At 44.4% G+C, this 202,116-nt stretch carries 179 protein-coding genes and 2 pseudogenes; 87 read left to right on the top strand and 94 right to left on the bottom strand.

From position 1 onward, the window contains the following. From R7Z49_RS08420 to R7Z49_RS08440, 5 genes are all read right to left on the bottom strand, one after another. The coding region (locus tag R7Z49_RS08420; RefSeq protein ID WP_318111545.1) for a VWA domain-containing protein at window positions 1–1,416 on the bottom strand (1,416 nt) is incomplete at its 3' end. After that, the gene (locus R7Z49_RS08425; protein ID WP_258489884.1) at window positions 1,409–2,413 is read right to left on the bottom strand and encodes a vWA domain-containing protein; all 1,005 of its coding nucleotides are present in this window, start codon (window positions 2,411–2,413) and stop codon (window positions 1,409–1,411) included. The genes R7Z49_RS08425 and R7Z49_RS08420, both read right to left, overlap by 8 nt. Next, on the bottom strand, window positions 2,406–2,882 hold the full coding sequence (locus R7Z49_RS08430) for a DUF4381 domain-containing protein (protein WP_054574933.1): 477 nt from the start codon (window positions 2,880–2,882) through the stop codon (window positions 2,406–2,408). The genes R7Z49_RS08425 and R7Z49_RS08430 overlap by 8 nt, the downstream gene beginning before the upstream one ends. A gap of 37 nt (window positions 2,883–2,919) precedes the next feature. Beyond that, window positions 2,920–3,846: a DUF58 domain-containing protein gene (locus R7Z49_RS08435; RefSeq protein WP_213964084.1), complete on the bottom strand. Its 927-nt coding sequence runs from the start codon at window positions 3,844–3,846 to the stop codon at window positions 2,920–2,922. 13 nt (window positions 3,847–3,859) lie between these two features. Continuing rightward, window positions 3,860–4,816 carry a MoxR family ATPase gene (locus R7Z49_RS08440; RefSeq protein WP_318111547.1) on the bottom strand — a complete coding sequence of 319 codons (957 nt, stop codon included), beginning with the start codon at window positions 4,814–4,816 and terminating at the stop codon, window positions 3,860–3,862. A gap of 310 nt (window positions 4,817–5,126) precedes the next feature. Here R7Z49_RS08440 and R7Z49_RS08445 point away from each other — a divergent pair, with 310 nt between their 5' ends. The 8 genes from R7Z49_RS08445 to R7Z49_RS08480 all read left to right on the top strand — a co-directional run bounded on the left by R7Z49_RS08445 (window position 5,127) and on the right by R7Z49_RS08480 (window position 14,027). Continuing rightward, window positions 5,127–7,043: a methyl-accepting chemotaxis protein gene (locus tag R7Z49_RS08445; RefSeq protein WP_258489886.1), complete on the top strand. Its 1,917-nt coding sequence runs from the start codon at window positions 5,127–5,129 to the stop codon at window positions 7,041–7,043. A 56-nt stretch (window positions 7,044–7,099) separates the two neighbouring features. Beyond that, window positions 7,100–7,300: a restriction endonuclease subunit S gene (locus R7Z49_RS08450; RefSeq protein ID WP_005375165.1), complete on the top strand. Its 201-nt coding sequence runs from the start codon at window positions 7,100–7,102 to the stop codon at window positions 7,298–7,300. A 246-nt stretch (window positions 7,301–7,546) separates the two neighbouring features. After that, the gene (locus R7Z49_RS08455; protein WP_005375166.1) at window positions 7,547–8,215 is read left to right on the top strand and encodes a LuxR C-terminal-related transcriptional regulator; all 669 of its coding nucleotides are present in this window, start codon (window positions 7,547–7,549) and stop codon (window positions 8,213–8,215) included. A gap of 228 nt (window positions 8,216–8,443) precedes the next feature. Next, the gene (locus R7Z49_RS08460) at window positions 8,444–9,100 is read left to right on the top strand and encodes a LuxR C-terminal-related transcriptional regulator (RefSeq protein ID WP_031777174.1); all 657 of its coding nucleotides are present in this window, start codon (window positions 8,444–8,446) and stop codon (window positions 9,098–9,100) included. Window positions 9,101–9,306: 206 nt separating this feature from the next. After that, window positions 9,307–9,897 (top strand): calcium-binding protein, encoded by a 591-nt coding sequence (locus R7Z49_RS08465; protein ID WP_005375168.1) that lies wholly within the window; start codon window positions 9,307–9,309, stop codon window positions 9,895–9,897. 152 nt (window positions 9,898–10,049) lie between these two features. Further along, entirely contained in the window at window positions 10,050–11,768 is a 1,719-nt protein-coding gene (locus R7Z49_RS08470) for a type I secretion system permease/ATPase (RefSeq protein WP_132936300.1), read from the top strand. After that, entirely contained in the window at window positions 11,743–13,083 is a 1,341-nt protein-coding gene (locus tag R7Z49_RS08475) for an HlyD family type I secretion periplasmic adaptor subunit (protein ID WP_005383906.1), read from the top strand. Before R7Z49_RS08470 ends, R7Z49_RS08475 begins: the two co-directional genes overlap by 26 nt. 95 nt (window positions 13,084–13,178) lie before the next feature. Beyond that, window positions 13,179–14,027: a mechanosensitive ion channel family protein gene (locus tag R7Z49_RS08480; RefSeq protein ID WP_005375171.1), complete on the top strand. Its 849-nt coding sequence runs from the start codon at window positions 13,179–13,181 to the stop codon at window positions 14,025–14,027. Between the two features lie 95 nt (window positions 14,028–14,122). Here R7Z49_RS08480 and fhuB read toward each other — a convergent pair whose 3' ends face one another. Genes fhuB through R7Z49_RS08500 form a run of 4 tightly spaced genes read right to left on the bottom strand, consistent with a single transcriptional unit; the run spans window position 14,123 to window position 19,946 of the window. After that, entirely contained in the window at window positions 14,123–16,090 is a 1,968-nt protein-coding gene (gene fhuB / locus R7Z49_RS08485) for a Fe(3+)-hydroxamate ABC transporter permease FhuB (RefSeq protein WP_258489888.1), read from the bottom strand. Next, window positions 16,087–17,016 (bottom strand): iron-siderophore ABC transporter substrate-binding protein, encoded by a 930-nt coding sequence (locus R7Z49_RS08490; protein WP_052484250.1) that lies wholly within the window; start codon window positions 17,014–17,016, stop codon window positions 16,087–16,089. Before R7Z49_RS08490 ends, fhuB begins: the two co-directional genes overlap by 4 nt. After that, a complete protein-coding gene (locus R7Z49_RS08495) occupies window positions 17,007–17,792 on the bottom strand; it encodes an ABC transporter ATP-binding protein (RefSeq protein ID WP_318111548.1) in 786 nt (261 codons plus the stop codon). Before R7Z49_RS08495 ends, R7Z49_RS08490 begins: the two co-directional genes overlap by 10 nt. Before the next feature lie 51 nt (window positions 17,793–17,843). Further along, window positions 17,844–19,946, bottom strand: coding sequence for a TonB-dependent siderophore receptor (locus R7Z49_RS08500; RefSeq protein WP_054578633.1), 2,103 nt, complete (start codon window positions 19,944–19,946; stop codon window positions 17,844–17,846). Between the two features lie 145 nt (window positions 19,947–20,091). Between R7Z49_RS08500 and R7Z49_RS08505 the strand changes: the two genes are divergently transcribed. From R7Z49_RS08505 to R7Z49_RS08530, 6 genes are all read left to right on the top strand, one after another. Continuing rightward, window positions 20,092–21,945 (top strand): ABC transporter ATP-binding protein, encoded by a 1,854-nt coding sequence (locus tag R7Z49_RS08505; protein WP_318111549.1) that lies wholly within the window; start codon window positions 20,092–20,094, stop codon window positions 21,943–21,945. A 237-nt stretch (window positions 21,946–22,182) separates the two neighbouring features. Then, the gene (locus R7Z49_RS08510; RefSeq protein ID WP_025768539.1) at window positions 22,183–23,217 is read left to right on the top strand and encodes a DUF4118 domain-containing protein; all 1,035 of its coding nucleotides are present in this window, start codon (window positions 22,183–22,185) and stop codon (window positions 23,215–23,217) included. Further along, complete coding sequence (locus R7Z49_RS08515) at window positions 23,214–23,912, top strand: response regulator transcription factor (protein ID WP_318111550.1); 699 nt, start codon at window positions 23,214–23,216, stop codon at window positions 23,910–23,912. The genes R7Z49_RS08510 and R7Z49_RS08515 overlap by 4 nt, the downstream gene beginning before the upstream one ends. Window positions 23,913–24,063: 151 nt before the next feature. Next, window positions 24,064–24,717 (top strand): potassium channel family protein, encoded by a 654-nt coding sequence (locus tag R7Z49_RS08520; protein WP_025768537.1) that lies wholly within the window; start codon window positions 24,064–24,066, stop codon window positions 24,715–24,717. A 1-nt stretch (window position 24,718) separates the two neighbouring features. After that, entirely contained in the window at window positions 24,719–26,083 is a 1,365-nt protein-coding gene (locus R7Z49_RS08525) for a TrkH family potassium uptake protein (RefSeq protein WP_065275452.1), read from the top strand. Between the two features lie 247 nt (window positions 26,084–26,330). After that, window positions 26,331–27,257 (top strand): LysR substrate-binding domain-containing protein, encoded by a 927-nt coding sequence (locus R7Z49_RS08530; protein ID WP_054578636.1) that lies wholly within the window; start codon window positions 26,331–26,333, stop codon window positions 27,255–27,257. 92 nt (window positions 27,258–27,349) lie between these two features. Here R7Z49_RS08530 and R7Z49_RS08535 read toward each other — a convergent pair whose 3' ends face one another. Next, window positions 27,350–29,086 carry a BCCT family transporter gene (locus R7Z49_RS08535; protein WP_258489891.1) on the bottom strand — a complete coding sequence of 579 codons (1,737 nt, stop codon included), beginning with the start codon at window positions 29,084–29,086 and terminating at the stop codon, window positions 27,350–27,352. Window positions 29,087–29,405: 319 nt separating this feature from the next. On the opposite strand from R7Z49_RS08535, the gene R7Z49_RS08540 reads away from it, so the two are divergent. The 6 genes and pseudogenes from R7Z49_RS08540 to R7Z49_RS08565 all read left to right on the top strand — a co-directional run bounded on the left by R7Z49_RS08540 (window position 29,406) and on the right by R7Z49_RS08565 (window position 35,283). After that, on the top strand, window positions 29,406–30,593 hold the full coding sequence (locus R7Z49_RS08540) for an aromatic ring-hydroxylating oxygenase subunit alpha (RefSeq protein WP_005375185.1): 1,188 nt from the start codon (window positions 29,406–29,408) through the stop codon (window positions 30,591–30,593). A gap of 1 nt (window position 30,594) precedes the next feature. Then, window positions 30,595–32,031 (top strand): aldehyde dehydrogenase family protein, encoded by a 1,437-nt coding sequence (locus R7Z49_RS08545; RefSeq protein WP_258489893.1) that lies wholly within the window; start codon window positions 30,595–30,597, stop codon window positions 32,029–32,031. A 142-nt stretch (window positions 32,032–32,173) separates the two neighbouring features. Continuing rightward, window positions 32,174–32,335: pseudogene (locus R7Z49_RS08550) on the top strand (rubredoxin); the annotation flags it as partial. Beyond that, window positions 32,324–33,607 carry an NAD(P)/FAD-dependent oxidoreductase gene (locus R7Z49_RS08555; RefSeq protein WP_318111576.1) on the top strand — a complete coding sequence of 428 codons (1,284 nt, stop codon included), beginning with the start codon at window positions 32,324–32,326 and terminating at the stop codon, window positions 33,605–33,607. The pseudogene R7Z49_RS08550 and the gene R7Z49_RS08555, both read left to right, overlap by 12 nt. 12 nt (window positions 33,608–33,619) lie before the next feature. Then, window positions 33,620–34,936 (top strand): NAD(P)/FAD-dependent oxidoreductase, encoded by a 1,317-nt coding sequence (locus R7Z49_RS08560; RefSeq protein WP_005385877.1) that lies wholly within the window; start codon window positions 33,620–33,622, stop codon window positions 34,934–34,936. After that, the gene (locus tag R7Z49_RS08565; RefSeq protein ID WP_033906751.1) at window positions 34,933–35,283 is read left to right on the top strand and encodes an ethanolamine utilization protein EutQ; all 351 of its coding nucleotides are present in this window, start codon (window positions 34,933–34,935) and stop codon (window positions 35,281–35,283) included. The genes R7Z49_RS08560 and R7Z49_RS08565 overlap by 4 nt, the downstream gene beginning before the upstream one ends. Before the next feature lie 226 nt (window positions 35,284–35,509). Here R7Z49_RS08565 and azu read toward each other — a convergent pair whose 3' ends face one another. The 4 genes from azu to norR form a co-directional block, all read right to left on the bottom strand. After that, entirely contained in the window at window positions 35,510–35,962 is a 453-nt protein-coding gene (gene azu / locus R7Z49_RS08570; protein WP_005375211.1) for an azurin, read from the bottom strand. 335 nt (window positions 35,963–36,297) lie between these two features. Then, window positions 36,298–36,948 (bottom strand): HAD family hydrolase, encoded by a 651-nt coding sequence (locus tag R7Z49_RS08575; protein WP_005385872.1) that lies wholly within the window; start codon window positions 36,946–36,948, stop codon window positions 36,298–36,300. Window positions 36,949–37,217: 269 nt separating this feature from the next. Next, a complete protein-coding gene (locus R7Z49_RS08580; RefSeq protein WP_005375218.1) occupies window positions 37,218–37,736 on the bottom strand; it encodes a hypothetical protein in 519 nt (172 codons plus the stop codon). A gap of 398 nt (window positions 37,737–38,134) precedes the next feature. Beyond that, entirely contained in the window at window positions 38,135–39,667 is a 1,533-nt protein-coding gene (norR, locus tag R7Z49_RS08585) for a nitric oxide reductase transcriptional regulator NorR (RefSeq protein WP_222711956.1), read from the bottom strand. A gap of 190 nt (window positions 39,668–39,857) precedes the next feature. On the opposite strand from norR, the gene norV reads away from it, so the two are divergent. The 4 genes from norV to R7Z49_RS08605 all read left to right on the top strand — a co-directional run bounded on the left by norV (window position 39,858) and on the right by R7Z49_RS08605 (window position 43,963). Then, on the top strand, window positions 39,858–41,360 hold the full coding sequence (gene norV / locus R7Z49_RS08590; RefSeq protein ID WP_318111553.1) for an anaerobic nitric oxide reductase flavorubredoxin: 1,503 nt from the start codon (window positions 39,858–39,860) through the stop codon (window positions 41,358–41,360). Window positions 41,361–41,370: 10 nt separating this feature from the next. After that, the gene (gene norW, locus R7Z49_RS08595; protein ID WP_318111554.1) at window positions 41,371–42,519 is read left to right on the top strand and encodes an NADH:flavorubredoxin reductase NorW; all 1,149 of its coding nucleotides are present in this window, start codon (window positions 41,371–41,373) and stop codon (window positions 42,517–42,519) included. 42 nt (window positions 42,520–42,561) lie between these two features. Further along, complete coding sequence (locus tag R7Z49_RS08600; RefSeq protein WP_005375231.1) at window positions 42,562–42,900, top strand: DUF1971 domain-containing protein; 339 nt, start codon at window positions 42,562–42,564, stop codon at window positions 42,898–42,900. A 184-nt stretch (window positions 42,901–43,084) separates the two neighbouring features. Further along, entirely contained in the window at window positions 43,085–43,963 is an 879-nt protein-coding gene (locus tag R7Z49_RS08605) for an NAD(P)-dependent oxidoreductase (RefSeq protein ID WP_017821261.1), read from the top strand. A gap of 195 nt (window positions 43,964–44,158) precedes the next feature. On the opposite strand, the gene R7Z49_RS08610 is transcribed toward R7Z49_RS08605, so the two are convergent. The 17 genes from R7Z49_RS08610 to malK all read right to left on the bottom strand — a co-directional run bounded on the left by R7Z49_RS08610 (window position 44,159) and on the right by malK (window position 62,290). Then, complete coding sequence (locus R7Z49_RS08610; protein ID WP_033906756.1) at window positions 44,159–45,598, bottom strand: catalase; 1,440 nt, start codon at window positions 45,596–45,598, stop codon at window positions 44,159–44,161. A gap of 291 nt (window positions 45,599–45,889) precedes the next feature. After that, entirely contained in the window at window positions 45,890–46,507 is a 618-nt protein-coding gene (locus tag R7Z49_RS08615) for a glutathione S-transferase family protein (protein WP_005375238.1), read from the bottom strand. 14 nt (window positions 46,508–46,521) lie between these two features. Then, the gene (locus R7Z49_RS08620; protein WP_318111555.1) at window positions 46,522–47,556 is read right to left on the bottom strand and encodes an NADP-dependent oxidoreductase; all 1,035 of its coding nucleotides are present in this window, start codon (window positions 47,554–47,556) and stop codon (window positions 46,522–46,524) included. Window positions 47,557–47,707: 151 nt separating this feature from the next. Further along, entirely contained in the window at window positions 47,708–48,307 is a 600-nt protein-coding gene (locus R7Z49_RS08625; protein ID WP_005385858.1) for a TetR/AcrR family transcriptional regulator, read from the bottom strand. A gap of 50 nt (window positions 48,308–48,357) precedes the next feature. Then, window positions 48,358–48,678, bottom strand: a complete 321-nt coding sequence (yqfB, locus tag R7Z49_RS08630; RefSeq protein ID WP_005385855.1) for a N(4)-acetylcytidine aminohydrolase — start codon at window positions 48,676–48,678, stop codon at window positions 48,358–48,360. A gap of 67 nt (window positions 48,679–48,745) precedes the next feature. Beyond that, on the bottom strand, window positions 48,746–49,141 hold the full coding sequence (locus R7Z49_RS08635) for a VanZ family protein (protein ID WP_226084007.1): 396 nt from the start codon (window positions 49,139–49,141) through the stop codon (window positions 48,746–48,748). Between the two features lie 2 nt (window positions 49,142–49,143). Continuing rightward, entirely contained in the window at window positions 49,144–50,451 is a 1,308-nt protein-coding gene (locus R7Z49_RS08640) for an oligosaccharide flippase family protein (RefSeq protein WP_021707644.1), read from the bottom strand. Window positions 50,452–50,459: 8 nt separating this feature from the next. Beyond that, on the bottom strand, window positions 50,460–51,491 hold the full coding sequence (locus tag R7Z49_RS08645) for a glycosyltransferase family 4 protein (protein ID WP_053303830.1): 1,032 nt from the start codon (window positions 51,489–51,491) through the stop codon (window positions 50,460–50,462). Beyond that, window positions 51,488–52,321, bottom strand: a complete 834-nt coding sequence (locus R7Z49_RS08650; RefSeq protein ID WP_005375258.1) for a putative capsular polysaccharide synthesis family protein — start codon at window positions 52,319–52,321, stop codon at window positions 51,488–51,490. Before R7Z49_RS08650 ends, R7Z49_RS08645 begins: the two co-directional genes overlap by 4 nt. 15 nt (window positions 52,322–52,336) lie before the next feature. Then, the gene (locus R7Z49_RS08655) at window positions 52,337–53,584 is read right to left on the bottom strand and encodes an O-antigen ligase family protein (protein WP_031780999.1); all 1,248 of its coding nucleotides are present in this window, start codon (window positions 53,582–53,584) and stop codon (window positions 52,337–52,339) included. Next, window positions 53,550–54,602 carry a glycosyltransferase gene (locus tag R7Z49_RS08660; protein ID WP_065275441.1) on the bottom strand — a complete coding sequence of 351 codons (1,053 nt, stop codon included), beginning with the start codon at window positions 54,600–54,602 and terminating at the stop codon, window positions 53,550–53,552. Before R7Z49_RS08660 ends, R7Z49_RS08655 begins: the two co-directional genes overlap by 35 nt. 2 nt (window positions 54,603–54,604) lie before the next feature. Beyond that, window positions 54,605–55,414, bottom strand: coding sequence for a putative capsular polysaccharide synthesis family protein (locus tag R7Z49_RS08665; RefSeq protein WP_065275440.1), 810 nt, complete (start codon window positions 55,412–55,414; stop codon window positions 54,605–54,607). Next, window positions 55,392–57,572: a GumC family protein gene (locus R7Z49_RS08670; protein ID WP_047102586.1), complete on the bottom strand. Its 2,181-nt coding sequence runs from the start codon at window positions 57,570–57,572 to the stop codon at window positions 55,392–55,394. The genes R7Z49_RS08665 and R7Z49_RS08670 overlap by 23 nt, the downstream gene beginning before the upstream one ends. Before the next feature lie 15 nt (window positions 57,573–57,587). Continuing rightward, window positions 57,588–58,121: a polysaccharide biosynthesis/export family protein gene (locus tag R7Z49_RS08675; RefSeq protein ID WP_005375265.1), complete on the bottom strand. Its 534-nt coding sequence runs from the start codon at window positions 58,119–58,121 to the stop codon at window positions 57,588–57,590. 12 nt (window positions 58,122–58,133) lie between these two features. Then, window positions 58,134–59,339, bottom strand: coding sequence for an outer membrane beta-barrel protein (locus R7Z49_RS08680; protein ID WP_186585141.1), 1,206 nt, complete (start codon window positions 59,337–59,339; stop codon window positions 58,134–58,136). 10 nt (window positions 59,340–59,349) lie between these two features. Continuing rightward, a complete protein-coding gene (locus R7Z49_RS08685) occupies window positions 59,350–60,750 on the bottom strand; it encodes an undecaprenyl-phosphate glucose phosphotransferase (RefSeq protein WP_033906767.1) in 1,401 nt (466 codons plus the stop codon). A gap of 421 nt (window positions 60,751–61,171) precedes the next feature. After that, window positions 61,172–62,290 carry a maltose/maltodextrin ABC transporter ATP-binding protein MalK gene (gene malK, locus R7Z49_RS08690; RefSeq protein WP_005375271.1) on the bottom strand — a complete coding sequence of 373 codons (1,119 nt, stop codon included), beginning with the start codon at window positions 62,288–62,290 and terminating at the stop codon, window positions 61,172–61,174. A gap of 672 nt (window positions 62,291–62,962) precedes the next feature. Between malK and malE the strand changes: the two genes are divergently transcribed. The 3 genes from malE (at window position 62,963) to malG (ending at window position 66,698) form a co-directional block, all read left to right on the top strand. Then, complete coding sequence (malE, locus tag R7Z49_RS08695; protein ID WP_005375272.1) at window positions 62,963–64,141, top strand: maltose/maltodextrin ABC transporter substrate-binding protein MalE; 1,179 nt, start codon at window positions 62,963–62,965, stop codon at window positions 64,139–64,141. A gap of 79 nt (window positions 64,142–64,220) precedes the next feature. After that, on the top strand, window positions 64,221–65,795 hold the full coding sequence (gene malF, locus R7Z49_RS08700; RefSeq protein ID WP_005375273.1) for a maltose ABC transporter permease MalF: 1,575 nt from the start codon (window positions 64,221–64,223) through the stop codon (window positions 65,793–65,795). Window positions 65,796–65,807: 12 nt separating this feature from the next. Continuing rightward, a complete protein-coding gene (gene malG / locus R7Z49_RS08705) occupies window positions 65,808–66,698 on the top strand; it encodes a maltose ABC transporter permease MalG (protein WP_005375275.1) in 891 nt (296 codons plus the stop codon). A gap of 367 nt (window positions 66,699–67,065) precedes the next feature. Here malG and R7Z49_RS08710 read toward each other — a convergent pair whose 3' ends face one another. From R7Z49_RS08710 to R7Z49_RS08720, 3 genes are all read right to left on the bottom strand, one after another. Further along, the gene (locus tag R7Z49_RS08710; protein ID WP_005375277.1) at window positions 67,066–67,311 is read right to left on the bottom strand and encodes a hypothetical protein; all 246 of its coding nucleotides are present in this window, start codon (window positions 67,309–67,311) and stop codon (window positions 67,066–67,068) included. A gap of 171 nt (window positions 67,312–67,482) precedes the next feature. Then, window positions 67,483–67,968: an acyl-CoA thioesterase gene (locus R7Z49_RS08715; protein ID WP_005375279.1), complete on the bottom strand. Its 486-nt coding sequence runs from the start codon at window positions 67,966–67,968 to the stop codon at window positions 67,483–67,485. Window positions 67,969–68,113: 145 nt separating this feature from the next. Next, window positions 68,114–69,019 (bottom strand): DMT family transporter, encoded by a 906-nt coding sequence (locus tag R7Z49_RS08720; RefSeq protein WP_017821248.1) that lies wholly within the window; start codon window positions 69,017–69,019, stop codon window positions 68,114–68,116. 98 nt (window positions 69,020–69,117) lie between these two features. Here R7Z49_RS08720 and R7Z49_RS08725 point away from each other — a divergent pair, with 98 nt between their 5' ends. Continuing rightward, on the top strand, window positions 69,118–69,906 hold the full coding sequence (locus tag R7Z49_RS08725) for an AraC family transcriptional regulator (RefSeq protein ID WP_005385013.1): 789 nt from the start codon (window positions 69,118–69,120) through the stop codon (window positions 69,904–69,906). Between the two features lie 203 nt (window positions 69,907–70,109). Here the strand turns inward: R7Z49_RS08725 and R7Z49_RS08730 are convergent, their stop codons facing one another. From R7Z49_RS08730 to R7Z49_RS08760, 7 genes are all read right to left on the bottom strand, one after another. Further along, window positions 70,110–71,801 (bottom strand): ABC transporter ATP-binding protein, encoded by a 1,692-nt coding sequence (locus R7Z49_RS08730; RefSeq protein ID WP_017821247.1) that lies wholly within the window; start codon window positions 71,799–71,801, stop codon window positions 70,110–70,112. After that, window positions 71,798–73,408, bottom strand: a complete 1,611-nt coding sequence (locus R7Z49_RS08735; RefSeq protein WP_318111558.1) for an ABC transporter ATP-binding protein — start codon at window positions 73,406–73,408, stop codon at window positions 71,798–71,800. Before R7Z49_RS08735 ends, R7Z49_RS08730 begins: the two co-directional genes overlap by 4 nt. A gap of 264 nt (window positions 73,409–73,672) precedes the next feature. Next, window positions 73,673–75,853 (bottom strand): TonB-dependent receptor, encoded by a 2,181-nt coding sequence (locus R7Z49_RS08740; protein ID WP_318111559.1) that lies wholly within the window; start codon window positions 75,851–75,853, stop codon window positions 73,673–73,675. Between the two features lie 94 nt (window positions 75,854–75,947). Then, window positions 75,948–76,916 carry a siderophore ABC transporter substrate-binding protein gene (locus R7Z49_RS08745; protein ID WP_318111560.1) on the bottom strand — a complete coding sequence of 323 codons (969 nt, stop codon included), beginning with the start codon at window positions 76,914–76,916 and terminating at the stop codon, window positions 75,948–75,950. Between the two features lie 53 nt (window positions 76,917–76,969). Further along, the gene (locus R7Z49_RS08750; RefSeq protein ID WP_053307879.1) at window positions 76,970–77,923 is read right to left on the bottom strand and encodes an iron chelate uptake ABC transporter family permease subunit; all 954 of its coding nucleotides are present in this window, start codon (window positions 77,921–77,923) and stop codon (window positions 76,970–76,972) included. Next, the gene (locus tag R7Z49_RS08755) at window positions 77,920–78,864 is read right to left on the bottom strand and encodes an ABC transporter permease (protein WP_033906772.1); all 945 of its coding nucleotides are present in this window, start codon (window positions 78,862–78,864) and stop codon (window positions 77,920–77,922) included. The genes R7Z49_RS08750 and R7Z49_RS08755 overlap by 4 nt, the downstream gene beginning before the upstream one ends. Window positions 78,865–79,625: 761 nt before the next feature. Next, entirely contained in the window at window positions 79,626–80,546 is a 921-nt protein-coding gene (locus R7Z49_RS08760) for a M14 family metallocarboxypeptidase (RefSeq protein WP_318111561.1), read from the bottom strand. A gap of 172 nt (window positions 80,547–80,718) precedes the next feature. Here R7Z49_RS08760 and R7Z49_RS08765 point away from each other — a divergent pair, with 172 nt between their 5' ends. After that, the gene (locus R7Z49_RS08765; protein WP_062730918.1) at window positions 80,719–81,624 is read left to right on the top strand and encodes a DUF808 domain-containing protein; all 906 of its coding nucleotides are present in this window, start codon (window positions 80,719–80,721) and stop codon (window positions 81,622–81,624) included. Window positions 81,625–81,719: 95 nt separating this feature from the next. Here R7Z49_RS08765 and pyrC read toward each other — a convergent pair whose 3' ends face one another. After that, window positions 81,720–82,748, bottom strand: a complete 1,029-nt coding sequence (gene pyrC / locus R7Z49_RS08770; protein WP_053350086.1) for a dihydroorotase — start codon at window positions 82,746–82,748, stop codon at window positions 81,720–81,722. Between the two features lie 155 nt (window positions 82,749–82,903). Beyond that, window positions 82,904–83,068 carry a YqaE/Pmp3 family membrane protein gene (locus R7Z49_RS08775; protein WP_005375297.1) on the bottom strand — a complete coding sequence of 55 codons (165 nt, stop codon included), beginning with the start codon at window positions 83,066–83,068 and terminating at the stop codon, window positions 82,904–82,906. Window positions 83,069–83,335: 267 nt separating this feature from the next. On the opposite strand from R7Z49_RS08775, the gene R7Z49_RS08780 reads away from it, so the two are divergent. Further along, window positions 83,336–85,153, top strand: a complete 1,818-nt coding sequence (locus tag R7Z49_RS08780) for a hybrid-cluster NAD(P)-dependent oxidoreductase (protein ID WP_318111562.1) — start codon at window positions 83,336–83,338, stop codon at window positions 85,151–85,153. A 100-nt stretch (window positions 85,154–85,253) separates the two neighbouring features. Here R7Z49_RS08780 and nadE read toward each other — a convergent pair whose 3' ends face one another. Continuing rightward, on the bottom strand, window positions 85,254–86,084 hold the full coding sequence (gene nadE / locus R7Z49_RS08785) for an ammonia-dependent NAD(+) synthetase (RefSeq protein ID WP_005375299.1): 831 nt from the start codon (window positions 86,082–86,084) through the stop codon (window positions 85,254–85,256). A gap of 178 nt (window positions 86,085–86,262) precedes the next feature. Here nadE and R7Z49_RS08790 point away from each other — a divergent pair, with 178 nt between their 5' ends. Then, window positions 86,263–86,796, top strand: coding sequence for a nicotinate-nicotinamide nucleotide adenylyltransferase (locus R7Z49_RS08790; RefSeq protein ID WP_205461278.1), 534 nt, complete (start codon window positions 86,263–86,265; stop codon window positions 86,794–86,796). A 14-nt stretch (window positions 86,797–86,810) separates the two neighbouring features. After that, complete coding sequence (locus R7Z49_RS08795; protein WP_017635276.1) at window positions 86,811–87,293, top strand: hypothetical protein; 483 nt, start codon at window positions 86,811–86,813, stop codon at window positions 87,291–87,293. A 118-nt stretch (window positions 87,294–87,411) separates the two neighbouring features. On the opposite strand, the gene R7Z49_RS08800 is transcribed toward R7Z49_RS08795, so the two are convergent. Continuing rightward, window positions 87,412–88,020 carry a hypothetical protein gene (locus tag R7Z49_RS08800; RefSeq protein WP_005375302.1) on the bottom strand — a complete coding sequence of 203 codons (609 nt, stop codon included), beginning with the start codon at window positions 88,018–88,020 and terminating at the stop codon, window positions 87,412–87,414. Window positions 88,021–88,211: 191 nt separating this feature from the next. Here R7Z49_RS08800 and R7Z49_RS08805 point away from each other — a divergent pair, with 191 nt between their 5' ends. After that, window positions 88,212–89,321, top strand: a complete 1,110-nt coding sequence (locus R7Z49_RS08805; protein ID WP_005385027.1) for a 1-acyl-sn-glycerol-3-phosphate acyltransferase — start codon at window positions 88,212–88,214, stop codon at window positions 89,319–89,321. Between the two features lie 74 nt (window positions 89,322–89,395). Here R7Z49_RS08805 and R7Z49_RS08810 read toward each other — a convergent pair whose 3' ends face one another. Beyond that, a complete protein-coding gene (locus tag R7Z49_RS08810; RefSeq protein WP_017821237.1) occupies window positions 89,396–89,995 on the bottom strand; it encodes a hypothetical protein in 600 nt (199 codons plus the stop codon). A gap of 319 nt (window positions 89,996–90,314) precedes the next feature. On the opposite strand from R7Z49_RS08810, the gene R7Z49_RS08815 reads away from it, so the two are divergent. Continuing rightward, window positions 90,315–90,587 carry a YnjH family protein gene (locus R7Z49_RS08815; protein WP_005375306.1) on the top strand — a complete coding sequence of 91 codons (273 nt, stop codon included), beginning with the start codon at window positions 90,315–90,317 and terminating at the stop codon, window positions 90,585–90,587. Between the two features lie 88 nt (window positions 90,588–90,675). Here the strand turns inward: R7Z49_RS08815 and R7Z49_RS08820 are convergent, their stop codons facing one another. Continuing rightward, window positions 90,676–90,975 carry a YfcZ/YiiS family protein gene (locus R7Z49_RS08820; protein ID WP_005375307.1) on the bottom strand — a complete coding sequence of 100 codons (300 nt, stop codon included), beginning with the start codon at window positions 90,973–90,975 and terminating at the stop codon, window positions 90,676–90,678. A 607-nt stretch (window positions 90,976–91,582) separates the two neighbouring features. On the opposite strand from R7Z49_RS08820, the gene R7Z49_RS08825 reads away from it, so the two are divergent. Then, window positions 91,583–92,044, top strand: a complete 462-nt coding sequence (locus R7Z49_RS08825; RefSeq protein ID WP_005385033.1) for a TetR/AcrR family transcriptional regulator — start codon at window positions 91,583–91,585, stop codon at window positions 92,042–92,044. 112 nt (window positions 92,045–92,156) lie between these two features. Here R7Z49_RS08825 and R7Z49_RS08830 read toward each other — a convergent pair whose 3' ends face one another. From R7Z49_RS08830 to R7Z49_RS08855, 6 genes are read right to left on the bottom strand one after another with little or no spacing between them, the layout of a single operon-like run. Continuing rightward, complete coding sequence (locus tag R7Z49_RS08830) at window positions 92,157–92,939, bottom strand: heme ABC transporter ATP-binding protein (protein ID WP_005385036.1); 783 nt, start codon at window positions 92,937–92,939, stop codon at window positions 92,157–92,159. Further along, window positions 92,939–93,976, bottom strand: a complete 1,038-nt coding sequence (locus R7Z49_RS08835; protein WP_005375318.1) for a FecCD family ABC transporter permease — start codon at window positions 93,974–93,976, stop codon at window positions 92,939–92,941. Before R7Z49_RS08835 ends, R7Z49_RS08830 begins: the two co-directional genes overlap by 1 nt. 9 nt (window positions 93,977–93,985) lie before the next feature. After that, window positions 93,986–94,855 carry a hemin ABC transporter substrate-binding protein gene (locus tag R7Z49_RS08840; RefSeq protein WP_005375320.1) on the bottom strand — a complete coding sequence of 290 codons (870 nt, stop codon included), beginning with the start codon at window positions 94,853–94,855 and terminating at the stop codon, window positions 93,986–93,988. A gap of 28 nt (window positions 94,856–94,883) precedes the next feature. After that, entirely contained in the window at window positions 94,884–95,297 is a 414-nt protein-coding gene (locus tag R7Z49_RS08845; protein WP_005375322.1) for an ExbD/TolR family protein, read from the bottom strand. Then, window positions 95,294–95,992 (bottom strand): MotA/TolQ/ExbB proton channel family protein, encoded by a 699-nt coding sequence (locus R7Z49_RS08850; RefSeq protein WP_005385044.1) that lies wholly within the window; start codon window positions 95,990–95,992, stop codon window positions 95,294–95,296. The genes R7Z49_RS08845 and R7Z49_RS08850 overlap by 4 nt, the downstream gene beginning before the upstream one ends. Then, the gene (locus R7Z49_RS08855; RefSeq protein WP_064354554.1) at window positions 95,992–96,738 is read right to left on the bottom strand and encodes an energy transducer TonB; all 747 of its coding nucleotides are present in this window, start codon (window positions 96,736–96,738) and stop codon (window positions 95,992–95,994) included. The genes R7Z49_RS08850 and R7Z49_RS08855 overlap by 1 nt, the downstream gene beginning before the upstream one ends. A gap of 160 nt (window positions 96,739–96,898) precedes the next feature. On the opposite strand from R7Z49_RS08855, the gene hutW reads away from it, so the two are divergent. The 4 genes from hutW to R7Z49_RS08875 all read left to right on the top strand — a co-directional run bounded on the left by hutW (window position 96,899) and on the right by R7Z49_RS08875 (window position 100,026). Then, window positions 96,899–98,269 (top strand): heme anaerobic degradation radical SAM methyltransferase ChuW/HutW, encoded by a 1,371-nt coding sequence (gene hutW / locus R7Z49_RS08860; protein WP_318111563.1) that lies wholly within the window; start codon window positions 96,899–96,901, stop codon window positions 98,267–98,269. 32 nt (window positions 98,270–98,301) lie between these two features. Beyond that, the gene (hutX, locus tag R7Z49_RS08865; protein ID WP_005385051.1) at window positions 98,302–98,805 is read left to right on the top strand and encodes a heme utilization cystosolic carrier protein HutX; all 504 of its coding nucleotides are present in this window, start codon (window positions 98,302–98,304) and stop codon (window positions 98,803–98,805) included. Between the two features lie 56 nt (window positions 98,806–98,861). Continuing rightward, a complete protein-coding gene (gene hutZ, locus R7Z49_RS08870; protein ID WP_005375331.1) occupies window positions 98,862–99,392 on the top strand; it encodes a heme utilization protein HutZ in 531 nt (176 codons plus the stop codon). A 97-nt stretch (window positions 99,393–99,489) separates the two neighbouring features. Then, complete coding sequence (locus R7Z49_RS08875) at window positions 99,490–100,026, top strand: ATP:cob(I)alamin adenosyltransferase (protein WP_005375333.1); 537 nt, start codon at window positions 99,490–99,492, stop codon at window positions 100,024–100,026. A gap of 80 nt (window positions 100,027–100,106) precedes the next feature. Here the strand turns inward: R7Z49_RS08875 and R7Z49_RS08880 are convergent, their stop codons facing one another. Continuing rightward, window positions 100,107–101,021, bottom strand: a complete 915-nt coding sequence (locus tag R7Z49_RS08880; protein WP_005385059.1) for a chemotaxis protein — start codon at window positions 101,019–101,021, stop codon at window positions 100,107–100,109. A 214-nt stretch (window positions 101,022–101,235) separates the two neighbouring features. Here R7Z49_RS08880 and ppiC point away from each other — a divergent pair, with 214 nt between their 5' ends. The 6 genes from ppiC to R7Z49_RS08910 all read left to right on the top strand — a co-directional run bounded on the left by ppiC (window position 101,236) and on the right by R7Z49_RS08910 (window position 108,291). Beyond that, the gene (ppiC, locus tag R7Z49_RS08885; protein ID WP_080276970.1) at window positions 101,236–101,577 is read left to right on the top strand and encodes a peptidylprolyl isomerase PpiC; all 342 of its coding nucleotides are present in this window, start codon (window positions 101,236–101,238) and stop codon (window positions 101,575–101,577) included. A 343-nt stretch (window positions 101,578–101,920) separates the two neighbouring features. Then, complete coding sequence (locus R7Z49_RS08890) at window positions 101,921–103,225, top strand: MATE family efflux transporter (protein ID WP_318111564.1); 1,305 nt, start codon at window positions 101,921–101,923, stop codon at window positions 103,223–103,225. 172 nt (window positions 103,226–103,397) lie between these two features. Further along, entirely contained in the window at window positions 103,398–104,159 is a 762-nt protein-coding gene (locus R7Z49_RS08895; protein ID WP_079401269.1) for an ATP-binding cassette domain-containing protein, read from the top strand. 20 nt (window positions 104,160–104,179) lie between these two features. Continuing rightward, window positions 104,180–105,028, top strand: coding sequence for an ABC transporter ATP-binding protein (locus tag R7Z49_RS08900; RefSeq protein ID WP_262638771.1), 849 nt, complete (start codon window positions 104,180–104,182; stop codon window positions 105,026–105,028). After that, window positions 105,018–106,532: an ABC transporter substrate-binding protein gene (locus tag R7Z49_RS08905; RefSeq protein WP_151515389.1), complete on the top strand. Its 1,515-nt coding sequence runs from the start codon at window positions 105,018–105,020 to the stop codon at window positions 106,530–106,532. The genes R7Z49_RS08900 and R7Z49_RS08905 overlap by 11 nt, the downstream gene beginning before the upstream one ends. Window positions 106,533–106,536: 4 nt before the next feature. Further along, window positions 106,537–108,291: an ABC transporter permease subunit gene (locus R7Z49_RS08910; protein ID WP_395228970.1), complete on the top strand. Its 1,755-nt coding sequence runs from the start codon at window positions 106,537–106,539 to the stop codon at window positions 108,289–108,291. Between the two features lie 178 nt (window positions 108,292–108,469). On the opposite strand, the gene R7Z49_RS08915 is transcribed toward R7Z49_RS08910, so the two are convergent. Continuing rightward, the gene (locus tag R7Z49_RS08915) at window positions 108,470–109,228 is read right to left on the bottom strand and encodes a DeoR/GlpR family DNA-binding transcription regulator (protein ID WP_005375354.1); all 759 of its coding nucleotides are present in this window, start codon (window positions 109,226–109,228) and stop codon (window positions 108,470–108,472) included. 274 nt (window positions 109,229–109,502) lie between these two features. On the opposite strand from R7Z49_RS08915, the gene ltnD reads away from it, so the two are divergent. The 6 genes from ltnD (at window position 109,503) to R7Z49_RS08945 (ending at window position 115,642) form a co-directional block, all read left to right on the top strand. Further along, window positions 109,503–110,411, top strand: coding sequence for an L-threonate dehydrogenase (gene ltnD, locus R7Z49_RS08920; protein WP_047101722.1), 909 nt, complete (start codon window positions 109,503–109,505; stop codon window positions 110,409–110,411). Window positions 110,412–110,436: 25 nt separating this feature from the next. Continuing rightward, window positions 110,437–111,693 (top strand): 3-oxo-tetronate kinase, encoded by a 1,257-nt coding sequence (otnK, locus tag R7Z49_RS08925; protein ID WP_262665757.1) that lies wholly within the window; start codon window positions 110,437–110,439, stop codon window positions 111,691–111,693. Between the two features lie 11 nt (window positions 111,694–111,704). Next, window positions 111,705–112,352, top strand: coding sequence for an aldolase (locus tag R7Z49_RS08930; protein ID WP_005385078.1), 648 nt, complete (start codon window positions 111,705–111,707; stop codon window positions 112,350–112,352). Beyond that, window positions 112,352–113,128, top strand: coding sequence for a 2-oxo-tetronate isomerase (otnI, locus tag R7Z49_RS08935; RefSeq protein WP_047101720.1), 777 nt, complete (start codon window positions 112,352–112,354; stop codon window positions 113,126–113,128). Before R7Z49_RS08930 ends, otnI begins: the two co-directional genes overlap by 1 nt. Before the next feature lie 61 nt (window positions 113,129–113,189). Further along, window positions 113,190–114,149, top strand: a complete 960-nt coding sequence (gene denD, locus R7Z49_RS08940; protein ID WP_064369125.1) for a D-erythronate dehydrogenase — start codon at window positions 113,190–113,192, stop codon at window positions 114,147–114,149. Further along, window positions 114,149–115,642, top strand: coding sequence for a GntP family permease (locus R7Z49_RS08945; RefSeq protein WP_005375369.1), 1,494 nt, complete (start codon window positions 114,149–114,151; stop codon window positions 115,640–115,642). The genes denD and R7Z49_RS08945 overlap by 1 nt, the downstream gene beginning before the upstream one ends. A gap of 266 nt (window positions 115,643–115,908) precedes the next feature. Here R7Z49_RS08945 and rcnR read toward each other — a convergent pair whose 3' ends face one another. Continuing rightward, complete coding sequence (rcnR, locus tag R7Z49_RS08950; protein WP_005375370.1) at window positions 115,909–116,181, bottom strand: Ni(II)/Co(II)-binding transcriptional repressor RcnR; 273 nt, start codon at window positions 116,179–116,181, stop codon at window positions 115,909–115,911. Window positions 116,182–116,316: 135 nt separating this feature from the next. Between rcnR and R7Z49_RS08955 the strand changes: the two genes are divergently transcribed. Both R7Z49_RS08955 and R7Z49_RS08960 read left to right on the top strand, forming a co-directional pair. Then, the gene (locus tag R7Z49_RS08955) at window positions 116,317–117,393 is read left to right on the top strand and encodes a nickel/cobalt efflux protein RcnA (protein WP_171344147.1); all 1,077 of its coding nucleotides are present in this window, start codon (window positions 116,317–116,319) and stop codon (window positions 117,391–117,393) included. Between the two features lie 550 nt (window positions 117,394–117,943). Beyond that, window positions 117,944–119,503 (top strand): methyl-accepting chemotaxis protein, encoded by a 1,560-nt coding sequence (locus tag R7Z49_RS08960; protein ID WP_017635256.1) that lies wholly within the window; start codon window positions 117,944–117,946, stop codon window positions 119,501–119,503. A 147-nt stretch (window positions 119,504–119,650) separates the two neighbouring features. Here R7Z49_RS08960 and R7Z49_RS08965 read toward each other — a convergent pair whose 3' ends face one another. Beyond that, window positions 119,651–120,550: a LysR family transcriptional regulator gene (locus R7Z49_RS08965; RefSeq protein WP_005375376.1), complete on the bottom strand. Its 900-nt coding sequence runs from the start codon at window positions 120,548–120,550 to the stop codon at window positions 119,651–119,653. 141 nt (window positions 120,551–120,691) lie between these two features. On the opposite strand from R7Z49_RS08965, the gene accD reads away from it, so the two are divergent. Then, window positions 120,692–121,555, top strand: a complete 864-nt coding sequence (gene accD / locus R7Z49_RS08970; RefSeq protein WP_186585159.1) for an acetyl-CoA carboxylase, carboxyltransferase subunit beta — start codon at window positions 120,692–120,694, stop codon at window positions 121,553–121,555. 31 nt (window positions 121,556–121,586) lie between these two features. Here the strand turns inward: accD and R7Z49_RS08975 are convergent, their stop codons facing one another. Beyond that, the gene (locus R7Z49_RS08975; RefSeq protein WP_065275418.1) at window positions 121,587–122,564 is read right to left on the bottom strand and encodes a hypothetical protein; all 978 of its coding nucleotides are present in this window, start codon (window positions 122,562–122,564) and stop codon (window positions 121,587–121,589) included. A 448-nt stretch (window positions 122,565–123,012) separates the two neighbouring features. Here R7Z49_RS08975 and R7Z49_RS08980 point away from each other — a divergent pair, with 448 nt between their 5' ends. Continuing rightward, the gene (locus R7Z49_RS08980; protein ID WP_318111567.1) at window positions 123,013–125,457 is read left to right on the top strand and encodes a M9 family metallopeptidase; all 2,445 of its coding nucleotides are present in this window, start codon (window positions 123,013–123,015) and stop codon (window positions 125,455–125,457) included. 282 nt (window positions 125,458–125,739) lie between these two features. Further along, the gene (locus tag R7Z49_RS08985) at window positions 125,740–125,970 is read left to right on the top strand and encodes a PAS factor family protein (protein WP_005375384.1); all 231 of its coding nucleotides are present in this window, start codon (window positions 125,740–125,742) and stop codon (window positions 125,968–125,970) included. Window positions 125,971–126,047: 77 nt separating this feature from the next. Here R7Z49_RS08985 and R7Z49_RS08990 read toward each other — a convergent pair whose 3' ends face one another. Further along, window positions 126,048–126,425 carry a carboxymuconolactone decarboxylase family protein gene (locus tag R7Z49_RS08990; protein ID WP_005375385.1) on the bottom strand — a complete coding sequence of 126 codons (378 nt, stop codon included), beginning with the start codon at window positions 126,423–126,425 and terminating at the stop codon, window positions 126,048–126,050. 58 nt (window positions 126,426–126,483) lie between these two features. Beyond that, complete coding sequence (locus tag R7Z49_RS08995; RefSeq protein WP_005375386.1) at window positions 126,484–126,840, bottom strand: MerR family transcriptional regulator; 357 nt, start codon at window positions 126,838–126,840, stop codon at window positions 126,484–126,486. 520 nt (window positions 126,841–127,360) lie between these two features. On the opposite strand from R7Z49_RS08995, the gene R7Z49_RS09000 reads away from it, so the two are divergent. Next, on the top strand, window positions 127,361–128,710 hold the full coding sequence (locus R7Z49_RS09000) for an alpha-amylase family protein (RefSeq protein WP_017635250.1): 1,350 nt from the start codon (window positions 127,361–127,363) through the stop codon (window positions 128,708–128,710). Between the two features lie 108 nt (window positions 128,711–128,818). Here R7Z49_RS09000 and R7Z49_RS09005 read toward each other — a convergent pair whose 3' ends face one another. Next, window positions 128,819–129,112, bottom strand: a complete 294-nt coding sequence (locus R7Z49_RS09005) for an ArsR/SmtB family transcription factor (RefSeq protein WP_005375388.1) — start codon at window positions 129,110–129,112, stop codon at window positions 128,819–128,821. 245 nt (window positions 129,113–129,357) lie between these two features. Between R7Z49_RS09005 and R7Z49_RS09010 the strand changes: the two genes are divergently transcribed. Beyond that, on the top strand, window positions 129,358–129,651 hold the full coding sequence (locus R7Z49_RS09010) for a hypothetical protein (protein WP_005375389.1): 294 nt from the start codon (window positions 129,358–129,360) through the stop codon (window positions 129,649–129,651). Window positions 129,652–129,743: 92 nt separating this feature from the next. Here R7Z49_RS09010 and R7Z49_RS09015 read toward each other — a convergent pair whose 3' ends face one another. The 3 genes from R7Z49_RS09015 to R7Z49_RS09025 all read right to left on the bottom strand — a co-directional run bounded on the left by R7Z49_RS09015 (window position 129,744) and on the right by R7Z49_RS09025 (window position 132,914). Next, a complete protein-coding gene (locus tag R7Z49_RS09015; protein ID WP_005375390.1) occupies window positions 129,744–131,708 on the bottom strand; it encodes a monovalent cation:proton antiporter-2 (CPA2) family protein in 1,965 nt (654 codons plus the stop codon). Then, entirely contained in the window at window positions 131,705–132,322 is a 618-nt protein-coding gene (locus R7Z49_RS09020; protein WP_005375391.1) for an NAD(P)H-dependent oxidoreductase, read from the bottom strand. Before R7Z49_RS09020 ends, R7Z49_RS09015 begins: the two co-directional genes overlap by 4 nt. Window positions 132,323–132,488: 166 nt before the next feature. Continuing rightward, complete coding sequence (locus R7Z49_RS09025; RefSeq protein WP_005375398.1) at window positions 132,489–132,914, bottom strand: universal stress protein; 426 nt, start codon at window positions 132,912–132,914, stop codon at window positions 132,489–132,491. Between the two features lie 445 nt (window positions 132,915–133,359). Between R7Z49_RS09025 and R7Z49_RS09030 the strand changes: the two genes are divergently transcribed. The 7 genes from R7Z49_RS09030 (at window position 133,360) to R7Z49_RS09060 (ending at window position 145,183) form a co-directional block, all read left to right on the top strand. Further along, a complete protein-coding gene (locus tag R7Z49_RS09030) occupies window positions 133,360–134,931 on the top strand; it encodes an ATP-binding cassette domain-containing protein (RefSeq protein ID WP_054578669.1) in 1,572 nt (523 codons plus the stop codon). Window positions 134,932–135,137: 206 nt separating this feature from the next. Further along, window positions 135,138–137,297: a prolyl oligopeptidase family serine peptidase gene (locus R7Z49_RS09035; protein WP_186585163.1), complete on the top strand. Its 2,160-nt coding sequence runs from the start codon at window positions 135,138–135,140 to the stop codon at window positions 137,295–137,297. 529 nt (window positions 137,298–137,826) lie between these two features. Beyond that, on the top strand, window positions 137,827–138,618 hold the full coding sequence (locus R7Z49_RS09040; protein WP_318111569.1) for a hypothetical protein: 792 nt from the start codon (window positions 137,827–137,829) through the stop codon (window positions 138,616–138,618). 90 nt (window positions 138,619–138,708) lie between these two features. Then, window positions 138,709–139,851, top strand: coding sequence for an efflux RND transporter periplasmic adaptor subunit VmeP (gene vmeP / locus R7Z49_RS09045; RefSeq protein WP_136976498.1), 1,143 nt, complete (start codon window positions 138,709–138,711; stop codon window positions 139,849–139,851). Between the two features lie 10 nt (window positions 139,852–139,861). Beyond that, complete coding sequence (vmeQ, locus tag R7Z49_RS09050) at window positions 139,862–143,002, top strand: efflux RND transporter permease subunit VmeQ (protein ID WP_136976497.1); 3,141 nt, start codon at window positions 139,862–139,864, stop codon at window positions 143,000–143,002. Window positions 143,003–143,122: 120 nt separating this feature from the next. Beyond that, window positions 143,123–144,208 carry an OmpP1/FadL family transporter gene (locus R7Z49_RS09055; RefSeq protein WP_186585165.1) on the top strand — a complete coding sequence of 362 codons (1,086 nt, stop codon included), beginning with the start codon at window positions 143,123–143,125 and terminating at the stop codon, window positions 144,206–144,208. Between the two features lie 177 nt (window positions 144,209–144,385). Then, on the top strand, window positions 144,386–145,183 hold the full coding sequence (locus R7Z49_RS09060) for a hypothetical protein (protein WP_186585167.1): 798 nt from the start codon (window positions 144,386–144,388) through the stop codon (window positions 145,181–145,183). 47 nt (window positions 145,184–145,230) lie between these two features. On the opposite strand, the gene speG is transcribed toward R7Z49_RS09060, so the two are convergent. Beyond that, on the bottom strand, window positions 145,231–145,770 hold the full coding sequence (gene speG / locus R7Z49_RS09065; protein ID WP_005375417.1) for a spermidine N1-acetyltransferase: 540 nt from the start codon (window positions 145,768–145,770) through the stop codon (window positions 145,231–145,233). A 246-nt stretch (window positions 145,771–146,016) separates the two neighbouring features. Here speG and R7Z49_RS09070 point away from each other — a divergent pair, with 246 nt between their 5' ends. Then, a complete protein-coding gene (locus R7Z49_RS09070; RefSeq protein WP_005375418.1) occupies window positions 146,017–146,169 on the top strand; it encodes a hypothetical protein in 153 nt (50 codons plus the stop codon). Window positions 146,170–146,281: 112 nt separating this feature from the next. Here R7Z49_RS09070 and R7Z49_RS09075 read toward each other — a convergent pair whose 3' ends face one another. The 7 genes from R7Z49_RS09075 to R7Z49_RS09105 all read right to left on the bottom strand — a co-directional run bounded on the left by R7Z49_RS09075 (window position 146,282) and on the right by R7Z49_RS09105 (window position 156,419). Beyond that, window positions 146,282–147,331 carry a sensor domain-containing diguanylate cyclase gene (locus R7Z49_RS09075; RefSeq protein WP_206949064.1) on the bottom strand — a complete coding sequence of 350 codons (1,050 nt, stop codon included), beginning with the start codon at window positions 147,329–147,331 and terminating at the stop codon, window positions 146,282–146,284. Between the two features lie 282 nt (window positions 147,332–147,613). Further along, window positions 147,614–148,465 carry a carbenicillin-hydrolyzing class A beta-lactamase CARB-42 gene (locus R7Z49_RS09080; RefSeq protein ID WP_005375420.1) on the bottom strand — a complete coding sequence of 284 codons (852 nt, stop codon included), beginning with the start codon at window positions 148,463–148,465 and terminating at the stop codon, window positions 147,614–147,616. Between the two features lie 326 nt (window positions 148,466–148,791). After that, window positions 148,792–149,358: a copper-resistant cuproprotein CopI gene (copI, locus tag R7Z49_RS09085; RefSeq protein WP_064376773.1), complete on the bottom strand. Its 567-nt coding sequence runs from the start codon at window positions 149,356–149,358 to the stop codon at window positions 148,792–148,794. A 76-nt stretch (window positions 149,359–149,434) separates the two neighbouring features. Next, on the bottom strand, window positions 149,435–152,602 hold the full coding sequence (locus R7Z49_RS09090; RefSeq protein WP_186585169.1) for an efflux RND transporter permease subunit: 3,168 nt from the start codon (window positions 152,600–152,602) through the stop codon (window positions 149,435–149,437). Window positions 152,603–152,604: 2 nt separating this feature from the next. After that, window positions 152,605–154,323, bottom strand: a complete 1,719-nt coding sequence (locus tag R7Z49_RS09095; RefSeq protein ID WP_186585171.1) for an efflux RND transporter periplasmic adaptor subunit — start codon at window positions 154,321–154,323, stop codon at window positions 152,605–152,607. Window positions 154,324–154,469: 146 nt separating this feature from the next. After that, window positions 154,470–155,861 (bottom strand): TolC family protein, encoded by a 1,392-nt coding sequence (locus R7Z49_RS09100; RefSeq protein WP_186585173.1) that lies wholly within the window; start codon window positions 155,859–155,861, stop codon window positions 154,470–154,472. Between the two features lie 135 nt (window positions 155,862–155,996). Further along, window positions 155,997–156,419 (bottom strand): hypothetical protein, encoded by a 423-nt coding sequence (locus tag R7Z49_RS09105; RefSeq protein ID WP_017635236.1) that lies wholly within the window; start codon window positions 156,417–156,419, stop codon window positions 155,997–155,999. Window positions 156,420–156,734: 315 nt separating this feature from the next. Here R7Z49_RS09105 and fdhF point away from each other — a divergent pair, with 315 nt between their 5' ends. Continuing rightward, a complete protein-coding gene (fdhF, locus tag R7Z49_RS09110) occupies window positions 156,735–160,973 on the top strand; it encodes a formate dehydrogenase subunit alpha (protein ID WP_186585175.1) in 4,239 nt (1,412 codons plus the stop codon). Between the two features lie 384 nt (window positions 160,974–161,357). Then, window positions 161,358–161,729, top strand: coding sequence for a hypothetical protein (locus R7Z49_RS09115; RefSeq protein WP_005375433.1), 372 nt, complete (start codon window positions 161,358–161,360; stop codon window positions 161,727–161,729). A 109-nt stretch (window positions 161,730–161,838) separates the two neighbouring features. On the opposite strand, the gene R7Z49_RS09120 is transcribed toward R7Z49_RS09115, so the two are convergent. The 4 genes from R7Z49_RS09120 to R7Z49_RS09135 form a co-directional block, all read right to left on the bottom strand. Beyond that, the gene (locus R7Z49_RS09120) at window positions 161,839–162,936 is read right to left on the bottom strand and encodes an ABC transporter permease (protein WP_017635233.1); all 1,098 of its coding nucleotides are present in this window, start codon (window positions 162,934–162,936) and stop codon (window positions 161,839–161,841) included. Then, window positions 162,936–163,862 carry an ABC transporter ATP-binding protein gene (locus tag R7Z49_RS09125; protein WP_318111571.1) on the bottom strand — a complete coding sequence of 309 codons (927 nt, stop codon included), beginning with the start codon at window positions 163,860–163,862 and terminating at the stop codon, window positions 162,936–162,938. The genes R7Z49_RS09120 and R7Z49_RS09125 overlap by 1 nt, the downstream gene beginning before the upstream one ends. A 4-nt stretch (window positions 163,863–163,866) precedes the next feature. Next, a complete protein-coding gene (locus R7Z49_RS09130; RefSeq protein ID WP_373921001.1) occupies window positions 163,867–164,817 on the bottom strand; it encodes an HlyD family secretion protein in 951 nt (316 codons plus the stop codon). A gap of 207 nt (window positions 164,818–165,024) precedes the next feature. After that, window positions 165,025–165,816 (bottom strand): PhzF family phenazine biosynthesis protein, encoded by a 792-nt coding sequence (locus R7Z49_RS09135; protein ID WP_186585177.1) that lies wholly within the window; start codon window positions 165,814–165,816, stop codon window positions 165,025–165,027. Window positions 165,817–166,003: 187 nt separating this feature from the next. On the opposite strand from R7Z49_RS09135, the gene R7Z49_RS09140 reads away from it, so the two are divergent. Beyond that, the gene (locus R7Z49_RS09140) at window positions 166,004–166,537 is read left to right on the top strand and encodes a YbhB/YbcL family Raf kinase inhibitor-like protein (protein WP_047101665.1); all 534 of its coding nucleotides are present in this window, start codon (window positions 166,004–166,006) and stop codon (window positions 166,535–166,537) included. Between the two features lie 19 nt (window positions 166,538–166,556). Beyond that, window positions 166,557–167,336 (top strand): helix-turn-helix domain-containing protein, encoded by a 780-nt coding sequence (locus tag R7Z49_RS09145; RefSeq protein ID WP_170890025.1) that lies wholly within the window; start codon window positions 166,557–166,559, stop codon window positions 167,334–167,336. 36 nt (window positions 167,337–167,372) lie between these two features. On the opposite strand, the gene arsB is transcribed toward R7Z49_RS09145, so the two are convergent. After that, window positions 167,373–168,428, bottom strand: coding sequence for an ACR3 family arsenite efflux transporter (arsB, locus tag R7Z49_RS09150; protein WP_005385145.1), 1,056 nt, complete (start codon window positions 168,426–168,428; stop codon window positions 167,373–167,375). A gap of 85 nt (window positions 168,429–168,513) precedes the next feature. After that, window positions 168,514–168,855: an ArsR/SmtB family transcription factor gene (locus R7Z49_RS09155; protein ID WP_005375451.1), complete on the bottom strand. Its 342-nt coding sequence runs from the start codon at window positions 168,853–168,855 to the stop codon at window positions 168,514–168,516. A gap of 270 nt (window positions 168,856–169,125) precedes the next feature. Between R7Z49_RS09155 and R7Z49_RS09160 the strand changes: the two genes are divergently transcribed. Further along, window positions 169,126–169,710: an NAD(P)H-dependent oxidoreductase gene (locus tag R7Z49_RS09160; protein WP_054578681.1), complete on the top strand. Its 585-nt coding sequence runs from the start codon at window positions 169,126–169,128 to the stop codon at window positions 169,708–169,710. Between the two features lie 167 nt (window positions 169,711–169,877). Further along, a complete protein-coding gene (locus tag R7Z49_RS09165; RefSeq protein ID WP_005375456.1) occupies window positions 169,878–170,243 on the top strand; it encodes a winged helix-turn-helix transcriptional regulator in 366 nt (121 codons plus the stop codon). 195 nt (window positions 170,244–170,438) lie between these two features. On the opposite strand, the gene R7Z49_RS09170 is transcribed toward R7Z49_RS09165, so the two are convergent. Both R7Z49_RS09170 and R7Z49_RS09175 read right to left on the bottom strand, forming a co-directional pair. Beyond that, window positions 170,439–171,122: a hypothetical protein gene (locus tag R7Z49_RS09170; protein WP_318111572.1), complete on the bottom strand. Its 684-nt coding sequence runs from the start codon at window positions 171,120–171,122 to the stop codon at window positions 170,439–170,441. A gap of 512 nt (window positions 171,123–171,634) precedes the next feature. Beyond that, window positions 171,635–172,174: a redoxin domain-containing protein gene (locus R7Z49_RS09175; protein ID WP_054578683.1), complete on the bottom strand. Its 540-nt coding sequence runs from the start codon at window positions 172,172–172,174 to the stop codon at window positions 171,635–171,637. Between the two features lie 564 nt (window positions 172,175–172,738). Between R7Z49_RS09175 and R7Z49_RS09180 the strand changes: the two genes are divergently transcribed. Beyond that, entirely contained in the window at window positions 172,739–174,496 is a 1,758-nt protein-coding gene (locus tag R7Z49_RS09180) for an SgrR family transcriptional regulator (RefSeq protein ID WP_186585179.1), read from the top strand. Between the two features lie 9 nt (window positions 174,497–174,505). Here the strand turns inward: R7Z49_RS09180 and R7Z49_RS09185 are convergent, their stop codons facing one another. Then, on the bottom strand, window positions 174,506–175,381 hold the full coding sequence (locus R7Z49_RS09185) for a LysR family transcriptional regulator (protein ID WP_186585181.1): 876 nt from the start codon (window positions 175,379–175,381) through the stop codon (window positions 174,506–174,508). Window positions 175,382–175,535: 154 nt separating this feature from the next. On the opposite strand from R7Z49_RS09185, the gene R7Z49_RS09190 reads away from it, so the two are divergent. The 3 genes from R7Z49_RS09190 (at window position 175,536) to R7Z49_RS09200 (ending at window position 177,448) form a co-directional block, all read left to right on the top strand. Then, window positions 175,536–176,504, top strand: a complete 969-nt coding sequence (locus R7Z49_RS09190; protein ID WP_186585183.1) for an aldo/keto reductase family oxidoreductase — start codon at window positions 175,536–175,538, stop codon at window positions 176,502–176,504. 9 nt (window positions 176,505–176,513) lie between these two features. Continuing rightward, complete coding sequence (locus tag R7Z49_RS09195; RefSeq protein WP_186585185.1) at window positions 176,514–176,900, top strand: GlcG/HbpS family heme-binding protein; 387 nt, start codon at window positions 176,514–176,516, stop codon at window positions 176,898–176,900. Window positions 176,901–177,067: 167 nt separating this feature from the next. Continuing rightward, complete coding sequence (locus R7Z49_RS09200) at window positions 177,068–177,448, top strand: hypothetical protein (protein ID WP_005375467.1); 381 nt, start codon at window positions 177,068–177,070, stop codon at window positions 177,446–177,448. Window positions 177,449–177,559: 111 nt separating this feature from the next. Here the strand turns inward: R7Z49_RS09200 and R7Z49_RS09205 are convergent, their stop codons facing one another. Beyond that, window positions 177,560–177,892: a helix-turn-helix transcriptional regulator gene (locus R7Z49_RS09205; RefSeq protein ID WP_031780945.1), complete on the bottom strand. Its 333-nt coding sequence runs from the start codon at window positions 177,890–177,892 to the stop codon at window positions 177,560–177,562. Between the two features lie 141 nt (window positions 177,893–178,033). On the opposite strand from R7Z49_RS09205, the gene R7Z49_RS09210 reads away from it, so the two are divergent. The 3 genes from R7Z49_RS09210 to R7Z49_RS09220 all read left to right on the top strand — a co-directional run bounded on the left by R7Z49_RS09210 (window position 178,034) and on the right by R7Z49_RS09220 (window position 180,800). Further along, complete coding sequence (locus R7Z49_RS09210; protein ID WP_054577105.1) at window positions 178,034–178,345, top strand: hypothetical protein; 312 nt, start codon at window positions 178,034–178,036, stop codon at window positions 178,343–178,345. Window positions 178,346–179,068: 723 nt separating this feature from the next. Next, on the top strand, window positions 179,069–180,226 hold the full coding sequence (locus R7Z49_RS09215; protein ID WP_005375474.1) for an amino acid permease: 1,158 nt from the start codon (window positions 179,069–179,071) through the stop codon (window positions 180,224–180,226). 232 nt (window positions 180,227–180,458) lie between these two features. Then, window positions 180,459–180,800 (top strand): hypothetical protein, encoded by a 342-nt coding sequence (locus R7Z49_RS09220; RefSeq protein WP_080276968.1) that lies wholly within the window; start codon window positions 180,459–180,461, stop codon window positions 180,798–180,800. A 144-nt stretch (window positions 180,801–180,944) separates the two neighbouring features. Here the strand turns inward: R7Z49_RS09220 and R7Z49_RS09225 are convergent, their stop codons facing one another. The 4 genes from R7Z49_RS09225 to R7Z49_RS09240 form a co-directional block, all read right to left on the bottom strand. Then, the gene (locus tag R7Z49_RS09225; protein ID WP_025768473.1) at window positions 180,945–182,816 is read right to left on the bottom strand and encodes a methyl-accepting chemotaxis protein; all 1,872 of its coding nucleotides are present in this window, start codon (window positions 182,814–182,816) and stop codon (window positions 180,945–180,947) included. Window positions 182,817–183,252: 436 nt separating this feature from the next. Then, window positions 183,253–184,617: a YjiH family protein gene (locus R7Z49_RS09230; protein WP_005385171.1), complete on the bottom strand. Its 1,365-nt coding sequence runs from the start codon at window positions 184,615–184,617 to the stop codon at window positions 183,253–183,255. A 455-nt stretch (window positions 184,618–185,072) separates the two neighbouring features. Further along, a complete protein-coding gene (locus R7Z49_RS09235; RefSeq protein WP_005375484.1) occupies window positions 185,073–185,744 on the bottom strand; it encodes a YoaK family protein in 672 nt (223 codons plus the stop codon). A 153-nt stretch (window positions 185,745–185,897) separates the two neighbouring features. Then, a complete protein-coding gene (locus R7Z49_RS09240; RefSeq protein ID WP_025768472.1) occupies window positions 185,898–186,299 on the bottom strand; it encodes a GFA family protein in 402 nt (133 codons plus the stop codon). A 200-nt stretch (window positions 186,300–186,499) separates the two neighbouring features. Here R7Z49_RS09240 and R7Z49_RS09245 point away from each other — a divergent pair, with 200 nt between their 5' ends. Beyond that, complete coding sequence (locus R7Z49_RS09245; protein ID WP_017635850.1) at window positions 186,500–187,129, top strand: hypothetical protein; 630 nt, start codon at window positions 186,500–186,502, stop codon at window positions 187,127–187,129. Window positions 187,130–187,253: 124 nt separating this feature from the next. Next, window positions 187,254–188,537, top strand: coding sequence for a peptidoglycan DD-metalloendopeptidase family protein (locus R7Z49_RS09250; protein ID WP_025768471.1), 1,284 nt, complete (start codon window positions 187,254–187,256; stop codon window positions 188,535–188,537). A gap of 106 nt (window positions 188,538–188,643) precedes the next feature. Here the strand turns inward: R7Z49_RS09250 and R7Z49_RS09255 are convergent. Continuing rightward, window positions 188,644–190,464: pseudogene (locus R7Z49_RS09255) on the bottom strand (putative bifunctional diguanylate cyclase/phosphodiesterase). Window positions 190,465–190,647: 183 nt separating this feature from the next. Continuing rightward, entirely contained in the window at window positions 190,648–191,535 is an 888-nt protein-coding gene (locus R7Z49_RS09260) for a LysR family transcriptional regulator (protein ID WP_025768470.1), read from the bottom strand. A gap of 105 nt (window positions 191,536–191,640) precedes the next feature. Here R7Z49_RS09260 and R7Z49_RS09265 point away from each other — a divergent pair, with 105 nt between their 5' ends. The 3 genes from R7Z49_RS09265 (at window position 191,641) to R7Z49_RS09275 (ending at window position 193,626) form a co-directional block, all read left to right on the top strand. Beyond that, on the top strand, window positions 191,641–192,834 hold the full coding sequence (locus tag R7Z49_RS09265) for a multidrug effflux MFS transporter (protein WP_017821607.1): 1,194 nt from the start codon (window positions 191,641–191,643) through the stop codon (window positions 192,832–192,834). A 176-nt stretch (window positions 192,835–193,010) separates the two neighbouring features. Continuing rightward, complete coding sequence (locus R7Z49_RS09270) at window positions 193,011–193,358, top strand: hypothetical protein (protein ID WP_005375501.1); 348 nt, start codon at window positions 193,011–193,013, stop codon at window positions 193,356–193,358. Between the two features lie 133 nt (window positions 193,359–193,491). After that, window positions 193,492–193,626 (top strand): hypothetical protein, encoded by a 135-nt coding sequence (locus R7Z49_RS09275; protein ID WP_017635854.1) that lies wholly within the window; start codon window positions 193,492–193,494, stop codon window positions 193,624–193,626. 127 nt (window positions 193,627–193,753) lie between these two features. On the opposite strand, the gene R7Z49_RS09280 is transcribed toward R7Z49_RS09275, so the two are convergent. From R7Z49_RS09280 to R7Z49_RS09290, 3 genes are all read right to left on the bottom strand, one after another. Next, window positions 193,754–194,368, bottom strand: a complete 615-nt coding sequence (locus R7Z49_RS09280) for a glutaredoxin domain-containing protein (protein WP_005385185.1) — start codon at window positions 194,366–194,368, stop codon at window positions 193,754–193,756. A 43-nt stretch (window positions 194,369–194,411) separates the two neighbouring features. After that, entirely contained in the window at window positions 194,412–195,269 is an 858-nt protein-coding gene (locus tag R7Z49_RS09285) for a DMT family transporter (RefSeq protein ID WP_005375542.1), read from the bottom strand. A 464-nt stretch (window positions 195,270–195,733) separates the two neighbouring features. Beyond that, window positions 195,734–196,705: a porin gene (locus R7Z49_RS09290; RefSeq protein WP_005375535.1), complete on the bottom strand. Its 972-nt coding sequence runs from the start codon at window positions 196,703–196,705 to the stop codon at window positions 195,734–195,736. A 609-nt stretch (window positions 196,706–197,314) separates the two neighbouring features. Between R7Z49_RS09290 and R7Z49_RS09295 the strand changes: the two genes are divergently transcribed. After that, window positions 197,315–198,373 (top strand): porin, encoded by a 1,059-nt coding sequence (locus R7Z49_RS09295; protein WP_017821605.1) that lies wholly within the window; start codon window positions 197,315–197,317, stop codon window positions 198,371–198,373. A 220-nt stretch (window positions 198,374–198,593) separates the two neighbouring features. Then, entirely contained in the window at window positions 198,594–199,208 is a 615-nt protein-coding gene (locus R7Z49_RS09300) for a fumarylacetoacetate hydrolase family protein (RefSeq protein ID WP_017635857.1), read from the top strand. On the opposite strand, the gene R7Z49_RS09305 is transcribed toward R7Z49_RS09300, so the two are convergent. The 3 genes from R7Z49_RS09305 to R7Z49_RS09315 form a co-directional block, all read right to left on the bottom strand. Then, the gene (locus R7Z49_RS09305; RefSeq protein WP_005385193.1) at window positions 199,205–199,516 is read right to left on the bottom strand and encodes an AzlD domain-containing protein; all 312 of its coding nucleotides are present in this window, start codon (window positions 199,514–199,516) and stop codon (window positions 199,205–199,207) included. The two genes, R7Z49_RS09300 and R7Z49_RS09305, sit on opposite strands and share 4 nt — an antisense overlap. Then, the gene (locus tag R7Z49_RS09310) at window positions 199,516–200,226 is read right to left on the bottom strand and encodes an AzlC family ABC transporter permease (protein WP_005375526.1); all 711 of its coding nucleotides are present in this window, start codon (window positions 200,224–200,226) and stop codon (window positions 199,516–199,518) included. The genes R7Z49_RS09305 and R7Z49_RS09310 overlap by 1 nt, the downstream gene beginning before the upstream one ends. A gap of 79 nt (window positions 200,227–200,305) precedes the next feature. After that, window positions 200,306–201,133 (bottom strand): AraC family transcriptional regulator, encoded by an 828-nt coding sequence (locus R7Z49_RS09315; RefSeq protein ID WP_005385198.1) that lies wholly within the window; start codon window positions 201,131–201,133, stop codon window positions 200,306–200,308. A 229-nt stretch (window positions 201,134–201,362) separates the two neighbouring features. Here R7Z49_RS09315 and R7Z49_RS09320 point away from each other — a divergent pair, with 229 nt between their 5' ends. Next, the gene (locus tag R7Z49_RS09320) at window positions 201,363–201,995 is read left to right on the top strand and encodes a LysE family translocator (RefSeq protein ID WP_005375522.1); all 633 of its coding nucleotides are present in this window, start codon (window positions 201,363–201,365) and stop codon (window positions 201,993–201,995) included. Window positions 201,996–202,116 lie beyond the last annotated feature (121 nt).

The following is a 202,116-nucleotide window of genomic DNA, read 5'->3' on the forward strand; positions in this document are numbered from 1 at the left end:
CTGTTGCTGTTGCTGTTGCTGTTGCTGTTGCTGTTGCTGTTGCTGTTGCTGTTGCTGTTGCTGTTGCTGTTGCTGTTGCTGTTTTAGCTTTTCTTCTACAACCGATAGGTTTTTCTTCGCGGCTTCAAAGTTAGGCTTTTCCTCTAGCAGTTTTTTATACAAATCAGCCGCATCTTCTAATTGACCATTTTGAGCGAGCGAGTTGGCGAGGTTATAGCGGCCGTTAAGGGAGGCATCATGAGAAAATGCTTCGATAGCGGCTTCGTAGTCACCTTTTTGATAACTGGCGGCTCCTTTCCAGCTTGGGTTTGTAAATAGGTTTTGCGCCTGTTCATACTCACCTTGCTTGTATAGTTCCGCTCCTTGTTGGTCGGCATTTAAGAACGGATTAGCTTCTGCATGCGGTGTCCACGTTACTGGGACTGCAGTCGCAACTACCACCCAAATCAGGCCGCGTCGAAACAGTAAAGCCGCAGGAAGAAGTAACAACGGCAGTAACCAAAAGCCACTGTTGAGACGAGAATCAGTTTTAACTTCTTCGCTTTGGGTCGCAGAAAGCTGGCTACCAATGTTATTAGTAAAGGCCGCGATATTTTCAACATCACGGTTGGTGTGCTGAATAGGAACAAATAGACCGCCAGTTTTATTCGCTAGCGTCTGTAGGTTTTTCAGGTTTGTTTTCGCTACGACGGTTGTGCCTTGTGCCGTTTTTAGCAGAGAGCCATCGGGCAGCGCGATAGGCGCACCGTTAGGAGTCCCGACGGCAAGAACAGAAATGCGAAACTTTGTACCTTGGACTAAATCTAACGCGCGAGACAGCTCTGACGTATCAAGATCATCCGCTAACACGATGATATCGCCTTGTTGCGTGCCGGCTTGAGAAAACTGGTTGTTCGCCAGTTCAATCGCGGCAGGCAGGTTTGCTCCTTGAAAAGGCATCAGCTCTGGTGACAAATTTTCGATAATCCCCGCAAGCGTGCTGGAATCAGTTGTCAGTGGACTTAAGTTATAGGCATCGCCAGCGTAAGCAATAAGTCCAGTGGCTCCCTCTTTCCATTTAGGCAGCAAATCGAGCGCCTTATAACGTGTTTGTGCTAGCCGATTGGGTTTGATGTCTGTAGCAAACATAGAGCGAGACATATCAAGCACCAAGATACGGTTTTGGTTTAACTCAAAGCTTGGTCGAGCATTGGACTGCCAGCTTGGCCCCGCTAATGAAATGCAAGTTATTGCCCAAGCTAAACCCCATAGAGTGAAGTAATGCTTAGACTGCGTGTTTTGTCCGAGCATCCGCGATAGGTGAGGGGCAATCAGTGTGGACTTTTGGGCTCTAAATTTGTGATTAAGCAAGAGTGCAATAGGGATCACGATGAGCCCCAAAAGCCAATAAGGATTGAGGAAAATAAACTCAGCCATGTTTTCTCCTTAATAGGAATAACAATACCGACAATACAAATGCAGCGCTTAATGGATATGGAAACCATTCAGACTGAGGGCGCCAAGTTTGTGTGTCGCTAGATACGGGTTCTAGCTGGTTGATGGTGTCATAAATCTTTTCGAGCTCTTCTGTATCTCGCGCTCGAAAATATTGTCCACCTGTCACCTCTGCCACTTTAGTCAGTGTTTGTTCATCTAAGTCGGCTGCGGTGTTGACTTTGCGAGTCATGAAAAACTCTTTTACCATCATTTCACCAGCGCCCACGCCCACGGTGTAAACAGTGGCGTTGTATTTTTTCGCAATTTCCGCTGCTTCTAGCGGCTCGAGCACCCCTGCAGTATTGCTGCCGTCACTGAGCAAAATCATGACTCGTTGCGGAGCTTCACTGTCTACAAAGGTTTTTGTGCCTAAACCAATACCATCACCAATGGCGGTTCGTTGACCAACCAAGCCGATGACGGTTTGATTAATCTGCTGCATGACGGTTTTGCGGTCTGCAGTGAGTGGTGTTTGCAAATAAGCATGGTCGCCAAACAAAACAACTCCGAGACGGTCACCTTTTCTCTTTGCTACGAAATCAGACAGAACTTTTTTGACTGCTGTGAGGCGATCGATATATTCGCCGTTGAGTTCCATGTCTTCCTGCTGCATCGAACCGGACAGATCGACGACTAACATCAAGTCCCGATACTTGGGTTGGAATTCAACGGGATCGCCAAACCAAACTGGACGCGCACAAGCGACGACAAGAAGGCCCCAGATCGCGATTGAAAGTGCTTTTTGCAGCGCTTGCTTAGGCTTGCTGCGATTCTCATTGGTTGGTAAGTACGCCAATTTGATCTCGGCTTGTTGAGATTCTTGTGGCAGGAACTTGTATACCAGCCATGGGATGGGCAACAAAAACAGTGCCCACCACCAGACAAATTCAATGTTTAGCCATTGGGCAAGATCGGTTATGAGTGTTTGCTCAGTCACGGTTATTTGCCTTTTTCTTTGGTGGCAAAGCGTAGGTTATCCAAAAGACACAATCGTCTACCAAGCTTTGATGCTGCCCTTGGGAAGAATTCTGATACAACGCTTCTTGCCACTGATGTTGTTTGTCTACGAATCGACTTTCTTTGGTATGGCTATCGAGAAATTCATACCAAGCGATTCCGGTTAATGGTGCGATCTCTTCACGCGGAAAGTAACTCAATGCTGCCTGGCGCAATATTTCCAGAGCAGAAGATGGGGTATGAGGCGCGGTAGGTTGAGTTAAAAGTGTTAATGCTGTCTTTTTTGCGCGTAAGTGTTTTTTACGCCATCTCACATAAAGACAAATGCCGAAAACGAAGAGCAAGGTGGCTGCAAGCACCACCCACCATCCCCAAGCGAGCGGAAACCAATCCGGTGCGTTTGGCAAAATCAAAGGTTCAAGGTTTAGGCTTTGGTTGTTTGTTGTCATTATTATTACTGCTTAATAAATACTGCTTGTCAGTTTGTTAGCTTAATTGTGAAATTAAGGGCCAGCCACTTGATAGCGTGTTAAATGGAATTGCTATTGAATGGCATTGCTGCTTAATGGTTTCTTGATGTTGGGTAAAGTGGCTTTCGAGTTCTCTTCGTTGTCCTTTAGAGCCAAAGTTAAACCATTGACTATGCTGCCCATCCGAAGCTTTCACTTGACCTCTAAAGTCTGTTTCGCCTCTTTCTAACGGATCATAAAACTGAACAGCCCTTACGCTATTGTGTTGTTTGAGTCGACGTAGTTGTGCCAGTTCCGTTGGTGTTACGTGGGCAAAATCACTGAGCATAATCAATTCGCTGCCTTTTGGGGTGAGCGTATGAAGTGTCTCCAATACTTGTGCATACGGCAGTGTACGAGTGTCGTTGCTTGCAGTACGAGTTACTTGCGCATTATGTATGTCGACTATGGCGTTAAGAATCCGCAGCCCTTGTCTTTGTAAAGAAGAGGGGCGAAATTCAAGACATTGATGTCCGTCATCAATCACTGCGCCGATGCGATCTTTTTTAGCTAGAGTTAGCCAAATTAGAACACTGGCAAAGTGGGCCAATTGAACGGATTTGAGTACATACTTAGATCCAAAATGTAGACTAGAACTTAGATCAAGATAAAGAATGACCGCTTGCTCTTTATCTTCTGCAAACAACTTCGTATGTGCTTTACCGGTCCTAGCGGTGACTCGCCAATCAATGCTGCGAATATCGTCGCCAGGTTGATATTGGCGCACCTCCATAAAATCCATACCTCGCCCTTTTTGGCGACTGGTATGGTTACCACTCATCTGCGACCAGAGACTCTGTGCTGGTGGTAACCAACGTACAGATTGAGTGCGATATTGGAGCAGCTCTTCAAGGGTTAATGTCACCCCATTCGCATGAGGTGGTAATGAATGTGTAGCGGACATATCACTCACCTGTTTATGCACTGCCAACAAGGTTTAGCAGTTTATCGATGACCTGGTTTGCCGTAATGCCTTCCGCTTGAGCGTGGTAACTCAACAATAAACGGTGGCGCAGTACCGGATAAGCCATGGTTTGAACATCTTCCGGAGAGACAAAATCACGACCAGCAAGCCAAGCGTGCGCACGTGCACAGCGATCAAGAGCGATGGTGGCACGCGGACTCACACCCATTGACAACCACTTGTCCAACTCAGTGTCATATTCGTTGGCTTGACGTGTCGCCATAACTAAACGGACGATGTACTGCTCTATCGTTTCCGCCATATGAATATCCAACACTTCTTTACGTGCGGTGAATATATCTTGTTGGCTTAACATTGGGCGTTCAACCTTTGCTTCGCCTTTTGCTTCTCCGCGGTTAATACGCAAGATAGATAGCTCATGCTCCGCATCTGGGTATTCCACTTCTAAATGCAATAAAAAGCGGTCTAGCTGCGCTTCAGGAAGGGGGTAGGTCCCTTCTTGCTCTATCGGGTTTTGAGTTGCCATAACCAAAAACAACTCTGGCAGCGGGTAGGTATGACGACCTGCTGTGACTTGTTTCTCTGCCATTGCTTCAAGCATTGCCGCTTGTACTTTGGCTGGCGCACGGTTTATCTCATCCGCAAGAATAAGCGAGTTGAAGATAGGACCTGATTGGAAAGTGAATTCTCCGGTTTCGGGACGGTAGATATCGGTGCCGGTTAAATCGGCTGGCAGCAAATCTGGGGTGAACTGAATGCGGTGGAAGTCGCCTTCAACACAGTCTGAGAGTGATTTTACTGCACGGGTTTTTGCTAACCCAGGAGGGCCTTCAACTAAAATATGCCCATCCGCAAGAAGCGCAACAAGCAGTTGCTTTACCAGATCTTGCTGTCCGATGATCTGCGACTCTAAGTATTGCTGAAGAGTTTCGAAGTTAGATTTATGCATGCTTTGGACTCTCGGTATCCATGTGATTTTCGTGTTGAGTATTGGTCATTTTCCATGTGAAAAAAGTTCCAACGCTCTATTGCAATTTATCTTTTCAATATTGGGACGCTACAGAGAATTGCAAGTACGTGCTATCTCTGAAAGTGCTTATTTGACAGTGTGTTACATTTATTTTTCATAATATAATGAGAAATGCCTCTAGTTTTGTACATATGAGCCGATAAAGATTCCGTGGTGTGCGTGTCATGAGATATGCACCTGATTCCCCTTGTGGGGCCAATAACAAGTGATTCTTTTAAAAGGTCCGAATATGTTGAAACTTTATTCCTTGAGCATCAAACAGAAGGTTGTACTTGGCATTACGTTTGCTGTTCTAGCATCAACAATCATTGTTGGTGTTATGGCTCAGCGTCATGCGAGAGATGTATTGAGCCATCGTCTTATTGACATCGAGCTACCTGCGATGTTGCAGCAAATCAATACCGAAATTGACCGCGAAGTTGTCGAAATGCAACAAGCGGCAAAACAGCTGGCTACAAACGAATTTATTGTTGAAGCCCTATCTAATACAGACCGTGATCCGTCAGTAGAAGTTCAGTTGGTTCAGCAGCTCAATAACGTTAAATCACAGTATGGCCTTAATGATGCGTCGGTAGCGAATCGTCAAACGGCATATTACTGGAATCAAAACGGATTCTTACGTCAACTTAACCGAACGCAAGATGCTTGGTTCTTTGGATTTACGTCGTCTGGTCAAGAAACGTCCGTGAGTGTGTTCCAAGAGGCAAATGGCGAAGTGAAAATGTTTGCCAATTTCCAAGATCTTAATGGTACATCAATGTCAGGTCTCTCTAAATCTATGGGAGACATGGTTACTTTGCTCAATGGGTTTAAAATTGAAGATACGGGTTACGTGTTCCTCACTAATGAACAAGGCCAGATTCAAATACACCGCCAACAAGGTAAGAACCAAACTTCTATCACTAAACTATTTGGTAGTGACGCAAGTGCGCTGTTGAACAAAAATAGCTTCAACCTAATTAATGTGGAGTTTGAAGGGCAGGATACTTTTGTTTCTAGTTTGTATGTTCCTTCAATGAACTGGTTTGTTATTGGCGTGGTTCCCGTTGATGAAGTATTCGCAGACCTGAATGCGACAGCTAAAAAAATGCTGTTTACGACCATCATTGTTGCCGTTGTATTCATCCTCATGGGCGTATGGTTAGCAAACAGCATTACGAAACCAATCCGACTGATTGCCGATCGTTTTACCGACCTTGGGCAAGGTGAAGGCGATTTGGCGCAGCGTATTGAAATTAAGGGTAATGATGAAATTGCTCAGCTTTCAAAAGGCTTTAATGGATTTATTGAGAAGATTCATGCCACGATGAAAGAGGTTGCTTTAACCAGTGGCTCATTAAGTCAAGCGGCAGAAAGTGTGTCAACGAAAGCAACATCCACACACGACAACAGCCAAGAGCAGCGTGATCAAACCATTCAAGTAGTTGCAGCTATCAACCAAATGGGTGCGACCATCAGTGAAATTGCATCGAACGCTGCTACCGCTGCTGATACGGCAAATCAGGCTTCAGATAACACTCAAACTGGTCGAGAAGTTGTGATGAAAGCAAAAGAGGTGATCAGCCGCCTAGCCGATGATGTTGAAACAACCAATATTGTTGTTACGCAGTTGGCATCGACAACCAAAGATATTGGCTCGATTCTGGGTGTAATTCGTGACATCTCTGAGCAAACGAATTTACTTGCGCTAAACGCTGCAATTGAGGCTGCTCGTGCTGGTGAGCAGGGACGTGGTTTTGCGGTTGTTGCTGATGAGGTAAGAAACCTAGCTTCACGCACGGCTGATTCTACAGAAGAGATTCAGCGCATGATCAATCAGCTTCAAAGTGACGCACAAGACGCGGTAAATGCTATGGAAGCGGGCAAAGCGGTCACCATAGAAGGGGTTACTTCTACCGATGAAGCAGTCGAGGTATTAATCAGTATTTCTGAACGAATCACCGACATCTCTGATCGTAATACACAAGTTGCAACGGCGACGGAAGAGCAATCCACGGTGGTGCATACCATTAATCAAAATATCGAAGAAATCAACGCGATAAATGAAATGACAACCGCGACAGCAGAAGAGTTGGCGGATGCAAGTCGCGATCTTCAAGCGCTCTCTTCTCGTTTAGACAAGATGGTTGGTAGCTTCAAGTTATAGAGTTGGATAGAATAGGCGAAGTTTAAAAGTTCAATCATTAATTTTAGGTAAGTACTATGAATGACTTCGAAAAAGAACTAGAGCAAATTTCTCAAGAAACCGCTCAGGAGCCAGAAGTAAAACTGCCGTCGCTAGAAGAGCAAAAAGCGATCGTCGCTGAGCTGAAAAAGCTGGAAGCGGAAGGTAAGCTGACGCCAGAAGTGTTAGAACAACACTTTGGTAAGTTTAACCAAAAAAACGCAGTTCCAATCCACTAAGTTAGGTGGTGTTTTGCCTCTAACGTGCGTGATTAAATCACCTGCTCAAACACAAAAAGGGAGTTTATACTCCCTTTTTTAATGTCTGAAAAATGCTAATACCTCTCATATACTTGCCACTTAAAAATTATTGACACTTCAATGAGTTATTAATTAGTACTAGTGATTTTCATACTTGACAATACTACCGCTCTATCTAAATCTATTGCGTATTTCAATAAAAACGACCAAGGGAATGCGATCAGGATGGAGCAGCAAAAAAAAAGAAACGTTATTTTAATCACGGAGGGAAGTCTACAGTCATCTCTGTTGAAAGATGTATTGGAGACCAAACTCGGTATTAGTGTTGCTCTAATCACGCCAGATAATCTGATTCACGGAGTGTTACATGAATCTCTTGCATCAGCCATTATTGTTGATTGCAGCGTGATCACGGATGAAATTTTTCGCCGTTATGCGGAGTTTAAAGCGGCCAAGCAGAAAGACACGCTTGAAATCTTAATTAATTGTGAGCAATCCATATCGACAGAAGATCTCTTTGCTTGGCGTACTTTGGCCGGTATTTTCTATACCTCTGATGATATAAAAACGTTGCAAGTTGGTATTGGTAAGGTGCTTCAAGGAGATATGTGGTTCAGCCGTAAGTTTTCTCAGCAGTACATTACTTACCTTCGTCGACATTGCAAACCTATAAATAAGAATGTTTCCGCTATTCTGACCAAACGAGAGCAACAAATAATTACCTTTCTTTCCATGGGGGCGTCCAATCAACAAATCGCCGAACAATTATTCGTCAGCGAGAATACGGTAAAAACGCATTTACATAATATTTTCAAGAAAATTGATGTGAAAAATAGAGTTCAAGCACTTATTTGGGCAAAGGAAAATATTTCAGACAACTCGTTAATGGTGTAATGCTATTGCAATATTAGGTTGCCTAATTTAGTAAACTCTTAATAATTTCTGTGACCTGAATGTGTTAAAAGTGTTTCTTTTATGAGAAACACTTTTTTTGGTTCTCTTTTTAATAACTTTAGAATTTAAAAAAGTAGCAAATAACTTTACTCTGTGAACTAGCACTTACATATCAAACTAAGTGCTGACGATTAACTACTAATTTAAGAATGTTAAGTCACTGAAAGTATGAGAAACATTATGGAACAGTATATGGAAAAGCCTGAAATCCTAATGCTCACTCAACAAAGTTTACAGAGTGAAAACTTTAAGGAAATGCTTTCTAAAAATACAGAAACTAAAATAACGATCATTGATACTAAAAACCCTAGTTATCATGAACTCATTCCGGAACGCTACTTTTTGCTTGTTGATTTTTCAGTTGAGATTCCTTCCGAAACTTTAGTTTATTTAAAAGATAGTAATAAAGTGCTAGGAACCATAATGCTTAATCTAGGTTATGACTTAGACACAGAAGAACTCGCTTCTTGGCCTCATGTAAAAGGTATATTTGGTCCAGGAGATTCAATGGACAAGGTTTGTCAGGGATTAAAAGCAATAATAAAAGGGGATAATTGGCTGTCTCGAAGATTACTTGATCAGCTAGTAAATTATTATCGAGGCAGAGAAGTAAATAGCATTATCGAACCTGCTATTGAGGTTGAGCTTACTCGGCGTGAAGTTCAGGTTTTAAAAATGTTGAAAGAAGGTGGTTCAAATATGGAAATCGCTGATTCTTTATTTATCAGCGAGCATACTATTAAATCACATCTATACAATATTTTTAGAAAGTTAGAAGTAAAGAACCGTACGCAAGCTACAAGTTGGGCTAAGAGAAACCTGTAGTACTAGTATTAACTTGCTGTAATAAAAAGAAAATACTCTATAAAGTACTAAATTTTATATTTATTATTAAAATGTCAGTCTGAAATATCATCCCATATTCAAACTTATTCCTATTCAGTTGACTATTAGACTTCTCATGTCGTGACGAATCTAGTCAGACGTGGAACAGAAGGTCTATTCAATTAATAAGCTAAGAGGGAATAAAAATGAGCGCAAGTGACAATGACACGTATTTAGGCGATGCAGGTGTAAATAACCAATTTGCTGATTTCGATGGCGGCGATGATTTGTTTATCGGTTTTGGTGGTAATGACTCGTTTGTTGGCGGTGGCGGTAATGATTATGTGATCGGCGGCGACGGCGACGATCGCCTAACTGGTGGTGCTGGAGATGACATCCTTAGGGCTGGTACAGGAAACGACTACCTCGGCGGTGGTACCGGTAATGACTTGCTGTTGGGTTTGTTGGGTGACAATAAATTAAATGGTGGTGTCGGTGAAGATATTCTTGTTGCTGGTTCTGGTGACAACGTTTTAGTTGGCGGCAGCAATGGCGATAAGTTTGTGTTCACGGATAAGTTTGGTGGCCATGGCGAAGCCAAAGTTGTTGATTTCACCATTGGTGAAGACTCTTTGCACATCATTAGCGACTCTGTCACTGACTTTGGTGATTTAAGCTTTAGCTACGATGCAGTTGGGAATGCAGTGTTTACCGATGGGGCTGATCTAACAGTGAAACTTATTGGCGTGACTGAAACTGACATCAACACCTATGGTGCAGATCTGTTCGTAATCTAAACGACTGAAAATAACTCTGGATGGGAATTAGTTTGCGTGGCTCTGCCATGCTGAGGTGCACTAATCGGACACTCTAGAGCGATTTGAGGTTACCTTAAGCTAGGCGCTAGTATTTCTGGCGCCTACAATTTTCACGTTAAACGGAAGTAGTCGTGCAAAAAACGGTTTTCAAAGAAGTGAAACAAAAACTATGCACGCTTGCGGGCTTGCTGATCGTTTTTAGCCTTTTTATCAACTTATTGGTTCTCTCGATTCCGTTGTACATGCTTCAAGTGTACAACCGAGTGATATCTTCCTACTCAACCGATACTTTATTCTTGCTCACTGTCATCGTAATTGTTGCGCTGTTAACCATGTCCATTATCGACATTGCACGAGCACAAATGAGTAAATCTTTTGGTTATTGGATGGACACAAAACTCTCCGCTTTCATGCTCAAGCGCACGATTCAATATCAATCACATACTGGGAAGAGTTATACCTCGCAAACTCTGAGAGACATTCAGAACATCAAAAGCTTTTTGAGCAGTCAAGCACCTTATCCACTGTTGGATGCGCCCTGGACACCGCTATTTATTTTATTTGTGTATTTATTGCACCCGATACTAGGTCACATCGCGTTACTTGGATCTATCGTATTGTTTAGCCTAGGTCTACTTAATGAGCTAATGACGCGTAAAACAATGCAAGAGAGCGAAGTCAGAGCGATTTCTCATATCAACAACGCAGAATTAGCCACGCAAAACTCCAATTCAATTCTCGCAATGGGGATGATGAATGCATTTTTAGAGAAGTGGCAGTCGCGCGTGAGCGAAGTGAATGTGCTTGAAGAGCGAGTTGCAGGTAAGTCTATCTACATGGCTAACTTTTCTAAGTTTGTGCGTGGCTCATTACAGATATTTTTACTGGGAGGTGGTGCATGGTTAGTTATCCAACATGAGATAACGGCAGGGGCGATGATCGCGAGCTCCATATTAATGAGTCGGGCATTATCGCCGATGGAGCAGGCGATAGGCACGTGGCGAAGCGCGATGTCTGCTAAAGGCGCCTATAAAAGGTTGAAAGAAATCGATGCGATCGTGCGCCAAGATGAATCAGATATGCCACTGCCTAAACCAAAAGGACACTATGAGCTTACCGGACTGGCCTATCGCCATCCTGGAGCAACCGAACCAGTGCTCTCATCGATCAGCTTATCGATTCCTCCGGGTGTTGCTGTTGGGGTGATTGGCCCTTCTGGTACGGGTAAATCGACGTTTGCTCGGCTGTTATTAGGTACGGTTAAGCCATTAGCGGGTAAAGTGACTCTTGATGGAATGGAAGTCTCCGTATGGGCATCTGAAGATCGCGGCGTGCATTTTGGGTATCTCGCTCAAGAGGTGGAGTTATTTCCTGGCACAATTCGAGAGAACATCGCGCGCTTTAAAGAAGAAGACCCCGCTAAAGTCATCAAGGCGGCGCAACTAGCAGGATGTCATGAATTAATACTCAAGAAAAACAAAGGCTATGATTGCATTATTGGTGAAAATGGCCGTGGTTTATCTGGGGGGGAAAGGCAGAGAATCGCTCTTGCAAGAGCCGTTTATGGCGACCCACCTATTGTGATTTTCGATGAAGCGAATGCCAACCTCGATGGTGAGGGAGAGGCTGCGTATCAACGTTTGATTGCCCATTTAAAAGCACAGAGTACAACGATTATCGTCATTGCCCACAATCCGAGTACGTTACGACAAATGGATAGGCTGTTGTATTTGGCTGACGGCCGAGTCAAGTTATACGGCGCTAAAGATGAAGTATTAAAACGTTTGATGGGCGAAGAAAGAACAGATATCCCAAGGGTAAGAAATGAGCAATCAACTGCCAACCGTTAATCAGAGTTCTACCGAGATCGTATACCGTTTTAGCCCCAAAGCGAGACTAAGCTTTCGAAAACCAATTTTACTTGGTGTGGTGACCTTAAGTGTTTTTCTTGGAGGCCTTGGCTACTGGGCTGCAACAGCCAAATTAGAAAGTGCAGCGATTGCTTATGGTGATTTGTCTGTTCTCACTAAGCGACAAGAAATTCAGCATTTAGAAGGCGGTATTATTGAAAAGCTATATGTACAGGAAGGGGATTTAGTCGAAAAAGGTCAGTTATTAATTCAACTTTCTAAGCGTCAAGCTATGGCTAAGTTGGATTCGTTAAGTGGTCGTTTTATCCATACTCTAGCAAAGGAAAACCGTTTAAGTGCGGAGCTTGATGAGCTTCCAACGATTGTATGGTCTGATGATCTTGAAAGCATTCCCCGTGTCGATATCGTACAAGAAGCACAACTGGTTCAAAACAAGATCTTTGAAGCGAGAAAGCGATTCTTTGATAGTAAACTGAGTATCATTGAGCAGAGTATTTCTGGAGCAAACTTAGAGCTTGAAAACCTTCAGCAAACCAAAGTGATTGAGACGGAACGGCTCAACTTTATTGCTGAAGAAATAGACAGCAACCAAGCCTTGGTGCAAAAAGGTTTCTCGGGAAAATCTACTTTACTTCAACTCAAGCGCTTAGCAGCGGAGGTGAGAAGTACCTTAAGCCAGTTAGATAGGCAGTCGCTCACCGTTAGAAAAAGGTTAGATGAGAACCTAGCGCAAATTGAAGAGTTGAAGCTTGAAAGGCTGAATGAGATTGTCGAGGAACTACGAAATACCAAAACGGAAATTGTCGCAATTCGGGAAGAATATCGCTCCGCTCAAGATATTGTCGCAAGAACAACGATCAACGCACCTATTTCTGGTCGCGTAGTCAACATGCAAGTGTTTACCGAAAAAGGTGTGATTGGCTCGGGTGAAACGTTACTAGAACTGGTCCCGCAAGACGATAAGTTGTTAGTCGAGGCTCGTGTTAATCCTCAGGATATTGATTTAGTGAATCCAGGCCAGCAAGCGCATGTTCGTCTGACCGCTCTGAATGCACGGACGTTGGCACCTTTAGACGGTACTGTGCTGACGATTTCTGCCGATAAGCTCTCGCAAGAAAACCAAGAAGATTTTTATCTCGCTAGAATTGCAATTTCACCGGAAGATGTGACAAAACATCGTTTAACCTCAGGCATGAATGCCGAAGTGCTTATTTTATCTGAGCCACGAACGCCATTGAGCTACCTAATAAAGCCAATTACAGAAAGCATGAATCGCGCCTTCAGAGAGGAGTAATTTCAAAAAGACTTGAGTGAGCACGGACAACAGACAAAATAATTTGTTATCGTTAGCTGTTACTGGGCCGTATTTTTATTCGAGGGAGCCGTGGAATGGAGAAAGTGCAGTTAGTTGTCGATTTTCTTCTCACTCATAAATTGATTTTTACCGCACTGATCTTTGCGATTATGTGGTTAATTCGTCGTGCAATTTTATCGATGATTCGTGGTGATCACGCTTTTCTCTCAGAAGATCAGCGTAGTTGGATGTCCAGAACTAAAAATGGCACCTTTGCTGTTACATTACTGATTTTATTTATTTTATGGCAATCAGAAATTAACGAGTTTGCTCTGAGTGTAACGGCGATTGCCGTTGCCATTGTAGTGGCATCCAAAGAAATCATTTTGTGTTTTACGGGTTCGATTCAAAGAGCAAGTTCACGTTCTTTTCGCGTTGGGGACTGGATTGAGGTCGGGAAGTTATGCGGTGAAGTGATTGAGCACAATATGATGGCGACGGTGATTCAAGAGATCGACCTGCATCACGGGCAATATCATTACACCGGCAAAACAGCGACATTGCCTAATAGTATGTTCTTTACCTATCCAGTAAAGAACCTCAACTTCATGAAGCGGTACGTTTACCACAACTTTTCTGTAGTGGTGAAAGACTTCGTCAATTTGTATCCACTGTTACCGATTTTAACTGATAAAATTGAAGAACATTGCAGTTACTTTGCTGATGTTGCACATCGTTACAATGCGATGATTGAAAAACATGCTGGTGTTGACCTTCCTGGTTCTGAGCCACATATGCATATTTCTAGTAACATTAATGGCGAACAAATTCTGCACGTGATGATTTTCTGCCCAACCGATAAAGCGAACCACTTAGAGCATTTAATTCGTAAGGACTTTATGGAACTTTATGAGCAACGTTTTCCTGTAGTGCGAGAAGAATAGAGCATCGTACTTCGCCTTTAATTTCAAACCCCGCTATCAAAATAGCGGGGTTTGTGTTTCTTAGCGTATTTTTAGGCAGTCAAAATATTCCCAACTTAGCTGAATTTACTCTTCAGCATTAAAAATAGGAAGTAAGTGCTGCCTATAATAGCGACCAACGTGCCAGCTGCGACCTGACTTGGATAAATAGCGATTTGTCCTAGCCAATCTGCCCACAACATTAGGGTTGCGCCAATTAAGGCTCCGACACACAGTTGCTCTTTCACTTTTCTTGCTCCTAACATCATCGCCATATGGGGAGCGATCAAGCCAACAAAAGATATTGGTCCAACTGTAGCGGTAGAAAAGGCGCATAACAAAGCAACGATGGTGAGCATAAGCGTATTGGCTACGGTAGGGTTAAGCCCTCGTGCATTTGAGAATTGTCGCCCGATGGAAATTAGTGTTAGCCAACGAGAAATCGAGAATACAGCGGCAAGCAGAACTATTATGGCCAAACATAACATCAGTGCGGTGTCGGCTGTGACTCGATAAATAGAACCAGTTAGCCACAATAAAATTTTGTAACTGTCACCTGAGCCTTGAGCTAGCGAAAATTGAACGAGGGCTTCTAATAGTGCCGTTAGTGCGATGCCGGACAACACGAAGTTAGATGGATTAAAATGGCTTCGTTTACCGATAACCAGCAATAACATCAATACGGACATACTTCCGAAAAAAGCGATACCCCAGCTAAATGCGGAGAGAAGCGACCCAGCGATGACTCCTGTCGTAATAATGGCAAACGTGGCTCCGGAAGACACACCGAGAATATCGGGACTTGCCAGAGGGTTGTAAACTATGCGTTGCAAAATGATTCCGGCAACGGATAGCGCAATACCGACAGAAAGTGCGGTTAACATGCGCGGCCAGCGCAATTGCCATTGGAACTCACCTGGCACAGACCATTGAATTCCGTTTATACCATGGGTAACGAATGAGTAAGCTAGAATCCCAACCAGACTGAATAGCGCAATGCTGCATACCGCGCGTTTAGAAAGCGCCGTTTTTCCTTGGCTCATTGAAAGGTTAAGTTGATCGGTTGCCGTCAGTTTTTTACGAGTAAACCAAATTAAAGCGGGAGCGCCAATAGCTGCAGCCGCTACGCCGCTAGGAATGGTTTCCTCTAACCATAAGCTCAGCGAGATAGCGGCAGAGTCTGTGATGATTAGTAGCATTGCGCCCAAAAGCATGCTGCTGATCAATTCGTCGCGCGGTGTTCTTGCCCCCATCGCTCTGGCAATATTGGGTGTCAGTAATCCGATGAAGCTGATAATACCAACTGCGGTGATGGAGGCAGATACCAGCCAAATACCCATCACCATTAACGCACCAAACGCGGGTAATACCGCTAAGCCTCGGGCTGCTGCGCCTTCTTGTCCTAGTTTCATTAAGGTCAGAATACGTGGTGCGACGATCAAAATTACGATTGCGATAGCGCAGCGAGGCAATAACCACTCAAACCAATCCCAGCTGTATTGAGAGAGGTCTCCTGCTCCCCACATAAAAATATTCTGTGCGAACTGGGCGTTTAAAATAATAATGGCTGTGGCGATAGAACCGAGCAAGATATTGATCACCATCCCCGAAACGACCAACGGCAAACCTGTCATATTACGCACACCGGCAATTGATACGATCAGGCCAAACGCCACTAAAGCCCCAAACATTGCGGCTAATGCAGAGTAATCGGCGACCCAATCGACGAACCAAATGTTTACCACGACTAATGCAAGCCAAGCACCAGAAGAGGTGCCAAGAGTCAACGGCGAGGTGAGGTTATTCTGCGTTAATTGCTGCATTAAGCTGCCGGTGAGACCAAGCATGGCACCAACAAGCAGGGTCATACTTAACCTAGGAAGCTGCGCTTGCGTAAAGAATACGTCACGAAACTCGGTTGCTACCTCTGGTTTTGTTAATAATTGCCATTGTTCGAAAAGTGATAAATTAGTATCAATTTGTAGGCTAAAGACGCTAAGTAATGTAATCAGCGCCAGATAACCAATATAATGTTTCGTTCTCATTGTTCTGGTGCCAACTCTATTAGACTGTCGGTAATCGCTTCAGCGGTGTATTGCAAAGACATGGCACCGCCATACGCCCACACTGCTCTGACTGAATTTACCCGCTGCTTTTTCACAAACGGCATCGCTTGCCAAAGTGGCGACTCTTTCAGTTTTCGTTCTTCTGGGAAAGGTTGTACGTAGAGAACGTAGCTGTTTTGAAGGCTCTGAAGCCGATTGATTCGATCTTGCTTTACTCCCCACGCACGTGGGTCCTCTTTAATTGGAGCCTGTAATCCCAGTTTTCTAACCACGTAGTCAGTGGTGGAGTTTTCGGTTGCAAGTAATACAGTATTCGGGGTTGAAAATCGCATCACAAGAACGCTGAGTGGAGCAGAGTAATAGTGGCGAATTCGCTGGCGCATCTGCGCAAATGAAGCATCTAATTCTGCCAGTTTCTGTTCAGCAAGTGCCTCTTTATTGAATAGCTTGCTGAGTGTACGAAAGTGACGAATGGCCGTTTCAGCTGCGGCCTCATTTTCAGAAAAATTAGGTAAATAGATTACCGGAGCAATTTGTTTGAGTAACGGAATCAAGTCTTGCTGTGGAGACGCAGCAAGGATGACATCTGGTTTCAAACTGGCTATTTTTTCTAAGTTGGGCTCTGCTCGGGTTCCAATATCTTCAATTGACTCTGGTGCAGTTGGATTGACGACCCATTGGCGGTAGCCTGGTAAATTTGGGGCTGCGATTGGTTCTACGTTTAGCGCCAAAACTTGTTCTAAGATGTCCCAGTTTAAGGCAACAACGCGTTGAGGCGCTTGCTCAAAACTATGCTCACCATATTCATCGGTAACGGTGATGACTGCATGTGCATTGGTCATAAAAAATACGAGGAGAAAAGCAGATTGTGTAACCACAGTAAGTAAACGAGCCATTATGCGCATACAACAGCCACCTTTTGGCTCGCTAATGTGTTAGCCGGGCTTGGGTGCTCAATCAGCTTAATTGGTGACTCATATAGTTTAGAAAGGCGTGCCTCGTCTAACAACATGTCGGCGTTGCCTTCAAAGGCAATTTTACCTTTTTTGAGCGCAACAATGTGGGTGGCGTAGCGCAGGGCTAAGTTCAGATCGTGCAGGATCACGATAATGCCTACGTTCTCGGTTCGATTCAGTTCTGCCAGCAGCGCCATTAGTTGAAACTGATGGTGAACATCGAGCGCCGAGGTTGGCTCATCGAGAATTAAAATTGGCGATTGTTGAGCCAGTAGCATAGACACCCAAGTGCGTTGGCGCTCGCCGCCCGATAAGTCATCCGCCAAAGCTTGAGCAAAAGGTGTAACCCCTGTTCGTTCCATAGCCTGCGTGATGATCTGTTTGTCTTCAGCTTTCCAACGACCAAGTGCCCCACGCCACGGAAAGCGACCTAAGCGCACTAGCTCTTCTACCGTTAAACCAGCCGAAGAGGGCAGCTTTTGTGGCAAATAGGCGATCTGTTTTGCCAACTCTTTGGTTTTGAGTGATGAAAGGGAAGTATCGTTTAGTGTTACCGTGCCTTTATCTGGTGGCATTTGACCAGAAAGCAGGTTCACCAGTGTCGACTTACCTGAACCGTTATGGCCTAAAACGACCGTCAGCTCATTTGTTGGGATGTTAAGTTGTTCGATGCCGAGGATCTGACGTCCACCTCGCACGATCTCAATATTAGACAGTTGAAACATGGATGGCTCTTAGGAGAAAACTCCCCTCAATAGAGGGGAGTAGAAGTACAATTACCAGCGGTAGTTTGCGTTTAGCATAACAGAGCGAGACTGGCCGTAGTAACACCAGTAATCGCAACCTGAAACAAACTCTTTATCTAGGATGTTGTTCACGTTTAGCTGTGCTTGCCACTGTGAAGTGATGTCGTAAGTGACTGACGCATCCCAAAGAGTGACAGAAGGAACCGTTAGGTTCGAGCTCTTAGGGTTATCTTTTGACTCACCTACGTAGCGCACACCAGTACCGATATTGAGGCCTGGAATCAGGCTGTAGGCGCTGTAGTCTACCCATGCAGACGCTTGATGCTCAGGAATAAGTGCGGCTTGTTTTTTACCTTGGCCAAAGCTCTCATCTGTTTTCGCTTTAGTGTAGGTGTAGCTTGCCATCAGTTTTAGATCGTCGGTTAGCTGCGCCGTGCTTTCTAGCTCAATACCTTGAGATGTCACTTCACCTGTTTGTGTCGCAATCCATGTTGATGGGTTAGTGACCAACGCGTTCTTTTGCGTGATGTCGAACCATGCAAGGTTGATAAAGCCATCCATAAAGCTTGGCTCATACTTTACACCCACTTCTACTTGCTCGCCTTCCAGCGGTTTGTAAAGTTCATTGGTTGCCGCATCAATAGTGCTGATCACTTCAAACGACTGAGAGTAGTTTGCGTAAGGTGACAGGCCATTGTTTGCAAGGTACATCACACCCGCACTTAGAGAGAGCTGACCATCATCACGAGATTCACTTTGATCAACGGTAGCGCCTTTGCCAGAGTTTTCTGTTTTCACCCAGTCGTAACGAGCACCTATGTTACCAATCCACTGTTCATGCAGTTTCAATTGGTATTGTGAATAGAGACTTGCTTGAGATTTCTCAATCTCACGTTTCACGTTGTTGGCAGGATCAAGAGGGGTGAAGTTGCCGTAAACTGGGTTCCACGGGTTGATAGTGCCAAATGCATAGTTGTCTTGCTCGTCGCCATCGGTTTTGTGGAATTGCAGATCCATACCGATAAGCACTGTGTGCTCTGCGTTGTCTGTCATCCAGTTGCCGACAGCATTGTTATCGAACGTGATGCTCTGGTTTTTTCCGTCACGGAATACGATGCCTTGCGTTAACTCTTCTTTCGCTGGATCGTTGTTTGAGAACGCGTAAGAGCTGCGCAAGTACAACTCATTCGAACCGTAATTGAGGTTTTGCGAGAGTGACCACATGTCATTGATGTCGTGCTCTAGTAAGTAACCTAGAGAAAACTGCGTGCGTTCGTATTTATCGTAGTTTGGCTGACCAAGGTTAGTCGAAGGATCGATTTTGCCAAAGTTAGAACCAATCAGAGTACCTGCTGCCGGGAAGAATGGGTTAGTTGGTACACCGTCATCATGAAGGTAAGTTGCCAAAACGGTCAGCATTGTACGGTCAGAAATGTCGAACTCGACACTTGGCGCTAGGTAGAAACGCTCGTTATTTGTGCCGTCCAGTTCACCATCTTGGCTTGTCATCAAGCCAACCAAACGATAGCGCACAGTGCCTGCGTCGTTTGCTTCGTCAGCAATGTCAAAACCTACGGATTGGTGTTGGTTGTTGCCAACTTCGACTTTTACTTCGCCTTGAGGCGTAAACGTTGGTTTTTTCTGAACAGCATTCACGATACCGCCTGGTGCCGATTCACCAAACAGAATAGCCGATGGACCTTTAACGACTTCTACACTTTCTAGGCCGTAAGGTTCGACCAACCATGTGTAGTAACCATCGCGGAATAGGCGGTTGCCGTTTAGGTAAGTCGCTGCATCAAATCCACGAACTTTGAACCAATCAGTGTCGTTGTCTGCGCCATAAGGCTGAGCGGTTACACCAGACGTGTAGCGTAATGCTTCATCTAGCTTTTTCGGTGCACGAACACGAAGTTCATCTTCAGAAATGATAGATACGCTGCGCGGCGTTTCTGCTGCCGGGGTTTCTACTTTAAGTGCTTGCGCGGTGACCGTTATGGTCTCCATGGCAATCACGTCATCTTGTACGACGTCTTCTTGAGCTTGTGCTGTGAATGCAACCACTGCTGTAGGTGCTAAAGCACAAACCAACGCGTTGCGGATAGCGATGGTCAGTGAGTTATTCTTTTGCATAAATCTATTCCCGATAATTATGATTAACGCTAAGCTTAATTGTAATTATTATCATTTGAGCTTTTGTTTCGGTATTTTACTGACTTTTGTATCAAAAGATAGTAAAACGTTCGCAAATTCATTCGCGGTACCTAAAGTCATTGTTATGTTCAATTGGTTTGAAAAGCTGACCCAACCCTTTCCCCAGATGGAAACCGAAAAGCCACCGAAGACGCTATTTGGCTTTTGTCGTTTTTACACTCGTGGCTTTGAAGCCCCTTTACTCGTTATGGCTGTGTTCAGTGCGCTTATTGCCATTACTGAGGTGACGCTGTTGCGTTATATGGGCGAGCTCGTCGATATTCTCTCTAATCAAGATCGCGCAACATTCTGGCAAGACCAGGGTGATCGCATGCTAATGATGCTGTTCTTAGTGGCGATTGTGATGCCAGCTCTCGGTTTTGTCCACTCAATGGTGATGCACCAAACGTTATTGGGTAACTACCCGATGTCTATCCGTTGGTTGATTCACCGTTACTTGCTAAAACAAGCGGTTGGATTTTTCCAGCGTGACTTTGCAGGCCGAGTTGCGACCAAAGTGATGCAAAGTGCGTTAGCGGTACGAGAAACGGTCATGAAGCTGGTGGATGTACTGGTTTATATCAGCGTTTATTTTCTTTCGATGCTTTGGATGATGGGCGAAGCCGATGGTTTGCTAATGCTACCTATTGTGATTTGGATAGGAATGTACGCGGTTATCCAGTTCTACTTTATCCCTAAAATGAAACAAGTAGCGACAGAGCAAGCGGATGCTCGTTCTGTAATGACTGGGCGCATTGTCGATTCTTACACCAACATATCTACCGTAAAGCTATTCGCGCACTCGCAACGAGAGTTGGAATACGCAGAAAGCAGCATGAAGCAATTTTTGGTGACGGTTTACCGCCAAATGCGCATGGTGACTTGTTTACTGTTTAGTGTGGATGCCATCAACTATTTGCTGCTGATGTCTATTAGTGCCATTTCGGTTTATCTATGGCTAGATCACGCTGTAACAATTGGTGCTATTGCGATTGCCATCAGTATTGCATTGCGCGTACAAGGTATGTCGAAGTGGATCATGTGGGAAGTTAGCGCACTGTTTGAAAACATCGGTACAGTAGTAGACGGTATTAATACGATTTCAAACGATGTTGAAGTGAAAGACGTACCAAATGCTAAGCCTTTGCAAATCTCCCAAGGTGAGATCTGCTTTGATCACGTAGGTTTTAACTACAGTGACGAGAAGGCGGTATTTGAGAACTTGAACCTGACTATCAAACCGGGCGAAAAAGTCGGCATTGTCGGTCGTTCTGGGGCAGGTAAATCCACGTTGGTCAACTTGTTGCTGCGTTTTTACGACGTAAATACCGGTAAGATTTGTATTGATGGACAGGACATTTCTCAAGTCGAACAAGAGTCGCTTCGCCAACACATCGGTATGATCACGCAAGACACCTCTTTGCTGCATCGTTCAATTAAAGAGAACATTCTTTACGGTGATCCAGATGCTTCAATGGATGCCGTTATCGCAGCTGCTGAGAAAGCACATGCTCATGATTTCATTCAATCTCTACGAGACGAGCAAGGTAACGTTGGCTATGACGTTGAAGTGGGTGAACGCGGTGTGAAGCTGTCTGGTGGTCAGCGTCAACGTGTGGCGATTGCTCGCGTTCTGCTGAAAAACGCGCCAATTTTGATCATGGATGAAGCAACGTCTGCACTTGATTCAGAAGTAGAATCGGCAATTCAAGAAAACCTTGAAGTTCTGATGGAAGGAAAAACAGTGATTGCGATTGCTCACCGTTTATCAACGATTGCCGCGATGGATCGTTTGATTGTAATGGATGACGGCAAAATCATTGAGCAAGGCTCGCATTACGAGCTGCTGCAATTGGGTGGTGTTTACGCTCAGTTGTGGAAGCATCAAACCGGCGGATTTTTGTCTGAGCAAGGTGATGCTCAACTGCAAGTCATCTAATATGACGCTACACGAAAGAGGAGCAAATGCTCCTCTTTTTTGTGTCTGTCGTTTATACCGAGTAAGTAGGCGTTAATGGGCAACGTTAACTTGTGATTATTCATTAAGTTAGGCCAACTTAATGATGATTATGTTTATAACTCACTGTCGTTATTGAATTTTTTACGCTTTTTTTACGCGAACTCCGAATGGGCTTTTGCTAAAGTTTTCTACATCGAATTTTGGTTGATGTATTTTATGTTTGTTCAATGGCGAGATAACACCTTTCTCTTTTCTACTACCGTGATTGTTGGCGCGGTTGTCGTCTCATGGTTGTTAGACCAACTGTTTGGCTCTACGGCTGCCGTCCTGCTGATTTTACAGTTAGCGGTCGTGGTAGTGGCGTTTCAATGCAACTCGCGATTCGCTTATGCGGCGGCGGTGATCGAAGCGCTGAGCTTCAACTTCTTTTTTACGACACCTCGTTACTCTTTGCAGATGTTTCGTCCGGAAGACATTTTTAATTTAGTCGTGTTTATGGTGGTGGCATTTATCACCAGCACCTTTGCGGATCTTTATCGTCGCCAGCAGGGCGAGTTAAAACAAACCAAGCTGCAAAACAGCATCCTGCTATCGGTGTCCCATGACTTACGCACGCCGCTGGCAACCATTATTGGAACATTGACCACACTCAACGAGTACATGCCCAAGCTCAATGACTTAGAGCGTAAAGAATTGCTCGACAGTGCGACTTCAGAAAGCCATCGCTTGCATCAATATATCGAGAACCTCTTACAGGCGACTAAGCTCCAGCACGGCACATTAAAAATTACCAAAAAAGATGAGTTGATTGCAGATATTGTTCGGGATGCGGTTTCTCGTTTGCCAAATTACACCGAGAAAGTGTCCATGAATATGGATGATTCCGTTGATTATTTGTCAGTAAGTCGTTCGCTCATCGAGCAAGCGATTTTTAATGTGTTGGATAATGCCATGCGATTTTCACCAGAGAATGAATCTGTCGAGGTTTCACTTTCTAAGCAGGGTTCGTCGTGCGTGATTGATGTTCGGGACATGGGGATTGGCATCAAAGCTGAAGATGCGGAAAAAATATTCAGCCTTTTCTATTCCGACGCGAACAACAAATCGGCCGATTCAGGCACCGGAATGGGACTCGCGGTTGCCAAAGGCATCATCATCGCACACCAAGGAGAGATTCAATCTATGCCAGTATCAGAAGGGACGCTGATCCGCATTCGACTTCCACTCAATCCAGGAGCAGAGCAGGCGTGAGTTACAAAGTTTTAGTCGTGGACGATGAGCCTCGCATTCATACCTTTATTCGAATTTCGCTGTCTGCTGAAGGGTTTGATTACATTGGCGCGAGTACCATTGCAGAAGCCAAAGCGTGTTTCGAAGTGCATTCGCCGCACGTCATTCTGCTAGATTTAGGCTTGCCCGACGGCGATGGGAAGGAGTTTCTCACTACGCTTCGTCAGACGTATAAAACGCCAGTGCTAGTGCTGACGGCTCGCGATCAAGAAGAGGAAAAAATCCGCCTTTTAGAAGCGGGCGCGAATGATTACTTGAGCAAGCCTTTTGGCGTAAAAGAGCTCATCGCGCGCATCAAAGTGCTGGTTCGAGATTTGGTGGATGAGAAATCCATCGCTGATGAGCTGGTGGCTGGCCGAGTCAAAATCATCAAAAGCACCCACCAATTTTGGTTGGATCAGAGGGAAATTCCACTCACCAAGAAAGAATTTTCTTTCATTGAACAGTTGATTCTCAAGCCGGGAAAACTCATTGAGCAAACTCATTTGCTAGCGGTGATTTGGGGAAAAAGTCATGTCGAAGATACTCACTACTTACGCGTGTTAGTGAGTCAACTACGCAAAAAACTGAACGATAGTGCTGACGAACAGCGACTTTTAAAAACCGAGCCGGGGCTGGGTTATCGTTTAGTGCTAGAGGCGTCCAAGCACCACTAAATTCCAAATTTAATCAACGTTAATGCCAAGGTTTAGTGCTGGTTATCGGCACTCGAACAGGATTCGTGTTGCCTATTTTCCGTGACGGAAAATCAGTCTAGCCCTTAACGCATTAGCATTTTCTATACATAAAACACAGTTAGGTATTGATATGGCTCACTTTACAGTAATTGGTCTAGGGCGATTTGGCGTTGCCGCCAGCTTAGAACTTATTCATCTTGGACACACCGTAACGGGGGTGGATAGCGCCCCGAAAATCGTCGAAAAATACGTCGAGGAGTTAACGCAAGCGGTCATATGTGACGCAACAGACGAAGGTGCACTCAGAGAGTTAGCGTTAGCAAACAGTGATGTGGTGTTGGTGGCGATTGGCGAAGACATGCAAGCCAGTTTGTTGTGTACTCTGGCGCTGAAAAATCTGGGTGTGAAATCCATTTGGGTCAAAGCGAGCACCAAAGCACACCACACCATAGTGTCTAAGCTTGGTGTACAACGCATTATTCATCCGGAAGAGGAGATGGGCGTAAGAGTCGCACAGGCACTCAACTATCCGATGGTGAACAACTATTTGGAAATGGGGCATGGCTTGTATGTGGTGGAAATCCACGTTAAATCCAATCTGCACGATACGCCGCTTTCTAAGTTGATCAGCCGAGGCAGTTACAACATTCAGCCGATCTTGGTGAAGCGCGAAGAAGCCATCTACACCAATATCAATGATGAGTTTGTGCTTAATGAGTTCGACACGCTGTTGCTTTGTGGTAGTCGCGCTGAGCTGAAATACGTCGCTCCAAGGTTGGTGTAACATGGTTTTGTGGCATCCCTCTATTATCCCAATCGAGCGAAAACCCAAAGCGGGCAAAAAATTGTTGGGCGCACCGCCATTAATACTTAGCCTCAGCTTTGCGTGCTTGATCATGCTCGGCACGGTCTTACTCAAACTGCCGATTGCCACCACAGAGCCCATCACTTGGATTCAAAGCCTGTTTACTGCGACATCGGCCATTACGGTGACGGGATTAGTTGTGGTAGACACGGGCACGGCGTTTACGCCTTTTGGGCAAGTGGTTATTGCTTTCCTGATTCAATGTGGTGGCCTAGGTTTAATGACGTTTGCCATCGTGACCTTGCTGGCTCTGGGCGGAAAAATTGGCTTTTTGGAGCGAGCCGTCGCGAGAGAGGCGTTCAACCAAACTGACTCATCGACACTCATTGCCACCGCTAAATCTGTATTGATGTTCGCTCTGCTCGTTGAACTTATTGGTTTCACTATTTTGAGCGTTTATTGGAGTGAAGAGCTGGGTTGGAAAACCAGTTTGTTCCATGGTTTCTTCTACACCATCAGTGCGTTTAACAATGCAGGTTTTGCGTTGAGTGCCGATAGCTTAATGCCTTACGTGGACGACCCGATCGTTAACTTCACCATTACCAGTTTGTTCATTATTGGTGGTTTAGGCTTCTCGGTTTGGATTGACTTAAAACGCAATCGCCGTTGGCACCGACTCACCGTTTACAGTCGAATGATGATCTTAGGCACGGTGATCATTAACGTGGTGGCACTTATCGCGATTTACCTGATTGAATATGAGAACCCCAACACGCTTGGCCCTTTGAGCGAAGCAGGGAAATGGTGGGCATCGTGGTTTCAAGCGGTGACGCCAAGAACGGCAGGGTTCAACACTTTAGCTATCGATCAGTTGGAAGATGCCACAACGGCGATCATTCTGGTGTTGATGTTTATCGGCGGTGGATCATTGAGTACGGCAAGTGGCATTAAAGTTGTGACATTTATGGTATTGGTCTTGGCAACTTACAGCTATTTGCGTCGCGATGAAGCAACCTATGCCTTTCAACGCGAGATTCCCAAAGAGACCATCAGCAAGGCATTGGCGCTGACTCTGATCTCGGTGGGGGTGACTTGGTTTGCCATATTCACGCTGTTACTGACAGAGAAAGCGTCTATGTTAGACATTATGTTCGAAGCAGTCTCGGCACTGGGTACGGTTGGTTTGTCGCGAGGCTTAACGGGCAGTTTATCCGAACCGGGTGAGTTAGTGATCATCTTCATGATGTTTATGGGACGATTAGGCCCCCTTACTTTGGCGTACTTCTTAGCCAGTCCAAGAAAGAAAAAAGCGCGTTACGCGAGCACTAAATTGGCAATAGGGTAAATGGGCTAACTCGAAGAAAGTGAGCAAAAGGCTAGGCAAAAGAGGAGTAACTGCTCCTCTTTTTGTGCTCGTTGTAGCCACGAAACTGTATACGGCAGTCTCTCTCACAACAATTTATGATTCATCTCTATTTTTTATCATTTATAAATTGTCGTTTTTGGGGTGTTGTCCAGAATGGCATTATCCACGTGCAACATAAGATTGCCGGGAATAAAAATAATTACAATACTGCCTTACTGGAAGATACATGAAAATCAAACCCCTCCCACCTTTAAATAGCCTCGTTGCGTTTGAAGCGTCGGCGCGGCACTTGAGTTTTACATTAGCCGCTGACGAGCTAAACGTGACCCAAGGTGCTATCAGTCGTCAAATTAGACAATTAGAAGAATACTTAGGCAAGGCTATGTTCACGCGAGCCAATCGAAGCATTAATTTAACGCCTACAGGTCTTCAATATTATCAAGCTGTCAGCCAATCTTTGCTCGATATTGCTCAAATCACGGGTGAAGTGAAGAAATGGCAGGGCGAACAAAAGATCACGGTTGCGACGACAAATGCAATGGCAGCCTTGTGGTTGTTGCCTAAGGTTGCTCAATTTCAAAATGAACATGATGACATCGATATAAGGATATTGGCCTCAGATAATGTGTTGGACTTACGCCGATTAGATTGCGATCTCGCCTTGTTTTATTGTCGCACTCCACCTGCGGAAATGGATGTGACAACGCTATTTTCAGAAGAAGTATTCCCTGTGTGTAGCCCGCTTTATTTAGAGAAAATCGGCCAGCCTAGTGAGCCAGAAGAAATCTTCAATAAAACGTTACTCTATCTGGAAGAGTCTCAAAGAGATTGGGTGAATTGGGAGCAGTGGTTTGCAAGTGTGGGGTTGCCAAATATTTCGCCTCGTAATCGCATGAACATCAATAACTATCCAATGCTGTTACAAGCGGCAATTAATGGTCAGGGAATCGCGTTAGCCTGGGGGTCATTAGTGGACGACTATTTACAAAGCGGCGCTTTGGTTAGGCCAGTCGAACACGTGCTTTCAACACCTTCCAATTTTTCTATGCTTGAACCTAAAAATAGAGGTTTAATCCCAGCCAGCGTCAAACGTTTTAGAGAATGGCTTTTGCATCAGTTGCCAGATGAGGTAGGTGATCGAGGCTTAGCTTAAATCAATAAGCAGAGAAAATAACAGAGTTTGGTCATGTTAAAAAAGCGGGAATATCAGTTCCCGCTTTTTTAATTGATTGATGAAACGACGCACTAACTTAGTACTGGTCCCTGATTAAGTGTGGAATCATCTTCCAGCGAGGATCTTGAAGCGATAGGCTCGGAAGCCACAGTTTTGTTTTCAACAAGCGGTTCAACAGGACCATCAAGTTTCTCTTGCTCTGGGTGAACATGTTCAGGAAGCATTGCCCATGGCTTAGGTTCGCGTCGAATACTATGGAACAGCGTTAAGCTCATCACCGCGATAAAAATCGCGATAGGGAAACCGGCAATAATGGAGGCCGTTTGCATTGCTTTTAACCCTCCTGCATATAGAAGCACTCCCGCAATGGCAGCGATCATGATTCCCCACAATACGCGTATAGACGTAGGAGGCTCACTGTGTCCAGCGGCATCGAGGGTACATAGAACTAAGGTACCTGAGTCAGCGGAGGTAATGAAATAAGTACCGAGTAATAAACACGCAAGCACGCTAAGTAGTTTACCAAACATACCTGTATCTAGATTGTCGAATAGCGTAAACAAAGCGCGTGTCGTATCAGCTTTAGTCGCTTCAAGAATCGGGCCGCCAGAAAAATCCGCAGGTGGTGTTTGTTTGGCTTCTTGTGCCGCAGTGACTTGCTCTTGATGAGCAACACGAGCGTCTTGCTCTACCTTCAACGCTGCACCACCAAATACTGAAATCCATAAAAACGTGATTAGCGTGGGTACGATGAGAGCACCGCCGATAAGTTCACGTATTGTGCGTCCTTTAGAGATACGAGCCACAAACATGCCAACGAAAGGCGCCCAAGTCATCCACCAAGGCCAGTAATAAGCCGTCCACCAGTTTTGCCAGCCAGAGTCATTCTGTGCATCGCTCCATAAGCTCATACCGACAATGTTTTGTGCATAAAGCCCCGTACTTTCGAGTAGCGTATTTAAGATATAGCGAGTTGGACCAATGTAAAGTACGACTAGCACGAGTGCGAGTGAGAGCAGCATATTCCATTCTGATAAACGGCGAATACCTTTTCCTACACCAGATAGCACCGACGCAACCGCACAAGTACAAAGGGAAACGATAATAAAGAGTTGAATCCCCAAACTAATATCTAGACCAAAGGCTTGATTCAAACCAGAGTTTATTTGGATAACTCCCATCCCCAAGGTTTGAGAGATACCGAAAGCAGTCACCGCGACTGTTAGGATATCAACCGTGTGTCCGATAGGCCCATAAATACGATCACCAATCAAAGGGTACAAGATAGAGCGTAGGGTAAAAGGCAGATCTTTACGGTAGGAAAAGTAGGCTAATGCGAGTGCAACAATAATAAAGACAGACCAAGGATGTAGACCCCAGTGAAAGAATGTCAGTTTCATTGATGTTGTTGCGGCTTCATTGGTCAGGCCTTGAGTAAATGGGTTGTCAGCGTAATGCCACATCGGTTCGGCGACCGACCAGAAAATCAAGCCTATCCCCATGCCTCCGGAAAAAAGCATGGATACCCAAGACAAATAACTAAACTCTGGTTTTTCGTCATCTTTACTCAAACGAATATGCCCATATCGACTAACCATAAGGTAAAGAAGAAAACCGACAACGAGTGAAACAAGTCCGATGTAAAACCACTTCATATTCTGTAGCAAAATGCCGGAAATCGTTTCGAAGTATTGGCCCGCTTGATTGGCGAGAATGGCGCAGAAAAGTACAAAACCGATAACGACGATCTTTGATGCGATTGTCACAGTCGGATTGAGTCCTTTCAATATCCCAGATGTTGCTCTCATAGGCATCCCTCACAGTGCGTTTGTTTTAACGTTATTGTTTGTTGCGTTATTGTTAATTTTTGAAAGAGAGTAGAGAGAGGGCTTTTGTGTTTCAACTGATTAATACTCATCGGTTAATGAGTATTAATCATGACAAGAAGATCATTGTTAATTAAAAGGTTATTTTTTTGTTCGAGATCAATGCATGAATGACAAAAACTCATCCAAGCCCGGCGAAAAAGTCGTTTGTTTGTTGCCGGGTTGTTAATCAAAATTATCTCCACTAACACAACACGATGTTGTACGCACTGGATGCAACTCGACTCTCGGAGATAAGAATATGAGCAATGTCAACCAAACCATTATTCCTGTTGAACTTGTTGATAATGTACTGAACCCAATCAGTGAAGCAACAGGAATGCCGAATCAGGCCTACACCAGCGAAGAGTATTTTACTTTTGAGCGTGATCAGGTGTTTGGTAACACTTGGGTATGTATTGGTTTTGCATCAGACCTGCTTAGAAATGGTTATGTAATGCCACTTGATTTCATGAATCTTCCACTACTCATGATGAGAAATCGTCAAGGTGAAGTCCAAGTCTTCCACAACGTGTGTAGCCACCGAGGTATGAAGCTGGTTCATGAGGCAGGCGAAGTTCAAGGCATGATTCGCTGTCCTTACCATTCATGGACGTACGATCTTGACGGCAATCTAAAAGGCACACCACACATCGGTGGTATCGCAAAACACAAAGATGACCGATTTAAGTGTGAAAAGCACGGCCTTAAGCCACTTCGTTCAGCCGTTTGGATGGACATGGTATTCGTCAACTTATCGGGCAATGCAGAAAGCTTTGAAGAGCATATCGCGCCGCTAGAGCAACGTTGGCAGCAATTCTTAGGTGAAGAAGGATTAGGGCTTCTTCGCCGCGTGAACATGGGTGGCAACTTAGAGATAGAAGTGAAAAGTAACTGGAAGCTTGCCGTAGAAAACTACTGTGAAGCTTACCACTTACCTTGGGTGCATCCGAGTTTGAACAGTTATTCTCGCCTAGAGGATCACTACAACATCATGTTTGCAGAGCGTTTTGCTGGCCAAGGTAGTCTCGCATACAACCTCTCTGATACTGCAGGAACACACTTACCTAAATTTCCAAGCTGGCCAGAAGATAAACTGCGTCATGCAGAATATGTTGCACTCTTTCCAAACGTGTTGCTTGGTATTCAAGCCGATCATGCCTTTGCAATGATGATTGAACCAATCACTGCGAATAAAAGTGTTGAGCACCTACGTGTTTTCTATGTGGGTGATGAAGCAACGAAAGATGAGTTCGCTGCGTGCCGTACTGCTACCGTTGAGTCATGGCGAGTCGTATTCGGCGAAGATATTGGAGCGGTCGAGGGCATGCAGGAAGGTCGTTACTCACCTGGCTTTGGTGGTGGTGTGTTCTCACCAGAAATGGATGTTCCGACGCATTTCTTTCAAACCTGGTTGGCAAAGCAAGTGAAAGCGGCACTGGAGCAGTAATATGATGCATTACCTTAATTATATTGATGGTGAGTGGTGCGATTCAGATCAAGCGCTGACCGTCATTAACCCTGGCACAGCCGAAGCGTATGCGACGATTGCAGAAGCCACTATCACCGATGCCGACCGCGCAATGGCAGCGGCACGTCGAGTGGTCAATCAAGGCCTTCTTTCGGACGTTCGTCCAGCCGTCAGAACCGAGTGGATGTTAAAAGCCGCCGCAGCTATTCGTGAAATGGTTGATGAGGGTGGGTTAGTTGCCTGTCGTGAAAATGGGAAATCTTTGCAAGATGCCAAAGATGAGTTTTTAGAGTCGGCACGTTACTTTGAATACTACGCAGGCATGGCCGACAAGCTGGAAGGCACGTCAATTCCGTTGGGTAAAGACTATGTCGACTTCACTCAATATGTGCCGTTTGGCGTGTCGGTGCAGATTGTGCCGTGGAATTTCCCTGTCTCTATTTGTGCACGCTCATTGGCACCTGCATTAGCCGCAGGTAACGCAGTGGTGATCAAATCGCCAGAGATTTCCCCACTTGCCATGACTCTGTTGATTCAAGCGATTGAAAAAGCGGGCTTCCCGAAAGGTACGATTAACCTTCTATGCGGTAAAGGCTCAGTCGTTGGCAGTCATTTGGTGCAGCACCAAGAGGTCGATCAAATTGTCTTTACGGGTTCCGTTCCAACCGGCCAACACATCCTGCAAGATTCAGCGCAACGCGCTACTCCATCGGTGATGGAGCTGGGTGGTAAATCGGCTGCTATCGCGCTGAAAGATGCGAACCTCGAAACACTTTTGAAAAGCGTTCAGGTCGGTATTTTCTTTAACGCTGGTCAAGTGTGTTCGGCAATGTCTCGTTTGCTGATTCAAAAAGAGCGTTATGAAGAAGTACAAGCGGCAGTAGTGGAAATGGCAAAAAGCCTAACCATTGGCCAAGGCGAAAGCCAGCCGGACATCACACCGTTGGTATCTGCTGATCAACAAGCACGCGTGCTTGAAATGATAGAACAAGCAAAAGCCGACGGCGCGAATATCCTAACGGGTGGCTACGCACCTGATCTATCGGGTTACTTTGTGGCACCAACAGTGATTGAAGCCACGCCAGATATGCGCATTGCACAAGAAGAAGTGTTTGGTCCTGTATTGGTGATTACACCGTTTGAAACTGAGCAAGAAGCAATCGAGATCGCGAATGGCACCGATTTTGGCCTGGTCGCTGGTGTTTTTGGTGAAAGCCTAAACCAAACATTACATGTGGCACAGCAACTGCGTGGTGGACAAGTGTTCATCAATGAATGGTTTGCTGGTGGCATCGAAACACCATTTGGTGGCGTGGGCTTGTCCGGTTTTGGGCGAGAAAAAGGACAAGAAGCGATTTATAGCTATGTCCAGACACGCAATATTGCCATTCGTTTGCAGCAAGACAGCAACGTATAGCTACCGTGTAACTGTATTTTCATCACCTCGTACCGGCTTGGATTTCAGACCACAAGCTAGGGCGAGGTTGATGGAATCACAACAAATCTGACAGCGGTTTGTAAACACGGAAATTCTGAACAAGGTAGTTGGAGTATAAGTGATGAGAAAGTGGCTCTGTATTATTTGCGGCTTAATCTATGATGAAGCACAAGGTTGGCCATCCGATGGCATTGCACCAGGAACAGCATGGGAAGATGTGCCGGATGATTGGTTATGCCCCGATTGTTTAGTGGGTAAGGCCGATTTTGAAATGATCGAAATCACCGACGATGCGCCAGTAGAAGAGGTCGTGGCAGTGTCTTCGGTATCGGTAGGATCGTCTGTTCAGCCAAATACGGCTCAGCCACTTCCATCTGAAGTCACTCAACCTATATTTTCAGCTGACCCTATCGTTATCATCGGCAGTGGCCACAGTGGTTACCAGTTGGCAGCGGCACTTAGAGCACAATCTGAAACGGTTCCGATCACTGTCTTTACCGCTGATGATGGCGCTTTGTACAGCAAACCAGCATTGTCTAATGCACTGGTCATGAATAAAGACGGCGACGCGCTACAAAGTGAGAGCGCGTTGGAGTGGGAAAGCCGTCTCAATATCCGAGTTTACCCGCATACCCGTGTTGAACAGATCGATCGTGCCAATTCAACGTTACATACCTCCATCGGTAAATACGCCTACAGCCGCTTGGTACTGGCAACAGGTGCATCACCGATTGAAATCCCAATTGAGGGCGATCGCTCTTGGGTTATGAGTGTGAACGACTTAGTTGATTACCGCCGTTTCAGAGCGGAGCTGCAAGACAAAAAGCGCATCGCGATCCTAGGTGATGGCTTAATTGGCTGTGAGTTCGCAAATGATCTGATCGAAAGCGGTTATGAAGTAACAGTTATCGGGTTGGGTCAATGGCCAATGGAGCGTTTGATCCCGCAACAGTTGGGTGAATCATTACAAAGCGCACTTGCCGATCGAGGCGTGCAATGGGCTCTACAAGACAGTATCGCCAGAATCGAGCCAAGGTCCGAATCAAGCGCGGTTTTGCATCTAAACAGTGGCAAGCAGATTGAAGCAGACCTAGTGCTAAGCGCGGTTGGACTCAAGCCAAATGTTTCTCTGGCTGAGCGCGCGGGGCTTGAAGTAGGCCGGGGCATTAAAGTGAATCAATTCGGCCAGACGAGTGATGAGAATATTTACTCGCTAGGTGATTGTGTTGAAACTGATCACGGGTGGCAGCCCTATATTGCGCCGATTAATCAAATGATCCCTTCTGTAGCGAAAAGCTTGCTAGGCGATGTCGCCCCTATCTCGTTAACACCAACTCCAGTGATTGTAAAAACGCCGATTCTTCCACTCACGATTTTCCCGGTAGCCGCTGAAGAACAGGGACAATGGTACATTGAGAACCAAGCAGATGAATTGACCGCTGCGTTTTATTCACCAGAAGGAGCAATGCTCGGTTTTGCGTTGCTAGGAAGAAAAGTACAGTCATTACGCGGCCCTTGGCTAGATCAATTGTCATTGAAACTGTCAGCAGCGTAGCGGAGAAAAAAGATGATTCATTTACCCAATGATGACGTGACGTGTGGTTGGTACCATGCGTTGCCAAGTATTCCAGAAAAATCGGCGTTAAAAGGTAAACAAAGTGCTGACTATGCCGTGTTAGGTGCCGGTTTCGCAGGCCTAGCTATGGCAAGACGTTTAGCTGAACTTATGCCTAATGCACGAATTATACTGATTGATGCGCAACGTATCGGCCAAGGGGCTTCAGGAAGAAATTCGGGCTTTGTTATCGATTTGCCTCATAAGTTTTCACTTGAGCATCCCGACCCTGAGCACAAACAAAAGTTATTGTCGCTCAACCGTTCTGCGATTGCTCAGCTAAACACTTTAGTGTCGAAGCACAGTATTTCTTGTCAGTGGTCAGCAAAGGGCAAATATCAAGGAGCCGTAGGGGCGCGCGGTGAAGCGTATCTCGATCACTTTGAGCACCTAATGAAAGACCTTGGCGAACCATACTTCCATGTTAATGGCAGTGAGCTGGCGAAAGTCTTGGGAACCAACTACTACAGTCGCGCAATTTACACGCCAGGTGGTTATTTAATGCAACCTGCTGCTTTGGTGCGTGGGCTAGGGGAAAGCCTTCCAGAGAACGTCGAGGTGTTAGAGAACTCGCCGATCCGCAAGCTCAGTAAAGAAAACGGTTGCTGGGTATTACATGGAGATAGTGGCTCTGTTGAAACCCCTGAACTGCTGCTTGGGACCAGCATTTTTACTCGGGAGTTTGGTTATCTTAAAAACAGACTACTTCCAGTGATGACGTTTGCAAGCTGGACGCGTCCATTAACCGACGCAGAAATGCAACGATACGGAGGTGAGCTGAATTGGGGGTTAACTCCAGCTGATCATGCGGGAACGACGTTACGTATGACCGCCGATCGACGTATTTTGATCCGCAATACTTACAAACACGTGCCGAAATATGGCTCAAGCATGAACGATAAAGTCAGAGAACAAATTCGCGACGATCATCGTCAGGTCTTTCTGGCGCGTTATCCCGAGCTGGCCGACGTACCATTTACTCACACATGGGGTGGGGTGTATGCAATCTCTCGTAACTTTACTAACTTTTTCGGTCAATTAGATGAAGGTGTTTATGCCAGCGCTTGTGACAATGGTGTTGGTGCTGCGTGGGGAACCATTTCTGGAACACTGTTAGCTGACTATGTCGTTGGTGCGACATCTAAATCATTGGATGACATACAGCAAGTGACAGGAATGCCTTGTTTGAATCCGCCAGAGCCTTTTTTAGGTTTGGGAGTAAAAACGCGTATCCAATTAGCAAAATGGCAAAGCCGGAGTGAATTATGAAGCCAGTCAAACTTGTTGATAGTAAAAGTCTAGATTTCAATGTTCGTGGTGATACGCCAGGAATGGCGTATGTTGCCAGGGCGTTAAGCCCAGAAATTTCACCAAACATAGGCGTAGGCTTTGCTAAATGGGAAGGCGCTAAAGTGGCTTGGACAGTGCTTTATGATGAGGTTATTTTCGTGATTGAAGGCTGTTTCGAGCTGACCGCAAATGGTGAAACACATTTTGTGCACCCAGGTCAGATGCTGTGGATACCGGAAGGGACTGAATTGGTTTATGGTGGGCATGCTCTGTTCGGCTATGTGGTTCATCCAGGAAACTGGAAAGAGTTACATGGTATTAAATGACTTTTATCATTTAGTTGTGTTTCGGAAAGGCAAAATAAAAATCTGATTTTTAACCATAACTTTTCGCAAAAGAACTTAATCTCAATGGAGCAAGGGTTTCATACTTGCTATGTTTCTTGGTCACGTTTCCAGACGTGTTAGACCTTTCTCAATTGCTATTTTATCTATCAAAAAGGGAAGCCTTGGCTTCCCTATAATGAGTCTTCTTTTGGCTTGGCTAAATCTTTTATTTTAGCTCAAATTTACCCTGCATGATTGCCCAGTGACCCGGGAACGAACAGAAGAATGAATAGTCACCGCCGGCTTTCATTTTCTCAGTACTGAACGTAATGCTGGTGCTTTCACCGCCACCAATTACTTTTGTGTGAGCGTAGACGCGATCATCATTTGGTTTTACGTAGTTATTTTCTGCTCCAGCTGCCATGCCATCAGTACCGACTGCTTGTAGGTTGGCTGTGTCAGAGATGACCACGTTGTGACCCATCGATTGCGCTGGCATCTTACCTGTGTGATTCAGCGTTAGTTTTACCTCTTTACAAGTGGCTGGTACGCTCAATGTTTTAGTAGAAAACTGCATCATATCGTTAGCATCTAATGACACTTCACACTCGGCACTGGCTTGGGCACCAAAGCTCATTCCTACTAATGCGAAGGTTGTTGCTAATAAACGTAAAGACATATAACACTCTCCATTTTGTATTTTAGGCTGACTTGGATTGATCTTATCCAATAGTTCTCATTATCAGCCAATTTTCACTCCAAAAACGTGCTTCAATCGGTGTATTGACGTTTTGTTGCAAGCTTGTACTGGTCAGTTCCGCTATTTGATCACTCAAATGCCTTATTTCATGCGATTGCGTGAGTTAAATCAAAAGTCGTGATTAGCCAGAGTTAAGGTGAAAATAATCTCTCTAAACGGGTGGCAGAATTGTTTGGTTTTACGGTATTGGAGAGGTTTCAAGAAAGAAGCTCAGCTAAATTGCTGAGCTTCTAGAGAACAGACGACAAGTAGGCCTAGCGAGTTTGCTTTAACGTGTGCAACACATCATGCAGTGAAGGTGCGACAGTATGGCCTAATTGCTTTATTTCGTCACAAGGCTCAACCAAATCAGGAATTTGATAAGTGATCATGTTCGCTGCTACCGCAGCACGTACGCCATTATTTGAATCTTCAAAGGCGAGACATTTGGTTGGATCTACGCTTAGACGACTTGCTGCAAGCAGGTAGATCTCTGGATCAGGTTTGCCGTGTGACACTTCACAGCCTGTCGTTAAGTTGTCGAAATACTTGCTTAGGCCCGCTAACTCCAACTTCTTCTGTGCCACTTCTTTTGCTGTAGAAGTGGCGACTGCAATTGGCAACCCTTGGCCTTTCAACCACTCAAGCAGCTCAATCACCCCTTCTTTTACCGGTATCGCTTGGTGCTTAACCACAGCGTCGTAACGGTCGCGCCACTCTTGGTGTAAGCGGTCAAGATCATCCCCATAAGCTTTACGAAAAATCACTTCAATGCCCGCTGCATTGCGACCAATGATTGAAAGGTAAACATCTTTATAGAAGGGTAGGTTCTGGGCTTCACATGCTTCTTGGAAAATATGCATACAGACGCGCTCAGTATCAAGGAGCAAACCATCCATATCAAAAATAGCAGCTTGGTAGTTCATTACATTAAGACTTTTTGGTTGGGATGGCGCATTTTGACACAAGCAGATCGGTTTTTCTTCTAAAAATTAGAACTTGATTTTGATCCTATGAGTTCACATTGCCTCTGAACACACTATACACAGAGTCTATAAATTAGGTGTGAAATATAATATTTTTAAAATTATAAAAATTTCAGTTAAATAGATAAAACTCTATCTTAATATAAGCTAGAGTTTTATTAATATTCTATTGTTATTTTAACTATTGGATAATTTATTAATAGTTAAAATTAATAATAAAATAATACCAAATCACGATTGTTTACGACTGCATGAGTGTACCAGCTCTTGACTTCAGATATTTGTTGCTCTGATAAGCCTCCGAAGTCAACGTTATCTTGGTGAATATCTTGATTTTTTATCATAAAAACAACAGGGAAATCGTCAGGGAATGGGAATTTTATAGGATAATCGGTATTAGTGAATGGAATATCGCAGAAATCGTTTACATCGCAAGGATACCAAGAGTTATTGGATAAGTAATAACCAGTTATCTTACATATAGCTTCAAGCAAGTAAGCATAGGCGTAACCCAAGTGACTGTATTTTATCTCTTCAGACAACATTTGCATAAGAAGCTCTTCAGCTCGGATGCTTTCGCCACTACTTTCCAGCATTTCATTAATCACTTTAAAGGAGTCTTGACACCTTTCCATGATGGCTTTTTCTAGCTCTGGATTACGCTCATTCTTTAGTACGTTAAAAACCTTTTCAGTATCTAATGAATATACTGTCGCCCCATATCCCATATTTTTATTCTCCTCACTTTTATACAGTTAAATTCATTTAAGTGTTTTTATCGAAGGGATTATATTTTGATGTTTTTTGAAGGTAAAGTGTATACATAGAGGTTGTATTTATTATGATGAACTTTGAAAGTTTAGATTCTTAAAATAAATACTATATATTTAATTTTATTAGATCTGGCTCATAAAAACACCTTAACTATTATTGTGTTTATTGTTAAGGGTTATTAAATCTGTGAGGTGGTTCAAGACAATAAAATTTAGAAGAAAATACCGTCAAACTTAGGTGGCTATTCTATCTGAGCACTCAGCTCACTACTTATAGTGGGCTGAGTGAGCGGTTGGGCATCGGCTCTTTATTTGGCGATGAATATGCCATATTAGGTGATATTCGTTAGTGTCTATTTTATCCCCAGCCGTTTTGCTAATCGGTGCAAATTGCCGTTATCTAATTCAAGCTGACGTGCCGTTGCTGCCCAGTTGCCTTGGTTTTTTTCCAGAGCTCGAACAATCATCGCTTTTTGGAAGGCGTCTGTGGCAGGCTTTAATCCGCCTTCTGGTAGCTCAAGCCGAGATTTTTGTTCCGTTTTTTCAACGTTCTTGATGTTCTGATTCGGCGTTCGAATATCAAAATCTTGCTCAACTAACTCAATGTCCATGGCGTGAGTACGCGCCTTTGCCAAAACACCAGCACGTTTAATGACATGTTCAAGCTCTCGCACGTTGCCTGGCCATGAATAGTCTTTGAGTGCCTGCACCAAAGTGGGAGACAAACGAATGCTGTTCAATCCCAATTTGCTTCTTAAGCGTTCGGCGAAAAAGCCCGCTAACAACACCACATCGTCTTCACGTTCACGAAGAGGTGGAACATGAAGCGGGAAGACGCTTAGGCGGTGATATAAGTCGGCTCGGAAGCGACCAGCAGTCACTTCTTCATGCAATATACGGTTAGTTGCGGCGACAATGCGTGTGTTGACTCGAATATGGCGGTCATCACCCACACGTTGAATGTCTCCATATTGTAGAGCTCGAAGTAACTTGGCTTGCAGCTCTAACGACAGTTCGCCGACTTCATCCAAAAACAGTGTGCCGCCATCGGCTTGTTCGAACTTACCTTTACGATTGCTGATCGCGCCCGTAAATGCGCCTTTGATATGTCCGAACAACTCGCTTTCCGCGACTGATTCGGGCAGCGCCGCACAGTTGAGGTAAACCAAGGTATTGTTAGAGCGGCTAGAGCGATGGTGAATAGCGCTGGCAACCAACTCTTTACCTACGCCCGTTTCTCCCATCACTAGCACAGACAATTCCGTATCGGCGACTGCATCAATCTGCTCTTGAAGATTCTTCATCCCCTTAGAGTTGCCAATGATTTCATTACTTAAGGTGCGTTTCTCGGCGTAAGAGTCGCGTGGCAGGCTCGCTTGTGTCTCGAGCTGTTCTAGTAGGAGTGCAGTGTGCAAGCCACCTGCTGCCAATGCGCTGACAAAACGTAACTCTTGGTTGCGTAGCCCATCAAATTGGTTGGGATCGAAGGCGTCAATCGTAATGGCACCAATCAGTTGATCGTCGATCAGTAGAGGTAAACCAATGCAGGAATGGACATGCAGTTTGTCATCGTGGTTTGGAATCAAGCCGTCGTATGGATCAGGTAAGTCGCTGTCAGAGGGAAAGCGCACGATGTCGCCTGCTCGGGCAATGGCTTCTAATCTTGGGTGCTGCTCAATGGAGAAACGGCGTCCAAGCACTTCTTTCGCCAATCCATTGATTGCTAAAGGTTTAAAGTGCTGGTCTTCATACAAAAGAAGGGCAGAAGAGTCACACTTCAATACATCTCGAATCGTGGTTAACAACGTATCGAAGCGAGCCTGTTGAGTGAGCGCCGAGTTAAGGTCTTGCGTGATGTGTAGCCATTGCGCGATTAAAGAAGTCATAGCCAATACCGATTGTGTCAATATGACTATTGTAGTGTCTTAATGACAATTTTCAACTGTGTCTAAATGACAATTGTCAAAGTTGGATTTTAATTAAGATATTGAAATGTATAGTAATTAAAAGTTGGCACGCCCAGTGCAATACAAGAAGAAATTATTTTTGTTTATCCCGTCATTCAAGGTAGTAATTATGACAATTCACGTAAAAAACAACATCCACTGGGTAGGTCAACGCGATTGGGAAGTTCAAGACTTCCACGGTACAGAATACAAAATGACAAAAGGTACCAGCTACAACAGTTATCTAATTCGTGAAGAGAAAACCGTATTGATTGATACGGTCGATCATCGATTCAGTCAACAATTCATCCAAAATTTAGAGATGGAAATCGACCTTAAGTCTATCGACTTTATCGTGGTAAACCATGCAGAAGAAGATCACTCAGGCGCATTGTCGGCATTAATGGAGAAGATTCCGAACACGCCAATTTACTGTACAGAAGCGGCGATTGATTCGATTGTGGGTCATCACCACCATCCTGAGTGGAACTTCAAAACCGTAAAAACGGGCGACAGCATCGATATTGGTAACGGTAAGCAATTGGTCTTCGTGGAAGCGCCGATGCTGCATTGGCCAGACAGCATGATGACTTACCTAACTGGCGATGCAGTGTTATTCAGCAATGACGCATTTGGTCAGCACTACTGCGATGAACGCCTGTTCAATGATGAGGTGGATCAAAATGAGTTGATGGAACAGTGTTTGCGTTACTACTCAAACATCCTAACGCCATTCAGCAGCTTGGTAACCGCTAAAATCAAAGAAGTGCTGAGTTTCAATTTGCCTGTCGACATGATCGCAACGTCACACGGTATTGTATGGCGCGATAATCCGGTTCAAATCATCGAGCAATACTTGGCGTGGGCAGACAATTATCAAGAAGATCGCATTACGATTTTCTACGATTCTATGTCAAATAACACCCGAATGATGGCAGATGCAATCGCGCAAGGCATTCACGATGTCGATCCTAGTGTGGCGGTCAAAGTCTTTAATGTCTCTAAGCACGATAAGAATGAAATTCTCGCCAACGTATTCCGCTCAAAAGGCATCTTGGTTGGTTCGTCTACCATGAACAACGTCATGATGCCGAAGATCGCAGGCATGCTAGAAGAAATTACCGGTCTGCGCTTTAAGGCGAAGAAAGCCGCTGCATTCGGTAGTTACGGTTGGAACGGTGGCGCGGTGGATCGTATCCATGCTCGATTGACTGACGCAGGCTTTGAAACCGCAGTGAGCTTGAAAACCAAATGGCGACCAGATGGTAAAGCGATGCGTGAATGTCGCGAACATGGTCAAAACATCGCGAAATTGTGGGCGAAGCATGACCTGACAAGTCCTGTTATTTCTCCGGCGATTGCTGCGTCTGCGCCACAAGTTCAATCACAACCCGCTGCGCCAGCGACAACACAGGCGGTAGTAGATGCTGCTCCTAGCAACCCTAGTACTGAGGCGCATCCTGCAGATTGTCAATGCATGGTTTGTACGGTTTGTAATTGGGTATACGACCCAGCTAAAGGCGAGCCTAATCAAGGCGTTGAACCGGGCACGGCATGGTCTGAAGTGCCAGATTACTTCTTGTGCCCAGAATGCCATTTGGGTAAAGACGTCTTTGTCGAATACAACGGGTAAGGGGGCGAATATGCAAGCACCTATTGTGATTATTGGTAGCGGCTTTGCGGCTTACCAATTGGTGAAAACAGTGCGTCGAATGGACGCACATATTCCGCTGCAAGTGTTTACTGCTGATGATGGCGCGGAATACAACAAGCCCGATTTGAGTCATGTATTCAGCAACAAGCAAACCGCCCGAGACTTGGTAGTTAAAAGTGGTGAGGCGTTTGCACAGGAACACAACATCGAACTGTTCGCCCATACCAAGGTTGAGCATGTCGACGTGCAAGCCCAGCAAGTGGTAGCCAACGGCCAAACCTATTCTTACTCCAAACTGGTGTTTGCGACAGGCGCGAAAGCCTTTGTGCCGCCAATATCTGGCGATGCAGCACCTGAGGTGATAACGCTGAACTCGCTACAAGAATATCAATTAGCGGAAGAGCAAATTAGCCGCGCGGAACGAATTCTAGTAATGGGTGGTGGTTTGATCGGCGTCGAGATCGCCATGGATCTCGCAACCAGTGGTAAAGCCGTTACGGTGGTTGAGCCAAATCCCCGTTTGCTCGCTAACTTGATTCCTGAATTTGTTGCATTGCCGCTGGAGAATCAACTTAAGCAGCAAGGTATTCAACTTGCCTTAGAGACTGGAGTTGTCGCGATCAATCACTCGGATGATTCGCTGGTGGCAAGCTTGAGCAAAGGTAAAGCAATCGAAGCCGATGTAGTGATTTCAGCTGCGGGTTTACGTGCTAACACTTGGTTAGCGAAGGCTTGTGGGTTGAGTGTCAATAAAGGCATCGAGGTGGACGCTCGATTACAGACATCAGCAGCCAATGTGTTCGCATTAGGCGATTGTGCTGAGATCCAAGGTCGAATGATGCCGTACCTCCAACCGATCGTGCTAAGTGCCAATGCTTTGGGCAAACAACTACTGGGGCAAGAAGCAGAGTTGAAACTACCGCCTATGATGGTAAAGGTCAAAACGCCGAGCTACCCAATTCAATTGGCAGGCGATTTTAGTTCGGTGACGAACTGGAGCGTGCAGATTTCTCAAACTGGCATTGCCGCGAAAGCAGAAGATGAAAATAGCCGACTCATGTGCTTCGTCGTGACGGGAGAACAAGTTACGCAAGCATTTCCATTGCTTCGAGAGTTGTCTCAAGCCGCTCAGGCTTAACCGATTTTAACGAAAAGAATTGTAATTAGAGAGGGTATCATTATGTCGCATCTAAGAATTCCTAAAGACTGGACTGTTCAACGTTCAACGCCTTTCTTCACTAAAGACAATGTGCCACCAGCGCTACTGACTCATCACAATACCGCTGAGGGAGTGTTTGGACAGCTTTGCGTCATGGAAGGGCAAGTGACTTACTACGGCTTTGCTGATGAAAATGCCACAGAAGCAGAAGTAGTGGTGGTGATTAATGCAGGCCAGTTTGCTACAAGTCCACCGCAGTACTGGCACCGCATTGAGATGAGCGATGATGCTCAGTTCAACATCAATTTCTGGTCGAACAAGGACAAGAGTGGGCAAGCGATGTTCCATGCTAAGCAGTAGTGAACCTATGTAAGTGCTTTGACTGTTACGCTAATCGTCAAGTAAAGGGGTGTAGAAGGCGCAATAAACGGACTGCAATGCAGGATCATCGAGACCGAGGAAAGAGAAATCACGAGTAATGATTTCAATTCTTTAGTAGCATGTTACGAAACATTTCAGTCAGGTGAACTAAGGGAAGCGTGCAATGGAAAAACAACGAGTAGCATTTATTGGTCTGGGTGTGATGGGATACCCAATGGCTGGTTACCTAAGTAAAGCGGGCTTTGAAACCAAAGTATACAACCGCACAAAAGCGAAAGCCGACAAATGGGCTGAAGAATACCAAGGCGTAGCTTGTGAAACACCACGTGAAGCGGCGGAAGGCTGTGACATTGTTTTTACCTGTGTGGGTAATGATGATGACGTTCGTAGCGTTGTTTACGGTGAAGAGGGCATTCTGGTCGGCTTGAAAGCGGACGCAGTGCTAGTCGATCACACGACCACTTCTGCAGACCTAGCGGTTGAGCTGGCTGAAGCGTGTGTTAAGTACGGTAATCACTTTATTGATGCGCCAGTTTCTGGTGGTCAAGCGGGCGCAGAAAATGGTGTTCTAACCATCATGTGTGGTGGTGAACAAAGCATTTTTGACCGTGTGTCTCCGGCGATGGATGTGTACGCGAAGCAGATGACGCTACTGGGTGAAAACGGTCAGGGTCAACGCTGTAAGATGGTAAACCAAATCTGTATTGGAGGCGTTTTACAAGGTCTGAGTGAAGCTTTGTTGCTAGCACAAAAATCAGGCTTGGACATTGCTCAAGTTGTAGAAACACTTAAGCATGGCGCTGCAGGTTCTTGGCAGATGGAAAATCGCGCAAATACGATGGCTGAAGACAAGTTCGATTTTGGCTTCGCTATTGATTGGATGCGCAAAGACTTAGGTTTCTGTCTGCAAGAAGCTGAGCGAGTGGGTCTAGAACTTCCACTGACTAAGAAAGTGGATGAGCAATACGCAGACCTTCAACGTGATGGTTTAGGTCGCATGGATACATCAGTACTGATCAAAGCGGTAGCTAAAAATCAGTAGTTGATGAATCAGTAATAGATAAACAGTTCTTTGGTATCAAAGAGCTTAAAGAAATCTAAGTTAATCATAATGAATCTCCTTGAGCATGGTTTGTGACTAGTGATTAAGGATTAGTGATTTGAAATCAGGAGGTGCTGTTGGGCACCTCCTTTTTTATGTCTTTTAATCACACAGTGTGATGATTACCGCGTTCGCTTACTTGTTTAAGCCTAGTGCAATCTCAAGACCTTTGCCGTACGCTTCGTCCGCTTGGTATGCGTGTTGAACGTGGCGCTGTTGGATGAACTCTGGCACACCGTCCATTGCGCGAGCTGTGTTGTCGAGCAGAGTTTGACGTTGCTCTTCGCTCATCAGACGGAATAGGTCACCCGCTTGGCTGAAGTAGTCTTCGTCTACACGATGATCGTAGTGATCAGCGTTGCCGTTGATGCGTAGAGGTGGCTCAGAGTAATCTGGTTGCTCTGCCCATTCTTGTTTGTAGTTTGGTTCGTAACCTAGTGTTGAACCAAAGTTGCCATCAACGCGCATTGCGCCATCGCGGTGGTAGCTGTGAACTGGGCAACGAGGTGCGTTCACAGGGATTTGATGATGGTTGACACCTAGACGGTAACGCTGAGCATCGCCGTAAGCGAACAGACGACCTTGTAGCATCTTATCTGGAGAGAAGCCGATACCAGGTACTACCGCAGCTGGGTTGAACGCTGATTGCTCAACTTCTGCGTAGAAGTTTTCTGGGTTACGGTTCAGTTCGAACTCACCAACTGGGATCAGCGGGTAGTCTTTTTGAGACCATACTCGTGTTAGGTCGAATGGGTTGAAGTTGACTTCATCCGCTTCTAGCTCAGGCATGATCTGTACGTACATCTTCCATTTAGGGAAGTCTTGACGCTCAATCGCTTCGTAAAGGTCACGGTGATGGCTTTCGCGGTCTTTACCTACGATCGCTTCTGCTTCTTGGTCAGTCAGGTTCTTGATGCCTTGTTGAGTTTTGAAGTGGAATTTCACCCAGTAACGCTCGTTTTCTGCGTTGATAAAGCTGAATGTGTGGCTACCAAAACCATGCATATGACGGTAAGAGGCTGGGATACCACGGTCACTCATTACGATAGTCACTTGGTGGAATGCTTCTGGTAGTGATGTCCAGAAATCCCAGTTGTTGGTAGAGCTACGCATGTTAGTGCGAGGGTCGCGTTTTACAGCGTGGTTTAGGTCTGGGAATTTTAGTGGGTCACGTAGGAAGAATACTGGTGTGTTGTTACCAACCAAGTCCCAGTTACCTTCTTCAGTGTAGAATTTTAGTGCGAAACCACGGATGTCGCGTTCTGCGTCTGCTGCACCGCGCTCACCAGCTACAGTAGTGAAGCGAGCGAATAGTTCTGTTTTTTTGCCGATGTCAGAGAAGATTTTAGCGCGAGTGTACTTTGTGATGTCGTGCGTTACTGTGAACGTACCGTAAGCACCAGAACCTTTTGCGTGCATACGACGCTCAGGGATCACTTCGCGGTCAAAGTGTGCCAATTTTTCAAGGAACCAAACGTCTTGTAATAGTTGAGGGCCACGAGGACCTGCAGTCATAACGTTTTGGTTATGTGCGACAGGGCAACCTGCTGCTGTAGTCAATTTCTTGTTTGTCATTTTTCTTCCCCCTCCAGGGCTCAATACCTTAGAAACTGTAGAGGAGGTTATTACGGAAAAGCTGGGGGAGAAAACTGATATTGCTTATCAATTCAATAGATGGTGACTATGGTCGAAACTATATTAGAATCAGAAATTTACTACATTAGCTTGATTGACATAACAATCGACGTTCTCGAATGCGATTGACTGGGGGGAAGCGCTATCCAGTTAGCGTGTCTGCGATGCTAGTAATATCGCCCCTTAAATGAAGTTTTACGTGTCATCAAAGGGACGAAAGGGAGGAAGTAATTAAGAGTACTTCACTTCAAGTTGTTCAGCTTTTGCAAATGCTGGGTGTGTCGCGAGCTGTTTCCCATAACGTTCAATATTAGGGAAGTGATTAACTAAACCAAACTTTTGAACCAATTCGACAATGAAAGACATCATGATGTCAGCGCCAGTCAGACGCTCTTCTACTAGGTAAGTTTTGCCTTCTAAGGATTGCTCGAAGTAGCCTAGTACATTCATTGCTTCCTTGTCGGCATAGCCTGATAAAAACTGAGTTTCATTTGGCTCTTTGCTTACGAAGATTTTTAGCAGCATAGGTAAAATTGCAGAGCTTTCTGCAAAGTGCATCCATTGCAAATATTCTGTGTGTGCTTTTGTACCACGCTCAGGAGCAAAGGCTCCGTCACTGTATTTCTCAATCAAATATTCGGTCATTGCACCCGACTCAATGATAATCTCGCCGTTATCTTCAAGAACAGGTGACTTTCCTAATGGGTGAACACTTTTTAGTTCTGGCGGTGCCATGAAGGTCACGGAATCACGGACATAGGGTACAATCTCGTAATTTACATCTAGCTCTTCAAGTAACCAAATGATGCGCTTTGAACGAGACTGATTGAGGTGGTGAAGTTTAATCATTTACATATCCCTTTTTATAATGGGTCGTTAATCTGTACTACAAGCTTGCCGAAATTCTTACCTTCCAACAGACCGATGAATGCTTTTGGCGCATTATCCAGTCCTTGTACTAGATGTTCGCGGTATTGGATCTTTCCTTCTGCCAACCATTGATTAATATCTTGCGCAAATTCACCGTAACGATGTCCGTAATCATCAAAAATGATGAAGCCTTGCACCTTGATTCGTTTGGTCAGGAGCTTACCCATTAGTAATGGAAGGTGGTCGGTACCTTCAGGCAGCTCTGTCGCGTTGTACTGAGAAATCAAACCACAAAGTGGGATACGCGCATTTGTATTCAGAAGTGGCATTACAGCCTCGAATACTTTGCCACCTACGTTTTCGAAGTAAACATCGATACCTTTGTCACAGGCATTTTTCAGTTGTTCTGCAAAGTCTTCAGCTTTGTGATCAATACACTCATCGAAACCAAGCACCTCTTTAGCGTAACGGCACTTTTCTTCTCCGCCTGCTATACCAACAACTCGGCAACCTTTGATTTTACCAATTTGACCAACTGTTGCGCCTACAGGCCCCGTAGCAGCTGCTACCACGATGGTTTCCCCTGGTTTTGGCTGACCAATGTCGAGTAAACCCATGTACGCGGTAAATCCTGGCATACCTGCAACGCCTAGCGCGTAAGAAGGATTTTGCGGTTCTTTACCAAGTTTAATGACCATCTCACCAGTTGAGATAGCGTAGTCTTGCCAGCCAACAGTGTAGGCAAGAACCCATTCACCTGCTTCGTAATCTGGGTGGTTTGATGCTTCTACCTGACAAACTGTACCACCGACTATTACGTCATCAATTGCAACAGGGTCAGCGTATGATTCGGCATCACTCATGCGACCACGCATGTATGGATCTAGAGATAAATAAACCGTTCTCAATAGCATTTCACCCTCTTTCGGAGTCGGTTTCGTTACCTCTTCTAAACGAAAGTTTTCTTGTGTCGGTGCACCATGGGGACGTGACGCGAGTACTATTCTGCGATTTGTTGCGTTAGTCATATCTATCTCACTTTTTGATTAGACCGGTCGTCTAGTATTTATTTCAAAATATCCCGCTTATTTAAAGCGGGAAGGTTTACTGTGTTAACACTGACGCTTTTTCTGACAGTGAAACGTGTGTAGGGTGTTCATTCTGCTTCCACGCCGCCTGTTATGGACAAGTGCGCGTATTCTGCAGTAAGTGTTGAGTATAGGTCAGACTTTGCGTCAATGCTGCCTGATCTTGATAAAGTTTGTTCAGCAAGCTAGCGCCATTCCAAAGGTAGTATATCTGCCTTGCTAATAACGCACTGTCACCATTGGGGATTGAGCCATCTTGAATTCCGATGTCAATGCAATCCGCTATCGCTTGAATGGTTTTGTCTGCTCCTTGGCGTAATGCCAAGCGCATTGACTCAGATAGATCGGAGACTTCTGCACTTAACTTAACCAATAAACATTTGTTCGCATTACACACGTCGTCTTCTACTTTGACCATTTCTTCGAAATAGCTCATTAGGCGTTGGTAGCCACTCAGTTCAGTATTGGTAAAGCGTGCGTTTAAACGCTCAAAATACTTAGTAAAGTAGTCTTGAATCATCGCTTCACCAAATTGTTCTTTGGATTTGAAGTAATGATAAAACGAGCCTTTTGGCACTGCGGCCTTTTTTAATAGCTCTGAAAGACCAACACTCGTGAACCCTCGGTTTACGATCAACTCGTATCCGACGTCGAGAATATGTTGGCGTGTGTCATTCGTCTTTGCGTTCATGAAGTGTACTATAGAATGAATTAGACCAGTCGTCTAGTATTTGTTGTGGGTTATTTAATCAGCTCATACTCAATAACAAAGAGCGTGTCGGTATTTGGGTAGATTTCTCGAATTAACTGCTTGAGTTTTGGTAGTTCGATGGCTTCTTGTTCTGCATGAAACTCATTAATATCTTCAAAGTGAAGTGGTTCTACAGAACGTATCTTGATATCGCAGACTTTACGATCCGTTTCTAAGGTAAAAACTTCGACTTCTGTATTGGGAACGTAATGGCTTTCTGATTCATCTCGAATCGTTATCGTCTTTTTGCCTGACGTGATCAACGGGGTTAAGAATTCAAAAAAAGTAATCTTGGTTGGATGAGATGGCATGATGTACTCGTTAGTCTGGTTGTTTGGCGTAATTATATACCCAAATCCCTCAGAGATTCCTGTATTACTAGAACGATCGAGCGCGGATGAAGCGAATTAACTTGGCACTAAAGTAACCGGAGATAACGCCTATCCAGTTGGTGCTGAGATCATCAAAACTAAATGATCGATTTGGAATAAAAAGTTGGCTTATTTCTTCCATTGAAACGATAGCTAGCAGCAGTAGCAAAAGACGAATCCCAAAAAAGTCGGTTTTATTCGAGCTCACCAGAGAAGGGAACGTGAAGACCGATAAAAAGCCGATCAATAAACTGAAAGTAAAGTGAAGCGTACTCGATCCGCCTAAGTAGGTTTCCATTTGCAGGTAAGTGGTATGGTGTAGGTCAGAGCTTTTCCACAAAGAAAGTGAAGCGGTTAACATCAGGACTAAAACAAAACTCGTGCGTGCCAGTATTAAAGCCATAATTAACCTATTGGAAAGAAGCCTAAGTAACGTTTTACAAAGTACAGTGCAGCTAAATTCTGGATAGCCATGCCAATTGCCATTGCCCACGCTGCACCAATCACCCCAAACATTTGGCAAAGCGTAACAAGTAGGCAGATGGACACCGTACCGGAGGAAATTGTAATGTATTTCATGGTTCTCTCATGACCGCTCATTAATAATAAAAAACCTACTGAACCAGTCGCAACATTGACTAACTGCCCCAGAGAAAGGACGACTAATAGTGGCGCCGCGGCGAGAAACTCCTCACCAAAAAACTGCATTACAAACTCGGGGAAGAGGGTGCAAATAATTACGGGTACAATCGCTAAACCAACATTGGCTCGGCACGCCAAGCGGCTCAGGTTCTGCAGTTTACGCATTTGACGCTCTTTGTAGAGAGAGGCAAACATCGGGGCGACCACAAAGTTAATGGTAATCAGCACGAAGCCAATCAGTAGTGATGTACGTTGGGCTGCGGCTAACAAACCGAGTTCCGCTGTTGAGATAAAAAAGCCCGTAATAACAAGGCTTCCCCATTGAAGAACATTCGTGAAGATACTGCCAACCCAGACTTGCTTGGCAGAAGAGACCATTTTTTTGTTTGGTACGAAAGCCGATGTTTGATATTGATCTGAGCCAAGCCAATTGGCACTAGATATGACCGCGACACCTATGCTCGCTAAAAGCAGTGCGGTCATTAGATTGTTGATATTTTGCTGACCGATATAGTCTAGGGCAAAGACAAAAATGACCATCAACATGCTTACCCCAAGCTGCAACGCAAACAGAGATGATACTACTTTTCTACATGCTTGAAGCACCCGACTGTTGGTTTGCGCAAGCACCAAGAAAGGTATGCAAAGCAAGCATAAAGTAATCGCATACATTGGTGATTGAGTCTGGTTTAGCTGTTCTGGAAACAGATTAAACCCTGCTAACAAAACGCCTATGGCGAGCAAGCAAAATGCCATACTTCGATAAAGTGCGGTTTTATAGTTTTGGCTTTGTTCAAGCTTCTCTTTGTTATTAAAAGCGATCGCATTGTAACGAACTAACGAGACATCAAAACCTAGCTGAGAAACGATAGCGAGTAGCGAGACTAGGTTGAATAAAAAGAAAAATTGACCGGCCGTCGAAGCGTCACTGGTCTTCGATACAATCAGAGTCAGTAAAAAAGCAAATAGCGCACTCAACACACGCGTGATTGCGGTTTTTAATCCAGTAGATAACAAGCTTTTTTTACCGCTGGGCATCAACAGTAATTTTTGTTGAACAGTGTGAAACATAGGGGCATTTAACCGTAAAGTTTATTGAGTGCGAGGCGCTGTTTTTCTTCACTGAAGGCATCGTTTAATTCTGCTGTATATTGGCGAAAATCAATCTCTTCATAATGATTGACACAATGCGCGATCTGCTTGGCCATTTCTTCAGGTGTGAGCGCTAAAAACGGGTAGTTGAGATCTTTGGTTGCGCCGATGGTCCGAATAACCATAGGAAGATGTAACTTGGATGCTTCTAGAATGGTTAACGGCATCCCTTCCCATGCTGCAGTATGTAGATAAAGGTCTGAACCCTTGAGCTTTTCAACTACCTCATCGCGAGGCAGCATGCCCGTTACATCCACATTTTCAGTGCGTAATTTCTGTTCGAGTACGTGGTCACCGCCACCTATCCATGTGATTTCTATCGGGCGGTTAAGCGCATACCGATTAAGGAACTGCAATGTGCTGATAAGAAACTGAGGATCTTTTTGGGGCGCGACACGACCAAGTACAACGAGCTTCAGCGCTTCTTGCTTGTTTCGCTCTATACGATCTTCACTTTGATAAGACACGTAGTTGTTGAGCAGTTCGGCACGTTTCGCACCAATGCTAATGGCTAGGTCACACTCTCGTTGGCTACAGCCTGCAACCACATCAATTTTGCTCAGTTTTACTTTCTCTAGTGCTTTATAGATCTGGCGTGCAAGCTCTGAGATATCTTCACGTTCGAAGGCATAACAGTGCGGTGTGTAAACCAAGCGTGCCTTGCCAAGCTTTAGAAATCGGCCGAGAAATCCCGCTTTACTCGAGTGCAAATGCACGACGTCGGGAGCAAGTGATGCAATCATGTGGTTTGCATCGCGAATAAATTGAAGCAAGCCGCCTTCTACCCACTTTGTCTGTACGAAAATGTGGTGGTTGTTCTCATTGGTCAAGTCGTTTTCTCGGGCTCTGGCTAGCAAGAAATGTTGATAAGGCTCGTCTCTGGATGAGTGAACATAACTATAGAGGGCGGTTTGAACGCCACCTCCAAACGCTTCTGTAACATGGAGTACTTTCTTCATGATGATTTTGTCCCTGGTGTTTGCATCCATTTGTGTTTAAAAGCATCACGCTCTTGCTCTGAATAAACGTGGCGATACAAGGGAAGATCGTACATATAGAACAGTTTTGAGAAGTCGTAGTGATTCTTAAAGTGTTGGTGGATATTGGAGTACCACTTGTTTTTCGCTTCGTTGCTGTTTTTCAGTACGAAGTCTTGCAACTCAAGAAACTCACCGATTTCTTTATCAAGAGAACTGAGCTGTTCGCATTTGATTAGCATGACGTTGGCCTGATCGTTCTGGAATGTGAAGAAAGGTTGAGTGTTGTCCAGCTCTTGGCGCATCACATCGATATTGAAATTACGCTTTAACTCGTTGTCGAACCAGTCCGCAAAATAGTTGAGATTGATATAGTTATCAAAGCAATGCTCGAGGTGCTGATACGTGACTTCCATATCTCGGTGAATTGCATCGTTCTTTTTGCCTTCGATAAATTGCAAATGGAGATCTTGAAAGAAGCGAGAAAAGACAGTTGCGATTGGATCGCGGACCAGCGTAACGATTTTAATCTGCTCGCGTTTTTGTAAGATACGTTTTCGCTGCTTGAGCACTAAGCGATAGAGTGCGCGGTTTCGGAAGTCGAAGAATTTACTCACGTCTTTTTTATTGTGATACATGTGAAATTCTTCGTGATCATCAAAGGTGTGGATGTGATAGCTCGGGATATTTTTCTCCCCTAGCGTGTGCTCAATTGATGAGGAGCCAACTTTGCCCATTTGGTAAACTAAAACAAAATTATCAGCTTGGAGTTCTCGGTTCTTTTCAAATTGTCGAGAGATTGAATACTTCATCTATCCTATCCTTGATTATTCATATTCGTGGTGATGGTTTACCGGAAAAGTATGAGCAATGGCCCTTGAGTCGTTGCTCATGCTGATCATGACGGGTAATAAGAGTATTAAAATTATGGTGGTGTTTACCGCAACGAAAAACACCATGATGAGGGCGTATATCGCAAGTAATAGGCTTTTTCTGTTTTCATTAAGACTACGGAAGCAAAAGCGAATAAAAAGAAAATAACCACCAAACAGCAGACCGATACCAAGCAATCCGTATTCAATTGCGGTATCTAACACAAAGTTGTGGGTGTAGATCGCCAGCTCATCATAATTAAAGTAACTGATCATAAAGTTGGGTAACATTTTCGCGCCGACACCTAACACCGGGTGTTGAAATAAAATATCTAGCCCATTGGCAAGTAAAAGTTTTCTATGAAGATTCGATACCCATCGGGCTTCACTTTGGTTGGCAAATAAGACGTCTTCTTGGGTTATTTCCAATGTGTCTGCTAGCGTTTCAAACCCAACGTAGAGTGTGGTTGTGACGGCAGTAAACACAATGAAGCTTAAGGCTAATAAAATCGTCCACGTGTACGTTTCGCTGAGCGATTTTCTCATTAAGTTTTTTACGAGCAGTTGGTCAAAGAAGAAAAGCAGACAAAAACCAAGTAGCGCTTTTCTTTCTTGTGATAACACCAGTAATACTAAAGCTACGAGCATCAAAAGGTGGAAAGCGCGAATTTTATCTCGATAAAGGTACAGTAGTGAGCACAGTACACCGAACCCGTATTTACTTACCCCGAGTAACTTAAACCCGCTTTGATAGCCCTGAGCAAAGTGCCATAAGGCAACGAGCGTACAGATGAAAAACAACAAATACGTGAAATAAACCATTACCCGTTCGTCATCAAACACGCCATAGGCGTACATTAGGCTCAGTAGGCACAAAATCGCTAACCATTGCACAGTTTCTATAACTAGCGGCATTAAAGGGACGCGATTTAGCAGACCATTTATGAACACATACCCAGTGAACAATACGAGGAACCCCATACAGGGATGCATGAGTTTTTCAGCTTTTCCTTCCAATACCACTAATGCAGTAAAACCAATGGACAAAAGGCTTGCGATGTCAGATGGGGCTAGCGCTATTCCTCCAGCACGAAACTTCATAGGAATAAAGAACAATGCTAATAGGCATGCTGCAAGCAATGAGGCGCGATGGCTCGATGGCGCGGAACTATTTGTTGGCGCAAAGCTGCTGGTAGATTCCATAGTAACCTTCACGAAATTTATCGATGGTGTAGAGAGAGGCCCTATTGACTGAGTATTGACTTGCAGCGTCATACCGCTCAACACTTTCACACAGCTGGAGAACTTTTTGGCTCAGTTCAGTGGCGTTACCAACTTGAAATAAATATTCGGCACGTCCGGTGACGTCATCCAAACCAGGTACGTCCGACGATAGTACGGGTAAGCCTGCTGCCATCGCCTCAACCGCCGCCAAACCAAAGCCTTCGACGTGCGACGATTGCACGTAAATATCCATGTCGTTCAAAAAGGCTGGAACGTCAGAAACTACGCCATGAAAGTGAACACGTTGCGCGACGTTGATTTTTGTTGCTAATGCTTGCAGTGACGATTTTTTTTCTCCATCTCCCGCAAGGTGGAGTTCGTATCGTCTTGGTAAATGGATAAGTGCTTGGATAAGCGTTTCATGGTCTTTATGTTGGTGAAGTCGGCCCACCATTCCAATCTTGATAACTGGTTTGTCGATTAGGTGGCTGGCGAATCTTGGCGTCATAGAAAACCTTTTTAAATCAACGCCATTGTGCACCACGTGATATTTATGTTGATAGCGAGGCATGAACTTCACGAGTTCATCTTGTACTTTTTCACTAATACTGACTGTCAAGTCGTGGCCCCAATATAAGATGTATTCCATGAACTTAAACAGCGGATAGTCACGTCGACGGTTATAAGAACAGTGCTCAGTCTGGATTCGTTTTTTACCTACCGCCAATAGCGCTAGGTAAATGGAAGGGTAGAGGTGCCCGTGAACGACATCCGGCCAACGCAGCAAAGAGAATTTCTCACTCAATGGCAATGTGCGCCAGTTAAAACACTCTATGCCTTGGGCGGATAGCATTGGTAAGTAATCATTTTCATCACACAAGACCAAAATTTTGATTTCGTATTCAGGCTTATGTTCTAAAACAAGGTCGACTAAGAACTTCTGAGCACCGCCGTTCAGAGAAAGATCATTGATAATATGTAGAATCTTGGTTTTCATGATTAATTGGTCAGATATTGCTGTTTAAGGTCGGTGATTTCTGCATTTGAGAAAAAGTGCTTCGTCAATTTAGAATTCAGCATTTCTTCAACGTACTCGGGTGTAGGTTGAAATTGCGTTTTGAATTCTTTCATTAGTGGCGAGTACCATTTGTTGTCTGATTGATTTTCATAAACAACATCCACGGGGTAACCTAAAAAGTCTTCAACTGCGGAGTTAGCCTGCGTTAGCTTGTCACTTCGAATGACCAACAGTGAGAAGTTATTGTTATGGTATGTTTGATAGCCTACTTCGTGATTAAAAGACTCGTTAAACACATCAATCCCTGTTAGTTGTTTGATCTCGTTGTCAAACCACTGCAGCGCATATTGATGATTCATGTGCTTATCAAATGCTTCTTGGAGTAATTGCGGTCGTTCGGTACGTATTGCGCTGTCATCCTTTAGATATTTGTCCGCCATCCAAAAAGGAAGTGCTTGAAAGAACATTGAGACATTTCGTCCGATCGGTTCTCGCACCAGCGAGATAATTCGAACTTTTTTCTTGCGCTTTAACATATGGCTCATCGTTATACGCTTTAGTCGTCGCTTTAACGCATTGATCTGAGGCTTATGCAATTGTGCTCTAACGGGGGATATTTGTTTTTGCGCATCGACGGTCATAAGGTCGTGCAAGTGAATCGAGTTAGGAATGGAATGCTCTAATGCACTCGAACCTACTTTGCCCATTTGATAGATCAATACTGGCTGTTCTTGGCTTTTCAACGTTTGGTACCAAGATAGGTTTACGTTAGTAGGCGTATTTCTGGACATAAAGCGTCTCTCCTTCCTTGGCCTTGGCTTGTGTGATTAAGACGCCAAGAGATGGAACTGAGTGTTGTATTTGTTTAGATAACGCAAGGTTAACCAGTGATGATTTTGTCGATTCTGAGCGAATGACGGTAATCAGACCATTGGCATACTGACCAAGAATAAGTGCGTCACTCACTGACAGTAGTGGAGGTGTATCGATAATGATCCGGTCATACTTATTTTGAAAATGTTCGAGCAACTTTTTAAAGCGATCAGAAGCCAGTAATTCCTGTGGGTTTGGCGGAATTAGGCCCGCCGGTAATACATCTAAGTTGGCTTCTTTTATATGTGTAACACAATCTTTGATTGGCGTATCCATCGTCAGGATATGCGTTAAGCCAGGGCTTGATTCAGCAATACCGAATCGCTTTGCGATGGAAGGTCGACGTAAATCGCAGTCGATGATCAACACCTTTTCCATTTTTGAAAACGACACCGCCATATTGATACTGGTCGATGTTTTTCCTTCTTCTGGAATAGCAGAGGTAAAGGGCAATATCTTTTGCTTCGTGTTGGTTAATCTGAGCAGAAGCGAGGTTCTGACCGAGCGGCAAGCTTCACTAAATAGTTTTTCTTCATCATCTAAATACGCGGTATAACTGACGCCGTTTTTACGCAAATTGCGTTTTTTGACCATAGGAATCACACCTAAACACGTAACACCAAGTTTTTCCTGCACATCGGCTGTGCTTCGGATAACTTCTCGCATCGTTTCTAAGATGATGACCAGAGCGCAAGCAATGGCAAAGCCAAAAAAGGTGGCAATTAGTACCAGTTTGATTCGTTGTGGTGCCACCGGGAATAGAGGGATGATGGCTTTATCAGTAAAGCGAGCAGTGACATTCTTGTAGTCGCTGGTGGCGTTGGTCTCTTTCTCACGATTTAAGAACGCTTCATAGAGTGCCTTATTGGATTCAACCTCGCGTTTTAACTGTTCGTAACGCGCTTTTTGTGACCCTAACGATTGGAAGTCTGACTTTTTGTTATCGAGTTCTGCTCGAAGCATGTCCTCTTGCGCTTTTGCAGCAAGAAGGTCTTGTTGCTTACTGAAGGAAATGTCCCGGATGAGTTGCTGGGTTCTTGATTGAATTTCAGCAAGCTGTGCTTTCGCCTGAATCATTCGATCATGCTTAGGTCCGTAGCGCTGTGCCAGTTCAGAGAGATTTTTGGCTGCCTGTGCTTCCGACAATTTTAGATCGCGGATTTGCGCTTGATTAGCGAATTCATCAATTGACAACAAGCTGTCTAAACTTTGCGAAGATTTACGTCGTAACAGTTGGATTAACGTCTGCGCTTCAATACGCTTATTAACAGCGATATTCAGCTTGCGAGTGAGTTCTTCTAGCTCATTTGCGTAAATTTCATCAATACCGTTTATATCGATCAACCCTTCTTTTAACAAGAATTCTTGCAGCGCTTGCTCCGAGTTACGTAATCGCTCCTCCAATTTTTGAGAGTTATTTGTCAACCAAGTAGCCGCATTTTGTGTAACGACCAATTTGGCTTCAAAATTTGCGTCAATATAGGCTTGGCCGACCGCGTTGGCGATTGTCGTAGCAAGCTTAGGATCGGTAGAACGAAAGCGAATTCTGACTAATTGGGTGTTACGTACTGGCTCAATATCGAGTTTACTTCTGAAAGCTTGAAGTGCCTGATAATAGGACTCTGAAAACTGCGCGGTTTCTTTTGGGCTTGGTGCCACATTCAGTAGGTCTTGAACAAAAGGAATCGACTTTATTTGGTCGATTTTTTTATTTAACCCCCCTGAGCTTGTGAATTCAGGTAATGGGGTGAGGTTCAGCTCTCTAATGACCTTATCTGCAATATGATTCGATTTTAAAATGGCGATTTGCGTTTGAAAGTACTCTTTTTTTGTCGTGTCGACGCCATATACTTCCTCGATTGAAAGGGCGCTTTTTTGCTCCTCTTGGATGAGTAGCGTAGCTGTAGCTTGGTATATCGATGCTTTGGAGTAGATATACCAAGTACAAGTTAATGAGAACAGAAGCGTGAATGCTGCGATGCTTAGCCAATTCTTTTTAATCGCTTTGAAGTGATGGCCAAAACGAATCAGTTCTACTTTGTTCATCTGGAGATTATTTGGATGAGTCCCGTTCATTTGATTCCCTGTCACTTAAAAGAAGCTCTGGTCAATAAATACAATGTCACCAGGTTCAACGTTGCGGTGCATACTGACTCCTTCCATCGTTTGACCCGTTTTATGCTTGGTGAGGTTAATGCCTTTGCGTGAGGCTCTGTCGGTCAAGCCACCTGCTAGAGCGATGGCCTTCTCTATGGTTAACCCTGGACGGTACTCAAATCCACCAGGTTTCCTGACTTCGCCATTAACGTAAAACAGACGAAAGTTATTGATGGTGACCATCACTTTTGGATTGATGAGATAATCGCCTTTTAAGCCCGTTTCTATTTCGTACTTGAGTTGTTTTGGTGTTTTTTTGATTGCTTTGATTCGGCCAAGGTAGGGGTAATCAAAATAGCCATCTGACGTTATTAGAATATTTTTAATCGTAAGATCTTCTTCACCATAGACCTGCACGGAAATGGTATCGCCAGTATCGAGTAAGTAATCTTCCTCGTTTGAGTCAGCGTTGACCAAAGTGCTAAATAGCAACAACGCTACACTCATGAATTTGATGAATGCCTTCATTAATAATCCTTTTTACAGAGAAAACTGTGCGCTTAAAGTCCAAATGTTTTGTTCGAAGCTATAACCCGATCGGCTAGAGTTTTTATCTTGGTATTGCCAATCGGCTTGCAGCTGTATCCAACGTTTGATCTGATAATCGATACCAAAAGATAGAGTGTACCGATCGTCGTTTCTGGAGATTCCCGTGTAATCATCTTGTTGATAAACAGCACCTAAGCGAGTTGCAAGGTAACTATTCCAATCGTGCTTCAGGTTCAGTCGGTAACGAGTTTGTAGGTTGTAATCGCCATCTTGATCGGGGTTAACCGCCGCTTGAGTGGTTTTCACGCTGACTAGAGTTTGTTCTTGAGGCAACCATTCAAAGCCGATATCCCAACTAAAGCCTTTAAATGTCTCTCGTTGAGCGCTGTCAAAATCTTTGATTTGATAACCGATTCGAGCGATGCCTTTGGTTTTTCCTGTGACTTCCCATTCGGCACCGGTGTAATAGAAACTGGTGTTGTTATCTTTCGATGGCTGCGCAGAATTTCGGTGCTGATACTCGGTTACGATTTGGTTTGTTCCGACTAACCAATAGGTTCTTGGCGTCGCTCTTAAATAGAACTCCAAATGTGCATTGGGAGCTCGAAAATCGTTGTATTTAGTTTTAGCGTTTGTGCGACCAGGCAAGCCGTCACGATAGTTTTGATAGGTTTTATCACTATAGCCTAAACCGAATTCGAGTCTGCCTTTGGCACCGTTAGATCCAAAGACATAATTGGTTTTTACATCGTTACGGTTGAACTCTATTGGTGAGTCGATTGCGCTACCATTACCTTCGGTAATATCTTCTCCTCGAACTTCATGCTGGACGCGAAAACGGTAATCAACCACTAAACGATGACGATGATTAAATTCGAAAAAGTTGGAAAACTGAAAAGTGTGGTCGTCGAAGTCGTTGCGATCGTCAGATGAAAAGCCCGCTTTTAACTTATATAAAATATCTGCGCGATAGCGATTCCGTTCTATACGTGCTAGTAAGCTTGGTTCTATACCCCAAATATTGACCGATTCTACATTGCCGGATTTTTCCGCTTTATTGATGTTGTCATCTCCCTCGTAGAAAGTTTTTACGAGGGGAATCAACTCTATACCAGACTCGGTTTGGTAAGCCATCGGTTCTGCGAGCAAGTCAGTAGAAAACAGACTCAATGCTATTGCCATTGTCAGTTTCTTCATAATCTTAACCTTAGTAAGCGTTAGCACCAGTGAAGCCTTTGAAAACGGTCATAAAGATGATTTTGATGTCCATCCAAACCGACCAGTGGTGGATGTAATCCAAATCAAATTCGACTCTCTTTTCCATTTTTTCTAAGGTGTCGGTTTCGCCGCGATAACCATTAATCTGCGCCCAGCCAGTAATGCCTGGTTTTACTTTGTGACGTAGCATGTAGCGATCCACGATCTGACGGTATTCTTCATTGTGTGCCACGGCATGAGGGCGTGGGCCGACAATAGACATGGTCCCTTGCAGTACATTGATAAATTGAGGTAGTTCGTCCAAAGAGGTGCGACGTAGAAATCCGCCAAAAGGCGTAATACGAGGATCGTTCTTTGTCGCCTGTTTCACGTTGGAACCTTGATCCATGGTTGTCATTGAACGGAACTTCCAGACTTCAATCTTGCGTCCATCAAGACCGTAACGATGTTGTTTAAAGATGACAGGGCCTTTAGAAGTTGCCTTAATGCCAATCGCAATGACGAATAGAATAGGGGCGATTAAGACCAAAATAATGCTCGAAAACAAGATGTCTTCAAACCGTTTTACCCAAGAAGAAATTCCAGCAAAAGGTGTATCAAAGACACTTAGTGTTTGAACTTGGCCGATCTGCGCCCAACGAGAATGTAAAAGGTTATAAGTGAAGAAGTCGGGAATCAGATACGTATTTGCGGTGGTATCTGAGAATTGGTTAAGAAGTGACGCAATGCGCTCTTTTGCGTGCATTGGCATCGCGATATAGACGTAATCTACTTCCCCTTTTTTAGCTCGCTCAAGGGCGTGGTCAACAGCTCCTTTAATAGGATAATCAGAATTTGGCAATCTGTCGGAAGATCGTTCGTCGTAAAAGCCATCAAAAAGCACGCCGTGTTCTGTGTGGTTTTGAATTTCGTTAGCTAGGGTAATGCCGTGAGGAGTTTGGCCGATGATGATCGCAGTGCGAGTGTTGAATCCTTTTTTTCTCAAATAGGCTAATCCGGTACGGAATGTTACTCGCCATGCTAAGAGCAGAGCGGGCGTAATCGCAAACCACAGCGCTAAAATTGTGTTATCAAATAAGGTATGGACTTCAGAAAAATACAGCACAATAAAGATAAGTGCAGAAGTCACCGCCCAAGCAACACAGACAATAAACATCTGCTCTTTAAACGAACTGGTTCGCCAAGAGCGATACAGATTGCCGCTTTCTGCCATAAATAGAAAGGAGATGCCTCCAACGAAAGCCAATATGACGTAATCTTTCCCCATCGCAGTATTCATGTCTTTGAACACTAAAAGCAGCATAAAAGAGACGATGACAGCAAGATCTGAGATGCGATATAAAAAAGCGAACTCCATCTCATGAGAGCGGATAAGTCCTTTTTGTTTCATGACTCAGTTTCCCTTCTGACACGCTACCGCCCTTGGGTGTCTTCCCCAATTGCCGTGTCGTGAACGTTATTAGTAGTTGGTGCACAGAGCATTCTGTTGAATGCTGCTGAGTTTTTTGTCACGTGTAATTTCGTTGATAAGTGTAAAAATTTGCGTTGTAGAGGTAAGTGGAAATAAGAATGATATTTGGCCCTTTGGCTAAGTTTGGCGGGTTAGGAAAAAGCTGGTACTTACTTATGAGGAATGAGGAAAAGTATTAAAAATGAAGTATCAGTACAAAGACAATGGTTTATGTGAGGGTAGAAGAAACGGGTGATTTGATTCGTTAACGATTAATGATTTAGTATCGAATTGCTGATATTTATTAAGATAAAAAATCCCTCTCAAGTGAGAGGGATTTTTTTGAGTAAGGACGAATGAACTATTCGACTTCTACGCCGTTTTCTTTGTATAGGCGGCGGCATGCGCGACCATCACTGTGGAACAGGTGACAACGATGAGCTGGAATACCGATCTCGATTTTATCGCCAGTGTCGACTGCAAGCGTGTCAGGCTGACGGAAAATAACGTCGGCGTCCGCACCTTCTAGGTTTAGGTATACTTGAGTTTCGTTACCTAGCTTCTCAACAATCATCACTTCACCGTGAATACTTGCATCAGCTTCAGAAGCGGATAATAGGTGCTCAGGGCGAATGCCTAAAGACATTCGGTCGCCGCGGTTAACTGTTGTACCATCCACCGGAATCCAGAAAGATACGCCGTTAGATAGTTGAACTTTGACGCGCTCTGCTTCTACTTCATCAATGAATACGCTCATGAAGTTCATTTTCGGAGAACCGATAAAGCCAGCTACAAAGCGGTTTTGTGGGTAATGGTAAAGCTCAAGCGGCTTACCAACTTGCGATACATAACCGCCGTCTAGTACAACGATTTTATCTGCCATTGTCATCGCTTCTACCTGATCGTGCGTTACGTAGATCATGGTACAACCAAGTTGGCGTTGTAGCTTAGTAATTTGTGCACGCATGTTTACACGCAGTGCCGCATCCAAGTTTGATAGTGGCTCGTCTAGAAGGAATACATTTGGCTGCGATACTAATGTTCGGCCAATCGCCACACGTTGACGCTGTCCACCAGAAAGTGCTTTTGGTTGGCGCTCAAGCAAGTGGCCTAGTTGTAGGATTTCTGCTGCTTGTTCAACACGCTTGTCGATTTCTGCTTTGTCTGCTTTTGCTAGTTTCAAGCCAAATGACATGTTGTCATATAAGTTAAGGTGCGGGTAAAGAGCGTAAGACTGGAATACCATACCAACACCACGTTTGGATGGTTCGACGTCATTCATGCGCTGGTCACCAATATACAAATCACCTGAAGTAATGTCTTCAAGACCGGCAATACAACGTAAAAGGGTAGATTTACCACAACCTGATGGACCTACGAAAACAACAAATTCACCTTCGTTGATTGTTAGGTCTACGTTCTTAGAAATCAGTACGTCGCCATACGCTTTACAAACATTTTTTAACGTGACACTCGCCATGTAGCTCGTCCTCGATCAATTTTTTATTATTCACCGCTCATCATTATATGAATTATCTAGCGAGCAGTAACAGTAGGAATCGGTAAGTTCTTGCGGTTGGTAAGAAAAGTAGGGTAGCACTTCAATAAAATGTCCTGAATAGAAGTGCTACCCATCATAGCCAAGTACGAGTTTCTCTCCCCCACATTATTCGTATTGTCTCCCCCGTGAAATAATTACCACAAACAACACTAATAATGACATTCCACTCGTCTGGCAATGCAAAACCAGCAAATCTTTTTCCTAATACGTAGGCACTGCTGGGAAAGGGTTCTTACCATCCACTCTTGGATGACTGCAGTTTCTAAGATTGTTCGTAGTGCGACATCCTCCTAATAGAAATAATTGTAGGGGGAGTAGAAAGGGAGGAGTAAAAAAGGAGGAGGAAGAAAGCAGTTGGTCGGAAATCACATTATTGCACCACCTAAAGTTGAAACCGATCACAGGAACTATCCATTTTGTGATTTGAGTCTCTTACCCTTGGCGATTTAGATCACGAAAATACGTCATAATTGTAAGGGCGTAGGGATTAGGAGGATGAGACATATTGGATTATTTCAGATGATATATGTCGAAATACGGCTGAACCTCAATGGACTAGCCCTACATCAAAAATATAAAAAGGATACGAACATGAAAAAGTTAAGCGCTGTAGCACTAGGTACTCTTGTTGCTTTGGGTTCTTTTGGTGCTAATGCTGCCATCGAAGAAGGACAACTTACTATCTGGATCAACGGTGATAAAGGCTACAACGGCCTTGCTGAAGTTGGTAAGAAATTTGAAGAAGACACAGGCATTAAAGTGACTGTGGCTCACCCAGATGGCCTTCAAGACAAATTCCCTCAAACTGCAGCGACTGGCGACGGTCCTGATATCGTATTCTGGGCTCACGACCGTTTCGGTGGTTACGCAGAAGCTGGCCTGCTAGCAGAAATTAAACCTTCTAAGAATATTCAAGAAGGTATCGTTGATTTCGCTTGGGATGCAGTACGTTACGACGGTAAATTGATCGGCTATCCAGTTGCGGTTGAGTCTCTATCTCTAATCTACAACAAAGACCTAGTTCCAAACCCACCAAAGTCTTGGGAAGAGGTTGCAGCATTAGATGCAAAACTTAAAAAAGACGGCAAGTCTGCAATCATGTGGAACCTAAAAGAACCGTACTTCACTTGGCCACTAATGGCTGCTGATGGCGGCTACGCGTTTAAATACACTTCTGAAGGTTACGATGTTAAAGACGCAGGTATCGCGAAAGAAGGCGTTAAAGACGCAATGAGCTTCGTAAAAGGCTTAGTTGACAAAGGCGTAATCTCTGCGGATATGGATTACTCAGTGTCTGAGTCTGCGTTCAACCAAGGCAAAACAGCGATGACGATCAACGGTCCATGGTCTTGGGGCAACATTGAGAAGTCTGGCGTTAACTACGGCGTGACTACGCTACCTAAGTTCCAAGGTCAATCTTCTAAGCCATTCGTTGGTGTTCTAACGGCTGGTATCAGCACTGCGTCTCCAAACAAAGATCTAGCAGTTGAGTTCATTGAGAACTACCTACTAACAAACGATGGCCTACGTATGGTTAACAACGATAAGCCTCTAGGTGCGGTAGCACTTAACTCGTTCCAACGTGAGCTAGATTCAGATACTCGTATCGCAGCAACAATGGACAATGCGATGAACGGCGAAATCATGCCAAATATCCCTCAAATGAACGCATTCTGGGGTGCGGCTAAGAACGCAATCATCAACGTAGTTGACGGTCGTCAAACTGTCGATGCAGCTCTTGCAGATGCAGAAAAACAAATGACTAAATAATTAAGTAAGACCTTTTTAAGGAGGAGGCAACTCCTCCTTACTTTTCTATATTTATTCTATATTCGCTAGCAGGTTCCCTATGCAGTCAGTTCAAGGTACAAATGCTATGACAGCACCAGAAGCCAGCCTTCCGAGCAGCAAAAAAGTGTTCATGAAATGGTCACTTTTAGGCACAGTCGGCATCATCAATGGCTACGCAACAATCCTTATGTATTCTCGCGGTGAGATTGCGTTTGCACTACTTACGCTCATTCTTACCGCTTTAGCGTTGTTCATCTTTGGTAGCAAAAAGACGTACGCACACCGTTACATCTACCCTGGTATAGCAGGGATGATCCTTTTCATTCTTTTTCCTTTGGCGTACACCATAGGTTTGGCGTTTACCAACTATAGCGCGAAAAACCAACTCTCTTTTGATCGCGCTCAGAACGTACTTTTGGACCGAACTTACCAAAGTGGTGATAGCTACCCGTTCACTTTGTATAAAACGGAGCAAGGCCATCAACTTGTGGTTGAAAAAGATGGTGAGCTACTTGCAAGCCCGACTTTTCAGCTTGATAACCTTTCAGCATCGGAGTTTGATCTTTCACCAATTGAAGAAGTAACGGGTGAAAAAGAATCAATCAAGGCGATTGTTAAGAACCGCAGTGCGTTGAGCAGTGTCGATTTACATTTGCCAAGTGGTGATGATATCCGCATGAGTGGGCTGCGCAAATTTGCTGCAGTTGTGCCTTTGTACACATTACAAGAAGATGGTGAAACGCTTTACAACAACCGGACTGAAGAAACGCTACGTCCAAATATGGAAGTAGGTTACTACCAGCCTGTCGATGAAAACGGTCAATTTGTTGGCAGCACAGTGTCACCAGGTTTCGTGGTGAACATTGGTACCCACAACTTTGAGCGTGTTTGGAAAGATGATGGTATCAAAGAGCCGTTTATCAGTATCTTTATCTGGACCATTGTTTTCTCTGCGCTAACCGTATTATTTACGCTTGTTATTGGTCTTGTCCTTGCCAGTGTGGTTCAGTGGGAAGCACTTAAAGGTCGCTCAGTTTACCGTTTGTTGCTAATCCTGCCTTATGCAGTTCCGGCGTTTATTTCTATCTTGATCTTTAAAGGTTTGTTTAACCAAAGCTTTGGTGAGATCAACATGTTGTTGGAAGGCTTATTCGGCATTAGCCCGGCTTGGTTCTCTGATCCGTTCATGGCGAAAACCATGATCTTAATTGTTAACACTTGGCTTGGTTTCCCTTACATGATGATTTTGTGTATGGGCTTACTAAAAGCGATTCCAGACGATTTATATGAAGCATCAGCCATTGATGGTGCGAACTTTGTCACGAACTTCACACGTATCACACTACCAATGATGTTGAAGCCGTTAACACCATTGTTGATCGCGAGTTTTGCATTTAACTTCAACAACTTCGTACTTATCCAGTTGTTGACTGGCGGTGGTCCAAACATGATTGGTACATCAGAGCCTGCGGGTTACACCGACCTGCTAGTAAGTTACACCTACCGAATCGCATTCGAAGGTGCTGGTGGTCAAGACTTCGGTCTAGCAAGTGCAGTAGCAACGCTTATCTTCCTATTGGTTGGCGCATTGGCACTTATCAACCTACGCGTAACTAAAGTAGCTCAGGACTAAGGAGAAATTACAATGGCAATGGTACAAGGTAAGTCATTAAAGTATCGTGTTTGGGCTACTCATATTGCAATGTGGGCATTCTTGGCACTGATTATTTTCCCTTTACTGATGATCATCGCGATTTCATTCCGTGAAGGTAACTTTGCAACGGGTAGCCTGATCCCAGACAACCCAACACTTGATCACTGGAAATTGGCATTAGGTTTCTCGGTGACTAATCCAGACGGTACAGTTACACCGCCACCATTCCCAGTAATGACATGGTTGTGGAACTCGGTAAAAGTGGGTGGTATTTCTGCAATCCTAATCGTGGCGCTATCAACCACATCGGCTTACGCGTTTGCTCGTATGAAGTTCAAAGGTAAGAACACCATTCTTAAAGCGATGATGATCTTCCAGATGTTCCCTGCGGTGTTGGCACTGGTTGCTCTGTACGCGTTGTTCGACAAACTGGGTCAGTACATTCCTTTCCTTGGTCTGAACACGCATGGCGGTCTGATCTTCGCTTACTTAGGCGGTATCGCACTGCACGTTTGGACCATTAAAGGCTACTTCGAAAGTATTGACTCGTCTCTAGAAGAAGCAGCGGCTCTTGATGGTGCTACACCATGGCAAGCATTCCGTTTGGTATTGCTGCCACTGTCTGTGCCAATCCTAGCGGTAGTCTTCATCTTGTCGTTCATCATGGTAATTGGTGAAGTTCCTGTAGCGTCACTACTGCTTTCTGATGTAGACTCGTACACACTTGCAGTGGGTATGCAGCAATACCTATATCCACAAAACTACTTGTGGGGTGACTTTGCCGCAGCTGCTGTACTTTCAGCAGTGCCAATCACTGCCGTATTCTTACTTGCGCAGCGCTGGTTGGTTGGTGGTCTAACCGCTGGTGGTGTGAAAGGATAATCTCTTGTGGTCTGAGATTGATAAGAATAACTAGAAAAGGGCGACCACATGGTCGCCCTTATACTTAGCACGGATATTACAATTTTGGTTTGGCCGCCGATCAGTAATATCTTGGCTTTTATTGGCGTTACGCATAGCTGGCTGTTAGCTTAGTTCCTTACGATTCAATCACTAACAGTTTTTGTAACCATAACCTGAGTTTAGACTCAGGTTTTTTTATGCCTGTTAAAGGCAATTGTGCAATAAGTAGATAGAGATTAGCGGCTTTGCAATGGATTACACAGGGCTTGAATAATGCCCTGCGTAGCACTTCACATAAATAACTAGAGCTTAGTAAAAAGCTAAATTGAGGTAGGGAAGGAAGAGATTAAAACTCTCGGCTGGAAGGTGCGCATCCAACGTATTGAAGCAGCGTGTACAAACTTTCTTGCTGCAGTGCGACGCGACGAAATAGATTAGCAAAGGTAACGTCACCGCCAAAGCAAGTTTGAATGTAATGATTAATTTCTGTTTCGTTATACCCCTCGACGTACATGGTTCTCACCCACTGGTACTCGACCGCTTTTAAATTGGTCAACGTCTCTTCACTTAAGGTCGTTTCTTTTAGTCTCAAGATCCAAACTCTATCCAACTCTAAAATAATGGATGGATTTAAGCAAAGCTAGGTGAAGGATTTATGACAGAGAAGGGCGAGCGTGAAACAAATGGCAAAACCATGATGTTGCTCCACACTCTGGGTCTAGGTAACGTTGAGGTACTTAATAGCGTTCTTAACGGATGCCAGTTACTTGAGATATTTAACGTGTGCTTCCATTTCTTCCCCAATCTCTTTACGCATGTTCATAAGACGGATAGCGGATTGCTCTAAGGCTTTGTCTTCATCTGACTCTGGAATCCATTTCGGTACATCGGTTGGTTTTCCGTTTTCATCTACAGCAACCATGATAACGATACAGTGAGTGGTGAGTCTGTTTTTCATTTGCTTTGGATCACTAGCTTGCACGTCAATCGCAATGTGCATTGAGCTTCGTCCGGTATAAATGACTTTCGCGCTAACTTCGACTAAGTTGCCGACATGAATCGGCGCAACAAACCGAATGCCGCCAGCATATGCGGTAATGCAATATTTACCACTCCACGCTGCAGAACAGGCGTACGCTGCCAAGTCGATCCATTTCATTACGGCGCCGCCGTGCACTTTTCCGCCAAAATTTACGTCGCTGGGTTCTGCTAAAAAGCGAAGGGTAATGTCTCTTTGACCACTGCTCATCTGTCTTTCCTTGATGGGTTATTGTTTTCCCAATTTAGCAGCAAGATGAATTTTCGGGAATAGCGAATGAAACAAAACATTAACTTTTATTCGAACGCTGGAAGTGACAAGCCACAGCGTAGTTCTATGGCTTGAGGTGTAGATGTTAATTGGCGGTAGAGGCAATCTCAGAATTGGACAATGGTTTTCTCTGTCTTACTTTTATTTGCGACAGGATAACGCCAGAGATGACTAACAACCCACCAATAATGTGGTAAGCGTAAATTTTCTCACCAATTAGTGTTGAAGCAAGTATGACGGAAACCACAGGCATTAGGTTCATGAACATAGCACTTGAATCAGCACCAATTGAATCAATCGCTTTGACCCACATCAGCGGCGCGAAAATGGAAGCAGCAATACCAGCATAAGCGATTAATGGTAGCGCGTCTTGGCTTGGTAACAGTTGCTCACTAGAGAGCCAAAGTGGTGTGAGCATCAAAACAGAAAAGAAGCCCTGCATGTAAACCAGAGTCAAACTACTGAATGGCATTTTCCAGCGTTTTAGCAGAACACAATAAGCCGCGTATACCATGGCAGCAACGAGCATTAAGCTGTCACCTTGCGTTAAGTCTTGATGTAAAAAGTAAGTGATATCACCGTGACCAAGCATAAATGCCAAGCCGCCGAGCGAAATGACACCACCGACGATACTTAACATTGATATAGATTTACCGAGCAATGGGACACTTAAAAACACACTGATCAAAGGAACTAAAGAGGTGATCAGGGCCATATTAGAGGCCGTTGTTGTTAAACCGGCATAGTATCCAAGTGACTGGTTGAGAACCATACCAAGTAACGCAAGAAACGCCAACTTAGCTAAGTAAGGTCGAATAATGTGTCGTTGTTTGATGATTGCAGGCAGGCAAAATGGCGTTAGGAGTACCATTGCGACAAACCAACGGTAGAAACTCATCGCACTTGGTTCAATGGCGCTCGCAGCCATCTTGTTCACAATTGAGTTACCACCCCAAATCATAACGGTGAAAAACGGAAGTAAATAAATCATGAGAACCCTATAGCACAATTATTGATGGCGCTAGTCTGGCAGGTCTTTATAATAAAAAGTATCTCTTAAAAGACATCGTAAGCGATAGGAAGACAATTTTGAAAAAGAGCGCCAGAAATCTTCACCCCTCCTTATCAATCGATCGTGCGCCATCAGATGTATTTATGAATTTCGAAGCGTTTCTCTCTAATACAGAAACACGAATTCATAGCCACCCTTGGGGGCAAGTGCAACTGATCAGCGGTGGGATTCTGGAGATGGATGCAGAAGACACAAGATTTCTAGCACCTCCACATCTTGCTATTTGGGTTCCCGCCGGAATTCGTCACACTAGCTACAACCGTAAGCCAATCGAATATTGTTCTTTGAATATTGCCCCTGAATTGACAGCGCATTTTCCTACCAAAACGAGCTTGATCAAAGTGACTCCAATCGTGTCATCTATTATTGAGGACTTTCGTCAGCGAGACATTAACGTGGCGCAAACTGATGAAGACAAGCGCTTGGTACAAGTGTTATTGGACCAGCTTGCAAAGCAAGAAGTCGAACATCACTTTTTACCGACTACCGACAATAAGTATCTTGAACCGATTTTAAAAGCAGTAGAAGAATCGCCGACGGATGAGATCAGTTTGGCGGAGTGGGCGGCAAAAGTGCATACCACAGAACGCACGTTAGCGAGACATTGCCAGAGTGAGTTGGGCATGAGCTTTACTGAGTGGCGCTTACGTGTGCGATATTTACATTCTATGGAGTTGCTGCGTAAAGGGCAGACCGTAAAAGAAGTCGCTCTGACGTTAGGTTATAACCAAGCCAGCCCTTTTATCGCGATGTTCAAGAAATACTCCGGCATGACACCGGAGCAATACAAGAATCGATTGTTGTAAAAGTGTAGAGTCTATTTTAAAAAAATTGACAATGCGCTGTATGATGACCGACTCGAAAAGCTGATGGTATTGGAAAGACCTACGTCTATCTTGTGTCAGATTGAGTCAGAATTATAACCTTGAGAATTCGCTTTATTATCATTGCTTTACAACATGCCTGTAAGATTCTTTAGATGATACAATGTGCTAAAGTGACAAAAAACTCAATTGACACCGCTTAGATTTAAGTATTGATTGTTATTAGTTTCTTCAGCCGCCAATTTGTCCCTACTTTTCAAGGAAGTAGAGTTGTACTGTGCAACTATAACTCTTCTACCCTCAATCGTGAGTTCCAATGTGGGTGACCATATATTCTGATCGCGATGCGTCACAATAATCACGGTCGAGTTCAATGTTTGAATATGTTGAGCAATACTTTTTTCGGTTGCTTCGTCTAATGCTGCCGTCGCTTCGTCGAAAATGAGGATTGGCGCCTTTTTAATGAGAGCTCGCGCAATTGCAACTCTCTGTCTTTCACCTCCTGACAACCCTGAGCCTCTTTGTCCTACTGTTTGATGTATTCCTTTAGGAGATGAGTCAATAAGTTTGTCCAATTGTGCGTGTCTTGCAAAGCTCTCAACTTCATAATCACTTGCATTGGGATTACCTAACCGAATGTTATCCGCCAATGTGCCAGTAAAAATGACCGGTTCCTGAGCAACATAGGCTATATGCTGGGTGAGCACGTCATAAGGGATATTCTTTAGATCTATCCCTCCGAGCGAAATAAGACCTTGGTCAGGATCATCAAACCTTAGAAACAGGCCCAGTAAAGTGCTTTTCCCACTGCCACTGACTCCATTGATGACGACGGTATCACCTTGTTTGATCTCCGTGCTAGCATCTTCAAAGAGATCTAAATGGCCCACAAGGTTCAGTTCGAACTTATGGTTTTTGGGGGAGGTTGCAAATTGAGGATTAGGCTCAGGCAGAACAGGGACATTCGTTAACTGAGCGTAATTTTTAATTGAGGATTTTACGTCGTTAATCGCAAAGCCTGCCAACGCGAGTTCACCCAAAGGTGCAGCTGCACGGGTAATCAATATCAATAAAGCCAAGGCTAATAAGGGTTGAGTAATCGGCTCTAAGACGAGATAGATGGCGATACCTGCAAGGGGTAAAATCGTTGCCAATCCTGATACTAAGGTTGCGATAGAAGCGTTACGATTAATAGTTGAATGAGCTTCTTCTTGTGCGTGCCAACTCTGTTCAATACGCTCGATTGAGCGCTCAGGCCCCGCTGTTGAGCGAAGTAACTCAAGGTGATCTATGAGCTCAAGTGTTGATTTAGTCGCTTGAAGCTCTGCGTCATGTCGGTCGCTATCTGAGCGACTTAGGTATCTTTGCGCCTTGTACTGAACGAGCAGTGCAACTAGTAACAATACGGCACTGAGTAGTGCAATTTCACCTCCTCCAACGACCCCAATACCGATAATTAAAAATATGGGTAACATTGGAGCGTGCAAAAATGTTTGTAGCTGATGAGCAGGAATGGCCATAAAGCCAGGTATTCCTCGTTCTGCTAGTTGAGTGAGCTGAGTTCTATGCTGATCATTAAACCAAGCTAACTTTGCTTTACTGAGCGAATGACCTACTGATGAATAAAGATCCCCAGCCAGTTTCGCACCAGAGAGAAATCCAGAACGAGTTACAATAACGGTAACTATCACAGTTAGAACAGCAGCTATTATGACGTTCAATGGTGAAGCTTGTTCGACAATAGATATTGCAAGAAATGTGTAAGCCGTTGCCTCAAATAATGCAACTAGTCCCCAACCTATAGCGACTCGATATAGACGGTGCTTTGCACTTTGTGGAATTGTCGAATTGGAATAGAGGGTATTGTGAGCCGTCATACTTCTTCATCCTGTCGTTGAGCCTTTCTGTTGAGCATCAATGTAGTGTCTGCAAGTTTCGCGAGTTCTGAGTCGTGAGTAATTATGATCAATATCTTGTCTTGTGTTTTCGCAAACTTCGCGAGATTTCTGATCACAGTGAAGGCCGTATTTTTATCGAGAGCACTGGTTGGTTCATCCAGTAATAGAACGTTGGCTTGAGTTAGAAATGTGTTAGCTATTGCGACACGTTGTTGCTCGCCTCCTGAAAGCACGCTTGCATCAGAATTGAGGTCAATCTTTAATTGAGCTTGTTGCAAAGCTTGGTTCAGCTCGTCGTCACTTGAACTTGGCGTTGATAGTTTCAAATTCTGCCTAATGGTAGTTTTGAGTACACCGATATCTTGGGGTACATAGCGTATGGCGGAGTATCGGGATATCTCAGAGAGTTTAGACAGTTGATTGCCTCCTAAGGTAACGAAGCCTGAAAGAGGTGTTTCTTGACCTGCTAATAGACGTAGTAACGTACTTTTGCCTGCTCCGCTAGGCCCCATGATGGCTGTAAATGAACCCCGTGGGAAGTAGTGGGAGAAGTTATCAATAATATTAACAGTTCCATTAGCCACTACGATATTTGATGCTTGTAGTGATAGCGGTTTTTCTCCCGCGCTCAAACTGCCACTTTCTATTTGTGGTTGCTGTAAAAAGTCGCTGATGTTCTTTGCAGCATTCTTTCCTGCGTTAACGTAGTCCAATCCATGGCCAAGCTTCAGTGCGGGTGATACGACGGCCAAACCAAAAAAGAATAGCGACGCCATTGCCACGGGACTTAATTCATAGCCAATGGTATAGGCCATTGCGAAAGTCGAAACCGCTTGAAGTAATGCGGTAGCAATTGCTGCTGGAAGGGCAACGCTACCAACCCATTTCACTATGCCGTGAGTAAAGCGTCTTGTGGCATCATTATAGCTGTCGAGTGCTCCTGCTTGCGTGCCGTAAATTCGATTTACTCGGATACCTCTTGTGTAGTCGTTTACTGCGGTAACGATATCACCCATTATTGTCATGCGCTCTTTGCCATGTTTAGCGGCGAACCTAGGTAAAAAGAGTAGGTAGTACAATGATGCAATTAGACCAGGGAGCAGAGTAAGCATCGCTACCGGACCTGTGAGATTCAACATGATAAAAATAGAAGTTGCGGGTACGACAATGAATGTCACGAGTTCTGAAGGCAAATGCGCAACCATGTGGTGAAGCGTGCTGATGTCTTCGGAAACTATGCGACGCAGTTGATTATCACCATATTGAGAGATGGTCTTGCTTGGCAAGCGCGTCAAGTGCTGAGCAACTTGGCGACGTAATCGAGTGGAAAACTGCGACTCGGCATCATGAACTAACCACGAGCCCACTGATGAGGCAAGTGCGCTAGCCGCCCAAAGTCCTATGGCACCGTAAATCCATTGGTTTGCAAATTTATCGATAAAGTTTATCAAGCATAGCAGTGCACCAACTTTTGCCACAGCGGCAAGTGCTTCACAAAACGTTCCCAAAGCAAGCTTCTTAATCGATGGCTTTAAGGCTGGCATTAAGCTAGGCGTAACGTAATGTTGGCTGATTTTACTTATCATATTGTCACCTTATCTAGCCTATCAAGCGAAAATAAGGAGAACGTGGTAGAGCATATTGAGCTCTTATCGTTTTTCATATAAAGCCTATGGAAGTGGACGTTGATGGATTATGTTTTGAATTAACTTTGGCCGTAGGTGTTGCGAGCTCTTTGTCTGCTTGAATGTTGAAGATGAGTACTTCCTTTGATTTGTTGTGAATTTTCATGAACAGCCAAATGGGAGTAAGTCCCCCTTAGAAGGCAGGCTAAAGGGGAGGTGGAGGGATTAGAAATCCGCAGTAGCTGACAGCATCACTGTACGTGGTGCGCCAAGAGCTAGGTCCGCATAGTGGGTGGTTGTCCAGTAATCTTCATCCAGTACATTGTTTACGCTAAGGCGCCAAACCACGCTTGTTTCAGCAATATTTGAGTTGTAGCGTGCGCCAAGATCAAGAATAGTCTGTGCAGGTAATACCTGAGTGTTTTGTGCATCAATGTATTGTTCAGACATATAGTTCGCTTGGCCGATAAGCGTGAGATCACGCATCGCAGGGAGGTTCCATTCTAATGCGAGTTTAGCTTGTAAATCGGGTAGCTTAGTTGCTTGTTTCCCCTCCTCTGTCACATCTGTTGCTTTTGTAATCTCTGCATCTGTATAGGCGATACCACCGATGAGCGTATAGTCCTTTGATAGTGTGCCGTAGAACCCCCATTCAATACCGCGATTGCGCTGTTCACCACCGAAAGAAAAAATGTTGGTATCCGGATCTTGGTACCCATTTGGCTTTTTAATCTCAAATAAACTGAACGTATGAGCAAAGCCGTCCAGGTCAAGCTTCACGCCTGCTTCAGTCTGTTTGGTTTTTTGGGGTTCAAAAGCCTCTCCTGCGTTTGCAGCGCTAGAGCCTGCTGTTTTCCCATTCGTTAAGCCTTCGGTGTAGTTACCATAAAGCGAAACTGAGCTCGAAACTTTGTATAATGCTGCAAGTGCGGGAGTGTAAGTACTTTCCTTAAACTTGGTGGTAGGAAGCGACATTCCGTTCATTATTATTCCAGATTCATAATCAATGCTCTGGTAACGCAAGCCGAGCGTGATTTGGTATTTCCCATCAACAAAAGATAACGTATCGGCAATGCCATAGCTGACCTGAGTTGAATCGATAGGTAAACCATAGTAGTTGTCGTAAACTGAATTTTCTGGTCCCCAAACAGGATCATAAATATTCGAGTTCCAAGGGGCTGGATTATTATTACCTGTTGGAGAATCATTTTTATCTTCTCTAAAGTAAGTACTATTCAGTACAAGGTGGTGTTCTACTGGGCCAGTGTCAAAGTTGCTACGAACACCTATCTCACCTGAAGTCCGTTTGTTCTCAAGCTTAACTGATCCGAGAGATACCTCTAGGTTACCCTCGTTATCGATGATTTTGATTCGTTGCGGTACATTTGAATGAAAATCTGTACGGCTACCACCCAATGCGCTGTATACAGTTACAGAGTCACTAACGTTTAGCTCCCCGCGAATCATCATCCCTTTATCTTCGCTATCATTGTAGGCCCAACTTGGCGTCAATAATGTGTCAGATGGAGGAGGTGATGGGATTTTGAGACCAGAAGCGATGCTTAACCCACGGTTTGCACCTTCAACTCGCTCTGTACTGTAGTAAAAATCTGCTTCAAGGAAAGCAATGTCATTACGCCAATCAAGGCTTAATGATGCAAGTTGAGTTTTTTTGCTTTGGTTGTTTATCGCGGTGTCTCCATCTTTAAATGCACCGTTGAAACGAATACCAAATTCTTCATTTGTACCAAAGCGACGTCCAATATCGATATGTCCTCCGAATTGAGTGTCCGATAAGTAGCTGCCGGTGAAAGATGTGATTGGTGTTTCTTGTGCTCTTTTTGTCACTAAGTTGATGGTGCCACCAACAGATCCATTCGGTGGCATACCGTTGAGCAAAGAAGCAGGACCTTTAAGTACATCAATACGTTGATACATTTCAGGAGAGGTTCGGTAATAAGGAGCGATACCATACAATCCATTAAACATAACGTCGCTAATGTCTGAGTTGAAACCTCTTACTTTGAAACTTTCTTTGTTTAAGCCGGTTTCACCGCTGGTGAAAACAGAGGGATCAGAAGCTGAGATTACATCTGAGATATCGCGTGCTTGTTGGTCTTGAATGTGTTTTTCTGTGTATCCAATCGTATTGAAAGGCGTTTCCATGAAGTTTTTGTCGCCAAGCATTCCCATATTACTCGCGTGAGAAACTTTGCCAGCGGCATAAACTCTGTTTGCTTCACCATAAACTGTCATTGATTCATCTACGACTTCTTCAGCTTGAGCGATACTAATTGGTACGACAAAAGTACTAAATTGAAGTGAAATAAAGAGGGCGATATGACACGGGCTTGGTTTGTTTTTCTGTGAAGAGTCCATCGCTATCTGATGATAGTCATGAGTCATTATAGATTCCTTTTCTTTGTTTGGGCTAGCTCACATCCGTTCTGACGTCGGTTGAGTGTTGAATTACTTAAGATCCAACTCATTGTTATTAGATTTAGCTTTGGTAACCTTTTAGGATGTCATCAATTATGATTTTCAGAGATGTGATGCTTGCTGAAGTGATGTACCAAGCATCGGCATCAACAAAAACGACGTTGTCGTTTTTCCATGCTTTGGTTTGACGGAGTAGCGGGTTTGCTAAGTGTTCCGCATCAATGACAGGCTTTCCTTCCATTACTGCTGTTCGATCAATGATGTAAAGAATGTCTGGATCAGCTTGGCTAATGAACTCGCTAGAAATTGGCTGACCATGCAAACCTGTCTCCACTTTTTCACTCGCTGCTTTTACCCCCAGAACATCGAAAACGAAGCCATAACGAGACTCAACGCCAAATGAGCTGAAAGCACCATTGTTATGCATGACAACCAAAGCTTTTTCTGAACGCTCTTTCGTAACAGCGCGCACTTCTGCGACTTTTGCATCGATTTCGGCAACTTTCTGTTGGGCTAGCTCTTGCTTTTCAAAGATCTCACCAAGCTCTACAAGGTGTTTCTTAATGGTATCGACGTGATGGTCACGACTATTACGGTAGCTGATGTCAAAATGTAAAGTCGGAGCGAGTTGAGAGAGTTCTTCATACTGATTAGCATGTAGCGGAGTCATCAATACGAGATCTGGTTTTAGGGCATAGATCTTTTCCATATTAGGCTGAACTATCGCACCAAGATCCGCTATCTCAGGTGTGTCTTTGTATTTCGCTAGAAAGTGAGGAACAAAGTCTTTCACCATTCCTGAGATTGGAACATTTAGCTGATCTAAAAAGTCCACTTCGTTCATATCTAATGCTGCCACTCGTTGAGGGCGATGAGAAATAGTAGTTGCTCCGAGATTGTGTTCAATCACGATGAGCTTTTCTAATGGCTGAGTATCTTCAATTTTAGTTATTTCCGGCTCGCAACCTGATAAGGTTCCTAGAGCGCAGCAAGCAAGCGAGATACTCAAACGTAGGGGGCTATTAAACATGGGGTATTTCCTTTTTGTCAGTGAGTTGTCTTTAAACAGGCGAGTAACAGTTTTCATATTTGGCTTCTTGTTCTTATCGTGATGGCTAGGAAATATCCCCCACAAAGGACATTCACCAAAATAGAGACGGTGGTTTTAAAGTTAAATAAGTGCTCTACCAGAAGTTGACCAGACAAGAACATGACAATTGCAATAGCACAAGCAACGAGCAATATGTGTCTGTAGTTCGGTGCGCTAGTAACGGAATAAGCAATATTGGCAATAAAAATTCCCATAAAAGCCGTTGGGCCAATCAAGCTCGTCGAAATTGCTACTAAAATGGCGATTACAGCAAAGAACTTTGGTACATATTGCTTATCATTTAGTCCTAATGACATCGCTTGGTCTCGACCTAGACCTATCACATCTAGCTCGCGTGACCATCTGTTAGCAAAGAGTGCCAAAACGCTTAACGCAATACTGGAAAAAAGTAACGTAGAAGGTTTCGCTCGCTCAAACGAGGTATAGCTGAGCCCTTGAAGGATAGAGAATTCTCCAGGGCTTATTCTGAGCTGGATAAATTGAGCAAGAGTTGTCAGCACCATTGTCAAAACAAAGCCAATCAGCAGAACTTGGTGCATGTCATGTTTAAATCTATTGAGTACCCAAGATTGAATCGCTAAGGAATACAACAGAATGAGTATTGCAGAGACAGCGAAATTACCGACAACACCTAATGTAGCAATGCCAGAAGTGCCCCCTAGTAATAAGAGTAGGGTTTGCCAAACCAGATAAACCGACTCATATCCCATAATGGATGGCGTAAGAATACGATTACCAGCTAAAGCTTGGAAAATAACAGCAGAGATGGCCACGCAGCTGCCCCCAATAACTATGGCACCAAGTTTAATCAGCCTCTTAGGGATGACGTAATCAAAATCCCACCCAGAGCTTGTAAAGATAAAGGCGATAGACAGTATGCAAACGAGTATAATGCTCACTCGCATGTTTGAGTAATGTGATCTCATACTCGTGCTCCTTTCAAAAGAAACACAAGAAACATGACTCCCCCGATAGCACTGGCTGTTAATCCAATTGGGACTTCAAAAGGAAAGGCAACAACTCTGCCTATGACATCGCAAAAAATAAGTAACGAAGCGCCGCCTAGTGCAACGATTGGTAGGGTGTTTTTAAGGTGATCGCCATATTTTAGTGCGACTAGGTTAGGTATGACTAAACCGATAAAATGAATGGCACCTACGGTCACCACTGTTATAGCAACTGTCACGGAAACTAGCATTAGACCCAAGGCGGCAGTGAACGCAATATTAATTCCTAAGTTGGACGCAACATCTTCGCCCATTCCCATCACAGTAAACTTATGTGCATATAAGTAAGTCAGTAGGGTGATGGGTAAAATCAAGAAAATTATTTCATAGTGTTCTTGGACCACTTTGGAGAAATCTCCCATTAACCAACCGGACATACTCTGTAAGATGTTGTTTTGATAAGCATAAAACTCCGCTATAGCACTTAGTACACTACCAAACATAAGCCCAATCACAGGTATTAACGCAGAGTTACTGAATTTAATTTTTCGTACGATGGCAATGTAGATAAGGCCAGCGGCGAAGCAAAATAGTACGGCGAAGAGCATACGTTCAAGCTTGTCTGAGGATGGAAGCATGACGATAGATACCAAAATACCGAGCTTTGCCGCATCGATACCGCCTGTGGTGCCCGGCTCAACAAAACGATTTCTAACAATATGTTGAAGAATAACACCACATATTGCGAGACCAGATCCGGTAAGAATTAGTGCGATTAGCCTTGGTAATCTGCTAGCAGTAATCGGTAGCCAAGCTTTGTCATCCATGGTCAGCAATAACGACCAATCTAGTTGGTTTGCGCCGACGAAAATTGAAGTTAAGCACAGTATAAAAAACAGGCTTACTACGTGAATACTCATACAGAATCTGCCCCAAAATAAAGTGAGTTTCTCTTAACTTATGACTTGGGGATGGAATACGAATAATGAATATCTATTCGCATATAGGTTCTAAATTCCAACAAAACATAACCAAGTTATTTTTTATAAACATTAAGGTCACAATCCAGCCCTCAAAGTATCACTAGGCCATACCTAAAAATTCAACGTGCTGATTTAGCTTTAAAACTGGATTAACTAGCAAAAGAAAAGTGCCGCTTTCAATGCAAAGAGAAAGAGGTTCTCGATCTAAAATTAAAATACAAATGATAATTATTTTCATTATATCTTTGTTTTTTCGGTTAAGCAATGAGGTTCATATATGTTTCTCTAAAAAGATCAATCGCGTATAAAAAACAAGGCAATGGCTAATGCATGTGCTTTTGGGTAAGTGATTAAAAAATAAAGCCAAAGAGCATTAAGCTTTCTTATTGTTTAAGGATGTTTTTCGCTTCAGAAGCTCGTTGGTTGAGGTTTGATTTAAATGGTATGACGATAGTTTGTTCAGGAAGAGGAGTTAGTAGTGACGATGATGTCTAGATGTCGTTTGTATTTTAGGATTTATTAGATACCGCATTAAAATAGCGTCATAAAGTCGTGATGCTTCGCATCTTCAGTGTTAGCGATGTTAATGCGGTAATTTCTAATAAACTAGCGGATTAATGTCTCAACTTGCTTTTGGAGCAAAGTAAAGCTGATTCACAATTCAAAGACATCGTCAGTTGCTTTATTGTTAACCTGTGTTATTCGAGCTTACTTAGTACGTAATTCAAACCACCAACTACGGCTGCAACTTGCGCATCGTTGCATTCTTCGTCGGTCACCGTTGGGCTGTCTGGGTACACTTCCGTTGTCGTGCCGTAAACGCAATTTGTTACGCCGCCACACAGGCCCAGTTTTACCATTGGGTAGTTGATAACGCCAAACTGTACGACGGGTGAACCGATGATTTCGCCGTTTTCATCTGCTGGTGCAATGTGAGTCACTTTTGCAACTGACTCAATGACCGCTTTTTGGAAGTCAGGCTGAGGGTTTTCACTATCTCCCACCGTGTAAAAGCCATCTGGGATCATACCTTCAATGTACTCAATACCATCACGAGCAGCTAAGGCTGGACGGAACTCAGTTTCGTCAGAATCTGTCGTTTCATGTAGATCAATGTGCATTAACACATCGCCTAAAGTTGCAACTAGCTTTATGAGGTTAGCGGATTCTTCGGCAGGACTATCCTTATAGAAAGAGCGGTTTGGATCAATCGCGTTTGGATTCCAGCGGTTGATCACCTCGTAACCCCAAGGGCTTACGCAGGGGGCAACGACAATATTGAAATGCTCTGCATAGCGCTCTGCTTCCGTTTCTACAAACTTTAATGCGCCATGTACACCGCTGGTTTCGTAACCGTGCACGCCGCCTGTGACCAACACAACAGGTTTAGTTGAATCCCAATTGCGTGTTTTGATACAAAACAGAGGGAAGCGTGCCTCGTTGTATGAGAGCGCACCATATTGTTCAACATCAAAATGCCCGCGTAGGGCATCGATTTTACTGATGACTTCATCTTGGTAGCTACGTTTTACTTCTTGCGTTGCTAACCAAGCTTTACGTTCTTCTTCGGTCCAAGGTTGGCCAGGAGTACCGATCGGGTAAATGTATCCACTTTTCATCTATACTTTTTCTTTTGACTGCTGAAAGGTATCACAAGACTAGACCCGTCTTATCGTTACGGCAATATAAAACACCATTTGGGGTGGTATTCTTTGCAAAATCATCACTTTGATGAGTGATTCATTGGTGTTACATTTTGTTACTTACTCAATTTCATATAAGAGACCAAAAATGGCTGGAGCAAGTTTACTCACACTGTTGGACGATATTGCCACGGTGCTTGATGATGTCGCCTTAATGTCAAAAATGGCGGCAAAGAAAACCGCAGGTGTGTTGGGAGATGATCTAGCGTTAAACGCTCAACAAGTGTCTGGTGTTGCATCTGAGCGAGAGATTCCAGTAGTTTGGGCGGTTGCAAAAGGCTCATTCAAAAATAAATTGATTTTAGTTCCTTCAGCTTTACTTATTAGCGCGATTATTCCATGGCTTATCATGCCATTATTGCTAATTGGCGGCTTATTTCTCTGCTTTGAAGGGGCAGAGAAAGTACTTGAGAAAGTGTTTCCTCACTCGCATCCGCACGAAGAAAAAGAGGAGCTAGTTAATACTGGCGAGTCGATAGAAGAGTATGAAAGGCGTAAAGTTTCTGGTGCAATTCGAACAGACTTTATCCTTTCAGCAGAAATCATCGTGATTGCGTTAGGTACCGTGACAGGAGCCAGTCTTGTTACGCAAATTTTAGTTGTCAGTTTAATTGCAGTGATTATGACGGTTGGGGTTTATGGACTAGTCGCTGGGATTGTGAAGCTAGATGATTTAGGCCTTTACCTTGAAAGTCGCTCAAACGGTAAAGGTTGGGTGGCGAAAGTCGGAGGGGCCTTGGTCGCTTTTGCACCAAAGTTGATGAAGTTGTTAACCATTGTAGGAACTGCTGCGATGTTTTTGGTGGGTGGAGGAATTGTGGTGCACAACGTGCCAGCCATTCATCACTTTGTAGAGCCGATTATTATGAACTTTAGTGGCCATTCGGTTGCTACAGCCATTTTGCCTATTTTATTGAACGGTATTATCGGCTTTGTGGCAGGGTTAGTTGTGGTTGCGGTATGGACGATGGTTGAAAAGCTTCGTGGTCAATAATCACATCTAAAACATGAGACGATAGTAACAAGGGTCATGACTTCTTTTTACAAAAAGCATGACCCTGTTTTATAGGTGAAACGTCAGTAAAGTACTTACTTCACTTTCCACTCGATCTGTTCATTTGCTCGAATAGGCACAACGATATCATTGCCAAATGGCATCGTTTCTGGCACATCCCAAGCGGATTTTTCTAACGTTACCGTATCTGTGTTACGTGCAATGCCGTAAAAATCAGGACCGTTGAAGCTTGCGAAAGCTTCCAAGTTTTCCAACTTGCCTTCTTTTTCGAAGACTTCTGCATAAAGCTCTAGCGCTGCGTGTGCAGTGTAAGAACCAGCACAACCGCAAGCCGATTCTTTTGCCCCTTTCGCATGTGGCGCTGAGTCTGTACCTAGGAAAAACTTCTTGCTACCACTAGTTGCTGCTTCGATCAGCGCTTGCTGGTGGGTTCCGCGCTTAAGAATTGGCAAACAGTAGAAATGAGGTTTAATACCACCCACAAGCATGTGGTTACGGTTGAAAAGAAGGTGGTGGGCAGTGATGGTAGCCGCTACGTTGTCTGAGGCGTTGCTAACGAAGTTTGCTGCGTCGGCGGTGGTGATATGTTCTAGAACGATTTTAAGATTAGGGAAGTCATTGACGATAGGAGCGAGGACGGTATCAAGGAATTCTTTTTCTCGGTCGAATATATCAATATCGTGATGTGTTACCTCCCCATGAACCAAAAGTAACATTCCTACTTCTTCCATTGCTTCTAAAACGTGATAAATGTTTTTCGCATTGGTCACACCGGAATCTGAGTTTGTGGTAGCGCCTGCAGGATAAAGCTTGGCAGCAACAATGTTTCCGGTGGCTTTAGCCTTACGTACTTCGTCTGGTGTCGTGTTATCTGTAAGGTAAAGCGCCATTAAAGGCTCAAACTGCTCGCCATGTTGCTCTTTGAGAATTCGGTCACGGTAGGCTAGGGCGAGCTCAGTTGTAGTAACAGGTGGGACGGTATTTGGCATAATCAGCGCACGGCCATTGTAGCGGCTGATGTCGCGAACGGTGTCTTTAAGAACTTCCCCATCGCGTAAGTGAACGTGCCAGTCGTCAGGACGAGTGATAGTCAGTGTTGTCATTAATTGCTCCCACCATTGAAAAGTTGTCTGATTGGAGCCTAAGCGCCGTATTTGCTTTTGAGCAAACGCTTGCGCTTAGGCGACAGGATGATAGAGGAATTGCCCTCATATTTCATCCCATTTTTCAATTTTATAAAGAGTGAGAGTGTAAGTGGTTACTTCATTGTTAACCAAAGCGCGTGGATCGTACCTGGTAGAAAGAAGAAACACGTCAATATTAGATTAATCAAAAAGTCTTTATTTAGACCTTTCTCCATAAACACCGCGACAGGCGGAAGAAAGATACATAACAAAATCAGAACCAGTTTTCTTGTATCCATAATTAAGCTCCAAATCGATAAATGGGAGTAGTGATAACTTGGGTGAATTATGTGTGTCGTATCACACTTTATCAAACGGTATTTGGTCAGAACGGTGTTAAAAAACGCGAATGTTGAGTGTAGTAAATACTTGTCACTAAAACCAAATTTATAAGAATATGGTTTCGAGAAAGTTGCGATGGATGAAGAGGCAGTAGACTCTGCAACTTAATGTGATTTGAGTATACAATACCGCAACAAATAAAAAACACCCGTAGGAAGAAGGCAATGTCGCAACCCGTTTTATCCCAAATTAATGTTTTTCCGGTTAAGTCAGTTGGCGGATTATCGCTGTCGTCCGTATGGGTTGAGAAGCAAGGATTGAGCTTCGATCGTCGCTTTATGATTGCGAAAGCTGATGGCTCGATGATCACTGCGCGAAAGTATCCGCAAATGGTAACCATTAAGTCTGCCTTATTGTCCGATGGAGTGGTGTTTAGTAGTTTGGGTATGGAGCCACTTAAAATCCGTTACCAAGATTTCAAAATGCAGGAGACACCTGCAACGGTTTGGAAAGATACATTTACTGCCTATACCACGACAGATGATGCAGATGACTGGTTTAGTCGTGTTTTGGGGCAGCGCGTTGAGTTGTTATTTAGTGGTGAGCAATCGAATCGTGTCCGTGAAAAGCTAGGTCAAAACGTCAGTTTTGCTGATGGTTATCCGGTTTTAGTGATCAGCCAAGCTTCACTTGATGAGCTGAATCGAAGAAGTTCAGAGCTGCACTCAATGGATCAGTTTCGTACTAACTTAGTTGTCTCTGATACTAAGCCATTTGAAGAAGATTCATGGAAGCGCATACGAATCGGTGAGGTAGAGTTTGAGTCTCTCAAACCTTGCGAGCGCTGTATCCTGACTACGGTGAATACCCAAAGAGGCACATTCCGTGAGAGCAAAGAGCCGCTCAAAACCTTGCAACAGTTCCGTGCAAACGATGTCGGTGGTGTGTTCTTTGGCCAGAATCTTGTCGCGCGAAATGAAGGCATTATTCGTCAAGGCGATAAAGTTGAAGTATTGGAGTACAAAGAGCCGGAGTTTTACGCAGATAACTCGCCAGTGCGCATGAAGCTTACATGTGTTGAGCGTGAAGAAATTGCCCAAGACTTTGTGACCTTATGGTTAGAGCCAAACAAAGGTTCGTTGCCTAATTACTTGCCAGGACAACACCTGCCAATAGAGGTGAATATTGATAGTAAGAAAGTGGGTCGACGCTATACCTTATCATCCAGTCCTTCTCGTCCGGGTCGTTATGCTATTTCTGTAAAGCGTATCGCGGGCGGAAGAGTCTCTAACTCACTCTTAGACAACTTACAAGTCGGTGATGTTTTAGAGGCAGAACAACCTGACGGTCAGTTCCACCTTAAAACGCATGAAGCGCAGCCTCTGCTGTTACTCTCTGCGGGTAGCGGAGTAACACCAATGTTATCAATGGTGCGTTACTTAGCGGATCATAATCAGTTGGAGAACGTGGTTTTCTACCATCAATGTCGGACCGAAAATGATATTCCTTGTCGCTCAGAGTTGGAGCAGTTAAAGCGTGAGCACCCAGCGCTAGAAGTAAAAGTCTGTTTAACGCAACCTGCTGTTGATTGGTTTGGTTTGAAAGGGCGTTTAAGTTTGTCACACATTAAGCAAATCAAAGATGTTGAACAGCGCCAAGTGTTTGTGTGTGGTCCTGATGGTTTTATGGAGAAAGCGAAAAATCTCCTGCTAAGAAAAGGGCTGCCAGAAGAAAACTACCATCAAGAAGCGTTTGGCGTATCTTCAGTCACTTCAAGACCAGAGAAGAGCATAGCGATCGATTTCAATGGGACGAAAGTTGTAGGGAATAATCAGAAAACGTTGTTAGATCAGCTCGAGGATGCTGGGAAGGTTGTTAGCAATAGCTGTCGTGCTGGCTTATGCGGCGCGTGTAAGGTTCAGCTTACGTCGGGTCAAGTACATCATCCGGACGTGCCTGCGTTGACAGATGAGGAACGTGCAATGGGAACCGTATTGGCGTGTTGTGCTGTGCCAGAGACGGACGTAACAGTAACCAACTAGGCGAGAGCAATTTTGTCCTTCGACAAAAACTGTTCCTAGACAAAAAAACGCTGCTATTTTTAGCAGCGTTTTGAGTTTTAAAGAGAGCTGAAAATATCGCTTAGTCGTAAATCGTCGGGATTGGCTGGCGTTTGTGCTGCGTTGCTTTGTAAATCGCTACCAGACGGTCACTCACTTGCTGTGGAACGGGTTTGCCCTCTAAGAAATCGTCGATTTGCTCGTAAGTTAAGCTTAGGGCATCTTCATCTGCTTTTTGTGGAGCAAGCTCTTCTAAGTCTGCTGTTGGCACTTTCTTCACTAGTTGCTCAGGTGCACCCAATGTAGCAGCCACTTCACGAACTTGGCGTTTACTTAATCCGAACAATGGTGCCATGTCACAAGCGCCATCACCAAATTTAGTGTAGAAACCAGTGATGTTTTCTGCTGAGTGATCAGTACCAAGAACAAGGCCGCCTACGTAGCCCGCGATCTCGTATTGAGCAACCATGCGAGCACGCGCTTTTACATTGCCTTTTACGAAGTCGACTTTTGCTGCATCAGTTGGTAGAAGATCTGTGCCTTCTAATGCAACGTGAGAAGCCGAATGAAGCCCGTCAACACCTGCTTTGATGTTCACCGATACAGAATGGGTTGGCTGAATAAAAGACAGAGCGAGCTGAGCCTCATCTTCATCTTTTTGCTCCCCATAAGGCAGGCGAACTGCGATAAATTGGTAGCTATTGTTGCCCGCTTCTTCGTTCAGCTGGTCTACAGCCAACTGAGCTAAACGACCACATGTCGTTGAGTCAACGCCACCGCTGATGCCAAGAACAAGAGACTTACAGCCCGCTTCTTGCAATTTACGCTTAATAAAAGCGACACGGCGTTCAATTTCAAAATGCGGATCAATTGAAGGGAGTACGCGCATTTCGTCACGGATGGATTGTTCCATTTAGGGTTCCTTTTCCTGCAAATATTTCAGACTCTAAAGCACATTTGCTCAAATGGTGATAAACCATACAGTTGAGGCTCATTAAACGCGACTTTAGGGTCAAAAGCTGTAAAGATTAGTAGTATCATACCGAAATCATCAGATTAGAAAACTCTCTTCAACCAGGTAATCACCGGATATGAAAAAAATCGCCATTTTTGGTAGTGCATTTAACCCACCTAGTTTAGGGCATAAAAGTGTTATTGAGTCTTTGAGCCACTTTGATCTTGTGTTACTTGAGCCAAGCATTGCACACGCTTGGGGCAAGAACATGCTTGATTACCCAACTCGGTGCGAAATGGTTGACGCGTTCATCAAGGATATGGGGCTTTCTAATGTTCAGCGTTCTGATGCAGAGCAAGCTTTATACCAACCTGGACAAAGTGTGACGACCTGTGCGTTGTTAGAAAAAATTCAAGAAATCTACCCAACTGCCGATATAACTTTTGTCATTGGTCCTGATAATTTCTTCAAATTTGCTAAATTTAGTAGAGCTGAAGAGATTACGGAACGTTGGACTGTTATGGCATGTCCTGAAAAAGTAAAAGTCAGAAGCACAGATATTCGCAAAGCATTGGCCGAGGGTGAAGAGATCGGCGCCTATACAACACCTTCCGTACGTGATTTATTACTTAGTAAAGGCTTATACAGAGAAACATTGTCTGGGAACTGAGAGGTCAGATTTTCATGGTCAGAGTAGTTTTATTTAGTGCATGTGCGCTGCTTGTGGTGACACAAGCTCATTCCGCGTGTAACTATTTTTCTGATCGTTCCGTGGTGTTTGAAGATAACACGCTTCCAATCTGTGAAGAAATTTTAGATTCCATCGGCGTGTTAAGTACTGAAGCATTGATTTGGTATGCAGCGGAAGCGAAGCTTGAAGGACCAACAGAAAACTATTGGGAGGAGTGGGCGATTAAGCCGGAAGACACCCCACTTCTAACTCAAAACTTAGAAAAGAATTACTTTGGTCTTGGTTTTTGGATGCCGGAAGAGCTCCGAGACGAAGAGAGTAAAATGGATACAGAAGAGTGGCTTCGTAGTCACGGGTTGATGTTCAGCGTCGGTTTTGGTGATAAATCCGACGGACAGCCAAGAATGCGGTTTGATTATCGTTGGCACGAATATTATGACGCTGACTGGATGATGCAGATAGAAGTACCTTTCTAGGCATCTCAAGCAAATGAAAAAAGGGCGTACATTATCAATGTACGCCCTTTTTGTTTTAATCTACTTTCTGTGTCCGTAATTCTACGTAATGCTGAACACGTAGCTTGTTGAAGAGCAGTTATAGCGCTTCTCCAAAGACTAAAAAGCAAAGCTGTTCATATTCTTCGGTGTTACCAGCAAAAAGAGAGTCAACAATTTGCTCTTCCTTCTTCCCCGACAGTTTCATTTTTCTTGCTTCACGTAGTGTTAGTACCAAGCAAAGCTCTTTAGAAATATTCATGTCACAGCCAGGAGTCCATTGATTGATGGTTCTCGTTAACGTTGAGTGCGCTAGTTTAGGAGACAGCGTCAATACTTCATGTCTTACTACTGTCAGTAGATCGGTTTGCAGATCCGAGCGTTCGGCAGTTGTTGCTAGCTTCTCGACGAGCGCTTTTAGTAGCGGTGAAGGCTTCACAAAGCCCGCTTGTTGTGAGAAGTCGTCATTTAAACGCACAGAAAAATCACAACGATATACACGAGAATTAGGTAAAAAGGTGAGGGAGCTCAAACATCCTTGAGGAATCCAAAAATATTGGCCTGGTTCAATGGCATACTCCTGCTTACCCAATTTAATGACGGCTAACCCTTCGATGACAGATAGTAGACTGTGCTTCAGTGCTTTTTTACGCGCAGCTACATCAAGAAAGGGGTATTTAGCGTCGTGAAATTCAATTGCGTAGTTCATTATGAGTACCAGTGTTTTTTGGCGCTAAGGGTAACGTTAAACCCATACGATTCCAACCGGCTGAGAGAATTTTTTAGCATGATAAATGGTGGCTTAACTGGTATGACCATGTTAAAAGTATGGGTTGAAATGCTGCTTGTCAGCAAAACTATGCGTAAAATGTGCCAGCTTTTTTTGATATGTAATGAACAATGACAGCCAATACCGATCCTTATATTGAAATTCGTCCTTACAACGACGAAGAAATTCCAGCAGCGCTGGATCGTCTAATCCAAGATGATGAATTTATCACTGCTATCCTAGAACATCGCTTTGCTAATAAAGCAGCATGGTTCAAAACGCTAATGAGCCCGATCCTGCGCATCTACCTGAAAGCCAAGTGGAGCAAGCTTGATTCTGTCGAAGCAATTCAGATTGAAGTGAAGAAGTATCTGAAAGATACATTGAATAAGACAACGGATGGCGTCACTTTTTCTGGTTTGGATAAGCTGGATAAAAACACGTCATACCTATTCGTTTCTAACCACCGTGATATTGCGATGGACCCTGCGCTCGTAAATTATGGCTTGTACCAAAGTGGGCACCGTACAGTTCGTATAGCGATTGGCGATAACCTGCTGAAGAAGCCATGTGCGACAGAATTGATGCGACTCAATAAGAGCTTCATCGTTAAGCGCTCTGCTAAAGCGCCTAGAGAAATGATGAAAGCATTGGGACAACTGTCAAGCTATATCAAACATTCGCTTGATACTGGCAATTCAATTTGGATTGCCCAAAAGGAAGGCCGTGCTAAAGATGGAAACGACTTTACTGATCCTGCGATTTTAAAAATGTTCCATGTTGAAGGTCGTAAACAAAAGATCAGCTTTGGTGAGTACACGCGTTCTCTGAAAATCGTTCCTGTCTCGATTGCCTATGAAAATGATCCATGTGACATTGCCAAAGCAAAAGAGCTGTACGAAAAAGCAGAAAATGGCCGCTATGAAAAAGGCGAATTTGAAGATATTGAAAGCATCATTCAAGGTATCGTTGGCTATAAAGGCCGTGTACATGTTGCGTTTGGTGATGTGATTGAGCAAGAGTTTGAAACGCCGGAATCTCTTGCTGGTGAAATCGACCGCCAAATTCACAACAACTACAAGTTGTACCCAATCAACTTGTTAGCTGCTGGGCATGAAGATTCGAGCATCATTACGGAAGCGGTTAAGCGTCATCTCGCGGATAAGTTGGATCAGCTACCTGAAGGCGCAAGACCTTATTTGGTGGCGAGCTATGCCAATCCTGTGAATAACCAAGAGTAACTTTCGTCACTGAACTCTGTTGATTCAGAATGCCTTAAAGCCTCGGTCTGCCGGGGCTTTTGTTTATCTGCTCTTTAAGGTGCGACGGCGCCACCAAGGGTTAAATTGCTAGGCCATTTGGTGATCCTGTTACCACCTAAATAGATATTCCCTTTCACCGTCATTGTGTCTGGAAATACTTTCAGCGCTGATCCTCCAATATAAAGATTACCATCAACCACCAATCCTTCAGGAAGTTCAGAAATGGGAGTGCGAATAACACTTAGATCACCTTTTACTCGAAGTTTAGCTGGAAGCGCTTTTAACGGTGTATCTGTCAGATTTAGGTAACCGCCTAGTTTGATGCCTTTAGGCCAGTTTTCGATCTTACTACCTAGTAGGTTTGCATAGCCTTTTATCTTTGTTCCTGAGCGAATAACTTTGAGTGCGCTGTTAGTTGCTTCCAGACTGCCTTCAACATCAAGCCCTTTAGGCAAGGTTTTGATAGGGGTTTGTGAGATGTTTAAGTTGCCCTTTACCACTAGGCCAGAGGGTAGTTGGGTGTAAGGCTTGTTTCTAAGATCAAGATTGCCGTAATTATCGATGTGACCAAACTTAGAATAGTAATCTAGCTCATATGCCAAAGGAGACGAGCAGAGCAGGATTGAAGTAAGGCATAGGGAAACAAAACGCATAGTCAAAGAGTTAGTTAAATACCGAGATCAACAGGTGCTTATCTTATACTTAAATAAACCTATTATGCATTTTTTGCTCACAGTTTTTGATTCATAACTTAAATATTCAAATTAGAGATACACGTTAAAAGTGTGCGCTTCTTTACTGAGCTAAGTAACTTCAAGCTTACTAAAATGAGATAAATTAAATGATTGAATGTGAAGCAGACCCAAGTGTAGAGGTGAGAAAAATATCAGTAGATATTTGAATAATATGAGATTCTTCCAAGAACTTCACAAGGGTCCTTGTTAGTATTATTGAGGTTTGAGGGAGATTTTCATGAAGTTAAAAAGTGTATCTATTTTTACCGCTGGTGTTTTTGCAGTACTGCTGTCGGGTTCCGTTTTTGCTAAATCATACAGTACACCAGAAAACAAAGCGCTAATAGTTGCTGACGGTAAGGTAGGTCAGCGTATCTGTTACTACGATGATAAAGCCTACACCACAGGGGCCGTGATTAATGTTGAAGGCGTATTACTGATGTGTACCGCTGAGAACGATTTTGAAACCAATGGCTCGTTAAAGTGGGTCGTGTTCAAAAAAGATAAATAAACGCGCCGAAGTTGTCTGTTTCATTTAGAGCGGTTTAAGATTAAGAGATTGGAAAAATAAAAAGCGAGCATCATGCTCGCTTTTTTCATTAACGCGCGAGTGAGCGAGTTTTTAATTCAAAGATAAGTTTTTCAGCACTTACTTCAAATTTGAATCGAGCCGTCGCTTGGTTCGATTCTTCGGTTATTTCTGAAACATTGTATTCAACATCAGCACATACTGATTTAGCGAGCTCGATGTATTTTTGTAGTTCAGACTCTAGCTCTGTTTTTGTCTGTGCGAAAACCGTTACGTCGGCAACTTCGTCACCTTCTTTGATGATAAAGCCTATCTCGCCAGCACAGCCGCAGGCCTCACATACTTGGTTTTTTTCTAATTCGACACTCATAACGAATCCTCTTGTAAATACTAAGGGTATTCTATCAGGTATTTGATCTGTATCTACAAAAATGACGACTTTTGCGTAAAAAAGGAACAGAGTAGGCACTTGTTAAGTAAGGGTTAAAGATTGGATTACTAAATCATCAAGAACGTTAATGTGATATATATCAACATTTAAAATCAATTAACGAACATAGTGACGAGATTTTGCTCAGTCCAGTTGAACTAATGGTTAATTTATAAGACTATTTCTTGATTGATTATTTTTAATAATTATCATTCTTGGTCTTTGAATAGTTTCGATGAATAATTGGCGCAAGGTTTTGATGAGACTAACTTTTCGCCTTATTTTGAGTAGCATGTATTGACAAAAACATAACTGAAAATTACACATTACGCAGTGTAAAGACGTTATGGTTTGGAACTCGACATGATATTAAATAGTCGCAATACATATACCCAAAGCGCTTTCAAGTGCAGTGCTTAGCAACCTGATTTCTAGGTTTTCGCTAATCGAACCGCATCGGCGAGCCGGGTATAATGCTAAGAATGATTTCATTCTGGCCTCATTTAATAGTGAGTTAGATGGATTTACAAAGAGAAGAGCTTAAAATATGCCAAAGCGTAGTAAAGAAGATACCGAAATCACTATCCAAAAGATCATGGATGCCGTTATTGATCAGCTACTCAGATTAGGTTACGACAAAATGTCGTACACGACGCTAAGCCAGCAGACAGGTATATCGCGTACCGGTATTAGCCATCACTTCCCTAAGAAAACGGACTTCACCGCCGCACTGGATGGCCGTATCTTTAAAATGTTTATTGAACACTTAGAGTTTGATAAAGGATTAAATGCATTTTCACAAAGTTGGATTAAAGCGCTGGAAGATGCTGAGTTTCTCGCGATTTTACGACTGCTATTCCATCACATTGTCACCGCTGAAAATGCGCAAGAATTTGCTGCTAATGGTATTGACCGCTTATACAAAATGGTTGAAAGCCAGTTTGGTGCGGGTGGTGACAAAGAGCTTGAGTGGTTGATTGGTCGATCATTGATCCAAATGAGCAAGTAATAGCCTTTAAAGCCCCAAATTCTGCCACTATCAAAGCAAAGGCCCGCAATTCTCATATTGCGGGCCTTTGTCGTATCAAAGTGTTTTAGAGACGGCTTAGAGGAGATACGCTTTATGCTGCGGCATGCACTTGAGGGAAGTCTAGCGTCGGATGTTTTGTCACAATAGATCGATAGCCATAAACTTGCTCAATGCGCTCTGACGTTAGTGCATTCCATGGCGTGTCATCACAAACTAGTTTCCCGTTATGCAAGAGTACAAGGCGGTCTGCGTACTGAGAGGCTAGATTCAAGTCATGTAACACCACAACCACCGCAGCGTTCTGTGCTTTTGCCGTTTCACGAGCAATTTTTAACGTGTTGTGTTGATGGGCGAGATCCAACGCTGAGGTAGGTTCATCAAGCATTAAGATTCGTTTTTCGCCAGATTGATGTAGTTGTGTCATCACTCGTGCTAGATGCAGTCGTTGCTTTTCTCCACCAGATAAAGACGGGTACAGGCTTTCTGCTAAATGCAATACGTCGGTTTGTTCCATGTAATGTAAAGCCAGTTTAGTGGTTTCTTTATTGGACAGTGATAGCGGTATTGCCCCCAGCTCTACTACTTCTCTGGCTAGAAATGGGAAGGTTAAGGTGCTGTGCTGCGGGAGCATTGCAATATGTTTGGCGCTTTTTTCAGGCTCCCAATCATGCTTTTGTTTACCGAAGTAGGTGATGTGATGATTCGAAGAGATCTCACCGCATAGAAGCTTGAGTAAAGTACTTTTACCTGCGCCATTGGGGCCGAGTAGGGCGGTCACTTCACCAGCTCGGATATCAATGTTGATGTCATCGAGCACCACACGGTTGCCATATGTCATCGAAATGTTTTTCCCCGATAAAACGATCTGGTTCATTACAAAATCTTCCCTTTTTGCTGGAACAATAAGTAGATGAAAAAGGGCGCGCCAATCAATGCGGTCACGATTCCAACTGGTAATTCAGCTGGTGCCACGGCAACACGAGCAAACATATCTGCGGCAGTAAGAAGCAGTGCTCCCATTAAGGCAGATATTGGTAATAGCGTTCGATGGTCAGGCCCAGCGAGCATGCGCCCTAAGTGAGGAATCACGAGCCCAATAAAGCCAATTGCACCACTGATGCTCACCGTAATACCAACACCCAGTGCAGAAAGTAAAATAAGCTGACGTTTGAGTTTTTGAACCGGAACTCCTAAATGTCTTGCTTCTGATTCCCCTAACAACAGAGCATTCAGCGCCATCGACTTCTTCTGAAACCAGAGCAATAGGATGACGAGTGTTACAGCAGATAGAGCAATCCCTGACCAATTTGCACCAGCTAATGAGCCCATCGACCAAAGCGTCAAGTCTCGCAGCATCTGATCATCTGCGATAAAGTTCATGTAACCAATCGCAGCACCCGAGAGCGCGCTGATGGCAACGCCGGCTAACAACATAATTGTAACTGAGGTACCAAACTTACTTGTGCCGAGTTTATAAACGAGAATAGTCGTTAGTGCACCGCCAAGGAAAGCAAAAAGAGGCAGAGCCGCTAAGTTCATTAGTTGCGGATAGTTTTGGCTAAATTCAGCAAATACAACAATAGCGAATGCACCACCAAGAGCAGCGCCAGCAGACACACCAATGATACCAGGCTCGGCTAATGGGTTACGGAACAAGCCCTGCATAACCACACCACAAATTGCCAAAATGGCGCCGATGAACATACACAAAATGGTACGAGGCAATCGGATTTCGTTAATGACCAACTGAATGTGAGGAGCGAGATCAGAACTGCCTCCCGTTAGGCTACGCAAACTGTCAGCAAAGCTAATGTTCATTGGGCCAACGGTAATAGAGGCGATAGCAATAAATGCTAAAAATCCACTAAGCACTGATAACGTCGTTGAAAGGGGGATGCGTCTTAACAACATGTCATGTCTCTATGGGTAAAGCAGTGCATTCAAGCGTTTAGCTTCTGCAAGACTTTTAAGGCCCAAACCACCTACCAGAGCATGGCCATCAATCGTTATGATGTCTTTGTTCTTTCCAGCGGGTGTTGCAGCAAGAAGCGGCATTGCTTTTAAAATTGCATCGGCACCACCCAACGTTTCATAGCTGCGACCACTAACAAGAATCACGTCAGGCTGCATCTCTACCATCGCTTCTGTGGATAGAGGCTTGTAAGACGAGAGTTGTGTAGCGGCTGGGTTTTGTCCGCCGGCGAGTTGAATAATTGCATCGGGTGTCGTTTGTGAGCCCGCAACATTTGCAGGTCGCCCTTCATGGATCAGCAGAAAGAGCACTTTCTTTTTCTTCGCTTGATCAGGTTGGTTTGCATTGAGTGCTTGTACTTGCGCCTGGACATCTTGCTTTAAGCTTTCAGCTTGAGCTTTGCGATCCATAAGGTTCGCAATTTGATCAATACGTTGATAAAGGCCCTCGACATTTGCATCAGTATTAACGATTTCTACATCTACGCCAGCCGATTTCAATTGGCTCAATGTTGTTTTCGGCCCCATCTCATCAGAACCAATGACTTTTGTCGGACGTAAGGCGAGCAACCCCTCCGCTGAAAGACGACGATGGTAGCCCACTTTAGGCAGTTCCATTCCTTTTGGTAATTGACTGGTGACGTCGATAGCAACCAAGCTATCTTTAGCGTCGAGTTCAAGCAAGAGTTCAGTGACGGCGCTGCCTGCGCTAACAACGCGCTCTGAGGATGGCGTTTCATTGGCAAAAAGTTGACTACTCGCAAGTAGGGAAATAGCTGCCGTGACAACAGCATGAATAGTGATGCGTGTGTTCTTCATTTTGAAAGGATCTCTATCTTACTTATTTTTATGATGGCTCTTCAGTGAGTAACTGAGTAGCTTGAATTCCGTTTTCTTGTAAAAAGCCGAGAAGTTGTACTAGCGACTGAATATTCGCGGTTTTTTCTGCTCCAATTACAATTGGTTTATCGCTTGATTTACTCTCTTCTAACAGCGCGAGGGTAAAGTTGTCCCAATCGATGTATGTCTTGCCGTTAATAGCCCAGTAAGGCTCGTCTTTAAGAATATTTACCGTGATGGATTGCTTATCGACATCTGCAACAGCCTGAGATTCTGTGCTCGGTAAATTGACGTCTAATGAATCGAGTTTGACCGCTGCGGTTAACATCAGGAAAACCATGACGATAAAAATAATGTCTAACAGCGGTGTTAAATCGGGGGTTAAACCGTTACGACTATTTTCTTGTGGTGTTTTAATCATTGAGTTGCAGCCTCAATCTTCTCAGAAGAGCGAAGTGTTACTTTTGAGTGGTCTGGCGAGACATGCTGTAACGAGATACCTTCAAGCCATAAGTTGACGTAGTTTAAAGTGTGCTCAAGCTTGGCGATTACACGATCCGCCCACAAACCAATGATCTGCGCTCCTGAAATGGCAGGAAGTGCGATAATGAGACCCGCGGCAGTGGTGCGCATAGCAAGACCTAGGCCGTCAGCCAAATCATTCGGAGTGATATTCCCCGTTGAAACCGCGATGCCTTTAAACATGTCAATTAAGCCAAGTACCGTACCAAGCAAGCCAATTAAAGGGCTGATGACGCCAATCAGCGTCAGCAAACGAAGACCGGAATGCAACTGATGGCGTTTTTCTTGCAGCCAAATACCTGCGGCATCTTCTCTTAAAGATTTCGAAAACGAATGATGAGCAAGCAACATCGCAACACCACGGTACAGAAGCGGCCGCTTATTCGACAACTCTTCAGCAAGTGCTTCAAGTTCGCTCCCATTTGTTGGGTCTAATCCTGTGAGCTTTTGGCGAATGGCTCGCTTTCCTACACCAAGGCTAATTAACACATGGAATAATCGCTCGGCGATGATCATCACGGTTAGAGCTGAGCAAATGATCAAAGGCCATGTCATCAGCCCAAATTGAGTTTGTAATTCTTGTAGTTGTTCCATTATCCATCCAACTTAAAACGAACAGGTACTTGTACTCGGTGAGCGACTTTTAGCCCACCTGAAATATGTGGTGTAAATTGCCACTGTTTGATCGCACGAAGTGCTGAGGCATCTAGCGACTCTGTGCCGGAAGACTCAATCAAAACCTGTTTAATCTGGTTACCATTCTCATCTAGCCATATCTCATACAAGGCTACACCTTCAATACCGCGTCTTTGTGCAGACCTTGGGTAACGGGGTTGTGTTGGTTGACTCACAAACGTTGGTTTGTCTACCAAGACAGGCTGAGACGTTGCACCTTTGGATTGGCTCGCAGGTGCGGATTGTTGAGCTACCGTCTCTTTCTTCACTGGTTCCGTTTTTTTCTTTGGTTTCGCTTCGGGCTGAACCTTTTGCTTTGTTACGGTTTTGGTGGGCTCGACCGCTTTAGGTTTAGATTGTTTAACCGGTTCAGGTTTTTTCTCTACTACCTTCTTCTTAACAGCGTCTTTCTTGACGACCTGTTTTTTTACAATCTTCTTTTCTGGTTCAGGTTGGTCTTGAGGCTGCTGCTCTTTTGGTGGTGCTACATTTTCTGGTGTAGATTTTTCGACAGCTGGAGGAGCAGACACAAGATTTAGACTTACCGAACTTGCTGGGTTTCCAGCCGGCATCGCGAACACCTTTGTCTCTTGAGAAACAAAAAGAAGTGCGGCATGGATGGCAAGGGAAGCACCTCCTGCAATGACATATCTTTGTACGTTCACGGAATATCTCGGGAAACTATGAAAACTTGGGCAGATTATTACTTACAATGGAAATAAGATCAATTATCAATTGCATTATCATTACGCTCAAATTATGATTCTTGCAGAATTTTTAAGATCAGCTTCCATCCCTTACATGATGGGAGTTAAGCGAGTATATATGAGCGTCGATATCGATAAGCTTGATGAATCAGTGTTGGGCAGTGATAGTCCTGATCCATTGCGATTTGCTTTTGTTAAGAAGCATTCTGCACATGCCGGGGGAGCGAGCGTACCTGTGCCCTCGTCTCAACAACAGGCGATTTTTTCGAGTATTACGGCTAACTCAATTAAAGCGACCAATAAGCGCTGTCTTTATATTCATGTTCCGTTTTGTCGCGTTCGTTGCACTTTTTGTAACTTCTTTCAAAATGCTGCAAGTCGCACACTGGTTGATGAGTACTTTGAAGCATTAATGCAGGAGCTTAGAGAGAAAGCGGCATTACCTTGGACACAAAATGGTATTTTTCACGCCGTATATATCGGGGGCGGAACGCCAACGGATTTATCTCCAGTACAGGTTCGTGTGTTAGGCCAGGCTATCCGAGACCACTTTCCTTTGGCTGCAGACTGCGAAATCACTTTAGAAGGTCGCATCAATCGTTTTTCTGATGAGTTGTATCAAGGCGCTTTAGAGGGTGGGTTTAATCGTTTCTCTTTTGGTGTGCAAAGTTTTAATACACAAGTGCGCCGCAGCGCAAAACGTTTAGATGATAGGGAAGATGTCCTCAAACGAGTGAGCGAGATCGCCAAAGAAGACAAAATTCCGGTCATTATCGATTTACTCTATGGCTTACCTTATCAAACCAAAGAAGTGTTAGAGCAAGATTTAAATGATTTCCTCTCGACTGGTGCACACGGACTGGATTTGTATCAGTTAGTGGTTGGTGGGTCCGCTCCCATGCTCAACCTCGTAGAAAAGGGAAAAATCCCGCCACCTGCGACCACACCAGAAAAAGCGGGAATGTATGAGCTCGGTGTGAACTTTATGGCCAAACACCATATGAAGCAACTGAGCGTGAACCATTGGGCAATCGATAACCGCGAGCGTAGTTTATACAATAGTTTAGCCAAGACTTATGCAGAGGTATTGCCAATTGGCTGTGGTGCTGGAGGTAATATCGGTGGCTACGGGATGATGCAACACCGCACACTAGAGACCTATATTAAAGCGGTCAAAGAAGGTCAAAGCACCATCGCGATGATGATGAAACAAAGCCCTCTAGAACCACTTTTTTCTGCACTCAAATCTGCGTTTGACCGTGGCATTGTTCAAGCAAATCAACTTCCATCATTTATGGGAGAGGACGCGTTCGGGTTTTTATTTCCTCTATTTAAAGTGTGGCAAGCGAAAGGCTTAGTACAGCTACATGAACGTAGCGCAGTCCTTACTCTTGCAGGCAGCTTCTGGGCAGTGTCATTGGCTCAAAGTTGTATTCAGGTACTCACATCAGAGATGAACGAAACCGTACCGAAAGCATCCAATAATTAATGAAAACAAATTGAACAAAAACGGAAGACACAATGGAATCAATCAAGCAACAAGTTGAAGTATTACTAGAGCAAGAACCACAATTATTGCCAGCTGCGATGGCAGAGCGTCTTGGCATTTCCGAGTTTGAGGTTGTTGCGGCTCTACCTCAGGAAATGGTGGCTATTGCACCAGGAGAGCAAGCGCAAAGCATCTTAGAAAGTTTGGTTGGTTTTGGCCCGGTGACGACCATCGTCCACTCTTTTGGTTCTATCTTTGAAGTTAAAGCGCCGTTTCCAAAAGGAAAAGTGGCGCGTGGCTATTACAATTTAATGGGTAGAGAAGGTGAACTGCACGGCCACCTTAAATTAGATAACGTTAAAAATGTCGCATTAGTAAGTAAACCGTTTATGGGTAGAGAGAGTCACTATTTTGGTTTTTTCTCAGAGTGCGGAAGCAATATTTTCAAGGTTTATTTAGGCCGTAACGAAAAGCGCGAGTTGATTGAAGAGCAAGTAACCGCATTTCGCGCCCTACAAGCCGAATTAAAAAAGTAATCACAAACATAATCGAGGCTTAACTCGAATACTAATTAGTAAAGTCAGGTATCAATATGGATCAACAAGTTAAACAAGAGCGTTTGCAAGGTCGTTTAGGGCCAGAGATCAAAGAGTTTCGTCAGGAGCGCCGTACACTTCAGCTTGCAACTGTCGATGCAGAAGGTCGCCCGAATGTAAGCTACGCGCCTTATGTCCAAAACCAGGAAGGTTATTTCGTTCTCATTTCTAAAATCGCTCGTCATGCCCGTAACCTTTTAGAAAATCCAAATGTTTCATTGATGATGATCGAAGATGAAGAGTCTTCAAAGCAGCTGTTTGCTCGTAAGCGCTTAACTTTTGATGCGGTAGCAAATGTAGTTGAGCGAGACACAGAGATGTGGCAACAAGTTGTTGGACAAATGAAAGAGCGTTTTGGTGAGATTATTGATGGTCTAAGCCAGCTAGAGGATTTCGTTTTGTTCAACTTAAAGCCAGAATCGGGGCTATTTGTTAAAGGTTTTGGTCAGGCGTATCAAGTGTCTGGTGATGATTTAGTCGATTTTGTTCACCTTCAAGAAGGTCACAAGAAAGTCGAAAGTGCCTGATTGTAAACCGATCATATGAATGTCGATCATTTGGCATAATGAACGTTTAAAGGGAGTTAGGTTATACTGACTCCCTTTTTTATATTGGAACAAAAGCATGAAACCTGTAAGTAAGGAATTGAGCGAGATTTGCTATCCGTTTATTTACGAGGACAGTCCGGTTTGTGACTTTGAAATTACAGCAGATGAACTTTGTAGTCGTATTGGCCTTGTTCTCGCTATGGAGTTGGACGAGTTTAGCCGCGATATACTGACAAGAATGCAGCCTAATGTTTATCATCTAAATGGTTCGGTTCGCGGGAAATTAGCGATTACAGAGACGGAAGTTGAAGAGTTAAAGGCCGATTATGCTTTGCTCAAGCAACGTATTGATGGCGGCTTCAAAGGCTTTGTTCTACCCGGAGGGCACCCGGCAGCCAGTCAATTGCATTTGTGCCGTTGCCAAGCTAAAAAAACGGTACGAGCATTAGTTGCCGTTGAACATACAGGTAAGAAGCAGCCCGCACCTATTTTGTTTCGTTACGCGAACTTATTAGCGAATGTACTTTACAGCCTAGCTTCTTATATTAATCATGCTCACCAAGTCAAAGAGACGGAATTCGTTTCTCGTAGTTACGCGATGCCAAAGAAGTGAGCTGAGAAATTAGCGGATGTGAGCATCAGGGATAGGACAAGCACTGCATTATATTCTCAAATCAACTCGTCCAATAAGAGTTAAGAAGTCATAGCTTTGGCTTCTAGCTCTTTTGCTCCGCGAAGCATCGCTTCGATTAGTTCTCCTGCATTGAATTTCTCAAGTGCCTCATGCGCGCCAACTTGGTGAGCTCTGTCTACACAGATTTCGCTCGATAACGATGTATGTAAAATGCGGTATGAATGGTTCAGAGAGGAATTATTCTGAACTTCAAATGCTAACTCATAACCGTCTAATCCGGGCATTTCAATATCGCTGACCAGAATATCAATTGGGCGATGAGCCGCAGCGTCACTTTTCATCAGTTCCAATGCATCTAAACCATTTTTACAGATTTGATACCCAATATTGATGCTATCGAGTGCGTCACACAGCTGTTTACGAGCGATGGAAGAGTCATCCACCAATAGAATACTGAGTGCTTTTAGGCGTTCTCGCTCAATATCTGTCAGCATTGGTATCTTTGAATTCTCGTACTGCGGATAAATTTTGGAAAGTAGCAGTTCCACATCCAGCATTTGAACAGTTTTGTCCTCGTAGCGAGTAATTCCAGTCACGAAAATATTTTTTCCAGCGCTCGGAGGTGGCGTTTCAATAGCTTTCCAATCGCACTCAATGATCTTCTCTATACTACGAACCATAAAAGCAACCACGGTTCGCAAGCAATCTGTCACGATCAAGTAGCAGCTTTTATATTCTTCTTCACTTATAGGACGAAAGCCAACAGCCGCTGACATATCGATCACTGGTACTGTTAAGTTCCGTATCGTAACGGTTCCAATGACGTGATGATGCGAGTAAGGGATCTTTGTCGTTGGCATGTACGGGACGATTTCACGGACTTTTAGCGTACCGATAGCGAAACTCTGTTGCAGGGTGAGCTTAAACATCAACATGCCCTGAGACTGATTCGCTTTGCTAACGACTTTTGCCATGAAAATAACCTTATAAATACCACCGAATTGTGTCTAATCTAATCTTATCAGACGAAGGCTTCAACCATTGGAGAGACAAATGTGAGCTTTTTAGACAATCTTTTAGAGAATAGTGATTAACTGAGCAAAACTTGTTTGTATTTTAAACTCATTATGTAGACGATTTTATATTCCTCGTGTATTTGGGCCTTTACCGCTGAGCTATTATTAAGAAATGTTTGGTCTGTTAAAAAGGATTGGGTACACTTGCGCGACCAGAATAGTGAGAGATAGATCAATGGCAAATACAGCAGCCGCATTACATATTCTTGTGAAGCACAAAGAGCAAGCGGAAGACATAATCAAGCAACTGAAAAAAGGCGCAAAGTTTCAGACATTAGCGAAGAAGTATTCAACTTGCCCGTCAGGCAAACGCGGTGGTGACCTTGGTGAATTCCGCCGTGGTCAAATGGTACCTCAATTCGACAAAGTGTGCTTTTCTGGCGAAGTGTTAACGCCGCATCTAGTTAAAACCAAGTTCGGTTGGCATGTTGTAAAGGTGCTTTACAGAACATAAGGCTTGGTATCGACCTAAACATTGTCAGATGAAACCCACAAGCATTAAATATCATCTGTACGGTCTCTTTTCACCAATCACTACCGTTATGACATGGCAGATACATTCTGATCTGCCATGCTCCACCAAACGCCAATCTTTCCAAACTAGAAACTCATTTATATGCAGTTAACTTGGCTTTTCTCATAAGTCGTTATTCTATTTCAAGCTTTGATATGAGGATACGTTTGCCGGTTGTATCAATTATCAATGCTATTCCTTGCTGGCGAACTTTGGTTCATGTTCGGGCGCCATTCGCATATGATAGCGACCTTATAAAAATTAATCCTGTTCATAATTTAAGATGTCCCTGACTCATAAAGACTATTTTAAAATCGCATTTCCTTTCATCGTTTCTACTGTTACCCAACCATTATTGGGGGCGGTGGACACCGCGGTGATCGGTAAACTCGGTGTGGCTGAGATGATTGGTGGTGTAGCGATAGGCACCGTCATCATGAATACCTTGTATTGGCTGTTTGGCTTCTTCCGCGTCAGTACTACCGGGCAAAGTGCAATAGCATTAGGTAAAAATAGCCCAGAGGATCAAGCGAGCAGCTTATTCCGTCCTTTCGTGCTTTCGCTCTGCCTTGGCTTGATTTTCATTGCGTTGCAGTCCGTGATTTGGATGGGGGCAGCGCTGATTATCTCCCCTGATGCAGTCGTGGCAGAAAACGCGAAGATTTACTTCGATATCATGATCTTTGGTGCACCGTTTGTATTGCTGAACTACACCGTGATTGGTTGGTTGATGGGGCAGGCGAAAGCCAAAGAAACCTTGTTCACGCAAGTGTTTGGTAACGTGCTGAACATCGTGCTGGATATCGTCTTTGTGTTGTACTTCGATATGGGGATTGCTGGCGTTGCGGTAGCGACACTTATCGCGCAAATCTCGACGTTTGTTATTGGTGCGGTGCTGGTGTTGAAAACCTGCCGCTTCCCACTGTTTGATTACATTCAAACAGCGAAAATGACGCGTAAAGATCTCAAAGTCATTGCGTCTTCCAATATGGATCTGCTGCTTCGTACAGTATGTCTATTGGTGTTCTTCAACATGATGGCGCGTGTGGGCTCTCAGCTAGGCTCTGATGTGCTCGCTGCGAACGCAATCTTGATGCAAGTGACCTTCATCGTCAGCTACATGTTCGATGGTGTGGCGAATGCGTCGAGCGTCTTCGCAGGTAAAGCCGTAGGGCAGAAGAATCCGACATTGCTTGATAACGTGATTAAGCTAAACACGCAATGGACCGCGGCGTTCGTTGTTGTCTTGACCTTGCTGCTGGTGCTGTTCAAACATCAAGTGGTGTCGTTATTTACCACTTTGCCAAACCTTGTTGAGCTGTATCTAGACATGAGCCCTTGGTTATTGGCATTCCCGTTGGTTGCTGGTTTTGGTCTTACGTTTTACGGCATCTTTACCGGTACAGGGACGACGCGACCAGTGCGTAACTCTACCTTTCTAACCATGGTGTTGTTCTTAGTGACCCAATTTATTGCGGTGCAATATTGGGGCAATCACGGTTTGTGGCTGGCATTCACTTTGTTCTACGTTGGGCGTTTTGTCTTCTTGTTCCCATACCTCGGTCAAGTTAAACAAAAGTGTCTTTAATTCACACTGTCACAAACGACCTAATTTAGATGTTCTTATAACAAGGGTGGAGCCATCTGCCCTTGCTGATAAATCTGAAAAAGGTGATGAAATAACCTTTCCGACTGGTTTCCTTGCTTTAACCCGCATGATATTATTTGTGATGTTATATTATTACATTTAGTTTGATGCCGTGATTTCTCAACCAATACTCTCCGTTAATAATCTCAGCCTTACAGACTCAGAACGCACACTCTTCAAAGACATTTCTTTTGAGCTGTTTCAAGGTGAAGTTCTTGCCATTATGGGACCTTCCGGCATTGGTAAATCCATGTTGTCGAAAGCCGTCGCAGGTTTTTTGCCGTCAGATATTTGGGTAGACGGAAGTATCCAGCTTAACAGCAGTGAAGTCGCACAAACTGCCATGCTGCAACGGAGTCAATCCCAGCGTCCCGCGGTCATTTTCCAAGATGCACTTAAAGCGCTGAATCCATTGGCGTCTGTCGAGCAACAACTGTGTTTGGCATTGACGGGCAACAAAACACGCTTGTCTTCAGCAAACCGAGAAACGGTGACGACCTTGTTGTCTCAACTCGGATTTGCAGATCCAAAAGCAGCATTGGCGCAGCATCCAAGCCAGCTATCTGGTGGTCAGCGCCAGCGTATTTGTATTGCGATCGCGTTGCTTGGTAGTGCCAACTTGATCATCGCGGATGAGCCCACCAGTGCGCTCGATCCAATCACCGAAGCGGAGATCCTTGAGTTGTTCCGCAGCAGTGTTCAGCAACGCAACATCAGTGGTTTGTTGATCACGCACGATCTATCTGCGGCTTTGGCGTGTGACAAAGTTTTGGTGATTGCGGACAACACCATGGTGGCTTATGGCGCACCATGGCAAGCCATTCAGCAAAGTTCGCATCCTTTCTGCCAACAACTTGCGCAACTGCTGCCTTAACCTCATCTCTGGAGCCTATTTTGACTAAGCACAACTTGAGCGGGCACACGCAGCCTAAATCGGCGGAAGTTCGCTTTGAGCAAGCCAGTGTTCACTATTACTCCAAACCAAGTTGGTTAGGGGGCAAACCGTTTAAAGCGCTCGAACAATTGGATCTTGACATCGACACAAAGAACATTGCGATTGTTGGTCCTTCTGGCGCGGGTAAATCGACTTTGATTGAGCTTCTGTTCGGTCTTCGTAAACCCACATCTGGTGAAGTGTATGTGTGTGGCTATCCGCTATCGCGTAGCTCGGCTAAGCAGCGACAAGAGTTGTGTCAGCACATTCAATTGATTCCGCAAGAGCCGCAGTCTAGCTTGAATCCGTACTACACCGTTCGCCAGATCTTACTGGAGCCGTTAAGCAATATTGGCTTAACGCAAGAGCTTAACGAGAAGGTGGAGAAGGTCTTAGCGGATGTCGGTTTGGATCTCGCATTGTTGGATCGTAACCCTCAGCAGTTATCGGTTGGGCAAGCGCAACGTGTGGCTATCGCCAGAGCTTTAATTGTTGAGCCTTGTGTGTTGGTTGCCGATGAGCCAACCAGCAGCCTAGATCCCGTCAGTCGTAAACAGATTCTCGACTTGTTGGCAGGCATTCAAAAGAGCCGTCAGATGCGCCTGATTTTGGTGACACATGACCTCGATGCGGCACAAACCCTATGCGATGAAATCCTAGTGTTAGACAAAGGACGCGTTGTCGAGCACGGCACAGCACAGAACGTGACAAATAACCCATCACACTTGATCACGAGAGCCTTGATGAGCGCTCAACACAAAAGTAATGAATTCACAAAAACCATTGGAGAGGTTTCTTATGCACCTTAGTACTCCCAAGTTAGCTTTGTCGCTGGCTTTAAGCGCACTGCTGACGGGTTGTTTTGACTCTGGCGAAAGCAAGCCAGAAGCGGAAAAAGCAGCTGCACCGCAAGCAACGGAAATTCGCGTTGCCATGATGCAACCACCACGCACAGGTTTGTCACCACTTTCAGATGACGCGTTCAAACTATCACGTTGGAGCACGGCAGAAACGTTGGTAAACCTAAACGATCAGTCGGTAGCAGAGCCTATGCTGGCAACAGAGTGGGAACAAGTTGACCCGATGACGTGGCAATTTACGGTACGTAAGGGCGTGAAATTCCACGATGGTTCTGACCTTGATGCCAACGCGGTTGTGAACTCTCTACAAAAAGCATTAGATGCCGCACCAAAGCCACGCATTTTGGATGGTATCGAATGGCAAGTTCGCGCATTGGACGACTTCACTGTTGAAATCAAAACGACCTTTAACGATCCATTGTTGCCAAGCCGTCTATCTAGCCCACAGTTAGCGATCCTTTCGGGTGCTGCATATCAAGAAAACGGTCGTGTTGTGCCAATCAATGCGGGTACGGGTCCATTCGTTCTGACAGAAATCAACGGTACAACCAGCGCTAAATTGAAGCGTTTTGACGGTTACTGGGGCGAAAAAGCAAAAGTAGACAGTATCTTTGCTGAATACGTACCAAACGGTTTTGCTCGTGCTGCAGCACTACGTACCGGTGAGGCGGATGTCGTTGAAGCCGTTCCTGTTTCGCAAATCGCGATGATGGAATCTTCACAGCTGCACGAAGTCGCAATGCCACGTACCAACACGCTTTACCTAAACAACAAATCAGATGTGTTTAGCCAGTTCGGTTTGCGTAAAGCAGCGGCTCAAGCGGTTAACCGTGAGCAAATCATCAAAACGGTTTACGAGAACCACGCCGATTCAGCAAAAGGTTTGTTAGGTCCTGCATTGGCATGGGCTCAACCAATTCGTGATGCGAACCCTCGTATGGAAACCATGGAAATGCGCCTCGCGAACGGTGAGAAGATCACCATCGGTACATTTACCGACCGTGCTGAGTTGCCAGAAGTAGCGGTGCTGCTAAAGCAACAACTTGAAGCGGCTGGCTTTGTGGTTGAGCTAGACGTTCGTGAATACGCACAAATCGAAAACGATGCACTAGCAGGTAAGTTCGATGCGTTCTTGTTGTCACGTGCAACGGTGCTGGATTCTGGCGATCCAGTGGCGTACATGCAAAGTGACTTTAGCTGTAAAGGTTCTTACAACCTAGGTCAGTTCTGCTCTGAAGAAGTGGACGCAGCATTGAAACACGCTGATCGTCAACCTTTGGGTGAGAAACGCCAACAAGCGATCATCGAAGCAGAAAGCAAAATCCTTGAGCAATACGCTGTGATTCCACTGCTTCACGAGCGTGTAATCCAAGGTGAGAGTGATCGCGTGAAGAATGCACAACGTGACCCACGTGAGCGTCGCCTGATCGACCAGTTTACTGAGGTGAACTAACTCGATGTCGTCTGTTGCCAACATGCGCTCTCGTTGGAGCGCATGTATGCCTGAATGGTTTACGCGTTTTTTGTCGCGCTTCCTGTCACTCGGGGTAGTGGTTGTGCTGGTGGGTTTGATGCCGGATATTGCAGGTATCGACCCAAGCCAATCAATCCTCCGTGCCCGTGCGGGTGCTCAACAATTGCTGACGGCAGAAGCTCTGCAAGCAATTCGAGAAGATCTTCAACTTGACCGCAGCGCTGCTGAGCGACTGTGGGATTGGTTGACGCTTGCCATGCAAGGTGACTTGGGTGTCTCTTGGGTGAGCGGCGCATCCGTGATGGAGAGCGTTCAACAAACCGCAAAAACGTCGCTATTACTGATGCTTACAGCGCTAGGTATGGCATTTGTAATGTGCATGGCGAGTGTGCTTTACACTGTGCGTCGTTGGCAACAGAATCGCTTAGACAAACATCATGACACGCTCAGTTCGGTGTTGGTCTCATTGCCGGAATACGTGATTGCTTCATTGCTGATCATGGTATTTTCCATTTGGTTGGGTTGGTTCCCACCTTATGGTTGGCAAGGCATGCAAAACCTCTGGCTACCCAGTTTGGCAATGGCATTGCCTGCTGCTGGTTTGTTCGGGCGCTTGCTCAATGACAGCCTCAAGCGAGTATTAGATGAGCCTTGGGTGATCACTTGGCTATCGGCAAACGTCAGTAAGTTTCAAATCTTAAGCTTTGCCTTGTGGCGTGCCGTTAGTAACTTGATTCCTCAAATCGCAATGACGGTGATTGGTTTGACCGGCGGCGCGGTTGCTGTGGAACAAGTGTTTTCCATTCCGGGCATCGGACGACTAATCTTAGGTGCAGCGAAGTCACAAGATCTGCCGATGCTGCAAGGTGGCTTGTTGGTGTTACTGGTGTTCTCGATGTTGATCAGCAGTGCGAGTATTTTATTGCAACGCTGGTTACTCGGACACAGTGTCACAAGTGGCAAGCTGATCAGCAGTCACAGTACGTTCCGTTTTACCCAAAGCACTACCAAACGTATCGTCAGTGCCACAATCTTTGCCTTGCTGATTGGTTGTGCGGGATGGGCGTTAATGCGCGATCCTTACACTATCCAATTTACTCGCCTTGAATCGCCAAGCTTAGCAGCACCGTTTGGTGCCGATGCGGTTGGACGAGATCTGCTTGCTCGTGTTGGCGGCGGTATGATGTCGACAATCAAAATGGGCATCATCGCGACGTTCCTAAGTTTGGTGATTGGTTTGCTGCTCGGCTTCGTGACTCGTTATAGCCAAGGCTTAATTGAGATCACCAAAGGTGTTCCATACATTGTGGCGGGTCTGCTGATTGCAGGTCTAACGGGAATGAACCCAAACAGTGCCTTGATTGCGATTGTTATGGTGTCATGGGCACCATTAGCGGCGCACTGTGCGAGCTTGTTGATGGAAGCTAAAGCGCAGCCATATACGCATCTTGCGCCCATTTGGGGAACCAGTCAGTGGCGAGTACTCCGTTACTACTTGTTGCCTTATGTGCTGCCGCCATTGATTCGTCATGCGTTTCTGCGTTTGCCTTACATTACGCTTAGCCTGACGTCTCTGAGTTTTATCGGACTTGGCGTTAAGCCGCCCGAACCTGAGTGGGGCTTATTGATTGCTGAAAACTTGCCTTACATAGAGCGCTCACCATTGGGTGTCTTGCTGCCAATCTTAGGCTTAGTTTTGATGGCAATTGCGGTGAATTTGATTTTTGATGACAAGTGACGAGCAGCGATAAAGCGAAGTGAGCTTCCATATCCCAGATGTAATCAGTAATTTGGTAATTTAGAAAACAAAAGGATGTGTTTTCTGCCAGAAAGTACACAGCACGGTCTATGTATATTGGAAGCACCTATAAATTAACGAGTATAAAAGTTACGCGAACTCAGATATTTAGGTAGTGTTACTCTTTATACACACGTAATCCTTTATCCGTTAATTCTTGAGTGACCACTTCGGATAGGTTTCGATCGGTAATAATTCCGTCCAATTGCTCGATGTCTAATGCATGAAAGCTCGCTATCTGACCGTATTTAGTTGAGTCTGAGATCAGATAATTGGTTTGTGCCGCCTTGATGATTGCTTTTTTAACGAGAACTTTATTTTCATTAGGTGTTGATAAGCCTTTCAAGCTCCAAGATGAAGTCGAAATAAAGGCGATATCAATATTTAGCCCATTCAAGAACTCTGCGACTTTTCCTCCAATGGTGGATTGGTTCTCGCGGTCAATTTTTCCCCCAGTGTGGTAAAGCTCACATTCACTGTGCGTCATAAGGAAAGCAGCAATAGAGAAGTCATTGGTGATCACTAAAAGATCATTACGATTTGCTATTTGATGGGCGATTTCTAGAGAGGTTGTTCCCGCATCCAAGTAAATCGTAGCGTCTTGACCAATTAACGTAGCCGCCAGCTTACCAATTTGAATTTTTTCATCCGCTTGTTGCTCGACCTTCGCATCATGGGAAAGTTCGGAATGTAGAGCTTGAGCGAGTTGCACTCCACCAGAAACAGAAACGACTTTACCTGAGGATTCAAGCTTCACGATATCACGACGAATGGTCATATGTGATACGCCAAGGTGGTCGGTTAAATCTGAAATGCTTAACACTTCTTGATGTGATAACAGGGATAATATGGTTCTTTGACGTTCTGCTGGGATCATAGTTTCACTTCTATATTCTTGTTTTTCAGTATCCTACCAATCTTTTCATTTGTTGTGAATATCTGTGAATTATGTTCTCAACGTTGTAAGAACAGCCTTCGCTTGTGTTAACTGCTCGGAATATCTCTGCCCATAAAGAGGTATATATCACGACATTGTTAATTTGTGTGAAAAAATGTGATTCAAAGCGAGGTCTTAGTATTAATCTTCACATATAATCACATCAACCAAACAAGAATTAACAAAGTTTAATAGACCAGAAGGCATTGTTTTTATGAGTGAAGTTCAATCTGTAGGTGTTATCGGTTTAGGCTCTATGGGAATGGGCGCCGCAAAGTCATGTGTGCGTGCAGGCCTAGATGTCTATGGTTTCGATTTAAATTCTCAAGCGCTTGAAGAGTTAGGTTCATTTGGTGCAAAAGCAGTTTCTACAAATGCAGTTGAGTTTGCAGATAAGCTTGATTCGGTTCTAGTTCTTGTTGTGAACGCAGCTCAAGTTAACACGGTCTTGTTCAAGACCGGTCTTGCTAAAGCGCTTAATCCGAATACGCCAGTAATGGTTTCAGCAACCATCTCAGCAGAAGACGCAAAACAAATTGAAGCGAAATTGGCAGAACACAACCTTGTGATGCTTGATGCACCGGTATCTGGTGGTGCTGCAAAAGCAGAATCAGGTGAGATGACTATTATGGCGTCGGGAGCGCAAAGCACATTTGATGCACTTGAACCAGTACTCAACGCAACGGCAGCTAAAGTCTACAACATCGGTGAAGCGATTGGCCTAGGCGCAACTGTGAAGATTATCCACCAATTGCTAGCAGGTGTTCATATCGCAGCTGGTGCTGAAGCAATGGCATTAGCGGCACGAGCAAACATTCCTCTTGACCTGATGTACGACGTGGTGACGAATGCAGCGGGTAACTCTTGGATGTTTGAGAACCGCATGAAGCATGTAGTTGATGGTGATTACTCCCCTAAATCTATGGTCGACATCTTTGTGAAAGATTTAAACCTCGTATCGGACACAGCAAAAGATCTCAAATTTCCACTTCCTCTATCAAGCACAGCACTAAACATGTTTTTGAGTGCAAGCAATGCTGGTTTTGGCCAGGAGGACGACAGTGCCGTTATCAAGATTTTTGATGGTATTGAGCTTCCAGGTGTAGAAAACAAACAGAAATAAGCGCACGTAAAACGGAGAAAAAATGATGTTATTAGGCGTTATCGCAGACGACTTTACTGGCGCAACAGACATCGCAGGTTTTCTTGTAGAAAACGGCATGCGCTCAGTTCAGCTTAACGGTATTCCAAAAGAAGAGATTGATGTAAACGCAGATGCGGTCGTGATCAGTCTTAAATCTCGTTCCTGTCCTGTAGATGAGGCAATCGAGGATTCAGTAGCTGCGCTTAAGTGGCTGCAAGCAAATGGCTGTCAGCAGTTTTACTTCAAGTACTGCTCAACGTTTGACAGCACAGCAGAAGGTAACATTGGTCCTGTAACGGATGCACTGCTTGCAGAGCTAGGTGAAGCGTTCACCATTGTCTGCCCATCATTACCAGTGAATGGTCGCACAGTTTTCAACGGCCATCTATTTGTATTCCAAGACTTGCTAAGCGACTCAGGTATGCGTAATCACCCTGTGACACCAATGACTGATTCAAGCCTAGTTCGTATGATGGATGCTCAATCTCAAGGCAAATCTGGCCTGGTGAACTTCCAAATAATTGAACAAGGTCCAAAAGCGGTAATTGAGCGCTTTGAAGAGCTAAAAGTACAAGGCAACCGCTACGCAGTGGTTGATGCATTCAATGCAGAGCATCTTGTCACACTTGGCCAAGCGGCGAAGTCTCTAAAACTGGTAACTGGTGGTTCTGGTTTGGCTGCGGGTATTGCTAAGAACTGGATAGAGAGCCTTGAAGATCAAAGTGATGCGAAGCAAGAGGGGAACCCTAAAAAAGCACCAACCGTTGTGTTATCTGGATCTTGTTCTGTCATGACCAACCAACAGGTCGCTGTTTACAAAGAAAAAGCGCCACACTTTGCTATTGATGTGAAGGCGTGTCTGACGGAAGAAGACTACTCAAATCAAGTGTTTGATTGGGTCATGACCAACATCGAAAGCGAGTTCGCACCACTGGTTTACGCAACCGCAGATGCAGCGGCGTTAAAAGCGATTCAACAAGAGTTTGGCGCGCATGCTTCAAGCCACGCGGTTGAACAATTCTTTAGCCAACTTGCAATCAAACTTCAGCAGCACGGTGTGAAAAATTTCATCGTTGCGGGTGGGGAAACCTCAGGGGTTGTAACCCAAAGCCTAGCCGTAAAAGGTTTTCATATCGGTCCTCAAATCGCACCAGGTGTACCTTGGGTGAAGTCACTTGAAGGCGAGCTTTCTTTGGCTCTGAAATCGGGCAACTTCGGCGATGAACACTTCTTTGCCAAAGCACAGTCGTTTTTTGAATAGGTGAGGTTGTGATGAATAAAGAATTGATGACAGAACAACAACTGCGAGAGCAAATGGTCACTATGGCGCGCTCTATGTTTGAACGTGGCTATGCGACTGGCGGCGCTGGCAACCTTTCTCTAAAACTGCCTAATGGACACTTTCTGGCAACGCCAACTGGTTCTTCGTTCGGCCGCTTGATTGCTGAAGAGCTTTCGGTTGTGGATATTGATGGCAACCATATCTCTGGTGAAAAGCCATCAAAAGAAGTGGCTTTTCATCTGGCGATTTATCGAAATAACTCAAAGTGTAATGCGATTGTGCATCTGCATTCTACTTACTTGACGGCGCTTTCTTGTCTTGAAGGTCTAGATCGCGAGAATGCCATCAAAGCTTTTACACCTTACTTTGTAATGCGCATTGGCGAACTGCCAGTGATTCCGTACCTGCGCCCGGGCGACCCTCAGATTGCTGAAGAACTTGCGCAGCGGGCTAGTGACTACCGAGCTTTCCTCCTGGCGAACCATGGTCCAGTGATCACGGGTACGGACTTTGAAGATGCAGTGGATAACGCAGAAGAGCTAGAAGAGACAGCGAAGCTAGCGTTCATTCTTAAAGATAGCAACATCCGCTACTTAACGGATACTGAGATTCAAGACCTAAAAGGGAGAGGTAAGTAATGGCTAAATTCGCGGCAAATCTGACAATGTTATTCACAGAAGTTCCTTTTCTAGATCGTTTCGAAAAAGCACACCAAGCGGGCTTCAAAGCGGTGGAATACCTTTTTCCATACGCATTCGAAGCGCAAGAACTAGCAAGCAAGATACAGCAGTTTGGTTTTGAGCAAGCGTTATTCAACATGCCTCCAGGTGATTGGGATGCAGGTGAACGAGGTTTTGCAGCTATTCCGGGGCGTGAGGATGAATTTAAAACGAGCGTCGAGACTGCGCTGATGTACGCCAAGGCACTGAACTGTAAAAAGGTTCACGCTATGTCTGGCATTGTTGATTCACGCTTCACTCGTGATCAGCATATTGAAACCTTTATCTCAAACATTCGTTATGCAGCGGATAAGTTTGCCGAACAAGGTGTTGAGCTGATGATTGAGCCACTCAACAATCGCGATGTACCGAACTACTTTGTTGCACATCAACGTGAAGCGGTGGAACTCATCAAACAAGTGGCTCGTCCAAACGTGAAATTGCAGCTCGATCTCTATCACGCACAAATTATGGACGGTGATCTGAGTACGTTGATTCGCGATGTGGCGCCATACACAGGCCATATTCAAATTGCTTCTGTGCCTGAAAGGCACGAACCATCGGAAGGCGAACTGAATTACCCACACCTATTCAATGTTTTGGATGACTCTGGTTACCAAGGCTGGATCGGTTGTGAATACAACCCAAGGCATAGCACGCAGCTGGGCCTTAGTTGGGTTAAACCATACCTATAACAATTTTAATTTCTATCCATAAATAACTTGAAACCAATTACAAAAACAAAGGGTCGTGACTATGAATATTATCATAACTGGAGGGGCGGGTTTTCTCGGAACCCTACTTGCCAAATCACTACTAAAAGAAAACAAAGCTGAAAGTATTACTATTGTCGACATTCAAAAGTCGCGCTTAGAGGGCATTGATGACCGAGTCGTTTCTTTAGTCATGGATATGACAAAGCGAGAAAATATAGACCAAGTTATTACTGCCGAAACGACACACATTTTTCATTTAGCGGCAATTGTATCGAGCCATGCTGAGCAAGATTTTGATTTAGGCGTAGCTGTAAACCTGACGACCACACAGTTATTGCTTGAGCGTTGCCGTAAAGTAAACCCTAATATTCGTTTTACGTTTGCTTCATCTTTAGCTGTCTTTGGTGGTGATCTTCCGGAAACGATTACACCAATAACAGCACTTCATCCTCAGTCATCCTACGGGACGCAAAAAGCCATAGGTGAGTTATTGGTTAACGACTATGCCCGTAAAGGCTTTGTTAAAGCTGTATCCGTACGTTTACCGACTATTTGTATTCGCCCTGGGAAACCAAACCTTGCCGCTAGCTCTTTCGTAAGCGGAATTATTCGTGAGCCTTTGAATGCTCAAGAATCAAATTGTCCTGTAGACCCTACGCTAAAACTTTGGATATCGAGCCCGTCTAGAGTGGTGGACAATATTCAATATGCAGGGCTAATGCCTTATGAGCAGTTAAATAATCTGTCCTATAGAACGCTTAATTTACCTGGTATTCAAACTACACCAGCTGAGATGATTCAAACAATGGACACTCTAACGGGTAAACAACTTTCTAATTATATTACCTATGAGCATGATGCGGGTATTGATCGTATTGTGAGTAGTTGGCCACAAAAAATTGATTGTACTAAAGAACTGGAGCTTGGATTTAAAGCAGACAGTAATTTCAAGGATGTATTACAACAATTTATTTCTGTTAACAATATGGAGATTGTCTAATGTTACCAACCTCAGTAATTGGACTAATAGTAGCCGTATCAGTCCTTGTTTTTCTTGTGTTACGTACAAAAGTACATGTGTTAATTGCGATGTTAATTGCGGCATGTATCGCAGGTATTATTGGTGGGTTAAGTGTTGACGACACGATTGCGACCGTTAGCAAAGGATTTGGTGGAACATTAGGCGGTATAGGGATTGTCATCGGTCTCGGCGTTATGATGGGGGCTATTTTAGAGGCTTCTGGAGCAGGAGAAAGTATTGCCTATAATTTTATAAAGTGGTTAGGAAAAAAGAAAGAAGAGGCCGCTCTTGCTGTAACTGGCTATATTGTTAGCATCCCAATCTTTGTGGATAGCGCGCTTATCATTCTTTATCCAATAGCGAAGTCTTTGTCAAAAACGTCCAATCGCTCGATTTTAACGCTTACGGTTGCTCTGGCGGGCGGCTTGGTCGTAGCGCATCACGCTATTCCGCCGACTCCAGGGCCTTTGGGCGTTGCTGGTATCTTTGGTGTCGATCTTGCCAGCATGTTAGGTTTTGGTTTGATGATCGCAGCGCCTTGTGTCATGGGTATTGTTTGGTATGCAAGATGGTTAGAAAAGCAGTTTCCTGAATTCATTCCAACCGAACATTTCTCGAAGTCTAGTGAGCAACTGATTAATGATCACAAAGAGTACATTGCAAGTAAAGAAGCGAAAGACCTACCATCTTTAAGTAAATCTATCGCTCCAATTATTATCCCAATTTTACTTATACTTGCGAAATCAGTGATGGGTTTATTAGAGGGGACTTTCGGTTTCGAAGGGCTGACTGCAACAACATTTGGTCAATTTATCGCTTTTATCGGCAGCCCTACTATTGCACTATCAATAGCGACGTTACTAGCGGTTTACACATTGGGTAATAACCTTACCAAAGAAGAAGCGAATGAAAAGATGGAACAAGGAATCTCCACTTGTGGCATCATTTTGTTAGTAACAGGAGCTGGTGGCGCGTTAGGTGCCGTATTGCGTGAAACGGGTGCGGGCGCAGAGATTGCCAACCAAGTTGCAGGGCTTCCTATTTCTGCGGTTATGATTCCATTTATTATTGCGACGTTAGTTCGTATTATTCAGGGCTCTGGTACAGTCTCCATGATAACCGCTGCTTCTATATCTGCCCCAGTTTTAGTGAATATTCCTGACGTTAACCTTTTATTCGCAGCGACGGCAGCTACGATGGGATCTCTATTTGCTGGCTACTTTAATGACTCGCTATTCCATATTGTTAATCGATTAATGGGGGTGACTGAGGTTAAGAAACAACTCATTATTTGGACTATTCCAACAACAATTGCTTGGGCTATTGGTGGTTCATTAGTCATGATTCTTAACTTATTCTTCGGATCTCATGGTTCAATCTTTGATCCTGTGTTACCACTTGCTGTACTTTTGGGGTGTGTTGCATTTACAAAATCTTACAGCGCTAAGCACGTCGAATTACAAGAGGTATAAAGGTTTACTTGTACTCTTCCATAAAGTAAAAACCTATCACAATATGTATTTTTATCAGATAGTTTAGAGTTTTTTAATAATATGAACGGCCCTATGTTTGGGCCGTTTTAGTTCTTATAAATAAACTATTTAAATTGAACCGATATAGGTTCCGTTTTCAACTTAATCAATATGAAATGGAATTGTTATTTCCCGCTTAGTAAGAGATTACCTATAAAGGTTCTATTCGAGTTTAACTCTAGTGATTTTACTCTAGCGAAGTAGGGTTACTTTATATAAGAGTCCAGTACTTTTAATACGACTTCCATATCTTTTTCACGTTGAGTTTTGTCTTCCTCAAGTACGACGTGTTCAAGTAAGTGACCTTTAATTACTTCTCGCATCAAACCATTTACTGCTCCCCGAATAGCGGCAATCTGCTGCAACACATCTTGGCATTCATGCTCTTCTTCCAGCATTTTTTTAAGTCCATTTACCTGACCCTGTATTTTACTGACTCGAGTGTTGAGCTTCTTTTGATCTCTGGTTGTATGCGACATGTCTTATCTTCTTTAAGTTACGGGCCGAGTTATTCTAACTGATAATGTAGCACTCAATTTATACTGGGGGGTAGTATTTAATACTAGGGGGGAGTATAGTTTGCGATAAATTAGAATCAACAACAGAGAACAACAATGGATTTTGTCGCGTTACTACAACAAGGTAATGGGTGGTTCTTTATTCCCAGTGCCATTTTGCTTGGCGCCTTGCATGGTTTAGAACCTGGGCACTCTAAAACGATGATGGCGGCGTTCATTGTCGCGGTGAAAGGAACGGTCAAACAAGCCGTGATGCTGGGTTTAGCTGCCACACTTTCTCACACTATAATTGTATGGTTAATCGCTGTTGGCGGGATGTATATTAGCCAGAAATTCACCGCTGAAGCGGCTGAACCATGGATGCAACTTATCTCTGGGGTCATTATCGTGACAACCGGCGTATGGATGTTTTGGCGGACATGGAGCGATGAGCGAGCTTGGAACAAAGCTCAGGATCATGCTCGCGACTGGACGACGCAAGTTGTGGATACAGGACATGGGCATGTTTCGCTTTCGATTACACAGGAAGGGGAGCATCACCGTTTCCAATTGCGAACACTCAGCGGTAAACCTTTAACTGCTGAAGGTATCAAGGTTTCGGTATCGAGTGATGGTTATCAACCTGCTGATATCTATCACTTTATAGAGCGTGATGGATACTTGGAATCGGCGTCTTGCATTGAAGTCTCTAATGGACTTTCTGTCACTTTGATCATCGGGCACCATGATCATACCCATGACTTTGATGTACATTTCCGTTCTGGTTCTCATTTAGAAAGCGAAGATAAGGAATATCAAGATGCTCACGAACGCGCTCACGCTTTAGACATTCAAAAACGCTTTGAGAATCGAGACGTGACGAATGGGCAAATTCTGCTGTTTGGATTAACGGGCGGTTTGATTCCATGCCCTGCTGCGGTAACGGTTTTGCTTATCTGTTTGCAGCTTAAGGCAATGACTCTTGGTGCGACTTTAGTTGTGTCATTCAGTATTGGCTTAGCCTTGACTCTGGTTGCTGTTGGCGTTGTGGCAGCAGTGGGCGTGCAAAAAGCGACATCTAAATGGAGCGGTTTGAATGATGTTGCACGTCGAGCTCCTTACTTATCGGGCGTCTTGATCAGTGCAGTTGGTTTATACATGGGTATGCATGGATACATATCGCTGACAAGTTAAACTCTGTGGTAAAGATTTTTTTCCTTTCTTTTTTTATGGGCAATGGCTTCATGCCTTGGTTTGCCTATTTTGCTGCCGATTCTTGATTGAGAATCACTCGATCTGACATCGCTGCCATATCTACAAACCAAGTCATTCTCGCTTCACCAAGCATCTCGGATTACAACCGCTGCAATTGTGGCTCTAATATCTGAACCTGAGATACTAAATGATAAAACGGGAGCACTGACCACAGTGCTCCCGACGGTCAAAACGCTAATTAGAAGTCTTTTCTTTAATGTTCGATACCAATTTGGTCGCATAGTTAAATTTAACTATGCAAACGTTTCCTTTTGCGTACTCGTCCCTTCGCCAAACCTCGTAGAAATGTGACGTTTTGAAGACTTTTTTTCCTTCTGTCTAAAGTAATCGGGAACCAAGCAGATACATAGTTATAAAGTTATGTCTTGCTCTGCCAAACAGACCCAAAATGCAGTTTGGTTGGTTTTGGAGAAGAAAGGCTTAGCGCTCGATTAATGAGCATCAATTGAATTGTATTGAGACAATTATAATGAAAAGAATCATCTTATTAGCAGTCTGCGCCATGTTTGGTATTGCTGTCGTGGCGAGTATGGCATCAACGTACCTAATTTCGAGTCAGAAAATCGATGACATCATCTTAAACAAATCCCAAGTTCAAGCTGAGTTTCTAGCGGGAAATGCGAGTTATATTTTGGAGAACTCAGCTAATCCAATGCAAGATTTACAATCGCTTGTTGAGGGGCTGAAACAACGTTCAGACGTGAGCTATGCCGTTGTAATTGATCGTAACGTGACGGCAGTAGCCCACAGTGATAAGCACAAGTTGAACAAAACCTATAACGATGAATATACTGTTGAAGGCGCGACGAGAGGTGTTCAACAGTACTCAAAGTGGTATGCCGATGTCCAGAAAGTATGGGTGTTTGACATCATGGCACCAATTTATGTGGATGGTCAGTTATACGGTACTTTTGATATCGGTATTCCTATTACTGAAGTGAGCCAAGCGACGAATGGAATTATTACTTACCAGTTGATCTCTATGGTGGCGATCTTCGTTATGTGTGTTTTGATTCTGTCACTTCTGCTAAATAAACTGATGAGACCGCTTTCTGCGCTTAAAGACGCTCTACAAGACATCTCAAAAGGAGACGGAGACTTAACCGTTCGTTTGCCAGCGAAAGGTAATGACGAAGTCGCGCAAATTTCTTCTGCTTTCAACGTTTTTGTTGGGAAAGTACATGAGATTATTACACAAGTTGTAAATACTGGTGTGGAGCTTAATAGTTCAGCTGTCGCTTTGCGTGGGCAATCTCAACAAGCGCTCACAAGAGGGCAAGAGCAGAACGAGCAAACCATGCTGGTTGTCACATCCATGAACGAAATGATTGCGACGGTCAATGAAATTGCCTCCAATGCTGCCGGAGCGGCAAATGCTGCGAGTGCAGCAAGTAATGAAGCGCAAGATGGCTACACGACGCTAGAAAGAACCAAAACGGCGATGACTAATCTTGAAAACGAGATGAACAGCACTTCCAACATTATCGTGAGTCTTGCTGAAAATACTCAGTCGATTGGTAGTATTCTAGAGGTGATTAGAGGTATTTCGGAGCAAACCAATCTATTGGCTCTCAATGCGGCTATCGAAGCGGCACGCGCTGGTGATGCCGGCCGAGGTTTTGCAGTAGTCGCTGATGAAGTTCGCAACCTAGCGACTAAAACGGCTCATTCTACCGATGAAATTGACAATATGATTCACCAGCTACAAACTGAAGCTCAAAGTGCGGTGAATTCAATGAGTAATAGTAAGACTCTTATTGAAGAAGGAACGGCAGAAACTGAGTTAGCTCGACAGGCTTTAGAAGCAATAGCTGCACAAGTGACGACTATTTCAGATATCAATACTCAAGTAGCAACCGCAACAGAACAGCAATCAACGGTAGCAAACGAAATTAATATGAACATGGATACCGTCAGCCACTCAGTGAAAAGTGCGCTAACAGCGAGTGAGCAACTAGAAGAATCAAGTCAACAACTCGCGGAGCTATCGCGAACACTCGATCGTCACGTAGGAGCGTTTAGAATCTAAACGCCAACTGACCCTCTTTAATAAAAGCCAGTAAATGTTAATTGCTGGCTTTTTTATTTGAAAAAATCGAGTCTCAAATCGCTTAGCGGTGTTTGTCCTTTCTAGACGATAAAACAGAATACGATAAATTAGTTGAGTAAAGCTTAGCTAGGCGTTAAGTTTTGCGTTTTGCTTTAAATGTTCAACAAACATAGATATTTTCTTAGCTACATGTTTTCTTGACGAGTAAAAGGCGTAAAGCACTAAATCCTCAGGTTCGTACTCTAGAGTGACGATTTCTAGCTCACCATTTTTGATCTCATTTTGGCATGACTCAATTGGCAATATTGCGTATCCAAGCCCTAATAACGCGCCATATCTGGCGAGATGACCGCTGTTTACTTTGAATGAAGATTGCACAGTTTGAGTAATATGGCCCCCAACAGGGTTTCTGAATACCCATGGTGCACCATTTACTGCGGTAAGCGTCGTGATGCAGGGAACATGACTTAGATCCGTAATTTTGTAAGGGGTGGCGTATTTCTCAATTAGTTGAGGCGCGGCTAAAATGGCACTGGGCCAGCGTTTTATCTCTCTCGCCACCCAGTTACTGTCTGACAAAGTCCCTCTATGAAAACTCAAAATGACATCAAAGCTGTCAATAACATCATCTTTAGGGTTTAGCGTTGTATCGCAAGACAAAGAGATTGACGGGTATTGCGTGCAAAAGGTGACAACCGCTTTGGCCAGTACAGGTGTGTCTGGCATAAGAATTCGCAGTTCCCCTGTTACCGTGTGCGAGTGGCGCGTTACCGTTTCTAGTGCGGCGTTGAGTTGCTCCAATAACGGACGAGTGCTGCTATAGAGCTCTTCTCCAGCCTCGGTAGGCGTCATTCGCCTTGTTGTTCTATTGAACAACCTAATGTTTAACTTTTCTTCAAGCAGGGCAATGTGTCGGCTGATATTTGATGTTGGTATATTCAAACACTCAGCGGCTCGCTTAAAGCTGTTGTTCTCATAAACACAGTGAAAACTTTTTAACCAGATTTGGTCAACGTTATCAAACATTTCATTATCCCACTTTATTGGATTATCAAGCCAGCATATCGCACTTTATCCCTGTACTAAGTTACATACAATTTTATTTACAAGTTTAAGCGAACAAACAACGAGATATCGCGCTAGAACGTAATCAATAGTGGTGAATTTATGAGCTGGTTAGAACGGTTATTTGAGAATAAAAATATAATAGGTTCGCGCAAAGCGTCTATCCCTGAGGGCGTTTGGACAAAGTGTCCTGAGTGTGAACAAATACTTTATCGTGCCGCGTTAAAAGAAAATTTGGAAGTATGCCCTAAATGCTCATATCACATGAGAATGGCTGCGCGTCAAAGGTTGATCTCTTTTCTGGACCATGGAACACAACAAGAGTTGGCAAGTGAGTTGGAGCCACAAGATATTTTGGGTTTTAAAGACTTAAAGCGATATAAAGAGCGAATTGCTTTAGCGCAGAAAACGACTGGAGAAAAAGATGCGTTGGTGGTGATGCAGGGCAAGTTATTGGGGCTGCCTGTTGTTGCGTGTGCATTCGAATTCTCTTTCATGGCAGGCTCGATGGGCGCAGTGGTTGGCGAGAAGTTTGTCCGAGCAATTGAAAGCGCAATTAATACAAAATCTGGGTTAGTATGTTTTAACGCTTGCGGAGGGGCGCGCATGCAAGAGTCTTTGGTGGCACTAATGCAAATGTCAAAAACCAGCGCCGCGTTAAACCACTTATCTGAGCACAGATTACCCTATATCTCAGTATTGACGGACCAAACTTATGGTGGCGTCTCGGCGAGTTTAGCCATGTTAGGAGACATCAATATTGGTGAACCTAAAGCAAGTATTGGCTTTGCGGGAAGACGTGTCATTGAGCAAACGGTACGTGAAAAGTTACCAGACGAGTTTCAGCGAAGTGAATTTTTACTAGCGCATGGTGCGCTAGATATGATTGTCGATAGACGTGAAATGCGCGATCGCGTTGGCCGCTTACTGGCTAAGTTAACCAACGCGAGGGTGGTCTCAGAATAGGTTGTATTAAAATTAGACTTAGTACTTGCGTTTATTGAGCCGTAATCATTACAAACCGTTCATTTTGCCCCCATCTTGGTTCCGCATTCATTAGGCTGAGATCCAACGCCGTTTGGTATGGGTCAACAGCAAAATGGTTGCTTACTAACCCCCAGAGCATCCAGTTGATTGCGGTTTCATTCTCGGTAAGCTCTTCGAGTGGCGCTTGGAGGAAAAAGTACTCATCTTCGCCATCGTAACCGAGCCGATCATAGATAATGTTGCGTAGCTCTCGATCCAAATCATGTTGGAGGTTGATTGAGTCGTACAGTTGCTCTTCTGTTGGGCCATTCTCATGGTGATAAACATTGCGTTTTGACTCTTTGTGTAAAGTACCTGCGCCAGTTTCAATGCTTACTTTCTTTTGCGAGTGTTGCTCAAGAACTTGAATGATTTCATCCTCTAGTTGATCGAGTTTACTCAGCAAAACTTGATTGTTTATGTCACCAGCGGGGGAGGCCATCGTTTGGAAGGCTTTCACTCTCTCGTAGACTGCTTTCCCGTGAGGAAGGGCTGCAAAACACTGTTCTTGGAGCGCTTCATTGGCTTGCCAAATGCCCGAGTAGAGCTCGTAATCATGTGTATATGGTGGAAGCTCTTCAGTATCTTCCCCTAATAATTCTCGCCAGTGCTTTTGCCACTGTTCTTCTTTTGCGTGTTTTACACGCGCGTATTGCTTAACCCAGCGGTTACGAAGTTTTACCCCAAAAATGGCAAGTCCCCATGGAGCGAGCAAATAAAAATAATAGTGAGAAGAGTTATCCCAAAAGTAACCGTAAACGTAAACACCAAAAGCAAGCACCCAAGTTCCAATAGTACAAGCAATAACCCCGGACATTATTGATGATTGGCGCTTTGTTTCTCTTAATGTATTACCTTCAGAACATAACCAAAAAATGCCGCCAAAAACAAAGGCAAACGTTGTCATGAAGTAGGCAATCCCCGCTCCCCAAAATCCCCAAAGTGACATGTATTATCCCTAGCCAAATATCTGCTTTATTCACTCATCAATGACTGGAGGAGTAAATGTGTTTTATTTGGCGGAGAATTTACCATTAATGCCAACCTTTTGATATGCACTCTATGACTTATTGGGTATGAGTCACAAATAAAAATAGATGGTATCAAGCATCAAAATTTAATTTAGAACCTTTGATTGTCGTGAACTCTATCTGGAAGAGTTAAGGGGGGCGTTTAAGGGCAATTTTCCTCATAAAGTCGTTATTTAGAAAAAGGTAAATTAATGTTTTTATTGATAATTGTGAGTTTTTTTGGAGTGGGATTGCTCCCATTTAATTAGAGTAAAAGACCTATTTTTGGGAGCGGTTTCATAAATTTTATGACACTGATTTCACTGTTTGAGCTGTAAAGAATATAAACCCCCACTCAATGTATGTTAATAATCAATGAGTGTTGTTATGTCTCATATCCGTTTTTTCCCGCGCCATCGTTTGGCGCTTGCTTGTATGCTAGCGAGTGTGTCTGGCTTCTCTTTTGCACAAAATCAGTGTGCTGTTGCTGATTTACAACAATCGCGAGATCTGGCTACTGCCGTTTCTGGTGCTGAGTATGATTGCTACCACGCATGGTTTTCAGCACCTTCAGAAACGCTGAATGATATCTATAGTGAAGCGAGCCTAAGCCGTATCCAAGTCGCGCTGGATCAAGAAATCGCTCGCTATCGTGGTGAAGCAGATCAAGCTCGTATTCTAGAGAACCTAGGCGAATTTATTCGAGCGGCCTACTACGTTCGCTACAACGCTGGTACTGGTACACCTGAGTTTTCGCAAGCGTTGAGTCAGCGTTTTGCTCAGTCGACGAACCTATTCCTAAACAACCCTCATGCTTTGGATCAAGGTCGTGAACAAGTTGGTGCAATGAAGAGCCTGACTTTGATGGTTGATAACGTTAAGCAGTTGCCGCTGACCATGGATAGCATGATGGCCGCGTTGATGCACTTTAATCGTGAAACCGCACAGGACACGCAATGGGTCGATGGTTTAAACAACTTGTTCCGCTCTATGGCAGGCCATGCGGCGAACGATGCGTTCTACCGATACATGGCAAACAATACACACCATATTGATACGTTGGTGAAATTCGCATCTGATAATGCTTGGGCATTAGATACGGATGCAAGCTTTATCGTTTTCAATGCATTACGTGAAACTGGTCGTTTGCTCGCGAGCCCAGATCAGGAGACCAAACGCAAAGCATTGGCAGTAATGCAACAGGTGATGCAGCGTTATCCACTGGGTAGTGAGCATGACAAACTATGGCTTGCTGCCGTTGAAATGATGAGCTACTACGCACCAGAAGACCTAAATGGTCTGAATATTGAGCAAGCCAAGCAAGATTTAGCTGCACGTGTAATGCCAAATCGTTTTGAATGTCAGGGACCTGCCATTATTCGCTCTGAAGATCTGACCGATGCTCAAGCAGCGAAAGCGTGTGAAGTGCTAGCGGCAAAAGAAGCCGACTTCCATCGAGTTGCGAATACGGGTAATCAACCTGTCGCTGATGATTTGAATGATCGTGTTGAAGTGGCGGTATTCGCGAGTAACGCTAGTTACGTTGATTACTCTTCATTCCTATTTGGTAATACAACGGACAACGGTGGTCAGTACCTAGAAGGTGACCCTTCAAAAGCGGACAATACTGCGCGTTTCGTCGCTTATCGCTACGCGAATGGTGAAGATCTCTCTATCTTGAACCTAGAACATGAATACACGCACTATTTAGATGCACGATTTAACCAATACGGTTCGTTCAGCGATAACTTGGCTCATGGTCATATTGTTTGGTGGCTAGAAGGTTTTGCTGAATACATGCATTACAAGCAAGGTTACCAAGCTGCGATTGAGCTGATTGCAGATGGTAAACTGAGCCTTTCCACTGTGTTTGATACCACGTACTCTCACGATACCAATCGTATCTATCGTTGGGGTTATCTAGCTGTTCGATTCATGTTAGAAAATCATCCACAAGACGTCGAAAGCTTGTTGGCATTGTCGCGCTCTGGCCAGTTCGAACAATGGGCACAGCAGGTGACGTCTTTAGGTCAACAATACGATGCTGAGTTTGAACGTTGGTTGGACACATTAAAAGTGGAACCTGAGCAACCTGATACAGACCCAGAAGAACCAACAGAACCAACAGAACCAACAGAACCAACAAGCCCTGAAGCAAAAGTGACTGAATTGACGGCGAACCAAAGCCTTCAGCTCAGTGGCGAAGCATACAGCGAAAAACTGTTCTACGTTGATGTTCCAGCCAACACCGTTAACTTCAATGTATCTATTGAGGGTGCGGGTGATGCGGATCTTTACATGAGCTACAACAAAATCGCGCATTACTATGATTTCGAAATGAGTCAATATGCTGATGGCAGCAATGAAGAGATTGTGTTTGAACCAAAGCAAGATGGTTACGTTAAAGCGGGTCGTTACTACATCAGCTTAACTGGACGTGATAGCTATGACTCAGTGAATCTTGTGGCTGCGTTAGAAGTGGAAGCGCAAACACCGCCAACCCAAGTGCAAGATGATTTAGCACCTGTGGTATTAGAGTCTGGTGAAGCCAAAATGCTTACCGTTCACAAGCAGCGTTATGCAGCAGTTTATGTGCCTGAAGGTGTTGAAGAGGTTCGTGTATGGCTAACGGCTCACTCTCAAACTGGTAATGTCGATCTATACGCGAGTAGGGAACATTGGCCTACAGTAGAGCAGCACGAGTATGCGTCCAACTATGCAGGCAGCAATGAATACCTTGCGATTCCTGTTACTGAAGCAGGGTACGTGTACTTCGCTCTTCAGGCTCCAGAGCAAGGTGATGACGTTGAAATGCTAGTGCACTTCAACTAAACAGGTTCGATTAGCTAAAGTCGAGATAAAACGTCGCTGATACAGCGACGTTTTTGTTTATATCGGACACGATTATAAACAAACAGCGGCGAATGCTAGTTAATCGGCTGATCTATCGAGTTATCGGTTGCCCTTTTTCTAAACGGCTTTAGGTTTGTATTGCAATTTACCGCGCACATAAACTTTTTTAGCGACGCGTTCTGTGACCTAGCTTCTGATTTGTGATTCCCAAATGGATACAATATATATGCACCCCGTGCAATAAAGTGAAAAGGGAAAGACATGAAAACGCTTATTTATGAAACGTTGATTAGCCTTGCTAACCAAGAACCAGAACAACATGCAAGAATCCGACAAAATCTCTATGAACAGTTGGATCTGCCGTTCGATAAGCAGCTGGCTTTGTATTCTTGTGCCCTTGGTCCTGCAAGTTCAGGCAAGTTGGAGAGCAGTCAAGGCATTAACAACGCGGTAGATTGCGCGGTTAAACTGCTTGAAACTCCTGAGCGCTAATTCACTCGTTGTTTTAATCACGGCCCGAACCCCAAGGGCCGTTTTTAACTGCGGTTAAATTGATTTCAACGTTGTTATTACTCTGCTCTTTCCGCTAACACTTCTTTGAATGCAAACATGCCGTTTAATGCCGCGGGAAACCCTGCGTAGACGGACATCTGCAAAATGATCTCTTTAATCTCATCCTCGCTACAGCCTACATTCAGCGCTGCATTTAAGTGCACTTTTAGTTGCGGCGCGCAATTCCCCATAGCCGTTAGCGCGGCGACGGTTGCGATTTCTCTCGATTTTAGGTCTAAGCCCGGGCGAGCATAAATATCGCCAAACGGATACTCAATGGTGTACTGAGCTAAATCTGGACAAATATCTTGTAAGGTTTCGATGACATTATGACCAGCGTCGCCATCAATTTGAGAGAGTAGTTCTAATCCTTTGTTAAAGCGTGATTGTTCCATCGGTATGTTCCTAGTGAATAAACGTAAACACACCTTAATCGTTAGAGTTAACTCTAAGTCAACGAACTTTTCCGCTTTTATACAAGGCAATTTTTTCTTCTAGAGCCGATAAGTGCTTTTTCTGTTGCTCAATGTGGCGTTTGAGGTTTTCTTGGTGTTGTTCTAACAGGGCTTGACGTTGTGGTACAGATTGAGAGCCGACTTCCCTTAATTTGGCATATTCTAGAATCTCTTCAAGTGGCATTGCAGTTTCTTTTAAACGTTTAACAAAGCTTATCCAGTTTAGATCTTTCGAACTATACATTCGATGTCCACTCGCGTTTCTATGGACATGTTTAAGTAAACCGATTTTTTCATAGTATCGAAGTGTATGAGCAGATAGCCCGACGAGGTCAGAAAATTCTTTGATATTCATTATTATCCTCCAAGGTAGAGCATACCCCATAGAGATAAGCTAAGTTTCGCATTTTGAAGTCATTTCGGGACAGATACAAACAGAAATCTTTAGTCTTTTAACGCTAGGTATGGTGATTTACTGGATTTTTGAAACGCGCCAAACGTGATCCACCTGCCAGTTTCGTTTTATTAACAATTGATTACTAAACGGGTTGGCTTGGCTATTTTTATCCTTTGGGCCTATTTTAGGGCGTACGTAGGTCTTATGTTGCATCTTTTTTGATTGATGTTTTTGCCAATAAAAACAATATTTTAGGTTTGTGTTGGGCTATTTGGGTTGTATGTTGTGTGCCCGTTATTCACTCAGAACGATTTATCGCTGTGCAATGGATGAGTTGCTACGCCTTCGATTTCAGCCTTGAGTTAGTGCTAAAAGGGTGAGTGCCTCTGATGAATAGCTTTTATAATTTCGATTATTGAATTCACTCACAAAAAAATGCAAACAAGTAATCGTGAGTGGAAACGAGCAGGAGAACAACATGAGTGGCTCACAGGAAACACAATCATTCGGTGCAAACGTTATCTTACATGCGTTTGATTGGAAGTATGCTGACATTGCCCAACGAGCAAAAGAAATCCGCGAGCTTGGTTATGGCTCTGTGTTGGTTTCGCCACCAATGAAAAGCGCACACGATGAGCGCTGGTGGCAGCGTTATCAACCACAGGATTATCGTGTTATCGATAATGCCTTGGGTGATACCAAAGATTTTATTCATATGGTTCGTGAACTGGAGCAAGTTGGTGTGTGGGTTTATGCCGACGTAGTGTTTAACCATATGGCAAATGAGGCCCACCTTCGCAGAGACCTTCAGTACCCAAGACAAGAGGTCTTGGAGGAATACCAGAACAACAAACAGAAATATCAGTCGCTAGCGTTGTTTGGCGATCTATCTCAACCACTTTTTGATGAAGAGGACTTTGTTGAAGCATTCGGCATCAAAGACTGGAAAGATAAGTGGCAGGTTCAAAACGGACGTATCACAGGTGGGCCAACCGATCCTGGCTTGCCAACTCTTCGTGTTTGTGACCATGTTGTTGAGCAGCAGCGAGCGTACCTAAAGGCGCTGAAAGCTATTGGTGTGAAAGGTTTTCGTATTGACGCTGCGAAACACATGACGTTAGAGCATCTTAAGCGTGTTTGGACAGACGACATCACGCGGGATGTGCATATATTTGGTGAAATTATTACCGATGGCGGTGCGACGGAAGAAGAGTATCAGCTGTTTCTTGAGCCGTATCTACAGGAAACTCGCCTAGGTGCGTACGATTTCCCTTTGTTCTCAACCATGTTTAAGGCGTTTGCTAAAAAGGGCAGCTTCAAGTCTCTGATTGATCCCTATTGTTTTGGTCAGGCTCTGTCTCCCGGTCGTGCGATTACATTTGCTATCACACATGATATTCCTAACAATGATGTCTTTCTTGATCTCATCATGGACGAGGAAAACGAATGGTTAGCTTATGCCTATATTCTAGGCCGAGATGGTGGTGTGCCGTTGATTTATACCGACTTAAACACCAGCGGTATTAAAGGTAAAAATGGTCAGCCAAGATGGCAAGGTGCATGGAGCGATCCGAGAATGGCAAAAATGATCCAGTTCCATAATATGACGCATGGCGAGCCGATGAGTGTTCTTGAAGGTAACGATGACATGCTCGTACTTAAGCGAGGTGACAAAGGTATTGTGGTGCTTAATAAATCACAGCGTCAACAGTCTTTGACATTAAAAATCGATGGTAATTGGGTTGATTTGATGACAGAACAAATCATTCCAACTGACGGTAAGTTAATCGTACCATCTAAGTCGTCGATGTTACTCGTCGCGAAGTAGAAGATGTACACACCGAGGTTAGCAACTTCGGTGTGTATGTTTTTCATCGTCATTCACGTTCTGCTGAAGTTCAATATAAACTCAAACTCTCTCGTTTTTGCTAGAAATTTATGAGCACTCGTTAACGCAACATTCTGCTTTTAAAAAACCAATTACGTCATCTAAGCACTGATACTCTGCAACACAAAAAAGGGTTCTACCCTCACGGCGCTGGGTGAGAAGACCGGCTGAAGCAAGGCTCGAGATATGATGAGAGAGAGTGGATGCTGGAATGCCAAGCTTTTCTTGTACGCCGCCTACCGCGATACCTTTGTATCCCGCTTTGACGACTTCTTTGTAAATACTTAAACGAGTCGGATGCCCTAACTCTTTTAGTGCTTTAGCAACGGCTTCAAGCTCCATACTGACCTCTAAAGAATGACCACAGTAATTTTGTTTCGATAATAGGGAAAGTCTCGGTAAATGCCAACTATTACGATCTCAGAACAATTTAAATCAGATGAGATTCATGCTGGCTAATGCCTTCATGACAACAATTGTCTGTTCTAATGAGACAGATCAATCTTCATTATTATTTCACGCCACGTTCAAAATCCCTCGTCTACACTCAATGTTGAGTTGTCAGTTGGCAGACCAAGGAGGCGGCCATGATTGCGGTTCATAGAGATTATTGTTTGTCTAACAGTTCGGAGTTACATGCCCACGTTAAAGTCAACCCTGTTGGTAAATTAGAAGTTGAGATTGTTGAACTTCAAGAGCGCCACACCACAGAGTTTGATGATTTGTCTTTTGAGAGTCGTGGGTGTGAAACTCGAATCTGTGGTAAAGAAGACACAACTCCGTGGCAGTTCAATCTTGCAGTTACTGATGCGTTAGAGCTTTCTCATTTAGTGGAAGAAGCAAACGAAGAGTATGAGATTTTAATGAATGATCTTATGTAATATCGAGAAGATCATTTTATCCTGCACGGCGTGTGGCTCTGTACTGAAAAAATAAAAACCTCCCAAGCGGGAGGTTTTTAATATGGAGTGCGTTATCGTTGGATAGGCTCTTCTCTTGGTGGTGTTAGCTCTTGGACGTTATCTTCATTAAAGTCATCTGCGTAACCTTTAGGTGGCGGTGTCCAACCACGTTCTGACCGCGATAGTTTGTCATGACGATCTTTTTGCATCTCTTCCGCCATTTTCTCCTCTAACTGAATAAACAGTTGTCGGAAATTGTTGTCATAGCGTTCACCTTCAGAATCATCTTCCCAAGCTTTGTAAAGTATTTCTGACTTACGTGCTTCAACACGCTTATATGTCGCCTTCTGTTGTTCAACAAAGAAGGGGTGAATGCCAAGGGCTTTCATTGTGTGACCGCCCATCTCCAATGCAGAATGGTAGGTCTCTGATTCAATAATATCAGCCCCCGCTTGACGCAAAAGATAGCCATGTCCACGGTCAAAGGCACGTGCAATCACTGTTACTTTTGGGTACGTGTGCTTAACGTACTTCACCAGTTCTACACTCGATTCTTGGTTATCAATCGCCACAACCAACGCAGCGGCGTGCTCAATGCCGGCTGTATGTAGCATATCTGGTCGAGTCGCGTCGCCAAAATAGGCGCGAGTGCCAATCTGGCGCATGTTATCGACTTGGTCAGATTGATGGTCAAGTACCACGGTAGTCACGCCGTTTGATACCAATAGGCGATTCACTATTTGTCCAAAGCGGCCGATGCCGGCGATGATCACCGTGCCTGTTTCCTCAATCGTATCGCTTTCGCGTTCATTTGACTGGCTTTCAAAGCGCGGCAGAATCACTCTATCAAACAGAATAAACAAACCTGGTGTCAGGAACATCGAAATCGCAACCACTAACGCAAGAGTTTGTGAGAGTTCAAATGGGATGACGTGGTTTTGCACTGAAAAGCTTAGAAGCACAAAGCCGAATTCACCTGCTTGAGCCAAGCTTAGGGTAAACAGCCAGCGGTTGCTGCCTTTCACCCTAAATATCAGTGCAAGAATAAACAGCACCAAGGCTTTCAAAACCATCACGCCAATGGTCAATGCCATGACCAACCAGAAATCACCAAAAAGGACCGAGAAGTTGATCCCTGCGCCAACGGTAATAAAGAACAGACCTAACAATAGACCTTTAAATGGTTCGATATTGGATTCTAACTCGTGGCGGAATTCACTGTTCGCCAATACAACGCCAGCCAAGAAGGTTCCTAAGGCAGGAGATAAGCCCACTAAACTCATTAGTGCAGCGATACCAATGACAAGCATGAGTGCAGTTGCGGTAAAGATTTCTCGCAAACCAGAGCTAGCCACATAATTGAGCAGAGGTCGACTTAAAAAGTGTCCACCAACGACGACGATTGCAATCGATGCTGTGATTACGATGCCGTATGCCCAGCCTGGCAACCCCGCAACGAGGCTTAATTCTTCATGGTGCGCTGCGGCTGTTTGAGCCGCGGACTGTGCCTGTTCAATTAATTCAGGTAAGGCCAATAGAGGAATGAACGCCAACATTGGTATCACTGCAATATCTTGAAAAAGCAACACGGAGAAAGCGTTTTGTCCACCTTCCGTCTTCGTTAATCCTTTTTCGCTAAAAGTTTGCAAAACAATCGCAGTAGAAGAGAGGGCGAAGATCAAACCTATGGCTAAGGCTATGGTCCAAGGCTGGTCAAAGTACAAGGCAATACCCATAATCGCCGCGACGGTACCACCGACTTGCAGACCTCCTAAACCCATTAAGCGATTGCGCATCGCCCACAACATTTTGGGTTCGAGCTCTAAACCGACGAGAAACAGCATCATCACCACGCCAAACTCGGCAAAGTGCTGGATTGTTGTTGTTTCTTCACCGACTAAACCGATAATTGGGCCAATGACCACACCTGCGATGAGATAGCCTAAAACGGACCCAAGTCCCAAACGCTTAGCAAGTGGGACTGCAATTACAGCAGCAATCAAATATACGAAGGCTTGTAAGAATATCCCTGTCATGAAGCCTCCTTAATGAGCTCTGGCAATGCGCTGTTAAGCTTGATTAATGACGCCGCAGCTTCAACATCCAACCTATCTTCGACTAAAGCTGTTAGCAGGCTCTTGTACCGCTCGACATGACGAGGGATTCGCCCTTCTTCATCTGCTGTACGTGCGCCAAACATCGCGAGAGGGGCAATGTAGTTCATGCCGGTCAGTGCGGACATTTGTTCAATAGGCGCAAGCAGTTGACGAATCGTAAAGTGGTTGTAGCCCTCTGCCTTATAAGCTTCTTCTTTACCCCCTGCAGACAGCACACAAAGCATGGTCTTACCTTGCAGTGCTGTGCCATCTGTACCGTAAGCAAAGCCATATTCCAAAACCAGATCTTGCCACTCTTTTAAAATCGCAGGCGTTGAATACCAATATAGTGGAAATTGGAAAATCACCACGTCATGCTCACGTAAGCGTTGCTGCTCACGGTCGATATTAATATCGAAACGAGGGTATTCGCCATAGAGATCAACACATGTCACGCCTTCAATTTTTTGAGCTTCTTTGAAAAGTGGAGTATTCACTTCTGAACGATGCTGGGAAGGATGAGCAAAGAGAATGAGTACTTTTTTATTTGCCATAGGGATCCTTGCTATCTAAATAACCATGCCCAGTAGGAGCGCGGGTTGGTTAGAAAATGTAACTCATAAATGATCGCCAAGCTAGTTTGGAAAACTGTTTAAGCTGTTTCAATATCAATAAAAAACCACCAAATAAATTGGTGGTTTTGGGAAGCGTTACTTTTTACTAATCATGAATAGGGACGACTAGAATATCCACCGGTGACTTGTTAATTAAGTGTCTGGAGTAAGAAATAATCTTGCTCCAGAAATCTTGGTGGTGACCACAAATCAGAAGATCCACTTCTTGCTCTTTAATGGTGACCTCTAATTTATCAGCCAAGTCGCCAGTACCTACGAAGAAATGTTTAAGTGGGTAATCCATGTAATCACTAAATGTTTTTAAACATTCCATTGAATGCTCATTCAACGGCCTTTGATCCGGGTTTTCTTTGATGTCTACAAGCTCACGATAGATTTCTCCGTGCGTACCATCAATATGAATAAAGGATATATCGGAGTCGAGATAGTTTGCCATTGATACCGCTCTGTCGATAAGCACGGTGCTTTCATCTGACAGTTCGAGTGCAACAAGGATATGTTTGTATTTCATAACCACGCCCTTATGTGGATTATCTTTACCCTAAGCATAGTATGGCTTGGATAAAAATTGTGTTGCTAAGATCTCGAAATTGTTCAAAGACTTGTTAAAAAGTTAATGTGATATAACAACTTATTGTGAAACTTTCTTTTTGTTCACATTTGGTTAGAAAGCTTGCTTTTTGAACAAAAAAGCGGCTACACTCTGCGCATCATTTCTCTAGGAGATTACGCCAACATGAAGAACTAAACCTGTCATCCATATTTTTACTTATTTTTTGGATCTGCAGGGTTAGTAGGCGTAGCTCACTTTCCGATATTTCTTTGCAACAAGACGACTTTTTGATTTGACGTATATCGTCGAGCTTTACATAGAGCTTAATGCGTTTGTGCACGCGTTTTGTTGCAATTTCAAATCATAGCTACGGCTGTTGTCCCTGTCATACAGGAGGCAAATTATGCCAGTTTTACAAGCTTTTAATGTTAGCCATCAGTTTGATAATGGCGATACGCTATTCCAGTCTATTTCTTGTTCCATGACTAAACGACGTGTTGGTTTGGTTGGGCGCAATGGCATCGGCAAGTCGCTTTTGGCTTCCATTTTAGCGGGAGAAATTCAGCCTGCCAGCGGTGTTGTGACTGCTCCCTCTTCTTTCATGATGTATCGCCAGCAGCCGTCTGATCTGCTTTCAGGTCAGCAATCGATCGCCCAATTTCTAGGAACAGACTCGGCCTTACATGCTTTGAAGCAGATTGAACAAGGTGATGTTTCTGAGCATTGGTTCGAACTGGTTGGCGAACAGTGGGATATTGAACTGAAACTCAAACAGCAGCTTGCTGCGATGGGCTTGCCGCAAGACCCTGACTTCTCTTGTGCTCGGCTCAGTGGTGGTCAGTTGGCACGTTTGCAGTTATGGCAGTTGTTTGAAAACGAAACGGAGCTTTTGATTCTCGATGAACCATCCAATCACCTCGATACCGAGGCGAAACAATGGTTGATAGAGTCTATGACGCATTTCAGCGGTGCGATTTTACTCATCAGTCACGATCGTGAGCTGCTGCGAGAGATGGAGGAAATTTGGGAGCTATCGGGCCTAGGTTTACAGGCTTTTGGTGGAAATTACGATGTGTACGCCGAGAAAAAACGCACTGAACTGCAAGCGGTTGAGAGGCAGTTAGCGCAAGTCGATAAACAGAAAAAACGGTTAGCCGAGCAAGCCCAGAAAAATCGCGAAAAAGCAGACCAACGCGCCGCGCAAGGGAACAAACTGCGCAAAGACGGCAGTCAGCCCAAAATTTTGCTTGATGGAAAAAAGGATAGCGCGACCGCCAGCGCTTCAAATCGCAATAAGAATGAGCAACTCAGACAAGCGCATTTACAAGCCAAAGAACAGGCGTTGCAATCGCGACATGAGCAACTCAAGGCGCAAAAGCTTTATCTTACAGATAATCCGAACCGTTCGCGAAAAGTGTTGTCGATACAAGAAGGTATATTACCTTTTGGGAATTCTACGCCTATCACGTTGCAGATTTTTGCGAACGACAAAGTCCATCTCAAAGGGAGAAATGGCTGCGGAAAATCAACCTTGTTAAAGACGTTGCTTGGCGAGTTATCGTTGCAGAGTGGTGAGTTGCAAGTGAATACGCCTTTGTACTATCTCGACCAACATTTTGGTGCAGTGAATCCAAATCTTTCGTTACTTGAGAACGTAATGGAGAGCTGCCAAGAGATGACGGAAAGTGAAGCGAGGACCTTATTGGCCGGGATCGGTTTTCGTCGAGATGCTGTGTTTCGATTGGGGCGCCTACTGAGCGGTGGCGAGAAGATGAAGCTCGCGATGCTGATAGTCAGCAACCAAAATTCTCAGCCTTTGCTGCTGCTTGATGAACCAGATAACCATCTCGACCTCGAGTCAAAAATAATGCTTAGTCAGGCGTTAAATGTATACAAAGGTGGATTTGTTCTGATTAGTCACGACCAAGATTTCGCTTCTGAGTCTGGGGTTTTGCGCCAAATCGAGCTGACTTAGACGAAAGAGAGTAAACGCCATCGTGGCTCTTCAGTATTGTTCCCAAGTTCTACACTTCCACTTACTAGTTTGTAGAACTGGAAGGAAATGAGGGAGTTAGGATGGCTTTCACAACTCGTTTAATGAAATTAGATTCATTTTGTCGATATATAGTAGAGTTCTGATGTATTGCACAAAAAGACAACAGAAAAATAAAAAGGAATTTCATGAAAAAGAACACCCTAGCACTCACAACGGCTCTCGCACTCGGAAGTGTGTTGTCGGTGGCGTATGCAAATGAAGCGGCGCAATCGTCGGTTGAACAGGTAACCCCGAAAACCATCACGTATCCAACCACACAAAAAGTGGATGTTGTCGATGACTACTTTGGTACAAAAGTGAGTGATCCTTATCGCTGGTTGGAAGACGATCTCAGCCCAGAAACCGCAGAATGGGTTAAGGCACAAAATGCAGTGACGTTTGATTATCTGGCGAAAATCCCTTACCGCGAGCAGATTGAAGAGCGCATTACTAAGCTCATGGATTACGAAAAACAAAGCCAGCCGTTCAAAGAGGGTAAGTTCACTTACTTCTACAAAAATGACGGGTTACAAAACCAAGACGTGCTTTATCGGCAGCTAGGTGATGGTGAAGCAGAAATTTTCCTCGATCCAAATACTTTTAGTGAAGATGGCACCACATCGTTAGCGGGAGTGAGCTTTTCACGAGATGGATCTTTGGTTGCATACAGCATTTCGGAAGGCGGTAGCGATTGGCGCAAAGTCATTGTGTTAGACACAGAAACCAAAAAGCCCGTCGGTGAAACGCTGGTGGATATTAAGTTCAGTGGCATCAGTTGGCTCGGCAATCAAGGCTTCTATTACTCAAGTTATGACAAGCCAAAAGGGAGTGAACTTTCCGCGAAGACAGACCAACACAAGCTCTACTTTCATAAACTAGGGACGAAACAAAGTGAAGACCAATTAATTTTCGGTGGTGTAAAGGACGAAAAGTATCGCTACGTTGGGGGTTACACGTCGGAAGATGAACGCTACTTGTTTATCTCAGCCAGCGTATCGACGTCGGGCAACAAACTGTTCTTCAAAGACCTGAGTAAGCCAAATAGCCCGCTGAAAACCATTTTAGATAACACCAGTTCTGATACTTGGGTGATAGACAACCAAGGCACGAAACTGTACTTGGTTACGAACCTTAATGCACCGAACAAACGCGTCGTGACGGTGGATGCAAGTCAGCCGCAGCCCAAAAACTGGAAAGATTTGATTCCTGAAACAAAGAACGTGTTACGTGTTTCTACCGCGGGTGGCAATTTGTTTGCGAGCTATATTGTTGATGCGATCTCGATGGTGAAGCAATACGACATGAACGGCAAACTCATCCGAGAAATCAAATTGCCTGATATTGGCAGCGCATACGGTTTCTCGGGTAAAAAAGATGAAACCGAAGTCTACTATTCTTTCACCAACTACAAGATGCCAAGCACTACCTATCGTCTGAACATCAAAGATGGTGATAGCGAGGTGTACTACAAATCTAAAGCGCCATTTGATCCCGCTTTGTATGACTCTCGCCAGGTGTTTTACACCTCAAAAGACGGAACAAAAGTGCCGATGATCATCACCTATAAAAAAGGGACACCGATGGACGGCAGTGCACCAACCATCCTATATGGTTATGGCGGTTTCAACATTAGCCTCACGCCATCTTTTAGCCCGACACGTGCGGCTTGGTTAGAGCTTGGTGGTGTTTACGCGGTAGCGAACATTCGTGGTGGTGGGGAATATGGCAAAGAGTGGCACAACGCTGGCATTCAAATGCAAAAGCAAAATGTGTTTGATGACTTTATTGCTGCGGCTGAATTCCTAATTGATGAAAAGGTAACGTCATCAAACAAGTTAGCCATTAACGGTGGATCGAATGGTGGCTTGTTAGTGGGGGCCGTTATGACGCAACGTCCAGAGCTGTTTAAAGTGGCGCTGCCAGCAGTCGGCGTACTGGATATGCTGCGTTACCATACTTTTACCGCAGGTGCTGGTTGGGCGTATGACTACGGCACGGCAGAGCAAAGTAAAGAGATGTTCCAATATCTGAAAGATTATTCGCCAGTGCACAATGTAAAGGCGGGGGTGGAATACCCAGCAACATTGATTACAACCGGTGATCATGATGACCGTGTTGTTCCTGCTCACTCATACAAATTTGCTGCTGAGTTGCAATCGAAGCAAGCGGGTTCAAATCCGACCTTAATTCGCATCGAAACCAATGCAGGACATGGTGCAGGCACACCAACGCGTAAAATAATTGAGACAAATGCAGATATTTATAGTTTTGCACTGTTCAATATGGGAATAGAGAAACTGCAATAGTGCGAATTGTTTGCGTTTTAGTTATCGAAATGCATCGGCGCTTTATCGCTCGATAATAAAAAGGGAATCACAGAGAGTGATTCCCTTTTTATTTATTATAGGGCTACTATTCTAATCTGATGCGAGGCTAATCAAACTAAGGTTTTTTAAATTATTATAATGTTCTAATTAATCTGAAGAGTGTTGTACGATCGAAATGAAACATTGATCGCGATCACCTAAATCCATTGCACTCTCTATTTATATGGTAAGATTAATTAATCATTCGTTCTAATGATAATTGAATTTTAATAAGTTTTAATATTTCCTTCTTCGTTAGTATTACCAAATTTCAAGTTATATAAGATATAAGTAGCGGTGATTGAACTTTTACGATGCTTTATTTTATTTTAATTAAAGCGTCGAATGTTTCGTCATTATTGAATTTGCTTTGATAATTTATGTTATCCAAAGCGAGTTGTGTTGCTTGCTATTTATGATGACCTCATGACGTGAATAATTTTATAATCATTAAAATGGATACAGTTTTATGAATTTAGTGAAACCGTCTGTTGCCATTATGGTTGCAGCCCTACAACTCGCGTCTTCTGCCTATGCGCAGACAAACAATAACGAAGAACTACAAGATATGTCTGACCCACTTGCGGTATACACCCAAGCTGGCTTTGGTATTACTGATAAAGGCGCGAACATCAAAATCGGTCAAACTTACCAATCTAGCCAGCCTGGTACCATGGCGATGAACATCATTGAAATGAAAGGCATTGGTGGTGAGCTATTTGGCATTCGCGACAATGACGATCCAATATATGCCAACGTTGATGACAGCATTGACTCTTTCCGACTACGTAATTTCCAAGTAGAAGTCGCAAAAGGTCTAGGCCGTCAATTAGATGTAAACTACGACGTTGATAACGATAAATTAGATGCATCTTATAGCTTTATTCAAGGTCTACCTAAGTTTGGTATGTTGCAGCTATTTCCTTTAGCTGGTGCGGGTATCACTATTGCTAATGATTTTAGTGGTGATGACAAAGGTTATGAAATTCCAGGTACTTTCACTGTTGTGGGTATGTACTCAAAAATTGAATTAACCGATAAAATCTGGATTAACTACAACCCAATGTATATGCATATGTTGTCAGGGTCTAGTCAATATAAAGATACTTATTATGCAGGTGAAGATAATATCTTGACTCATGAGTTCGCGTTGTCTTATCAAATTAATCCTCGCGCAAATATTCGTTACTTTGCAAACTGGAATGAGCACGTTAATTTCGGTGATGGTGATCACCGTATCGAATTTAACTACCAATTCTAACTACCTCGTTTATTTCCAGAATAGAAAGTGTGTTTATCCATATATTTAAATATCTAGGCCAAAGCACTTTCTATATAAAGTAGGTTTATCATGAAAGCCAAATATAAATTTGCGTTGGTATCTATTGCTATATCTTCTGCATTACTATCAGGATGCAAAACTGGCGATATCGCAACGAAAACAGCCCAAGCACCCTCTGTTGAAACCGTTACCCTAACCGAAACAAAAATCACTCCTTATCATACTTTTATCGGTCGAACTGAAGCGGTAAATGACGTTGATATTATGCCGCGAGTCGGTGGAGAATTAACCGCGATTTATTTTAAAGATGGCGATATGGTCGAAAAAGGCCAATTGTTGTTTGAAATCGACGACCGTCCTTACAAAGCGGCACTGGCGTATGCAAAAGCGTCGTTGCAAAAAGCAAAAGCGCAACTCGTTCAAACTACGCGTGATGCAGAACGTGTGAAGAAACTCATCAAAGATAAAAGCATCAGTGAGCAGCAATACGATGACGCCATTGCCGCGCAAGCCGCAGCGATTGCTTCGGTAGAAGAGGCGAAGGCGACGCTGGTTTCAGCAAGGCTCGATCTTGAATTTAGCTCTGTGCATGCTCCTTTCTCTGGTCGCGTGGGTTTCAGCAACTTCCGAGTGGGTGACCGTATTTCGAAAATTCAACTCGTTCCTCTTGTTTCGATCACTCAAGTAGACCCAATTCGCTTTGGCTTTGATGTGGATGAGAAGCTCTACCGCCGCGTAAGAAGTGCGATTGATGTGGCTCATCGTAACGATGACAAACTGGATGTTGATTTAACACTGACGCTTTCAGACGGTTCATTGTATCCGCTTGATGGCAAGATCTACGCCGTTGGCAATAAGATCGATTTAGAAACAGGCTCAATTCGAGCAGAAGCACAATTCGATAATCCAACTTACGCGCTTATGCCGGGTGAATATGGCAACTTGACCATCAAGCTGCGCAACAAAACCATTGATGGTTTGCTTATCCTATCGGCGGCTGTTCAACAAGACCAAGCGGGTGACTACGTCATGGTGGTTGGTGATGATCACGTGGTGTCTCGTCGTAACGTTGAACTCGGTCAGACCTACGGTGTGAAACGTGCTGTGCTGACTGGTTTGGCGGCTAACGAAAAAGTCATCGTCAATGGTCTACAAAAAGTGCGTCCGGGTGCAACGGTGAAAGACGTTGAGCTACAGAGTGAACAAGGCTGAGTGAGTACTGATGTTAAGTAAATTTTTCATTCACCGGCCGAAGTTTGCTTTGGTGATCTCACTGGCGATGACATTGATGGGTATGCTCGCCCTGAAAGTCTTGCCAATTTCTGAGTATCCTCAAATCTCTCCAACGGTAATTACGGTGAGCACCATGTATCCGGGTGCAAACGCGGACGTGGTTAAAAAGACCGTAGCACAACCGATAGAAGCCAAAGTCAACGGCGTTGAAGACATGATTTACATGTCTTCTGTGATTGGTAACGATGGCTCATACACATTGCGTATTTACTTCCGAGTGGGCGCAGATGGCGATATGGCGCAGGTTCGTGTGAACAACTTGGTGGCACAGGCGACGTCGTCTCTACCACAAGAAGTAAACCAAATCGGTGTGACGGTTAAGAAGAAATCTTCCGACATGCTGGGCGTTATCACACTGCGTTCTCCGAAACAGTCTCACGACAGTATCTACCTTTCTAACTACGCGGATCTCAATATTGTCGAGCGTCTAAAACGTATCGAAGGTATGAGTGACATTACGCTGCTGGGTAAGAAAGACTACTCAATGCGTATTTGGTTAAACCCAAATAAACTGGCCACCTTGAAGCTTTCTGCTAACGATGTTATTGGCGCAATTAAAACGCAAAACATCCAAGTGGCGGCGGGTAAGATCGGTGGTATGCCAGCTCCGGGTGACCAGCAATATCAATATGTTTTGCAAACCAAAGGTCGACTCACTTCTGCGGAAGAGTTCGAGAACATCATCATCCGCGCGAGCAAGAAAGGTTCTTTGATTCGCTTGAAAGATGTGGCTCGTGTGGAAGTTGGCGCACAAGGTTACGAAGCTGATGGTCGTATGAATAACGAACCAGCCGCCGTTCTGGCATTGTACCAGTTGCCGACAGCGAATGCGCTAGACGTGATGGAACGCGTGAAAGAGGCCATGAAAGAGTACGAGAAATCGTTCCCAGATGATTTGGTCTATGACATCGCGTATGACTCTACCGAATACGTAGAGACATCGATTGATGAAGTGTACGAGACGCTGGTGATTGCGGTACTTCTTGTCACCTTCGTTGTGTACGTTTTCTTGCAGAACTGGCGAGCGACTATCATTCCAACCTTAGCGATTCCGGTTTCCATCATTGCGACTTTCGCAATCATGGGCGTGATGGGCATGACCATTAACACCATCTCGTTGTTTGGCTTGATCCTCGCCATCGGTATCGTGGTGGACGATGCGATCATCGTGGTAGAGAACGTGGAGCGGGTTATCCATGAAGAGCATTTAGACCCGATTCCGGCCACGATCCAAGCTATGAAAGAAGTGACGGGGCCAGTATTGGCAACAACGCTTATTTTGTTGGCGGTATTCGTACCGGTTGCGCTATTGCCGGGTATTTCTGGTCGGATGTTCAACCAGTTCGCAGTCACCATCTGTGTGTCGGTGCTGATCTCTGCGATCAACGCATTAACGTTAACGCCAGCGCTTTGTGCGTTGATGTTGAAATCTACTCACTCGCAACCTATTGCGCCTTTGCGTGCGTTTAATCGAGGTTTTGAAGCAATAACGCGCAAATACCAAGGTTTAGTTGGCTTCTTGAGCCGTCGTATTGTGCTGAGTATCGGTGTTTATGGCGCGCTTATTGCTGTGCTGGCATTTGCGTTCATGACCGTACCTTCCTCTTTCGTACCGAACGAAGATAAAGGCGTGTTCATGGTCGAAATGCGTTTGCCAGACGCAGCAGCATTGCAGCGTACTGCACCATTAATGAAGAAGTACGTTGATGAGCTAAAACAGATGGAAGGTGTGGAGAACGTGGTTTCGGTTGCGGGCTTCTCGGTAATTAACATGGCGTCGATTCCAAACTCGGGCATGTTGATCATCAAACTGGATAACTGGAGCAAACGTAAAGACCCTGAGCTACACCAACGCGCATTGATGAATAAAGTTAACCAAATGCTGAACTCAACGCCAGATGCCGCTTCGTTCGTTTTCGCGACGCCGGCAATCAAAGGTATGGGTGCGGTGGATGGTTTCAACCTTGTGCTGCAGGACAACTTGGGCCGTTCTCCACAAGAGTTGGCAAAAACAACCGCTGATTTTGTTGCCCAAATCAACCAACTGCCTGAAGTTGCACATGCGTTCTCGATTTTCCGTGCGAATATTCCGCAACGTTACATCGATATTGATCGCGATAAAGCGATTTCGATGGGCGTACCGTTGAATGAAATCTTCAGCACACTGCAAGCACAGTTGGGCGGCGCCTACATTTCTGACTTCAACTTGTTTGGTCGTTCGTACCAAGTGAAAGTGCAAGCAGAAGAGCAATACCGTGACAATATCGACGACATCAACCATCTGTTTGTTCGCTCAAGCTCTGGAAAAATGGTGTCACTGGCAACGCTAGTGAAAGTGAAGCCGATCTTCGGCCCAGATACCTTGTCGAACTACAACATGTTCAGTTCTGCAACCGTGAACGGTGCGCCAGCGCCAGGTTACAGCTCGGGTGATGTTGTAAAAGCCATTGAAAAACTGGCTGCGGAATCTTTGCCAAGTGGTTACTCGTACGAGTGGTCAGGCATGACTTACCAAGAGATGAAAGCAGGCAACATGGCACCAATCGCGTTCGCATTGTCTTTGCTGTTCACCTACTTGTTCTTGGTGGCTCAGTACGAAAGTTGGACCATTCCTGCTGCGGTAATGATGGCGGTTCCAGTCGCGATTCTCGGCGCAATGGGTACGCTACTGCTGGTGGGACAACCGTTCGATTTGTATGTGCAGATTGGTGTGGTCATCTTGATCGGTATGTCCGCCAAAGTGGCGATTCTTATCGTGGAATTTGCCAAAGTTCTGCGAGAAGAAAAGGGCTTATCCATCATTGATGCTGCCAAAGAAGCTGCTCGAATCCGTTTCCGAGCAGTACAGATGACCGCATTCGCCTTCATCTGGGGGGTATTCCCGTTGGTGATTGCATCGGGTGCCGGTGCGGCATCTCGTCACTCACTGGGCTTTGCGGTATTCGGCGGCATGATTCTCTCTACGTTTGTTGGCACGTTACTGACGCCAGTGTTCTTCGTGATGATGCAATCTCTGCGCGAGAAGTTTAAGCGAAAGAAACCCACTGAACTTGAGGTGAGCGAGCAATAACGCTGATTTCAACTGACTGACTCCACAACACCCCCACGCTGTGTGCGATTGGCCAATGCCTTTCATTGATATACAACCACCGTCGCAGCGTGGGTTCCCCTAACAATAATAGGTTTTAACATGAAAAATCTTTCAAAAATCGTCGTAGCGAGTTCTCTACTGACTTGTGCTGCTGCGCAAGCGGGTGGGTTATACCTTTACGAAACAACAGCATCGGATATTGGTTTGGCATCCGCTGGTATGGCGGCTCGTGCGCAAGATGCCTCAGTAATGGCAGCAAACCCGGCTGGTCTGGCGAATATTTCTGGTAAATCTTTCTCTGGTAACCTGATTGGCCTTTACGGTGACGCGCAACTAGACACGATGACTGGCGATGCGGGCAACGTGATTGGTTTTGTTCCTATGGCGTCGGCATTTTACAGCCAACAAGTGAACGACAAATGGACGCTGGGTATTGGTCTGTATGGCAATTACGGCCTTGGCCTCGAGTACGAAGGTCTTTTGAATAATCATTTAGATATTCCTACAGCAACGACGCAAGCCTTGACCATTCAACCTTCCGCTTCTTACCGCATCAATGATCACTGGTCTGTGGGTGCGGCGCTTGGCATTCAGTACGGTATGTATGAAGTAGAAACGAAGGGAGCCTTGAACTTCAATGACGAAGACCAAGACACACAGGTTAACGGCCGAGTAGGTGTGCTTTATGAGGCAACACCAGGTACGCGTCTTGGCCTGTCTTACTCTTCTGAAACCGAATTTGAATTCGACAATAGTAACTCCATTGCTCCACAACAACTGATCTTCAGTGCTTACCATGAAGTGAATGATGACCTAGCGGTGATGTGGAACGTGAACTGGCAAGACTGGAGCGAATACACAACCACGCTGGGCGTAGAGACACAAGACACTTACCAAATCGCATTGGGTACTCAGTACAAACTGAATGAAAAAATGATGTGGAATGCAGGTTTTGCATTCGATACCAGCATGTATGAAAGCCAATCAAACGGTGACATTACCGTTCCTACTGGCAAGGCGTACCGCATTGGTACAGGCATTGATTACAAATTGGATTCAGAAAACTCAATTGGTTTCGCGTTTGAAGCGATCTTGATGGAATCGTCAGAAACGCCACGCTTCCAAGCGGGCTTTGATGAGCCTGCACTGTACTTCATGAGCATGAGCTACAACTGGAAAAACTAATCATTCCTAATCGCTAAAACGCCTTCCTTACAGGCCATTCTACCCTAACTACCTGCACTGGATGCTGTCACGCCATCTAAGGTAGTTAGGGCGCTTTTGTCACATCCAGTGAGTGATGATTCAAAAAAATATCTGCGCAGCTAAGTGCGGGTATTCAACATCTCAAAGGACTGAAAAATGAAAAATAAACTAGCGTTAGTGTGTATAACTTTGTTGGTCAGTACGCTGGCTCATGGTGCCGAGCATCGAGTAAAAGACAATAAAAACAAGTTGGCGGATGACCCAACAAAAGTCATCACGAAATTTGGCGCGTCGTACGCAAACAACTACGATTTTGATGATCAAAACATCTCATTCTCGGGCTCACTTGCGCTTGACCAAGCGCGCAAAATCAACCTGCGTATCAATGATGATGCGAGCGAGTGGCGTATTGGTGGCTCGTGGTTGTTTCCGGTCGGTATCGTGAACTTCAACTTCGGTAAAAATGAATACGTAAACGGCGCGGATCAAACCAACTACAGCGTTGGTACCTTTATGCCGCTAAGTTATTTCGGGATTGAGCCAGCAGGCTTCCAAATTTTCCCAATGGCAGGCTATACGTACAACACTGGTGATGTTCCTGTTTGTGACGGTGCAGAAAGTAGTCTCTGTAGCGAGCCTAACTTTACGGGTACGCCAAGTGCAGAGAATGGCTTCAATATGATGAGCTCTTCAGGCAGTAGCGGTTACGTTGGTGCATTTGCGCTGAAATCGTTTACCAAAGAGCTGACGTTAATCAGCTTTGCAGCAGGCACTTACGGCTCAGAAAACAGTGAAGGAGAGAACTACAAAGGCTTCTTTGGTGGTATTGGTCTTGGTTACCTCGTGAGCAAACGCCACTCTTTTAACGTAATGACGTTTGGCATGGACAACAACACCTATTTGGATGAAGCAGACAAGCGCATCGTATTATCATATCAATATCAATTTGAATAAATAAAAACGCAGCCCAAATAGCTGCGTTTTTACTTTGATAGAATGAACTAGTGAATTGAGTTGTTTTCTTCGATCTTTTTCTGGTACTGGTGTTTTAATATATACATGCGCTTAACATCGCTGTAAGCGCCGTTAATAAAGTATTCTTCTACAAGGTGACCTTCTTCGATAAAGCCGCACTTTTTGTATAAGTGAATAGCGACTTCGTTATCCACTGCGACTAATAAGTAGATTTTACGTAGATTAAGAATTGAGAATGAGTAATCTAACGCACGATTAATCATCTCTGTCGCATAACCTCGGCCTTGATGCTCTGGGGCGATGATTATCTGAAATTCCGCGCTGCGGTGAATGTAGTTAATCTCGATCAGCTCAACTAAGCCAATTACGATGCCGTCTTCATCTTCGACGACAAAACGCCTTTCAGCGTCATCATGTATATGTTTTCGATAAAGTTCTTCGAGCTCGTCATAAGACTCGTAAGGTTCTTCGAACCAGTAGGCCATGATATTTCGGTTGTTATTCAGTTCATGAATAAAGCGCAAATCAGAACGCTCTAATGCACGCATTTTTAGGCCTTTCTTCATCATTTTTCTCCAATGAGGGCGGAGAATACCTCCGCACTTGATGCTAGAAAATATTACCGTATTTCACAAGAATAGCGCATCTTTTTTTGGAAAATATCCTGTGATTTTCAATGTGGAAACTTAGAGTTCACGACAAATATAAATTAATCTTTACGATAAAAAACTCGATTAGGTGCTTTGCCTAATATCGTATTAAATACCGCGCAACGACTTAGTGTCTTAATCTAAACAAACAAGGTATTCAATATGTTTTCAATCGGTGACGTAGTAGTAGCGACTAAAGGTATCGATCTTGGCGAAATGGTTGTTACAGGTTTAAGCAGTGGCGGTTTTTACACACATGTAAAAGCAGGCGAAAAAACACTAACTTACCCAGCTAAAGATCTTAAGAAAGCATAATTAAATTTGCTCATTCTTATTTTTAACTGGCTTAAAGTTCGTATTAGTTATTTTAAGCGGGTTAGAATCGATAAAAGGTAGCGCAATGAGTCGCTACCTTTTTTTATTTTTTCTACCTTTCTTCACCAATATGAAACTCAACGCGATTTCTTCCAGTTTCTTTTGCCTTGTAAAGTGCTAAGTCGGCGCGTTTAACTAATGGTTCAAATGAGTCGTCGAGACGACAGACTTGAGTTACCCCAATACTCGCGGTGAAGCTCATATCACAACCTGAATGTTGAACGGTCGTCGTTTCTAGTGCATTACGAATCGTTTCTAATGTGTCTAGAGCTTGCTGTGATGAGCGACTTCTTAATACGATGGCAAACTCTTCACCGCCAACTCTGGCAAGTAAGTCACAATCAAGTAGATGACTTTTAATAGTATTAACTGCATGGATCAGTGATTTATCGCCTGCGTCATGACCAAGTCGGTCATTGAGGCTTTTAAAATTGTCGAGATCTAAAATAGCAACATGGAAGTCAATGCCCTGGGTTCGGTATTCATTTAGGCGGCTTTCGATTTGTCGCATGAACTCTCTGCGGTTTGGAATACCTGTTAGATCATCCGTCGTGGCGAGGTGCTCCATCTTCATAATCTGTATATGAAGGGCAATGTTTAAAGCAATCCAATTAGCGATGCACTGAAGCTGTGCCGCTTGTTCGTTTGTGTAAATGTGCGTTTGATGATGCGCAACATTAAGCGTTCCTAGGCAGACTTTACCGTGCATTAAAGGCGCGTCCATACACGTACCCATACCATTGGATGCGAGCATCATACAATCGATCTCATCAGATTGCGTAACATCATCGCAGATCATCAGTTGTTGCTTTTTGAACACTCGGCCAACAAACGCTTGATGAATGGGCACTAAAAATTCAGCGGGAATCGCTTTACTACCAGAGAAAGAGTAGACCTTTAGATGATCATTGTTTTCATAAAGTGTGATACTCGCACGGTCAGAATTAAATATACGATTTATCCATTCTGCCACCGTATCAAGTACTTGCTGTAGTGTTTCCGATTGAGCTAAAAAGTGAACAAACCCTATCGGCATACATATCGGACTTTCCATGTTTTGCATCGATAAGTCATCAGGGTTAAAAGTTCTTTCAAGTCTCAATAGACATCTCCTTGGCAATGTTGCAAATACCAACAATAAATTACGTGAAGCTATTTTGTAGAAAATGTGCTTCTTGGTAAGAGTATGGTTTAATTATCGCCGTTTGTGTGCATTTGGTTGCTTAATGTGGGCGTTAACTCACCCTAAATAAGTAAATCTTATACCTATTTATAAGTAAGTCATTACTCAATAAGTGGTGTTTTTAAGATGGAAGTACAGAATGAGCCCTTCTGGAAGAGAAGGGCTAGAAAAGGATACAAATGGGGTCAGGTGAGTAGAGACTTAATTGTCTTTGTACTTTTGTAAAATCAACTGACTTATCTGCGCAACGAGCTGGTCCCTAGCTTGAAGTGAGAGCTCGGTTTCTGTGACATAAATACTAATGTAAACAGGTCGATGATTTTCCTTCCATATAATCGCGTTAATGCCACGCGAACCATGACCACCCGCACCAGAACGGTCTGCAATAGACCAACCTGTTGGTAATACAGAACGCATTAACGAGTCTGAAACTTTGTTGTCCTGCATCCAGATTTTTAATTGTACACGAGACTCATAAGACAACGTTTCGCCTTCGACCAAAGTTCGAAGAGTGTTTAGTATGGCGTTAGGTGTGGTTGTGTCGCGGCTGTCGCCTGGTGTGGCTTCGTTCAAGCGAGGTTCTATTCTGTCTAGGCGCGTTGCTTTATCTCCAATTGTTCGCAGAAACATTGTTACGGCTTTAGGGCCGCCAATTTCATTTAATACCAAGTTGGCTGCAGTATTATCACTCATTAACATAGCGGCTTCACACGCGTGCTCTATGCGTGTGTTTTGGCCTGCGAGCTTATCCATCACTGGAGACCATACAACGATACTGCGCTCATCGACTTTTGCGGTCGCATTCTTACTTAGCTTACCGCTGTCCATATCACTTAGCATTTTGGCACAAGCTAGGGTTTTGAATGTGCTCATGAGTGGGAAGCGTTCATCGCCACGGTAGTCCCAACGCTCGTCTGCTTGGGTATCCCAAACTGACACCCCAATTCTGCTTGAGGTTTGTTGCTCGAGGAGAGAAATGTCCTCATTCAGTTGGGACGCGTAACTTAGGGTTGAGCAAACCATTAGCCCAGCCAACAAAAATAACTTTTTCATGGATCGTGTTCTTCAATTTTAGTTTTAGTTCGCACCGTGGCGATGTCACGTAAACTATAACGAGCCAATACTCTAAACACTGTTAAATCTATGTCTATTTTATGTAGGATTCTTTGCAATACGCTAATACGGTCTCAATATGAGGAGAAGAGTGTTGCTATCAAGGCCCGTAGTTTGGCTTATATATTACGTCGGTGATTCGGTCATAAAAATATCTTAGCGTGAGACACTGGCTCAGAATTTCTTATCATGAGCTAACGAATAGTTTGATCCAGAGAAATAAAAGGAGCTGAATCATCAGCTCCTTTGTCTAGTTGGATAATTACTTACAGTTCAATCTTTTTAACCATGCCCGATTCTGCATGGCCCGGAATGTTGCACGCGAACTCAACCTTGTTGTCACCGTGGAAGTGCCACAGTAATTGCTTCGCTTTACCTGGTTCTACCGTAACTGCGTTGCCTGAGTCATGCATGTGATCGCCACTCATTGTCTTCATCATTTCGCGATGTTCTAGCTGCTCTTTAGCCGAACCAATCGTAAACTCGTGGTTGATCTTACCGGTGTTCATGACCACAAATTGCACCACATCGTTTGGCTCAATTTTAACGTCTTTTTTGAACTTGATGGTCATGTCATCACCCAAGATAACGTGTACCACCTTGTCTGGCTTTGCCCCTTTTGCTGGCATACCAACTGCCGACATGCCCGGCATATCCATCATGTTTGAATGGTCCATTTTACTGTGGTCCATCTTCATGCTGCCGTGGTCCATATTTTCATGCTTCATGTTGCTATGATCCATGTTCGCGTGGTCCATGTTTGAATGATCCACTTGGGCAAACGCAGTCGTTGTTGTTAGGGCTAGAGCAAGAGTGATTAGTGTCTTTTTCATTTTTATATCCTTGTTTTAATTCATTATTAACTTGGTTGCTTCCCCTCAAACGGCATGTTTGAGAGGAAGGTAGGGGTTAAGCCTTGTTGTTTACATCACTAGCTTGGTGATTAGTTGCATTGCTTTGGCGCAACTCACGTTGTTTCCACAGCTTGAAGATGGCTGGAAGCACCAACAGCGTCAGCAGCAGTGCTGATGCCATACCACCAATCATTGGTGCGGCGATACGTTGCATTACTTCTGATCCTGTCCCTTCGCCGTACATGATCGGAATCAGACCAATAATGACCGTCAGTACCGTCATCATTACTGGGCGAACACGTAGGCCTGCACCTTCACGAATGGCATCAGTTAGGTCTTTCGCCTCAAGCTTCTGTTGGCTCTCTTCTGCATCGAGTTTTTTGTAGTGCCACGCTTGGTTGAGGTAGACGAGCATGATGACCCCAATTTCAACCGCGACGCCTGCTAGGGCAATAAAGCCGACCCCAACGGCAATCGAGAAGTTGTAGTTGAGGATATGCATGAGCCACAAACCACCAACCATAGCGAGTGGTAGGGTAAGCATGATGATCATCACTTCACCGACACGACGGAAGCTGAAGTAAAGCAGCAGCATAATGATGGCGATGGTGATTGGTACCACGACACTCAAGCGATCTTTCGCACGCTCCATGTATTCGTATTGACCAGACCAAGCCAGCGAGTAACCCGCAGGAAGTTCTAGTTGATCGGCCACGACTTGCTGTGCTTCCACTACGTAAGAGCCAAGGTCACGACCATCGATGTCGACAAATACCCAGCCGTTTGGACGCGCGTTTTCTGTCTTGATCATCGGAGGGCCGTCTTCGTAACGAATGTCCGCTACATCAGCCAGCGCAATACGAGCGCCATTTGGTGTCACCAATGGTAGGTTTTGCAGTTTAACCACTGAATCTCGGTAGTCTTGTGGGTAGCGAACGTTGATTGGGTAACGCTCCAAGCCTTCAATGGTTTCACCCACATTCATACCGCCCACCGCAGTGGAGATCACTTGCTGAACGTCTTTGATGCTTAAGCCATAACGCGCTGCGGCACGACGTTTAATGTCGATCGTGACATAACGACCACCTGCTACACGTTCTGCATAAACCGATGCCGTGCCTTGTACGCCGTTAAGAATTGGCTCCAACTGAGAACCGATCTTCTCAATCACTTTCAGATCGGGTCCGGAGATCTTAATGCCGATAGGGGTTTTGATGCCCGTTGCCAACATGTCGATACGCGTTTTGATCGGCATTACCCAAGCGTTAGTAAGACCAGGGAACTGAACCAGCTTGTCGAACTCTTTGCGCAGTGACTCGGTTGTTACCCCTTCACGCCATTGGTCGCGTGGCTTCAACTGAATCACGGTTTCAATCATGGTGAGTGGCGCTGGATCGGTTGCAGTTTCAGCTCGGCCAATCTTGCCCCATACGGTTTTCACTTCTGGAACGGTTTTGATCAGCTTGTTGGTTTGTTGTAGAAGCTCGCGTGCTTTACCAATTGAGATACCCGGATAGGTTGTTGGCATGTACATCAAGTCCCCTTCATCCAGCGGAGGGATGAACTCGCTACCCAGTTTACTGGTTGGGTAGTAAGCCGATGCCATCAGACCTAATGCGATAACAATCATGGTCTTAGGGTATTTTAAGCTGGTGTTCAACAGCGGACGGTACAACGCGACCAAGCCACGGTTAACTGGGTTTTTGTGTTCCGGTAACACCTTACCGCGAATGAAGTAGCCCATAAGAACAGGGACGAGTGTGATTGCCAAACCTGCTGCCGCTGCCATTGCGTAAGTCTTAGTGAACGCAAGCGGCGAGAACATCTTGCCTTCTTGGCCTTCTAAGGCGAACACTGGTACGAAGCTAAGAGTGATGATAAGCAACGAGAAGAACAGCGGTGCGCCGACCTCTTCTGCGGCTTTGCCGATTACTTGCCAGCGGTTCTTGTCGGTCAATGGCGTTCGTTCAATGTGCTTGTGAACGTTTTCAATCATTACGATTGCCCCATCCACCATGGCACCGATGGCAATTGCAATACCACCCAAGGACATGATGTTGGCGTTGATGCCTTGCCAATGCATTACGATAAACGCAGTGAGAATGCCAACCGGTAGGCTCAGAGCGATAACCAACGAAGAACGAATGTGGAATAAGAATAACGCGCACACAATCGCAACGACAATGAACTCTTCTGCAAGCTTCTTCCATAGGTTTTCTACCGCTGAATCGATAAGGGTAGAGCGATCGTAAGTTGCAACAATTTCCACGCCTTCTGGCAGGCTGCGTTGTAGGTCTGCGAGTTTGTCTTTGACTTTCGCAATCACTTCACTGGCGTTTTCACCAAAGCGCATCACGATAACGCCACCTACCGCTTCACCTTCGCCATTCAGCTCTGAGATACCACGGCGCATTTGTGGGCCAAGGTTAATGTCTGCGATGTCTCCTAATAGCAACGGCGTGCCTTTCTCGGTGACTTTTAGAGGCAGTGATTTGATGTCTTCAATGCTGGTTAGGTAACCCGTGGTACGAACCATGTGTTCGGCTTCCGCAACTTCGATAACGGACGCGCCGGTTTCTTGGTTACCGTTTTGGATTGCCATGTTCACTTGTTGCAAAGTGAGGTTGTACGCACGCAGTTTGGCAGGATCAATCTGCACTTGATACTGCTTCACCATACCGCCCACGGTAGCGACTTCAGAAACGCCATCAACGGTTTGCAATTCGTATTTCAAGAACCAGTCTTGCAGGCTGCGAAGATCCGCCAAATCATGCTTGCCGGTTTTGTCTTGTAATACGTAGCTGTAAACCCAGCCCACGCCCGTTGCATCAGGACCTAGGGTTGGTTTTGCGTTCGGTGGCAGCTTTGGTGCTACTTGGCTTAAGTACTCCAACACGCGCGAACGTGCCCAGTACATGTCGGTATCATCGTTGAAAATGATATAAACGTAAGAGTCACCAAAGAAGGAGTAACCACGAACTGTCTCAGCACCCGGCACGGCAAGCATGGCGGTGGTGAGTGGGTAAGTGACTTGATCCTCGACGACTTGAGGAGCCTGACCCGGATAGCTTGTCTTGATGATCACTTGCACATCAGAAAGATCCGGAATCGCATCAACAGGCGTATTCTTTACACTGTAAAGTCCGCCTAATACAAGGGCTAAGGTCGCGACCAACACTAGGAATCGGTTGCTCAGTGACCAACGAATAATAGCATTGATCATAATTAACCCTCGACGGCTGTTGTTGCAGGAACTAGCTGTTTAAGAACGTAGTCAGAACCTTGTTTTTCAACTAGAAACCGAACTTTCTGTCCTTCTTCAAAACCCGATAGATCAACGTCTTCACCCACAGAGAAGTTCATCTCGCCTGCATCCCAGTTCCATTCTGCAACCGGTAGGTGGTTTAAGGTGATCATGCCAAAATCAGCCATCAGCATGCTAATGTCACCAGTTAGCCAAACTTCTGCGGCAATGACGCTGTTGTCTGCCTTATACTCGATGATTTGGTACTGACCGGACTCCGTCTTTTGCATTTCAAATTCGATAGCCTGACCTTTTTTCAAGTCACCCATTTCAACGCCATCTGCGAAAGTGAAGTTCATTACCATGCCCGGCCAATCCCATTCTGGTACAGGTTGGTGGTTGATGGTCAGCATGCGGTGATCTTTCATTACGTCTGTGATTTCACCTTTGGCCCATGCTGTTTCTGCCGCTGCTTCTACACCATTGATGCGAGACAGATCCGCCGACTGGCTTGATTCAGAATCGAGCATGAAGTGAGATGAAGTAACGATCTTATCGCCTTGTTTAAGTCCTTGTAATACTTCGATTTGTTCGCCAGCTTCACGGCCAACTTCAATTCGAGCGGAGCGATATTTGCCTTCGCCCTCAGCTAGAACAACGCGAGTCATACCACCAGAGCGGATAACAGATGATTTAGGAATCGTTAACACTGCGTCGTCAGTAACAGGCTGCAAGGCAATATTGGCGAACATGTTTGGCTTCAATGCGCCATCTGGATTAGGGAATTTAAGACGCACACGCAACGTACGTGTTTTCGGATCAAGGATTGGGTACACGTAATCGACAACACCTTGCCATTCATTGCCCGGAATCGCGTCAAGGGTCATCGTGGCTTGAGAACCCGCTTTCATCCAGTGCGCTTGACGCTCAAAGACTTCTGCATCAACCCAAACATTGTCCAAAGGACCTGCACTGATCACCGCTTGAGCAGGGGACAAATAGCCACCTTCACGCACGTTTAAGCTCGCGATAACGCCATCAGCAGGCGCTTTGATTTCAATGGTTTGCGATGCTTTACCACTACGAGTAATGGATTTGATTTGAGCACGGTCAACCCCAAGCGTTACCAAGCGCTCGGTCGCGCCTTTTTCAAGACCTTTGCGGCCAGTGCGGTACGCATTCAGCAATTCTTCTTGTGCTTTAACCAGTTCTGGAGAGTAGAGCGTGAACAGCACATCGCCTTTCTTCACTTTCTCACCCACGGCATTGATGTAGAGTTTTTCTACCCAACCCGCCACACGAACGTTGGTTTGCCATAACAGACTTTCATCAAAGGCAATATAGCCAACCGTTTCGATGCGTGGTGATAGCTGTTGTAGTGTCGCGTTTGCGGTTTTAACCCCGAGGTTGTTCTCTACTGAAGGGTCAATAGTCACTGTACCCGGTGCGTCTTGTTCACCGGATAGGTCTTCTGCGTAAACCGGAATCAAATCCATGCCCATTGGGGACTTACCCGGCTTGTCGCGTTTGTAGTTCGGATCCATTGGGGCAACCCAGTAAAGCGGATCATTAGAGCTTGCAGCAGACTCGCCACCCATCGCACTCATGTCATGAGTTGAGCCCGTAAGAAAATGATTAGCACCAAACCCTAAAGCACCACCAACAATCAGCGCGATGGTTGCAATTTTTAATGTTTTCATTGTTTTACCTTATTTTCCCCTTCACATTTGACGCTACAGCGTTGTTGCCTGCTCTCGTTCACCCAAATCACATAGAGGATCTATGCTCATGGGATTCTCTCGTTTGCCGCCTAACTGCAGCCCCAACTGTCTTGGGGAATCACAAATTAATATGTCGAAATAGAGCGAGCTTCCGGTGAAGCCACTTGGTAGTCGAAACCACCGAGTAGGGTGGCTAAATTGCTGTTTGCGATGTTGAGATCGGTCAGTAGACGTTGTTGCTCTAATTGCAGAGCCAATTCGTCAGTCGTGGCAGAAATCACATCGTTAAACTGCGCTGTGTTGTTTTGATAACCCCGCTCAACGGCTTGAATGCGCGCTTTCGCTTGAGGCAATAAGGTGGATTGATAACGTTCTAAACGCTGGGTTAAGTTGCCGCGATCAACTAGCAAAGTGTTCACCTTGGCATTCATCTGCGTTAGTAAGGTGTCCTTTTGTGATTGTGCCGCGCCAACTTGGTATTGAGCGGCCGCGAGATTACGATCTTGGCGGTCACCCGTAAACAACGGAATGTCCATGGTGAGGTAAGCGCTAACCAAATCAGAGGCGGGCTCACCCATCATGTTGTCGGCTTGGCGGTAGGCGTACATTACTTCGACGCCAAATTGTGGGTTGTAGGCTTGCTCAGCAATTTCCACCTGCGTTTTATTGGCAGAAATGCTGACGTCGGCCATCTTAACCATCGGGTGTTGGCTGAGTTGCTGATAATGCTTGGTGGAACCCTGGCTGGCAGCAAGTTTGCTGTTCAGTGTGTCCCAATTAAGTTGATTGCTCGCGTGCAGAGCCTCTTCGTTCGCCAACCAATCTGACCCCAACCATTCGGAGAGTTGAGAGATAAGACGACGTTGCATTTGTGCATTGGCTTGCAGTTTCTCATCCAACTTGCTGACTTGAAGTTGGGCGTTGAGCAGATCTTGCGCTTCACTCTTACCAATCGAATAGTTGGTTTGAATAAAGCTTTCCATTTCCTTCATCAACTTGCGGTTCTCAAGCATGATTTGCTCCGCGCGTTGCTGGTAACCAAGTTCTAACCAAAGTTGAGTCATGCTGTTGGCTACCTCAAGCTCACGAGCATGGACTTGAAGCCCAAGGCCGTCAGCTTGTTGATTGGCTTTCTTCTGCTGTAAATCAAGCGTAGAGCCACGCTCAAATTGTTGCATTAAACCAACGGAGATGTTGGTCATTGGGTCTTCATCGAATTTGAAGCTGTCGACAGGTAAGCCACCAAAACCCACTTTCAGTTTTGGGTCCATCAAGGTCGCACTCGCGACACCCGTTTCACGCATGGCAGCAGATTGCGCTGAGTATTGCTTACGATTGCCATCGTTACTCAAAGCGACGTTGATCAGTTGGGCAAGCTTGGTCGTTGAATCTCGCTCACTTGATGCGGAATTTTGCGCTGCGTGCGTCTCTTTACCAGCGGCGTTAACCAAGGTTGGCACAGCGACCAGAGCCACCATAAAAATAGGTGCAGCTAAGCGGTATGGTTTGATATCCATAATCTAAATCCAGTGTTCGCCGGATCGATGGAGGTGCGGATTTTATTGCGGGAACAGTAAAGCCTTGTTACCTCATCGTTCAGGCGCATTAAAACAACCTGCGATACACGCGCAGGGTCGAATGCTAGGATGGATTTAGGCTATAGGAGGTCGGTACAGGTCGCGGCTGACGTGTACGACTGGGGAAGCAACTTCAGGAGTAATAGTTGCGCGATAGACGACGGGCATTGGGCTATTGATAGGATTCGGTAGGGGGACGAAAACTATCGTACACGCAGCAGTACAGCAGGTATGAACCATGCCGGAGCCCCCACCACAGTTCATGCTGGTTTCTCTTGCATCGCCATCTTCGGACATAGAAGCGTCAGTCATGGAGACGTCCATCATGCCAGGCATACCGCAGTGTTCGCTGTCACTCATCATAGAAGGATGGTGAGCCATGCCAGTAGACATCATTTGAATATTCATCAACGGCTCACTGTTCGCCACACTAGATACCAATAGTACTAGCGTCGTGAAGAGAGTTAACCAGATTGTATGCAGCGATTTTAAGTGCATACCTTTTCCCATGTGTTTGATGAAAATGATGAAAACCCTTCGATTCTAAAGGTTAACCTAAGGGTAAGGTCAATCATTTATTACTCTTATTATCAAAATAGTCCACCCCTTCAGTTTTCGCACTTTCGAGGGAGTAAAACGTTTGTTAAACACCGAGTGTTGAAAGTTAGCGAAAGAAGCCCTCGCTTTTTATGACACGTGAAAAATGTGGTTTATAAGTTTTACATCACACTAACTTGTCTTACAAATGATTATCCTTATAGAATGCATGGTTTTACTTGTGCAGATTTGGATTTGCTTTGCTGCGGGGGTTGCATGATAGAAATCGTCATCGATGGAAAATATAGAATTGTAGAAGAGGGTCTAACCCTTTTAGAAGCAGCAAAAGTGTGTGGGGTCGAGATCCCATCGCTGTGCGGAATGAACAAAAGTAATGAAAAAGTACCGTGTGACTTGTGTGTAGTTGAAGTCGAAAGTGGCGGTACTAAGCGTGCGTGTGAGCTCGAAGTTTACCGCGGCCTTAATGTGGTCACGCAATCAGAACAATTAAGCGAGCACCGCAGAAAAGCACTCAACCGCATCATGACGGACCATTACGCCGATTGTGAAGCGCCATGTAAAACCGAGTGTCCTGCGGGCGTGGATATCCAATCGTACCTTTATCACATCGCACAGAACGACCATCAAAAAGCGATTGAAGTGATTAAGCGTACGCTGCCTATGCCGTTATCGATTGGCCGCGTATGCCCTGCATTTTGTGAGAGCGAATGTCGCCGTTCGCTAGTCGATGAGCCAATCGCAATTCGTCAGCTAAAACGTCATGCCGCGGATGCAGATCTGTCTGCGCATGAAGCCTATGTGCCAGAAAAGAAACCAATTAAAGGGTTGAACATTGCCGTCGTCGGCAGTGGCCCTGGTGGTCTAACGGCTGGCTATTACTTATCGAACGAAGGCTACGACGTTACGGTTTTTGAATCCATGCCAAAAGCGGGCGGTTGGTTGCGTTATGGCATCCCAGAATACCGTTTGCCAAAAGACATTCTCGATAAAGAAATCGAACTGATGTGCCGTAATGGCATGCAAGTGCACACTAATCAAAAGCTGGGTGTGGATTTCACGCTTTCTCAATTGAGCGAAGAATACGACGCAGTGTGTTTGGCGGTCGGTGCGTCTCAAGCGGTTGAAATGCATTACACAGGCAGCGACCTTGAAGGTTGCTACTTAGGCGTTGATTACCTTAAAGATTACGTGACTGAGCAAAATTACGTTACGGGTCAGAAAGTCGCGGTGATCGGTGGTGGTAACACGGCAATTGACTGTGCTCGTACTGCGCGTCGTGCTGGTGCAGACACCACGTTGATTTATCGTCGTACCCGTGACGAAATGCCGGCAGAAGACTACGAGATTGTCGAAGCGGAACACGAAGGGGTGAAATTCCACTTCTTGACCAACCCTGCAGAAAACCTTGCCGATGAAACCGGACGCGTGAATGCGATTCGTCTAGAGCGCATGGCGTTGGGTGAGCCGGATGCATCTGGTCGTCGCAGCCCTAAACCAACTGGCGAGTTCTTTACCGAAGAGTTCGACACCGTGATTGCGGCAGTATCGCAAAAGCCAGATCTGAGCTTCCTCGAAGGCGAAGATTTGTCGATTCCACTTACGCGCTGGAATACTTCTGATGCAGATGAAAAGACCATGCACACTGGCACGGGCAACATCTTCAGTATTGGTGATTTCCGCCGCGGTCCTGCAACGGCAGTTGAAGCGGTGGGTGATGGTCGCGTTGCGGCAAAAGCCATTGACCTGTTTTTGAATGGCGATATGGCGGATATGCCAAAGGCGGCGTTCAACTCGCGCAAAGAGAAGAAACTCTCTCAAGTCGATCCGCTTCACTTCGAGAATATCCAAAAAGTCGCTCGCTCTATCATGCCAGAGCTGACTCCAACACAACGCGAGCAAAGCTTCGCTGAAGTGGAGTTGGGCTTTGATAACGAAGAAGCAATGAAGGAAGCCGCGCGCTGCCTTGAATGTGGCTGTCAGGCCAATACCGATTGTGCGCTACGTGACTACTCCACCGAATATGAAGCCGAGCAGAGCTTTGACTTCTCCTTGCAGATTAAATCGCATCAAGATTGGTTAGATCTTCGTGCGAAAGACTTGCGTCATAAGTACGAAGTTGACCGCAGCTCTGAGTTTATTGAGTTTGATGCTAACCGCTGTATTAGCTGTGGTCAGTGTATCCAAGCGTGTCGCGACAAAGCCGTGCACGGTGTACTGAACTTTGTGTGCGATAAACAAGGTCGTCCCGCATTACGTCCTGATGATCGTCCACACTTTGGAAGTAACAAGAATGGCTTAACCCTAATGGGCGATTCGAACTGCGTGCAATGTGGCGCGTGCGTTCAAGTGTGTCCAACGGGTGCGATGGTCGATAGTCGTGACCGTTCGCAAGGTCGTACTGAAGATCTGAAAGCGGTCGACACCATTTGTACATACTGTGGTGTGGGCTGTAAGTTGACTATGTTCGTGGACGAAGCAACCAATACGATTCGTTACGTGAAAGGCGGTGACTCGCCGGTGAATCAAGGCATGCTGTGTGTGAAAGGGCGCTTTGGTTTTGACTTCATTGGCAGTGAAGAGCGTCTTACCACGCCATTGATTCGTAAAGACGGTTGGTTGCAGCCTGCAAGTTGGGAAGAGGCGATTCAACTGATTGCAAGTAAGTTCTCTGGCATCAAGCAAGATTTTGGCAGCAACGCATTAGCGGGTTTCTCTTCAGCGAAAACCACCAACGAAGACAACTACGCGTTCCAAAAATTTGTCCGTCGTGAACTGGGCACCAATAACGTCGACCACTGTGCGCGTTTGTGCCACGCATCGAGTGTAACCGGTCTTGAGGCGTCACTGGGTAGTGGTGCAATGACCAACGACATTCCAAGCATTAAGCACTCGGATGTGATCTTTATTATTGGTTCGGATACCACATCGGCGCACCCGATCATCGCTTCACACATCAAACAAGCAATTCGTCACCACGGCGCTCGTTTGATTGTGGCTGACCCGAAACGTGTCGATATGGCAGAGCATGCTGAGTTGTACATGGCGCACCGTCCGGGTACGGATGTGATGCTCCTAAATGGCGTCATGCAGCAGATCATCAAGAACGGTTGGTACGATCAAGAGTACATCGAAGAACGTGTCGACGGCTTTGATACCTTGCTGCAAGAAGTAATGTCGCCAGCTTACAACCTCGATAAAGTGGAGTTGGTTACGGGCGTTAAAGCTGAAGACATTCAAGCAATGGCGCGTATGATTGGCACGGCAGATCGTACCGCTGTTTACTACTCAATGGGTATTACTCAGCACACGACAGGTCATGACAACGTGCGTTCTATCGCTAACCTGCAATTGCTGTGTGGCAACATCGGTATTGAAGGTGGTGGTATCAACCCGCTACGTGGTCAATCAAACGTGCAAGGCGCGTGTGATATGGGCGCGTTGCCAAACAGTTTCCCGGGCTACCAAAAGGTATACAACCCAATTGTGCGTCAGAAGTTTGCGATTGAATGGAACGCACCAAATCTGCCTTCTGAGCAAGGTCTAACCCTGACAGAAATCATTGATGCGGCTTGCCATCGTGACGTTCGTGGTATGTACATCATGGGTGAGAACCCAGTGTTGAGTGACCCGAACCAAGCGCATGTGATTGAAGGTTTAGAAACGCTCGACTTCTTGGTGGTTCAAGACATCTTCCTAACGGAGACTGCACAATACGCGGATGTGGTTCTGCCTTCTTGCTCGTTTGCTGAGAAAGCGGGTCACTTCACCAATACGGAGCGTCGTGTTCAACGCGTGAATCCGGTCGTAACGGCACCGGGTGAAGCGAAAGAAGATTGGTGGATTATCCAAGAGATCGCCAATGCAATGGGCAGTGATTGGGATTACCACTGCGTGTCTGATATCACTAATGAAATCGCACGAGTGACACCTCAATACGCGGGTCTTCGTTGGGATGCCATTACGCCAAACGGTGTGCAATGGCCGAGCAACAAGAACAACCCTGCGGGTACTCGCATCATGCACCAAACCCAGTTTACTCGTGGTAAAGGGCAAATGGTGGGTGTACCGTTCCGTTATGCGGCTGAGCTGCCAGATGAAGAGTACCCACTTGTGTTAACGACGGGTCGCGTACTTGAGCAGTTCCATACTGGAACCATGACGCGCAAAACCAAAGGGTTGGATAATCTTGCTGGCCCTCGTGCGATGGTGAGCGTGGAAGACGCAGAAGCGTTAGGTATCAGTAATGGTCAGCGTCTGACGGTATCTACACGTCGCGGGAGCATTGAGATTGATGCCTTTGTGACTAAGCGTATTCAAAAAGGAGTGGTGTTCATTCCATTCCACTTTGTTGAATCGCCAGTCAACCGTCTAACGACAACAGCGACTGATCCGCATGCGAAGATCCCTGAGTTCAAGGTCGCTGCGGTTAAAGTGGAAGTGAGCGAAAAGACAACGCAGACAGAGTCTCTCGAAGATAGTTACCAACACGTTTAAATTCGGCGAGTCACGTTGTTGTGGGCACTGACAATTTGAGCCTAGTTGATGGGCGGATAATCTACTCTTGATTTCCGCTCTCACTACATTCACTCGGATTGTCTTTTTCTTCAAACTCCTTTTACTTTTCTGTTATCACCGCGCTCCGGTTAGTTTTCCTTTCTTACTTCTTACTTCTTACTTCTTACTTCTTACTGTCTCTATGGCGTATTTTTGTTCAAGCCCATGATGAGAGTGCAATAAAGTTTGTTGTTGAGCTTGTCATAGAATTGACTGTCTCTGACTGTCCTCTGTTATTTGGGCAAGTTCTATAACCTAAACTTTGCTCGCTTCCTATACTGAATTAACGAAGCAAGATTTTTATAACAACAAGAGGAAGCTTGTATGACAAGAACAACCTCATTTGCACTCGTTTTATTACTTATGTGCGCATACTTTGGTTACAACCGTTATTATGTATACCCCCAGCAGTTGGAAACACAGGCGAAGTCCATGCTAATACAAATGGCAAATCGCGAAGAGTGGGTAGATGTGTTTGAGATGATGAATCGCGTAGACGCGCATAAGGGCCATTTGGAACTTGTTGCTGACGTGACATCCTCTGATGGTCAGCGTGCGTACAGTGAAGGTATTATCACGTACACGGATCGCGAAGGCGTTGTCTGTAAACAGGTAGTGTTCAACTTTAAAATAAACTCTTTGAAAAACTACAATATTTCCGATTTACGAGATTGTTCCTACGGTGAGTACTATTAATATTGTCTGAGAGTTGAGCTCGATAGCACAGTGTATGAATACACAAACAAAAAATAGCCCTTCGTTGGGGCTATTTTTGTTTTTAAGGAATGAACGCAATATCGTGGGATTAGTCGAGTGATTTTTTGAAGCGAAATGAAGCGACAATAAGGCCGATAACAGTGAATCCAAGTAACCAGACTGTATCTCGCCATAGCTCCATTAAATCTGCACCACGCAACACCACACCACGAATAATGCGCATAAAGTGAGTGGCAGGCAGGGCTTCTGAGATCCATTGTGCCGCGACGGGCATTCCTTCATAAGGGAACATAAATCCGGACAGAAGAATCGATGGCAAAAGAATAAACACCGTCATCTGCATGGCCTGAAGCTGTGTCGTCGCAATGGTGGATATCACCAAACCTAAGGTTAAACTCGCGGCGATAAACAGCAGCGTGCCAAACAGTATCTGACTAATGGCGCCGTTTATTGGCACGCCAAATATCCAGTGCCCCAATCCTAAAATGATAAACACCTGAATCAGACCAACAAAGATATACGGAATGATCTTCGCCACCATGAGTTCGATGGAGTGAATTGGCGTAGTAATCAGTAACTCTAAATTGCCGCGTTCTCGTTCTCGAACAATGGCTGCACTGGTGAACAAGATCATCGTCATGGTCAGAATCACGCCCAATAAACCAGGGACAATGTTCACCGCCGAGCGCCGACTCGGGTTGTAATACAGCGCAACTTCAAAGGTTTTGGTTGGGGCAGGGCGTATCTCAAAATCAAAATCCGTTAACGGCATGGTTTGTAGCGAGAGAATCGCAGAGCTGATCATGGTGTCTGAACCATCCACAATCCACTGTCCAAGCTCTCGACCTTGCACCATACGTTGGGTTAGGTCGCTAGGTAGAATTAAAGCCGCTCGCACCAAACCGTCTTGAATGGCTTGCTCGGCTTCTGAAGCGGTAGCAAAGGTTTCAACCACATCGACCACTTGCGTTACTTTAACGGACTCGGTAATCACGCGCCCGGCGGTACTGCCACTTTGATCAACGACACCAACGGGGATGTTACGAATATCCGTATTAATAGCGAAGCCGAACAGCAGAAGCTGAATTAGCGGGATCATCACGACCATGCCAAAGGTAATGCGGTCACGTGAAAGCTGACGGATCTCTTTGATCATCACCGCTTTCATACGGGCAATAGATTTCATCATTGGCGGCCTTCCCCCGTCACGCTGACAAACACATCTTCTAAGCTCGGGCGAGCAATGTTCATCTCGCAGCCCTCAAGCTCTGGAAAGGTTTGGGTTAACCATTCGATCGGTTGTTCGATGTGCTGGTGGATTAAAATGCGCAAGCGAATGCCGAGCTGTGCGGCTGAGCGTACCTCTTCGCGCTGAATGACTTTCTCTTTAAGCTCGCGTAAGTTATCCGCTTTGACTTCGACGATGTTAACGCCCATTTGCGCCATGAGCTCTTCTGGCTCACCATCGGCGCGGATTTCCCCGGCTTCCATAATGGCCAGACGATGACAGCGCTCTCCTTCGTCCATGTAGTGCGTTGTGACCAAAATTGTGGTGCCTTGGTCAGAGAGATCAAACAACTGCTCCCAGAAATCGCGTCGGTTCTCTGGGTCAACCGCAGATGTGGGTTCATCGAGAAACAACAGTTCTGGTTTGTGCATGGTGGCTGCGGCGAGAGACAAGCGTTGTTTCTGCCCGCCACTCATTCCGCCGACGCGCTGTTTACGTAGTTGGTCGAGACCGTAGGTGGATAGTTGTTCTTCGATGCGAGCTTTCAGAGCCTTGGTTTCCATACCAAAGATTTGTCCAATAAACTCAAGATTCTCTTGAACCGTCAGGTCATCATATAGGGAGAACTTTTGTGTCATGTAGCCAATCTTGAGGCGCAGAAGCTCTGATTGTTTTGGGATCTCTAGCCCAAGCACGTCCACGTTGCCCTCACTTGGGCTAAGCAAGCCCGTCAGCACACGAATGGTTGTCGATTTACCGCAGCCGTTAGGACCAAGAAAACCATAAATACTGCCTTTGGGCACATTAAGCGTGATGTTGTTGATGGCGGTGAAGTCACCAAACTTCTTCACTACATTTTCAGCTTGAATAGCGTATTCGGTCATTGGCTTACTCCACCAAATCCACTTGCGCTGGTATACCTGAAGGCAAGGATTGTGCTGAGTCTTGAAGGTCGACTTCTGCAAGGTACATCAAACGCGAGCGTTCTTCCTCGGTAAGCGCGAAATAACGCGTAAATGAAGGTTCAGTCGCAACCCAACGAACGGTGCCGCTATATGGTTGCTCAACGCCATCTACATGCACGTTAACCGTTTTACCCGGCACAAAATCGACTCGGTAGTTGGCTGGAACATAAACGCGAGCGTATGGGACGCGGCTTGCTTGTATTACAGCAACCACGCCATTGACAGGGACGCGTTCGCCAAGGTTAAACGGTAGGTTATCTAACAAGCCATCTCGCGTGGCCGTGATGGTGAGTTCTGCCAGTTTCTGTTCTTGCAGTGCCACATCGGCTTTTGCTGCCATGAGTGCGGCTTTCGCTTGTTCAATATCTTCAGGGCGAGAGCCAGCGGTCAGTTTGCTGAACTCTTCTTGTGAGGAGTCTAGCTCTGCACGGGCAGAATCTCTGGCTGCTAAAGCGGTGTCTTTCTCTGATTGGCTGATGAGTTTTTTGCGAACTAACTCCGCTTTACGTTGGTAGTTCTTTTGCGCTTCAACCAATTGAGCTTCCGCTCTGGCAACACGTGCTTGCGCTGCGGCAATGTCTTCTGGTCGCTCACCATTAGTCAATTTCAAAAGATAGGCGTCAGCCTTGGCTTGTTCGGCTACGGCGTGAGCTAAAACGGCTTCTTGGTTCTTTGTATCGAGCTGAACCAGCACTTCTCCTTCGGTGACTTGGCTGCCTTCCTTGATGGGTAGGGCACGAATTATCTCGCTAGAGGTGGCAGTAAAAGTTACGCGGTCACGTTCTAGTGTGCCAAGGGCTTGCTGTCCGTCATCTTTGGAACAAGCAGTTAAAAGAGTCAGGGCTAGGGTGCCAAGAATGATTCGCTTCATCATGCGACGCTTCCTCTAAGAAGGTGAGCTCGAACTCGTATCAAGCTATAGAAGAGTATGGGACTGCATTCAGTGTAACGTGAGTCAGTTTTGTCCGGCTAGGAAGTTAATTCCTTCAATATTCATCAATTGATTAATTATTGAAACTGGCTTTATCCTGCTGAAGCCGTGCTTTACTTGGCTCTTTTAAGTTGATTACATGAATATCATTTAAACAAAAATCTGGCCTTTCATGTAGAGCACGCCGTCGCCAGATACTCTTACTTGTTCGCCAGTAACTTCACAGTGCAAAATACCTCCGCGCTGAGAAGCTTGGTAAGCGACCAGTGACGTCTTGCCTAATTCTTCTGTCCAGAACGGTGCTAATCCAGCGTGAATCGAGCCAGTTACGGGGTCTTCGTCACCACCATTTGCAGGCCAAAAGTAACGAGATACAAAGTCTTGTTGATCGCCTTTCGCGGTAATGACCACATCGTAAGGAGCGAGTGTCTTGAGGTGCTCTGAACGGTATTGAACCTCAAGTACCTCCTGCTGGTTGCCGACCACCACGAAATACGCTTGAGGGCTAAGCAGTACGCGTTCCACATCGCAACTTAGGCCTTCAATCAATGCCGAGGGAATATCAGAAACGGCTTTTGGAGGACGAGCAGGGAACGTCATCTCGATCTTACCTTGCGCATTCTTCTCTACGGTGAGGGTTCCTACTTCCAGAGTATGAAATTCAATCGTGCCATTAATGCCAAGCTCATCAAACAGCACTAACGACGAGGCCAGTGTGGCGTGTCCACAAAAGTCGATTTCAGTTATAGGAGAGAACCAACGAATCTCATATCGGTTTGCGCCAATGGATTTTAGAAAAGCCGTTTCCGACAAGTTGTTTTCTGTCGCGATATTTTGCATCAATTCTGGGGCTAGCCATTCCTCTAACGGTACCACCGCTGCTGAGTTGCCTTTGAATTGCGTATCGGTGAAGGCGTCCACCACGTAGATATCCAATTCCATTTTCCTTCCTTATTCCGTGAGCGATTAATTAGCATAAACCAAGTGCAATTAAGAGAGTAAGAAGTTTGTGTTAGAATCTTAAAGTGTCAAAATTATAGATTATTTTGTGGTTTTTGATACTTACTGACAAAGATTCGGACTGCTGGGTATTTAGACTAGTGTTGAATTCATTGAAAGGAAGAAAAACATGAAAGCGATATACAAGTCAGTTTTGGTATTGAGTGTTTTTGCGGTCGGTTCTACCCATGCATTTGAACTCGTGAGTAGAGATATTCAAGAAGGCCACCCGATGGCGAAGACATTTGAATACTCTGGTTGGGGATGTGATGGCGGGAATCAATCACCACAATTGATGTGGAAAGAAGCTCCAAAGGGCACAAAAAGTTTTGCGATCACCGTGTATGACCCCGATGCACCAACAGGCAGTGGTTTTTGGCATTGGATAGCGTTTAATATTCCATCCACCGTTAGCGAGCTGCCTCGAGGCATTGATATGAACAAGTTAGGCGGCAAAGAATCTCGTATTGACTACGGCACAACGGGGTTCGGCGGCGCGTGTCCTCCAAAGAATGATGGGATGCATCGTTACCAGTTTACGGTGTGGGCATTGCCAACTGAAGAACTGAATTTGGATGAAAACACGCCACCAGCCATTGTAGGGTTTACTTTGAATAGTGTTGCTTTGGGTAAAGCGACATTAACCACGACTTACACGCGATAATTGAATATAAGGGGAGAGAATGGGTCACCAATATCAGGTTACGCTGTTTCGTGCGGAGCAGCAGCAGAAGCTTCGTAATGTCAGGGTTCACTCCCCAAGCCTTATTCAGATTGTTAAGGGGAGTAAACATCTTTTCTGGAAAGACGAAGTACTCGACATCCATCATCCAAATATCATGCTTTGTGAAGCAAATGCATCCCTAAATTTTGAAAATCTTCCTCTACAAGGGCGATTTCTTTCTCGAATGTTCAGTTTTCACTGTGTGCCTAGCGATGAAATGTTGGAGCTAAGCATGAGCAACGCATTAGGAAACTATGTACCCGTTGTTGAGATAGATAAAGCATTGCAAGCGACGTTAAATGCTTTGTTTTCGTTTGAGCGGGAAAGCTTAAGTGAAGCGACACAACGCTATTGGATTATGGGTCTATATCAGCAGCTAGCTGAGAGAGGGTTATTGCATCGGTTGTTCTCGAGTTCACATATCTCTTTTAGTCAGAAACTTAGTCGTTACTTATCGCGCTCTCCAGGGGAGGAGCATCCATTAGACATGGTCGCGGGGCACTTTGCTATGAGCCGAGCAACATTGATACGCAAACTGAAACAAGAAGGTACCCAGTATCGTGAAGTATTGGCAGAAGTGCGCCTAAATCACGCACTTTACTTGATGCAAAATGGCTCGTATAACGTTGCGCTGCTAGCACAGTTGTGTGGTTATCAGTCAGAGGGGCGTTTTAGCCAACGCTTTAAAAGTAAGTTCGGCCTAACGCCCAGCGAGTATATTAAAACGGTAGTGAGTTAATGTTTTACCGCTTTTGTATTTTTTGTGCTTTTTAGGTTAGCCATAATATTTGGCCTTCATTCGCAATGCTACATTCACCAAAGCAATCAACACAGGCACTTCGATCAGTGGACCAATGACACCAGCAAAAGCTTGGTCTGAGTTTAGGCCAAACACCGCGATAGAAACCGCAATTGCCAATTCAAAGTTGTTGCCTGTTGCCGTGAAAGCAATCGACGCGTTTTTGTCGTAGTCAATGCCCATTTTCTTACCAACGAAGAAGCTGACAAAGAACATCAACACAAAGTAGATAGCCAGTGGAATTGCTACACGGAATACATCCATTGGCAGTTCAAGAATCATTTCACCTTTCAAGCTGAACATCAGCACGATGGTCGCAAGCAGGGCGATAAGCGTAATTGGTGAAATGCGTGGGATGAATACGTCGTTGTACCATTGTTCACCTTTCGCAGCGACCAGCCATTTGCGGCTTAGGAAGCCCGCTAGGAATGGGATACCAAGGTAAATAAGAACGCTTTCCGCGATGTCCATCATCGAGATATCAACTACGAAACCTTCGTAACCAAAGACTGGTGGCAACACAGTGATAAACAACCATGCCATCACACTGTAAGTTACGATTTGGAAAGCGCTGTTTAACGCAACTAGGGCTGCGCCGTATTCTTTGTTACCACCACCGATATCGTTCCATACCAATACCATGGCAATACAACGAGCAAGACCGATCAGAATGATACCAACCATGTAACCCGGATGATCACCTAGGAAAGTCAATGCAAGGATGAACATTAAAATAGGGCCGACAATCCAGTTCATGACTAAAGACAGCGTGATCGCTTTTTTATCTTTCGTCACTGTACCTAGCAGGTTGTAGTTCACCTTTGCTAGCGGCGGGTACATCATCAAAATCAAACCAATCGCGAGCGGTACGTTCGTGCTGCCGACTGACATTGACTCATTCCACTCAGCAACTTGAGGGAATGCTGCGCCAATACCTACACCGATTGCCATTGCCACAAAAATCCACACCGTTAGGTAACGGTCCAAGAAGCTCATTTTGTCGCTGGCACTATTTAAAACTTGAGTAGTCATAGTGTTCTCTTATTCGTTTATCGTCGAAAGGCGATAGTTAAAGGTATAGTTTATCTCTGCACGCCTGACCAGCGTGCAAAGGGAATTAATCAAATAACTTGGAAAAGCCTAGATTGAACTGATCAAACGCGTCGCGTTGAATGCGGTAACACACCTTAGGTGGGTTTGGCTCGGCGCTGATAAAGCCTGCTTGCTTGAGAATACGCAAGTGCTCGGAAACAGTAGATTGCGCAAGACCCAGTTCAGAAACCAAATCACTGTTCAAACAACCGCCCATGGTATCGAGCGTGTGCAGGATATGCAGAATGCGCAAACGTGCTGGATGCGACAAAGCTTTTGCTTGCGCTGCGAGAGTTTGTTCTTTCTCGAGCTGTTGTTGTGTTGTCTGAAAAACAACTTCGCACGTGTCCTTGCACTTATCACTCATTCGCTGGCCTTAATAGTTAATCGTCGAATTGCGATAAAGTGTACGCCTGCTCTGTGGAAGATGCAACAACTCGATGAAAAAATTAATCGTAAAATAACGATGAATAAAAAATTGAAAAAATATATGTTTTAAAAACAGTGATATAATAAAAAATTAAGTAGGTTACTAAAAGTTAACTAATTGCACTATATTTCTAGGTTACCATAATAAACCACATCCGACGCACAATGGTTACTGCGTCATCTTGTGAACTTATTTAAAGGTAATCCCATGAGCAACGTACTGATCATCAATGCACACGAACCATCACCATATTCAGAAGGTCGTCTAAATGCTTCTCTTGTCGACAAAGCACAGACGTTTCTGCAAGCAAAAGGCCATGAGGTTCGCGTTGTGACAATGCAAGATGAGATCAACGTAGATGAGCAACTCGCACACTTTGAGTGGGCTGATCGCGTGATCATCCAAAGCCCAATCAACTGGATGTCTGTGCCTTGGTCATTCAAAAAATACATGGACGACGTGTTTACTGCGGGTATGGGCGGCGCACTATGTGCATTCGATGGCCGTAGCGCAGAAGAACCAAAGAAAAACTATGGTACAGGCGGCACTCAAACCAACAGCAAATACATGCTGTCACTGACATTCAACGCGCCAGAAGAATCGTTTGATGATGAGAACGAATACCTATTCCAAGGTAAAGGCGTGGACGATTTGATGTTCCACATGCACGCTAACTTCCGCTTCTTTGGTATGTCAGCATTACCTACATTCGCTTGTTATGATGTGATGAAGAACGCAGATATCGAAAACGATTTTGTTCGTTTCGAAGCTCACATTAACGAAAACTTCTAATCCTTTTAGAAAGATAGTGCGAACTGAATGATGAATTGAGATGGACTGCTGTACGCGGTCCATTTTTATTTGTTTGCGGCGAGGTGACGTTTTTATTACTCTAAAGCACTAAATGTATCTAGCTTACTTTTCGTTACCTAGATTAGGTGCGTATCTTGAGGTGTATTGTGGAAAGCAGAATCAGTGTAGATAGCAAAGGTCGTAAGTCAGTGGCGAACGTATGTGCGGAGCCATGTGCTATCGAGAAAGGGATGCGTTTAATTGGTGGTAAATGGAAAGGTTCTCTGATTTATCATTTGAAAGACGGCCCAGTTCGTTTCAATGACTTAGCACGCATGCTAGGCGGTGCAAGTAAAAAGATGATCGACCAACGTCTTAAAGAGCTAGAAGCGGAAGGTATGGTGGTGCGTAAAGTGATCAGCGACCGCCCAATTGCAGTCAGCTATGAACTAACAGAGTTCGGCCGTACCGCACTTAAGATTCTTGATGATTTGCGAATTTGGTCTGAAAAGCATCAAATTGAGCTTCGTTAAGACCAAAGTAGTTAATCGCAAACGTCACTCTCTTTTGAAAGCTGATTAACAATACATCGCCGTTTATACCCAAGTAACTTAGATGTGCTTCATTCAAATCGTAATTTGTTTCGTAAAACAACGTACTCTTTCGAGTCAGGCATATCGAAGCTACTTGAGCATAATCGTACTTTTTAAGTTTTTGATTTTTAGTTATTATTTTATCATACTTAATAAGTTGTAGAATAAATCACTCACTTCAGTTGAATTTAAAAAAGCACTATTTAATTCCAGTTTCTTTTCAAAATCGGAATATTTATCGAATTCCTCTTTCTCAACTAAACCTATTGGTGAGTTGTCGTTAACGTGGCTTTCATATTTTTTGATGGTATATAATTTAGACCTTTCGTCAAAATATTGAATTATCTTAATGTTAACGTCAGGTCTCTCCGTATTATACGTGATCGTAATTTTTTCATAATCTTTATTAATCGGAGTCGTAAGCCCTGTAGGGTAGATGATTTTAAACCTATTAATGTCATTCTTCTTCGTGCTTTTATAATGTTTTGAGTATGAAAAGTTATCAATTGCACTTTTAGTGACGATAATTGACTCACCTTTCTTTAAACCGTATTCGGTACATTCATAATCGTCGACAACCGTAGAATTTCTTTTCTTTTCAATCAGGTAGGACATAGTTGCAGATGTCCCTCCGTGTTCCAGTTTTTGTTGGTTTACAGAACAATAGAAATGACCTTTGTCCACCGTCATTGCGTTGACTTGTTCCGGATTTGAAATGGTGGGATGTATATCTTTTGCTGGATCGTTGTCGCTTCCTCCTGAACCGCATCCAACTAATCCGATACAAACGGCCATATAAAGTAAAGAGATTTTATTCATACTGTATTTCTCAATTAAGATGTGTGATTGCAAATAACGATTAATTACATTTTTATAAAGTGAAATGTTTTTTATTTTAATTGAACGGTGTTTTATTGGTAATTTAATCGTTTGCTTTTATTTTGTCTCTTACGGTATCTATGTTTTCATTTATGGTATGAATTATTAGATTTGCACAATTTTGAGTTGCAATAGGATAATAATCGCTAGCCAACTACTTGTGTAGGTACCGTTATGATTTATATATCCGTTAAGTCTAAGTTTTTAGTTTTAATTTCATGTATTTATCGTGAAAGTGACTTAGAAGTAAATAACTAACGTTGTTTGAGGGGAGCCTGGGCTTCACTGATCTTGTTTTTCATCAAGGCGTTGTATAATGAACAAGGACTCTATTTCCAACTTGTTGATACATATCAGATCTCACGGATCTGATATGTATTCCAAGTTATTCTCACTAAGGCAAGAATCCTAGCTTATTTAAGGATAGAAAGTTTACTTGGGTGTAGAAGATATTAGTAATCCAATGTGCCACGGATAGGGTAGTTATTGTTTGGATCGCGAATCCATGCCAATCCGCGTGATAGCGCGCCAAGCTCAGGGCGAACAAACGGGTTGTTTGAAATATCCACCACGTGTAAGTCGCCGTGTTCATTCACCACAAACAGACCTGGTTCTGCGAAATTATGATCGGTTTCCTGTTCAGATCGAGGAATAGATACATACAAGCCTAGCGTTTTCATTTGTTCTTCGGTCAGGCCGTAAGCGATAGGGAAGCTGATTTCGAGTTTCTCTAGATGCCCCTCTAGTTGTGCTTTTGAATCGCCAGAAACGGCAAGAATATCGACGCCAGCATCAGCGAAAGCCTGTTTGTAACTCTCAAGCTCGTTGAGGTACTTAGTACAAAGAGGGCAGTGTTTACCACGATAAACGAATACTGCTTGCCAAGTCGCATCACCTTGCGGCTGACCCAACGTTACGTTTGAACCATCTAGCAAAGTGGCTTGAAGATGAGGGAAGCTGTCGCCCGCTTTAAGTTTCACTGAAGTTGCCATATTGACTCCCGAATTGATGGTGTATATCCATGAATGCCCCTTTCTCAACAAAGCGATTGGGGGATGAGACTTCAATGTAGACTCTGTTTTGCGGTGTTTCAACTAGTTAACTTTTAGTAACCTGCAATAAGGTATTAGAGTGCAAAAGATGAAAAAGCAGAACTTAAGATACAACGAAGTGGGGGTGTAGTATCAGGAGCTAAGTTCTGCTTGAGGTTAGGCTATGACCACTGGAACATATCGTTAAGATAAACCAGAGTCATCACTTCTATTTTATTACTCGATTGAGCTAGGCGTTGCTGAAAAAAGTACGCCATCATTGGCTTCTTCATTTTTTCCTCCTTTAGCTGACGAGTAAATTATGTGTATAAAAGGGGATATAAAAAAGAGAGTGCTTTTGTTGGCTTTTTTCCTAATAACGTAAATATATGGGGCTTTAAAGCCGAATTTGGAGGTTAATTGTGGAAAAGGGGAACAGATAATTAGGAAGTTTTCTTATTTTATTACCGCCAACTTAAGTAAACTATTCCTATCCACAAACTTCACAGATCTAAGGTTGATTCAGTGTCTGATCTCAATTTGTTTCGCTATTACCAACGATTACTCTCGTTTAGCGTTGGTGATGAAACAAAAACCACGTTACAGGACATTGCCGACATCATGTTCACTTCTTCTCGGCATGCTCGTAGCCTGCTAACGCAGATGCAGCAGAAGGCGTGGTTGAGCTGGCACCCGAAAGCTGGGCGGAACCAACGATCGACTCTTATTCTGAATATGGAGTTAGACGTTTTAAAAGAGAGCTTGGCTCTTGAACGTATCAAGTTAGGCAAGTATGAAAAAGCACTGGCGATATTAGATGAAGACGAAATGGCATTTGGCCGTTTGTTAAAAACAACGTCTGGTGCTTCTGTGCAAGAAGGACAGCTCAATATTCAATTAACCTATAAGCGAATGTTTGAGCGCGTCGTTCCACATCAACTTCAGCGTAGCAGCGAACGTTTCTTATTAAGGCAAATCTATTGTTGCTTAGTTTCGAGTGATCACAATGGGAAAGTGCAACCAGAACTCGCACATCACTGGCGTTATGACGAAGACACCTACGAATGGACTTTCTACCTTCGTCCAGGTCTGACTTTTCATAATGGTAATTCCATTGATGCAGAAACAGTGGTTAGCTTGTTTGCAAAGTTGAGTTCACTACAGTATTACGAAAAAGAGTTGGCACATGTTGCTAACATTACTGCGCCAACGCCATTGAAAGTTGTTTTTAAGCTTAATCGAGCTGACTTGGGCTTTGCTGGACTTATTTCTGGAGTGAAATACGGCATTCAACCAGTAAGCCAAGTTAACGTAGCGAATAACAAGCTGGTGGTCGGAAGTGGCCCATTCTCTGTTGTCGAGCACAATGAAAGTCGTTTAAAACTGCAAGCATTTAATGGTTACTATGCATGTAGAGTTCTAACGGATTTGGTGACTATCTGGATTGTTAATGACGAGCAAATGGAGAACCCGTCATTGGCAGCAAATACGTTGCAAAGGGATGCTTCGCCCGAGGAGGATTTGTGTGGACACTATATGTCGACGCAAAACCGAGAAAACTCATCGGCGAGCAAGCGTAGTCGAATAGAAGATGGTTGCTTATTCGCCTTATTTAATCAGCACGCTAAGCACAAACTCTCTTTAGCGCAGCGCCGTTATATTAGTGAGCTAATTCAACCTGAGCACTTGGCCGAAGTGATGCGCCGCGAGAATATTGTATTTGGGAGTATACCCGCTTATAACCTGCTACCAGGTTGGAAGCCAGTGCTCCGTCCGTTTAGTGAGCCGCTTAAGTTACCTAAACACATTACGATAGCAGGATATAACTATACCGCGTTGCGTCGCTGTGCGCGGGCTATTTCTAATCGTTTGGCGAGTGTTGGCAGTAAAGTAGAAATTGTTATGTATTCCTATCGTGAGCTGAACGAGAAAGCTAAGAATGGTGAGCTAAATGAGACGATGGTCGTGACGAACATAAACCTAGATGATAATCGTCATGCCTCAGCGTTCACGAACTTCTTCAGCAACGCTGTGCTATTCCACACTTTGGGAGAAAAGAACGCACAATGGTTGGATGAACAACTACAGAGAGTCAGATCTTTCGTTCCACTTGAGGACTACCTTAATGCATTGGAGCCAATTGCATCGACGTTGATCAGCGAATACTGGATTGCACCCATGTTCCACCATACACAAACTTTGCGTTTCCAAGGTGTTTTAGAAGACGTCGCTCTTACTAACTGGGGTTGGCCAGATATTCGCTCGGTGTGGTCAGCGGATTAACTACTTTAGTTATTGAGCAAAGTGCTGCTTCACAAATTCAATGAAGGCTCTGGTTTTCGCCGATTGATAGATAAGTTGTGGGTACACCAAGTAAACCGCGTTGTGCTGGTGGTCGGTTTCTTCCGATAGAACCTGCACTAGACGGCAGTGCTCAACGTCTTGTTCGACAAAGTAACTTGCTAACCGAGCAATGCCATTGCCAGACAGGGCTGATTCTTTGAGTAAGCGGTTTTCATTGCTTGAAAGCCAACCTTGGGTTTGAACTGTTCCCGTTTTTAACGGCCACTCTTTTTGATGCAATGTGGTTAAGCATTGATGCTCTTGTAAATCATCTAATGTCTCCGGCGTACCTTCTTCTTGCAGATACTGAGGAGAGGCAACCAGCCAGTGGTGGTAGTCCAAAAGGTGATGAGCAATCATATTCTCTGGCGGCGTTCTTGTCGCTCGAAACGCAAAATCAACGCTGGTTTCTGTCAGATTAAACGCTTGATAGCTAGAAAGGATCTCGAACTCTACGTTTGGATGTAAAGCGCGAAACGCTACGCACAAATCATGCAGCACCGCTTCAGCAAACATCTTGGGAGCGGTAAGACGAATCAGACCGTCTATTTGTTCAGATCGCTGACTTAAACTCTTTTCCATTTCCATTACGCGGCGTTTGAGATCTTCCGCTTGTGCAAAGATCGATTCACCTTCTGCCGTCAATCTCACGCTGCGTGTGGTTCGAACAATCAAAGGCGTTGCGAGTTCCGATTCCAAGCGCTTGATTTGTTCCGACAGGTAACTTTTAGAAATGCCAAGTTGCTCCGCTGCCCTAGAAAAGTTAAGTGTTTGAGCCACTTCAGCAAACAGCATCAGTTTTTCGATTCTCTTATAATCTGCCATCTTGATTGCTCGTCTTTATTGTTCGCTTTAATTGTTCGGTAGCGAGGATAATGAATTCGATTTTACGGTATTAAACTAATTTTTACGAACGGTAAGATGGTTAGAGTTAACTTAAGAAATTGAAGATGCAGAAATCGGAAAAGTGAGAATAACGATGAACAATCCAACACTACCGCTCGCCAAAACCTTACCTAACGTTAGCCGCTTGGTCTTCGGCTGTATGGGACTTGGAGGGGAGTGGAATCGCAACCCATTAACCGCCCAAGATGAAAACCAAGCTTATGCCGCTGTCGAGGCTGCATTAGAGGTTGGCATCAATCTCTTTGATCATGCGGATATCTACAAATTCGGTAAGGCAGAAGAAGTGTTTGGGTGCATCTTAGCCAATGACTCAACCTTACGAGCGCGAATTTATCTGCAATCCAAGTGCGGCATCCGTCTAGGAGATGAGCAAGGTGTTAAGCAGTATGACTTCTCTGCCAAATGGGTGACGGCTTCTGTTGAGGGCATTCTTGAGCGCCTTGGCGTGGAAAACCTTGATGTTTTGATGCTGCATCGTCCTGATCCTCTGGTTGAATTTGAAGAACTGGGCACAGCGCTCCAAGCACTGAAACAAGCTGGCAAAGTTAACCACTTCGGTGTTTCTAACATGAACAGTGCTCAAATTGATCTTCTTCAACAAGCAACGGGCGAAATTGTTGTGGCGAACCAGTTGGAAATGAGTCTGGCTAAGTCTGACTTCATCAAGCAAGGTATGGGGCTTCCTTCGTCCGCATCTGACTACGTTGCGGGAACACTGGAACATGCCCGTAGGCACAATATCCAACTGCAAGCGTGGGGCAGTATGGCGCAAGGAAGATTCTCAGAGCGTGGCTTACATTCTGATGATCACAACACCAGACAGACGGCGGAGATGGTAATGGCGCTAGCAGCTGAATATGGCGTGTCGTCTGAGGCGATTGTTTTAGCCTTCCTGACGCGTCATCCAAACCAAATTCAGCCTGTTATTGGTACTGCAAACCCACAGCGTATTCGCGCTTGTGCTCAAGTAGAGAACGTCACGCTATCACGTAGCCATTGGTATGGCTTGTTCGAGAAAACCCTTGGTCATGAGATCCCGTAGGAGAGAAAAATGAAATACGTACAAGTTCAAACTCTGATTCAAACGGCATTGGAAATTGCGACTGCTCGCAAGCAGAACATTGCGGTTGCCGTGGTTGATACACATGGAGAATTGCTCGGTTTTGCCCGAATGGATGATGTGAGTGTGCAAGCAGGTTTGTTGGCACATAACAAAGCTTACACCTCGGCTAGAGACTGTCAGCCTAGCGGCAATCTGGGTGCTTGGGCTCGTGAGACGGGTAAGCAGTTGAGTTATTGGACTGACCCGAAGATCACAGGCTTTATGGGTGGTGTACCTGTAGAACAAGAGGGGAAAGTCGTCGGTGCAATTGGTATCAGTGGTTTGGCTGAGCAAGATGATGAAGCACTTGCGATGGAAGTATTAAACGCGCGTTGAGTATAATGTTTATCAGTAGGTGTGATGCTTTGTCCAGCTTTGTACTCACTGTAGGGACTCAAGTTCACAGGCTTCGTCGAGTCACAATGCTATCTAATAGCCTGAAGTAAGCAGAAGTTGAAATCGCGAACTATGATTAATTTATTTGAAAGCTTTGAGGCCTAAATATGTTTCATAAGGTATTCGTTTCGCTATTTTTTGTTCTCCTCTCAGGCTGTGGTACGAGTGACAGCGCGTTAAAAGAGAGCGGTTATGATGAAGCTTATATCCAAGGCTTTCATGACGGTCGGCATAGTGGTATGCAAGAGGCAGGGAATGATTTTGAACACTATATTAAGGACGAAACAAGGTATCAAACCGACTCAGATTATCGGCAAGGCTGGGATGCTGGTGAGGTAGAGGGTAACAAGTTACAAAAGCAGGCAACCGCGATAGGACAAGGCATGATTGATAATTCATATGAAGAACGTGATGTCTTTGATCCTGATAAAGTGGCGAAAGATGCAATAAAAGGCGTTGATACATCGGAATTGAAAAGCCTAGAGTAACGGACTGATATAAAGAATAAAACTCGTCATTTGACGAGTTTTATTTTTGTCTAAACGATTCATGTTTCAACGCTCAACAGGGCATTCATCGTTTGGGTATGAGCAATGTCGTTAATCACCTTTCTTGTTCTTTTGTTCAAGGACTAACGATAATAGGCGAACGAGCAGGGACTGAGCTTCCGGTGAGAGCAATCTCGCCACGGCCGTTAGGTCATTTGCTGTGACATGCTGAACATCACGTACATCTAAAGCAATATCTAGGTCAGTCAAATGAAGCGAACGCAATATGGCACGATATTGTGAGAGTTTAAGATCGGACTCTCCGCGCTCGATCCTTTGATATGTTTTTACGCTCATTCCAGCGATGTTTGCCATTTGCTCACGGGAGAGGCCATTCGATTTTCGTCTTGCGATCAGTGCTTGAATTATAGGGTCTACCTGCATGTGCTCTCCTGAAAGGACAGTTTTGACCTAAACGTAGCAAGAAGTGGACCAGTTTAACCACCACATATTTACCTGCTTTGCAATCAGTATAAAAATAACTGTCTTATAAAAACGTAAATATTTTAGTCAGTTATTAACTCAATGGAAAAGTATCAATCATACAAATCAATAGAAACGAAAGCTTCTATTCGCAAAATGCAACGCATTTTAGATCATTTATTTAGTGAAATTGATCAGCAACATCGTGAGACTAAAGAGAATGTTGTGACACTGATTCAACAGTCACAACAGCGATTGATGAACTACAAAGAGCTTTACCTTCACAAAGAATCGATAAGTGAAGTAGAGCTGCGGATCGCGCATGAAAATATGAGTGAGACTGAGAAGCAGGTCGCCGATATGGGTATTCCAGTGTTAACTTATATCATTGGCGCGCTAGATAAAGCGTATTAACACAGTCGTAAAGTCGGGCGATACAAGATTTACGCAATTTCGATCAATTGATGACATCTAAAAGAAAGGATGCAAATGCTGGGGAACCACACCCAGCATTCGGACACTCATTTACCTATATTTTCGAACCGTAAATCAGTGTTTAGAGGTATGTGAACCGAACAGTGTCGGTACGCAGCGAATAATAGCGATATTGTCCGATCTAGGCTACGTCCTTGGAATCTAACACCTTCACTTAAACTGTAAATTAATCTGTACACCCAGCCAAATTGAGCCATTGAGCACGTTCTTCCTTCTCTTTAAGCGATAAAAGACTAATTAGTGACGAAAAAAACAACACATCTTAGGTAAAAGATAAGAGTTGTTAAAATATATCGCTATAAGATTGACCTTTTGCTTTTCAATCGTCCTGCTTATGCCTTACAATCTTTTCGAACCAAATCCATTCATAACGAATGGGGTTGATGAATTAAGATGAACAATTTTGCTTCGAACCCAAAGTTGCGCACATTTCATCAACGATGACATCGCCAAAAACGACTCTCAAGTGTTCATGTGCAAATGATTAACCACCTTTTGTTGCGTGTTTTCTTAGCCATACAGGGCTCTTGTAACATAGTGCTCTTGTAACCAAATTTTGACTAAGTCGGAGCGTTTTGTTGTGTGCTTTAGATAAAGCACAACTGGCGAGAAATTAACGGATTGAATTTAGAGGTATTAACCGTGAACCTAAAACTTGTCGGCAGCTCCCTGATCGTTGCAGGTACTGCTCTTGGCGCTGGTATGCTTGCTATACCAATGGTGCTTGCTCAATTTGGCCTCCTTTGGGGCACTCTTCTTATGTTGTTCATCTGGGCTGGAACGACTTATGCTGCGCTGCTCCTTCTTGAAGCCAGTTGCAAAGTAGGTGGTGGTGTGAGCATGAATGCAATTGCTCGCGAAACGCTTGGTAAAGGAGGCCAGTTGGTAACCAACAGCTTGCTTTACGCCCTGTTAGTTTGTCTATTAATGGCTTACATCATTGGTGCGGGTGATCTGGTACAAAAAGTAACAGCCTCAATTGGGCTTCCAACATCTACGATCTCAAGCCAAGTCGGTTTTACTCTTTTAGTTGGTATCATTGTTTCGGCAGGTACAGGGGTAGTAGATAAGCTGAATCGCGGTTTGTTCCTAGGCATGATCGTAGCGCTGATCCTGACACTTTTTGCGCTTGCACCAAGCGTCTCGTTTGAAGGACTTGATGAGGTTGTGAGCGACGATAAAATGGCACTTATCAAAACCAGTTCAGTGCTTTTCACCAGTTTCGGTTTTATGGTCGTGATCCCATCGCTTGTAACTTACAACAAAGAAGCGAGTAAAACACAGCTGCGTAATATGATTATCGTGGGCTCAACTATTCCGCTTGTTTGTTACCTATTATGGTTGTTAGCGGTTGTCGGCAATCTACCACCTCATGAGCTTGTTCAATACTCCAACGTAACAGAGTTGATCTCGGTACTAGGTCAGCAATACGAGGGCTTAGAGTTCATCCTATCCATGTTTACTGGTTTGGCACTGCTAACGTCGTTCTTAGGTGTTGCAATGGCGCTATATGATCAAAATGCAGACCTACTGAAAGCAAGTAAGCCAGTGATTTTTGTTACTACTTTTGTGCTACCACTATTAGGTGCTGTATTTGCGCCAGAACACTTCCTAGCTATTCTCAGCTACGCGGGGATTATTCTTGTGTTTCTCGCGGTCTTTGTCCCATTATCAATGACCATGAAAGTGCGCCGAGTGCCGGTAGAAGATGACAATATTTATGAAGCTGGTGGCGGCGCAATGGGAATGAGCATGATCTTCCTATTCGGCTGTTTCTTGCTGTTTGCCCAAGCAGTATAAAATCACGCTAGCTTATTTAAAAACTGAGCCGCTCGTAGTCAAACGGGCGGCTTTTTTGTATTCATAGCCGAACCCAGGCCACTCGAAGTCATCAGCATTTGTGATGTTTGACGTTTCTCTGATAATCACGGTTAGCGCTGACTTTTTAGTAAAACTCCTTAGCGAAAGGCTGACATGTACAGTGATTCACCCTTCTATTATATCGATGTTGATATGAATAAGAGGCTCTGTTGTGTCAAAGCAATTATCTTTTGCCATGGTTGGCGTTATGTTGTCTTTAGGTGTGTTGAGTACAGAAGCGGTGGCTGACCCGAAGCATAAGCATGGACATCGGTACGATCACCATCATGCTCATCACCACCATCATAAACACAAGCGCAAGCACAAGCATAAACACAAACATCGTGACGTTATTTATGTGGAGACCAGACGACCAAGGCGCAGTTACTATTACCATGACCGAATTCCTCGGAATAGTACCTACATAAAGATTGGAGATTTCACTTATCTAAAAGTGGACGACCGTTATTATCGCCGTTCTAATGATCGCTATATCCATGTCGAGTTCAATTAAACTTGAAAGGGCACATAGTCGGCGTTCTTGTAATGTTGAGCTTAATAGCAACAACATGGCACATGTAACATCGACCAATACTAGGGTTGAGGGTTAAAAACAAAAACAGCGAGCCGGTGCTCGCTGTTTTTGCTTAGATGAGTGTTAGACAGTAAATCTATTTAAGATTTGATCTTGTTTATGTACATCTTCTTGTTGCGCCTGCATCGCGTCGTTGGTTCGATTTGCCGATTCGGCGACTTGAGTCGATAGGTCTTTAATATTCACCGTATTGTTGTTGATCTCTTCAGCGACAAGGCTTTGCTCTTCCGCTGCTGAGGCAATTTGCAAGTTCATATCGGAAATACGCTGAATCGCGTCACGAATGCGTTGTAACGCACTATTTGCTAAACCCGCTTTTTCAACGGCCTCTATAGCACTACCTTTGCTTTGATGCATGGCATTTGCCACAGATGAAGCGCCAGATTGTAGTTGCTCAATCATAGTACGAATCTCTGTTGTCGACTCTTGAGTACGTTGTGCCAGTGTACGTACTTCATCTGCAACAACGGCGAAGCCTCGGCCAGATTCTCCCGCACGTGCAGCCTCGATTGCGGCATTCAACGCGAGTAAGTTTGTTTGGTCCGCAATATCGTTGATGACTTTTAGAATCGTTTCGATATTGGCGGTAGCAGATTCCAACACTTGTACTTCTTCGACTGCAAGGTCAATGCTATCGGAAAGCATGTTTATCGTTTGTGTCGATTCACCAACGATAGAAGACCCCTCAACCGTTGCTTGGTCGGCTTCTTTAGCTGCACTTGCCGCACCTTGCGCATTATTAGCAACCTCTGTCGCGGTGACAGACATCTCATGCATCGCGGTAGCAAGTTGTTCTAGCTCTTGCAGCTGAGTGTGAATTGCGCCTGCCGAGTCTTTTGCGCCCTCAGCGGTGATTTGAGTTCCGTTTAAAATTTGATCAGAAATACGTTTCGACTCAATGATTTGCTGTTGTAAGTTCTCCATGAACGTATTGAAGTTTGTGGCAAGCTCAGAAAACTCTTGGTCAGTATCTGTTTCGAGGCGTTGTGTAAGGTCGCCTTTCCCTGATGCTACATCTTTAATCGCATTGTTTAGCGTGTCCAAAGGACGCATGAGAGTGCGAATCAACAGAGTTAGGGCGATAATAGATGCAATCACGGCAATGATTGAATAAATAATAGCGTTGTTACGAAGCTCTCCTACGGCAGAATAGGCAACAGCTTCATCGATCACCGAACCTACGTACCAGTTCTCGCCAGGAATGTGAGTCAGGTTAACCATGTAGCGGTTGCCATCAATCTCAACATGTTGTGCTGATTGCGTAAGTTCGATTTGCGGGAGGTAGCTACCGACTTTCTCGCCGTTATACTTACTTTGAGGGTGAGCAATGGTTGTGCCATCAGCGGTGATCAGAAATAAGTAACCAGCATCAAACAGATTCACTTGGTTGACCAGATCAGAAAGGGTAGTTAATTCGAGGTCATAAAACATACCGGCTAAAAACTGGCCATTTTCTTTTACTGGCGTACCAACAGAGATGATAACGTTTTTCGAAGACGCATCGACGTACGGATCGGTTACGACCAAATCGCCTTTGCTCTTAGCTGCAATAAACCAAGGACGCTGACGTGGGTCGTAGTCTGGACCCGCATCCCAGCCGTCGTCATTTTCAATCACAAAGCCATTACTTTCATAACCAAAACCGATGGCAAGGAAGCTGCTTTTTGGCGTCGGTCTTTCAAGTATGTTTTGAACATAGCTATGTGAACTGGGATCAAGCTCAATCACTTCAGTAATGGAGCGAGCGAGATCCTTCTTTGCATTCATTTCTGATTGCACAGTGTTACCAACACTGGTCAATATCTCGTTTACACTTGAGTCGATTTGCTCCTGAGTTTGGGAGCGGATGGTCATAACTTGTTGTGTCGACAATAACGACACGGTAATTAGCAGCAAAAATGAAGAGGCTGTGACAACCTTATGTCTGAATTTCATGAGCTTTCCTCTGATTCTCCCGGTTGGTTCCACTTTGCTTTCGCCTCTTTTAAACCGAGCGAATTGGGCGTAAAGAGAAACCTATTGTGTTTGGTTATATTTTTATCGACATCTTTGTCAAAAACATGAACTCATTTGTCGTCTTTTTTAACTAAATTTAAACAAACCGACAATTTACGTTAAAACTTGTGAGTGTGATCATGTTTGCGAGCTCAATTAATGAAATCGTCATAATGAAAAGAATTGCTTAACAAACAGTGGCATTAACTGGCTTTACAGGTGAGGTGATGAAAATTTTGTTGGTGCTGACAGGTGTTTTGTTGAAGTTTTGTCTTTGTAAATTATGAGCTTTTTACTAAAAGCCTAATGTGGACGGAGTTTTAGGTATAAAAAAGGCCCCGACGATGCGGAGCCTTTGTTAATTGACGTCTCGATTTTAGAAAATAAGATGAGCAACGCCAGCAATCACAGGTAACGTGATTAACGTACGTAAAATGAAAATTACGAAGAGCTCTACAATGTTTACTGGAATTTTGCTGCCTAACAGTAGGGCACCTACTTCCGACATGTAGATAAGCTGAGTTACTGACATTGCTGCAATAACAAAACGTGTCATTTCGTTATCGATTGAGGCCGCTAAAATTGCTGGAATAAACATATCCGCAAAGCCAACAACGATTGTCTGTGATGCTGCAACAGCTTCAGGGACTTGCAGTAGCTCTAGGTATGGGATAAACGGTTGACCCAGAATTGCAAATACAGGTGTGTATTCTGCAATCACCAATGCAACGGTACCAAGACCCATCACTACAGGTAATACGCCAAATACCATGTCGACTGCGTTGTGTACGCCTTCTTTAAATACAGACTGAACCGATGTGACTTGACCAGCACGCTTAAGAGCTAGATCCATACCCCAAGAGAATGTGGTGTGGCCTTCTGGCACTGCATCTGCGTCTTTATCAGGGTTGCTGCCGTCAATGTAGCGATCTTTCTTCAGACTAAGCGGAGGCAGGCGAGGAATGACAATCGCAGCTACGATACCAGCTAGACAGATAGCGCCGTAGAAAGGCAAAAATAAGTGCTCTAGTTTTACCTGAGCGATAACAACTAAGCTAAACGTGATCGATACTGCTGAGAAAGTGGTCCCGACAACAGCCGCTTCACGCTGAGTATAGAACTTATTTTCGTATTGCTTGCTGGTTAGCAAGATACCAACACTTCCGTCGCCTAACCAAGATGCCATACAGTCAATTGCACTGCGGCCAGGTAGGTTGAATACCGGACGCATTATTTTACTGAGTAACGCACCAAATAGCTCCAGAAGACCGAAGTTCAAAAGAAGCGGAAGCAGTAAACCCGCGAAAATGAAAACGGCAAACAGAGTAGGTAGGAGACCAGTAAGAACAAGCCCGCCAGTGTTCTCTTCCCAAATTGCTTTTGGACCCACTTGGAAAAACGTCATTAACACGGCAGCGCCGCCGATTAAACGAACAACGAGCCAAAGTGGAGATGGGTTGAAGAGACCGTTTAAAAAACCATTACGTAAAATTGCAGCTGGCTTAAAAATTTTGCAAAGAACAGAAGCAACGGCCATGAAAGCGATGATACTGGTGACGATAGCAATCAAGGTATCGCCTAACACCGCTGGGATGACTTTTGCCATCACTGCAACGGGAATGGTTAGGCCGCCATCGTAAGAGATCGGAGCCATAAAGAGTAGAAGACCAATTAGGGAAGGGATGAAAAACATCCAAAAGTTGCCCTTAGGAGCTTCAGTAGCATTAGTGGTGTTATGCATAGTTGTCTCGTGTTACTACTAGTCAATACTTGCCATTTCCATGACATAAATATTCACTAAACATCCGTATTTAATCACAGTTTTGCGGAGGGTACCCGCAAACTGCATCCATTGCAATACTATTCATTAAATACATCTAGTTATTCAGCCGATTTGTCGGGTAATTGGTCAAATAACGTCTAAGTGTATGCGAATATGTTGCGTGTGTTAGAAAATTGTAGCACGAGAGGCGAATTGCGCAGTGAATTATGGGGCGCATTGTGACTGGAATAATAAAATGGTAAACAAATGTGATTTTGATCTGACTAACTTCTTAGCCAGAAATTCAGTTAGCCTTATCTATTCTAAGGTTTTTAGCAGTGTCAAAATGCCGTTCAGCGTTTCTTGTACCGTTGCAGTGTGAACCTATTGAGCCAAATCCGATTGAAGTATGTCGCTTCAATCGGATCGAAATTTTATGCTTTTTGTTGACGGCTAAGTATGTATAGGTAACTCCAGTAAATCAGAGCTGTAGAAAAAGCCAATATTGCTGGGAAAACCAGCGTATATAAACCATATACCGTAAATAGAGCCGCTCCCGCGACGCCGCCAAACAAAAAGCCAAAGAAAATGAATAGGAATAATTTTGCTTTACGTCGGTCAAATTGACGACCTCTCAAGCTCTCTCCAATCATAATCCCTAGATCGGTGATGATTCCGGTCATATGTGTGGTTCTGACTACTGCGCCGCTAAACGTGGTGATCATTGCGTTTTGTAATCCACATGCTGCTGATGCTAGATATTGGCCGTACAAATCCCCTTGCACCAAAAAGCCCAAGCTGAGTAAGAGCAAGCTTCCTTCTATGCACAGTGCAACACCATATCTTCGTCCTAGCTTTAACGCACTGCTTTCAATAAAAAAGCCGCTAAAGGCAGCGCCAATCAAAAAGCTAAATACGATGAAGAGCAGGTGAATGGAGCTATCCACACCTGTTAGCAAGCTGTTCCCTAGCTGAGTTACGGTTCCCGAAAGATGAGTTATCGCTTGGTGTTGAAAGCCGAGAAGACCAACGGCGTTGACGCAGCCCGCGAGAAGAGCTAGTAGAAACGCGCCATATTCCACCCAACGAGGAAGTCTGGAAATCACAATAAACCCCCACCAAATATTAGGAGCCGATTATAACGCTCACACCGAGTTACGAAACCCTTTACAGTAAAACTCGATTGATCATTCTCAAAAAAATCTCACTTATAGGGTGTTTGTCCGAGCCAAAGTAAATATGTGAACGTGGATTGCCCGCTAGCAGATGTGTTCCGTTGTGCATTCGAAACTCACCCACCCGTGTTTCATTTGTTCATAGACTGAAACGGTAGGTTGGTGGAACTCTTTATCGGTAAATAGACCGACGGGAATGATCATGATTTCTGGGTATGCAGCAACGAACAACCTCATTGTCGTGCCGCAGGATGGACAAAAGTCATACTGAACCTCACTGCCATCATCGCCAATTCGGGTATAGCTAGTGACTTCACCGTTTAAAGTGACGTGCTCTTTTTCAAAGCGAGCTTGTACCCCAAAAACACTGCCAGTTCGTTTTTGGCATTCGAAGCAATGGCAGACAGACGTGTGGGTGGGCTCTCCCTTACAACGGATCTCAACTAAACCGCAGGCGCACTCGCATGTATGAATGGTTTTTGTCATCGTGATTACCTATTTGTCCCAATACACCAATAGACCTAGAGCACAGAGCTTGTGTCACTAGCTCGTTATGAGCTCTGGACTTGAAACTATTTGGATATAATCAGTTTAGTTTAATTTTGAAACACTTGAAGAGGTGAAATCATTTGGGTATACAATGGTATACTCGCTTTTCGTTTATACCTTGAAACAAGGAAGCTTTCATGACTCACAAAAAAATCCTGCCGATACCACTTATTCTACTTATTCCAATCGTTTTATTAGTTGTGGTTGTGATCGCGGGTGTTTATCGTTTTAGTTTGTCTGATGACGAGATCATGGCTAAGTTTCCTCAAACAGAAGTAGAAACTAACGTTATTGTGCAAGAGACGCTTGGTATCACTGCACGTAATCCTTGGACGATCCAAGTCCCCGAGCAGGGTGCGGTCACTTTTCTTGATGAGTGGGATAAAGAAAACGGCTATTTGATAGGTGACTATGATGCAGGTGCGACGAAAGGTCAGGTACTTGTCCCAACTGCGTCGATTAGTCAGCGTGAGATTGAAGGTGTTTCATGGGTTGTTGCACCGATGATTGTAACGACACAAGGTAGCGGTTCGTTTAACTATGTTGGCTTGTTCAAGTTTGACCCCGTGCCGAGCCGAGTTGTACTTTTAGACAGTATTTTTGTTGGTGACCGCGTGAAATTTACTCAGCTCGAATGGAAAAGTGATACAACTATCACGCTTTCATATTTAGCGCACGGTGACGATCAAGCAATGGCAGACACGCCAAATCAATTCAATTCATCCACATTACAGCGTGTAGGGAATAACTTACATATGCAACAGTGATGAATTTTTTTTGAGTTCTGTAAAAATTCAGTATTTTCTGCGCTAGATCTCGAAATTTCCTAGTGATTTCTTATTCGGGAATGCATAAGCTATGAGCCTTGTTTGAAAGGAGATAGTAATTCCCGTGTCTACAAATGAAATTACAAGACGGTTGCCGAATCTGACAAGTCGTAGAGCGCTGCTGTTATACTCCTTGCCAGTTTTAGTTGCGATTGGTGTTTCTCACTCTCTCAAAGAGTCATCTTTAACCAAAACCATCGCATTGAACCTACCTGAATCTCAGGTCGTTGAAAAAATTCTTGATGCGACAACTGCCGAAGTTGTCACTCCCCCGAACTTCGAATATCAAATCCAAGCAGGTGACAACCTAAGCACTATTTTTAGTCAGCTCGGTTTCGGTTACAGCTCGTTAATGAAAGTAATGGAAACGGATTTGAACTACTTGGCACTTGATACACTTAAGCCGGGCAATACGCTCCGTTTCTGGCGTGATGATGCGACAGGCGAGTTAGCGAAAATGGAACTGCAATTTTCTATTGCAGATAAAGTGGTCTACAAGCTGAATAGTGATGGTAGCTATGACTTTACTGATATTTCCATTCCTGGCGTGTGGAGCCAAGAGCCTTTAGTTGGCGTTATTCAAGGCAGTTTTTCTTCTTCTGCGAGTCGTTTAGGTTTAACGTCGGCGGAAGTGAGTCAAGTCGTAAGCTTACTCAAAGAACAACTTAACTTTGGACGTGACCTTCGTGCAGGTGATCGATTTGAAGTTGTTCGTCGCTCACAAAGCATCAATGGTGTACCAACAGGTAAGAACGAAATTGAGGCGATTAAGATTTATAATCGCGGCCGCGAGATCACCGCTTACCTTCATACTGATGGTCAATTCTACAATGCCAAAGGTGAAAGCTTACAGCGCGCATTCCAGCGTTACCCTGTAAGTAGCCGTTGGCGTATCAGTTCTGGCTTCAACCCTAATCGTTTACATCCAGTAACGGGGCGTGTTGCGCCGCACAACGGCACTGACTTTGCTGTACCAACCGGTACACCAGTCGTTTCTACTGGTGATGGTACAGTGATCATGACTCGTAAACACCCCTATGCGGGTAACTACGTGGTTGTTGAGCACGGCAGCAAATACAAAACCCGTTACTTACACCTAAGTAAGATTTTGGTGAAGAAAGGGCAAAAGGTTTCTCGAGGCCAGCGTATCGGTCTTTCTGGTAAAACAGGTCGAGTGACTGGGCCACACCTTCACTATGAGTTGATTGAATACGGCCGTCCAGTTAACGCTATGCGAGCAAATATCCCAATGGCGAGTTCTGTTCCTAAGAAAGAGATGGCTACTTTTGTCGCGAACAGAGATGAAATGGATAGACTATTACGCGATAAAGAGAAAGCAGTGCTGTAATAAAGTACTTCGCTTAAAAAACAAAAAGAGACTAAGCATAGCTTGGTCTCTTTTACTTTGTGCATTAACTAGATTTGAATTCTATGACAGCAGTCTGTTCAGTACGTTAGGCACTCCGCACTTCACGTTCATTTATCAGGTGTACGATTTCTTCAACACTGTGTGGACGAGAGTAAAAATAACCTTGGATGTAGTGGCAGCCCATTTCAATTAACTTTTGTAGTGCTCTATCGTCTTCTACGCCTTCGGCAATCAAATCCACATCAAGCAGCTCTGCCAATTGCGCTATCAAAAACACTACTTGTTCAGAGGTTGTATTTGAGAGCATGTTCTGCACAAAGGTAGCATCGATTTTGATGCTATCAATTGGATAATTGTGTATATAGTTCAAGCTTGAGTATCCCGTACCAAAATCATCCAGTGCGACTTTAAAACCCAAGTATCGCAACGAGTTAAGTACCATCTGTTCACGGCCACTTTGTGAGAGTAAGACGGTCTCGGTGAGCTCTATAACAAAGTCTTTTGCTTCGTGCTGATACTTTTCAACCATGTTGGTTAAGTGATTAATATAACGGTTGGAATCAACCAGCTCATACGCTGAGCAATTGATGGAGAGTTTGACTTTATAGCCTAGGTTCGCTTCGAGTTCTTGCTTTGCGATACACGCGAGTTCAATAATCCGTTCACCTAACTCGATAATCAGGCCTGATTGTTCGGCAGCTTCAATGAACTCCGCTGGAGAGATATTTCCATAGATATTGCTATTCCAACGAGTCAAAATTTCAAAGTAATTCCAGCGGTCGCTCGTGATATCGACGATCGGTTGAACCACTACATACAACTCATCGCTGTCTTGTATATCAGTACTTAGCTGGATTCGCATTGCCTCAATAAGCTGCGTCCTACGGTGGTATAAAGCACTAAGGTGTGTGTCGTAATGCTGAATCCGTGTATCGCGGTGTTTTTTACAATCTTTGAGAGCGAGACTGGCATTCAAAATCAGCTCATCGCTGTTCAACATATGTACTGGGGCACGTGCAATACCAATACTAACGGTGAAAGAAATCCGGTTAGATTTGTCGCTGTAGCCGCTTTCAATTTTGTCGAGTACTTCCTGACACACGGCGACAGGATCTTCGTCGTACGTGATGAAGGCGAATTCATCTCCTGCAACACGGAACGCATTGTTTGGCGACGACAAGCTCTGTTGAATGGCGTTAGCTGTGAACTTAATGATTTGGTCGCCGATATAGTTTCCGTTGATATCATTGATCGATTTGAAATTATCGATATCAAGATACGCCAAACTGAATGGGCGAGTCGCCTGCTGCGTTAATGTCTCCAAGGTATCAGCTAAACAGCTACGGTTGAGCAGTCCAGTTAGGTTATCATGCGATACCTCATAGCTAAGCTGATTAAGAAGCTTATCTGAACGTTCACTGACCCACTTTTCACGTAAGCTATGAATAATGACATTGGCATAAAATCGGTGGAAGTCGAGGATATCTTGCGCTTCTTTCGCGTGGATGCTTCGGGTAAAGGTAGACAGTAAAATTCACAGAACTTCGCCATTTTGTGTCTTCAATGGCAGGCCAATGTAAGCTTGAATGCCATCTTCTTGAAACATCTGATCTTCAGGAAAACGCTTGTATACCTGGTCTTGATAGAAAATATGTTCGCCAATGTCTTTCGCCACTTTTTCACAGGGGGTGCCTGAAAGGTGGTAGCTTAGGTTGTCTGTAATTTTTCCATTGCTGGCGAAGGAAATGGTATGAGCCGAATGCTGAAGATGCGCAACTTCTACAACGCAAGTGCAATGGCTCTGCAAGTGTTGATGAATATCTAGCGTGACTCGGTTTAGCTGAGCCGTGCCGTTTAGCTTCAATATCTCATCAATTTTGTGGAAACTGATTTGTACCTGACCCATTGAGCATTTCACCTAGCGTTGTTATTTACATATCGTGTAAGACACGACGAATTATTATTTGATATGCATCAAATAAACTATCGGTTACTAAGGCAGATTTTTCAAATTTTGTGAACGAACAAATCATTATTTTCATGTTTTTATGCTTGAACCTTTTAAAGCTATAGCGATAAAAACGCTAAGCTAGGCGCGCTTCTCCTCTTCTAATCGTGATTTGAGATAATCGAGGAATAGCTTAGTTCGGGTATGCTGATAATCCAGCTTTGGATAGTAGGCATATACAGTGGCTTTATCCGCTGTGATATCGGGCAGGATAGGGACTAACGCGCCGGATTTGAGGTCATCTTTGATCATGACGTTGTTCGTCATCAAAATACCCATGCCTCTTTTGGCACCATGAAACAGCGCTTCTGGGTTGGTCGTGGCAAAGTTACCGGACAAGCTGATACGTTTGCCTCGATTTGTTTTGATTTCTCGTGAGGGTTTTTCTCCCCAAATCAGGACATTATGCTCTGTCAGATCCTCAACGCATTGTGGGGTGCCGTATTTTTTTAGGTAACTAGGCGCAGCGTAAAACTGGGCTTTATGTTCGAAAAGCGCAGTGGCTTTGAAACTCAGAGAGTTCAGTTGCTCTAATTCCCGGCTAATAAACAGGTCTAAGCTTAGCTCTGGCAATTGACCTGGTAGCGTTGTTGTTAATTGAAGTGTGATGTCTGGATATTTATCAAGAAAATCATCAAGATAATGAACTAGAAATTTAGAACCAACGGCCAACGTTGCCCCAATCTTTAATAGCCCCGCTGGTGATTGGTTGACTGAGCGAGTTTCATCTAATACCGATTGCCATGAATCAAGCTGACTTTTTGCTCGTTGATAAAACAGAGCACCAGCTTCAGTTTGGCTAATTGAGCGGGTCGTACGTTTGAGTAGTTGAACGCCAATTTTATCTTCTAGCCATTGAACTCGCTTACTGATAGCTGAGCTGGTGGTATTGAGTTTCCGCGCTGCGGCATTAAAGCTACCTTCTTCGACCACACGAATATAACTCTTCACGCTTTGAATCCAGTCCATTGTATCTCCTTGGGAATTAATTCCTTTCCAACTTAGCTGATTATCATCTTTGAGTATCAAATATACACTGTTTGCCATCAATCTGTCACAAAGTAGGAGGAACGTTTGCGTAAAACACCATTGTTATTAGCGATGATGATCATTGCCACAGGCCAAGTTGGCGTTAGTATTTATCTTCCTTCTTTGCCATTGATTGGTCATGACTTGAATTTGCCGCAACATTCGATTCAGAATCTCGTCACGCTATTTCTCGTTGGCTTCGGTATCTCTCAGCTTTTTTACGGCCCATTGTCTGATGCGATTGGTCGTCGGCCGGTGTTTATTCTGGGGCAAAGTGTATATTTAGTTGGTACGGTTATTTGCATCGCGTTTTCGGACAACATTGTTGCCCTTGAAGCGGGACGGTTACTGCAAGGCCTAGGAGCGGGCAGCGCTTCGGTACTTGGTCGGTCAGTACTGCGTGATAGTTATGACGGTATGCAACTAACCAAAGCGCTATCTTATATTTCAGTCACTGCTTCAGTGATGCCAATTATTGCTCCGCTGTTTGGTGGCTGGATCGCTTTTCACCTGAGTTGGCATGCTGTCTTCGTGTTTGTGCTGATTTACTTAATGGCAATTTTTACACTTGGTTTATTGGTGCTGCCAGAAACGCTGCCTTATCCGAAGAGAAAATTTAAAGTAGGCGAAGTAAGCGCGAACTATTTGCGTCTGTTAACGAATACACAAGTGATTGGTAGTGCGAGCTACAACTGGCTTAGTTATTTATCGGCTCTGGTTACGCTCTCCTTGTATCCATTTTTAATGCAACAAGAGTTAGGATTAACGGCGGCAGATTACGGCTCTTTGATGATCATACCGTCAGTTGGTTTGCTGACGGGTAGCTTAGTGCTGAATTTGATCAATGCTCGTTACAAAGCTCAGCAAATCTTGCTGATGAGTTTCGCGATTGTTGCTGTTGCTGGCTTCATGTTGTTGGTTACCCCCTTCAGTGTATTTTCATTGCTGACGGCATTCACGTGTTTAAGTTTTGCCCAAGGCATGTCATTCCCAGTATCGATCAGTTTGCTACTTTCGCCACATAAGCAACAGGCAGGCGCGGTTTCTGCGTTATCTGGCTCTATTCAAATGTGTTTAGCAGGTTTGTTTGGTGGGTACTTAGTAGACTCATGGGTTACGAATCAGCAGCAGCTTGGGGTGTTTTATTTGTTTATTGCGTTACTTTCTTGCTTTGTTCTTGTACTAAGCCAATTTCGTAAAGTGCCAGAAGGGACGGTTCAAGCAGAAACTTCCATCTGAATATACTTGCAACCAGAAGGTCGGCTTTCTAAAATGCGCAGCTAAATTAAGCTAGGCCTGTTGTGTATACTGAATGACTTGGTTTGAAAGGAAGAGGGCGAACCTTGATACTTCTCTCAAGCTTGGAATACATTTCTGCCCAATGGCTATCCGATCTCTAATCGTTAGGTGAAAGAATGCAACAAAACGAATTTGAAACACTGGTAAAAGAAATTACTCAGCAAGAAAGCATGCCAAAGGCACTTGAAATCTTGAAGGCGTGTGAGGAAGAAGAAGTTGCACAAGCGGCGCAATCCCTAACGGGTCAGTTTGGCCTTGCAGAAGTTGATGGTGAGAAACGTATTTACCATATTACCACTCAAGAAGATGAGTCCGGAGAAGAGCAAGAATACGTAGAGCACGTCATGAATGAAGGCGATCACTTGATCAAGTTTGCTGCGTGGTTCTTTGAAACATTCTTTGAAATCAAACAGAAAGATACGTACGTCGCAGCGGGAAAAACATACCAACAACCTAAGCGATAGACGCTCATTTCAAGAAATCCACGAAAATCAAACTGAAAGTTAATTACAAAATAAATGTGACTGGAGTCTTGTTTTTATCTAATTGTGGTGTAAAATTACAACATAGTTAAGTCAATACATTCAGGAGAAGGTCATGGGTAACGAACTTGGTGGTGCTTATATTGGCCAGATGATTGCAAAAGACGCGATGCACAAAGCGCTTTACGGTAAAGCGAAGAAGAAAAAAGCTTCTGTTTTTGCTCGTGTTATTAAAAAACTGGCGAAATAATTTAAAAAGCCCTGATTGAAAAATCAGGGCTTTTTGCTTTTCTCTGTTTTGTTGTTAGTAAGTAGCCAACATATTGCACAACATTGGCAAAACGCTACTCAAAGACTGATGACATTTAAATCTAGAATTACGCGGATTGGCTTGGTATCTCCACAACATTGTTAGGCACTTTATCTAGCCCCTTTGCTGATAACCACTTTTCTAAATCGTCAGCGCCTCCAATATATTTTCCATCTAACCAGATTTGCGGCACTGTTACCGGTGTTTTTTCGCCAATGATGGCTTTTACTTCAGGAATCATACGGTATAAGGCGGCGCTGTCTTTAACTACATCATGGTACTCATACTGAACGCCAGCCTCGTCAAGTAATTGTTTGGCTTTGACACAGTAAGGGCAAGTTGCTTTACCATAAACAATGTTGCCTTTTAGCTCATCGCGTTTTACCCACTCAGCAATAACAGACTGTACAAGTACACCCCGATTCAATGCTTCTCCTTGGCTGATAACTTTCCCTTCGACAAGAAGAATGGGTGCATGCCAAGCACCAGCTTTTAATGGTTCCCACCAGTGCGATAACCAATCTTTTACTTCAAGTTCAACGGGCACATCGGCTAATTCGTTTTCAAAAGTATCCTTTAAAATATCTTTGGTTAATGTACATTCACCACAAGGAATATTGACTTTGAATGGGCCCCAACTACCAGCCCAGCGATACAGTGTAATTTTGATTGGTTGACTCATATGGGTTCCTCATTTCCTTTCCTGAAAATATAGAACTTTTAAATTAGATTTTTCTTTCAACTAACTTTGTCTTTTTCGCTTCCCAATGCGTAATAAACGCAATAGATGCAATAATAATCGCAGCACCTAACCATAAACGACCAGGTGGCACCCAACCAAACACCAACCAACCAGCAACAACATTCAAAGGCAGTTTGGCGTGATCAAATGGTTGCACAAATGAGGCGTCTGCTACTGCATATGCTTTAACGATAGCCCATTGAGCGAGTGCTGTAAGTGCACCTGCGGCTAAAAGCACACCCCATATCGTCCACGTATCTGGCATAGTAAACGTCGGTATCGCTAACAAGATATTAAATGGTGTTATCAGCAGCAATAAATAGACAACCATGGTTGATGGCGGATCGTTTACCGACATTTTTTTAACCATTAATGAATACGCTGCCCAGAAAAATGCGGCGCCAACAGGGAGCAGGGTCGCCCATGTAAATGAGTCTGCCCAAGGCTCAAGAATGATCATGGCACCAACAAACCCCGTCAATGTAGCGAGCCAGCGTGCAGTACCTACTTTTTCTTTGAGTAACAAGCCAGAACCAACTGTGGCAAATAACGGGGAGGTCATGAGAAGTGCAATACCTTGCCAAATTGGAACTGGGTAAGCGAGAGCCCATAACCAAAGTTGAATCCCGATAACAGAGAGAAAAATGCGGAATGCATGCCAGCCAAAGTGTTGGGTTCTTAAAGAACGTCTAATCCCAAGTGTGCGTAGGTAGGGCAGAATAACAAATAAGGCGATTGCATATTGGAATAACGCAAATGTGGTGGAGGAGACACCAAAGTTGATGCTAGCAATTTGGGCGAAGCTGTTCACTATGGCGAATGCCAAGCCAGCTGTTAGCATCCAGGACGCACCTTGAACAGGATGATGATTCAATTGAAAAATTCCAGTTTGATAGAGGTGGCGGGATCATACGTCCTATTGTTTTTCGCGCCAATAAAAAAATGCCTCCCAGAGGGAGGCGACATTACCAATTCAAAGGACGTGCCTGTTATAACAGGTACAAAGAACGAGAAGCACAAACGCTGCCATGCATTTGCATAAATAACATTGCAGAACACGTGCCAACTTTTATGTGTTTGATTTTAAATGGTTTTTTGGTTTTTCTATGTTGTCGATTAGATGAAATGCACTAACTTAGTGATCAATCGCATTAAAAGAGGGCAGAAGTAGGCGTCGTTACGGTCGTTTTTCATTGCTGAGCGATGCTTGGATAGTGTGAAAACTTATCGAGTTATGTTGGGTTACATAAAAAATGGCCAGCAAAGGTGCTGGCCAAGTGGACTCGCTCTTAGGACAAGAGTGAATTAGAAATCGTAACGTACGCCTAGGCGCAGTGTATCTTCGCCTTCTGTTACTAGACCTGTTGTTGCATCTTTTGCTTCATCAAGTTGGTTGATGTAGTAAGACAGGTAAGTACGGAAGTTGCTGTTTAGTTTGTAGTAACCAACAAGCTCGATACCTTCAACGGTGTCGTACTTTGAACCGTTGTCTGGATCATTCTCTTGAGCTGTGTATAGAGCTGCAAGTGTCACTTTGCTTGCTACTTTGTAGCTTGCGACTAGCTCGTAAGCCGTAAAGTCTTCAGAGTCAGTCAGGGAACCTTGAGAATAAGTACCTGCTAGGTAAAGGTTGTCCATCGAGTAAGCGATACCACCTAGAATTTGATCTTCAGAGTTATCTTTATCTACATCGCCACCAGAGTATGCAAGACCAAAGTCGAGGCCCATTGGTAGTGAGTACATTCCAGAGATGCCGTATTTATCTTCGTTATCGCTAGAGTTTGCTTGGTAGGTTGCTTGAAGTTGTAGTGCATCAAACGCACCACGGTATGCGAAAACGCTGTCTTGCTTATCAGAAGACGAATCAATAACTTGCTGAACACCAGAGAATTCAGTGATATCCGTCATGTCAGAGATGATGACGGCAGCCATGTCTTGACGACCTACAGAGAAAGCACCGATATCAGAGTCGACGCCTGCATACATGTAGCGGTTTTTGAATTCACTCTTGCCCGTTTTTTGTTCGGCTTCGTAAACACCGAAAGCAGAAAGGCCGTTGCCGATGTCTGTTTTACCTTTTAGGTTTAGACGAGCACGGCTTTTATCTTCCATGGAACCTTCAACTTCAGCACCGTCTGAACCAATGAAGTCACCACGAAACTCAACGCGGCCGCCAACTTTTAATTCAGTACCGTCGTTTTTGTATACAGTTGCTGCGAATGATGGTGCTGATACCAATGCTGTAAGAATTGCAGTAGTTAGTGCTGCCTTTTTCATTTTCTTATTACCCTAGTTGTAATCGATGGGCTTTCTTGCCCGATGTGTTGATGACGCTAAGGTAAAGGCTGAAAATGAAAGATAGATTTCTGTTAAGTTATGATTTGATTGCACTTTTATTGCTGGAAAGAATAAGTTCCCCTTCTCATACCACTTATAAAAAGAAAGGTTTATCTTTTTTGAGGTTTTTTCCTCTCCGTTAAAGACTGTGTTTTTTTCAAAAAGTTCCTGAATTGCTTCTTGACCCTAAATGTAAGTAAACATTTCAATTTGGCAGGGAAGTTTGGCCTAAAAATAGCGAATCATCAGCTATTTGTGAGCTAACTCTCTCTAAAGCATTTCTTATTGTAAGGTTTTTATTTCTCGATTTCTTAAAGACTAAGTAAACGATTGCTTTTTAGGTTTTGTCTGAGATCTTTTCACTCGGTTGTCAGGAACTAATCAAATAAAGTGTCGGCAGTTGTTACACAAAGGTAAAAGTAATCTGGTGGAAACGATGCCTCGGATAGCCTTTGTATTCCTCTCTTTGTTCATCATTTCGTTTTTACGAAAGTGAACCAAAGCCGGGTCTAAAACTGACTAACCAACTAATAAGTAATGGATTTAGAAATGAATAAAAAATTATTAGCAGCGGCAATCGCGGCAGCAACCTTCGGTACTCAAGCAGTTGCAGTGGAACTATATAATAACGATGGCACAACATTTTCGATGGGCGGCCACGTTTCTGTTAATTTAAATGGATCAGAGCAAGGTGACACGGATGTGGGTACTAACTCTCCTCGTATCAATATCTCTGCGACACAGGATTTGGGTAATGGCTTCACCGCAGACGCACGTGGTGAATGGGCGCTAAACTACTTAGACGGTGGTGAAGAGTCGTTTAAAACTCGTCTAGGTTACTTAGGTATAACACATGAGGTTTATGGTCGTGCAGTAGGTGGTACGCAATGGTCACCTTACTACGATGTCGCAGGTATTGCAGATATGCCAATCGCGTTTGCCAACGACTTCATCTATGACGATCATGGAAACCTTGGCACTGGCCGTGCGGATAAAATGCTTTCTTACCGTAATGCCATCGAGCTGGGTGAAGCGGGTGTGATCAACTTTGGTCTTGGTTGGCAGGGTGCAAACGATGATTACACGCGCAACGATGCTGGAGTTATAACTGGCGGTGCTAAATACGATGACCGTGTGCAAGCTGCGCTTTCTTACTCAATCATGGGCGCTAAAATCGGTTACTCTTACAATGGCGGTGATTTCCAGCACCCTGCATATGCAGGTAAGCACACGGCGGAATCACACGTTGTATCAGCATCTTACGGTGCGTACGGCCAAGGCCTATTCCTTGCTGCAGTTTATGGTTCAAACGAAAACATGAACTTCAGTGCAAAAGGTGACCGTTTAGAAGAAAGTGATGCGTACGAGGCGATCATCGCATACGCTCTGGCGAACAGCCTAAACTTGAGTGTTAACTATGAGATGGTGGAAGGTAAAGAGTTTAAGAACTCTAAAACAGAAACTGCTCGTGAAGAAATGGCACTACAAGCAGAATACAACTTCACGCCTAAATTTGTTGGTTACGCGGGTTACCAGTTTGACCTAAATGACGACAATGGTCGTGAAACTGATGACAAATGGGCGTTAGGTGCTCGTTACTACCTATAATAGGATTTAGCGAGAACTATTATTCAGCTCATTGATCTAAAGCCAGCCTCGTGCTGGCTTTTTTGTCTATTTGTTTTACAAATACTTTGCTGTTTCAATTAGATGATACAAAACTCAAAACGGGGTGAATGTCTTATTTTTTACACTAGAGGTTGCTATTTAGTGTCGTTAAGTCAATAGGTTAGATTATGATGGGATTTTTGTTTTGCAGGGAAGAATGATGAGTGTTATTCAAGTTGAAGAAAAGAAAGTAGAAGTGGGTAAAGTGCTTTGTGTTGGACGAAATTACGTTGAACATATTCATGAGCTTAATAATGCAATGCCTGAGCAAATGGTGGTATTTAATAAACCCGCAACTTCCGTATCAACAACTCTGCGTTCATTCCATCAAGAGCCCCTTCATTATGAGGCTGAAATCTGCTTTTTGATCAAGGATGGACGTTATTCAGCGGTTGGTTTGGGATTGGATCTGACCAAGCGTGGTTTGCAATCCTCGCTTAAAAATCAGGGGTTGCCGTGGGAGCGTGCTAAGGCATTTGATGGCTCTGCTGTGTTTAGTCGGTTTGTCTCTTTGGATAACATTGATATCAATGATCTTAACCTTGAGCTCTTAATCAACTGTGTTCGTGTACAAAAAGGTCACGTTAACCAAATGCTCTATCCGCCGCTAACTATCCTGGATGAATTAACCAGTTACACAACACTTCAAGATGGCGATGTAGTGATGACTGGTACACCAAAGGGCGTTGGTGAGGTACATGAAGGTGACATCTTCCTTGGTCGATTAAAGTGTGGCGATGTCACCTTGTTGGAGATTGAGTGGTTGGCGGATTAAAGCCAAATTCGTAGAACGAGAAATACCACCATACTGATAACCGTCGTTAAAAGAACATTTTTAGTAAAATACGCGATTAAAGCAGCCAGTACGGCAGCCAGTAAAAATGGGTTTTGCACATTGACGCTGAGCTCCCCATCGGGAATGAAAACGATCGGTGCCCAGATCGCAGTCAGTACTGCGGGGCTAGCGTAATTGAGTACTTTTTGAGTGCGCGTCCCTAATCGCAATGGTAGCTTGGGTTCTAAAAACAAGTAGCGGCTGGTGAAAACAAGTACCGTCATCAGCAAAATAGCCAACATGATCATTAGCGTTTCTCCTTTACTTGTTCCACAAAGTAACCAGTAAGCATGGCTAAAATGCTCGAAATCATCAAACTTCCCTCAATTTGATAATAGGTTAGGGCAACTGAGCTCACCAAAGCCACAATAACACTCGCGAGCACCGCTGCATTTTTAATGGTGGGTACTACTATCGCGATAAAAGTAGCGGCTACAGCAAATTCCAAACCCATTTCGTTCAGTTCAGGGATTAGACTTCCCGCAATAATGCCCGTCAATGTCGCGACATTCCAAAACAGGTAAAAACTCAGACCAGCCCCAAGTGCATACCAGCGATTAAATTGTTTATCGGAATGGTGGCCTACAATCGCAAACAGCTCGTCAGTAAGTAAGAAGCCGAGTGATAATCGCCATTTTAGAGGGAGCGGTGCAATTTTACTGCGCATCGATACACTGTAGAGGAAGTGTCGAGAGGTGATAAAAAACGTTGTCAGTAACATGGTCACTAGACCTGCTCCCGTTTTAATCATTCCCATCGCGACGAGCTGTGCAGAACCTGCGAACAAAATGGCGGATAGTGCTTGTCCTTCCAAAGGGTGAAGCCCAGTATCAATTGCGAATGAGCCTGCGAGTAAGCCCCAAGGGAGCACTGCGATACTCAGAGGCATCATCGCAAGTGTACCTTGCCAAAATAGCGTGGCTTTTGATTCTTTTTGTAACGGCAAAGTGTGGTCCATAGTTTCTTCTTATTTATTCCTAAATCAGATTACCAAGATAGCTCGGTAGTCGCATAACGCCTTGTACAATATTGCTGCTTTAGCTGTGACGGACGTATTGGCCGGGAGTGACGCCCATGGCTTTTTTAAAGTGTCGATGCAGATGGCTTTGATCATGGAAACCGCATTCTTGTGCCACGTCTGAAATTTTTTGTCCCATTTTTAATAGCTTCTTCGCCATACGTAAACGTTGCTGAATTTGATAGGCATGAGGCGGAAAGCCAAATTGCTTTTGAAACTCTCTCAGCAGATGAAAAGGGCTTAATCCAGACAGTTTCGCGAGTTCTTCTAGTGAGACGTCCGTTTGTGGAAAGTCTTCCAAAAATTCTCTGACGAGCTGCACTTGTCGCTGAGCTCTGGTTGACTCTTTCAGTGGTGCCCGATGAGTGCTGTGTTTACTGGCTAGCTTGATCAACGTGCCGTAAACCAAAGTTTCTCTCAATAAACGGTTGTCTGATTTTTCTAGTGTTTCAAATACCAGTCGTAACTGACTAGCCAGCTCAGGATCGTAAACCACAGGTTGAGGGAAATAGGGCAGAGCTACATTTGGTGAGCCAAGCTCTTGTCCTAAAGTTTGAAACTGCTGAGGTACGGGGTACATTGCTTTGTATTCCCAGCCGCCTTCCGAGGCTGAATGCCCGTTGTGTACTTCATCTGCATTAACAAGGATGATGCTGTCCTGTGGCGCGATATGATTCCCGCCCGTCCTAAAAAATTGTTGTGCCCCTTTTTCGATGACACCAATAGTGTAACCTTCGTGGCTATGGCGTGAAAAATTCTGCTTCTCATACTTTGCATCGAGAAGCTCTAAACCTCCGAGCTCTTGAGCTATCTTGAAGGTAGCGATTTCCTTATTCTTTTCTTTCATCTTTATCCGGTCTGCTCAAGAAAATCATTTTAGAAGTGTAACGGATCCATCGTGCTTATTTTTGTACAAAATTGCTATTCGATTTTGATAAACAGGCGAATTGATTGCTATTTTTCGGCTGGGCAAACTATGATTTTTATTTTTTGATTTATCTTGGCTATTTTGGGCTGGATGATGTCATTTTGTTGGTATAACATTCGCCGCCTTGTTGTAGAAAAGCGGTTCCATCATGATTGATTTATCTGTACTTCCTGTTTATCTCACCGCAGTTGTCGCCTTATTGCTCTTACCAGGGCCTGATATGTTGCTGATAGCGAGCTCAAGTATGAGTTACGGTAAGAAGGTCGGTCTTTTTGCTAGCTTAGGCAATGCGACGTCTGGTGTTATTCTTACTTTGCTTGCTGCGATGGGCGTATCTACCCTGATTGCCATGAGCCCAATAGCCCTTAAAGTCCTTCATCTATTAGGTGGCGCTTACTTGTTAAAAATGGGTTGGGACTGCTTACGAGCTGAGGCATCTTCGGCTCCAGAGCTTGATGGTCAAAACAAAATGGCATCAACTTATTATCAGCGTGCTTTGATGAGTAATTTGCTTAACCCTAAAGCCTTGGTCTTTTTTGTGATGTTTTTGCCTCAGTTTGTCTCAAGCAATATCACTGCATCTTCCGGTGAGCAGATGCTAGCGCTAGGGTTATTGTTGAACGTTCTTGGCTTGTCATTCAATTTATTACTTGTTGGGTTAGCAGGCACATTGGGCAAAGGGCTGCTCGAGAACGAAAAATTCCGCACGTATCAACATAAACTAATGGGGTTAGTGTTTGTTATTCTGGCGTTGTGGATGCTGAGTAGTTTCGCCTTGTAAAGTTATCATATTCCATCAGAAAGCCAGCAATTGCTGGCTTTTTGTTTTCAGCCCTAAACCACCTACTTCAGTAGGTGGTTATCATCCGTTTCGGCTTTGCCTGTAAAACTACTCATGCTAA

The organism is Vibrio sp. 1562 (assembly GCF_033340155.1).
Taxonomy (GTDB): domain Bacteria; phylum Pseudomonadota; class Gammaproteobacteria; order Enterobacterales; family Vibrionaceae; genus Vibrio; species Vibrio alginolyticus.

Excerpts from the sequence above, each read along its gene's own strand:
- R7Z49_RS08475 (WP_005383906.1), top strand. The coding sequence starts at position 11,743 with ATGAGCAATCAACTGCCAACCGTTAATCAGAGTTCTACCGAGATCGTA.
- rcnR (WP_005375370.1), bottom strand. The coding sequence starts at position 116,181 with ATGTCGCATACAACCAGAGATCAAAAGAAGCTCAACACTCGAGTCAGT.
- R7Z49_RS08740 (WP_318111559.1), bottom strand. The coding sequence starts at position 75,853 with ATGACTCATGACTATCATCAGATAGCGATGGACTCTTCACAGAAAAAC.
- R7Z49_RS08555 (WP_318111576.1), top strand. The coding sequence starts at position 32,324 with ATGATCGAAATCACCGACGATGCGCCAGTAGAAGAGGTCGTGGCAGTG.
- R7Z49_RS08820 (WP_005375307.1), bottom strand. The coding sequence starts at position 90,975 with ATGAGTGTCGAATTAGAAAAAAACCAAGTATGTGAGGCCTGCGGCTGT.
- R7Z49_RS08755 (WP_033906772.1), bottom strand. The coding sequence starts at position 78,864 with ATGAGTATTCACGTAGTAAGCCTGTTTTTTATACTGTGCTTAACTTCA.
- R7Z49_RS09000 (WP_017635250.1), top strand. The coding sequence starts at position 127,361 with ATGAGTGGCTCACAGGAAACACAATCATTCGGTGCAAACGTTATCTTA.
- R7Z49_RS08465 (WP_005375168.1), top strand. The coding sequence starts at position 9,307 with ATGAGCGCAAGTGACAATGACACGTATTTAGGCGATGCAGGTGTAAAT.
- R7Z49_RS09315 (WP_005385198.1), bottom strand. The coding sequence starts at position 201,133 with ATGAAAGAAAAGAATAAGGAAATCGCTACCTTCAAGATAGCTCAAGAG.
- R7Z49_RS09155 (WP_005375451.1), bottom strand. The coding sequence starts at position 168,855 with ATGAGTGATAAGTGCAAGGACACGTGCGAAGTTGTTTTTCAGACAACA.
- ltnD (WP_047101722.1), top strand. The coding sequence starts at position 109,503 with ATGAGTGAAGTTCAATCTGTAGGTGTTATCGGTTTAGGCTCTATGGGA.
- R7Z49_RS08845 (WP_005375322.1), bottom strand. The coding sequence starts at position 95,297 with ATGATTAAAACACCACAAGAAAATAGTCGTAACGGTTTAACCCCCGAT.
- R7Z49_RS09015 (WP_005375390.1), bottom strand. The coding sequence starts at position 131,708 with ATGACAGGGATATTCTTACAAGCCTTCGTATATTTGATTGCTGCTGTA.
- R7Z49_RS09210 (WP_054577105.1), top strand. The coding sequence starts at position 178,034 with ATGGAAAAGTATCAATCATACAAATCAATAGAAACGAAAGCTTCTATT.
- R7Z49_RS08545 (WP_258489893.1), top strand. The coding sequence starts at position 30,595 with ATGATGCATTACCTTAATTATATTGATGGTGAGTGGTGCGATTCAGAT.
- R7Z49_RS08670 (WP_047102586.1), bottom strand. The coding sequence starts at position 57,572 with ATGAACGGGACTCATCCAAATAATCTCCAGATGAACAAAGTAGAACTG.
- malF (WP_005375273.1), top strand. The coding sequence starts at position 64,221 with ATGCAGTCAGTTCAAGGTACAAATGCTATGACAGCACCAGAAGCCAGC.
- R7Z49_RS09105 (WP_017635236.1), bottom strand. The coding sequence starts at position 156,419 with ATGCACTTAAAATCGCTGCATACAATCTGGTTAACTCTCTTCACGACG.
- R7Z49_RS09295 (WP_017821605.1), top strand. The coding sequence starts at position 197,315 with ATGAATAAAAAATTATTAGCAGCGGCAATCGCGGCAGCAACCTTCGGT.
- R7Z49_RS08965 (WP_005375376.1), bottom strand. The coding sequence starts at position 120,550 with ATGTTTGATAACGTTGACCAAATCTGGTTAAAAAGTTTTCACTGTGTT.
- otnK (WP_262665757.1), top strand. The coding sequence starts at position 110,437 with ATGTTATTAGGCGTTATCGCAGACGACTTTACTGGCGCAACAGACATC.
- R7Z49_RS08905 (WP_151515389.1), top strand. The coding sequence starts at position 105,018 with ATGCACCTTAGTACTCCCAAGTTAGCTTTGTCGCTGGCTTTAAGCGCA.
- R7Z49_RS08640 (WP_021707644.1), bottom strand. The coding sequence starts at position 50,451 with ATGTTTCACACTGTTCAACAAAAATTACTGTTGATGCCCAGCGGTAAA.
- R7Z49_RS08605 (WP_017821261.1), top strand. The coding sequence starts at position 43,085 with ATGGAAAAACAACGAGTAGCATTTATTGGTCTGGGTGTGATGGGATAC.
- R7Z49_RS09090 (WP_186585169.1), bottom strand. The coding sequence starts at position 152,602 with ATGATCAATGCTATTATTCGTTGGTCACTGAGCAACCGATTCCTAGTG.
- R7Z49_RS08825 (WP_005385033.1), top strand. The coding sequence starts at position 91,583 with ATGCCAAAGCGTAGTAAAGAAGATACCGAAATCACTATCCAAAAGATC.
- R7Z49_RS08810 (WP_017821237.1), bottom strand. The coding sequence starts at position 89,995 with ATGCGTTTTGTTTCCCTATGCCTTACTTCAATCCTGCTCTGCTCGTCT.
- R7Z49_RS09195 (WP_186585185.1), top strand. The coding sequence starts at position 176,514 with ATGAAATACGTACAAGTTCAAACTCTGATTCAAACGGCATTGGAAATT.
- R7Z49_RS08675 (WP_005375265.1), bottom strand. The coding sequence starts at position 58,121 with ATGAAGGCATTCATCAAATTCATGAGTGTAGCGTTGTTGCTATTTAGC.
- R7Z49_RS09145 (WP_170890025.1), top strand. The coding sequence starts at position 166,557 with ATGGGTCACCAATATCAGGTTACGCTGTTTCGTGCGGAGCAGCAGCAG.
- malK (WP_005375271.1), bottom strand. The coding sequence starts at position 62,290 with ATGGCGAGTGTCACGTTAAAAAATGTTTGTAAAGCGTATGGCGACGTA.
- R7Z49_RS08530 (WP_054578636.1), top strand. The coding sequence starts at position 26,331 with ATGAAAATCAAACCCCTCCCACCTTTAAATAGCCTCGTTGCGTTTGAA.
- R7Z49_RS09280 (WP_005385185.1), bottom strand. The coding sequence starts at position 194,368 with ATGAGTCAACCAATCAAAATTACACTGTATCGCTGGGCTGGTAGTTGG.
- speG (WP_005375417.1), bottom strand. The coding sequence starts at position 145,770 with ATGAAGAAAGGCCTAAAAATGCGTGCATTAGAGCGTTCTGATTTGCGC.
- R7Z49_RS09060 (WP_186585167.1), top strand. The coding sequence starts at position 144,386 with ATGAAAAATAAACTAGCGTTAGTGTGTATAACTTTGTTGGTCAGTACG.
- R7Z49_RS09140 (WP_047101665.1), top strand. The coding sequence starts at position 166,004 with ATGAAAGCGATATACAAGTCAGTTTTGGTATTGAGTGTTTTTGCGGTC.
- R7Z49_RS09120 (WP_017635233.1), bottom strand. The coding sequence starts at position 162,936 with ATGAAATCTATTGCCCGTATGAAAGCGGTGATGATCAAAGAGATCCGT.
- R7Z49_RS09245 (WP_017635850.1), top strand. The coding sequence starts at position 186,500 with ATGACTCACAAAAAAATCCTGCCGATACCACTTATTCTACTTATTCCA.
- yqfB (WP_005385855.1), bottom strand. The coding sequence starts at position 48,678 with ATGCCATCTCATCCAACCAAGATTACTTTTTTTGAATTCTTAACCCCG.
- R7Z49_RS08505 (WP_318111549.1), top strand. The coding sequence starts at position 20,092 with ATGTTCAATTGGTTTGAAAAGCTGACCCAACCCTTTCCCCAGATGGAA.
- R7Z49_RS08625 (WP_005385858.1), bottom strand. The coding sequence starts at position 48,307 with ATGAACGCAAAGACGAATGACACACGCCAACATATTCTCGACGTCGGA.
- R7Z49_RS08715 (WP_005375279.1), bottom strand. The coding sequence starts at position 67,968 with ATGAGCAGTGGTCAAAGAGACATTACCCTTCGCTTTTTAGCAGAACCC.
- R7Z49_RS09115 (WP_005375433.1), top strand. The coding sequence starts at position 161,358 with ATGACAAGAACAACCTCATTTGCACTCGTTTTATTACTTATGTGCGCA.
- R7Z49_RS09190 (WP_186585183.1), top strand. The coding sequence starts at position 175,536 with ATGAACAATCCAACACTACCGCTCGCCAAAACCTTACCTAACGTTAGC.
- R7Z49_RS08495 (WP_318111548.1), bottom strand. The coding sequence starts at position 17,792 with ATGTTTCAACTGTCTAATATTGAGATCGTGCGAGGTGGACGTCAGATC.
- R7Z49_RS09035 (WP_186585163.1), top strand. The coding sequence starts at position 135,138 with ATGAAAAAGAACACCCTAGCACTCACAACGGCTCTCGCACTCGGAAGT.
- hutX (WP_005385051.1), top strand. The coding sequence starts at position 98,302 with ATGGAATCAATCAAGCAACAAGTTGAAGTATTACTAGAGCAAGAACCA.
- R7Z49_RS08490 (WP_052484250.1), bottom strand. The coding sequence starts at position 17,016 with ATGCGCATAATGGCTCGTTTACTTACTGTGGTTACACAATCTGCTTTT.
- R7Z49_RS08720 (WP_017821248.1), bottom strand. The coding sequence starts at position 69,019 with ATGATTTATTTACTTCCGTTTTTCACCGTTATGATTTGGGGTGGTAAC.
- R7Z49_RS08980 (WP_318111567.1), top strand. The coding sequence starts at position 123,013 with ATGTCTCATATCCGTTTTTTCCCGCGCCATCGTTTGGCGCTTGCTTGT.
- R7Z49_RS09200 (WP_005375467.1), top strand. The coding sequence starts at position 177,068 with ATGTTTCATAAGGTATTCGTTTCGCTATTTTTTGTTCTCCTCTCAGGC.
- R7Z49_RS08750 (WP_053307879.1), bottom strand. The coding sequence starts at position 77,923 with ATGAGATCACATTACTCAAACATGCGAGTGAGCATTATACTCGTTTGC.
- denD (WP_064369125.1), top strand. The coding sequence starts at position 113,190 with ATGAATATTATCATAACTGGAGGGGCGGGTTTTCTCGGAACCCTACTT.
- R7Z49_RS08745 (WP_318111560.1), bottom strand. The coding sequence starts at position 76,916 with ATGTTTAATAGCCCCCTACGTTTGAGTATCTCGCTTGCTTGCTGCGCT.
- R7Z49_RS08540 (WP_005375185.1), top strand. The coding sequence starts at position 29,406 with ATGAGCAATGTCAACCAAACCATTATTCCTGTTGAACTTGTTGATAAT.
- R7Z49_RS08600 (WP_005375231.1), top strand. The coding sequence starts at position 42,562 with ATGTCGCATCTAAGAATTCCTAAAGACTGGACTGTTCAACGTTCAACG.
- R7Z49_RS09260 (WP_025768470.1), bottom strand. The coding sequence starts at position 191,535 with ATGGACTGGATTCAAAGCGTGAAGAGTTATATTCGTGTGGTCGAAGAA.
- R7Z49_RS08685 (WP_033906767.1), bottom strand. The coding sequence starts at position 60,750 with ATGAAACAAAAAGGACTTATCCGCTCTCATGAGATGGAGTTCGCTTTT.
- pyrC (WP_053350086.1), bottom strand. The coding sequence starts at position 82,748 with ATGACAACACTGACTATCACTCGTCCTGACGACTGGCACGTTCACTTA.
- R7Z49_RS08620 (WP_318111555.1), bottom strand. The coding sequence starts at position 47,556 with ATGACTAACGCAACAAATCGCAGAATAGTACTCGCGTCACGTCCCCAT.
- malG (WP_005375275.1), top strand. The coding sequence starts at position 65,808 with ATGGCAATGGTACAAGGTAAGTCATTAAAGTATCGTGTTTGGGCTACT.
- R7Z49_RS08520 (WP_025768537.1), top strand. The coding sequence starts at position 24,064 with ATGGCTCACTTTACAGTAATTGGTCTAGGGCGATTTGGCGTTGCCGCC.
- R7Z49_RS08730 (WP_017821247.1), bottom strand. The coding sequence starts at position 71,801 with ATGACGGCTCACAATACCCTCTATTCCAATTCGACAATTCCACAAAGT.
- R7Z49_RS08650 (WP_005375258.1), bottom strand. The coding sequence starts at position 52,321 with ATGAAGTATTCAATCTCTCGACAATTTGAAAAGAACCGAGAACTCCAA.
- vmeQ (WP_136976497.1), top strand. The coding sequence starts at position 139,862 with ATGTTAAGTAAATTTTTCATTCACCGGCCGAAGTTTGCTTTGGTGATC.
- R7Z49_RS08500 (WP_054578633.1), bottom strand. The coding sequence starts at position 19,946 with ATGCAAAAGAATAACTCACTGACCATCGCTATCCGCAACGCGTTGGTT.
- arsB (WP_005385145.1), bottom strand. The coding sequence starts at position 168,428 with ATGACTACTCAAGTTTTAAATAGTGCCAGCGACAAAATGAGCTTCTTG.
- R7Z49_RS08805 (WP_005385027.1), top strand. The coding sequence starts at position 88,212 with ATGACAGCCAATACCGATCCTTATATTGAAATTCGTCCTTACAACGAC.
- fhuB (WP_258489888.1), bottom strand. The coding sequence starts at position 16,090 with ATGAGAACGAAACATTATATTGGTTATCTGGCGCTGATTACATTACTT.
- R7Z49_RS08945 (WP_005375369.1), top strand. The coding sequence starts at position 114,149 with ATGTTACCAACCTCAGTAATTGGACTAATAGTAGCCGTATCAGTCCTT.
- R7Z49_RS08830 (WP_005385036.1), bottom strand. The coding sequence starts at position 92,939 with ATGAACCAGATCGTTTTATCGGGGAAAAACATTTCGATGACATATGGC.
- R7Z49_RS08510 (WP_025768539.1), top strand. The coding sequence starts at position 22,183 with ATGTTTGTTCAATGGCGAGATAACACCTTTCTCTTTTCTACTACCGTG.
- R7Z49_RS08795 (WP_017635276.1), top strand. The coding sequence starts at position 86,811 with ATGGTCAGAGTAGTTTTATTTAGTGCATGTGCGCTGCTTGTGGTGACA.
- R7Z49_RS09125 (WP_318111571.1), bottom strand. The coding sequence starts at position 163,862 with ATGACCGAATACGCTATTCAAGCTGAAAATGTAGTGAAGAAGTTTGGT.
- R7Z49_RS08890 (WP_318111564.1), top strand. The coding sequence starts at position 101,921 with ATGTCCCTGACTCATAAAGACTATTTTAAAATCGCATTTCCTTTCATC.
- R7Z49_RS08565 (WP_033906751.1), top strand. The coding sequence starts at position 34,933 with ATGAAGCCAGTCAAACTTGTTGATAGTAAAAGTCTAGATTTCAATGTT.
- R7Z49_RS08835 (WP_005375318.1), bottom strand. The coding sequence starts at position 93,976 with ATGTTGTTAAGACGCATCCCCCTTTCAACGACGTTATCAGTGCTTAGT.
- R7Z49_RS09310 (WP_005375526.1), bottom strand. The coding sequence starts at position 200,226 with ATGGACCACACTTTGCCGTTACAAAAAGAATCAAAAGCCACGCTATTT.
- R7Z49_RS08915 (WP_005375354.1), bottom strand. The coding sequence starts at position 109,228 with ATGATCCCAGCAGAACGTCAAAGAACCATATTATCCCTGTTATCACAT.
- R7Z49_RS08975 (WP_065275418.1), bottom strand. The coding sequence starts at position 122,564 with ATGTCACTTTGGGGATTTTGGGGAGCGGGGATTGCCTACTTCATGACA.
- R7Z49_RS08535 (WP_258489891.1), bottom strand. The coding sequence starts at position 29,086 with ATGAGAGCAACATCTGGGATATTGAAAGGACTCAATCCGACTGTGACA.
- otnI (WP_047101720.1), top strand. The coding sequence starts at position 112,352 with ATGGCTAAATTCGCGGCAAATCTGACAATGTTATTCACAGAAGTTCCT.
- R7Z49_RS09135 (WP_186585177.1), bottom strand. The coding sequence starts at position 165,816 with ATGGAATTGGATATCTACGTGGTGGACGCCTTCACCGATACGCAATTC.
- R7Z49_RS09300 (WP_017635857.1), top strand. The coding sequence starts at position 198,594 with ATGAGTGTTATTCAAGTTGAAGAAAAGAAAGTAGAAGTGGGTAAAGTG.
- R7Z49_RS09205 (WP_031780945.1), bottom strand. The coding sequence starts at position 177,892 with ATGCAGGTAGACCCTATAATTCAAGCACTGATCGCAAGACGAAAATCG.
- malE (WP_005375272.1), top strand. The coding sequence starts at position 62,963 with ATGAAAAAGTTAAGCGCTGTAGCACTAGGTACTCTTGTTGCTTTGGGT.
- R7Z49_RS09170 (WP_318111572.1), bottom strand. The coding sequence starts at position 171,122 with ATGAATAAAATCTCTTTACTTTATATGGCCGTTTGTATCGGATTAGTT.
- hutW (WP_318111563.1), top strand. The coding sequence starts at position 96,899 with ATGAGCGTCGATATCGATAAGCTTGATGAATCAGTGTTGGGCAGTGAT.
- R7Z49_RS08815 (WP_005375306.1), top strand. The coding sequence starts at position 90,315 with ATGAAGTTAAAAAGTGTATCTATTTTTACCGCTGGTGTTTTTGCAGTA.
- R7Z49_RS09055 (WP_186585165.1), top strand. The coding sequence starts at position 143,123 with ATGAAAAATCTTTCAAAAATCGTCGTAGCGAGTTCTCTACTGACTTGT.
- R7Z49_RS09225 (WP_025768473.1), bottom strand. The coding sequence starts at position 182,816 with ATGAAATTCAGACATAAGGTTGTCACAGCCTCTTCATTTTTGCTGCTA.
- R7Z49_RS09010 (WP_005375389.1), top strand. The coding sequence starts at position 129,358 with ATGATTGCGGTTCATAGAGATTATTGTTTGTCTAACAGTTCGGAGTTA.
- R7Z49_RS08960 (WP_017635256.1), top strand. The coding sequence starts at position 117,944 with ATGAAAAGAATCATCTTATTAGCAGTCTGCGCCATGTTTGGTATTGCT.
- R7Z49_RS09305 (WP_005385193.1), bottom strand. The coding sequence starts at position 199,516 with ATGATCATGTTGGCTATTTTGCTGATGACGGTACTTGTTTTCACCAGC.
- R7Z49_RS08790 (WP_205461278.1), top strand. The coding sequence starts at position 86,263 with ATGAAAAAAATCGCCATTTTTGGTAGTGCATTTAACCCACCTAGTTTA.
- R7Z49_RS08445 (WP_258489886.1), top strand. The coding sequence starts at position 5,127 with ATGTTGAAACTTTATTCCTTGAGCATCAAACAGAAGGTTGTACTTGGC.
- fdhF (WP_186585175.1), top strand. The coding sequence starts at position 156,735 with ATGATAGAAATCGTCATCGATGGAAAATATAGAATTGTAGAAGAGGGT.
- R7Z49_RS08990 (WP_005375385.1), bottom strand. The coding sequence starts at position 126,425 with ATGGAACAATCACGCTTTAACAAAGGATTAGAACTACTCTCTCAAATT.
- R7Z49_RS08575 (WP_005385872.1), bottom strand. The coding sequence starts at position 36,948 with ATGAACTACCAAGCTGCTATTTTTGATATGGATGGTTTGCTCCTTGAT.
- R7Z49_RS08760 (WP_318111561.1), bottom strand. The coding sequence starts at position 80,546 with ATGAAAAGTGGATACATTTACCCGATCGGTACTCCTGGCCAACCTTGG.
- R7Z49_RS09070 (WP_005375418.1), top strand. The coding sequence starts at position 146,017 with ATGTTTTCAATCGGTGACGTAGTAGTAGCGACTAAAGGTATCGATCTT.
- R7Z49_RS09175 (WP_054578683.1), bottom strand. The coding sequence starts at position 172,174 with ATGGCAACTTCAGTGAAACTTAAAGCGGGCGACAGCTTCCCTCATCTT.
- R7Z49_RS08450 (WP_005375165.1), top strand. The coding sequence starts at position 7,100 with ATGAATGACTTCGAAAAAGAACTAGAGCAAATTTCTCAAGAAACCGCT.
- R7Z49_RS09230 (WP_005385171.1), bottom strand. The coding sequence starts at position 184,617 with ATGCATAACACCACTAATGCTACTGAAGCTCCTAAGGGCAACTTTTGG.
- nadE (WP_005375299.1), bottom strand. The coding sequence starts at position 86,084 with ATGGAACAATCCATCCGTGACGAAATGCGCGTACTCCCTTCAATTGAT.
- R7Z49_RS08765 (WP_062730918.1), top strand. The coding sequence starts at position 80,719 with ATGGCTGGAGCAAGTTTACTCACACTGTTGGACGATATTGCCACGGTG.
- R7Z49_RS08930 (WP_005385078.1), top strand. The coding sequence starts at position 111,705 with ATGAATAAAGAATTGATGACAGAACAACAACTGCGAGAGCAAATGGTC.
- R7Z49_RS09290 (WP_005375535.1), bottom strand. The coding sequence starts at position 196,705 with ATGAAAAAGGCAGCACTAACTACTGCAATTCTTACAGCATTGGTATCA.
- R7Z49_RS08525 (WP_065275452.1), top strand. The coding sequence starts at position 24,719 with ATGGTTTTGTGGCATCCCTCTATTATCCCAATCGAGCGAAAACCCAAA.
- R7Z49_RS08775 (WP_005375297.1), bottom strand. The coding sequence starts at position 83,068 with ATGGATACAAGAAAACTGGTTCTGATTTTGTTATGTATCTTTCTTCCG.
- R7Z49_RS08615 (WP_005375238.1), bottom strand. The coding sequence starts at position 46,507 with ATGATTAAACTTCACCACCTCAATCAGTCTCGTTCAAAGCGCATCATT.
- R7Z49_RS08645 (WP_053303830.1), bottom strand. The coding sequence starts at position 51,491 with ATGAAGAAAGTACTCCATGTTACAGAAGCGTTTGGAGGTGGCGTTCAA.
- R7Z49_RS08880 (WP_005385059.1), bottom strand. The coding sequence starts at position 101,021 with ATGGCAAAAGTCGTTAGCAAAGCGAATCAGTCTCAGGGCATGTTGATG.
- R7Z49_RS08800 (WP_005375302.1), bottom strand. The coding sequence starts at position 88,020 with ATGAACTACGCAATTGAATTTCACGACGCTAAATACCCCTTTCTTGAT.
- R7Z49_RS08580 (WP_005375218.1), bottom strand. The coding sequence starts at position 37,736 with ATGGGATATGGGGCGACAGTATATTCATTAGATACTGAAAAGGTTTTT.
- R7Z49_RS08780 (WP_318111562.1), top strand. The coding sequence starts at position 83,336 with ATGTCGCAACCCGTTTTATCCCAAATTAATGTTTTTCCGGTTAAGTCA.
- R7Z49_RS09240 (WP_025768472.1), bottom strand. The coding sequence starts at position 186,299 with ATGACAAAAACCATTCATACATGCGAGTGCGCCTGCGGTTTAGTTGAG.
- R7Z49_RS09285 (WP_005375542.1), bottom strand. The coding sequence starts at position 195,269 with ATGCTAACAGCTGGCTTGGCATTCGCCATAGTGAACAGCTTCGCCCAA.
- R7Z49_RS08660 (WP_065275441.1), bottom strand. The coding sequence starts at position 54,602 with ATGAAAACCAAGATTCTACATATTATCAATGATCTTTCTCTGAACGGC.
- R7Z49_RS09270 (WP_005375501.1), top strand. The coding sequence starts at position 193,011 with ATGCAACAAAACGAATTTGAAACACTGGTAAAAGAAATTACTCAGCAA.
- R7Z49_RS08735 (WP_318111558.1), bottom strand. The coding sequence starts at position 73,408 with ATGATAAGTAAAATCAGCCAACATTACGTTACGCCTAGCTTAATGCCA.
- R7Z49_RS09100 (WP_186585173.1), bottom strand. The coding sequence starts at position 155,861 with ATGGATATCAAACCATACCGCTTAGCTGCACCTATTTTTATGGTGGCT.
- R7Z49_RS08910 (WP_395228970.1), top strand. The coding sequence starts at position 106,537 with ATGTCGTCTGTTGCCAACATGCGCTCTCGTTGGAGCGCATGTATGCCT.
- R7Z49_RS08440 (WP_318111547.1), bottom strand. The coding sequence starts at position 4,816 with ATGCATAAATCTAACTTCGAAACTCTTCAGCAATACTTAGAGTCGCAG.
- R7Z49_RS08680 (WP_186585141.1), bottom strand. The coding sequence starts at position 59,339 with ATGAAGAAACTGACAATGGCAATAGCATTGAGTCTGTTTTCTACTGAC.
- R7Z49_RS08850 (WP_005385044.1), bottom strand. The coding sequence starts at position 95,992 with ATGGAACAACTACAAGAATTACAAACTCAATTTGGGCTGATGACATGG.
- R7Z49_RS09275 (WP_017635854.1), top strand. The coding sequence starts at position 193,492 with ATGGGTAACGAACTTGGTGGTGCTTATATTGGCCAGATGATTGCAAAA.
- R7Z49_RS09040 (WP_318111569.1), top strand. The coding sequence starts at position 137,827 with ATGAATTTAGTGAAACCGTCTGTTGCCATTATGGTTGCAGCCCTACAA.
- norW (WP_318111554.1), top strand. The coding sequence starts at position 41,371 with ATGCAAGCACCTATTGTGATTATTGGTAGCGGCTTTGCGGCTTACCAA.
- R7Z49_RS09030 (WP_054578669.1), top strand. The coding sequence starts at position 133,360 with ATGCCAGTTTTACAAGCTTTTAATGTTAGCCATCAGTTTGATAATGGC.
- R7Z49_RS09185 (WP_186585181.1), bottom strand. The coding sequence starts at position 175,381 with ATGGCAGATTATAAGAGAATCGAAAAACTGATGCTGTTTGCTGAAGTG.
- R7Z49_RS08995 (WP_005375386.1), bottom strand. The coding sequence starts at position 126,840 with ATGAATATCAAAGAATTTTCTGACCTCGTCGGGCTATCTGCTCATACA.
- R7Z49_RS09080 (WP_005375420.1), bottom strand. The coding sequence starts at position 148,465 with ATGAAAAAGTTATTTTTGTTGGCTGGGCTAATGGTTTGCTCAACCCTA.
- R7Z49_RS09160 (WP_054578681.1), top strand. The coding sequence starts at position 169,126 with ATGAGCAACGTACTGATCATCAATGCACACGAACCATCACCATATTCA.
- R7Z49_RS08985 (WP_005375384.1), top strand. The coding sequence starts at position 125,740 with ATGAAAACGCTTATTTATGAAACGTTGATTAGCCTTGCTAACCAAGAA.
- R7Z49_RS08610 (WP_033906756.1), bottom strand. The coding sequence starts at position 45,598 with ATGACAAACAAGAAATTGACTACAGCAGCAGGTTGCCCTGTCGCACAT.
- R7Z49_RS08430 (WP_054574933.1), bottom strand. The coding sequence starts at position 2,882 with ATGACAACAAACAACCAAAGCCTAAACCTTGAACCTTTGATTTTGCCA.
- R7Z49_RS09020 (WP_005375391.1), bottom strand. The coding sequence starts at position 132,322 with ATGGCAAATAAAAAAGTACTCATTCTCTTTGCTCATCCTTCCCAGCAT.
- R7Z49_RS08655 (WP_031780999.1), bottom strand. The coding sequence starts at position 53,584 with ATGGAATCTACCAGCAGCTTTGCGCCAACAAATAGTTCCGCGCCATCG.
- R7Z49_RS08435 (WP_213964084.1), bottom strand. The coding sequence starts at position 3,846 with ATGTCCGCTACACATTCATTACCACCTCATGCGAATGGGGTGACATTA.
- R7Z49_RS08460 (WP_031777174.1), top strand. The coding sequence starts at position 8,444 with ATGAGAAACATTATGGAACAGTATATGGAAAAGCCTGAAATCCTAATG.
- R7Z49_RS08840 (WP_005375320.1), bottom strand. The coding sequence starts at position 94,855 with ATGAAGAACACACGCATCACTATTCATGCTGTTGTCACGGCAGCTATT.
- azu (WP_005375211.1), bottom strand. The coding sequence starts at position 35,962 with ATGTCTTTACGTTTATTAGCAACAACCTTCGCATTAGTAGGAATGAGC.
- ppiC (WP_080276970.1), top strand. The coding sequence starts at position 101,236 with ATGTTTGGTCTGTTAAAAAGGATTGGGTACACTTGCGCGACCAGAATA.
- R7Z49_RS09130 (WP_373921001.1), bottom strand. The coding sequence starts at position 164,817 with ATGATGAAGCGAATCATTCTTGGCACCCTAGCCCTGACTCTTTTAACT.
- R7Z49_RS08455 (WP_005375166.1), top strand. The coding sequence starts at position 7,547 with ATGGAGCAGCAAAAAAAAAGAAACGTTATTTTAATCACGGAGGGAAGT.
- R7Z49_RS08480 (WP_005375171.1), top strand. The coding sequence starts at position 13,179 with ATGGAGAAAGTGCAGTTAGTTGTCGATTTTCTTCTCACTCATAAATTG.
- R7Z49_RS09095 (WP_186585171.1), bottom strand. The coding sequence starts at position 154,323 with ATGAAAACATTAAAAATTGCAACCATCGCGCTGATTGTTGGTGGTGCT.
- R7Z49_RS08635 (WP_226084007.1), bottom strand. The coding sequence starts at position 49,141 with ATGGCTTTAATACTGGCACGCACGAGTTTTGTTTTAGTCCTGATGTTA.
- norR (WP_222711956.1), bottom strand. The coding sequence starts at position 39,667 with ATGACTTCTTTAATCGCGCAATGGCTACACATCACGCAAGACCTTAAC.
- norV (WP_318111553.1), top strand. The coding sequence starts at position 39,858 with ATGACAATTCACGTAAAAAACAACATCCACTGGGTAGGTCAACGCGAT.
- R7Z49_RS08875 (WP_005375333.1), top strand. The coding sequence starts at position 99,490 with ATGAAACCTGTAAGTAAGGAATTGAGCGAGATTTGCTATCCGTTTATT.
- R7Z49_RS09025 (WP_005375398.1), bottom strand. The coding sequence starts at position 132,914 with ATGAAATACAAACATATCCTTGTTGCACTCGAACTGTCAGATGAAAGC.
- vmeP (WP_136976498.1), top strand. The coding sequence starts at position 138,709 with ATGAAAGCCAAATATAAATTTGCGTTGGTATCTATTGCTATATCTTCT.
- accD (WP_186585159.1), top strand. The coding sequence starts at position 120,692 with ATGAGCTGGTTAGAACGGTTATTTGAGAATAAAAATATAATAGGTTCG.
- hutZ (WP_005375331.1), top strand. The coding sequence starts at position 98,862 with ATGGATCAACAAGTTAAACAAGAGCGTTTGCAAGGTCGTTTAGGGCCA.
- R7Z49_RS08560 (WP_005385877.1), top strand. The coding sequence starts at position 33,620 with ATGATTCATTTACCCAATGATGACGTGACGTGTGGTTGGTACCATGCG.
- copI (WP_064376773.1), bottom strand. The coding sequence starts at position 149,358 with ATGAAAAAGACACTAATCACTCTTGCTCTAGCCCTAACAACAACGACT.
- R7Z49_RS09005 (WP_005375388.1), bottom strand. The coding sequence starts at position 129,112 with ATGGAGCTTGAAGCCGTTGCTAAAGCACTAAAAGAGTTAGGGCATCCG.
- R7Z49_RS08955 (WP_171344147.1), top strand. The coding sequence starts at position 116,317 with ATGGATTTTGTCGCGTTACTACAACAAGGTAATGGGTGGTTCTTTATT.
- R7Z49_RS09320 (WP_005375522.1), top strand. The coding sequence starts at position 201,363 with ATGATTGATTTATCTGTACTTCCTGTTTATCTCACCGCAGTTGTCGCC.
- R7Z49_RS08665 (WP_065275440.1), bottom strand. The coding sequence starts at position 55,414 with ATGTCCAGAAATACGCCTACTAACGTAAACCTATCTTGGTACCAAACG.